Consider the following 230,686-nt stretch of genomic DNA (forward strand, 5'->3'; position numbering starts at 1 on the left):
TTCCTTCTTGAAGCATTTTAAGGATTTCTTTCTCTCTTGTAGAAAGAAAAAAGCTGCTCTCTTTTTCATTTTGCTTAATGATATTTCCAGTCGCTGTATTAATAATGGCGCCTTCATATTGTGGAGTCAAAGAAAAATCAAAATTATAGAGACATAATGCGAGTTCTACATCTTCATATTCATTTGAAAAATAAAACATTTTATGTAATAAAGATTTTTCAGCTGTTTTATCGTTCATTCTCAGTTTGCTAATCACGCAAAAATCTTTTCGTTCTTCTATAGGAACCGTTTTTATAAACTGAAAAAAGTGAAGCTCTAAAAGGTATTTCTGCATTACATCATCAGAATTTAACTTGCCAAAAAGCTCTTCTTCCCAGATACTTTCAATTTCTTGAACTTGATCTTTTTTAAAAATATTAAGTTCTTCTGCAATTTTGCCCGAATAGATATAGCTTTTGTTTTTGTACAAATCGCTTAGAACGGCAATACCATTTTCTAAATCAGCGAAATTCTGAGCAATTTCTTTACAGGTTTTTAAAACCTTTTTATTATGTAAGTTTCCTGAGTTTTTTTGCTCTAAAAGCTGCTTGCTCAAATCATCTTTTATGCTTTTCATAAAATGGTTATTTATAAGTATTGTCTTATGGTTTTAAGCCGAATATATTTGTATGATTATATGACCTGAAATATAATAAAAAATGGGATTTAAAATAATTATAAAATTCTTAATCATTTTACTTGACTTATTATCAAGTTGTTTTGGCTAAATTTATTGCTAAAAATACTTGATGAAAGTATAATGATTGTCAATGCTTAATAAATTAAAATCATGAAAAACCTTCTTTTAATTGTTTTTTTTATAAGTATAAATTCTCTTCAAGCACAGAATTCTGCCATAAAAAGGCTTGATGGGAGTACAATTTCAACAGATAGTTTAACAGCAACAATTGAAAACTTAATGGGTAAAGCCGATGTAAAAGGGCTGGCTGTAGCTATCTTTAACGCTAAAAAGCCTGTTTATATGAAAACTTTTGGCTTTAGTAATGTTGAAACCAAAAAGAAGTTAGAGTTGCAGACCAATCTTTATGGTGCTTCTTTAAGTAAAGCCGTATTTGCTGTTTTGGTTATGAAATTGGTAGAAGAGGGCTTGATAAGTTTAGATAAGCCGCTTCAGGATTATCTGCCCAAACCTATTTATGAATATGATTTTAAAGTATGGCATGAAGATTTTAGAGAATTAAAATCATATCCAGAATATAAAATGATAACAGCAAGAATGTGTCTAGATCATACATCTGGATTGCCTAACTGGCGCTGGTTTGAATCTGACGAAAAACTGAAAATTAAGTTTGAGCCAGGAACTCGATACAGTTATTCTGGCGAAGGACTCACGTATCTTCAGGTTGTTCTAGAAAAAATCACGGGGAAAACTTTAGAAGAAATGGCTCAGGAAAAAATATTCAAACCGTTGAAAATGACAAATTCGAGTTATCGCTGGCAAGAAAAATTCGAAAAAGATTATGCATACGGGTATGATGAAAATGGCAAAATGCAGGAAAAAGACAAAGACAATGCACCAAGAGGAGCAGGAACACTAGAAACTACAATAGAAGATTACAGTAAGTTTATAACAGCAATTTTGAATAAAAAAATACTAAATGCTAAATCGTATAAAGAAATGTTTGGCCCACAGATTCGAATTCGTTCTAAAAACCAGTTTGGTCCAGGTGCATTAGAAGACGGAAATTGGAATGATAAAACAGAACTTTCCTATGGTTTAGGATGGGGATTGGTAAAAACGCCTTATGGTTATGGTGCATTTAAAGAAGGTCAGGGTTCAGGTTTTCAGAATTATAGCATTGTTTTTTCAGACAAGGGCATTGGCATGCTGATTATGTCTAACAGCTACAAAACAGGAGCAATAATGAAGTATTTACTGGAAACAGGAATAAAAGATACCTACACGCCATGGGAATGGGATCAATACATTCCTTATGATAAAAAATGAGTTTCTAAGTTTCTGAGATGCTAAGCTTCTAAGACACTAAGAAAAAAAACCAGAATCTTAGTATCTTAGAAGCTTAGCATCTTAGATTAGATTGAATTTCTATCAATAAAATTAAAAGGCACTTTTACCTGACCTTTTTCTTTATTCAAGATCATTCTGGCTGCAGTTTCTCCCATTACATTAAAATCGGTTGACATTACAGTAATGCCAAGCAGGTCTTTTAAAGGAGTGTCGTTATAAGAGATAACGCCAATATCTTTTCCTAAAACAAATTCTTCATCGCGAATTTGTTTTACTAAATTCACTAAGTCAGATTCTTCAATCGTGATAAATAAATCTCCTTTTTTAAGAATCATATCATCATAAACTTCACTTAGAATTTCAAAATTGATTTCGTGTTCTACGCAGAATTTTCTAAATCCGTGTAAAATTCGTCTCGGGTAAGGATAAACGGCTTTGTCTGGATAAACTAGAATTAAACGTTTGTATTTCGATATTTTAGAAAGCCCTTCGATTAGAGCATTATATATGTCATTTTCAAAATCCTGATAAATTTTGATTACTTCATCTCCAGCCCCAAGTTTTATATTATCTAAAATAACCAACTTTTCTTGCGGAATATTTTTAATAGCATTAACAACATTGTCTGTAAAACTGGAATGTTTTAATTCTTCTGTTTTAAAATGCGTTGTAATGACATAATAATCGTAAGCGCCTTCAAACTTATCTAAGATGTTTAAAAATAAGGTTTCGTCGCAGTGGTAAATTTGAAGGTCAACATGTGCATTTGCTCCTAGAGTATCAATAAACGAACTGTATGTTTTCATTTTATACGAACTCAATTTATTGGTAAGGAACAGAACATTAACCTTAGATTCAAGCTTTGTTCGGGTTATGTAATAACCTTTTCCTCTAATAGAAGAAATGATTTTTCGCTCTTTTAAAATATTGTAAGCTTTCTCAACAGTATCACGAGACATATAAAATTCTTCGCTGAAACTATTAATAGATGGAATTTTTTGATTGATTTTTAAATTTCCGTTGGCGATGTTCTGAAGAATAGAGTCAACAATTTGTTTGTATTTAGGAACTCGTGAATCTTCGTCTATTTTAATAAGCTTAATCATGTTCATTGTTAGGAAATTTGTTTGGCATTTCAGCAAAACTCTTTTTAAATTCTAAATAATTTTAAAAAAATCTCTTTTTTAAAAAAATCTGTTGCGTAGAATCGTTTTAGGCAAGAAAAAGAGAATTTGACAAGGCTTGTAATCTTTTTTTTATAATTTATAAATTTTAACCCGAATGAGGAATCAATAATTACGAAATCTATTGCTAAAGTAGCCATTTTAAATTTATTTACCCAATAATTACAGATTGTTATTTCTAATATTCTTTAGTTTTAACAAAAAATATAAAATACGTAAAGGATAGTACAGGACAGTTTTGTTTTTGACATTCTCTTATTTTACAAAACCAAATCACTATCTAAACAAACCAAAAACTAAAATTTATTAAATGGAATCATTATTAGGAATCATTTTTCATTCTATCGGAGGATTTTCTTCAGGTAGTTTTTATATGCCTTTTAAAAAAGTAAAGGACTGGGCTTGGGAAAGCTATTGGCTAGTAGGAGGATTTTTCTCTTGGCTTATTGTTCCACCAATTGCTGCCTATTTAACGATTCCGCATTTTGGTGAAATTATAGCTGCAGCTTCTCCATCAATAAAAACGTTTACATTTTCAATGGGACTTGTTTGGGGAATTGGCGGTTTAACTTATGGTCTAGGCGTTCGCTATTTAGGAATGTCTTTAGGAAACTCAATCACATTAGGATTTTGTTCTGCATTTGGAGCTTTAGTTCCTTCAATTTATTATGATTTTGTTCCAACAGAAGGAAAAATTTCATTCTCTCACATGCTTTCTCATTCTGGCGGACAGTTGGTTTTATTAGGTGTTGTAGTATATCTAGTTGGAATTGCTATTTCTGGAAAAGCAGGAATGCTGAAAGAAAAGGATTTTGCAACAGGCCATGAAGATAAGGATAAAGACTTCAATCTGGTAAAAGGTTTGATTGTAGCAGTGATTTCTGGAATTTTAAGTTCATTTTTTAATTACGGAATCGAAGCTGGAAAACCAATGGCAGAACAGGCTTTAATGAATGGAGCAAATCCGTTGTTCCAAAACAATGTGACTTATGTTGTCTTGCTTTGGGGAGGATTAACGACCAATTTTATCTGGTGCCTTTATTTGAATTTTAAAAATAAATCAATCAAAAATTATACTGATAAATCTACTCCAATAACAAAAAACGTTTTGTTTTCTGCTCTTGCTGGAACCATGTGGTTTTTACAGTTTTTCTTTTACGGAATGGGGGAAAGCAAACTTGGAAATGGTGCTAGTTCATGGATTTTACATATGGCGACCATTATTCTAACAGCAAACTTTTGGGGATTTTACTTGAAAGAATGGACAGGGGTTTCTAAAAAAACAATGAGAACTTTTTTCTGGGGAATTGGGCTTATTATGCTTGCAATCGTTTTGGTAGGAATTGGTAACTCATTATAAAAATAATTCAAGAAATAATTTTAAATACTATATGTCGAATACAAACACAATTAATAATATGAATTTTAAGCATGTAAGCTACCTTTGGGATGAAGCTAAGGCAGCAGAATTAGCAGGTGATGAAGTAGCGCTTTTTATTTATCGTTCTAACTTGTTAGGAGCTGATTTAAGATTAACCAACTACGGCGGTGGAAACACTTCTGTTAAAATTACAGACAAAGATCCTCTTACTGGAGAATCTTCTGAAGTAATGTGGATTAAAGGTTCTGGCGGTGATATCGGAACGTTGACAAAATCTGGTTGTGCGGCTTTGTATTTGGACAGACTTCGTAACCTTGAAAATGTTTACAGAGGAATTGAGTTTGAAGACGAAATGGTAGAATTATTCAACCACTGTATTTTCGATTTAGCTTCAAAAGCGCCTTCTATCGATACACCTTTACATGGTTTTCTTCCATTCAAACATATTGATCACTTGCATCCAGACGCAGCAATTGCTATCGCTGCAGCAAAAGATGGAAAGAAAATCACAGAAGAATTATTTAACGGAGAAATCGGTTGGGTAGGCTGGCAGCGTCCAGGATTTGATCTTGGTCTTCAGTTGAGAGCTTGTCTAGAGGAAGCAGAAAAAAACGGTAAAAAACTACGTGGAATCATGTTAGGTTCTCATGGTTTATTTACTTGGGGAGATACTGCGTTTGATAGTTATATCAATACGCTGGAAGTAATAGAGAAATGTGCTTCTTACTTAGAAGATAATTACGGAAAAACACGTCCAGTTTTTGGAGGTAAAAAAATCGACAGCCTTCCAGAAGCAGATCGTAAATTAAAAGCAGCAAAAGTAGCTCCAATTTTAAGAGGTTTCTGTTCATCAGAACGTCAGATGATTGGTCATTATACAGACGATGCAAGAGTTTTAGAATTCATTAATTCTAATGATTTAGCAAAATTAGCTCCATTAGGAACATCTTGTCCAGACCACTTCTTGAGAACTAAAATCAGTCCTTTGGTTTTAGAATTAGATCCAAACGAAGATTTGTCTGATGTTACAGCTGTAAAAGCAAAATTAGCTCCAGCATTTGAAGCATATCGTGCAATGTATAAAGACTATTACAATGCATGTAAAAAATCAAATTCACCTGTAATGCGTGACCCGAATCCAGTGGTTATTTTATATCCAGGAGTTGGTATGTTCACTTTTGCTAAAGATAAAACAATGGCACGTTTAGCATCTGAATATTATATTAATGCAGTAAACGTAATGAAAGGTGCAGAGGCAGTTTCAGAATATACTTCTTTGCCCCACCAAGAAGCTTTTGATATTGAATATTGGTTATTAGAAGAAGCTAAATTACAGCGTATGCCTAAACCAAAAGCATTATCTGGAAGAGTAGCTTTAATTACAGGTTCTGCAGGCGGAATTGGTAAAGCTATCGCTAAAAAATTCGCTCAAGAAGGTGCTTGTGTGGTAATTAACGATATTAACGAAGAGCGTTTAGAAGGCGCAACTGCTGAGTTCATCAAATCATTTGGTAAAGATGCCGTTTCTAGCACTTTATTGAATGTTACAGACGAAGTAAGCACAGAAAAAGCATTAGATGAAGTTTGTTTAGCTTTTGGAGGTGTTGACATTGTGGTAAATAATGCAGGAATCAGTATCTCAAAATCTATCGCAGAACACACTTTAGAAGAGTGGGATAGATTATACGATATTTTGGTTAAAGGACAATTTATTGTTTCTAAAGCCGGAATCGAAGTAATGCGCAAACAAGGTTTTGGAGGAGATATTGTAAATATCGTTTCTAAAAATGCTGTTGTTGCTGGTCCAAATAACCCAGGTTATGGTTCGGCTAAAGCTGCTCAAGCGCACTTAACACGTTTAATGGCTGCAGAACTTGGAGCAGATAAAATTCGTGTAAATACAGTAAATCCTGATGCTGTAATTTCAGATTCAAACATTTGGTCTGGAGGATGGGCAGAAGGTCGTGCAAAAGCATACGGAATTACAGTTGAAGAACTTCCGGCTTACTATGCAAAACGTACGTTGTTAAATGAAATCATATTGCCAGATGATATTGCTAACGCATGTTACGCTTTTGTTGGAGGTTTACTTGGTAAATCTACAGGAAACGCATTGAACGTAGACGGTGGCGTAGCCATGGGCTTTTATAGATAAAGATTGTTTAGGTTTTTTATATAAGTTTGTTTAAGCAAAAGTGGTTTTTTGTGGTCTAGCGTTCGAAGTTTTTCGAACGTTAGATTTTTTTAGCATATAACAATTCGCTTTAACAAAGAAAACTTAACAAAAAAGTGAAGTAAAACGGGAGTTCACAGCGTATAAAGTTATATCTTGTAAACTCTATTAAAATATCAATAACTATGTTAATCGGATCAAACCACATCGAATCTCATAACGAAGATTTATTAAAAAAACACCAAAATAAATTAGTTTTTACAGCATCAGAAATAAATGATACAGAAGCGATTATTCAAAAATTAATCGACTTTCAAATTGCAATTCCATCTTGGGCTTTAGGTACAGGAGGAACAAGATTCGGACGTTTCGCTGGTGGAGGAGAACCTCGTTCATTAGAAGAAAAAATTGAAGATGTTGGTTTGCTTCACAAATTAAATAATGCTTCTGGTGCGATTTCACTTCATATTCCATGGGATATCCCGACAGATTACAAAGCAATCAAAACACTAGCAAATCAGCACGGATTGAAGTTTGATGCGATGAATTCGAATACGTTTCAAGATCAAGCAAGTTCTGAGCACACTTATAAATACGGTTCTTTACAAAACGTAAACAAAGCAGTTCGCAAACAAGCAATTGCCCATAATATTGAAGTTATTAAACACGGGATCGAATTAGGTTCTGAGTCTTTAACAATTTGGCTGGCAGATGGTTCTAACTTTCCAGGGCAGTTAAATTTCAGAAGAGCGTATCAAAATACATTAGAAAGTTTAGAGGAAATCTACGATGCATTGCCTTCAAACTGGAAATTATTTTTAGAATATAAATGTGCTGAGCCTAACTTTTATTCTACGACTGTAGCAGATTGGGGGCAGTCTTATTCGTATGTTAAAAAGTTAGGCGACAAAGCGCAGACTTTAGTAGATTTAGGTCACCACCTTCCAAATGCCAATATCGAGCAAATCGTTTCTTTATTATTGATGGAAAACAAACTAGGAGGTTTCCATTTTAACGATTCAAAATATGGCGACGATGATTTAACAGCAGGAGCTTTAAAACCATATCAATTATTCTTAATTTTTAATGAATTGGTTGAAGGAATGGATGCAAGAGGAATGAATCACGCTAAAGATTTAGGCTGGATGATTGATGCTTCTCACAACATCAAAGATCCGTTAGAAGATTTATTGCAATCTGTTGAAGCGATTATGATTGCTTACGCACAAGCACTTTCTGTAGACAGAAAAGCATTGGAACAAGCACAAGAAGAAAATGATGTGGTAAAAGCGCAAGAAATTCTTCAAAACGCATTCCGTACAGATGTTCGCGCATTAGTGGCAGAAGCTCGTCTTCGTTCTGGAGCGGCATTAAATCCGGTAGGATTATATCGTTCACTTCAGGTTAGAGAAAACCTAGTTGGCGAGAGAGGTTTAAAAACAATGGCCACTGGGTTGTAGTTATAAGTTATGAATTATGAGTTATAAGTTGAGTCTTTTTGTGTTTTGTACTAAAAACATAAAAAGACTTAGCTTAAACATAAAAAAACATAATTCAAGAACTCATAACTTATAACTCATAACTCATAATTAGAATAAATGAATGTAGTTGCGATTTTTGATATTGGTAAAACAAACAAAAAGGTTTTTTTATTTAACGAAAATTATAAAATTGTCTGGGAAAAATCAGTAAATCTGGAGGAAACCACAGACGAAGACGGATTTCCGTGCGAAGATATCGAAGTGCTTAAAAATTGGATTTTAGATCGATTATCTGAAATAAAAGAGCTTAAAGATTATGTTTTAAAAGCCATCAATTTTAGCACTTACGGAGCAAGTTTTGTTTATATAGACGAAAACGGAAAAGTTTTAACTCCTCTGTATAATTATTTAAAAGATTATCCAGAGGATTTAAAAGCTGATTTCTATGAAAAATACAAAGGAGAAAAAAAGTTTGCTGTAAAAACAGCTTCTCCAGTTTTGGGCAGTTTAAATTCGGGAATGCAGATTTACCGCATAAAAGAACAAAAGCCCAAAATATTTGAAAAAGTAAAATACTGTCTGCATTTGCCTCAGTTTTTAAGTTTTCTTTTAACGAATGAAGCATACGCTGATATTACAAGTATTGGCTGCCACACCAATTTGTGGAATTTCAAAAAAATGAAATACCATAAATGGCTGAAAGAGGAAGGTATTTCAGATAAAATACCGCCAATTCATTTTGGTAAAGATGTCATTATGACCCGCGAAAATATAGCAATTGGAGTTGGTCTTCACGACAGTTCGTCGGCAATTATTCCGTACACGATCAATTTTACAGAACCTTTTGTTTTATTGTCAACAGGAACTTGGAGTATTTCTTTAAATCCGTTCAACAACAAACCCCTAACGTTTGACGAATCGCAAAACGACTGTTTGTGCTATATGCAATATACTGAGAAACCTGTAAAAGCGGCTCGTTTATTTGCAGGAAACGAACACGAAGTGCAGACCAAACGCTTGGCAGAACATTTTAAAGTTCCAGTTGATACTTACAAAGAAGTTTATTTTGATAAAAATATTGTAGCCAATCTACGAGCGCTAAATTATCAGATTTTCTATCCAAAAAAATACAATTTTGATATCCTGAAAGAATGCCCTTTTCAAAAAAGAGACCTTTCACACTATAAAAATTACGAAACAGCTTATCATCAATTAATGTTAGATCTGGTAGAACAGCAGGTTTTTTCTACCAATTTGGTCATTCATAACAGTCCAGTAAAAAAGATTTTTGTGGATGGAGGTTTCAGTAAAAATTCGATTTACATGAATTTATTAGCAGAAGCTTTTCCAGATGTAGAAGTTTATGCGGCCTCGATGGCGCAGGCAAGTGCTTTGGGAGCTGCGTTGGCAATTCATGATAATTGGAATCCAAAACCAATTCAGAACGATTTAATTGACTTGAAATTCTATAAACATTAGGTAAAAACGGTCTGTATGTTGTAAATTTGCTGAGAAACGTATTTTTTACATTTTTACAGTACACGCCTAAATGAACAACACACTAAATACTACAACATGAAAATTGGACTTTTTATACCTTGTTATGTCGACCAATTTTATCCAAAAGTAGGAATTGCAACCTACGAATTGTTACAAAAATTAGGTTGTGACGTCGAATTTCCGATGGGACAGACCTGCTGCGGACAACCAATGGCAAATAGCGGTTATGCACATTTAACGAAAGGATGCGATGCCAATTTTATTGCCAATTTTTCTGGATTTGATTACATAGTCTGTCCTTCTGGAAGTTGTGTTTTGCATGTAAAAGACCATTTGCATGACGAAAAACAAGAAGAGAAGGCAACGGCAATTAGAAATACAGTATATGAACTTACTGAGTTTATAACCGATGTTTTAAAAATTGACCATATAGATGGAAGATTTCCGTATAAAGTCGGAATGCACGTAAGCTGTCACGGTCAGCGCGGTTTAAAGCTTTCGCAAATGTCTGAATTAAACGCACCATTTTTCTCTAAACCTGAACAATTATTGCACAGTATAGAAGGTCTTGATTTGGTTGCTTTAACTAGAAAAGACGAATGCTGTGGTTTTGGCGGAACTTTCTGCGTAACAGAAGAAGCAGTTTCTGTAAAAATGGGACAAGATCGTATTAATGATCACGAAAGTCATGATGTGGATTATATTACAGGCGGAGATATGTCTTGCTTGATGCATTTGGACGGAATTCTAAAAAGGCAAAAAAGCAGAATCAAAACCATTCATATTGCCGAAATATTAAATTCACTAGAAAACTAAAATAGATGTTGAATATAAAATTTAACCGCAAAGTGCGCAAGGTTTTACGCAAAGTTCGCAAAGTTAATTTTAATCTTTGCGTACTTTGCGCTTTTTCCTTTGCGTACTTTGCGGTTAAATAAATCATTATAAACATTTCAAAATTGACTTTTAAATAATTAAAAATGTCATCAGAAAAAATAATACAGCACAGCGAAGCCGCGGCAAAGTTCAATAAAGACGTAGAGCGTGTCAATTGGCATGATGAAACACTTTGGTTTGTGCGTGCTAAAAGAGATAAATCAGCGCACCAAATAGCAGATTGGGAACTGTTGCGTGAAACCGCTTCTCAAATCAAATTTAATGTGCTTTCTAATATTCACGATTATTTAGTTGAATTTGAAGCGAATGCGCAACGAAACGGAATAATTGTACATTGGGCAGCAGATGCCAAAGAACACAACGAAATTGTGCATTCTATCATGGCTAAACATGATGTAAAGCAAATGGTGAAATCCAAATCTATGCTTACAGAAGAATGCCATTTAAATGATTATTTAGCCGAAAAAGGAATTGAAGTAATCGATTCTGATTTAGGTGAATATATTGTTCAGCTTCGTAAAGAACCGCCAAGCCACATTGTACTTCCGGCGATTCACTTAAAGAAAGAAGATGTAAGCGAAACTTTTCACGAACATTTAGGTACAGAGAAAGGAAATTTCAACCCGCAATATTTGACAGAGTCAGCGCGTCATAGTTTGAGAAATACTTTCTTGACTAGAAAAGTGGCTTTAACAGGAGTCAATTTTGCTGTTGCAGAAACAGGAGAATTTGTGGTTTGTACCAATGAAGGAAATGCGGATATGGGTGCGCATTTAGCAGACGTTCACATAGCTTGTATGGGATTTGAGAAATTGATTCCGAAAAGAGAACATTTAGGTGTTTTCTTGAGATTATTGGCAAGAAGCGCAACTGGACAGCCTATTACTACTTTTTCAAGTCATTTTAAGAAACCAAGAGACGGAAAAGAAATGCATATCGTAATTGTAGACAACGGAAGAAGTACACAATTAGGAAGAGAAGATTTTAGAAATTCGTTGAAATGTATTCGTTGCGGCGCGTGTATGAACACTTGTCCAGTGTACAGACGAAGCGGTGGACACAGTTATCACAATGCGGTTGCGGGACCAATTGGTTCTATTTTAGCACCAAATTTAGATATGAGCAAAAATGCCGATTTGCCTTTTGCCAGTACGCTCTGTGGTTCTTGTACTAACGTTTGTCCAGTAAAAATTGATATTCACGATCAATTGTACAAATGGCGTCAGGTTTTGGTGAAAGAAGGGCATACACCGAAAGCAAAAACAGTGGCTATGAAAACGATGGCAACGGTATTAGCAAATCCAACGGTTTTTAATATTGCTGGAAAATCAGGACGATTTGTAATGAAGAACATTCCAGGAATGGTCAATAATAAGATGAATAAATGGTACGATCAGCGCGAAATGCCAGATGTTCCAGAAGAATCTTTTAGAGAATGGTACAAGAAAAATTCGCGAGAATCTAAAGAAAAAGGAAATGAGTAGTAAAGGCGAAATTTTAAAAAGAATAAAAGCAAATCAGCCCGAATTGGTTTCAGAACTGCCAGATTTAAATCTTTTAGGTTCAGAACAATTTGATGTATTAGAAACCTACAAAACGGTTTTAAAAGGAATTGGTGGTGATCCTGTAGAAGTTGCCGATTATAACGAAATCATCAATTACATCAAATCCAATTATAATCTGGAGAAACGATTAATTACAACGCTTCCAGAGCTTTCTGAAATTGCTTCTTTAGATTGGAAAGCAGTAGATCCGCATTCGCTTCAAGACGTTGAATTAACGGTTGTAAAAGCACATTTTGGCGTGGCAGAAAACAGCGGACTTTGGGTAACCGATGATATTTTAGGACAGCGTGTTGCGCCTTTCATAGCTCAATATTTAGCGATTATAGTTCATAAAAAAGATCTTGTGCCAACCATGCAGCAAGCGTATCAAAGAATCGGAAACATGGAATACGGTTTTGGAACTTTCATCGCTGGTCCGTCAAAAACGGCCGATATTGAGCAATCTTTGGTTCTCGGAGCTCATGGAGCAAGAGGTTTGATTGTGTTTATATTGGATTAATAAAAAATAATAGAAGGGGAGCCTGTCTCATTTTTTGAGACAGGCTCTTTTTTTATGCATCATTCTATGATTTTTTAAGGACATAGCCTATGGTTTCAGCCATTGGAATGTAATATAAGACCTAATGCAAAATTCAAATGATTGAATCTTTGGACTTTATAAGCATAGAAAAGAGGTAAGAATTAATTTATCAAAAACAACATATCAGAATAAAATCCTGCAACTTCGGTGCAGAAATATGCTTTTGGTCTAAAATTTAAGGAATCTAAGCAAAATTATCTTATAATTGTGCTTATTACACAAACCAGAAAACCAAACTCATTTTGAAGCCTTTTGTTCTATATTTTCTATTCTTATTAGGGGTTTCTTCTTCCCTACATTCACAAGATTACCCCATCAAATTCCTTGACATATCAGACGGTTTGTCTAACAATTCCATAATTACAATTTACCAAGATAAAGAAGGATATATGTGGTTTGGAACCTACGATGGTTTAAACCGATATGACGGTTATAATTTTAAAATTTTTAGAAACAGAATAAACGATAAAAAATCGCTTTTGTTCAATACAATCTACAATATTGAAGGTGATTCTAGAAATAATATTTGGGTAGGAGGAACAAGCGGAATCTGTATTTACGATAAAACAAAAGCGTCTTTTCATACCGTTAAGTATACGTTGTGGGATGATAAACCAAAAGTGCTTCAAGATATTATACATCAAATGCGTTCGGTTTCAGATAATTTAGTTTTAGTCGCTTCGCAGAAATTAGGTTTATTGGCTTTTGAAAATGGTTCTTTTATAGGTAAACATATTCCTTTAAATGCATTAGGAAATAGAATTACGATTTCTAATTACGATGCCATTGCAATTCAAGAAAATAAAGAGAAATTGGGATGTTGGATATACGTTCGCAATGTTGGAGTTTGTACTTATGATTATAAAGCAAAAGACTTAAAAATTGTTTTTCCGCTTTCGATAGGAGTAAAAGCGATGAAACTTTCTTCTGATGGAAATCTTTTATTAGGAACCGACGAAGGACTTTTTTTATTAAACACAAAATCGGGTTCGATTTCAGAAAATTATTTTTCGAATAAGTGCAGCGTTACTGATGCTTTGGTGGATAAAAAAGGAATAACTTGGGTGACGACAGACGGCTGCGGAATTTTCTATATCAATCCAAACAGTAAAAATCTTCTTGCTTATAATGAACAATTAGCCAAAAGCAATTCGGTTTGGAGTCTATATGAAGATAAATCAGGTAACAAATGGTTTGGCTCGCTTCGCGGCGGAATCAGTATGTTGAGCGATACTCCAAAGTATTTTAAAAGTATTCGTTATAATGCTAAAGATCCTGCCGACAATTTTATTTTATCTTTTTGTGAAGACGAAAAAAAGAATGTTTGGGTAGGTACAGACGGCGCAGGCTTGAAATATTGGGATAGAAAAAACAATTCGTACACCAATTATGGAAATTCGCTTTCTAGCCCTTTTATTACCGGAATTGTTCGCGATAATAATAATGACATTTGGGTTTCTACTTGGGCGGGCGGAATCAATAAAATAAGCAAGAATACGAATAATGTAAAACACTATTCTTGTTATAATTCTCATACGAAACAAACCGAGAAAAATATCTGGTTTGTATTTAAAGATTCAAAATCAAATATTTGGGCAAGTGCTACAAATGAAGGTTCGTTGTACCTTTTAAATAGAAATAAAGATGCTTTTGAACTTTTTGATAAAAGGATTGATAACCTGCAATGCATAACCGAAACTTCAGATGGAAAGTTATGGGCAGGAAATTACACTTCACTTTTGTCAATTGATAAAGACACTAAAAAAATCACTAAAAAAGCAATTGGAAACCCTATTAGATGTATTTATGAAGATAAAAATAAAAATCTCTGGATAGGAACTCAAGAAGGAGGTTTGCTATTATTTGATAGAAAAACAAATACTTTTAAAAGACAGACTATTGACGATGGTTTGCCTTCTAATACTATTTTAAGATTACTAGAAGATAGTGAAGGCAACTTGTGGATGAGTACTTATAATGGAATCTGCAGATACGATAAAAGAAGTAAAACCTTCCGTAATTTCTCTGTAAATGATGGACTTCAAAGCAATCAGTTTAGTTTTAATGCCGGAATTAAACTTTCATCTGGCGAATTTCTTTTTGGAGGAATTAACGGATTTAATATTTTTTATCCTAAATCGATAAAAGGCTTCAATCAAAAGAATACTATTTTACTGACTGATTTTTATGTCAACAATCAGTTGATTGAAGAAACAAATGCAGAAGTTGCTACCGATTCTGATAAAATTAAAGAGGTTAGTTTAGAATACGATCAAACGACTCTATCATTAGAATTTGTTGCTTTAGATTACAACAATGCAGACAAGATAAATTATGCTTATTTTTTAGATGGTTGGGATGAGCAATGGAATTATGTAGGACAGACCCGAAAAGCAAATTACTCAAGACTTCCTGAAGGAAAATATACTTTTAAAGTTAAAACAACCAATTTTAAAGGAGGTTGGAATAAAGAGGTCAGTCTCATTTCAATAGAAGTTTTACCACCTTGGTACAGAACCTGGTGGGCCTATACTCTATATCTTTTAGCAATTGGCGGATTATTGTTTTTGTATCTTGATTACAATAAAAACAAAGAAAAATTAAAATATAAGGTCAAAATCGCCGAGCTTGAAAGTAAGAAAGAAAAAGAGATTGCAGAAAAGCAGTCGTCTATGTTTACTTATATTTCGCATGAATTTAGAACACCGCTTTCGCTAATCATAAATCCGTTAAAAAAAGCAGTACAGAAAGAAAATGTCGAGAACGGTTCTTCTGGAAGCGATTTGGCTATTGCGCATCGAAATGCCAGAAGATTATTGAGTTTGGTAGATCAACTGCTTTTATTAAGAAAAGCCGAAAATGATGCCGATGCTTTGCGTTTATCTCCAATTAATGTAAATAATCTTTCTAATGAAGTTTATCAATGTTTTGTGAATCAGGCAAAAGATAAAAACATCAATTATAATTTTACAATTCCAAATCACGAAATTACTATTATTGGCGATTATGAAAAGATAGAAATTTCATTATTCAATTTAATGTCAAATGCTTTTAAATACACACCAATTGGAGGCGAAATCAATCTGACTTTGACAGAAAACGATGAAAAGGTTTTTCTAGAAATATCGGATAACGGAGACGGAATTGATAAGAAAGACATTGATGTTATTTTTGAAAAATTCAAACAGATTAATTCAAAAGTTTCTGTTGGAACCGGTTTTGGTATTGGACTTTATATTGTTAAATATTTTGTTGACAAACATAAAGGATCTGTAACTTGTAGCAGTGAAGCTGGAAAAGGTAGCACTTTTAAATTGGCATTTTTAAAAGGAAACAGTCATTTTGAAGATGTAGAAATTACCAATGAAAAACCGCAGAGAAGCCAATTGTTTGACGAATTAATTCCTGATGAAATAGAAGAACCGATTTCGACAGCAACAACTTCAATTGCAGATAGCGATTTCAAAAAGACAATGTTAACCGATAAACGCACTGTTTTAATCATTGATGATAATGCAGAAATTCGAGCTTATCTAATTAAGCTTTTTGCTGATAGTTACATTGTTTATAGCGCAGAAAATGGCGAAGAAGGTTTAAAAATGACTAAAAAACATATGCCAGATCTTGTCATTAGTGATATTACTATGGAAGAAATGGATGGTTTAGAATTATGTCGAAGAATAAAAGAAGACAACACCTTATCGCATATTCCAGTTATTTTATTGACAGCATCTAAAAACCCAGAAACGCATTTGCAAGGAATTAATGAAGGTGCAGATGATTATATCACCAAACCTTTTGACGATGATATTCTTACGGCTCGTGTTGAATCTTTACTAAGAAACCGTCATAATCTACGCACTTATTTCTTAGACAGTATTACATTAAAAGAAAACACGCAGAAAGTTCCGGTCGAATATCAGCAGATGCTTAAAAAATGCATCGAAATTGTTGAAGCTAATATTCATAAAAAAGATTTTACAATTCGAACTTTCGCCCTAGAAATGGGAATGAGCCATAGAACGCTTTATACCAAAATCAAAATTATTTCTGGGCAAACTTTAAATGCTTTTATTCGTTCATTGCGAATTAGAAGAGCAGCGATGTTGATGCTGACTGAAGATATGAACATCACACAAGCAAGTACAGAAGTTGGATTTGAAGACCCAAAATATTTCAGACAGCAATTCGTAAAACTATTTGGAATGACTCCTTCAGAATATATAAAAAAGTATAAAACGTCATTTAATTCTGACTTGAATATCATCAAATAATGCAGCTAACATTATTTTGTTACTGCATTATTTTCTTGTTTTTTAAAAAATCAATTAAAATCTTCTATTCAACTTAAACGTTTTAGCTGAAAAAATGCTGTTTTTTCAATAATTATAAATTTCTCAAAAATACTGTCTTATTTTTTAATAGTCTTTAAAATTTATTTCAAAATAATAGTTAATTGCAATTTTGACCTCCTTTTTTTTCCAATTTACCCCTCCTTAAAAGTGTTATTTAAACATTTCTTTGCGGTAATAGCAATCACGAATTAGATTATTGCTGTTAGTTATAAGTGTTAATATCAAGATAGTTTGTTATCTGTTTAAAGAGGTGAGCACTCTTTAAATTTTAGATCAGTAATGATTGGTTTGCGTTACTTATCAGCCCGCAGTTTAAAAAAAATAAACTGCGGGTTAATTAAAAATGACACTTAAATAACCTGAAGTAAAATCAAAAAAAAGGAAATATCTAACAATTAACCAAACTCAATAGAATATGAAAATGACCACTTAATTATGTAATGCTGTTTTTTTGCTGCCTCAGACAAAAAATAGTAAAACCTTGAATAACCTACAAAATTAAAACAAGCTTTCATTTTAGAAAGAAAACTAACTAACCTAACCTTAAAACTAAAGAAATGAAAAAAAATGTATTTTTATTTTTTCTTGCCCTTTTTGGCTTTCTTGTAACCGGATGTCAAAATAATGAATCAGGATTTCCAAGTTCTGATAATCCTACGGTGGTAGTTTCTACAAAAGAGATTTATGGAGCTCCGAGTAGAAAATTTGAAATCAAAGCTGCACTTGCAGACGATTTAGGATTAAAAAGTGTAGAAATTCAAATTCCAGAATTATCACTAGATAAAGTAATTAGCTTTAAAACAGATCCGCTTTTAAAAACTTACGATTTAAGTTACTTTTTTGAAGTTCCTGCAAATAGAGGAACTTCTGAATCTTTTAAAATAAAATTGGTAATTACAGACGTTTCTGGAAATGTTGTAAACGAAGAAATCAATTTACGCCTTGATGGTGAATTTGCACCGCCAAGCATTACAATGATAACACCAAAAGAAGGTGCAGTTATCTTGTTGTCTACAAGTAATGAAATGCCTGTAAATTTTGTCGTAAACGACGATTCGGGAATTGATTATATACAAGTAAAATGTGAGGCTCTTGGCATTGACGAAATGATACAGTTAACAGATTCTCCTCAATCTTATACTTTCAACAAAACTTACACTTTGCCTGTAACTGCTGCAGATTACGTATTAACGATTACTGCAAAAGACAAATTTGCAATTCCGAATACAGGATCATTAAACGTAAATATTGTAGCAACAAACGAATATCCTGCAATTTATTTATGCGATCAGCCAAAGGGAACAAACCTAACGACAGATGCAGTGGGAGTTCCAATGTATTTCCATGAGAAGGATGGACAAGATTTCGAATTTAAATATTATGCTGACAAAGACAACAAAGAAGTTTATTTCTTAGGTCAAGAATCAGATTTTGCACCGCATTGTTTTGGTTTAAATGCAGCTGGAGAATTAGTAGACGATGTGACTTCAACAGCAATTATTTTACCTACAAAAGGATATTATAAGATTAAAGTAAATCCAAATACACTAAAATATACTGTAGAGAAATATACACCAACAAGCAAAGTTTGGGCAGATGTTGCAAACGGTTTATGGCATGATGATGCTGCACAAAGAAAACCATTCGTAAGTGTTTGTGGTGGCGGAATCGACGGTGCAAACTGGGATACATGGAATGCTTGGGTAGTTACAAAACTTCATCTAGCAAATAATGCAAGCAATCCATATCAATTAGTTGGAGAATATACTTTGACAGGAACTCTAGAAGCGACTTTTACAGGACAATGGTGGGATCCATCTTGGAGGTTAATCAAAAATGGTATTGCAACAATGTCACCAGGAGAAAACGGAAATGCTAAATATCCTGCAGCACATGGAGTTTACAAAGTAGTTTTAGATACTGAGTTGGAAAGAGTATTTATAACAAAAAAATAGTTGGTTATAACCTTGTTGTAACATTTAACAAATAAAACAGCTTAATATGAAATTTAAATATATAGGATTTTTTATTGCCCTTTTGTGTACTGCTGTATCTTTTGGACAAATAAAAATAAAAGGTACTGTTAAGGATAAAGCCAATGTGCCGATTCCGGGAGTGAATGTAATGGTGAAGGGAACTTCAACATCTGCAGCAACTGATTTTGATGGAAATTATGTAATCAATGTTCCAAATAAAAATGCACAAATCGAATTTTCATTCGTTGGTTTTACTTCTCAAGTTGTACCAGTTGGAGATAAAACAGAGATTAGTGTAGTAATGCAGGAAGCTAGCCAAGCATTGGATGAGATAGTTGTGGTAGGTTATGCGGCGGTTAAAAAGAGCGATGTAACGAGTTCGATATCTTCTGTAAAAGGAAAAGAATTGCAAACTATGACTGTTGGTAACGTTGCCGAATCACTTCAAGGAAAAGTTTCTGGGGTGCAAGTAACAGGGCAAGGAGGTCCAGGTGCACAACCAAGAGTTTTAATTCGTGGTATTTCGACTTTAAACTTAAACACAGATCCGCTTTACGTAGTTGACGGAATTCCGATGGGAACGAGCATTAATTTCTTAAGCAATAACGAAATTGAATCTTTGGAGGTTTTAAAAGATGCTTCTGCAAGCGCAATTTATGGTTCTCGTGCTTCGAATGGAGTTATTCTGATTACAACTAAAAAAGGAAAAGTTGGAAAAACTAGATTCAATTTTGATTTGAGCTCTGGTATGCAGATCATGAATAATCCTTACAATATGGCAGATGCCGAAGGTTATGCAAGAATAATGAACACGGCTTATAACAATTCAGGTTATTCAGATTATCTTCCGAATCCTTCTCAATACAGAGGAAAAACTACAGATTGGTGGAAAGCAGGAATTAGAACTGGAACCCCTGTTACAAATGCTTCATTAGGTGTAACTGGAGGATCTGATAAACACACTTACGCTATAAGTTTAAACTATTACGATTCTGATTCAATGTATGGTGTTGGAGGTTGGGAAAGAGTTACAATGAGAATCGCAAATGATTTTAAATTCACAGATAAATTCTCAGCAGGAATCACTTTAAACCCTCGTTATGAAACTTGGGGAGCACCAAACAATTGGGCAGATTTTGATAAAATTGATCCAATTACGCCAATTTACAAACCAGCAGACCAGTTAAGCGGAACTGAAAATGAATACAGCATTTATGCAAGATCTCCTTCTTACGTATGGAATCCAGTTGCTGCCGTAAAGCGTTATGATGATTATACCAATAAGTACAACTTAAATACGAACGGATATTTGCAATACGAACCAATCAAAGGTTTAGTATTTCGTACACAAGCGTCTATTGAAGTTGGAGATGAAACAAGAAATAAATTTACGCCCGATTTTGTAATTGATGCAGCACACGAAAAGCAAGAAATCAATAGTATTGAAAAATGGAATACTACAAATGTTGATTGGACTTGGCAAAATACCATTACCTATTCTAAAAAATTTGCAGAAAAACACAATGCTTCTTTGATGATTGGTAACACAATGGAAGAATACAATGGAAATAATCTTTGGGGTTACGGTGAAGGTGTTCCAAACAATTCAGATTCAATGAGAGAGCTAAATGCAGCTACTAAAAACAAAGACAGTAAAGGTAACAGCTGGTCTAGTTCGTTGATGTCTTATATTTCTCGTTTTTCTTATAACTACGATGGTAAATACTATTTCACAGGAACATTTAGACGTGATGGTTCTTCTAAATTCATGACCAATAACAAATGGGCAAATTTCCCTTCGGCATCGGTTTCTTGGAGAATTTTAAACGAAGGTTTTATGGAATCTGCAAAAGATGTAGTTAGTGATCTTAGATTAAGAGCAGGATGGGGTAAAGTAGGTAATCAAGGTTTGCCAGATGCGGTTTACCAATCTAATATCGGACAAAATTATTATACAATTGGTGGCGAAGTAGTAGATACTTCTTATCCGTCTTCAATGGCAAACAAAGACATTAAATGGGAAACGGTAGAAGATATGAGTTTCGGACTTGATTTCGGATTTTGGAAAAATAAAGTTTCAGGTTCATTAGAATATTATCAAAAAGAAACCCACGATATGTTGTTCTTAAAACAGTTTCCAACTTACAGCGGATTTCCAGGATATTCAACTATGTGGACAAATGTTGGTTCTATGAGATCAAGCGGTATCGATTTATTGCTTTCTTATAAAGATAAAAAAGGCGATTTCTCGTATGGTGTAGACTTGACTTTTACAACCGTAAATGTTGAAATGCTAACGCTTTCTGCTGATGGCGAGAAACTATATGGATCTGGAAACAGAACTTTGACTGTAAAAGGCGATGTGCCAGGATATTTCTACGGATATGTTGCCGATGGATTATTCCAAAACCAAACCGAATTAAACTCACATACAGATCAACACGGAACCAAATTACAGCCATATGCACAAGTAGGAGATGTTCGTTTTAAAGATGTAAACGGTGATGGAAAAATTGATGAAAAAGACAGAACAAAAATTGGTTCTCCTTGGGCAGATTACAACGTAGGTCTGAATTTAAACTTTGGTTATAAAAACTTTGATTTAATTGCTAATTTCTATTCTAGCATTGGAAACGAAATTGTAAACCAAAACATTTCAGATTTATATAATGGTGCAAGTCTAACAAACAAAGTTAGCGGATTAGAGCAAATGGCTTGGCATGGTGAAGGAACTTCAAATTACATTCCGCGTTTATCAAAAGATGATAACAATGAAAACTTTACCAAATTCTCTTCTCTTTATGTTGAAGACGGTTCTTTCGTTCGTATGAAAAATTTACAGTTAGGATATTCTTTCTACAACAAATTTGGTTTAGATAAATTGAGAATTTCATTGTCTGGACAGAATTTATGGACATGGACAAAATACACAGGAGTTGATCCTGAAGTAGCCGGAGGAGATCCTGATAAAGGAGACAGAGTAAAAGGATCAGGTTTTGGAGGATGGAACTATCCAGTACAGCCAACAATCTTGATGGGGCTTAATGTTGCATTTTAATCAAAACGATCATGAAAAAAATTATAGTATCAATCATAGCTTTCTCTTTGTTTTCAGCTTCTTGTAGTGATTTCATCGAAAAAGAACAAAGAGGAACCCAGACTTTAGAGAACTATTTTCAAACAGTACAAGAGTGTGAAAATTATACCAACGAATTAACAAAAAGGTTGTTGCTTCCTAACGACTGGTGGACATTAGTAGCGCCAAGAGTAACGAACGAAATGTCAACCGATGACGCTTGGATGGGAAACACCGGACAAGACAGTGGTGCGCACAGACCTGCTTCACAGTATCTAATTACTCCAGATAATATGGGAGATATGAACAGTATCTACACTGCACATTATTACACCATTCAATCGGCTAATATTGGTTTAGAGAGAATGGCTTCATCGCCACTTACAGATGTGCAGAAAAACCAATATACGGGAGAATCCTTATTCGTGCGTGCTTATTGCTACTACGAATTGGTAAATCTTTTTGGAGGAGTTCCGTTGTATACAAAATCTTTAGGAACAGGAGATTTAACTTTAGAAAGAAGCTCTGCGGCAGACGTATATGCGCAAATTGAAACAGATCTTAAAGATTCGGCAGCAAAATTAGAAAGCGCTCCTGTAAATAAAGATGGTAGAATAAACAAATGGGCAGCTTATGCTTTATTAGCTCGTGTTTCATTGTTTCAAGAAAAATGGGCTGAAGCTAAAACATATTCAAACAAAGTAATCACTGAAGGGCCTTTTGCGCTTGAGGCTGATTTCTTAAATATCTGGAATGTAAACAATCATAACGGAATTGAATCGATTTTAGAAGCACAATCTTCATCAGTTCAAAATAGAGATTTAGGTTCTGCATTACCAACTTTAGCGGGAGCAAGAGGAGAAGACAAAAAGAATTTTCCAAGTAATGATGCCGCCGATGTTTTGGACGGATGGGGATGGTGTATGCCAACAAGCGATTTAGAAAATGCTTATCTTTCTGAAAATGATGTAATTCGTCGTAGAAGCACCATTACAAAATGGGGAGAAGCTGCTTACGGAGATGAGGTTTTAAATCCAACTCATAAATTCAGTTTAAACGATAACAAATCAGGACGTATTTGCCGTAAATATTACATTCCAATTGCAACACGTCGTTCATTAGATAAAAAAGACGGTCACTTGCCATTAAATATTCCGTTGATTCGTTTAGCAGAAATGTATTTGACAAGAGCAGAAGCAAATTATCATTTAGGAGGAGATGCTTTAACAGATATCAATGTAATTAGAGCTCGTGTAAAATTAGATCCAAAAACAGGAATTTCTGGACCAACTTTATTGAAACAAATCTACAAAGAGCGTCGTTTAGAATTGGCTTTTGAAGGGCTTCGTTTATTTGATATCCGTCGCGAAAAAGATCCAACAACAGGAAGACCAGTTATCGAATCTTTAATGGGACCAAACGGAACCTTTGTAAAGTATAATTTGAGTTCTACAGACCCTTATGAAACAACCAATTTGAGAGAACCGCAAGACAAAGGAATCAACTTTGACCCTTCTAAGCACTTATTATGGCCAATTCCACAATTAGAAATTGATTTAAGCGGTAATTTAATCAAACAAAATCCTGGTTATTAAGATGAGCATCTTAAAAGGAAATAAAGTAAGTCTGCTGTGTGCAGGCTTGCTTTCTGCAAGTTCGCTTTTTATGAGCTGCGATTCTGATAAATCTGATAGCTCGAGTTCAGAAAGCGGCACAGCAGAATTGAATATTAGTTTAGATATGAATCTTCAAACAATGGAAAGTTTTGGAGCTTCGGATGCTTGGCAATGTAATTTCATTGGAAAAAATTGGCCTACTGATAAAAAGAATAAAATAGCAGATTTATTATTCAGTCAAGGTGTAGATGCAGACGGAAATCCAAAAGGAATCGGTTTATCATTATGGCGTTTCAATCTTGGAGCAGGAAGTGCAGAACAAGGCGAAGCAAGTGATATTACCGACGAATGGAGAAGATCGGAATGTTTTACTAGAGACGGAGTTTCGTATAATATGACAAAACAAGCGGGGCAGGTTTGGTTTATGAAAGCCGCGAGAGAACGTGGTGTAGACAAACTTTTAGCTTTTGCCAACAGTGCTCCAGTTTATTTAACTCAAAACGGAAAAGCACATGCTACAATCAAAGAATTTTACAATTTAAAAGATGGTAAAATGCCCGACTTGGCCGATTTTTGGACAACATCTTTAGATAAGCTAAAAACAGAACACGGTTTAACAATAGACTATGTGAGTCCGTTTAATGAACCGCAATACGAATGGGATGGAAGCGGGCAGGAAGGTTCTCCAGCGACAAATGCCAATATTTACAGTTTTGTCAATATCCTTTCTCCAAAATTACAAGCGAAAGGATTAGAAGCCAAAATTGTAGTTGGAGAAGCAGGAGCTTACGAACCATTATACAAGACTGTTTCAGGAAAAGAAAGCAGATCCAATCAGATTGATTACTTTTTTGCAACCAATTCTACTAAAAACATTGGCAGTTTAAGCAATGTAAAAAAGACAATTTCTGGACACAGTTATTGGCAGGCATGGCCATTAAGTGAAATGATTTCATCAAGACAAGCTGCCGCTGCGAAAATTCAGTCTGTTGGCGGAGTTAGTCTTTGGTCATCTGAATATTGCGTTTTAGAAAGTCCGGGAACTGCAGAACTTCCAGGTGGAGCTGGTTCAGGAAGAGATTTAGGAATGTCATTGGCACTTTGGACAGCTCGTATTATTAGTACTGATATTGCCGTTGGAGGTGTAACGTCTTGGCAATGGTGGACAGCAATTAGCCGTGGCGATTACAAAGATGGTTTAATTCATGTTGATGATGGAGCAAGTAATGGAGCAGGAAATGCAGATTACTGTAAAAATGACGGTTACATCAGAGATTCAAAAACACTTTGGGCTTTAGGAAACTTTTCTTTTTTCGTAAAACCAGGAATGGTGAGAGTTCAGATTCCAAGCATCGATAATTCGACAGCATTAAATGATGTAATGCTTACAGCTTATAAAGATGCTACAAATAAAAAATTGGTAATTGTTGCGGTAAACATAAGTAAATCAGCAAAAGCTTATAAATTGAATCTTGCAGGCGGAACAGTAACAGACAACAAATTAACCCCTTACATTACTTCTGAAACAATGAGTTTGAAAAAAGGAATAGCGGTTGATATTTCTGGTCTTGAAATTCCAGCCAGATCAGTAGTAACTTATGTTGGAACATATAAATAAGTTGCTAAGGGTCTAAGATTCTAGGTTTTGAAAGATAAGTAGTATTGTGTGCAAACTTTGTCAAAGTTTAAAACTTTGACAAAGTTATTAACCACAAACTTGTCATCCCGACGGAGGAGGGACCTCCACAAGTAACTCGACAAAGTAATGAGGGCTTGGTTGATTTATTTACGAAGATTTCTCTTTCGGCGAAATGACAAAAGACGATAACAAAAATTACGTCAACACGAAAAATAATAATTAAATGAGAAAAATATATATCTCGCTTTTATTGGTAACAACTTCAATGTCATTTGCACAGCGAACAGTTACTATTAGCACAGATAATGTAGTGCAAACCATGGATGGTTTTGGAGGTTCTGATGCCTGGAGAACACAGTTTGTGGGTAAAAATTGGCCTGAACAGAAAAAAAATGCCATTGCAGATTTGCTTTTTAGTAAAGAAATAGATGCACAAGGAAATCCAAAAGGAATCGGACTTTCGATCTGGCGATTTAATCTTGGGGCAGGAAGTACAGAGCAAGGAGAAAATAGTAAAGTTTCTGACGAATGGAGAAGAAGCGAATGTTTTCTGAATGCTGACGGGACTTATGATTTCTCAAAACAAGAAGGACAAAGATGGTTTTTGCAGGCGGCTAAAAAACGTGGAGTAGAAAAGTTTCTTATTTTTACTAATAGTCCTCCAGTTTATATGACTAACAACGGATTATCTTTTGCCTCTCAAAAGAATAAACTGAATCTAAAAGATGGTGCAATTCCAAAATTTGCCGATTTCTTAGTTCAAAGTATTCAAGGATTGGAGAAAAAAGAAGGAATCAAATTCGATTATGTTAGTCCGATTAATGAACCGCAATGGGAATGGATGCCAAAACACGGAGATACAAATAGTCAGGAAGGAACACCAGCAACCAATCAGGAAATATATGATTTGACCAAATCACTTTCAGAAAAATTGAAAGCTAAAAAAATGAGTACTGAGATTGTAATTGCAGAGGCCGCTCAAATCGATTATTTGTATGAAAATGTAAATTCAGAAAACCGTGACAATCAAATCGATTATTTCTTTGGAAATACCAAAACGAATGTGACCAAGTTTTCAAATGTAAAAAATGTAATTCTCGGGCATAGTTATTTTACAACATGGCCAGTTGAAAGACAGGTTTTAAGCCGAAAATTAATTGCTAAAGAAGTCAAGCAAAAATCGGGATTAAAATACTGGCAATCGGAATACTGTATTTTAGAAAACCCAGGAGAAGCTGAAATCCCTGGCGGTTCTGGTGGCGGAAGAGATTTAGGAATGCAGACCGCTTTGTTCGTTGCTCGTTTAATTCATAATGATATTGCGGTTGCCAATGCAGCTTCTTGGCAATGGTGGACATCAATAACAAGAGTAGATTACAAGGATGGTTTAATTTATTTAGACGATGGAAAAAGTAACGGCGGAACTGCTCCAGATTATGTAAGAAATGATGGAGAATTTCACGATTCAAAACTGCTTTGGGCTTTAGGAAATTATTCGCTTTTTGTTCGTCCAGGGATGTTGAGAATCGATATTCCAAACCAAAACGAATTAGACAAAGCAAATGATGTAATGCTAACGGCTTACAAAGATATTCAAAGCAAAAAACTGATTGTAGTAGCAGTAAACTGCGGAAAATCGGCGCAAGAATACAAATTTGATTTATCAAAAGGAACTTTAAAAAATAACGAGTTCACACCTTACGTAACTTCTGATACATCAAATCTAAAAAGAGCCGAAGTTCAGAAAAATGGAAATCTAGAAATTCCTGCAAGATCTGTAGTGACGTTTGTTGGAGAGTTGCAATAAACTTGAAACAAAAAAAAATAATTAAATAAACAAAAGAAGCTTAGACTCTTAGACTCTTAGCATCTTAGAACCTTAAAAAAAATGATTACAAAGAAAACCTTAATCCCCGTATTACTCTTTTCGTGTCTATCTGCAAGCAGTCAAATATCGTTTGGAGATTCTAAGAAAATAAATGACAACTGGAAATTCAATCTTCAGGAAACTCCAGAAGCAAAAAATAATGTATTTGATGATAGTAAATGGCAACAAGTAAATGTACCGCACGACTGGAGCGTAAAAGGCCAGTTGAGTCCAAGATTAGCAAGTTGCACAGGTTATTTGCCTGGCGGAATTGCTTGGTATAGAAAATCAATTAATATTCCGAAAACCAAATCTGGAGAAAAAGTCTATTTGTATTTTGAAGGAGTTTATAATAGAAGCGAAGTTTTCATCAACGGACATTCTTTAGGAAAACGTCCAAACGGATATATTTCTTTTGCTTATGATGCAACTGAGTTTGTAAAATTTGGTGGAGAAAATACAATTTCAGTTCGTGTAGACCACAGCCAAAGCGCCGATTCAAGATGGTACACTGGATCTGGAATTTATAGAAATGTGTGGTTGGTTTATGCCAATCCAGTTCATATTGCACAATGGGGCGTTTACGCTTATCCAGAGGTTAAAAAAGGAGCAGGAACTTTGAATGTTGAGGTTGATGTAGAGAACGGATCTTCATCAAAATCTGCTTTAACTGTTGTAAATGAATTATTTTCAAAAGACGGAAAATCGGTCGCAAAATCATCTTCAAAAGTTGATCTCGCTGCAAAACAAAACGGGAAAATTTCAACAAAATTAAATGTCAAAAATCCGCAATTATGGGACTTAGATAATCCGAATTTATATGAACTGAGAACAACAGTTTTAAAAGACGGAAAAGAAATTGATAAAACAGTAACACAAACAGGTTTCAGAAACTTCACATTCGATCCAAACAATGGTTTTGCCCTTAACGGAAAATGGATGAAAATGAAAGGAGTTTGTTTGCACCACGATGCTGGAGTTTTAGGATCTGCAGTTCCAAGAGAAGTTTGGAAAACGAGATTAAAAACGCTGAAAGAAATTGGTGTAAATGCCATTCGCACAAGCCATAATCCGCAAGCGCCAGATTTCTATGAACTTTGCGACGAACTAGGATTGTTGGTTTTAAACGAAGCGTATGACGAATGGGAATTTCCAAAACGCAAATGGTTAGAAGGCTGGAACTACGGAACACCAGGATTTGAAGGTTCATTTGATATTTTTGCAGATTATGCCGAAAAAGATCTTGAAGATTTTGTACGTCGTGACAGAAATCATCTTTCTGTATTTGCATGGAGTATTGGTAACGAAGTAGATTATCCAAACGATCCGTATTCTCACCCAGTTTTAGATAAAGGAAAAGACGGTTTTGGGCAAGCAGCTTACGGTGGTTATAAACCAGATGCGCCAGATGCCATGAGACTTGGAGCAATTGCAAAACGTTTGGTCGCTGCAGTAAAAAAATACGACAAATCAAGACCGACAACTGCTGGTTTAGCAGGAGTTGCAATGTCTAACGAAACGGAATATCCTGGAGCTTTAGATATTACAGGATATAATTATACTGAAAGCAAGTACAAATCAGATCATGAAAAGTATCCAAAAAGAGTGATTTATGGAAGTGAAAATGTTCATGATATGGAGCCTTGGTTGGCAGTAAAAAACAATAAGTTCATTTTCGGTCAATTTCTTTGGACAGGAATCGATTATTTGGGAGAATCAGGAAGATGGCCTTCAAGAGGGTTTTATTCTGGTTTAGTTGATTTTGCTGGAGTTATCAAACCTCGTGGTTATTTCCGTCAATCATTATGGTCAGATCAACCAATGGCATATTTAGGAACTTATCCGTTGACAAACGAAAAAGACATTTCTAAAGATGCTTGGGCAATTTGGAATTATGAAAACGGACAAAAAATTCGTGTGGTTTGTTATACCAATGCTGCAAAAGCGCGTTTAGAATTAAACGGAAAAGTAGTGGGGGAAACTAAATTGTATGACGAAAAAACAGGAATTATCTATTGGGATATTCCGTTTGCTTCAGGAAAATTAGAAGCAGTTGGTTTAGATAAAAACGATAAAGAAGTAAGCCGTTATGCTATTAATTCAACACAACAGCCAGTTGAATTAACAATTGCTGATAAAGACATTACAATTAGCAAAGACAAAGGCGTAGCGAAAATTATGGTTCAGGTAAAAGACCAAAACGGACTTCCAGTAATGCTTTCTGACAATGAAGTTACTTGTACGATTAACGGTGCGGCAACTTTGTTAGGATTAGAAGCAGGAAATAACAGCGACATGACTGATTACACAGATAATGTACAGCGTGTATTTCACGGACATATTGCAGCATATATTCAGGCAAATGGAGATTCTACAGCGCCTATAAAAGTTAAATTTACAAGTCAGTGGTTAAAGCCTGTTGAGGTTACTATTAATGTGAAATAAAGTATCAATCTAAAAACCTAACAAGTTTTTAAAAACCTGTTAGGTTTTCTTTACGTTGGTAACAATAAAATTTCATTATATTTAAAGTGTAAAAACCACACATAACCAAGCACAATGAAAATTACAAACTTACTTACGGTAACAATAGGAGCTTTTTTTCTATCTGTTGCAACTAACGCGCAAAAGAAAACGTTTCAAAAAGAAGAATTCAAACAATGGGCTCAAACTCCGCCAATGGGCTGGAATAGCTGGGATTGTTACGGACCAACAGTTGAAGAGCATGAGGTAAAAGCCAACGCCGATTATATGGCAAAAGAGTTGAAAAAATTCGGTTGGGAATACATCGTAGTCGATATCAGATGGTTTGTTGAAAATGATAAAGCAGGAGGATACAACCAAACAGATCCACGTTACGTAATGGATCAGTACGGAAGATATTTGCCAGCTGTTAACCGTTTTCCTTCAGCAAAAAATGGACAAGGTTTTAAGCCTTTAGCCGATTATATTCATAAAAAAGGATTAAAATTCGGAATCCATATTATGCGCGGCATTCCTAAAAAAGCAGTCGAAGATAAACTGCCAATAAAAGGAGCAAACGGAATCACTGCAGATCAAGTTTATTCTACAGCATTACAATGCGAATGGTTAAGAGACAATTATACTGTTGTAGCAGACAAACCAGGAGCACAAGAATATTATGATTCTATTTTCGAATTGTACGCGCAATGGGGAGTAGATTTTATAAAAATAGATGATTTATCAAGACCGTATCATGAAGGCGAAATCAACTTAATAAGAAACGCAATCGACAAATGCGGACGTAAAATTGTTTTAAGTACATCGCCAGGAGAAACACCAATCGAAGCAGCGCCTCACGTAACTACACATGCTAATATGTGGCGTATGGTTGATGATGTTTGGGATACATGGCCTCATATTACGCATTTAATGGATGTAGCTCAAAAATGGTATCCGCACATTGCGCCGGGAACATGGCCAGATTGTGATATGATTCCGTTAGGACGTATTTCAATTAGAGGAGAAAGAGGTGAAGACCGTATGACCCGTTTGACAAAAGACGAACAATATACTTTGATTACATTTTTTAATATTTTCAAATCGCCATTGTTTTTTGGAGGAGATTTGCCAAGTAATGACGCTTTTACATTATCATTATTGACGAATAAAGAAGTCGTAAAAATGCACAATCAAAGTACTGATGTAAAACAGCTTTTCCAAAAAGATGGAAAAATTGCTGTCACTTCAAAAAATCCAAAAGATGGCAGTGTTTATCTGGCTTTATTTAATATTTCTGATAACGGTTCGCAAAAAGTTGCAGTAAACCTTTCTGATTTAGGAATTTTTGGTTCGGCTGAAGTTTTGAATATGTGGACAGGCGAAAAATCAAAAACTACATCAAATGAAATTGGAACTGACTTAAAACCTCACAGTTCTATTTTATATCAATTAAAAAGTAAAAAATAAATGAAAAGAATATTTTTTTGTCTGATATCATTACTAAGCCTTTCGACTTCTATACAAGCCCAGAATTCAGCAAAAGGAGTTCCGCCCGTTATTGCCGAAAAAGATTTAACAGCTTATTTATTTGTTTATTTTATAGGGAATAAAGTCGAAGAAGAAGCAGTTAATTATGCTGTAAGCAGTGACGGATATCATTATTACGCGCTTAACAATAATAAACCAATTTTAGATAGTAAAGCAATCAGTTCGACAGGAGGAGTTCGCGATCCGCATATCTTACGCGGAGACGATGGCAAAACATTTTACATGGTTCTGACCGATATGACTTCTTCAAAAGGTTGGGATAGCAACCGTGCAATGGTTTTATTAAAAAGTACTGATTTAGTAAATTGGAAAAGCAGCATTGTCAATATCCAAACTACATTTCCAGGAAATGAAAACTTAAAACGTGTTTGGGCGCCGCAAACTATTTACGATGCAAAGGCTGGAAAATACATGATTTACTTTAGTATGCAACATGCTGGAGGTCCAGATAAAATTTATTACGCTTACGCGAATAAAGATTTTACTGCCTTAGAAAGTGAGCCAAAATTATTGTTTGTTCCAAAGTCAGGAAACGCTTGTATTGATGGTGATATCATCGAAAAAGATGGAGAATATCACCTTTTTTATAAAACAGAAACCAATACGCCTGGAATCAAAGTGGCAGTTACAAAAGATTTGACTTCCGGAAAATGGATTGAAAATGATAATTATCTGCAACAGACAAAAGATGGAGTAGAAGGTTCGAGCGTTTTTAAATTGAATAATTCAGATGAGTATATTTTGATGTACGATGTGTACACTAAAGGAAGATATCAATTCACAAAAACGAAAGACCTAGAGAATTTCAGTGTAATTGATAATGATATTTCAATGGATTTTAATCCGCGTCATGGAACTATTTTACCGATAACTCGTTCTGAATTAAAAAGAATTACTGATAAATGGGGAACACCTGCAAAACTTGCAAAAGTAAATCATAACCCAGTTCTGGAAGGCTATTATGCAGATCCTGAAATTTTGTATTCTAACAAAACAAAAAAATATTACATCTATCCAACAAGCGACGGATTTGATGGCTGGTCTGGATATTATTTCAAAACCTTTTCTTCAGATAATTTAGTGGATTGGAAAGATGAGGGGATTATTTTAGATCTAAAAAAAGATGTTCCGTGGGGAAATAGAAATGCTTGGGCGCCTTGTATTGTTGAGAAAAAGATAAAAGGAAAGTATAAATATTTCTACTATTTCACAGCTGCGCAAAAAGTTGGAGTTGCCGTTTCTGACAATCCAACAGGACCTTTTAAAGACAGCGGAAAAGCAATTGTAGCTACAAGACCAGAAGGAATACACGACGGGCAAGAAATTGATCCAGATGTTTTCACCGATCCTAAAACAGGAAAAAGCTATTTGTATTGGGGAAATATGTATATGGGAGTGGCTGAGTTAAATCCTGATATGGTTTCTTTAAAACCTGGAACGCAGAAAGTTATTGCTGTAAATCCTTCATTTAGAGAAGGAACTTATGTAATTTACAGAAACGGAAAATACTATTTCTTTTGGAGCGAAGACGATACGAGAAGTCCAAAATACAAAGTGAGATACGGAATTTCAAATTCTCCGACTGGACCGCTTGAAATTCCAGAAAACAATATCGTAATTCAAGGAAAACCAGAAGAAGGCATTTATGCAACAGGACACAATTCGGTTTTACAAATTCCGAACAAAGACGAATGGTATATTACGTATCATAGATTCTCTTATCCAACAGGAATAAAAATGGGAGACGCAGGAGGTTTTCATCGCGAAGTCTGCATCGACAAATTAGAATTTAATGCAGATGGAACCATCAAACAAGTTGTTCCAACTCATGCTGGAATTGAGGCTTTGAAGAAGTAATTTCAAAATTTAATTTTCAATAAAAAAGCTGTTTCTAAATTAATAGAAACAGCTTTTATCTTTTATAAACATGACTTAAGCCGTTTGATCATCAATAGTAGCTTCAGGAGCATTTTTCTTTACAGATTCAATTCCGTTTTCTCTAGCAGCTACACTTTCGTACATTTCGCTAGAACCAATAATCTGACCATTTCCAGCTTTTAAATTGAAATAAGGTTTTCCGTTTTTAGCTTCTTTTCTGTCGTAACGATTATCGTCAGCTGCGTTGTTCTTTACAGATTCAATTCCATTATTGCATGCCGCTTTTGTAGTGTAGCCTTCGCTTGTTAAAATAGTCTGGCCATTACCAGCTTTTAAATTGAATTGAAACTCACCGTTGGTTCTAGTAGTGATTACAAATTTTCCCATGTAGTTTATTTTTAAAGTTAGGTAATATTAATTTTGCTTTAGATAAAAATACAAAACTTAGTAATATAAATCATACGTCAATTTGAAAAAATAATTACTTTAATGATAACAATTTGTTTTTATTGAAGAACTTAAAATAGTAAACTTAGATTCCTAAACGAAAATCAGAAACACTTTTTTCTTCCAGATTAATTTCCTCAAAAATACTTTGAGTTCCTTTATCTACAGGACATTGAGTACTTATTCCCATCCAGATTTCTTTTGGGTAGTTGTTTTTATACAAACGAACCATCTGCCAGTTCTTTTTATCTAACGAATAATAACTTGCAACCGTTTTAGTGTCAGAAGAGATTTTCATGTAAACAGAAGGCTGTTTTACCACATCATGATTGTTATCATCAGAAGTTGTCATTGTGCGAACCGTTACAATTCTGTGATTGCCTCTTTCGTCTTGCTCAAAACAAAATTTTTGATAGAAACTGTCATTGACATAAATATATAAAACACCAGCATTATACAAACCTTTTTCTGTAAACTCAGGCGTAACTTTTGCGGTAAGCGTAAAAGGTTTTGTATTGTCTACTTTAGATAAAAGCATTGGCGCGCTAGTATTAGACAATTTTCCGTCTGGATCAGAAAAGTAATCTGATTTTTCACCAGCTTTAAAAATTACTTTTTCATTTGCTTCAGTCTTAATTAGCGAGTCGGCACCGTTTACTGCTTTTGTAAAATGGATAGAAGATAATTTGATATCACACGGCGAACCATTTACAAATGCAGAATCTGTTTTTGTTTCTTCTTTCATTGTTGTTTTTGCAGTTTCGTTTTTAGTATTGCAGCTCGTTAAAGCCGAAAGGCTAAGGATAATAATAGCATTGTAAAAAAATGTTTTCATAGATTATTTTTTTGGGATAGAAAGTAATATTTTTAATTTTCCAAAAATAGAATTGCTTCACAAAAAGGGCAATACGTAAAATTAACCAATTATACTTTCTAAATGCCACAGAATTCTTCGATCGAAAACCAATTAATGACTACATTTTTAGAACAAAAATTTGAAATTGGAGAATCTAATGATATCGAAATGTATAAACAATTCGTCGTCAATTATGTCAAAATAGAACAATGTGTCGCTGTTTTATCCGATTATCAATCTGACAAAAGTTATATCTATGCAGGTAGTTTCGGTTCGGTTTTTGGACTTCCAGACGAAAATTCTGAAATTGATTCTGCTTTTGAAGAATGCATTTTCACTAAAATCAATTCAGAAGATTTAGTGGAACGTCATGTTTTGGAACTCAATTTTTATCAGTTTTTAAAAGAAATTCCGAGAGAAGAATATAGCAATTACAGCACTTTGAGCCGTCTTAGAATGAAAGATTCTATCGATAAAATTACCTATATAAATCATCGAACGATTTATTTAAACACGTTTAATAACGGAAGTATTTCGCTTGCATTATGCTTGTATCTGCCATCAACAGATTTGCAGCCTCGTACAGGAATTGAAGGAAAGATTTTTAATATTAGAACAGGTCAAGTAATTGAATCTGAAAAGTATAAAAACAATACTGAAAATATACTTTCAAAGAGAGAAATAGAAGTTTTGACCAGCGTTGCAAAAGGAAACAAAAGCGAACAAATTGCAGCCGAAATGCACATTTCGGTTTATACTGTAAGACGACACAGACAGAATATTATCGAAAAATTGAAAGTAACCAATACGGCAGAAGCAGTTCAGACTGCTTTTGTAATGGGAATTATTTCGCTGTAAAAATTATTTAAGAAGCTATAAACAAAAAAAGAGACATCTTGCAATGTCTCTCTTGTATTTAAAATATTCGATTTGTTATTTAATCGTAATAGGTAATTCAACCGTTGTTTTATCCCAGCCAATAACTAAATTAGCAATATTACCTTGAGCTGTAAATGCAATAGATAAAGCTTCAATAGTTTCGCTTACAGATTTAACAGGAACAGAAACTCTCACTACATCTTTGCTTTCGTCATAAGCATAACTACCCCATAAATCTAATTCTTTATTGATAATGATAGTCCATTTGTCTTTTTCTGGAATAGCAAATAAACTATAGTATCCTGCAGGAACTTTTTTACCGCCAATAGTTACATCTTTGTAGAATTTGATTTCTGTATTTTCGTTAGCACCAACTCTCCAAACTTCACCAAATTTTACAACATCGCCAAAAATAGTTCTTCCTTTTGCAGTAGGTCTTGCATAAAGAACTTTGATAACCGGATTTGGATTATCTGTTTTTTTGAACTTAACTGCTTTGTTTGGGAAATAAGAAATATCAACAGGACTATTGTCTAATGGAGCAAATTTCACCACATCTTGAGCCTGAACTGTAAAGGCAGCAAATAGCGTAACTGCCAGTAAATAAAATTTTTTCATAGGATTACAATTTTTTAGAATAACTACAAAGTAAGTTAATAATGAAGAAAAATCATATAATTTACAGTCTGTTTTTTGTTAATGAATTGGTAATAGGCCATATAATTTATTATGCTTTTTTCTTCTTAGCGTACCAATTCTGCATAATATAAAATGCTTTCTTCTTTTCGCCGTCATTCGAAATTAAACCTTTTCGATTGTAACCGTCCTGAATTCCTGGAAGCAATCTTTTTGGAGATCTGAAATCAACCAGAATCCAAGGGCTTGTTCCGCTGAGGTGTGGAATCTTTTCAATCATTTTTAAATTCTGAATGTATAAATATTCCTGATATTCCTCTGTCCAGCGTTCGTTTTTTTCTCCGTGTAAACCAGCTTTAGCATCGCCTCCAAATTCAGAAACAACAATAGGTTTATTGTATTTAGATTTCCAAACTATTTTTTCAGCATCTTCTAGATTTCCGCCGTACCAGCCCAAATACTGGTTAAAAGCCACAACATCTAAAACTTCACCAATTGGATCGTCGATCGTTTCTTTTTTGGTCAATAAAGCCGCACTGATTAATCTTGTGTTATCTAATGATCTAGTGTGTGAAGCTAAATTTTTAATGAATGTATTTCTGGCATCCGAAATTGGCGTTTCATTTGCCATTGACCAAATAATAATGCTAGCTCTATTTTTATCTCTAATGATAGAAGCCGTTAATTGATCTTCGGCATTTTGATAGGTATTTTTATTTGTAAATTCTACTGTCCAATACACCGGAATTTCTTCCCAAACCATTATTCCCATTTTATCGGCTTCGCGAATAATATTTTCGTTGTGCGGATAATGCGCCAAACGAACATAATTGCAACCTAATTCTTTTGCCCAATTTAACAAACGCAAGGCATCTTCGGGAGAATTAGCACGTCCGCCTTTTGCATTTTCTTCATGAATAGAAATACCGCGCAAAAAGATTGGTTTTCCGTTTAGCAAAATTTTATCTTCTTTGGTTTCGATAGTTCTAAAACCAATTTGATCTTTTAATTTTTGTCCGTTAAAATCAATCGTTACGTCATACAATTTCGGATTTTCAGGAGACCAGTACGAGATTTTTTTAGCAGGAATTTCGAAGTTTAAAATTCCCTGAGCATTTGCTTTTTCTTTAAAATTGATTTTTAATTCTGGAATCGAAATCGAAACACTGTTTTGTGAAGCCTGTAAATTATTGATTTTGATAAAACCAGAAATAACATTTGCATTGCCTTTTTTTAGTTGAATAGTATAATCTTCTACAAAAGAAGCCTCTTCTTCAATTAAAGTTACATCGCGCGTTATTCCGCCATAATTCCACCAATCAGTATTTACCGTTGGAACATCTTCTTTATGACGCGTATTGTCCACTTTTATAACGAGATAATTGTCTTTTGGCTGTACAACAGAAGTGACTTCGTAATTAAATGGAGTAAAACCGCCTTCGTGCGTTCCTAGTTTTTTTCCATTTAAATATACATCAGCTTTATAATTGATAGCTCCCAAATACAAAAACAAACGCTTTTTAGCTGCTAGATTATAATCGAAAGACTTTTTAAACCAAACATTTCCTTCATAATATTTAAGTTCTGTAACCTGTGAATTCCAATCGCCTGGAATACTGATTGTAGGCGATTTATCAAAATCATATTCTACTAATTCCTGTTTGTTTTGAGCATGGTAATTTGTAAAAAAAGCTCCTTTTGCCGGCTTTTCACTTTTGTCATATTGGTCAAGGTGAAAACTGTAAAAGCCTGTTTGGTATGGATCTATAATATAATTCCAAACTCCGTTTAAAGAAGTGGTATTTCGGTTGGGTACGTTAGAAATTAAACCTTGGGATTGTCCAATTGCGAACGATGTCAGGAATAATAATGTTAGAATTTTTTTCATTTTGTAATCTTTATTTGTATTGTATTTATGTTTTGCCACGAAGGCACTAAGTCACGAAGTTTTTTTCTCTCGCTTTTTTTGTCATCCTGACAACTAGAAAAAAACTTAGAATCTTAGTAGCTTAGCATCTTAGCAACTTTTATTCAACCGAAATCTTCAAATATTCTCCTTTAAAGCTCTGATTCAATGCTGTCATTTCGATCGGATTGCCAGAACCATCTGGAATTACTTCGATAGACGCTTTTCCATTTGCCATTCTGATGGATTCGCTTCCAGTTGGCGTTCCTTGATTTTTTAATGTTTTTCCTCCTTTTAAGCATTGAAAATAAACACTTGCTTCATAATCCAAACAACGCAAATTATTATTATCAATAGCGATTGCAGTTACCAAATAATTTCCGTTTTTCCGTTTTTCTGATGACAATTGCAAAGAAACTGCCGTATCATTTTTATTGAAACGATAATTCACTTTTAATGTATCAGAAACTGTTTTTCCATCTTTTGTTTTTCCAATAGCAATTAAAATATTTTCGCCTTTTGTAAAATTGACATCCCAAGTTAAACCATTTGCAGGATAAAGAGCAAGATTTCGCTGTTTTTCTCCTAATGATTTTCCATTATGAGACAAAGTTACCTTATCGCAGTTGCTGAAAACGCTAATTGTTCGTGGCGTATTTTCAGGACCTTGACGTTCTGTCCAAGTATGTGATTCTATGTAAGCAAAAGGTTCTTTTGCCCAATAACTTTTAAAAACGTAATACGCATCTTTTGGAATTCCGTTTCTATCTGTAAGTCCTTTTTGATTCATATACGGAATATCATCTTCTGGACGTAACGGCGTTGCAAAATCCTTAAATGCCCATTGAACATTTCCCACAAACGTTGGATCATTCTCGGATATATGCAAATGCCAGTCAAACAAATCAACTATATAATTTTCGCTCCAATCGCCAATTTGAGCAATGTTTGCCACTTTGGTCTGAACAATTGCTTCTTCCCAACCTTCAGCTTTTATGATATTTTCTCCTGTTACAGGATTTTCGCTGTGACGGCCAACATGGCTGTCTCCGCCATATTCGGCATGAATAAAATGCTTGTATTCTTTTTTGTAAACATCAATTGCTTTCTGATAGCTTTTGTAGCTTCCAGAATACCAGCCTGACCAAATCGAAGGAGAAAATACATCTACAATATGCGAACCTTCATAATATTTTCTAATAGCCGTTTTTCTTGTTGGATCTAGTTGGTGTGCAATATCATTCAATTCGGTTAAAAACGCATTTGTTTTTTCTGCATTATCTCCGCCAGGAAAATCAGGAAGCCAGTTAATTTCATTTCCTAAAGACCAGATAATAATACTTGGGTGATTATAATTCTGATTGATGATTTCCGACAACATATTTTTGGTGTTAGTTTTCCAAGCATCATTTCCAATTCCGCCACGGCACCAAGGCAATTCATCCCAAACCAATAAACCTAATTCGTCGCAAGCTTTATAAATTTCTGGATCTTGCGGATAATGTGCTAAACGTACAAAATTGGCTCCCATTTCTTTTATCGATTTCATATCTGCCCAATGTTGTTCGTTTGTCATTGCAGCACCAACTCCAGCTTGTTCTTCATGACGATGCGTTCCGCGAATTAACAGACGTTTTCCGTTAAGGTAAAAAGGCCCATGATCTTTAAACTCAAACCATCTAAAACCTACTTTCTCTGAAACACTGTCTTTAATTTGATTTTTTTCTGATAAAACAGCAGAAAGTCTGTATAAATTAGGTTTTTCAGTATCCCAAAGTTCTGGATTTTTGATGTTTTCGAAAGTGATAGTCGAAGTTTTATCTGAAACCAAAACTGTTTTACTAGCTACTTTTTTTCCTTTCGGATTTTTTAAAGTTACCGTCAATGATAAATCTTTTGAATTATCAGGATTTACAAAAGAAGAAACAATTTGCACTGAAGCTTTTTTAGCAGAAACTTCAGGAGTGGTAATTTTTATATTTTCGATATGATTTTTATATTTCGAAACCAGCCAAACATCGCGCGTGATGCCTCCATAAATAAAAAAATCGCTTTTTTGAGACGGAATAACTTCGATATCGTAACTATTATCTACGCGAACAAAAATATCGTTGTTTCCTTCTTTAATTAATTTCGTAACATCGATAGAAAAGCCAATATAACCGCCAATATGAGAACCCGCTTCTTTGCCGTTTACATAGACTTTAGTCGTCACGTTTGATCCTTCAAAATACAAAGAATAAACCTGATTTTGATCGATTTTAGAGATGTTGAGTTTCTTTTGATACCAACTTGCATCGCGTCGATAACCGGGCATTAAATCGGTTGCATCTTCCGCATTCCAAGTATGAGGTAAATTTAGAGATACCCAATTGGAAGCTTTTTGTGCTTCGTTGAGGTTTGGAGTATGATTTTCTAAATAAAGCCAATTGTCATTAATGTTTCTCTTTGTCTGAGCAAAACTGCCCAGACAAATCTGAAACAAAACAAAAAGCGCAAAAATTGAAAAAGTTTTATTCGGTTTATTCATAGTTACAAAGGTTCATAGTTACAAAGGTTCAAAGGTTTTTCTAGCTCAAAGGTTCAAAGATTCAAAACCTTTGTTACTTTGAACCTTTGAGACTTTGCCTCTTTATTAATGCTTCCAAGAAATAATAATCGGCGTAGATTATTGGTTCATCAATTTCGTCGTGTTTTGGCCAGTTTCCAGTGCTGTGATCAAATAAGAAAGGCGCTTTAATTTGAGTATCCAAAATATATTTATCCGTTTGTACTGAAGCCATTACTTTATCGGCGAAAGCCAAATAACTTTTATTTTTGGTATAAGTATACAATTCGTATAATCCTGATACCATAACCATTGCTGCAGAAACATCACGGGGAGCATTAGGAATACTTGGATCTTTAAAATCCCAATACGGAATTCCGTCTTCTGGGAGGTTTTTATTGGTCATAAAAAACTTTGCAGTCGCTTCGGCCTGTTTTAAATAAGCAGAATCTTTTGTATAACGATACGACATGGTGAATCCGTAAACCGCCCAAGCTTGACCGCGCGCCCAAACCGAATCGTCATTGTAACCTTGAAGCGTTGTTTTCTTTCTAACTTCGCCTGTTGTTGGGTTATAATCGATAACGTGATAACAACTGTTATCTTCTCTAAACTGATTTTTTAAAGTTGTATTGGCATGTTGAATGGCAACATCGCGGTATTTTGGATTTCCTGATATTTTAGACGCTTCAAAAAGCAATTCTAAATTCATCATATTATCGATGATTACAGGATAATCCCAGATTTCTTTGTTGAAATCCCACGAACGAATCGATCCCACTTTTGGATTAAATCTTGTGCATAAAGTTTCTGCGCCTTTTACAATTACCGCTTCGTATTCTTTTTTGTTTTCCACTTTCAGCGCTTCTCCAAAACTGCAAAACACTTTAAAACCTACATCATGCGAATTACTATTGACACTTTCCTTTTTGCTGAAAGGAGTCCATTTTTGAGCTTGTTCTTTGTATTTTGAATCGCCTGTTAATCGGTACAATTGCCAGAGATTTCCAGCAAAAAAACCACTTGTCCAATCTCTAGACGGGACTTTACGAATTTCAAGCGTTTTGGTATTCATACTTCTTGGCATTGACATTGAATCGACCGGATAATCTAATAGCATTTTATAACGCGTTTCCAGTTTTTCAGTCGTTGCTGAAGTAGTTTTTGTTTGAGAATTAATCCCAGATTTGCATGCTGTTACCAGCGATGCAAACCCAAGAATTAAAAAAATGAAACTGACATTCTTCATAGTAAATATTTTGTAATCTTGATTTTTAGACTCGGATGAAACGGATTCGTTATTGCGGCCCTGATAGTTATCGGGAGCTGATTTTGCATGGATTTTTTTTAAATCTGCGTGAAACCTAATTATGCACGATGTGATTAAAAAATCCGTTTCAATCTGCGTTTTCGCGATAGCGAATCCGTTTTATCTGCGTTCAATAATAGTTAAAATTAATAACCAGGATTATTTGGTTTTAAATTCGGATTAATAGCCAATTCTGTTCCAGGCAATGGCCATAAATAATCTCGGTTTGGATCAAAATTAGCATGTGGTTCTAAACCATTTGGTCCAAATACTTCTGGTCCGATTTTTAATCTTTTTATATCATACCATCTTATATATTCAAAAGCCAATTCTAATCTTCTTTCGTCAATAACCATTTTTCTAAAATCGGTTTGAGAAAGTCCTGGAGTTACATTTGCTGGAAAAGAAACCAATTTCCCTGCTTTGTTTCTTGCTCTGGCACGAACTCGGTTTACATAACTATCTGCTTCTGCCGTACCTGGATTAATCTCGTTTAAGGCTTCAGCAGCAGTCAATAAAACTTCAGCAAAACGCATTGTGATGTAATTGTGCTGCGAAGTTCTTCCGTTTGCACCAGCTTTTCCAGGAAAACGGAAATACTTTGCAATATGCGGACGAGGCGCTTTCTCATTATCGCTTGAAGGATAAACTTGCAATGATCCGCCTGGACCGGTTTTCTTTCTGATAATTGTATCAAAACTTACAGCTCTTCTATAATCTCTCTGATCCCAAGTATTGAATACTTTTAAAGATGGAACTGCAACCGAGAAACCTTGTCCGTAGCTGTAACTGTCATCTTTTAAAGATCCTGTAAAAAACGCCGTATAATCTTGACCGTAATTTCCTGATGTTAAGTTATTGAAATCAATTGTAAAAAGTGGCTCTTTTAATGAAGCTGTTTTTGTAGCGTTGAATAAATCCTGAAAATCGGCATCTAAACCTAAACCAAATTTTGCTTCGTTTGTAATTACATATTTCGCTTCGTCATACGCTTTTTGGAAATTTCCTAAAGTCAAGTAAACAGAAGCTAAATATCCTGCAGCAGTACCTTTTCCGGGAACGGCTTTTACTTTTGGTTTATCATCTAGCCACTGTTTTGCAAACTCTAAATCGGCAATGATTTTTGGATAAACATCTGCTTCTTTTGTTTTACTTAAAGAATTTACTTGCGATACATCATTTACAACAAAATCTACGTACGGAATATCTCCAAAAAGACGAACCAAATGATAATAAGCAAAAGCTCTTGCAAAATAAGCCTGAGCCACAATAGCATTAACTTTTGCTGGATCTCCAGGTGTTTTTTTAGCACCTGCAATAGCCTGATTGGCAGCTGTAATAATCACATAAGATTGTGGCCAAAAATTCGCAACAAGCGCGTTTGTATCGTTCATAGACATGTCATTCACATCGATACGTGCTGCTTGAGTTGTTCTATCGCCAATATCGGCCATATCATCACGAAGCATAAGGGCAATTGTAAATTCTCTTCCCCAATAATTGTTGTGGGCAATATTAGCGAAAGCTCCATTTACAGCAGCCTGTAAATCGTCTGTATTATTGAAAAAGTTTTCTGGACGAATAATTCCTACTGGTTTTTCTTCTAGATCAGAACAGCTAAAAAAAGCAAGTGTTCCAAAGCAAAGAAGAGCTATATATTTTTTCATAGTTGTATTAGATTAAAATTTTAAATTGAATCCTGCTGTAAACGTTCTTACGTTTGGATATCCTCCGTAATCCAATCCTAAATAAGTATTACTTCTAGAGTTAGAGTCGTTTAAGTAATTTGTTTCAGGATCTGTTCCTGGATAATTGGTAATCGTCCAAATGTTTTGGGCACTGATGTAAAAACGAACTTTGCTTAATCCCATTTTTGAAACTACTTTTTCATTTAAACTATATCCAATAGAAATGTTTTTCAAACGGATATAACTTCCATCATAAACAAATCTTGAAGTAATTCTTTTTGTTCTAGCGGCATTTGCAGGAACATTTGTATCCGTATGAGTTGGTGTCCAAGCATCTAAAACTTCAGTTGTAGCATTATTGTTTCCAGAAGCCAACTCCATTAAAGTATAGTTTAAGATTTGACCTCCTTGCGAGCCTTGAAAGAAGATATTTAAATCAAGATTTTTGTATGTAAAATCGTTGTTGAATCCGAAGATGAAATCTGGATTTGGATTTCCGATAATTGTTTTATCCTGAGAATCTAACTTTCCGTCGCCATTTACATCTCTAAATTTTTCACCACCTGCAACAGTTTCAAAGTTTCCTGGCAGAACTGCTTCTCCTTGCTGAATTACACCATCATAAACAAATCCGAAGAAAGAACCAACAGGTTGTCCAACTCTTAAAATTTGAGATTCAGTTGCTAAGAAGTGTCCTGGAGCAGAATTGATTAAAAGATCTTTGTTGTCTGCTAATTTCAACACTTTATTTTTATTCGAAGAAATATTAAAGTTTGTAGACCAAGTAAAATCTGCACCAATAAAGTTTCTAGTATTAATTCCTAATTCCCATCCTTTATTTTCTAATTCTCCTACGTTTTGAAGCTGAGAAGCAATTCCTGAAACTCCTGGTAGCGGTCTGTTGAATAACAAATCTTTAGTGATTGTTTTATAATAATCTGCTGTAATGCTGATTCGGTTATCAAATAAACCTAAATCAATTCCGTAATCCTGCTGATATGAAGTTTCCCATTTCAAGTTCGGATTATCCAAAGAAGTTAACTGAACTGCATTTGTAATTACATCGCCGCTCACATAATAAATTTCAGAGAATCTAGAAAGAGTAGAGTAAGCACCAATTGAAGGGTTTCCTGTTGCTCCGTAACTTGCTCTTAATTTTAAATTGGAAACCGTTTTATTGTCTTTCAGAAAGTTTTCTTTACTAATGTTCCATCCAATTGCTCCAGAAGGAAAAGTTCCGTACTTGTAGTTTTTACTAAAGCTAGAAGAACCATCTCGTCTTGCGGTAAAGGTTAGTAAATATTTGTCGGCATAATCAAAATTCAACCTTCCGAAAGCAGAAATCAATTCTGTTTCAGATAAACCAGAATCAGGTTTTAAGAAAACAGTTCCAGCGCCTAAGTTTCTATACGAATTCGTATTTGTCAAAAATCCTCTTGAAGCGGCATACGAATTTTCGTTTTTATTTTTTTGGTATGAATATCCTCCAAGAACCGTTAGTATTCCTTTGTCGATAATTTCACGTTTGAAGGTCAGATAATTCTCTGTCAAGAAAGAAGAAAATCTAGTGTTGTTTACAGAAGCTTCTCCCTTGATATTTTTTCCAGCAATTAAAGTAGAAGGAATAAATCTTCCTGTTTGCGAATTATTATCGGTTAAACCTAAAGTCGTTTTAAAATCAAGATCTTTAGTAATTTGATATTGAGCGAAGAAATTGCTTCGGTTTACGATAGAAACAGTTTCTAAAATATTTTCCATCGCAGTTGCGTACGGATTGTCGATATCGTCTCCAATTGGAGCAGTAGTAGTGTAAGTTCCATCAGCATTGTAAATTCCTTTATCTGGCATAAAACGGTAAGCAGAAGCAATTACACCCGCAGCACCCGTTCCTCCAGCACCTGTCTGGCTTACGATTCCTTCTTTGTTCTGTTTGCTTGTAAACGTGTTTAAACCCACTTTAAATTTTGGAGATAAATCGGCTTCAAGATTACCCACAATAGTATATTTATCGATTCCAGAATTAATTACAACTCCATTTTGGTTGAAATAAGTTCCCGAAACATAATATCTCACATTATCAGATCCGCCTGAGAAAGATAATTGCGTGTTCGAAATCATTCCTTCGCGATAGATAACATCTTGCCAATCTGTATTTGCAGGACCTTGCGTATGCGTAGTAAAACTTTTCCTGTAAGCTGCAAACTGGTCAGCGTTCAATAAATGCAATTTGTTATTTACAGATTGAATAGAAGTCGAGTTGCTAAACTCAATTACAGGTTTTCCTGCTTTTCCTTTTTTGGTTGTTACCATGATAACTCCATTTGATCCTCGAGATCCATAAATTGCTGTTGCTGAAGCATCTTTTAAAACTTCGATAGAAGCAATGTCTTGAGGTGCTGGCATAGAAACACCTGCAAAACCATCAACAACAATTAAAGCGTCTCCGCTTGCATTGATTGAAGTTCCTCCACGAACTCTTATTTTTGTTGGAGCACCAGGTTCGCCACCATTATTAGACATTACCGAAACACCCGCAGCACGGCCTTGTAAAGCTTGTTCTGCATTTAAAACAGGATAAGCCGTCAACTCTTTTGCCGTTACAGAAGATACAGATCCTGTAATATCGCTCTTTTTACGTGTACCATAACCAACAACAATAACCTCGTCAAGGGCTTTTGTATCTGGTTTTAAACTTACATTGATAACATTTTTGGTTCCAACAGGAACTTCAACAGTTTGAAATCCGACGAAATTAAAAACTAAAACAGCATTTTTCTCTCCTACAATTACAGTATAATTTCCGTCCATATCGGCAGAAGCGCCAACAGAGGAATTTTTAATATAGACATTGGCACCAGGAAGCCCGAGCAAATCTTCGCTGGAAGTAATTTTTCCAGTTACTTTTCGTTCCTGTGCGTGCATCACGATATTTACCAGTAAAAAAGATACCAGTAAACACCATTTAAACGATTTGTTTTTGTGGTTTGTAAACATTCATTTTTTGGTTTTAAGGTTAATAAGTTAGATAAAGTAGAAAAGCAATAAACTCATTCCGATTATGATAATGACAAACAAAATTTGGAGTAAAAGGAAGCTTGTTTTTTTGATTTTCATATCGCAAATGTAGAAGCCAAAAAAGAAATAGAAATACAAAAAAGGGTATCTAAAAATACAGATACCCTTTTTGAAGCCTTTAAAAACGCGGATTATTTAAATAAGATGCGAAATGTGAGATGTGAGTTGTGAGTTGTGAAAAGTGAAAAGTGAAAAGTGAAAAGTGAAAGGATTGGTTACCTTAAACAATTCACAACTCACATCTCACATTTTACATCTCACATTTTACAATTTAATCGTATAAGATTTGTAAAATTTGTCGGCGTATTGAGATGGAGTCTCGCCGTACTTTTTCTGAAAGCATTTGCTAAAGTATTTCGGATTGTTGAAACCGACTTTATAACTGATTTCTGAAACGGTTAATTTGTTTTGTTCTAATAATTGAGATGCACGTTTTAATCTGATTTCGTGAATGAATTCATTTGGCGTACAATTGGTCCAAGCTTTGATTTTTAAAAATAGCATTGTTCGGCTGACACCCAATTCTGAACAGAAAAACGGAATATCAAATTGTTCGTTTGAAATGTTTTCTTCCACAATTTTGAATGCTTTTTTCAATAATTCTTCATCCAGAGAAGAAACCGTTATTTCTGACGGAATAAAACTGTCTTCGCTTGAAAATTTGATTCGTAAACGTTCTGTTGTATTCAAAAGATTTTTAACACGAAGTCTAAATTCCATTAAATTGAAAGGTTTACTAATGTAATCATCTGCGCCGCTTTCTAATCCTTCAAATTTGTAAACCAATGAAGACCTAGAAGTCAGCAGAATGACTGGAATGTGGCTCGTTTTTATGTTTTCTTTGATTTTTGAACAAAGCTCAGTTCCAACCATTTCAGGCATAATGACATCGCTGATAATCAAGTTTGGAACAAATTTTAAAGCTTTTTCAAAAGCGATTTTACCATTTTCGGCTTCAATAATGTTGTAGTCTTTTTTGAGGAGATTTTTCATGAACTTTCTCAAAACCTTATGATCTTCAACAATTAAAATTGTTTGTTTTTCTTCGTTTACAATTAAATCTTCAATATCTTCATTTTCAATAATTTCTGAAGTTTCTAATTGAGCCGAATATTGTTCAATATCGTCACTGATTTTAAAATCGGAAATAATTTCGCTGTCTAAAAGATGTTCGCAACCAAGCGGTAAAGTCACTTTAAAAATAACGCCACCTGTGGTTTTGTTCATAACGTCGATTTTTCCTTTATGCAATTCGACAATATTTTTTACAATCGAAAGTCCAATTCCAGTTCCTTTATTGTAGTTTTTCTGAACTTGATTGTGCATTGGAATTTCAAAAAACAAGTCGAAAATCTTATCAATATGTTCTTCAGCAATTCCTACGCCCGAATCTTCGACCGCAATAAACAGATTCTGCTGATCGTGATTGATTGTAACTTTGATCGAACCGCCTTTTGGAGTATATCTAAAAGCATTCGAAATTAAATTATAAAATACGCGTTCGAGTTTATAACGGTCAAAATACACTAGAATTTCTTCATTTTCAGTTTCAAACGTGTAATCGTAGCCGCCGTCTTTGGCATATTCAATAAACGATAAAAAGATTTCTTTGGTAAATTTTACAATGTTTCCGTTTGCAGATTCTAATGTAACTTGATGATTTTCCAGTTTTCTAAAATCCATTAAACGATTAATCAAACTCAACAGATGATTTGCACTTCCTTCAATAACCAGAAGCTTTTTATACATTTCATTAGTTCCGTTATAATCGGCCAGAATTTGTTGTAACGGACCTAAAATCAAAGTTAAAGGTGTTCTAAATTCATGCGAAATATTGGTAAAGAAATCTAGTTTTAATTTATTGTTTTCTTCAATTCGCTGTGTTTCTAGATATTCCAGTTCCAATTTTTGTTTCAGTCTGGCTTTCGATTTCATAATCCAAATCAAACCGTATAAACCCAAACCAATTACGATTCCGTACAATAAAAATGCCCAAATACTGCGCCACGGAGCAGGATTTACAATAACCGTTAATGTTGTTGGAATTTGGTTCCAAACGCCGTCGTTGTTAGCGCCACGAACTTCAAAAGTATAAGTTCCTGGATTCTGAATCGCAAAATTGGCCTCGCTGTTTTTGGTCGTTGTCCAGTTGTTTTCCAAACCAACCAAACGATAACTGTATTGATTGTTTTTGGATCGAATGTAATTTGGAATCGCAAAACTGATAGAAAAATTAGCCTTGTCATAATCCAAAGTAATGTTTTTGGTAAAACCAATGCTTTGGTCTAAAATTCCGTCTTTGTCATGCGCATTTACCGTTTCGTTTTTAATTTTCAAATCGGTAATTAAAACCTGTGGCGCATAATTATTTAAGGAAATTTTTGTGGCATCGAAAAAGGTTGCACCTGACGGACTTCCAAAATAAAACTGATTAGATCCTAATTTTAAAGCCGAATTATCGTTGAATTCATTACTCGCCAAACCATCTTTCTGATCATAAATGACAATTGCTTTTTTAATTGTATTGTACTTTATAATTCCTTGATTGGTACTGATCCATAAGTTTTTATCGTCATCTTCTAGAATCGAATGAATGGAAGTAATGACCGTATTTCCAATTCTGAGATTGATTCTAGTGAATTTTTTTCCATCAAAAACATGAAGACCTTTGGCTTTTGTTCCCACCCAAATTTTGTTTTGAGAATCTTCAAACAAAGTCAAAATATCGTCGCCCGACAAAGCCGAATGATCATAAAAAAAATGCTGTATTTGGTATTTATTAGGATCAAAATTTAGAAGCGAAATGCGATTTAAACCATTTTGTGTTCCAAGCCAGATTGAATTTTGTTTGTCGATTAAAATACTGCGAACCATGTTATTGGTTAGAAAAACGGGTTTAGAAGTATCATTTCCAATAATTTGAAAGGTTCTATCTAATGTATTATAACGAATTAAACCTTTGCCAAAAGTTCCAATCCATAAGATTTTGTTTTCAGCTTTAAGCGAATAAACGCCGCTTTCTTTTAATAAATCGGCCAGATCTATTGCAATTCTATTGTCTTCAATTTTTTTAGAAATAGTATTGTAAGCTGATAATCCTTTAGAAAAAGTTCCAATCCATAAAATATTATCGTCTGCCAAACACATGGCTTTGATATCATTTTTATGAGTTTGTCCAGTTTTGCTATTAATGTAACTTACAGTTTCGGTATTTTTATTGTAAATCGTGATTCCGCCACCTTCAGTTCCAAAATAAATGTTCCCGTTTTTGTCTGCAATAATCGAACTCACCACATCAAAACTCATCGGAATCTTTTTTGAATTCTGATTGTAATTAGAGAAATTGACATTTGAAACATCCCAAAGATTTACTCCTTTATAATAACAGCCAATCCAAATAGAACCTTTTTTATCCATAAAAACCGACTTTACTTTGTCGATTCCGTTGCTGTTATTGGTATTGTTGATTTTTTGAAGACTCTTATCTTGACCTAAGATATAAATTCCGTCATAAGCTCCAATCCATAAAGAACCTTGATTGTCAATTAGTAAAGAGCGAATGTCGCTATTAATTTCTCGATATTTGTCTGTTGGTAAAAAGGAAACAAAAGCTTTTTCTTTTTGATCGAATTTTAGAACACCTTTGTTTTTTGTTCCAATCCATAAACTGCCATCTTTGTCTTCAATTACCGATTGTACGTTTAATAAATCAGTCGAATTTAAAGGATAATTTTTGAAAGTTAATTTGCCATTTTTTCTACTTGTCAATTGACACAACCCTTTCGTTGTTCCAATCCAAATTTCGCCATTTTTGGTTTTTAAAATGCTCAAAATATTATTGCTCGGAAGGGTAGAAGCATCATCATCTGAATGGAAAACAGAAGAAAACAATCCTGTTTTTTTATTGTAAATCGTTAATCCTTTTGAAGTTCCAAACCACATTTCGCCGCCAATTTCTCTCATGCTCCAAACGGCATTATTACTAATGGTATGATTGGCTTTGGTATGAAGATATCTCGTGAAACGATTCGAAACTGGATCATAACAATTTAATCCATTGTAAGTTCCGACCCAGATTTTTCCTGAATTGTCTTCTTCAATTGCTAATATATCATTGTTACTAATCGAATATTTATCGGCAGTATCATTTCTGAAAATGGTAAATCGGCTTCCATCATATTTGTTTAAACCATCGCGGGTTCCAAACCACATCTGCCCAAATTTATCCTGATGAATAGCAATCACAGAACTCTGCGAAAGCCCATCGGTCGTAGAGAAATTTTTAAGACGGTATTTATTTTGGGAAAACAGGTTTCCTGAAATAAAAAGCAAAACCAGAAAGACTATTTTGTATTTCATAGCACTTGTATTATGATGAAGTTTTTTGCCACAGATTACACAGATTAAAAGGATTAATTTCTTTGTGTTAAGATTAGCCACGAATTGACGAATTATCAAAAAATTAAATTCAAAGAAAATCGTGAATTTGTGAATAAAAAAATCCTTTTAATCTGTGGAATCTGTGGCAAATATTTTAACCTATTTTAATCGTTTTTGCAGTTGATAGTCATATAATGACGGAATTTTTTCAATTGGTGTGTTCAAAAATTCAATGTATGGATCAATGTCATATTTGATTTCAAATTTCGTATTGCCATGAACACCAATAATTCTGGCTAAAGCGCCGTCTTTCATCCCGTACAATAAAACAGTTTTCGATGGATCTGGATTTTCGACTTGAACATTGAGATTCCAAAACGTACTGAAAGGCCCGTGTGAAGGTTTCCAGTAATCGGCTCCACCGCCGCCAAATAAAGCGTAACTATTGTTTTTATCGGCTTTTAAATGAACCGTAATATTGTCAAATAGATTTTGATGATTTGCCCCAGAATGCTGATCTAAAACAGGATCTGTAAATATTTCGCAGTTTTGATATACGTTTTTTGTTGCAAATGTGTTGAAACTTAAAGGATGAACGGCAGAATTATAGATTTTTAAATCTTTAACCAAAACATTATGAACGCCGCCTAAAGTTACCGTATAATGAGCCAAATGCGGTCCGTCGGTTGTAACATCTTGAATGGTTACATTAGAAACTTCTTCGGCTAAAATACCGCTGTCTGCATTGGTGATTTTGACATCTTTAACCCAACTGTTGAAAAGACGAGTTAAGAAAATCCCGTTATTACCAGGTTCTACGTGATGCGCGACTCTCGGAATATCAGGAAAAGTAAAACGAAGATGTTCGATTCCAACTTCATTTAAATGTTTCCATTCTACTAATTGCGCCTGATAACTTGGTTTTATTGAAATAGTTAAAGGCGTTTTTAAAGTAATTTTAGAACCAGAAATTTTAGCAATTTCAACCTGCTGTCTTACAATGGGAAGTTTAGGAAATTTCCAATGATGCGAACCGGGTTTTACTTTGGCGCCTTGATATAAATCTTTGATGATTTCGCCGTTTTCGCCATCTTTATTAAACAATTGCAATTCGACAACATCACCAACTTTTAAACCTTTTACGTCAGAGACCGTAATAACATGTTCGCCCATTTTCCCCGAATTGACTTTCGCCAACGGATTAGACTCTGGTTCGTATTTATCCAAATAGGACTTTACACGTTCGCCCGGAACCTGTGTCCAAATAAATCCTCCGGACCAAGCGTATTGAGAAAAAGGTAAATCAATATTATTTTCTGGTTCACGTTGTCTTTTATCAAAAGTGGTTAAGTATTCGCGAAGTTCAGCCAAAACTTCAGAATCTTTAAGATACATCATCGGTCTTGGGCAGTAAATCTCAGTTCCGTTTTCGTTTGAACCTGCACCTCGAAGTACAAAATTGCTTCTTTCGATATACAAAATATCGCTTAGAATAATTCGTCCGGCAGGCAATTGCAGAATTACATCTCCTTCAACGGCATTTGCCGCTTTAAAAGCTTTTAAGAGTGCTTTTGAATCGTCTAGATTATCATTTGCTTTTACACCAAAATCAGTAGCATTAATTACTTTTCCATTAGTTTCAGGAATTTGGCTTTCGCCGAAATGATATCCTGCATAACTAAAATCAGGAAGATAATTGGTTTTTGAAGTAATGATTTTAGGTAATTCCTGCGCCAGTAAAGTGTTCATGAAAAGACCGCAGGATATAAGAATGGTTTGGCGAATCATGGTTTTGTGGTTGTTTGTGGTTAGTTAGTTTTTTTGTTTTGCCGCTAAGGCGCTAAGGCGCTAAGTTTTTTTAGCCACAGATTAAAAGGATTAAAAAGATTTTTTTTACGCAGATTTGGCTGATTATAGCAGATTTTATTATGTATAAATTATCTGCGTTCATCTGCCTAAATCTTTTTAAATCTGCGTGAAATATAAAAAAAACCTCGCGCCTTAGTGCCTTCGTGGCAAACAAATTATAAAGATCGTTTGATCCCTAATTCAAGTCCTCGCAATTCTGCCAAGCCTCTTAAACGGCCAATTGCAGAATATCCCGGATTTGTTTTTTTCTTTAAATCATCCAACATTTGATGTCCGTGATCTGGACGCATTGGTAATTGGCTATTATTTCTTTTTTCAACTTCCAGAATTGCTTTTACAACTTCGTACATGTCAACGTCGCCTTCTAGATGATTTGCTTCGTAGAAACTTCCTTCTTCGTCGCGTTGTGTGCTTCTTAAATGAATGAAATTCATTTTATCGCCATGACGTCTTACAATTCCAGGCAAATCATTATCAGCACGAACCCCATAAGAACCTGTACACATGGTAAATCCGTTTGATGGAGAAGGAGCAGCGTTCATTAATTCGATCAAATCTTCTTCTGTACTTACGACTCTCGGTAAACCTAAAATTGGATAAGGAGGATCGTCTGGGTGAATTGCCATTACAACACCTTTGCTTTCTGCAACTGGAATAATTTCTTTTAAAAAGTGAAAAAGATTATTCTTTAAAGCTTGTCTGTCAATATGATTATAAGCACTTAAAGTAACCAAGAAATCTTCAACAGAATAAGCTTCTTCAGCACCAGGAAGTCCAGCCAAAATGTTCTGCTGCAATTTAACTTTGTCTTCTGAAGTCATGGCTTCAAAATAGCTTTTTGCTTTTTGTTTTTGTTCTTCGGAATATTCGTTTTCAGCACCTGGTCTTTTCAAAATATGCAATTCAAAAGCAGCAAAAGCGTTGATGTCAAAACGCAAAGCTTTTGAACCGTCCTCAACTGTAAATGATAAATCTGTTCTCGACCAATCTAAAACAGGCATAAAGTTGTAACAAACACATTTAATACCGCATAAAGCTAAATTGCGTATGCTTTCTTTATAATTTTCAATGTATTGCAGGTAATTTCCAGTCTGTTTTTTAATGTCTTCGTGAACAGGAATACTTTCTACAACCGACCAAGTTAATCCAGAAGCGCCTTTTTTAGGATCTCCGTTTTCGTGCTCAATTTCAACTTTTCGTTTAATGATTTCATCAATACTCCAAACTTGCCCGTTCGGAATATGGTGTAAAGCCGTTACAATTCCAGTTGCTCCAGTTTGTTTGATGTCTTGTAAAGAAACAGGATCATTTGGTCCGAACCATCTTAATGTTTGTTCCATGTTTTTATATTTTTTATTTCCTGTAAGGTTTTTAAAACCTTGTAGGTATTTTTAATTTATAATAATCTACAATTTAAATCTACAAGGTTTTTAAAATCTTGCAGGAGAGAGGTTGAGATTTTAAATACTCGTTGCAGCAAATCCGCCGTCTACTTTTAATGTTATTCCCGTAACGAATTTCGACATGTCGCTGCATAAAAATAAAAGCGCGCCGTCAATATCTTCCGGAGTTCCAAATCTTCCCATTGGGGTATGATCAATGATTTTTTCGCCTCTTGGCGTTAGTTTTCCTTCTGGAGTAAGCAGTAAAGCGCGATTTTGTTCTCCAATAAAAAATCCTGGAGAAATTGCATTTACACGAATTCCTTCGCCGTATTTTTGAGCTAATTCAACCGCCATCCATTGTGTAAAGTTGTCGATTGCCGCTTTTGAAGCAGAATAACCCACAACTCTCGTTAAAGGTCTTTGTGCCGATGCAGAAGAAATATTGATAATGTTTCCTGATTTTTGCTTTGCAAAAAGTGCAGCGAAAACCTGAGAAGGAAGCATTGTCCCAATAATATTCAAATCAATAACCTTTTGCAAATCATCGCTTTTCATATCATAAATCGCTTGATCAGGTTGAATCGTTGCACCTGGCATATTTCCGCCAGCGGCGTTAATCAAGATATCAAGACGTCCGTATTTTTCAACGATAAAATCTTTAATTTTTTCTAATTCTTCTTTATTTAAAACATTGGCCTGAACCGCAAAACCTTTTCCGCCATTTGCTTCGATAGCTTTTACAGTGCTTTCAGCTTTTTCAAGTGACTGAGAAACGATTCCGACAATAACGCCTTGTTTTGCCAATACATTTGCAAAATTGCTTCCTAAAACTCCGGCACCTCCCGTAATCAGTGCAATTTTTCCTTCTAAGTTGAATATTGAATTCATGTAATTTTTATAATTGATTATTTTTTTGACTTCTTAACTTCTAATCGTTGCAATCAAATCTAAAACCCTTTTCGTTTCTTTTTCGATTGTTTCGTAAGCATCAAATTGCATTACTTCTTTACTAATTAATTTGCTTCCCATTCCAACCGCAGAAACTCCAGCATTAAACCAAGTTTCAATACTTTGTCTTGTGGTGTCAACACCGCCTGTAGGCATGAAAATTAAATCTGGAAAAATGTCCTTAATACCGCTCATAAAATCTGGTCCTAAGATATTTCCAGGAAAAAGTTTAATGAATTTCACACCAGCATTTTCGGCAGCAATAATTTCAGTTGGAGTCATACAGCCTGGAGCATAGAGAACATCTTTAGGAATTAAAAATGAAGCGACTTCAGGAACAAATCCTGGACTTATAAAAAAATCTGCACCAGTTAAATAATAAGTTTCTGCTTGCACTAAATTTTTGATCGTACCAATTCCAAGAAGCATTTCTGGCATTTCAGCATTTCTTACTTCAACCATTTTTTTGAAGTTTGAAAGCGCTTCTGGGCCACGGCTTGTATATTCAACTGCTCTAATCCCGATATTATATAACGTTCTTAAAACAGAAATGCTTTTATTTTCGTCGGCATTGAAATACAACGGAAGCATTCCTTGTTTGATTATGACATCGATAGAATTCTGAATTGTACTCATAAAGTTATACTTTTACTTTAATAACAATCTTTTTCAACGTTCCTTCACCAATCATTGCAGTATGGACATCTTCTGGAAACAAGATTGCAAATTGTTTTTCCTGCATTTCAAAAAAGGTGTCTGGTGCATCATGAAAAAATCGAACATCTCTTTCGTCACTATATTCACCATTCGGATTCACACATTTTTCTCTTGGTTTCCATGCAAAAGTTTCTGGTCCTTTAATCGAAATCTGGATATCTATGTTTTTATCATGACATTCAAAACCTTTAACTGCTTCTTCTTTTGTATTTCCTTGTCCGACAATTACAATTAGTTTTAAACCTTCGCCAATTTCAAAAGCACCTTCTTCAAGATTGGCAATGTCATTTTGATTTACATAATCAAATGCTTTCTTGAAATTTGGATGTAAACCATAGTATTTCTGAGCATTATGTAATGAATCTAGTATCATTTTAGTCGTTTTATTTTTGTTTTTTGATGTTATGTGTATATTTGCGTGTGCGTACACGGTATTTTACAAATGTATGCAAAATGTGATGTAAAACAACTTATTTTTGATAAAATAAATTAATTTTACCGAACTGCTTTTATTTTTTTAACTTAAAAAGAATCAACATCATAACAATAAAAAAAATTGCCGAACTAGCTAATGTTTCTGCCGGAACTGTCGACAGGATTATACATAAACGTGGGCAAGTGGCGCAGGAAACCGTTGATAAGGTAAATGCAATAATTGAAGAATTTGGATATACCCGAAATATTTTGGCGAGTAATCTGGCTTTAAACAAAAAGTTTCATTTTGCTGTTTTCCTTCCAAAATCAGAAACTTTGGAGTATTGGAAAAGTCAGGTCGATGGAATAGAAAAAGCTGCTTTGGAATTTAGCAAATTCGGAATTGTTTTGGATTATTTTTTTTATGATTATAATCTAGTATCGTTCAAAGAATCTGCTCAGAGAGTACTAGAATTTGATTGTGATGGACTTTTATTTGCACCGATTTTCTACAAAGATTCTGTTGAGTTTTTAAAGGAATATGAAAAAAAAAATATTCCGATTGTAATGATCGATTCGAATATTTCTGAAGAAAACGAACATGCATATGTCGGTCAAGATGCTTTTCAGAGTGGATATTTAGCTGGAAGATTAATCAGTTTTGCTGTAAAAAATGAAAGGCAAGTTCTAATTTTTAAGATTACTAGAGAAATCGAAAGCACTTCTGTGTATCAGCAACGCATAAAAGGTTTTTATTCGTATTTTGAAGATCATGACGAATTAACCAATTTCAAGTTTTCCGAATTTGCCTTAAAAGATTCAGGAATCGATCAGTTGAATTTGGAAATGTTTTCTGGCGTAAACAGTGTTTTTGTACCAAATTCTAGAGCTTATATTGTCGCTGAGTTTTTAGAAAAAAACAATATAAAAGGCGTTCGAATTATTGGTTTTGATTTACTAAAAGAAAACATCGAATATTTAAATAAAGGCGTGATAGACTTTTTAATCAACCAAAGACCCGAAGATCAAGGTTATATGGGAATTAATTATTTGTATAAAAAGCTGGTTCTACAAGAAGAAACAGAAAAGACACATTATATTCCGTTGGAGATTATTTTGAAGGAAAACTATTTTCCTGCTAAGCAATAGTTTTTTTGCCACTGATTAGAGGATTAAAATGATTTTATTTCACACAGATTTTGCTAATTTAAGCAGATTTAATTCAGGTTTTTATTTAAAACAAATCTGTTTAATTTTTTTTAAAATCTGCGTGAAACAAAAAACTTTGAGTCTTAGAGCCTTAGCGGCAAAAAAAAAATCACTTTTTAACCTTCACAATCAAAGGATTATTTACCTTCTCAGCAAAAGAATTCAAATACTTTTCCCATTCTTGTTTGGTTTGAAACGGACTTCCTTTTTTCCATCCAAAACCAACATAATAAATAGCTTTGTTGTTTTTTACTGAAATATTTCCGTACAAGTTGCTTAATTCTTTTTCGTCAGTAACATGATTATCAAAACTAATTAACGAACCTTTTGGCGCTACTAAACCCATACCAATTTCAGAATCATCAATTGGTTCCCAATAACTTAACCAGCCTTCTTTTAAATTGGTGCTAATTGTTCCTTTTTTGTCATGAAGCGTTAAACCGGCTGCAATAGTTTTTGTTCCAGTAATATTGATTTCAAAACGAGAAAGCTGACTTCCGTAATCTAAACTAATTAATTTCGATTCGGTTATTTTATTTCCTTTGGCATCCCAATCGGCATAAGTCAAAATAAAACTTGTTCTAATTGGACCAGTTGTAATCGTTTTCCAGCTAATGAAATTCTTGGAGAAATAATATTTTCCATCAACATTAACTGCAATTCCGCCCACGCCGCGACTGTCTCCAACTTGAAAATTATCCAAACCTTCGCCAGTATCTTTATGGTATGTTCCAGTTCCGGTTGTTGTTTTTTCGTACCATTTATTAATGATAGGATAATCGACTCTTTTTAGCCAAGCATCAATTCCGCTGGTTAACGTTCCGCCAGGAATATTATCTTCAACCATTTTTTGCGCCACAGGCCCGTAAGTTCTAAAAGCTACTTTATTGTTTTCCCAAGCATAATCGTCGGTGCGTTCTGGAACAAATCGAGAATAACAGTTCATTACTTTTGAAGCCGAAGGATTTGTTCCAATCAAAACCTCAAAATCCTGTTTTGAAGAAGCTTTAATTTTAGGCTGAAATAAAAGCAAATCTGCATTTCCGTCTCCATCATTATCTACGGTTTGTGTTTCTAAAAAGGTATTGCCATTTTTTATTGCATAATCTTCGAGTTTGACATTTGCAGGTAATCCAAGAGATTTTTTAGTTAATTCGATGGTTTCAAACTCTCTGTCAACTTTTAAATTGTTGGTAACAGTTATGATTTTATTCTGAGAAAAAGCAGTAAAATTGGCTGTCAGAATGGCTATGATAAAAAGATGTTTTTTCAAAATTCTTGGTTTTAATATTTTCGAAATTAGAGTTGATAAGAATATAAAAGTACAAATCTAATTATAATTGAAAATACAGAATGGGTGTAATTCTGTACATAATGCTGAAAATCAGAAAACAAAATTTAAATTTTTAATTCGATTTGTTTTTACAAATAAATTATTCCGTTAGAAATAATTAGTCAGTAGAAAAAAAACATTTATGAATTTGCAAAGTGTCCTGTACGGACATCTGTTTTGCGGAATAATGGTATGTGCGTAATCAAACTTTCTTACGTAAGTACCAAATTCTCTAATTATCAAATTCTCTTGTTAAAATGTAATTTATTGCATTAAAATAAAATTTTATATATTTGAGTTTCGACATTCTCTTTTTTGTTTTGATAATACTAAATAATTGTTATTGGTACATTTAAAAAAAAAGAATGTTTTTGTCTAGAAAATTACTTTTCCCAAAGAAGTATTTTTCAAGATTGTGATTTTTAAAATCACAAAACTAACCTACAGACTCAAAGAGAATGATGAAATTTAAAATTAGAATTTTACTTCTATTCCTATTATTTTCTCCAATTATCAATTCCCAAATCAAAAAGATTGGAGTTCCTTTTATAGTCAATTATAGTCCGAAAGCATACAAAGCAGCATCAGAAAATTGGGATGTTTTGCAGGATTCTAAAGGCATGATGTTTTTTGCCAATCATTTTGGTATTATGCAATTTGATGGTGTTCGCTGGGCAATTGTCACACAGCCGGAAAACAGAAGTATGGTGCGTTCGATGGCGATAGATAAAAACGATAAAATGTACGTTGGCGCTCAAGGCGATTTTGGCTTTGTCATTCAGCTTCCAAATGGACAATATCAATATACTTCTTTGGTAAAATTGCTTCCAAAATCGGCTCGAAATTTTGGTGATGTGCTGCATACGGTGATTCGAAATAACGAAGTGATTTTTTTCTCTTATGAAAGGATTTTTATTTATAAAAACAAAGCAATCAAGGTAATAGACGCTAAAACTGCTTTTGATGATTTCTTTGAAGTTGGAGGAGAAATTTATGTCTCGGATAATGGAAAAGGATTATTAAAGCTAAAAGAAGGTGCATTAATTTCTGTTGAAAATGGTGAGAAGTTTGTTGGAATGCAGGTTAGAAAGATTTTCCAAACGAAAGACGGACTTTTGTTGTTCACGCAAAAAAATGGTCTTTTTACATTCAATGAAAATCAGATAAAACCATTTGTAACCGAAGTAGATCATTTGGTAAAACAGAATCAAATTTCAGCAGGAATTGAACTTTCTGATGGATATTTCGGAATTGGAACCCGCCAATCAGGATTGATAGTTATAGATAGTGATGGACATTTGGTTCAACATATTGATAAGCAAATGGGACTTCAGAATGAATATGTAACCAATTTTAAAATCGATAAAGAAGGCAATTTATGGGTGACGCTCAAAGGTGGAATTTCGCTGATTCAGATTTCGTCTCCTTTGTCAAAAATCATAGATGGCACAAATTCTGAAACCAAGATTTATTGCAGTCAGATTTACCAGAATAAATTGTATATCGGAACAGATAACGGTTTGTTTTGGCTGAATTGGGAAGCTTATAAAAGCGGAAAAAGAGAAAATGTAACTTTTCAGCATGTTTCTGGAATGTCTGAAAATGTCTGGAATCTTGGTGTTTTTGGTAATTCTTTGTTGGCTTTTGAAAAAAACGGAATATTCGAAATCAATGGAAATTCTGCGAAATCGCTGGCCCAAATAGATGGTGCTTGGCAAGGAATTCTAATTCCGAATCGGTCGGATTTATTGGTAGTTGGTGGATACACAGGATTATATTTGCTGAAAAAAGTAAATGGATCTTGGGTTTTTCAGCATCGAATAAAAGGTTTTGAGGAAAGCAGCAGAATTATGGAAACCGATAAACAAGGAAACATTTGGATTGCGCACGGTTATAAAGGAATTTATAAACTTAAATTCAATTCAGCATTTGATTCCGTTACCGATATTCAGTTTTATAATGATAAGAATGGATTTCCGTCGAGTTTGTTTTTGAATACTTTTAAAGTAGACAATCAGATATTATTTGGAACAACAAAAGGTGTTTACAGGCAAGATGTTTCTTCAAAAAAAATGATTCCGGATCCTGTTTTCAAGAAATATCTCGGATTAGAAAATCATATTCGATTATTAAAACTAGACAATCAGGATAATATTTGGTACGTTTCTGGCGAAAATACCGGAAAAATGAGCAAACAGAAAAATGGAAGTTTTAAGATTGAAGAGCTTCCATTTCGAAAACTTCGATATATATATGTTCCTGGTTTCGAAAATATTCAAACCACAAACAGTGGTGACGTTTTCTTTGGAACACAAGAAGGTTTGATACATTACAGTGCAATTAAAAACAAGAAATACGAAACGAAATACAAAGCAGTTATTTCGGAAGTAAAATGTATTTTTCCGAAAGATAGTTTGTTGTTTTCCAGCCGTTACGATGTGCTCCCAAATAAAACAGGATCAGTAAATGATAAGTTTTCGTCTGTATTATCTTATGCCAATAATGCGCTTCATTTTTCTTTTGCATCGCTTTGTTTTGATGATGCAGATGCAACAAAATACGAGTATTGGCTGGAAGGTTTTGAGCCAACTTGGTCAGATTACAGCCTTCAAACAGAGAAAGAATATACCAACTTGCCTGAAAATGAATATGTTTTTCATGTACGAGCAAAAAATATGTACGATGTGGTTAGTGAAGAAGCTGTTTTTAAGTTTGAAGTTTTACCGCCTTGGTACAGAACTTTTTGGGCTTACTTATTTTATTTTGCGCTCTATAGTATTGTAATTTATTTAATTGTTAGATATCAGAAATTTGTTGCTGAGCGTCAACGTCTTCAATTAATAGAGAATCAGGAAAGGGAATTGCTTCGAAGCCGTGCAGAACTTAACGAACAGAAACTGACATTAGAACAAGAAAATATGGCAATTGTTCGTGAGAATCTTCAAACGACAATTAATCTTAAAAATGCTAAAGTGGCTTCAAATACAGTCAATTTAATTCATTTAAATGAAATTTTACTTTCAATAAAAGAATTGATCGCGCAGATTGACAAGAAAAACGAACCGAATGTAAACTTTAGTCTTCTGACGAAAATCAATAAATTAATAGATCACGAATTGCAGGGAGACAAACATTGGAACGAATTTGAAGAAATTTTCAATCAGTTGCATGATAATTTTATGCAGCGATTAAAATCGAGTTATCCAGAATTGACTCCACGCGATATGCGATTGTGTGCTTATTTGCGAATGAATTTCAATACAAAAGAAATTGCACCGCTTTTAGGAATTTCTGTTCGTGGTGTGGAAGATACCCGTTATAGAATTCGTAAAAAATTACAGCTTCCGTCTGATACGAATATCACTGAATTCATTCTTAATTTTTAATTTTTCTCGTATAAGTAGAATCTGAAGTGATTTTATGCTTTTCATCGATGATTTGTTACATTTCTTCGATAGTACCGTAGTCAAACCGTACTCAAAAATGTAAGTCTTGCCTGATTTTTTAGTTAATATTGCGCTGTTATTGTCGGAAAATACAATCTGTTTTTATAAATAAGATTTATTGAAGAAATAACAAATACTAACTAAAAACCTATTTAAAAATGAAGCAAAATGACTTTTTTTTCGGCCGACCACCGAAAAACAATTCTTATTTATTAAAACAATTTTGTGTAGCAGTTTTGTTCTTACTGTTGCCATTTCTCAAAACTCAAGCGCAATGCAATACGCTCGTTTGGTCTGATGAATTTAATGGCACAACGGTAGATTTAACCAAATGGCAAAGCATTTCAGGAAACGGATGTCCGTCGCTCTGCGGATTCGGAAATGCTGAAGCACAGCGTTACGATCCCAATCAGGCGACAATTGTAAAAGAAGGAACAAATAGTTACTTAAACATTGAGGCAAAATATGCGCCTAACGCACAATTTCCAGATCAGCCGTATGCTTCTTCGAAATTGACAACGGAAGGAAAGTATTCTTTAAAATACGGAAGAGTAGAAGCTCGTATGAAACTTTCTAATGCACAAGGTGCTTGGCCGGCTTTCTGGATGCTTCCAGTTAATGGCAATTGGCCTTTTACAGGAGAAATTGACATTATGGAAGCCAAACACAGAAATCCAAAATCGGTAGATGGAACGATTCATTATGATGGTGGAGGATATCAATTTACAGGAAGAAGCTACAGTTCTCCAATTGATTTGTCATCAGATTTTCATGTTTATGCTGTAGAATGGGGACCAAATTTTATTAAATGGTTTGTGGATGATGTTCTATTTCATACGGCAACACCAAACACAACTGTAAACGGCGGATGGCCTTTTAATGACAACAATTTTTATATTATTTTGAATCTCGCAGTTGGAAGCTACGGAACACCTTATACGAGAGTTAACGGTGCAGGAGTAGAGCCAATTCCTGCCGATTTTCCAGCAAAATTACAGGTCGATTATGTTCGTGTTTACGATGGCAGTTTTAAATATGCAGTAACTGGCGATAACAAAGTTTACCAAAACGAAACTAGTAAAACGTATTCTGTAAATGCAATTGCGGGTGCGGCTTACAATTGGACGGTTCCAGCTGGAGCAACAATTACATCAGGGCAGGGAACAAATTCTATTACGGTAAATTGGGGAACTTCTGGAGGAGATGTTTCGGTAACGGCGACAGTTTCAGGCTGTAATGTAAATAACTACAAATTGGCAGTAACAACCGAACCAGCATTGCCTGTTGAAAAAATACATGATGATTTTCAAAGCAATCGAAATGTATTGTATCCTGTAAAAACTGGAGTTTTGACCGAAGCTGTAGCGAATCCTTCTGCTACGGGAATTAACACTTCGGCTTTGGTTGGAAAATATGTTCGAAATTCAAGTGAATTGTATGATGTGTTGAACATCAGAAATGTAACCATAACTAATGCTAATGATTATGTTTACGGAAGAAAAAGACTTTCGTTTGATATTTATACTTCGGCTCCAGTTGGAACAAAAATTTCGATGCAATTAGAAAACAGCAATGTTACAACTGCGACAAATTATCCATCAGGTAGACATAGCGGTTTTAAGGCGACGACTACAGTTCAGAATAAATGGGAAACAATCGAGTTTGAATTTGAAAAAATAATCGACCCAAATACGAGTGCTTTATCAATTAATAATGTGGTACTTCTTTTTGAATCGAATTCGAATTCTGGTGCGACTTATTATTTCGATAATCTGCTGACAAAAGCAGCGCCAGAAAAGCCAATTATTGCAACAGACGTGCTGCAAAATTACGACGGAGTAAATAAAATCATAAAAGGAACAACAACTGGAACGTATTCTGTTGTGGCAAATCCAGCGACAAATTCGGTTAATTCTTCTGCAAATGTCGCGAAGTATGTTCGAAATGTATCTGAGCAATATGATGTGCTTTTCTTCAATACACAAAGTACGATTGAGGATGCCGGTTTGTTGAAAAATCAGACGAACAAAATTATGATTGATGTGTACACTTCTGCACCAATTGGGACAGTGGTAAGTTTGAATTTAGAAAACAGTGCAACATCACTTCCAGCCAATTATCCTACAGGAAGAAATAGTACCTACGTAGCGATTACAACCAAACAAAATCAATGGGAAACATTGACTTTCTATTACAATTCTAGTCCAGATGCAGGAACTTCAAATTTGGCAGTAAACCAAATGGTTTTGTTATTTAATTCGGGTTCTTACACAGCTGATACCTATTATTTCGATAATATTCGAATTGGCTCGACTAAACTTCCAGATACATTTACGCAAGGTGTAATTTATGAAGATTACCAGACGATTCACAATATTACATTTAGAGATGCAATTGGAACGTATACGGCAAACACAGCAAACCCAAATGCAAGCGGAATTAATACTTCTTCAAATGTTGGAAAATACGTTCGCAAATCGACAGAACTGTATGATAATTTCTCATTTAATACTACAATAGCCAATATTGGAGATTTTAAAGGTGGAGTTAAAAAGTTCGCGATGGACGTTTACACTTCTGCACCAGTCGGATCTATTATTTCTTGGCAAGCAGAAAGCAGCGCTTCAGTTCCAGCAAATTATCCTGTTGGAAGACATAGTATTTATCAAGGAGTTGTAAAACAAACCAACGCTTGGCATACAGTAACTTTTACTTATGCAAGTTCACCAGATGCTTCAACAGCAGACAGTGAAGTAAATCGTTTTGTTTTCTTATTTGAACCGGGAACAAATTCTGGAAACACGTATTATTTTGATAATTTAAGAGCTTTAAATTTAGTTTCTACAGAAACTCCAGCGGGATTGCCTTCGCCTTGGATTAGCACCGATTTAGGAGCAGTTACTCCAGCGGGAGAAGCGACACATTCTAACGGTACTTTTACCATCAAAGGAGCAGGAAATGATATTTGGGATACAAGTGATCAGTTTCAATTTGTAAATCAGCCTATTACTGGAGATGCAGAAATTATTGCTAAAGTAAATTCGTTAACCAATACAAATACTTATGCAAAAGCGGGAGTAATGTTCCGTGAAACGCTTACGTCAACATCAAAACACGCCATGACAGATGCAAGCGCAGCAGCAGGAATTGAGTTTTTAACTCGTGACACTGCTTCGGGAGTAACTACAGCTGAGGTTACAACAGGAGCGACTCCAAAATGGGTTCGTTTGGTAAGATCTGGAAATGTGTTTACATCTTATTCTTCAGATAACGGAACAACGTGGACACAAGTAGGAACGCCAAGAACAATTGCAATGGCTAGCACTATTTATGCAGGAATGGCAGTTACATCTCACGCAAACGGAACTCTAACAACAGGAGTTTTCAGCAATGTAACTGTTCGAAATATAACTGCAAATCCGAATGTGAATTTAGCTTTATCCAAAACAGCAACAGCTTCTACAGAAGAAAATCCTACGCTTTCTGCAAATAAAGCAACAGATGGCGATAGCACAACGACAAGATGGGCGAGTTCTTTTGCTAATGCGACTGAATGGATTTATGTCGATTTGGGAAGCAATTACAACATTAACAGAGTGGTTTTAAAATGGGAAGCGGCTTATGCAACGCAATACAAAGTGCAGATTTCAACTGATAATGTTTTTACAGAAAGTGAAACAGTAAGCAATCAAACTGCTGGAGATGGAGGAACAGATGATTTAACAGTGAGCGGAACAGGAAGATACATTCGAATTTTATGTAACGCAAAAGCTTTGCCTCCGTACGGATATTCATTGTATGAAATCGAAGCATATGGATCATCTTCAACAGCTAGAATGGCTATGAATGTTGTTGAAGAACCGCAGGCAGAAGAAGTTGTTTTTGCCATGTACCCAAATCCGACAACTAATTATATTCAAGTTTCATCTCCTGAAAACTTAGATAATAAAATCATTACGATTTACGACGATTCTGGAACTTTAATTTTAGAAAACAAACCTCAAGGAAACGAAAGCGTAATTGACGTAAGTAAGCTTCGTAGAGGAATCTACATTCTAAACTTCAAGTCAGATCAAAAAAGCTGGACTAAAAAGCTTATTAAGAAATAATTTTAAATCTGTTGGGTGCAATTTAAGGAGGGCATACCAATTGCACCTGGCGGATTTATTTAGTCATTCATTTGAAAATGGCTTTGGTTTAAAACTTATTTGCGTAACCCCAAAATTATTTAGATATGAATAAAATTAGACTTCAAAGATTTTCTTTTCTGATGACACTATTTCTAGTGTTTTCAAACCTGATACACGCTCAAGGGCCTGTACCTTTTACGATTAGTAATAATTCGACGTTTGCTGACAGCGAATTATATGTTGCAATTGTCGGCATCGATTATACAACGGGAAACCACGTTTGGGTAAATGCCAAAACGAGTCAGGTTTTGCCAATGAGCGCTTCTTACAATACAGTTACTGGGCCAACTTATGGAGGAAATACAGGGCCGGGGCAAAATTCTAAATATGCAGCTTGTTTTACTAAGTTGAGCGAAATTCCAAATAAGACCTTTACGCTTCCTTTAATTGCAGGATGTAGAGTTTTTATATCTAAAGGTTCACAATTGTATTTTTACTTTTTTGGCGCAAGCGGAGCTCCTTCAGGATATGCATCGCCAAATCCGCAAAATGCTACAGATCCCAATCAGGGAATTTTGTATGAAATGATTGAATTGACTAATAATCAATACGGTTTCTTCGGAAATCCAACAAGAGTCGATTCATACAAATATCCAATGGGATTGGAATTATTTGGTGCAAACGGCTACCAAAAGAAAGTGGGTGATTTGAAAAAACACGCAGATATTGTTGCTGCTTTTAAAGCGAATGTTCCTGCAGAATTTCAAGGTTGTGTGAACGATGCAACAGGTGAAATTACAGCACCTTCTAAAACGACAGCTTACGCGGAAGGATCTGGACCATACGCAAATTATTTAAAATCATACATTGATGCGATTTGGAACAAATACAAAAATGAAGACTTGATTTTTTATGCTGGAGATGCTGGTGTTTTTAAAGGAAGAGTTATTGGAGAACAACTAGAAATGGTTGGACAATCTGGTGCTTTTGTTGGAAGAACAGGACGTGTTCAAAATAGGCCAACAACGCAAGAAGCTCTTGAAGGCAAAGGCGTTTTGGACAGAAGATTGGTCGACGGAGATTTAGATCTTGTAATTCAATCGCAATTAACAGCTGCGATTAATCGTCATGTTGTCAATACAACGACCACAAATCCAGGACAGCAAAATTGGTACGATGCATCGAAATATTATCAAGTAAATCCAACAAATCATTATTCTAAATTCTGGCATTTGCCAGGAATCAATATTGACAATTTAGCTTACGGATTTGCGTATGATGATGTTGCAGATCAATCGCCATCACTTCATTCGCCACAGCCAACAAAAGTCATTGCTACATTTGGAGGTTATTACGGACTTACGACGCCTTCAGTTCCAGCTACAACAGATGTAATCACAATTTACAAAGATTGCAATTACACTGGATTTTCTGGCGGATTAACAATTGGAGATTACAATTTAGCTCGTTTAAATTCTTTAGGAGTTTTAAATGATGATATTTCTTCGCTAAAAATTACACAAGGTTATCAAGCGATTTTATATCAAGATGATAATTTCGGCGGAGCTTCAACCGTAATCAATTCTGATAATTCATGTTTGAATGCTACTTGGAATGATAAAGTGAGTTCGATCAGAGTAATTGCTAATGGAACAACAACTTTAGGAAACCAGACTTTCTTTCTTCAAAACAGAAACAGCGGTTTGTATATGGATGTTTGGAATTCAAGCATGTCAAACGGAGCAGGAATTAATCAAGGAGCTCTAAATTCTGGAAACAATCAGAAATTTACTTTTACGCATTTAGGAGACGGAATGTATAAAATCATTGCAAACCACAGCGGCATGTCAATGGATATTAATAACTTCAATAAAGCTAATGGTGCAAGAGTAGAACAATATCCATATAATGCGACCACAAATCAGCAATTTATTTTGGTTTCTACAGGTGATGGTTATTATAAAATTGTTGCCCGTCATAGCGGAAGAATTGTTGAAGTGGCAGGAGCAAGTACAGCTTCTGGAGCAATTGTGCAGCAATGGGACAATAACAATCAGACTTGCGGACAGTGGAAATTAGTTCCTGCTACAAGTTCTCAAACTTCAGTTTTAATTCAGGCAGAAGATTATTCAGCAATGAGCGGTATTCAAGTTGAAGCAACTACAGATACTGGCGGAGGTTCAAATGTGGGTTATACAGAAACCGGCGATTGGTTAGCGTATAATAATATCAATTTTCCAACCACTGGTTCTTATTTGATTGAATACCGTGTAGCAAGTGCCGTGACTGGCGGAAGATTATCTTCTGATTTAAATGCTGGCGCAGTAGTTTTAGGAAATGTTGATATTACAAACACTGGCGGATGGCAAAATTGGCAAACTGTTTCTCAGACTGTAAACGTAAATGCAGGAACATATAATTTCGGAATCTACATTCAGAATACAGGAATGAATATCAACTGGATTAAAATTACAAAAGTAGCAGGAACAGCAAAAATGGCAGCAACTGAAACGATAGCAGAAGAAGAGCCTACTGCAACAGAATTGAATGTATATCCAAGTCCAGCAGAAAATACTCTTTTTGTGACCACATCTGTAAGCGGAGAAAAAATAAGTATTATAGATCAGACAGGAACACTAGTTTCTGAGCAAAAAATCAATAATAACAGCATTGATGTTTCGCGTCTTAGAACTGGAATCTATTTTGTTATTTTCCATAAAGATGGTACAAAAACGGTTAAGCGTTTTATTAAAAAATAATTTAAGAATGCAGGTTTTAGATGAAAATCTGAAACCTGCATTTTTTCAATATCCCCATAATTTACAAATTAAAACAAATCACTATGAAAGACAACTACACAAAAATGTTGGCAAAATGGATTCTTATTTTAGTATTGGGTGTTTTTAATTTTTCTGTAGCCCAAAAAAAAGTAATTGCATATATTCCCAATTGGATTGATTTAAATGCTTTTTCAAGTACCATTCAATACAGTAAATTAACGCATATTAATATTGCTTTTGAGAATCCTGATGCAAACGGATATTTAAGTTTTAATTCAGGAAGCAATACAATTATAAATGCCGCGCATGCACAAAATATAAAAGTTTTTGTTTCTCTTGGAGGCGGTGCCGTTTCTGAAGGAGGAGCAATTAGAGACAATTATTTTAATCTGATAACACCAGCAAACAGAACAGCTTTCATTCAAAAAATATACGATTATGTTGTTGCTCACAATTTTGATGGAGTCGATGTCGATTTAGAAGGACCAGCTATTAATGGCGATTATGGAGGGTTTGTGATTGCTTTAGCGAATAAATTGCATGCCAATGGCAAATTGATTTCAGCAGCGCTTTCAGAAGGATATGGTGGTGCAAATGTACCTTCATCTACTTTTGCCGCATACGACTGGATCAATATTATGGCTTATGATGCAACAGGGCCTTGGGCACCAAACAGCCCAGGACAGCATTCTCCTTACAGCATGGCGGTTAATCAATTTAATTATTGGACAGGAAGGGGATTGCCTGCAAGCAAGGCTGTAATTGGACTTCCTTTTTATGGATATGGTTTTGGAGCTTCTGCCAATCAGGGAATTTCTTATGCCAATATCGTAGCGCAATATCCAGGTGCTGAAAATTTAGATCAAGTTGGAAACACAATTTATTACAACGGAATTCCGACTATCAAACAAAAAACAACTTTTGCGATTCAAAATGCGGCGGGAGTTATGATTTGGGAGTTGTCTCAAGATGCTACAGGTTCTAAATCTTTGCTTACTGCCATTAATCAGGTTATTACAGGAAGTAATCCGCCAGCAACAGGAACTTTAATTCAGGCAGAAAATTATAACGCGATGAGTGGTGTTCAAACAGAAGCAACCACAGATACAGGCGGTGGATTAAATGTTGGATATTGTGATACGGGCGATTGGATGGCGTATTATAATATTAACTTCCCAACTTCTGGTTCATATCAAATTGAATATCGTGTCGCAAGTGCTGTAACAGGCGGAAGATTATCATCTGATTTAAATGCAGGAACTATTCAGCTTGGAGCTATAAATGTACCCAATACAGGAGGATGGCAAAACTGGCAGACGATTACGCAAACTGTAAACGTAAATGCTGGAACCTATAATTTTGGAATCTATGTTCAAAATACTGGTTTTAATATCAATTGGTTTAGAATTACAAAATCGGGGTCAACGGCAAGAACAGCTGCACCAGCTACCGAACAGTCTATTGCAAGTTTAGAAATTTATCCAAACCCAACAGAAAGCGAAATATTTTTTACGGCAGAAGTTTCGGGTGGAAATGTAAATATTATTAATACTGAAGGTGGAGCGACAGTTTCATCTCAAACGGTAAATAACAATAGTGTAGATGTTTCGACTTTGAAAACCGGTATTTACTTGATTTCGGTTGAGAAAAACGGAATCAAAACCGTAAGACGTTTTATTAAGAAATAATCATAACCCATTTGCCATAATGGTTTTAGATGCATTAAATTTTTAGGTTTTAATGTGTTAAGAAGGCTGTCTTTTTGGACAGCCTTTTTTTATCTGCAATCTTGATAGCTATAAGAACCGCAGTTTAAAAAAACATTATCATTTCCATAACACTAACATAAACTGATTCTAGGTTTAAATCGATAAAATTGCGTTCGATTAAAAGCTCCAAAACTTCTAATAAAGTGTCCCCAATTTATTAAAGTTAAAACCTATGAAATTAAAATTTACTTCACTTTTTATAGTGTCTGTTTTTGTTGTTTTTAATAGTTCTGTTTCGGCACAAAAAACAAAGAATTTAAACGGAACACAAATCGCATTTTTATCTGATGTTCATTTGCAGGATTTATTTGGCAGATTTTCAGATTCAGATTACAAAGGCGTTCTAAATCCAAGAACGAATCAATATGCTTTGGTGCGAACCATGTCATCTCAATTGCATTCAACTCGAATTTTTAATGAAAACTATTTTGCTTTTTTAGCAGCTTTAGATGATATCGCAAAGCGAAAGATCAAATATGTGGCTCTTCCAGGTGATTATACCGATGACGGACAGCCAATTCACATTCGCGGATTAGCTAAAATTTTAGAACAATATTCAAATAAATACGGAATAGAATTTTTCATTACCACAGGAAATCATGATCCAGTTGGACCTTTTGCACAAGAATCTGGCAAAGAAGATTTTTTAGGCAAAGAAGGTAAAAGTCAACCCATTTATAGCAAAGACGGTATGTATGCGCCAAATCTCACCATCGAACAGCCTGTAGTTGTTACCACCGATATTGCTAAAATGGGTTATTTAGGAATTACCGATAATCTGAAAGATTTTGGTTTTCATCCGAATAAAAAAAATAAATTTTGGGCAACACCTTTTTCAAATTATTCAAGCGAAAATTATTCATTCGATAAAGCTTTAGAAAGTGCAAAATTAGCCAATCGTGTATATGAAGTTGCACCAGGTTATGAAGTTCCAGACGTTAGTTATGTTGTTGAACCGATTGATGGACTTTGGTTAATGGCAATTGATGGAAACGTCTACATTCCGAAGAAAACCGATGGCGACCCTAAAGATTCTAAAAGTTATTCTGAGGCTAGTACAGGATATAATAATGTACTTTCAAACAAAAAACATTTAATTAATTGGGTTTCTGCTATTTCTGATCAAGCCAAAAAACAGGGAAAAACTTTAGTTGCTTTTAGCCATTTTCCGATGATTGATTTTAATGATGATGCTTCTGCAGAAATAAAAGAACTTCTTGGTCCAAACAAATGGCAGTTAAACCGAGTTCCAGTTGAAGAAGTGGCACAAGTTTTTGCAGATGCTGGATTGAAGATTCATTTTGGAGGCCATATGCATATTAACGATACAGGAGTGAGAACTTCTCCAAAAGGAAATACCTTAGTTAATATTCAAACTCCTTCGCTTGCGGCCTACATTCCGGCTTACAAATTATTGACTTTAAAGAAAGATAATGTAGTCGATATTCAGACAATTACAATCGATAATGTTCCGAGATATGATGAACTTTTCGATTTGTATAAAATGGAATATCAGTTTTTAGAAAGTCAGAATACAAAAGATATTTGGAATGCAGCTATTTTAAAGACTAAAAATTATCATGATTTTACCGATTTTCATTTGAAGGAATTAGTGCGTCTTCGTTTCTTAAAAGACGATTGGCCTTCTGCTTTTAAAGATTTTATTTTGAATGTTTCAGCGAAAGATTTATTGGTTTTAGCGAACATTAAATCAGATAAAGATTTTGATTTTATTTTGAAAAATAAAGAGCAGTTTCAAAAAGAATGGAAAGAAGCGGAGACGAAATTGGAACAGATTTTAATTAAAAAGAAACTTAAAAAAACAGATTTCAATTGGACAGGAAATGATCTTTTAATTGATTTTTATCGCTTTAGAAGTGCAGACGAATTGGCTCTTGCCGATGTTGGAGCTGAAAGAGCAAAACAATATAAAGTATTATCTGATTTGTTTTTAGAAGGTACTAAAGCCGATCTTTCAAGTGAAACTTTACTTCAAAAACAAATGAAGCTGTTCTTAATTATCTTCAATAAATTTATGGATGAAGTTCCAGCAGATCATTTTTCTGTTGATTTGAAAAGTGGTGATGTTAAAAGTTTGAAGTAATTTTTTTTTTAACCGCAAAGAGCGCAAAGGTTTACGCAAAGTTCGCAAAGTTTAATTTTTGAGTTAGATTTTATAAAATAAAAAGTTCGCAAAGCTTTAATCTAGCTTTGCGAGCTTTGCGTTTTTAAACGTACAATTAAGTAAAAATCCTTGCGTTCTTAGCGGTTAAAATTTACGGTACTGTTACAGGATTATTTCGAACATAACTTCCGTCATCATACTTAATTTGGTATGGAGAATTAAAGAAAGTGCTTGGCAGATAATAATCGGTTGTAATGATTTGTGCTCCAGATTTTTTTGCGGCTTCAAAATGCGAGTAATCGTTGGCGCGGGCTTCTTTGGTATCAGAATCGGCTCTGGTTCTTATAATGTAACCTTTTTTTACTAAATCTTCAATTGTCGGATCTTCAGCATTATTTCTGAATAAAGCTGCAGCTTCTGGTTTTCCTGGTTCTGCGTTAATAAAAACGGCGCGTCCCTTAAGGGACGGATGATTCAATGCGTACAAATCTCTTTTTGCGCCGTTGTTATCTAATAAGAATAAAAATCGTCCTTTGGCTTCTTTTAAAGTCGGCCAATTGTTATTTAAAACCGCTTCTTCGAGAGTTTTATATTTTCCGCGAACCATGTCTGGCGTGATCAGTTTGTCTTTTCCTAATTCTTTACGGATTACTTTGTCCATTTCGTCAAAAACTGAGGCTGTGAAATCTTCTGGTTTTGTACCGAAGAAATTCGCATCTCCGTCTTTTGGTTCCAAAGTAATGAAAACAGGAACGTGTCCCGGATTAGCATCCGACCATTTTTTTAATTCCTGAAGACAGATTTCGAAAGTATAAGCAGAGGTTCTAAAATCGATATCTGGCATATGGAAAACCTTAAAACCTGGTTTTTTCATTAATCCGTTTGGGTCGTAAACTTCTTCAGATTTTGCAATATCTAAACCTTTCGGATGTGCATATTTTCCGCCTTTCGCGTCAGCAAAAATGTCAATTTCCAGATTGCGTAAACCTTTGTTTAATTGATCGGTAATGCTAATATGAGTGTATTGCAAGCCTTTAAGAGAGCGAGTGGTATCTCTAGCTTGGATAAGATTGTATAAATCGGTTTCAATCGCATGACGATAACTGTTGTGCGATCCGATAACCTGAATCTGGTTAATTTTCAGATTGTCGTTCTGAGCCTGAGCGCTTAAAGCTCCTGCAAATAATAAAGTAAAAAAAAATGGTTTCATAATTCTAAAATGTAATTGATACTGTTGACTGGGACGCATCAAAAGAAAATTGCATTTTTTGAAAGGCACTAAGTTAAAATCTGAAGCCGATTTGTGTGTTAGATTAAAAAAAAGAAATCGCAAAGTGATTCTTTCTTTTGCATTAAAAAAGTAGTATTTCTACAACAAACGTGTTTATTTATTAATTTAAAGATAACCTTGACGCAAAAAACATTGGGTTTTCATTTTATTATTTTACGATATTAAAAAGCCTGTAATTAGTATATGAATAATCCTGAAATTTTTGAAAAAACGTATAACCAATATTGGAAAAAGCTTAATGCGTTTTCTTATACGATGACTCAGGATAAAGACTTGGCGCAGAACATTGTTCAGGATGTTTTTGTGGATTTATGGGAAAGAAAAGAAGAACTGAATATTAATGCTATTGAACCTTTTTTATTTCGTGCAGTAAAAAATCAGGTTTTCAAACATTATCAGAACAATCGTTTTGATAAGACGATTTTAGAAGAAAAATTCGAAGACTACATTATTGACAATTTTTCGACTATTGATCCAGAAGTGATGGATTTGCTTTATTCTTTATTAGACAAACTTCCAGAAAAAAGAAAAGAGGTTTTGTTGATGTATAAATTTCAAGACATGACAATCGATCAAATTGCAGACGAACTTGGAATTTCTAAACAAACCGTAAAAAATCAGATTTCATCAGCTGTAAAACAACTTCGAGAAGGCTTAAAAGACTTGGTTTGGCTGGCTCCATTCATTATTTTCAATCAAAAATTTTAAAATAACTTTCGCTTGATGTTTTCATAATATTCGGCAATAGTACGATTTCTGGTTTCTGGTACTTATCTATAACAATAAGTATTATGATAAAAAGAATTAAACATAGTTTAGAATATCTGCTCGATAAAAGTTCGCGAGGAAAAACTTCATCGGCAGAAGAAAATTTATTGCATGATTTTGCTTTCGACGAATATCAAAATTCAAAATGGGATAATGATCTTATGGGGAACCCAGAAATCGAATCTCAAAACATCTACGACGAAATTCAGATAAGAATTGGAAAGAAAAGATCTTTCAATCCTTATTTAAAATATATGGCTGCTGCCAGCATTCTTTTTCTGCTTGGTTTAGGATTTTTCTTGAGACCAAATGTTTTAAACCAAAAACAAATCACATTTAAAACGTCATCGATTCCCCAATCTATCCAATTAAGTGACGGTTCGAAAATTTATCTGGCAGCAAACTCATCATTTCAGTATCCTGAAAAATTTGAAGGCGATCAAAGAACGGTTTCTTTACTAAAAGGAAACGCGTTTTTTGAAGTGGCCAAAGACAAAAAACACCCATTTATTATTCATTCTGGCGAAATACAAACCAGAGTTGTCGGAACTTCATTTCACATTCAATTATCAAAATTAAACTGTAAGGTAATTGTCGTAACCGGAAAAGTAAATGTTTCTGGAAAAGGGCAGAGCGTAGATTTAGTGCCAAATCAAGAAGCTTTGTTTGAAGGCCAAAAATTAACTAAACAAGTTGCCGATAAAGCTTTTTTGGTGAATTGGTACAATCAAGATGTAACACTTGACCAAACTACTTTAAAACAGGTTATTGCCATTTTACAATATAAATACGGAGTTTCATTTCAGTATAACAACGAACACGTATTAGCAACGCCGTTAACGGTATTCATTAAGAAGGACGCGACATTAGAAAATGTTTTGGAACAAATAAATTATATCACAAACCTAAAATTCAAAGTCTATGGCGAAGTAGTAAAAGTGGATTAAAAACAAAAAAAGCAGTTGCTGGAACAACTGCTATTAATAACTAAGCATCGTAAAAACAATTACTTAAATCATGTATTTTAAACCTTCTTATTTAAATCTAAAGAGTTTTGTCTTTTTAGTCCTGGCTTTACTTGCCTTTCAGAGTGGCTACAGTAAAACTAATTTATTAAAAGAGTCAAAAGTAGCAAATAAAATAGAAAAAGCTACTCTGGTTTCTATTTTTTCAAAATTAACGCAACAAACCGACTACAAATTTAGTTACGGACAAGCTGTAATTGCTGATAATACAGCTTATACTGTAAATTATAGTAATGAGTCTATTACTGCAATTTTGAATGATCTTTCGCAAAAGGCAAATTTCAATTATAACATTAGTGGAAAACTGATTTTAATTCAAAAAACAGCTGTGCCAAAAGCAATAAATGCAAAAGCAGTTGATAGAATTAAAGTAAAAGGAAAAGTTGTTGACGAATTTAAAGTGCCAATTCCTGGTGCAACAGTATCAGAAACAAGTTCTTCAAATTCAACAGTTACTAATTTTGATGGAGAATTTGAAATTACGGTTGGAGAAGGAAAAACATTGGACATTTCTTATATGGGGTATAAAACCAAAACAGTTGCTGTACAGACTGGTTTTATGAATATTCAACTAGAGCCTAATACAGCTGAACTAAACGAGGTTTTGGTTGTAGGTTATGGTAAACAATCTAAGAAAGATGTTACTGGTGCAGTTACACAATTGGAAGCAGGAAGTTTCAAACAAGGTGTAAACGTTTCGGTAGATAATTTAATGCAAGGAAAAGTGGCTGGTGTACGTGTTGTAAATACAAGTGGTGAGCCTGGAGCGGGAGTAAATGTAACAATTCGTGGGGTAGGATCTATTAGAAGCGGAAGTACGCCTTTATTTGTTGTAGATGGTGTGCCATTGTCAAATGATGATGTAAGCCCTTCTGGAAGTAATGTAGGTTTTGGAACTTCTTCTGCTAAGAATCCGTTGAACTTTTTGAATACAAGTGATATCGAATCGATTACGGTTTTGAAAGATGCGTCGGCTTCTGCAATTTATGGAGCAAGAGGTTCTAATGGAGTTGTTTTGGTAACAACTAAAAAAGGTTCTAAAGGTGAGGGAACACTAACTTTTGATTCTTATATGGGAGTTTCGACTGTGGCTAACAAACTAGATGTTTTAAGCGCAAGCGAATATAGAAATGCAATTACAGACAAAGCATTTGATCACGGCGGAAATACAGATTGGCAAGATGTAATTTATAGAAGTGCTATAACTAAAAACAATTCGCTTTCTTTTTCTAAACAAACAGAAACTGGAAATTATTATGCTTCGATTGCACAAATGGATCAGGAAGGTGTGGTTCGTAACAGTAATTTCAAACGTCTTTCTGGAAGAATTAACGCCGCAGAATCATTTTTAGATAACAAACGTTTGAAAGTAAAAATGAATCTTACTGCAAGTGAAACTAAAGATGATGGAGTTCCTACGAGTGATGATGGAGGTTCTAACGGACAATTGATCGTTCATACTTTGATGGCAAATCCAACACGTTCGGTTTTTGATGCGAATGGAAACTACACCAATTTCAACATGAATGCACATTACAATCCTGCATATTTGTTGAGCATTTACCAAGATCAAACGAGAACATTAAGAGTTTTAGGAAACTTAGAAGCTTCTTTAAGAATTATTGACGGATTAGAATACAAATTAAATATTGGTATTGACCGTTCGATGGCAGAAAGAAACACAACTATTTTTCCAAACTTAACAGATTTGAATCCGAAAGGAAAATATGTTCAGAATAATTTAGATTCTAAAAACTCTTTGGTAGAGCATTATTTGACTTACAATTTAAATTTAGACAAGCATAAAATCGAAGCTTTGGCTGGTTTCTCTTATCAAAAATTTGAAAGATCAGGAACAAGTTTTAGCATTGACGGAATCTCTGATCAAGGAGAAGGAGTTCCTCCATCAATTAATCCTGGATTTAAAGGAACACAATCTGGTACAACAGGTTATGCGCAGGAGAATGAATTACAGTCTTATTTCGGAAGGCTGAATTATAGTTTTGACAACAGATATTTGGTTACGGCTTCTATGAGAGGCGACGGATCGACTCGTTTTGGTAAAAACAATAAATATGGTTATTTCCCATCTTTTGCTTTAGGATGGAATATTGCTAACGAAAGTTTCTTAAAAGAATCTTCTACTTTAAATAATTTAAAACTAAGAGCAAGCTGGGGTCAAACAGGAAATCAAGAAGTTGAAAATAAAATTACTCAGGCAAGTTACTCTTTAGCTGGAGCTGACGGATATTATTTATATGATGATTTAAATTTAGTAAACGGAGTTTCTGTAAACAGAACGCCAAACCCTAATTTGAAATGGGAAGTTGTAACGCAGTATAACGTTGGTTTAGATTTTAATTTATGGAACGATAAATTGTACGGAACATTAGATTATTTCAATAAAACAACAACCGATGCAATTTTAAATGTTCCTTCTCAAGCGTTGAGTCCAACAACTACGATTTGGACTAATATTGACGGTAAGATTATCAATAAAGGTATCGAGTTTATGCTAGGTTCTAAAATAGTAGATACTAAAAACTTTACTTGGAATATCGATATGAATGGTGCGACTTTGAATAATAAAATTCAAGATCTTCCGGTTTCAGAAATCTTAACAGGAACAATTTCAGGTCCTGGACAATCTGGTGTAAATGCTAATATTTACAAAAGTGGATATGCTGCTGGTTCATTCTACTTATTAGAGCACATTGGTTTTGATGCAAACGGAGCAAATATCTTTAAAGATCAAAACGGAGACGGTAAAATTGATAATAGCGACAGAATTATTATTGAAGGTGCATTGCCAACTTTCTACTACGGATTCAACAGTGACATGAGATACAAAAACTTTTCGTTCTCGTTTTCTATCATCGGACAAACAGGTGGCTATTTATTGAATAATACAGGTTTGAATGCATTAAATATTAACAACTTGGCATCAGACCGTAACGTAGCTACAGGTTATTATGAGTCTGGAGCAAATGCAACAAACTCACCAATCTTGTCTACTTTATTCTTAGAAAAATCAGATTTCATTAGATTAAATACAGCTCGTATTGGTTACAATTTTGACTTAAAAGGATTAAACTGGATCAACGGATTAACACTTTACATAACAGGTCAGAACTTAATTACGATTACAAATTATACAGGTTACGATCCGTTAATCAACAGTCCGAAATCAAACGGAGGAAACCAATCTATCGGTATCGATTATGCAAGTTATCCAACTTCTAGAACATTCAGTTTTGGAGCAACTTTAAAACTATAATTATTATGAAGACAAATACAATTTTTAATATAAAAACATTAGCGATATTTTCTTTTATATGGCTTTTTGCAAGCTGTACTAACCTTGACGAAGTTGTTTTGGATGAGGTTTTAGGAGAAGATACTTCAAATCCGGCTGGGGCTCTTGCAGCTGCTTACGACCGTTTAGGAGACGGAACTTTTGTCGATCACGGAGGTGTTTTCTCTTTGCAAGAATACACTACAGATGAAGCAATATTGCCAACGCGCGGAAGTGACTGGGGAGACGGTGGAAAATGGAGAGACATGCACGAGTTTACATGGAAATCGGATAACGCGATTGTAGTGGATAACTGGAATAAATTGACAAACGGAATTACACGTTCGTTAACAGCAATTCAATCGGTAGAAGAAAGTTCAATTGCAGAGAAGAAATTATTTTTAGCGGAAGCGAAAGGACTTTTAGCGTATTATTTATACACTACTTTAGATTTGTACGGACAAGCTCCATACAGAGATCCGATGAATCCGAACGCGCCTTTGCAGATTTTAAAAGCTGATACACAAATTGATCAATTGATAAAAGATGTTGAAGCTCTAGTGCCAGATTTGGCAGAAATGGGAACACAGCAAACGCATCACGGTAGATTTACAAAAGAAGCCGCGTATGGATTCTTAGCGCAGATGTATCTGAATCGCGCTGTTTTTAAAGATCGTTTAAATGCATCTTCAAGCTTTAATTTTACTGAAGCTGCTGTAACTGGTACAGGAACAGATATGGATCGTGTTATCTATTATACTTCATTGCTAATTAATTCTGGAAAATATTCTTTAGAAAGCGATTACTTCAAAAACTTCGCAAGAGACAATGAAAAAGGAAAAGAATTGATTTTTGCGATTTCTCAAAAGATAGATTACATCAGAAACGGTTCAAACAGTTTTGCTTATGTGTGTATGGAGCGTAACCAAAGAACTTCTGCAGCAAATAGAGGAACAAATGCAGCATGTACAACTCCTGAGTTTTTTGCAACTTGGGATGGAAATCACGATGACCCAAGATTCCAACAAAAATACCAATATGGAGACGGAACTTGGTTTATGAATGATGGAACAGATATTAGTGTTCCGGCAACAGACATTGTGCCAAAAAGTGCCAATTTACCTTGGTTTCACTTTAATAGAGGAATTCAATACGGACTACAATACGGACCAATCTTATTGTCTTCTGGTTCATTGGAAATGGTAAACGGACGTATTAAAGTTTCTCCGTTAGTTATGGAAAAAAGCACAACAACAAGAATGGATTTTACGCCTTCTTTAACTTTCAAAAATCCAGCTCAAGCTGTTTTTGCTCAAAACGAAATCAATCAAGGAGCGCGTATTTTTAAATATGAATTTGATCCAGAAGGAGGAAACGGAAACAGTAATGTTGATATTCCATTATTCCGTTTAGGAGGAATTTATACAATGAGAGCTGAAGCTTATTTCAGAAAAGGGAATACAGGTCAAGCTATGGAAGATTTGAATAAATTGCGTACAAGCAGAAAAAGAGAGTCTCTGTACGGAGGCGTAGCAGGAAAAGCTTTGACTTCAATCGATCAAACGGTTTTATATAATGAAATTGGCTTCGAATTATACTGGGAATTGTACAGAAGACCACAAATGATCCGTTTCGGGAAATTTGATCTTCCAGGAACAGCAAAATCAGCTTCAGAGCCATACAGAAGAGTATTCCCAATTCCGCAGTCAACAATAGATGTGACTAAAGAATTCAAACAAAACCAAGGATACAATTAAGCTTGTGTGTTTATTTTTTATTTTTTTTCAAAAAGGCCTGTTTCGAGTAGAGACAGGCTTTTTTTTTTAAGATGCTAAGTTTCTAAGGTTCTGAGATGCTAAGGTTTTGTGCACTGTATGCATTTTGTGTTAGATGCACTGGAGTGCTTGCTTAAAAAACTTACATGCTAAGCTTTTAAGGTTTTGTGGATTGTATGCATTTAACGGTAGACACACAGCATTACATTTCTGCATAAAAAACTTAGAACCTTAGCATCTCAGAACCTTAGAACCTTAAAAAAATATAATAAACGAATAGTTAAATGTAAGTGTTATCTGATTGATAATGAGTATATTTGAGTTAGTGAAAAACACGCTGAAAATGTTTAAGAATAAAACGCTATTAAATAACTCAAAAAGTGTAAAAAATCATGATACATCAAATTGACACCACAGATAATATTGTTGCTTTTAGAGCATTGGCAGAAGTGACAAAAGAAGATTTTGTAACTGCTGTAACTCCAGCTGTTGAACATTTGGTAAAACAAATCAATGAAATTAATTTTTTGCTGGTTTTAGATACCGATATTAAAAATTTTACGCCGGGAGCTTGGTTGCAAGACGGGCTTATGGGACTTAAGCATTTAGGAAAGTGGAATAGGGCAGCAATTGTTACCGATACAGAAGAAATTATCTCTTTTACAAACGGATTTAGTTATATAGTTCCAGGTGAGTTTCGTGGTTATAAAAAAATAGATTTCAATAAAGCATTAAATTGGGTCGAGGGAAATATTTCTTAATTCAATTGAATCAAAAAAGAGCGCTTATCTAAGATGAGCGCTCTTTTTTTTATGATAGTTTATTTATAAACGATTAGTGGTTGTATTCGATACCGCTGCTCGATTTAGCATCTATTTTATCTTTACTAACTTGACTGTATTTTTTATAGCAAGCTGATGCTAAAATTGGCAATGCAAGACTTCCTACAACAGCACTTGCTTTTTTGTGCCCTGTTTTTTTCAAAACTGCCGATGCCAAAAGAACACCAACACCAGCGCATACCATTTGTTTTACTGACAGATTTAACGGTTTACTTTCAGGTTTAATTCCGTGTAATAATGGGTCTATAAAATTTAAATTCTCCATGATGTCAACTTATTTTAATTATACTTACTTATTTAATTACTATTTTTTTATTTTTTACTGTCGTCGCTGTCAGTTTCGCTTTCAATTTTTTCAATTTCAACCTTTTCTTTCTTTATAGCTTGGCGTAAAAGTGCAAAAAGGCTCATATAAGCATTTGCCATAAAAACCAGAGAAAACCCTGCCAAAATATACCCTCTCCAATCATTTAACAAAAGTTTATAATCGCAGATGATCAGAAAGGCAATTGTAACATAATGGCTAAAGCAATATTCACAGGTAAAGAGATAAAAGAACTTTCTTGATAAAATGTGTCTGTCATTTTTAGAATGCCTGACACACCATTCATGAGGCTCTCTAAAAATCTCCTCGTGTGTTACAGTCCAGCTAATACAGGCAATTGGAATTGCTAGAATAAAAAGCCAGACAATTTGATCAGCTAAAGTCATGATTAATGCATTACAATTTACGATATTTTTTTTCGTTATTCTCTCGGATGATTTTCTGGATAATGTTCTGCGTCAAAGTCATCTAAATTTTCATCTTTGTCAAAATCACTATCTTTTTCTACGTCATTTTCGTAATCTAAATCAGCATCATATTCATCATTTAAATCGTCTTGAGTTCCGTCATTCGTAATGTCATCATCTTCATTGACAATTCTTTCTTGATTTGGAATATTTTCTGCTTTAATATTGGTTTCAAAGTCTCCTTGTAAATGAGAAGGATCTTGAATAAACTCTTCTTGATATTGATACGGATCTTCATCGCGAGCATAATCGTCATTATCAATAAGAGTGTTTTGTTCGTAATAATCAGGATCACTTTCGCCAAATTCTCGATTATCGTGTTTTTTCAGAACTTGCTTAAACTCATCCTCATTAGAATAAGAACCGTCAACAAGCGTGTTTTGTTCGATATAATCAGGATCAAATTGACCATAATCATGGTTGTGTTGCTTTTCCATAATAGTGTTTTTTTGATTTGTTATTTTTCCAATATTGAATCTTCGCATAGAAGACTTGCTAATTCTTTACAGTTTTACTGTATTCACGTTCTGCAACATTTCTGTTGATGTAAATTCTTTTTAGGCTCGTACTTTAATTAAAGGCTTGTATTTCATGGCATTTTTTAAAATGCTGTAATTACAAATTTAACACGTAAATAGAAGGGAGGTTTTATAGAAAAAAGTATTATAGTTGCATAATTAACAGTTACTTATAATGTAAATATTGTAAGAAATTATGTAAGTTTACTATAAGAGAACAATTTACATTTGATATGAAATCAATGTGCAATTAAATTTGAATCAATATGGCATCAGAAAAGATAATGGCATGCTGTGAGGCTTTAATAGAAAAGAACTTAACGATAGCATTTGCAGAAAGCGCTTCTGCAGGTAAAATGTGTTATGAGTTTTCTACGGTTTTTAATTCTGGAAGAGTTCTAATAGGGGGAATCGTTTGTTATCATTCGTCTATGAAAGAAGATTTATTACAGATTCCGTGGGGAACAATTGAACAGCATAGTGCCGAATCTGCAGAAGTCACCAAGTTAATGGCACAGAATTTTTACCGTTATGTTAATTCTGATATTTGTGTTGGATTAACAGGACTTACAACACCAGGAGGAAGCGAAAGCGATTCAAAACCAGTAGGAACTATTTTTATACACATTATTTTTGGAGAAAAACAAATAGCCAAACGTTATGAATTTAAAGGAACGCCAGAAAACATTATAAACCAAGCAATAGATGTTATAGCCGATTTGATTTTGAAAGAGATATAAAGAAAGAGATATTAGAATAGTAAAAGCCATAAAGAAATTACCTTTACGGCTTTTTAATTTTTAAATTTGCATCTAAAGAATTTTGATTTTCTCATTTATGAAACCTCTCTCTAGTTTTAACGTAAGAGCTTATGCAATTTGCGAAAACGATAATAAGATTTTAGCACTTTACGAATATCACAAAGGCAAAATATATTGTAAACTTCCAGGTGGAGGTGTAGAATTTGGCGAAGGTATTCTAGATTGTCTGCACAGAGAATTTGAAGAAGAACTTAATGCTAAAATCGAAATCGTTGAACATTTATATACACAAGAACATTTTGTTGAATCTATTATTGATGATGGGAGACAGATTCTTTTGGTTTATTATATCGTAAAAATTAGTAATCTTGAAGAAATGAAAATCAGTACATCAGATATAAGCAGATTTGAATGGATTGATATCAATGAAAATCCGTTTGTTTTACCAATAGATAAAATTGTGCTTGCCAAATACAGAGAACGATTTAACATTCTCAATCAGTAAAGTTTACTTTTTAATATAAAGTGTACCATTTTTGATTGTCTTTTTACCCAATAAACCTTGCTGATGTAATTTCTCTAAAATAGAAGTAGCTTCAGAAGTCGATTTATCCAAAATAACAGCATATTCTTTTGGGGCTAATGTATGAAAAATCTCAAACAGATTTAGCGGATTTTCATTTTTAATACTCTTCTTTTTTGCTTCAGGAAATAATGCTAATAAAGCATTTTCATAAGCATCATAAGGTTTAGAACCGTAAACAGTTAATTGATTATTATCGGCGTTGGCTAAAAATAAAGTTGGAAAACCTCGTACGCCAAGAGTTTTTCCTAAATTTAAGTCATCTTGAAAAAGTTCTTTGCCATCATCATAATCTTCTTTTAGTTTCGGAACATCTAGACCTGCGATTTTTGCAGCTTCTGCTATGTTTTCCCATTTAGCAATGTTCTTTTTATCTAGATAAAGTTTTTCGCGAAGAATACGCATAAAATTAACCGCTTTTTCTTTACTCTGCATTTGTGCTGCTTTCACAGCAATACAGGAAGGATAGGAAGAATCTAATGGATCTTCAAGCCAAACATTTCCATCAATTGGCATTTCGTAATACAAACTGGCTTCATCCCAATGATGCGCCACATCAGAAGGTTTGCTTATTCCGCCGCTATTATAACTCCAATCTGGCAATAAACCGCCCATTCGATAATCAATTTCGAAATAATCGCCGTATTCTAGTTTTAGTTTTCTAAGCTGAGGTTCAATTCCCCAGCAAGAAGAACAAATTGGATCGGTATAGTAAATTATCTTTACAGGTTTATTTTCTGTTGGAATAGCTGTTTTGGCATTTGAACTTTCGCCAACAGGCATTTCACACATTCCGCTTACAGGATCGCATAATAACGGATTTGTTTTTTCTTCACTCATTTTAGTGTTCGTTTGTGACTGACAGCTTACACTGCAAATCAAGATTAATAGTATCGACAGTATTTTCATAATAGTTTTAAAAGGTACTCTCGGATTTATGAATATGTTGCAAAGTTGAGCCGAAAATCATAGCGAGTCAATTAGTCAAAAAAACATGACTAGAAAATACATCCTAGTTTTGAGAAAATGCTTTTACAAAAAAGTGAGATTATCATTATAAAGTAATTGCAGGCTTGTAATTAATTGTTTATTTTTCACTTCGTAAAAATAGAAGTCAAAGATGAATTATATTCAAAAAATTAAACGCCTTTACAGCCTATCTGGAAATGAAAACTACGGATTTTCAGAAAAACAGATTCTCGATCTTGAGAAAACATTAAACGTAAAACTTCCTTCAAAAATCAAAGAATATTATCTGGAACTTGGGAAAGAAGAAAATCTTAATTACTGCTTTAACAGACTTTTGAAACCTGAAAATGAAATCGGATTTTCTGATGATGATTTTTTGGTTTTTTATGAAGAAAATCAAAACGTAGCTTTTTGGGGAATTAAAAAGGAAGATCTATTACAGGATAATCCGTCAGTATATGGCAATTACGACACAATAGAAAAATCAGATTGGGAAATAGAAACTGAGACATCGGAGAACTTTTTTCTGCTGATGGCAGTTTTCAACGGTACTTTGGGCGGACTTCAATTTAATGGAAATTACTTAGGAGAAATAGACTCGCAAATTGTAAAGTTTGTAGAAGAAAATTATACGATTGTTCCCGAAATCAGCAGAGAAAATCAAAAAGTATATACAGATGATTTTTATGAGGTGATCAGTTTGTCATTCGATCAGGAAAACAATTGTACAGGAGCTTTTATTGGATCAAGCGATCAGGGACGATTTGATGCCATTCTTGATCTTGTTGATATTGATTGGTCTTATCTGTCTTATGACGATGAAGAATATGATGAAGAGGATGAAGAATAATCAAATTAAAAATGTGACAATAAAATAGAGAATGAGAGAATTAAATTATTTAGTAAAAATAGAAGGTAACGAAGCGCTTTTAGAAAAATTCATTAAAGCGATTGATAATAATACCGTTAAAATTGATAAAGCATATCCGAATCCGTATCTATTAGATTCGGGAGAAAAATTTCTGTTATCTCCCATAATTGAATATTTTTTCCAGACGAGACCTTTTTCAAAAGAGTTTTACATTTCGTTTGTTGAAAAACTTAGAAAACTTAACGGATTCGATAGCTACCGTTATACATTAGGATTGCAAGCTGAAGAATTGGTCTTTAATAGTTTTGAAAGAGTAAAAAAAGGCAAATACAAGATTTTTATACCTAAAACAAAAGAAGAACTTCCGAAACCCATATTGACAGAAGAACAAAAAGAGCTTTTGAGTTTTATATGTTATATTGCTGTTTCTCATATAAAGTATGGACCAAGTTATGCCACAGTTACAGCAAATGAGTATTTTGATGTGGTAACTGAATTAGGTTCTGATGAAGTAGAACAACTTAAGAAGTACGGAACAGGAAAACTTTCAAAAGAGTTAACAGAATACAAAGACAAAGATTTTGTAGGTAAAGCAAATGATGTTTTTGCTAAAATAAGTCTTAAACTAATTACCGAAACAGAAGAAAGTTATGCAAAAGCATTAAACTTCGTAAATAACCTTCTAAAATCTGATTTTCCTAAAAGTTTTGAAATTAGTTTTTCGTCCAAAACAAAAGAATTGCTTCCTGTAAAAGGACTTCCAAAATGCGGACAAAATTATTTTTTTGCTGGAGCGGTAAAATATCCAAATCTGCATAATGGTATTTTAGAATATATTGATCTTACTAAAAAGAAATACGAATGGTACACCAATCTTGAAGCCGAAAATTGTGCCATGCCTTCAACTTTTGCTGTTTTTGCTTTAGGATTGCAGGACGAAAAGTATTTTGATGCACTAGTAGATTATTATCAAACAATAGATGGAGAACATCAATCTATTCAGCAGAAATTTACACCAGTGTTTCTGGAGAAATTCGGAATAAACGAAAAATCAATTAAAGTCTATATCAATGCTGTTTTGTCAATGCAAGAACATCCGCATAATAAAGCTTTCATTTCTTATTTTACAAATGAAAATAGCTTGAAGTTATTATTGGATAATAAAGAGAATTTTGTTTCGTATTATTTTACAGAAGAAGATTTAAAAGAATATTCAGAAAGTAGCACTAATGTACAAGAAATGGCAGATTATTGCTGGGAAGGTGTGATCTATACTACGTTTGGACAAAGTAAAGGTTTTACTAAAATTAGCAAACAGCTTACGGATTCAGAAAGAGAAATCTTTGAGAAACTTTTGTAATGAAGCGTTATGAATAAGCAAATACAAATCGATGAACTCAACAATAACACTTTTTTCTGGAAGTATTATTTCTGTTGGTCGAGAGGCTATGATGAAAAAGAAGAACTCAATATTGATGAGGTTTTAGAAGTTGTAAAAACAGATGAAACCAAAGCATACGAATGGGAAAGATCATTTTTCAATGAAGAAGATATAGAGGAAAATCCAAGATATGTTGCAGGCGAAATAAATGATGATTTAAATTATGCAGTTGAATTTGCAGAATATGAAATCAACTTTTTCTTGAACGATATTTATATTGGGAATTTAGGAGGTCATTTTGAAGCTTGGTTTTTTACTTTGGATAAATTATTAGCTTTTGAAAAATATCCTAATCTGTTTCTTCTTTTTCTTCCAATGACAGGAATACAAGAAAATGAAAAAGCTGTTTTAAAACCCATAATGGTAAAACATTTAAACGCAATTCCAAAGTTTGAAGCACATTCAGAATATATTTCAGACTGTATTTTAAATGGATTAGTAATGCAATCTCCTTTTGTAGAAATAAAAGATATCGGATTGACAAATACCGAAAATCATAGTGTAAGAAACATAACAGATTATCCGCGCTACAAAGAAGATGTAACGAAATTGAATAAGATTCTGAAAAACAACTTAGTCCCTTAGAATCTTAGCTACTTAGTAGCTTAAAAGACTCATTAAACTTTCATTAACAAAAACTAATTTATCATTATTTTATATTTGTAGGAAACAAATTAATTCTAAAGCATTCTTCTCATGAAAATAAAGCCTTTTTTCTATCTATTTTTATTCGGTATTATTTCAGTTTCGGCTTATAGTCAGAATGTGAAACTGATAAATATTAATCAGCTTAATGAGAGAATCAAAAATGGGAAAGACAGTACATACGTCGTTAACTTTTGGGCGACTTGGTGTGCGCCTTGTATAAAAGAACTGCCGCATTTTGAGAAATTAGGAGCAGAATATAAATCAGAAAAACTGGCTGTTTTATTAGTAAGTCTAGATTTTAAATCGAAACTAACTTCAAATGTAATCCCGCTTGTAAAAAGGAAAAACTTAAAGAATGAAGTCTTTCTTTTAAACGAAAGTAATCCACAAGAATTTATTGATAGAATAGATCCAAGTTGGTCTGGAAGTATTCCAGCAACACTTTTTATTAAAAATGATAAACGAAAATTTGTTGAAAGCGAATTTACCTATGAACAATTATTAACTGAATATAAAAAACTGTAAACCATTATGAAAAAAATAATCTTATTACTAGCATTAGCATTTTCTGCTTTTCTTTCGCATGCCCAAAGTGGCGTAACACTAAAAGCGGGCGACGCAGCACCAGATTTCAAACTGAAAAATGTGGACAACAAAGACGTTTCTTTTGGAACTTTTAAAGATGCAAAAGGATATATTGTTGTTTTTACTTGCAATACTTGTCCTTACGCAGTAGGATACGAGCAAAGAATTATCGATTTGGATAAAAAGTTCAAACCACAAGGATATCCGGTAATTGCAATCAATCCAAACGATCCTGAAGCTTCTACAGCAGATACTTTTGCTAAAATGCAAGATTTGGCAAAAGACAAGAAATATCCTTTCCCATATTTATTTGATCCAGGACAAAAAATTACTGATGAATATGGAGCAAAACGTACACCTCACATCTTTATCGTTTCTAAAACAGCAAAAGGAAATGTTGTAGAATACGTAGGAGCAATCGATAATGATCCAGAAGGAAATAATCCGCAAAAGACAAAATATGCAGAAGAGGTTATCGCATCATTAAAAAGCGGTCAAAAACCAGCCATTACACAAACTAAAGAAATTGGCTGTACAGTAAAAAGAAAAGCAAAAGCTTAATTGTTTTGTTTCAGGCTTCAAGTTTCAGGTTAAACGTAACGGAATAAAACGTGAAACTTTAAACAAAAAAATAATAAAATACAAACGCCCCATATTTGGGGCGTTTCTTTTGGCATGTATAATGAACAAGTTTACTTTTTATCTATTCTATAAAGTCTTCCTTGATCGGTAACGGCGTATAATGCTTCATCTTTTCCTTGTGTAATATCTCTAAATCTTTGACCTTCGCCAGCCAATAATCTTTCTTCTCCAGCCACTTTATTGTCTTTAAAAGCTAAACGCACAATATGCATACCGCTCAAAGCACCAATAAAAAGATTATTCTGCCATTCAGGAACGCGGTTTCCAGCGTAGAAAGTCATACCGCTTGGCGAAACTACAGGATCCCAGTAATAAACAGGCTGTTCCATTCCAGTTTGTTGCGTAATTCCTTCTCCAATTTTCGTACCACTATATTCGATTCCGTAAGTAATTGTTGGCCAGCCGTAATTTGCTCCAGCTGTAATTCTATTAATTTCGTCACCACCTCTAGGGCCATGCTCGCTTTGCCATAATTCTCCCGTAGTTGGATGAATTGCCAATCCCTGCGGATTTCTGTGTCCAATACTATAAAGTTCTGGTAAAGCTCCCGTTTGTGTAAAAGAAGGATTTCCCGGCGCTGCTTGTCCGCTTGTTGTAATGCGAACAACTTTACCCAAACTGCTGGTAACAGATTGCGCTAAAGGGCGCGTTTCTAATACAGATCTTTCGCCAATGCTTACAAATAGATTTCCTGTTTTATCAAATAAAACTCGGCCTCCGTAGTGCAATGTGCTGGCATTTGGCGTATTAGAACGGTAAATGACGTTAACATTTTCAATTGCTGTTTCATTGTCCGAAATTCTGCCTTTCGCTACAGCGGTAATATTTCCGCCTGCAACAATTTCAGAAAAAGCCCAGTAAATCATTCGGTTTGTAGCAAATGCAGGGTCAAGGCAAATTCCGAGTAAACCACCTTGACTATCAGGATTAACAGCAGGAACACCAGTTAAAGCATTACTGATAACGCCTGTTTGAGTTACGATTTTAATTTTGCCTGCTTTTTCAGTTACCAAAAGGCGTCCGTCGGGAAGATAGGCAACTCCCCAAGGAGCGCTTAAACCGTTGGTGATTACTTTAGATTCAACCTCGGTGGTTGTTTGAATGCTTCCTGCTCGTGTTTGTCCAGAAAATGCTGGTTTATAAGTAGTGTTTGCAGTTCCAGTTTCTACTGGAGGTCCTGTTGGTCCTGGATCTGTGCCTCCTTCAGTATTGTCGTTATTAGAACAACTGCTCAATGCTAGAATTCCGGCTAGAAGAAAAATACTTTTTTGAATTATCATAATGCTTTCATTTTGGTGGTTAAAAATAAATTTTTGCATTACCGAACATTTCTAGAAAGAATAGAGATTCATTAAAAATCGAAATGGTTAGTTTCGAGCGAATACTCTGTTTTGTTTTCAATTAAGAATGCCTAAATGCTAGTGCCATTTTTTATGAAGCAGATGAATTTCAAAAAACAGAAATTAAACTTCTTTCGGAAAGCATTTAGTGGGACATGCCTTATTGGAACGGAAAATTGTTACAAAATATTGCCATAAAACAAGGGTTTGTTCTCTTCTTAGCAGAAATTTAACGTTCTAAAATTCAAGAAGTATTAAGCTGAGGTCTTGCCTTTAAAGGTATTTTTAAAGGCTTTTTAGTTTTTTCATGAAGACTGGAAAAACTTCATTTAGTTCTTCAAAAAGAGGATTTTTGCGGTTTTTTATTTTTATTTCGCTGAATAATTTTAATCCTAAAGCAAACTGAACAGCTTCAGATTCGTTTGCGAAAATGTTTTTAGACTTTATTCTTTCAATAATTCCAAAGATTTCATCGTGATTGTCAAATTCTATTCCGAGTTCTTTTGCCGGTTCGGTTTCACCGTTTGCATATTCCTTAAGGCTTAAAGTAAGGTAATATTTGTTTGATCTTTTTTCCATGATTTTTGTAATTCTTATTCTAAATTTATTTCAGCCATTTATCGACTAATGTCTTAAAGGCTTCTTTATATTGTTCGCCAACCGTTATTTCTATTTTATCAATAAAAATGGAGTTTTTACTAATGGCGCTTATTTTATCTAATGAGACAATGAAAGAACGATGTACGCGCATGAATTTTGAAGAAGGAAGTTTTTCTTCTAGAGCTTTAAGCGAAATAAGAGACATTAAGGCTTTCTGCGAATCTTCAAGATGTACTTTTACATAATCTTTTAAACTTTCTATGTACGTAATATCTTTTAGCGAAATTCTAACCCATTGATATTCTACCTTCAAGAAGATAAATTCATCATCGGCAGCAATAGTATTAAAGTTATTATTGGCTTCTTCAGATAATTGTAAAACTTTGCTTGAAGCACGCAAAAATTCTTCGTAACTAAAAGGCTTCAAAAGATAATCTACCGCATTAACTTTATAACCTTCAATTGCATAATGATTGTAAGCCGTAGTAAAAATAATTTTTGGTAAAGGTCCAGGCTGATCTTGTATTAATCTTGCCAATTCCATTCCGCTTAAATTAGGCATATTAATGTCTAAAAAAACAAGATCTGGTTTTGTTTCCCTGATAAGTCCCATGGCATCGACAGCATTGTCGCAGGTCGTAATTAATTCTAAAAACGGAGTCTGCTCTATAAAGGTTTCTACCAGTCTTAAAGCCAATGGTTCGTCATCTACTGCTATACATTTTAATACTGTCATTGCTCTAAATTTATCTTCAATTTAATTTTATATGTTCCGTGATCCGTAACTCCAAAAGAAATAAAATGCTGATTCGGATAAATCAATTGCAGTCTTCGTTTGGTGTTGGTCAAACCAATTCCGCCTACATCAGTAACTGCTGTTTTTTCGAAATAAGTGTTTTCAACTTCAAATTCCAGCTCGCTTTCATTTTGCGTAAGCTTAATGTAAATCTCACTTTTATCAGTGGCATGAACACCATGTTTAAAAGCATTTTCTACTAAAGGTAGTAATAACATCGGAACAATTGGGTAATCATGTATCTTTTCAGGAATATCTGTCGTAATAGTCAGTTTACTATTGGCACGAAGTTTCATTAATGCAATGAAATCTCTCATAAATTCAGCTTCTTTCAGCAACGTTGTTTTTTCTTCTGTGCTGTAAAGCAAATATCGCATCATACGGCTCAAAGTGTGAAGCGCATTCCTAGAATCTTCAATATCGGTGTAAGTAAGAGAATAAATGCTATTAAGCGAGTTAAAGAAAAAATGCGGATTGATTTGTGCCTTGAGCATTGCAAGTTCTGCAGCCGTTTTATCCTGTTCTAACTTTTGTTTATGTTGAGCCGCTTTTTGCCAATATTGCAACATCGCCCAGCTTGTGCTTATTCCTAAAACAAGTAAACTAAGCATTAAAACATAATTGTCAAAATAAGGATTTTTATATTTTTTGAATCCTAGAATCAAACTTATTTTGGTGTGAAGATCAGTTTGTGAAGTATAAAAGTATGCAATAACCTGCATAACAAAAATCGTAATAAAAGCCCAAACTAGAAAAGGAGAAGTATTGTCTTTAAAAATGGTTCTTGGAACTATAATTCTTGCATTCGAATAAAAAATGATGATCAGTAAAATCAATAAGACCATTTGCCAGAGCCAGAAGACACCAGGTAGTGTTACATTCCAAGTTAAAGGTATGTAAAACAGCATTATAAAGCCTAATAATACCCAGCTCAGTATGTGTAATCCGGTAAATAAGTAAGGTCTGAAAAAGCTTGGTCCCATTGTAATTCTTGATATTTATGGACAATATTACATTTTATTCAAATACAATTTTTTGGTAATCGCTAAAATGGGATTTAGAGTCTCTAAAAAGCATTTTAGAGCCGATAAGATGAAAATTAAACACTTGTTTAATATTTTAAATAAAACCATCGGTTCTCATCTTACTTTTATCGATTCTCTTTTGCTCTTCGTCTATTTGAAATTTTTCGTATCTTATATTTTATTTCTTTTGTTCACATATAATCGATAATTACACATTTTTCACAATGACTAAGCAATCATTTTTAAGCATCCTCGCAGCATCACTTATTATCGCTTCTTGCGGTAAAAATGATAAATCGGCTCAAGCCGGAGGTGCGCCGCAGATTAAAGAATATAAGACTGTGACATTACAGCTAAAATCAGCGACATTAAACAGCGATTTTCCTGCTAGTATCCAAGGACAGCAAAATATAGAAATTCGCCCAAGAGTTGAAGGCTATATTGATAAAATTTTTGTTGATGAAGGTGCTGTAGTTAAAGCAGGACAGCCTTTATTTAAGATTAGCGCTCCAGAATATGAGCAGCAAGTTCGTACTGCGACAGCAAGCATTAAAAGTGCCCAGGCAGAAGTTAGTTCAGCTAAATTGGCTGTGAATAAGGTAAAACCATTGGTTGAGAAAGGAATTATCAGCAAATACGATTTAGAATCGGCTCAATATACTTATGAGTCAGCTATGGCATCTTTAGCGCAAGCAAATGCAGCTTTAGTAAATGCTAAAGTTAATTTAGGATATACAACTGTTACAAGTCCAGTAAATGGAGTTGTAGGTTCAATACCTTTCCGTTTAGGAAGTTTGGTGAGTTCTAATACAGCTGAGCCTTTAACAACAGTTTCAAGTATTGGTAATGTATATGCATATTTTGCAATGAATGAAAAAGTTCTGCTAAATTTTACTAAAGACGCAGGAGGTTCATTAAACCAAAAAATTAAAAGTATGCCAGATGTTTCTTTATTGCTTTCAGACGGTTCGACTTATGATCAAAAAGGAAAAATAGAAACCGTAAACGGATTAATTAATACAGAAACAGGTACTGTAAACTTTAGAGCACGTTTCCCAAATCCAAAAGGAATTATCAGAAGCGGAAGCAGTACCACAGTTCAAATTCCGAACTACGTTAAAGACGCCATTATAATTCCTCAAAGCGCCACTTTCGAATTACAAGATAAAATGTTTGCAGTTATTGTAGGAAAAGACAAAAAGACAACAAATGCTAATATCACAGTGCTAGACAATTCAGCAGGAAACTATTATGTGGTAACAAGCGGTTTAAAAGCTGGAGATGAAATCGTATTAGAAGGAGTAGCTTCATTGAAAGAAGGAACTGAAATTAAACCTAATAATCAAAGCCAAGAAGCAGTTTACGCCGATTTAAAATAAAAAAAATGTTTAAAAAATTTATACAAAGACCCGTACTCTCGACGGTAATATCTGTTATTATCGTCATCTTAGGTGTTTTAGGCCTAATTGAGTTACCGATTTCCCAATATCCGGATATCGCGCCGCCAACGGTAAACGTTGCAGCAAGTTATACTGGAGCCAATGCAGATGTGGTACTTAAAAGTATCGTAATTCCGCTTGAGGAACAAATTAATGGTGTAGAAAACATGACTTACATGACTTCTACAGCAACAAATGATGGTAACGCATCAATCAAAGTTTTCTTTAAAGTTGGTACAAATCCTGATTTGGCAGCGGTAAACGTTCAGAATAGGGTTTCTAGAGCAACCAGTTTATTGCCAGTAGAGGTAACTCAGGCTGGGGTTACAGTAACCAAAAGTCAGAGTAGTAACTTGTTGATTTTCTCTTTATATAGCGATGATAAAGCTTACGATCAGACATTTCTTCAAAACTATGCAAAGATTAATCTTGTACCGCAAATTCAGCGTGTAGTTGGGGTAGGAGATGTAACCGTTTTTGGTGCCAAAGATTACTCGATGAGAATCTGGCTAAAACCAGACATAATGCAGCAATACAAACTGATTCCAAGTGATATTTCGGCAGCTTTAGCAGAACAAAATATCGAAGCAGCACCAGGTAAATTTGGTGAAAACGGAAATCAGGCATTTCAATATGTAATTAAATACAAAGGACGTTTAACAAGCGCTCAGGAATTTGGAGACATTGTTATAAAATCTGTTGGAAATGGACAGATGCTTAGACTTAAAGATGTGGCCAAAGTTGAATTGGGATCTTTAAGTTATTCATCAACCATTAAAACAAACGGAGTAGAATCGGCAGCAATGGCGATTAGCCAGACTCCTGGATCTAATGCTCGTGATGTAATTATCAATTCTAAAAAACTGATTGAAGAAGCTGCAAAAAGTTTTCCAAAAGGAATGAAGTACACTATCATGGTGGACGTTAACGAAAACTTGGATGCTTCTATCGAAAAAGTAATTCACACTTTGGTTGAAGCCTTTATATTGGTTTTCATCGTAGTATTTATTTTCCTTCAAGATTTTAGATCAACTTTAATTCCAGCAATTGCGGTTCCAGTTGCTATTGTGGGTACGTTCTTCTTCCTGAATTTATTCGGATTTACGATCAACTTATTGACGCTTTTTGCGATGGTTCTAGCCATTGGTATTGTGGTCGATGACGCGATTGTCGTCGTCGAGGCCGTTCACGCCAAGTTGGATCACGGATATAAATCGGCTAAAAAAGCGACTATTCATGCAATGGACGAAATTTCGGGAGCGATTATTTCGATTACCTTAGTAATGGCTGCGGTATTTATTCCCGTAACCTTTATTAACGGATCAACTGGAGTATTCTACAAGCAGTTTGGTATTACACTGGCGGTTGCGATTATTCTTTCGGCAGTAAATGCCTTGACTTTGAGTCCGGCTTTATGTGCGCTTTTATTGAAACCGCATGCAGATGATCACAAACATAAAAGTTATTTACAGCGTTTTTATACTTCATTTAACGTGGCATTCGACAATGTTACAGCACGATACAAACGTTCTGTAAGTTTTCTTTCTGCGAAAAAATGGATTGCATTGGCTTCAATTGTAATTGCTGGTGCTGCGTTGGTTTATATGATGAAAACTACGCCATCTGCTTTCGTTCCTTCAGAGGATCAGGGAACTGTTTTCGCTAATATTAGTTTGCCGCCATCGGCTTCTATGGAGCGTTCGGATATTATTGCTAAAAGAGTAGATAGTATTGCGAAAACCATTCCTGGAGTTAAAAATACACTTCGTATTGTTGGACAGAACTTTACGGCTGGAGCAGGTAGTGCTTACAGTATGGTTATTGTAAAATTATATCCTTGGGATCAGCGTGATTTAAGTGTTGATGATGTAATTGGGCAGCTTTTTGCTAAAACAAGCGGTATTCGCGAAGCAAGTATATTCTTTATTTCGCCTCCAACCATTCAAGGTTTTGGACAAAGTGGTGGATTCGAATTCCAATTGCAGGATAAAGGAGGACATACGACTTCTGAGTTTTATAAAGTGAATAATGAATTCTTAGCGAAATTATCTGAACGTCCAGAAATTCAATATGCGACAACGCCATTTAACCCTGGTTTCCCTCAGTATATGATGGATATTAATTTAGCGAAAGCGAAAGACGCAGGAGTTTCTGTAAATACGATTCTATCAACTATGCAAGGATATTATGGTGGATTGTATGCTTCGAATTTCAATAAATTCGGAAAACAATACCGTGTAATGGTTCAAGCAGCTCCAGAATTTAGAGCTAATACAGAAGGATTGAATAAAATTTTCGTTCGAAACAGCGCAGGAAATATGGCGCCAATTACCGAGTTTGTAAAAATGACCAGAGTTTTTGGACCAGAATCTATTTCGAGATTTAACTTATTTACGTCAATTTCGATTACAGGAGCACCAAAACCAGGTTATAGTTCTGGAGATGCTATTAAAGCAATTCAAGAAGTGGCAGCAGAAAATCTTCCTGCAGGTTATGGATATGAATTTTCAGGTTTAACGCGTGAGGAATTAGCTTCAGGAAGTGAAACGATATTCATTTTCCTTTTATGTTTGGTTTTCGTTTATTTCTTACTGAGTGCACAATACGAAAGTTACATTTTGCCATTTGCAGTATTATTATCGATTCCGTTTGGATTAGCAGGAGCGTATTTATTCTCGATTATTTTTAAATTAAATAGTAATATTTACCTGCAGATTTCCTTAATCATGCTTATCGGACTTCTGGCGAAGAACGGTATCTTGATTGTCGAATTTGCTTTGGATAGAAGAAGAAAAGGGCTTCCAATTGTACAAGCTGCTATTGAAGGAGCAGTAGCGCGTTTACGTCCAATTCTGATGACTTCGTTTGCCTTTATTTTAGGATTAGTTCCGTTGATGTTTGCCAAAGGTGCAGGTGCTGTTGGTAATAAATCTATTGGTACTGGTGCCGTTGGTGGTATGTTAATCGGAACCATTTTAGGGGTATTTGTTATTCCAGTTCTGTTTATCATTTTCCAAAACTTGCAAGAAAGAATAAGTGGTCCAGCGAAAGATGGTTATGATGATGACGATGATGATGAAGACGAAATTCATTTAATAGAAGCTCACAAAGAGTAAAATTTAATTACAACAAAAATGACGAATAGTTCTAATAAATATATTTTACTGGTAATAACAGCCGCACTTATTAGTGCGTGCTCTGTTACCAAGAAATACGAACGTCCCACAACTTTAAAAACAGATCAATTGTATCGTGATCAGTCTACACAAGATTCGACTACAATTGCAGACATGCCTTGGAATACTGTTTTTAAAGATGAAAAATTAAATGCATTAATTCAAAAAGGTTTAGAACAAAACTTGAATCTGAAAAATGCAATTGAGAATATTGTTCAGGCAAGAGCTTCTCTGCGTCAGAGTAAATTGGCTTATTACCCAAGTTTGCAGTTGGACGCCAATGTAACTCATAACAAGCAATCTCAAGCAGGATTAAACTTTCCGGCAGGAATCAATATTAATACTTTAACGACTACTTACAAATTAGGCGTAAGCAGTTCTTGGGAAATTGATGTTTGGGGAAAATTAAGCAGTGCTAAAAGAGCGGCTCTAGCAACTTATTTAGCTTCTGATGCTGCAAAACAAGCCGTTCAGACGCAGTTGATTGCTGATATTGCCAATAATTACTTCTTGCTATTATCGTATGATGAATCGTTGAAAATTACGGAAGAAACCTTAAAAAGCCGTATCGAAAACGTTGCAACCATTAAAGCTTTAAAAGAAGGAGCAATTGTAACTGGTGCAGCTGTTGTTCAGAGTGAGGCCAATCAGCACGCGGCCGAAGTTTTAATTCCAGATTTAAAACAAAGTATCCGCGAAACCGAAAACGCTTTAAATATTTTACTGGGACAAGGACCTGGGCCAATTGATAGAGGAGTGCTAGGAACACAGATTATTCCTGAACAAATTGCAATCGGAATGCCAGCACAGTTATTGAATAATCGTCCTGATGTCCGTCAAGCGGAATTTAATTTCAGAGTCGCTTTTGAGTCGACTAATTTGGCTAAAACTTATTTTTACCCAAGTTTGACGCTTACAGCAAGTACTGGATTTTCAAATTTAGAGTTGAATGATTTCTTCAGCCACTCTATTTTTTATTCGATTATTGGGGGATTGACACAGCCTTTATTTAATCATGGTTTAAACAAAATGAGATTGACTACAGCGCAGTCACAACAATTGCAAGCATACAACAATTTCCAACAAAGTCTTTTAGTGGCTGGTCAGGAAGTTTCAAATGCTTTGTATGCGTACCAAATGGCTGTTGAAAAAGAAGATTCTAGAGCGAAACAAATTGCAGCTTTAGAAAAAGCAGTAGACTTTACACAAGAACTTTTAGAATACAGTTCGGCAACTAACTATACAGATGTATTAACATCTCAACAAAATCTTTTAGCAGCACAATTGAACGGAGTTAATGATAACCTGCAAAAATTACAAGCTGTTATTAATTTGTACAGAGCGTTGGGTGGTGGTTGGAAATAATTGTTTATAATGATAAAAACCGTCTCAAAACCTGAGACGGTTTTTTGAAAAGTACGTCGTTTAAAAAACGCTCTCCGTCGATTAGTTTGATGATTTTGTATAATGAATGCTTGAATCGAGAATCTTTGGCATTACTTTCGATTAATATCTACTAAGATTAACATTTAAATTCTAAAGAAATGAAAAAGTTTATATTCGCCTCAGTGCTTTTTATGAGTGCATTTTTTGCTCAAGCTCAGGTATCAGTAAATGTAAATATTGGTACACCTCCAAATTGGGGACCGTTAGGTTACGACAACAGCAGATACTATTATTTGCCAGACATCGATGTATATTATGATGTAAATCAAAGCGTATTTATTTACGACAACAGCGGAAAATGGGTTCGTGAAAGAAGACTTCCGTCAAGATATAGAAACTATGATTTGTATTCTGGTTATAAAGTAGTTTTGACAGATTATAGAGGAGATGCTCCGTACTATTATCACACAAAACACAGAACTGAATATCCGAAAGGTTACCACGGAAAACCTCAAAAAAATAGAGGCGAAAAACCAAAAGGTAACAACGGAAATCATTACGGAAACGATAAAGGAAAAAACAAAGAAAATAAGTCAGACAAGAACCACGATCACGGTAATGGCAAACACCATTAAATAAACATGACTAAAAGAAAACGCCTCCAATTGGAGGCGTTTTTGATTTTTTATAGCCACTAATTTCACGAATTAACACGAATTTTTATTTTTATAAAAGGGTGTAATTTATGCTAATTCGTTGCTAAAATGAATTGCCTCCAGCTAAAGCTGGAGGCAATTGATATTTAAATATTTTTTAAAAATAAATTTGTGCTAATTCGAGTAATTCGTGGCTAAAAGAAATCCTTTTAATCCAAATAATCTGTGGCAAAAAACTATTCAGAGAGAGTTTTTACTTTATGACCAAAAGCCCCAAAAGAAAGAATGATCAAAAAGCAAACTAACGGAATAATATACCCAGACTGAATATCATCGTGATTCATATCGATTAAAGTTCCCATTCCGTACGGAATAATAGCACCACCAACAATCGACATTACCAACCAAGAAGAACCCGTTTCAGTATTCGATTTCAAACCTTTAATTCCTAAAGAGAAAATTGTTGGGAACATAATTGACATAAAAAATCCGATTCCTCCAAGAGCGTAAATCACTACAATTCCAGATCCGTAAATAGCAACCAGACAAAGTAAAACACTCATTACACAATAAATTGACAACAAAACATAATCTTTTACAAAACGTAAAAAGAATGTTCCAATAAAACGTCCTGCCATAAAAAGGAAACCATAGATTCCTAAATAATATCCAGCCGTTTTTTCGTCTAATCCAGCACCTTGCTGTGCAATTCTGATAAAGAAACTCGTAATACAAACCTGCGCCCCAACATAGAAAAATTGAGCTACAACGCCCCAGCTTAAATGTCTGAATTTTAAAACCGAGAAAAATCCAGGTTTAATTTCAGCTTCTGCATGAGTTGCTTTCATTGAAGGCAATTGTACGAAATAAAATATAACAGCGACCAAAACTAAGATGCTTCCTAAAACAATATAAGGCATTTTTACAGAAGCCGCTTCGCCCAATAAATAAGCCGCTTTTTCAGTTTCTGGCATTGCCGCCATTTGTTCTTTTGTATGATTTGTTCCCGAAAGAATAAATAATGAACCCACAATAGGAGCAACCATGGCAGCTAATCCGTTAAAAGAAGCTGCTAAATTCAATCTTTTAGAAGAAGATTCTGCAGGTCCTAAAATCGCTGCGTATGGGTTTGCACTGGTTTCTAAGATAGTTAAACCGCATCCAATTACAAAAAGAGCAAATAGAAACAATTCGTAAGTTCTGGTATTAGCTGCTGGAACGAACAAAAAGGCTCCTGATGCAAAAACTAATAATCCAGTAATTATACTGTTTTTATAACCAAATCTTTTAATCAGCATTCCTGCAGGAATCGCCATAATGAAGTAAGCGAAGAATACAGAAGTATCAATAAGAGTAGACTGGCGATTGTTTAATTCGCACGCTTTTTTCAAGTGCGGAATTAAAACTGAATCTAAGTTGTGAGCCATTCCCCACAGAAAAAATAGGCATGTAACGAGGATAAAAGGCAATAGATATTGCTTTTGATTTCCTCCTTCTGTTGGCACTTCATGTTGATCGCCGGCTTGGTTTGTAATTTGCATTCGTGTGATAGTTTTAAGTTGTTTTTTAGTGGTTCTCGCAAAGTCGCAGAATCGCAAAGTCTTTCAAATTGCTTTACTTTTAACTCTGCGTCTTTGCGACTTTGCGAGATTGTTATAAAGCTAATATTTAAGATTTTCTTTTCACAAATAAAAGGTGATCGCAAACAAGAACTACTTCACCTCTTTGGTTAATAATTTCCACATGTTCTGTAACAGCTCCCATTTCAGGATTTTTGGCTTCGCCTTTTTCAGAAATAGTTACTTCAGAGTGAATAGTATCGCCGATATGAACTGGTTTTACAAAACGCATTTTATCATATCCTCTAGAAAAAGCTTCCGGATTTATTTCTGAAGCAGTTAATCCGATTCCGATGGCAAAAACCATGGTTCCGTGTGCGATTCTTTGTCCGAAAGGTTGTGTTTTACACCATTCTTCGTCCATGTGATGAGGAAAGAAATCTCCTGTGTGTCCGGCATGAACTACGAAGTCAGTTTCTGTAATTGTTCTGCCTAAAGTTATTCGTTTGTCGTCGATTTGATAATCTTCGAAAAAAGTTGATTTAAAATACATAATTTATTCTTTTTATTCGCCAGCTCTTTCAAATAGATTTCAAAATCAGGTTTGTTTTGAAGAGGACTTAAATTTTGTTTTTTGGTTTTGAAATATAGTGTTTTAATTACACTTCATCAAAAGAAATTCCGCCGTTTTTGTTACTTTCATAACAAGCTTCTACAACTTTCATCGTCCCCAAAACATCTTGGACACTTGCAGACAATGTTGAGTCAGAACCTTCTTTGTAACGCATCAGATTAGACATTGCACCAATAAAAGCTTCTGGGAACCACGAACCTTCCAATTTTACTTCTGTCCATTCGTATTCATTTTCATTATCTTTTTTGGGCAATGCATACTCAAAAACATCAGGAAGACCGTCAGGATAGTTCATTAACAAGCCCATTTTTGCTTTAACTGCTCCCTTTGTTCCTTCCCATTTAATGTAGCTTTCTTCGTGTTTTGGACCAAAATGATGATCGTGATTTGTATTGATCACAACATGTTTATCTTCGCCATAATCCAAAATAATAGTAGATCGGCTTGATGATAATTTTTTAAGCGGATGTTTGGCCGTTTTTGCCAATACACTTTTCGGATTTCCCAGAAAAGATCGAATACAGTCAATATAATGCACGCTATGGAAAAGAATTTCCAATCTTGGATGTTCTTTAATTAAAGGAAACAATTCCCAAGGCGTATTTACGGTAACTTTAAATTCTAAATCGTATAATTCGCCAATAATTCCCTGATCGATTAAATATCTGGCTGCACTTACAAAAGAAGCAAAACGTAATTGGAAATTGATTGCAGCAACCAGATTTTTTCTTTCACAGACTTCGACAATTTCACGAGCCTGAGCCAAATCATTTCCCATTGGTTTCTGAATCAAAACTGCAGCTCCGTCTGGCAATTGTTCTAAAATTTCGATGTACTGATCAGGTAAAACCGTAATATCGTAAACAGCGTTTGACGGCGCATTTTTAACCGCATCGGCAACACTTTCAAAAACATGATCGATTTTGAATTGTTTCTGTAAATCGTATGCTTTCGAAATCGTTCTGTTTGTAATACCAAAAACTTTAAAACCAGCCATTTCGTATGCAGGAAGATGCGCATCTTTTACAATACCGCTCGCTCCAATAATCACAATGGGCTGTTCTGTTTGGGGAAGTAAAGGTTTATAGGGAATATTCATTTGTTCTATATTTTGAAATTAAGCCTGCCAATTTTAATTCTTGACAGAGCTGTGTAATGTTGTTCCTTGACTTAATTCTCTAATTTTTTTCTGAGTTTCTTCTAAAAGTATTTCAGATGGAATATCGGTTTCAATGGCTTTTAAAACAGTGCTATCAATCAATTCAGCTACTTTTGGCCAGATTGGCGTTTGAGGAAGTGTCAATGCATTTTCATGAAGCATTTCCAGTTTATGATAAAATGGAATCAAAGTATTGATTTCTGCATCTTTCCAAGTTGATTTTCTGCATCCAATACCGCCTTCAGTAGTTAATAGTTTATCGCTTTCGGGTGTAGTGGCAAATCTTAGAAAATCGTAAGCTAATTTTTTGTGCTTGCTTCCTGAGCCGATAGTATATAACCAATATACATTCAAAGAAGCTGTTTTATGCCCCGGATCAGATGGGAGGGAAGTGATATCGATTTTTCCTTTCACTTTAGATTCTTCAATTACTTCCGCCATAGAAGCAAACCCGAACCAATTGATTGCCATTGTAGCTTGTCCTTCGGCGAAAGCCAAACCTGCTTCAACTGAACCAAATTCTCTCGATTTTGGATGAACCGCATTTTTGTCATTGACCATTTTTCGATAAAAATCTAATGCTTTTATCGCTGCTTCATTATGAATGTCAATCTGATTTTTTTTGTTTAATAATGAACCACCGCGTGTCCACAATTGCAAACAGAAATCAAAAACCATATTATGTCCGTCTGGATAATTGGCAAAAACAGCACCGTATAAATTTTGCTCGGGACGATTAAAAAATGTGGCTATTTCTGCGAATTCCTGCCATGTTTTTGGTGTTGAAAGTTCGTAACCAAACTGTTTTTTAAAATTCTCTTTCTCCGTTTTGTTTTCGAATAAATCTTTTCGATAAATCAAACATTCTGGACCGTCATGAAAAGGAAGTCCGAAAATGCCGTTACTTAGTTTCTGCAAATGCAAAAGTGATTTGTGCCATCCAAAAGGATAATTTTCAGGCGGATTTTCGCCAATTAATGGAAATAAATTAAGAACCGCATTTTCGTTTACAGCATCAAAAATCCAATCGGTATTGATGTGGGCAATATCCCATTTTCCTTCTTTTAGACCTTTTTCTGAAATTGTAGTTTCATATAAATCATGAAGTTCTAAGGCAACCATTTCCGCTTCCATTTTTATATTGTTTTGAAGTGAAAATGCATCCCATAATTTTCGAAGTGTACTTTCGAAAGGATCGAATTTACGAACGGCGATTCTAATTTTTTCCATTAACAGTCAATAAATTCTTTAATAATTTTCTCGTTGTCCTGACCCAGTTTCGGAGAACCTTTTCCTGAAATAAGATATTCGCCGTCGATTTTTATCGGACAGCGCGTTGTTTTATATGTATATCCATCCAACATTTCGACTTGCTGGGTAAAATTCAAAACCTTAAATCCGTATTCAGCAAATAACTGCTGATAGTTTAAAACTCCTGCACACCAAATGTCTGCAGGTTCTAAAATGTCCAGCCAAAACTGTGTTTCCTGCGTTTGCAAATGCTCTGCAAGTATATTTTTGATTTCGTCTCTAAGCGTGAATTTATTTTCTGGGAAAGCCAATAAAGCATCACATTGTAGCAAAGAAGCCAAAACAGGAATAGATCCCATCGCAAGCGCTAAATAACCGTTTTTGGTTTTGTAAATTCCGTATGGAGCGCCCAAATAAGCGTGCGCGTTATTGGTTTTAGTTCGAACAGGCAATTCGCCTCCGTCATTAAAATACGTCGTAATGGTTTCAAATTGAAAATCAAATGCCGATTCCAACATACTGACTTGAATTTTTGCTCCAATATTATGCGTTGCTTTTCGGTATAAAGCAGCTAAAATTCCTTGCGCCAAATGTGCTCCGGCAAGCATGTCAACAATCGACAATCCCATTGGAACTGGGCCATCTTCTTGATTACCGCTCAGCCAAGTCAAAGCGGTTAAAGATTGTAAAAGCAAATCCTGACCCGGTAAATCTTTCAAATCGGGATGTTCTCCAAAACCTGAAATTGACCCATAAATTACATTTGGATTAATACTTTTTACATCTTCATAACTTAAACCAATGCGTTCCATAACTCCAGGTCTGAAATTATGCATGACAACATCGGCTTTCGCTAATAACTTTTTTAATTTTTGAAGTTCTTCTGGCTGTTTAAAATCAATTGCAAAAGATTCTTTGTTTCTGTTGATGGTATGAAAAACAGACGATTCGCCGTTCATAATCAAATCAGAAGTATATAAAGTACGGCAGATATCTCCCGTTCCCGGTTTTTCAATTTTTATCACACGCGCTCCCAAATCGGCCAGACGTAAACTCGCTGACGGCCCCGAAAGAAACTGACTGAAATCTACAATTAAATAATCTTCTAATGGTTTCATTTCAAATCGTTTAAAAATTGTTCGTGTATAATCAAATTGTCTTGTCCTACTTTTGGCGCTGCTTTTTCACTTAATAAAATCTCACCATCCAATTGTATTGGACTTCTGGTGGTTACCAAAGTTTCGCCTTCGGTATTTTTTACGGTTTGTTTCAGCTGTAATTCAGTTACAAAAGGCTGATTATCCAGTTCTTCATAATTGAAAACTTTTCCGCACCAGATGCCTTCTTTCTGCAAGATTTCAATCCAATAATCAGAAGTTTGGGTTTGAATTTTTTCGCTCAAAATCGTTCTGATTTCGTCGCGTTTTTCAAACCAAAGGTGTTTATCAGCGAAAGCGTTTAAATCTAATCCTAAGGTTTTTCCAATAAAAAGTAAATCGCCCATTGCCAGCGATAAATATCCGTCTTGAGTTGGATAAACGCCATAAGGAGCGCTTAAGAAAGCATGTGCACTTCCTTTAATGTCACCTCTTTCAGGCTGTTGCCCGCCATCGTTTAAGAAAGAAGTAATGGCTTCAAATTGTACATCGAGAATAGATTCTAATAAGCTAACTTCAACCAAAACTCCTTTTTTTGTTTTGGCTCTTTTTAAAAGCGCTGCTAAAATTCCCTGTACAAAATGATTGCCACACATTAAATCGGCTACAGCCAAACCAAAAGGAACTGGGCCTTGGCTTTTACGTCCACTTAACCAGCTTAATCCAGAAAGCGATTGTAACAATAAATCTTGTCCCGGTTTTTTTGCCCACGGTCCTTCATTTCCGTAACCTGTAATGGTTCCGTAAATAATCTGCGGATTTATAGAAAGCGTATTTTCAAAATCTAAACCGATTTTTTCCATCACTCCAGGTCTGAAATTATGCGTCATAATATCAGCCTTTTCGATTAGTTTTTTAATTAAAACCAAATCGTCAGGATTTTTCAAATCGGCTGCAAAAGATTCTTTGTTTCTATTAATCGTATGAAAAAGCAAACTGCTATCATCAACAAATAAATCTTTGATGCTCAATTGTCTGCAGGCTTCACCTTTTATAGGACGCTCAATTTTGATAACGCGTGCACCCAAATCGGCTAGTTTTAATCCAGCTGAAGGACCTGCTAAAAACTGGCAGAATTCCAGAACAACTAATCCTTCTAAAGGTCTCATACGGTCTGGATTTTTAGAGATTCCGCGTAAAGCGAATTCATTTCTTCCAAAACTTTTAATTCGTCTCCGCCATTCATCAAATAATTACGAACCACATCTCCAGCATGATCCTGGAAATACATATGCCCATAATATCTCGGACGAAGGAAAGCGCGTTCTAAAGCAGGAAGTGTGTTTTTGAAATAATCATGCGTCACGCCATTAATTCTCTCGCTTTTCCAAGCTTGCAAATGACCCGGCTGACCGCCATTGTCAGTATAAATATTTTGCTGAACCTGTGATGAACAAGTAAATTCTGCATATTTTATGGCAGTTTCAATATGTTCGCTGAATGAAGAAACAGCCAATCCAGTTCCTCCCAAAGAAGAAATCATTGGATTCTCATTCAATTTTACTAAATCATAAAAATGTAAAAGGTTTTGGCTGTAGCCAATGCGAGAATAATTAGAATAACCGTAAGCAAACGGGCAATACGCAATTTCGTCTGAATTAACCATCGCTTCATAAACCTGAATAGGATTACGATTAAAGTTAGATGGATCAATCAACTGCGTCAGTTCTCTAAACATTTGAAGTGCTTTGATTCCTGTTGTTTCAGAAATCACTTTTTGTTCAGACTGAAAAGGAGCTTCACCCAAACTACAGCAAAACATATAAAAACTCATTAAAACATCAACCGGAATTCCAGCAAAAGCAACTAAACCTTTTTTAGCCAATGCTAATAAATCGTCGTACGTTTTAGGAACTTCTAAATTGTTTTTTTCCAAAAGATCCAAGCGGGCAGAGGCAACTGGAGTTGCAGCATCAATTGGCAACGCCCATAATTTATCATGAAAAACATAACTTCCGTATGATTTTCCAACAGTATTACTTTCTTGATCTTTAATATATTCGTTTGATAAATAATCAGATAACGGAAGAATCGCTTTGGTCTGCGCTCCAAAACCTGTCCAAGGATGATCGATTACCAATAAATCAAATCTTTTGGCCAAGTCTTCGATAGAAGCATCTGCAAATTCTTGTAAACTTCTTTTCTCCCAAGAAATTTCAACTTCAGGATGTAATTCTGTAAAACGCTGCGATGTGGCAACCATAGGAAGCAAACCTCTTGTATGATTCCAAGTTATGCCTTTTAATTTTATCATTTTGTATGGGATTTTTTGATAATGTAATCGATTGTATTAATAAATGTAAAAAATACAATTACAAAAGTAGGAATAAGATTGATATGAACAAGAAATCATTTATTTTTAAGAAATCTTTTTTACATAAAGTGATAAATAGTGATATAATTTTTACAAACCGTTTAAAAAATGTTATAATTTATTGAAGTTTGATCATTTTTAAAGGTAGAAAATGAAATATATCTCGGATATTAATTTTTAAAAAGTACTTTTGTAATTGTATTTTTTACATTTATTAATTTTGATTTACTTTTTTACATGATTTCGAATGGATAAGAAGCAGAATTTCTAAGATGATTATACGATTGATGAAGACTTTTCATCAGAAAAAATAAAATAACAATTAAAAATATACGATTATGAAATTAATACGTTTTGGAGAAATCAGAAAAGAGAAACCTGGAGTTTTGATTGGAGAAAAGAGATATGATGTTTCTTCGATTGTAACCGATTTTAACGAAAGTTTCTTTGAAGAAAACGGATTAGAAAAATTGCAAAAAGCATTAGAAAGCAACCCAACTTTACCAGAAGTTGATGCTTCTGTACGATTGGGTTCTCCTGTGGCTCGCCCTTCAAAAATTATCTGCATTGGCTTAAATTATATTGATCATTGTAAAGAAACCAATGTGCCGATTCCGACAGAACCTATTATTTTTTTCAAATCAACAACTTCTTTGTGCGGTCCAGATGATGATTTGATTATTCCAAAAAATAGCGAAAAAACAGACTGGGAAGTAGAATTGGCTTTCGTTGTTGGCAAAAAAGCAAGTTATGTTGAAGAAGCAGAAGCTTTAGATTATGTTGCTGGCTATGCTTTATTGAACGATTATAGCGAAAGAGCATTTCAACTAGAGCGCGGCGGACAATGGGCAAAAGGAAAAGGAAGCGACACTTTTGCGCCTCTTGGTCCATTTTTGGCTACAAAAGATGAAATCATTGATGTGGACAATTTAAAGATGTGGCTGACAGTAAATGGTAAAAAATACCAAGACAGCAATACCTTAAATTTGGTTTTCAAAATCCCTTATTTGGTACATTATTTAAGTCAGTTTATGACTTTGCTTCCGGGCGATATTATCAGTACAGGAACGCCTCCGGGAGTTGGTTTGGGAATTAAACCAGATCCGATTTATATTAAAGCAGGCGATGTTGTTGAATTGGGAATTGAAGGTTTAGGAACAAGCAAACAGAAAGCTGTAGCATATCAAAAATAAAATTTAAGAAAGTATAAAATGAAATATATTGTTTGCGAAAAACCGCAGGAATTTCTATTAAAAGAAACCAATATTCCAGAACCAAAAGAGGGAGAAGTTTTATTGAAAATTAAAAGAATCGGAATCTGCGGAACTGATATTCACGCTTTTGGCGGAACTCAACCGTATTTTGAATATCCAAGAATTTTAGGTCACGAATTGGCTGCTGAATATGTAAAGGGAAATGCAGAAGGATTTAAACCGGGAGATAAAGTAACTTTTATTCCGTATTTTAACTGCGGAAAGTGTGTTGCCTGCAGAAATGGACTAACAAACTGCTGTGTAAATATTAAAGTTTTTGGTGTTCATATTGATGGCGGAATGGCGGAATATGTTTCGATTCCAGAACAATATTTATTGCACGGTCAAGGTTTAGATTATGATGAATTGGCTTTGGTTGAACCTTTGGCAATTGCGGCGCACGGCGTTAGAAGAGCGACAGTAAAACCAACAGATACCGTTTTAGTAATGGGAGCAGGACCAATTGGAATTGGTTTAATTCAGTTTGCTAAAATTGCAGGAGCAAAAGTAATTGTAATGGATATTAACGATTACAGGTTAAATTTCTGTAAAACAGAACTAAATGCAGATGAAACGATTAATCCGTTAAACGATGATGTTGCGCAAAAATTGGCTGAATTGACAAACGGTGACATGGCAAATGTGGTTATTGATGCTACTGGAAATCAGAAAGTAATGAACAGCGCTTTTAATTATATTTCACACGGCGGAAGATTTGTTTTGGTCGGACTTCAAAAGGGAGAATTAAGTTTTAGTCACCCAGATTTCCACAAAAGAGAATCGACTTTAATGAGCAGCCGAAATGCGACTATTGAAGATTTCGAATATGTAATGAAATGTCTGAAAGAAGGTAAGATTGATCCGAAGAAATATATCACGCACAGAACTAGTTTTGCTGAAATGATTACTGATTTTGGGAAACTGATTGATCCGAAGAATAATGTGATTAAGGCGTTGATTGAAATAGAGTAATTAGTTATTAGTGAAAAGTGATTAGTGAAAAGTGATTAGTGAAATGTGAAATGTGTGCAAGTTTAAGTTGAATGTATTTCACTTTTCACATCTTACAAATCACATTTAACACACAAAAAAAATGGATTTAAACTTAAAAAATAAAATAGTGGTCGTTTCTGGTTCGGCTGGAAAAGAAGGCAGTATCGGAGAAACGATTGTCAACAGATTGGCAGATGAAGGTGCCATTCCAGTCTTAGTTGACAGAAATGCTAGAGGTTTCGAATACGTGGAAAGACTTCAAAAAAGAGGTGTTAATTCACTATTTGTACAAACTGATGTAACCGATCCTGTCGCGATAGAAAATGCTGTAAAAGTAATTGGAGCTAAATATGGAAGAATCGATGCTATAATCAATAATGTTGGTGTAAATGATGGTGCAGGATTGGATGCTTCTTACGAGGAATTTATGGATTCATTGAAATTGAATGTAGTAAGTTATTTTCTTTTAGCTAAATATTCACTTCCATACTTAAAAGAATCAAAAGGTAATATCTTAAATATTGGTTCAAAAGTGGCTTTAACAGGGCAGGGCGGAACTTCTGGTTACGCTGCTGCGAAAGGTGGCGTTTTAGGATTAACTAGAGAATGGGCGGTAGATTTAATCCAATTCGGAATTCGTTCTAATGCTATTATTATTGCTGAAAGTTATACGCCAGCTTACGAAGATTGGATTAAAACTTTGCCAGATGGAGAGGCAGTTTTGAAAAAAATTAGTAAAACGATTCCATTAGAAAGCCGAATGACCAAAACAGAAGAAATTGCAGATACGGCTCTTTTTATCATTTCTGAAAAATCATCGCATACTACAGGACAATTTGTTTTTGTGGATGGAGGTTACGTACATTTAGACCGTGCATTAATCAGCGATGTTAATTAAAAAGATATGAGTAAAAGAATAGATTCCCATCAGCATTTTTGGAAGTTTGATCCCGTTCGAGACAGCTGGATTGATGAAACGATGGAGAATATCCAAAGAGATTTTCTTCCTGAAGATTTACAGCCATTATTAAAGGCAAATCATTTTGAAGGATGTGTTGCCGTTCAGGCAAGTCAGTCAGAAGAAGAAACTCATTTTCTATTGGATTTAGCTTCTAAAAATGATTTCATAAAAGGAGTTGTCGGCTGGATCGATTTACGAAATGAAAACATTGCAGAGCGTTTGCAATTCTTTTCAGATCAAAAAAAGCTGAAAGGTTTTAGACACGTCGTTCAAGGCGAAGCGGATGATTTTATGTTTGGAGCAGAATTTAGAAGAGGAATTGCGGCTTTAAAAGCATTTGATTATACTTACGATATATTGATCTTCGAACGTCAATTACCAGCGGCAATAAGTTTGGTAAAAGATTTTCCAAATCAAAAGTTTGTAATCGATCATATTGCCAAACCAGATATCAAATCGGGAAGTATTGATTCTTGGCAAAAGGGAATTCAAGAAATTGCAAAGTACGAAAACGTCTGGTGTAAAATCTCAGGAATGGTCACAGAAGCCGACTGGAAAAACTGGAAACCAAAAAAATTAAAACCGTATTTAGATGTAATTTTTGAAAACTTTTCAGTTGATAAATTAATGTACGGCTCAGACTGGCCAGTTCTTAATGTTGCTTCTGATTATAGTGAAGTGGTAAAAACATTGGAAGATTATATTTCGAAGTTTTCAATTGAAGATCAGAATAAGATTTGGTTTGAGAATGCGAACGAGTTTTATAAGTTATGAGTTAGAAGTTAGCTCATAGATTATAAGAGCCTGAAAGGCTCATACCATGAACACTGGGCAACACCCAGTGACCGCAGATAGGCATATGTAAAAAAGCCCTGAAAGGGCGTAAGCAATTACATGACGATTATGCTTACGCCCTTTTAGGGCTTTTTTATGCTGGTCTATATCAATTCATAGGGCGTTGCCCTATGGTGATGCTTTGAGGCCGTTGGCCTATTATTTAGAATAATAAAAAATATAACCCGTGGTTTCAACCACGGGAACACAATGCTAGACGTTTCAATATTGCGTCTTCGTGGTGGAAACCACGGGCTATATTTGAAAATGTGACTTCGGTCGAAATGTTAAAAATTATTTCTAATTTTTCAAAACATTATTTTCCGGAGCCCATTTCTTCTGCCATTCAGGATATTTCTTCAGAGCCTTTTCAGGTTTATCGGTGTACCAAGCATAGCCCGTTCTTCTTTCACGGCTTACTTCGGCTAAAGAATATAAAAACTCACTGTCACGATCAGAGAATAAAGGGCGATGTGTTTTAAGTTCATAATAACGAGTCCAAATAGGTGGAGCAGTTGTATCGTGCACGACTCTTACGTCATTTTTGATTTTCTTGTATTTGGATTCCATTTCTTCAGCAGCAAAACTTTCAACTCTGGTATTATAGATTTTAGAATCCTGAAACCATTTTATTGCGCCTTGTACTGCATTAATAATTTTTGCATCTGGATTTTCAATATCCATTAAAAACAAAACTACATCAACGCTTTCGGCATTACAGATGCTTGGCGGTTCAAATTTACGTGCCCAAGCAGGTTCAAGTGTTATTTCGTCGTGTTGCTGGCACCAAGCAGTCAATTTTCCATTGTCTTTAATTTGCATTTTCAAAATACAATCCAATCCTTTTTGGTAAGCGTTGACTACTTTTTTTCGGGTTTTAGCGTCAATAAAAGCATAATCAGGATCATTATTTACAATCTTTTTTAAAAGATTCATGATGCCCATATACGCTCCATCATTAAAAGTAATATGTCGGCTATAACCTTTTTCTAAAGGAAAATATTGTGGCCAGCCGCCATTTGAATATTGTGCTTTTATGACAAAATTAATTCCACGTAGGCATCCATCTTTATACCTCGGATCTTTTGTGAGCGTATAAACCTGTGCCAGATAATGAATATGAGTATAAGTCGTTTCATTATCGAAAGTAGTATGTTCTATGTATTTTGTTTTAACTACGCTATCTATTTGCTGTGGCGTTAAAATAGCTTTCATGTCATAATTCTTTGGCCACCCACCATTATCACGCTGGAAATACAGAATATTATCTGCAATTTTAGTATAATCTGTTTCAGCATATTTCGGCTGATTCGGAATCGGATTTATGATATTGGTTTTGTCTTTTATAAAGTACCAATGATTAGTGCCATCAGTAAAAGGTTTTGTGCTTATTTCACTATTTGACTGTGCATTGGAGCACAAAAATGAAAAAACACAAAAAGCAGATGCCAGTAATTTCGAGCTGTTTATAGAATTGAACATAGAATCTCGTTTTTAGAATTTAACAGCTTTCTTAGGCACATTTTTATCGATAGTAGTCGTCTTAGAAAAATTAGCAGAAGAACCACTTAAATCAATATTCTTGCTCGCTTCACCATTAATTGTAATCGCATTTGATGAAGAAGGATTAAACTCGATGTTTTTCAGGGAAAGGTTTTTAGTATTATAAATTTCGAAAGCATTTTTAGCCTCAATATCCAATTGTGCGTTGCTGATTTTAATTCCGTTAGCATCAATTATAGAAAAACCTTTTTGTGCTTTTGCAATTAGGTTTGTGATTTCAATGTTTTCTAAATTCATTTCAGGAAGACCTTGTAAAAATACTGCTTGTTGAGCGCCTTTGATTGTAATATTTTTGATCACAATATTTTTAAACTGAGGTGTTTCTTCGTTTACCGGAATTGCTTTTGTGCTAACAGTATTTCCACCTTCTGCTAAAGTTTCAGCAATAGATTTTCCGCCATAATACAAATCAAATGAAATTGCTTGAGATGGAATATCAGTCATAAAAACATCAGAGATATAAATGTTTTCTACAACACCGCCACGTCCGCGAGTACTTTTAAAACGAAGACCAACATCAGTTCCCATAAAAGTACAGTTAGAAACGTGCAGGTTTTTTACACCACCAGACATCTCACTTCCAACTGTAACTCCGCCATGACCATGATACACGATATTGTTTTTAACGATGATATTTTCGCAAGGAACACCTCTTTCGCGTCCGTCTTTATCTTTACCTGATTTAATGCAAATTGCATCGTCACCCACATCAAAACTTGAATTTTCTATTACTACATTTTTACAAGATTCAACATCAAGTCCGTCACCGTTTTGAGAAAACCATGGATTACGAACAGTTATATTTCGAACAATTAAATCTTCAATTAATAACGGGTGAATATTCCATGCAGGAGAATTTTGAAAAACAGGTCCGTCAAATAGCACTCTTTTACTATTTTGAATGCTTACCAAAACTGGACGCAGGAAATCATGAATAGCTTCAAAATCTTCTTTCGTTTTTAAATCAAGACGAATGTTCTGATCGGCACCTTTAGCTCCTTTTAGATATTGTTCAGAAGGATACCAGCTGTCTTTCTTTTCATTTAAAACTCCGCCAGAAGCTACAAATTTCTTCCATTGTTCATCTGTCAATTTACTCTTTTTAACTTGTCTCCAAGCTTCGCCAGAACCATCCCAAACACCATTTCCTGTAAATGCTATATTTTCTAAATTTTTGCCATAAATAGGAGAGATGCATCGCCAAATGTTTAAACCTTCGAAGCTGGTTTCGATTATTGGATACAAAGATTTATCGGTACTGAATTTGATTAATGCGCCTCTTTCTGCATGAAGCTCAATATTACTTTTTAGAATGATTGGACCCGTTAGCCAAATTCCAGGTGGAATAATCAGTTTTCCACCGCCTTTTTTCGAAAGTGCATCAATAGCATCTGCAAAAGCTTTTGTATTTAAAACGTAACCGCCATTTACTGCTCCAAAGTCTTTTAGATTCACACTGTACTGCGGAATTACAGGTTCCTGTACTTCAGCCATTTTAAATTCAATATTTTTATACGTGTCAGCAGATTTCTGTGCAGAAACTGTATTGAAACTCAAAGCAAAAGAGGCGAGAGCAATACATAAAAGGTTTTTTCGGTTAGTTTTCATTCTTATTGTATTATAGTTAAAAGTCTTTTTTGAGAAATCGATTCACTATTAATTCAATTTTTTATTGCTGAAATTTTTATTCAATAAATAAAATTACTGTTTTTTAATTTGAAATATTCAATGTAATCGATTACACAAATCTATTAAAAAAATAATATGAAATGACAGTTTTAGTGAGTTTATCACAGATTTTTTATGAATTTAACTTTTTTTGATTCGGAAATGAAAGGATAATTAAAAGCCGAATTTTCGAAATGAATGTCTTGAAGTCAATATTACAGGAGGGTACAGGATGCTCGTAATTTTATATTCTTTTAAATTGTGCCTGTTATTTGGCAAAAGTGTTAAAAATACAATTATTTGTAAAAATTATAGCGCTTTAAATAAATGCCTCGTAATTTTATCTCAAGAAAAAAATCAATACTATAAATAATGCGTTTAATTCCTTTCAACAAATTACTAGTCGTTTTTTTACTGGTATTCACAATTTCGGCAAGTGGTGCTGAAATCTGGGTTTCACCATCAGGAAAAGATTCGAACATCGGAACAAAATCAAATCCGTTGGCAACGGTTCACATGGCAATGCGAAAAGCCAGAGAACTTCGTCGTTTAAAAGATCCATCTATAAAAGACGGAATCCGAATCATAGTAATGAACGGAATGTATTATTTAAACGAACCTTTATTTGTGCGACCAGAAGATTCTGGAACTGCAGACAGCCCAACAACAATTGAAGCCGATGTAAATGCAAGACCCATTATAAGCGGTGGAATCGAAATTAAAAACTGGACAAAATCGACAACCGTTATTAACGGACTTAAAAAAGGTTCTGTTTGGGTGGCAGATGCTCCTAAAAAAGCAGGAAGTCTGATTGATTACAGACAATTATGGATAAACGAAAAAAAAGCAGTTAGAGCCAAAAATACTGCGGGAACCACAATGGAACGTATTTTATCTTGGAATCACGAAGAACAAACCTGTTGGATTCCGTTTAAAGATAAATCGGTTAAGTTCGAACCGGGAATGGAAATGTTTATTGTGCAATGGTGGTCGAATGCCAACCTACGTATCAAAAATATTGAAGTTCAAAAAGATAGCGCTAAACTTTCGTTTGAAGAACCAGAAAGCCGTATTCAAAGCGAGCATCCGTGGCCAGCGCCGTGGATTTCTAAAAACAACGGGAATTCGGCTTATTTCTTAAACAATGCTTTTTCGCTTTTAAACGAGCCTGGAGAATGGTATTTGGACAAAAAAAATGCTAAAATCTATTACATTCCGAGAGCTGGAGAAGATATTAATTCGGCAATTGTAACTGCGCCTGTTTTAGAAAATCTGGTTGAAGTAAAAGGGACAATCGATTCTCCTGTTCATCATTTTCAATTTAAAGGAATTTCGTTTCAGTACAGCAACTGGCTTCGTCCGTCACAGCAAGGTCATGTGCCGTTGCAATCTGGTTTGTATTTGTTAGATGCTTATAAATTGAAACAGCCAGGAACACCAAATCAGGCAAGTTTAGAAAATCAAGCCTGGGTTGGACGACCTCGCGCTGCCGTAGAAGTGAATTATGCGAATAACATTCAGTTTGAATCGTGCCGTTTTGAGCATTTGGCTTCAACTGGTTTAGATTTAAATAAAGGAACAAATCACAATACCGTAAAAGGAAATTTATTTAAAGATATTGGCGGAAGTGCCATCAATGTTGGAATTTTCTCTGAAGAAGCTTTTGAAGCGCATTTGCCTTTAATCATAAAAGATGAAAGGGAAATGTGTTCTGATGAAGTGATTTCGGATAATTTAATTACCAATGTAACCAATGAAGATTGGGGAACTCTGGGAATCAGCGCTGGTTTTGTTAGAAACATCACAATTGAACACAACGAAATTTCGGATGTATCGTATTCCGGAATGGCAATGGGATGGGGTTGGACGCATACGCCAAACGTGATGCAGAACAATAAAATTCTGGGAAATAAAATTCATCATTATGCCAAACATTTACATGATGTTGCTGGAATTTACACGCTTTCGGCTCAGCCAGGAAGCCGAATTGAAGAAAATTATATCGACAAGGTTTACCACAGTCCATACGCTCACGATCCGTTTTTATGGCTGTATTTGTATACCGATGAAGGTAGCGAAGGTTTTACGATTAAAAACAACTGGATTGCCGAAAAGAAAATCCTTAAAAACCATAATGGTCCAAAAGGCAATATTTGGGAACACAATGATCCATATGTAAGCACTAAAATTAAAGATGCAGCCGGAATCAGGGCGCCTTACAAAGATTTAGAAAAAGAAGTTGTAATTGATGAAAAATGGGGATTGCAGGAAATGCCAAAACCGTATGCAATCGAATTGATAGGTTCTGATTTTGATATTGAAAAAATCAAATCGACTTTAACCGGATTTAGAATTGTAGGTCAGGAATTGTACCAATGGAAAAATCATTTGGTGATTTACGGAAAAATGAATCAGCCGGAAAGAACAAAACGAAAACTGGCGGGCGCTTTTCCTTCTTTAGAAATTAAAATCTATGAAGATTTGGTTTATGATTTTCAAAACTTCGAAAGATGTAAAGATTCAAAACCAGCATCGGATTGGGAAAATATTGTTTTAACAGCGAATCTTCCTGCTGATGAAAAACTCCAAAAAGAATATGTGGAATATCATAAAACACAATTCGAAAAATGGCCAGAAGTTGCAAAAGGCTTCTGTAACGCCGATTTCCAGCAATTGCAGGTTTTCAAAAAAGACAGGCAATTAATCTTGATAATCAGTATTCCGAAAGAAGAAAGTTTGGATAAACTGAATCCGAAAACAACACAAAATAATCCTCGTGTAGACGATTGGAACGCCTTAATGAAAAAATACCAAAGCGGAATTGAAGGCGCAAAACCAGACGAAACCTGGATTTTCTTAAACAAAGTAGAAACAAAATAATATTTTGCCACAGATTAAAAGGATTAAAATGATTTTTTCTAATCTGTGAAAATCCTTTTAATCTGTGGCAAAAAAATCTAAAATCTAAACTCAACAATCTAAAATAACCACACCTCATGTTAAAAATAGCCATTCTAGGACTTGGAGAAGGACGAAGTACAATGTCGGCAGCTATAGAAAGTTCAAAATTAGAACTCGTTAAAATATGTGACCGAAACGAAGAATTGTGTAAGCAACGTGCAAAAGAATTTGATTTTCATTCGTACACAACTAATTACGACGATTTATTGAATGATTTGTCAATTGATATTATCGCGATTTATACACCAGATCATCTGCACGCACAACACGTAAAGCAAGCTTTATTAAGTGGAAAACATGTCGTTTGTACCAAACCTTTTATCGATGATCTTTCGGATGCTAAAGAACTGTTAGAATTAAGCAAATCGACTGGAAAGAAAGTTTTCATTGGGCAAAGTTCCCGTTTCTTTGAACCAGCAAAAAGACAAAGAGCTGATTACGAAGCGGGTTTAATTGGAGATTTGATTACAATTGAAGCGCAATATCACGCCGATCATAGATGGTTTTTAAAGAAAGAATGGTCGCTTTTGCAATCGTTTAAATGGCTATACGGTGGTTTGAGTCATCCTGTAGATTTTATAAGATGGTATTTGCCAAATATTCAGGAAGTGATGGGTTACGGAATGATCAGCAGTAACGGACAAAATGCAGGATTGAAGAATGAAGATACAATGCATTTTATCTTCAAAGCAACTGATGGTAGAATTGCTCGTGTAAGCGGTGTTTACACTTCGCCAACTCAGCCAGCACAACGTGACAGCGGAATGAGCACAATTTTGCGTGCTACAGAAGGAGCAAGTCAGGCAGATTATCACGAATTACGATATGCGATTACAGATAGAACTGGCGAAGAAAAAGTAATTACTTGGGGAGACAGCACGATAAAATATTATTTCCGTTTTGAAGGACAAAGTCATCACGGCGGAGAATATCAGAATTACTTAGAATATTTTGTAGACAGCATCGAGCAAGGTTTTGAAGCGTATCCAAACATGGAAGAAGGAATTGGAACTGTGGCTTTATTACAAGCTATGGATAAATCTCTGCAAACAGGAATGCCGGTTAAAATTGCCGATATTCTTAACGAATACAGACTATGAACAGTATCTACGATAAATTAACCACGCTCGATTTTGTAATTGTTGCGGGTTATTTAGTGGCTTTGTTAGTCATTGGATATGTGGTAAGTATGAAGCAGAGAAAGAAAAACGAAACACTTTTTCTGGCCGGAAACTCCTTAAACTGGTACAGCATCGGGTTTAATATGTGGGGAACCAATGTTGGGCCTTCGTCATTATTGGCTTTTGCGAGTATTGGTTACGCTACAGGAATTGTAGCAGGAAATTTCGAATGGTACGCTTTTGTATTTTTACTGCTTTTGGCAATGGTTTTTGCACCGAGATATATTGCAAGTAAAGTAAGCACCATGCCCGAATATATGGGAAAACGTTACGGCGATAGTACACAGAACATCTTGGCTTGGTATGCTTTGGTAAAAATATTAGTAAGCTGGCTGTCTTTAGGATTATTCAGCGGAGGCGTTTTAGTACGTCAGATTTTAGGAATCCCGATGTGGCAGAGCGTTACGGTTTTAGTGATTTTCTCTGGAATATTTACGTTTGCAGGAGGATTAAAAGCAATTGCAAAAGTGAATGTTTTTCAAATGATTCTGTTGATTGTAGTTTCATTGACGCTTTCTTTTTTAGGTTTGCAAAAACTAGGTGGAATAGATGTTTTAATTGCTAAAACGCCTTCTAACTTCTGGAATTTAGTTCGTCCTTCAGATGATGCGCATTATCCGTGGCCTGCTATTTTGTTAGGATATCCCGTAGCTGCAGTTGCTTTTTTCTGTACCGATCAATCGATGGTGCAGAGTGTTTTGGGAGCTAAAAACCTAGAACAGGGACAGCTTGGTGTGAACTTCATCGGATGGTTGAAAGTGATGGCGCTTCCGTTATTTATTTTGCCTGGAATTTTATGTTATGCGCTATATCCAGAATTAGGAAGCAACTCCGATTTAGCTTATATGACCATGGTTACGAATCTTTTCCCAAGCGGCATGAATGGTTTGGTAATCTGCGTGATGATTGCGGTTTTGGTGGGAACAATTGGTTCTTCGTTAAACGCTTTAAGCACCGTTTTTACCAATGATATTTATGTAAAGAAAATCAACCCGACAGCGACGATTCAGGATCAGATTAAAATTGGCCGATTGACGATTGCTGCTGGATGTGTTTTTGCCATTCTTATTGCAGTTGCGATTGACAATATCAAAGGACAGAATTTATTCAACATCTTTCAGGCGGTTTTAGGTTTCTTGGCGCCTTCGTTATCTGTTGTTTTTCTTTTGAGTGTTTTCTGGAAACGCACTACCAAAAAAGCCGTAAATGCAACACTTTCGTGGGGTTCTGCGTTTAGTTTGTTTGTTGGGGTTTTGTATTTATGGATTTTCCCTGCAGATAAATATCCAGTTTGGCCTCACTTTTTATTGATTTCGTTTTACATTTTTGCTGTGCTTTTAATTACAGCTGTAATTATTTCTTTAACCGATAAAAATCCTGAAGTTAATGTTTCAGATGAAACGGATATTCCTAAAACTAGCAAAAAGGTGAAGTTTTTGTTTGGTTTGTTGGGGTTAGTGATTTTGATTTTGTATTTGGTTTTTAATGGGAATTAAATTTTCTTCAAACTCTTATAATTTTAAAAACGCTTCTTAGCAATAGGAAGCGTTTTTTGTATGTTATTGAATGAATAAAAAATAAACAGTAGGTTTGTTAAAGCAACGAGTAGAAATCTAAAAACAAGTAAGGTGGAAAATTTTCGATTAGATAACCAATCTTTGACTTTTAAAGTAATTTATAATCAAATGGAGGTTTCTCAGAATAATATTTTGTTACATACGATAAAAGGAATGTCAATAATTCCAATTCATGTAAGAATCTCTCCTTTTGAAATAAAAGAAAATTTTATTCAAAAAAAGAATGACAATTTAGAAATTCAAAATGAATTGTACCAAGGTATTTATTATACAAATATTGTAGAATACACACTTGGGGAAATTTCTTTGGCAGCAAATTTTCTAACTGATTCTTGGGCTAATAATATTTTGAATCTTCTAAATGAGGAAAAGGAAAATTGCTTAACAATATCATTAACAGATGATGCAATAAAGAAACAAATCATTCTTGCAAATCCTAATCTTTTTAGTTGTGATTCCGATATAGATAATTTTTGTATTACTCATAATATTAGTGTGCAAGATTTTGTTGAATGTGGAAAATTTGAACAACTTGAAATAGATTTAGAAGGTATCTCTGCAAGATTAAGTTCTGAAATAATATTTTTTAGAAAAAAACTTTTTACAGAACTTTTGATTCAGAAGATAGATGCTAAGATTTTTGATTTTGAAGAACTGAAAGGAATGATTCTTCCATTAAATAAAAAGAAACTATATATTGAATGGAGAAAATCACAATTAAAAGAAATTGAATTGGTTCAGAAATATATTAAATCGCCATTTACCTTTGACGATTTGGAACAATTTTCAAATTTTAAGGCAATTAACAATTTTGCAGTTAAAAATATATATACACAAGACTTAGTAACTGAAACTTTTTATTGGATGCAATATTTTCCTAAAGCGAAATCAAGATTTGAAATTGCGACAAAATATTACAGCGAAGGTGGTGATTTGCGTGATTCTGTTGATAATCTGCGACTTTCTTTAGAGCTACTACTCAAAGAGTTACTGGGAAATGAAAAGAGTTTGGAAAATCAAACTTCTATTATTAGTGAATATCAAAAATCGCTTGGAATAGGTAAACAAATTATAAATACATTTCAAAAAGTACTTGAATATTACAATAGATTTCAAAATGATAAAGCGAAACATGATGCAGATATTAATAATATCCATGAAGTGGAATTTATTTTTGGATTAACAATGATTTTTATAAGAATGCTTATAAAGTCAAATTCAAAGTATAATTTGCAATAAAACAAAATCCTTTCATGAGAAAGCGTTTTTTTATTGCTTTGTCGAAACCAACAACTCCCGAATATCAACCTTCAAATATTTAGAAACCTCATAAAGTGTTTCAATAGAAGGTTGAGCTTCATTTGTACACCAACGAGAAACAGTCGATACAGTTTTACCCAAATGAGTGGCTAATTCCTTACTAGTTCGATTGTTTTCAACCAAAACAACTTTTATTCTATTTAATTTAAGTTTCGACACAATGTTGATTTATTGATATTTCATGCAAATATCTTATAATTTAAATATAAGAAAAAGAATAGTTGAAATCATCAAAGTTGCCCTAAAACGACAATTTAGTGTCTTAAAAATATTATTTGTAGTATAATTTTTACTATTTTTGTTTCGATGAAATAAAAATAAAATGAAACAATCAGTAAAAAGACGATTAAAAATACAGCCAAGACATATCGCAAGATCGTACCATCAATACGTTATATTTCCAGAAATACGTCTTTGCGGAAAATGGCTTCAGGAAATCGGTTTTAATTACGGGAATTTCGTAACGATTGAACATCAGCAAAATAAAATCATTATTACAACCAATAATGAAATTGAAACGAAATAAAAAACACATAGCTTTCAATTGAGAAAACTATGTGTTTTATTATGAAATCAAATGCCTTTTAAAGACAATCCAAATACTATGTTTCTATGTGTTTAAAAAATTATTCCTGAACTTTCTTTTTCTTCTCCAAATTAGGCAAGAACCCTGTAATAACCCCAATTAAGGGCAGGAATGCACAAATCTTAAATACATATTCAATACTAGTAGCATCGGCAATTTTTCCTAAAATAGCAGAACCTAAACCGCCCATTCCAAAAGCAAATCCGAAGAAAAGACCTGCAACAAGTCCTACTTTTCCGGGCATTAATTCAGTTGCATAAACCAGAATCGCTGAGAATGCCGAAGAAAGAATTAATCCGATGATTACAGATAAAGTTCCAACCCAGAATAAAGAAACATAAGGTAACATCAAGGTAAAAGGAGCAACACCTAAAATAGAAACCCAAATTACATATTTTCTTCCGTATCGATCTCCAATTGGTCCTCCAATTAAAGTTCCAGCAGCAACAGCGCCAGAGAACAAGAATAAATATACTTGCGATTGCTGAATCGTGATGTGGAATTTATCTATAAGGAAAAAAGTATAATAACTTGTAATGCTACTCATGTAGAAATACTTAGAAAAAATCAGAACCAATAAAATAATCAACGAAGCAATTACTCGGTTTTTAGATAAATGATGTGTCTCGATTTGGTGAGAAGCTTTGTTCGCATTTCTTTCCGATAAATGTGCCGTGTACCAAATCGCAATTTTATACAAAGCAAAAACACCAACTAACGCGATAATACAAAACCAAGCGATATAAGATTGTCCGTGCGGAATTACAATAAAAGCTGCTAATAAAGGCCCAATCGCACTTCCTGCATTTCCTCCCAATTGAAAAATAGACTGAGCCAAACCTCTTTTTCCGCCCGAAGCCAAATGCGCCACACGTGAAGATTCAGGATGAAAAATTGAAGATCCAATTCCGATTAAACTTACGGATAATAATAAGTTGATAAAACTTGAAGCGATTGAAACAAAGAAAAGTCCAACCATTGTAAAACACATCCCAACAATTAGCGAGTATGGCTTTGAGTTTTTATCAGTATACATTCCAACAAACGGCTGTAAAATAGACGCTACCATTTGGTAAGTCAAAGTAATAATACCAATTTGAGTAAAACTTAAACTGAAATTATCTTTTAAAAGAGGATAAATTGAAGGAACAACAGCTTGTAAAAGATCATTAATTAAGTGAGAAAAACTTATGATGAATAAGATCGAATAAGTGGTTTTTTTAACTATGTCAGGATTTGCTTTAATAGTGTCCATGAGATATTTTTTGATTTTTAAATTAGGTTAAAAAACAACAGCTGTATTATTTTTTGCAAAGATTAAAAGAATACTAATGTCAGAATTGCTATATTTGGACAATGAATAGTCAATATCGGACATATAGAGTAGCAACGGATTTTGGATATCAAGTAGATTCCTCAATCCCAGTTATAGGTTATACTGAAACAGTTAACAACGAAATGTGCATCTCGCACTCGCATCCAAGAGCTCAATTGATCTACGCGACTCGTGGCGTAATGAATGTTGTGGTGGGCAATAACATTTGGGTTGTAAATCCGTTGCAAGGCCTTTGGATTCCAAGCGGAGTAGAACATCAGGTTACTTTTCAGAAAGACGTTAACTATTACAGTGTTTTTATTGATCCTTCTGCAATTGGAGGATTGCCAGAAAAGAGCTTTTCGTTTGATATTCCGATGTTTTTAAAGCAGTTGGTTTTCAAAATCATTTCTTTTGGAACAAGTGGTAACTTAACAGAATCACAATTAAGAATCATTTATGTCTTTTTAGATGAACTGGCTTTAATAGTGCCAAGCGCCACTTTTTTGCCTACTACAAATGATGAAAGGCTGCAGAAAGTGGTAGAACTTTTAATGAGTGATGTTTCGAGTAAACAAACAATTGATTATTATGCCGAACTTTCTTTTATGAGTAGCCGAACTTTATCACGATTATTCATAAAAGAATTGGGAATGAATTTCAGCGATTGGCGCACCCGAATGAAATTACTGGAAGCCATTAAAAGATTGGGCGAAAAACAATCCATTAAAGAAATCGCTTTAGATTTAGGTTACGAAACAGCGAGTGCTTTTATTTATATGTTCAAAAAGCATTTGGGCAAAACGCCTTCTAACTATATTTTAGAAGATGAAAATGAATCTGAAAAGATGATTGCTTAGATTGTTAGCCTAAATTAGAACGCGGATAAAACGGATTTACTTCGTAAAGACGCGGATTTAGACGGATTTTTTAACACATAGAAACATAGTTTTTTTACTTAACGAAATAGAGAATAAAAAATGACTAGTCATTAACACATAGCTATGTGTATGTATGAAAGTGAAACGCCTTTTAGACAAAGGAAGTCTATGTCTCTATGTGTTTAAAAAAAATCCGTTTCACTCACGTCTTAGCGATAGCGAATCCGTCCCATCAGCGTCCCATAAAATTCTAACATCATTTTTTTTAGTACTAAAAAAGTGATAAGTCATAATTTTTCCCTTAAAAATTTATCAAGAATCATAGTTTTTTATGAAATAGCAGGATAGTGCAGGTTGTGAAATGTAAAGATAACACTTATCTTTAGTCCCAAAATACACTAACTATGCTAAACCGCTTTCCCATTTTTAAGACTTTACTTCTTTTTGTTGCCCTTTTTTCGTGTTCGCTGTCATTTGCGCAAGAAAAACCAAGAGAAGCGACATGGATCTGGTATCCAGGTGATTTTGAAGTTTGGTTAAGCAATAAAATGCAGGTTAGACGTACAGAACGCGAAGCCGTATTTCCTCCGCTTTGGCAATATTACAGTCCTTATGCTTTGGTTACTTTTCAGACAGAAGTAGATATTCCAAAACCAGACGAATTGAAAATCTTTTCAGAAGGCCCTTTTCAATTACTTTTAGATGGCGTTCAAATTTACGGACAGCCAAAATCAATATCAGTTCCTGCTGGAAAACACAAAATTTCCTTTAAAGTTTACAATCAGGAAGTATTACCGGCTATTTATATTAATGGAAAATACATTAAATCTGATACTTCATGGAAAGTTACCAACGAAGATAAACTTTGGATTGATGAAACCGGAAAAGCGCAACAATCTGGTACTCCTTGGGTTCCTGTTGGTTCTTGGAATTTTAATTCACCAGAAAATAAACCTTCTGGGTTTAAACTAACAACGAAACCTTTAAGCGCAACGAAAACTGAAAAAATAGGAACTGGTCAATTAGTAGATTTTGGAAAAGAAACTTTCGGTTATATTAAAATTCACGGTTTAAAAGGAAAAGGTAAATTAGCACTGTATTATGGTGAATCTCGTGAAGAAGCTTTGGATTCTGCCAAATGCGAAACTTTAGATCATTTATCTTTTGACGGAAAACAATCTGAAACATATACACACGATGGATCAAAAGCATTCCGCTATGTTCAGGTGCAAGCAGATGCAGGAATAAAATACGATTCGATTTCGATGCTTTATGAATATTTGCCATTAGACTATCGTGGCGCATTCAAATCTTCGGATGAACAATTGAATAAAATTTGGGATGTGTCGGCTTACACCATGCATTTAACGTCTCGTGAATTTTTTATCGACGGAATCAAACGCGACCGCTGGGTTTGGTCTGGCGACGCTTATCAAAGTTATTTAATGAATTATTATTTATTCTTTGATTCGGCTTCGGTAGAAAGAACTTTGTTAGCGCTTCGCGGAAAAGATCCTGTAACGGCTCACGTCAACATCATCATGGATTACTCGCTGTATTGGTTTGTGGGGGTTTACGATTATTACTTACACACGGGCGATACGAAATTCATCAAAACTTTTTATCCAAGAATGAAATCGCTTATGGATTTCTGCTTAGAAAGAAGAAACAAAAACGGATTCCTAGAACCGTTAGAAGGTGATTGGGTATTTATTGATTGGGCAGACGGACTTCCAAAAACAGGAGAAGTGAGTTTTGAGCAGATGCTTTTAGCAAGAAGTTTAGAAGCTATGGCGGTAAGTGCAGAAATTGCAGGTAAAACGGAAGACCAAAAACAATATCAAAAATTAGGGAATGATTTAAAAACGAAATTATTTGATGTCTTTTGGGATAAAAAAGAAAACGTAATGAAACACCAGCGTATCGATGGGAAAATTCAAAACATTGTAACCAGATACGCTAATATGTTCGGTATTTTCTTCAATTATTTTACTGAAGAACAGAAACAAAGCGTAAAAAATAAAGTGCTACTGAATAAAGATGTTCTTCAAATCACAACTCCATACATGCGTTTTTATGAGTTGGAAGCATTATGCGCAATGGGGGAACAAAACTATGTTTTAAAAGAAATGAAAGATTATTGGGGCGGAATGTTGAATGAAGGCGCAACCTCTTTCTGGGAAGAATACAATCCGAACAAAAAAGGAACGGAACATTTAACCATGTACGGACGTCCTTACGGAAAAAGTCTTTGCCATGCTTGGGGCGCAAGTCCGATTTACTTATTAGGGAAATATTATTTAGGTGTAAAACCAACTGCGCCGGGATATTCAGAATACGAAATCAAACCAAGTTTAGGCGGTTTAAAATGGATGGAAGGAAAAGTGCCAACACCAAAAGGAGAAGTTGCCGTGTATTGCAGTACCAAAGAAATCAAAGTAAAAGCAGGCGAAGGAGAAGGGAAATTGATTTTTGAAAGTGCAGTTAAGCCCAAAACAAACTCTGGAATGATAAAGGAATTATCAAAAAATAAATATCAGTTAATTGTAAAACCAAATGTAGAGTATAAAGTGAGTTATAAGGCGATTTAAGTCCTTAGTGATTAGTCCTTAGTAATTAGTTTTTAATCTACAACTTATAACGCTCAGTTTGTCATTTCGAGGAACGAGAAATCACACTAGAAATTCCGCAACAATTGTCGACAATCTTTGTGGTTACGAGTGCGATTTCTCCCTTCGGTCGAAATGACAAAACACAAAAAAATAAAAAACCAATGTTTTCAAAAAAGACAAAATATAGCTTCAAATTAAAAACCGTTTTCTTAATGCTGTTAACTGTCTGCATTCAAGCCACAGCACAAAACACCGCATGGAAACCAGCCTCATTTGAAATTGTAAAATCCAATTACAAAACTTTCAAAACTACTCAATACGCACATGTGTTTTCAGGAAGCAAACACAATATCGTTCGTTTAGCTCCAGAATTGCAAGGTTTGACTGGAATTGAACTTCCTTTAGATAAATATAAAAATGGAAATAATGCTCCATTACAATTAAAATTTAAAGAACAAGTTCAGGTTTTGATTGGAGTTTTTCAAGAAAATAATTCAGATTATCTTCAAGCTGATAAACTTCAAAATGCCAAATTAGTTTTAGAAAATGGAGTTACTGTAACGGGATTGCCTTCAGTAAATGTTTATGCGGTTTCTTTCTCAAAAGGAACACAAACCTTAAATTTTGGAAAAGGATTATTTACCATTTTAGGTGTTATAAAAGTTTCTGAAAAACTAGAGCCAAGAAATGCCAATTTTCCAGATGGAAAACTTTGGAATCCAACTTTTATTGTAGAAGGATTTTCAGATGAAAAACCGCTTTTCGAAATTATCGGTGGAGAAAACAAACCTGTCATTGATGAAGGAATGTCTGGAACAGAAGGAATTCAAGGCGGTTTTGAAGGTGGACGAGTAGTAAAAGTCGGCGATACCTATCATATGTTTCCAACCGAAAGAGCAGGAGAAAAAGGCGTTGATTACTATTACGATCGTGTAAAAACCAAAATCGGACATTGGACAAGTAAAGATGCAATCCATTGGAAAAGAGAATCGACAATTTATCAAGCAAGTGGAACTTATGCCGTAACTGAAGATGATAACCCAATGAATGACCGTCGTGCTGCGATTTGGTCTTACATGCCTGTTTTTAATGAAAAAGCAAACAAATGGTATGGCTATTATTTGGCTTATACCGTAAGCAAAGAAATTGAACCAAATCATTCATTCGGAAGAATCTGGCGTTGTGAATCGACTATAGAAGGAATCGACGGAATTGGCGGTCCTTATAAAGATATGGGAATCATTATGGAACCTGGATTGGATTCTCAACCTTGGGAAGGACGTCAGGGTGTTGCTTCGTTTTTTCCGTATCAGGTTGGAGATAAATATTTTGGCTTTTACAGCGGTGCATATCCGTTCAATTCATGGGCAGATTATCCGAAAAAATCTGGTAAAGGTTGGTTTGTGGCTTTAGCTGAATCTAAAAGTTTAGAAGGCCCTTGGTTGAGAATGAATAAAGGTTTGGAACCCATTAAAACCATGCATCCGTTATTCGTAGAAAATCCAATTGTAAGTCAATTACCAAACGGAATGTACATCGCGATTTTCGATGGAGGTCCAGATGGTTGGGGACATCATTTACCCAACATGATTGCGTATTCATTATCAGCAGATGGAATTAATTGGACAGAAGCACATTATTTACCAATAGAAACCAAAGTCGATAAATGGTGGGATATTATGCGAACGCCATTATGTTTAATACCAGAAGGAAATGACGTTTACACAATAGTCTATAACGCCATCGATCTGAAAAGAAGATTTCATCCAACAGGAATGGTAAAAGTCAAACTGAATAAAGACGTAATGGAATCTAAATTAAAAGAGTTGAAAAAATAAATTAAAGTTTCCCGCAGATTTTGCAGATCAGGCAGATAAAAAATCAGCTAAATCTGCAAAATCTGCGAGAGAAACAAAATAAAATCTGCGTCATCCGCGTACCAAAATATAACCAAAAAATGAAAATTAAATATCTACTAATTGCTATTTCAGCACTTGCTATAACCAGCTGTGCAACTAAATACAAGAAAAGAGAAATTACGGACAGCGTAATGCAGGAGATTTACGAAGAAATCAAAACGCCTTATAAATACGGTTTGGTGATGGTTCCGACTGACAACTCATACAAAATGGATTGTCCGAGTGTATTTAGAAAAGACGGAAAATGGTATATGACGTATTTAATTTACGATGGAAGGGGTTACGAAACTTGGCTGGCAGAAAGCGACAATCTTTTAGACTGGAAACATTTGGGAAAAGTAATGTCCTTTTCAGAAAATGAAAAACATTGGGACGTCAACCAAAAAGCAGGTTATATTTCGTTACAAGATCCAACTTGGGGCGGAAGTTACGAATGGGAAAAATACGATGACAAATACTGGATGAGTTATTTTGGTGGAGATAGTAAAGGTTACGAAGCAGGTGTTTTGTCAATCGGAATGGCATACACCAAAGAAACACCGACAAAACCACATGAATTTCAGAGATTAGAAAATCCGGTTTTGACTCCAAAAGACAAAGACGCCAAATGGTGGGATAATAGTACGATGTACAAAAACAGTGTAATTCGTGATAAAGACAAAATTACAGGACACAATTTTATCATGTATTATAATGCCCGTGGCGATAGTATCAATCCTGCAAAAGGTGCTGAGCGTATTGCTATGGCGGTTTCAAACGATATGAAAACCTGGAAACGTTATGGCGACAAACCTTTAATTAATCATCATAAAGGAATCTCAGGAGACGCTTATATTCAGCGAATTAATGATACTTGGGTAATGTTCTATTTTGGAGCTTTTTGGACAGGTTGGAATCAAGGAGCATTTAACCGTTTTGCAGTTTCGAATGATTTAGTAAACTGGACGGACTGGAAAGGAGATGATTTAGTAAAATCATCAGAACCTTACGACGATATGTTTGCGCATAAATCATTTGTCGTAAAACACGACGGAATTGTGTATCATTTTTATTGCGCTGTGAACAAAGCAGAACAAAGAGGAATTGCCATCGCAACGTCTAAAGATTTAGGCAAAAGCAAATTGAATTTTGTGGCACCGCCGGAGAAAAAGAAGAAATAATTATGAGTTATGAGTTATGAGTTATGAGTTATGAAATACCATAATACTCCCAACTGAAATGACTCCGCTAGGAGGCTCTCGTCGGTAGAAAAAAAATAGCGCATAGAAAATTTTGTCCCATAGGGACAATTGAATCAAAATAATAATGAACAATAATATAAAACCAATGTTTACATCAAAATCAAAATACAATAATCCATTTTTCAGATTACGATTTTTGACGTATACGTTTTACATTTTACTATTCACAACTTACACGCAGGCACAATCCGTAACAGGAGAACCAGCGGGAGTTCCGGAATTGCATAAAAAATACGAATTTGCTCCGTGGGAAGATCCAACAATTACGAGTATCAATAGACAGCCATCAAGAGCAACTGCTTATTCGTATGCAAGTGTCGAAGACGCATTAAAAGGTGACAGAACCAAAAGCCGAATCCAAATGCTAAACGGCGATTGGGATTTTAAATATGCTGTAAATCTAAAAGAAGCATCAAAAGATTTCTATAAAAATACTGTTTCAGGCTGGGACAAAATCGAAGTGCCTTCAAATTGGGAAATGAAAGGATACGATAATCCAATTTACAAAAGTGCCGTTTATCCGTTTCGACCAATAAATCCGCCTTATATTCCTAAAGATTATAACGGAGTTGGTTCTTACCAACGCAGTTTTACGGTTCCTGAAAATTGGAAAGATATGACGATTACGTTACATTTTGGAGCCGTAAGTTCAGGTTTTGAAGTTTGGTTAAATGGAGGATTTTTAGGTTATGGCGAAGACAGTTTTCTGCCATCAGAATTTGATATTACACCTTATTTAAAAGTGGGAGAAAATGTAGTTTCAGTTCGTGTAATTCGTTGGACAGATGGTTCATATTTAGAAGATCAGGATCATTGGCGCATGAGCGGAATTCAGCGTGAAGTTTTCATTATGGCCGAGCCAAAATTGCGTATTCAGGATTTCTTTGTTCAAACTAAATTAGACAAACAATATACAGATGCGATTTTTAAACTTCGTCCAAAAGTAGAGAATTTGACAGGAGCAAAAATCAAAGATTATACGATGAATGTTCAATTGTACGATGCTAATAATACGGCCATGTTCAAAGAACCGCTTCAAAGACCGGTAATCGATTTAATTAACGAAAGTTATCCTCGTTTGGACAATGTTCGTTTTGGATTCTTTCAGGAAACCATTAAAAATCCTAAAAAATGGAGTTCAGAAGAACCGAATTTGTATACGATGGTTATTTCGATAAAAGATAAAAACGGAAATATTACCGAAGCCAAAAGCTGTAAAGTTGGGTTTCGTTCGATTGAATTTTCGAAAGAGAATGGAAAAATGCTTATTAACGGAAAAGAAACTTATGTTTATGGCGTAAACCGTCACGATCACCATCCCACAAGAGGAAAAGCCGTTACGAGAGAAGATATCGAGCAAGATATTACTACGATTAAAAAGTTTAATTTCAACTTTATACGCACGAGCCATTATCCAAACGATCCTTATTTCTACGAATTATGCGATCAATACGGAATAATGGTTATGGACGAAGCCAATCAGGAAACACACGGAATTGGCGGAAAATTAAGCAACGACCCGCTTTGGACAAATGCTTATATGGAACGAATGATTCGAATGGTCGAAAGAGATAAAAATCATCCGTCGGTTGTAATGTGGAGTTTAGGAAATGAAGGCGGAAAAGGGCCAAACCATTCTGCAATGTCGGGCTGGGTTCATGATTTCGATATTACACGTCCCGTACATTATGAACCAGCGCAAGGTAATGCCAAATTAGACGGATATATTGATCCGCTTGATCCAGGATATCCAAAAACGATCGATCATGCGTATCGATTCGAAAACCCGCAGGATGATTCGTATGTCGATATGGTCAGCCGTTTTTATCCGGGCGTTTTCACACCGAAATTTTTAGTAGATCAAAAGAAAGATACGCGACCAATTATTTTTGTTGAGTATTCTCATGCGATGGGGAATTCAGTTGGAAATTTAAAAGAATTATGGGATGAATTCCGTTCGCTTCCAAGAGTTATCGGAGGTTGTATTTGGGAATTCAAAGATCAGGGAATCTTGAAATTTGATTCGAGATCAGGGCAGAATTATTTTGCTCACGGAGGAGATTTTGGAGAGAAATACCATGACGGAAACTTCAATACAAAAGGAATTGTAGATTCTAACGGAAAACCAAAAGGATCTATTTTTGAAAACAAATGGGTGTATCAGCCAGCGATTTCGACTTTAAATGGAAATCAATTAGAAATTAAAAATCGTCAGGCAGTTAAATCTTTAGAAGGTTATATTCCAGTTTTAAAAGTTTTGGAAAACGGAAACGTAATTAAAACTCAGATTTTAAAACCGTTAAAAGTAGAAGCAGGACAATCAACAACTTTAGATATCAGTTCTTATCTTCCAAAAATGAAAGCTGATGCGGAATATATTTTAAATATAGAATTTCAGCTTTCAAAAGATGAGCTTTGGGCTTCAAAAGGCTACGCTGTCGCGGAAGATCAGTTTATATTGAAAAAGAAAGAGGCTGTTTCGCCAGAATCTAAAAAAGAAACGCTGAACGTTTCTGAGTCTGATTCCGATTTCAAAATCAAAGGAAAAACTTTTGATATTACAATTGGAAAAACAAACGGAGCTTTGAGTTCATATTTTTTTAACGGAGAAGAACAAGTTTTTGCACCGCTTTTACCAAACTTCGTAAGACCGCTTACAGACAACGATAAACGCGGATGGAAATCGCAAAAGTTGTTGAAACAATGGTACAAAGCAAAACCAAAATTGGTTAATATTTCAATTGACAAATCGGCTTCGGAAATCAAAATTACAAGCGATTACGAAGTGATAAAAGACAGCGCAAGTGTAAAAGTAATCTACAACATTTTACCAAACGGATTAATAAAAGTAGATTACAGCTTAAAAGCATCAGACAAATTGCCAAACATTCCAAAAATCGGAATGCAGATGGGAGTTCAGAGAAAATTCGATCAAATTTCATGGTATGGAAAAGGGGAACTGGAAAATTACAGCGATAGAAGTTTCGGTTCGTTTGTTGGGAAATATTCGCTTCCAATAAATGATTTTATAGAACATTATCCAAAACCACAAGAAAACGGAAACAGATGCGATGTGAGATGGATGGCATTAAGCACTCCACAAAAAAACAATGGATTTTTAGTAATTAACGATACCAAAGTTTTAAGTATGAGCGCATGGCCGTATACACAGGAAAACTTAAGCACATCTGGTCATACATACGATTTGAAAGATCCAGGATTCTTAACACTAAACATCGATTTAATCCAAATGGGAGTAGGAGGAAATGATAGCTGGACGATTGTAGCACAGCCATTAGAACAATATCAGATTAAATCTGGAAATTATGAGTATAGTTTTTATTTGACGCCTTTCAGCGGTTCAAAAAATCAGTTGGAAAGTAGTTTGAAGAAATTTAAATATTAGATTACGATTTATCCTAACAGGTTTCCAAAACCTGTTAGGTATTTTGTATTATATAGATAAAGTGTATTTTAAGTATAGTAAAAGTACAGTTTGTCATTTCGACGAAAGGAGAAATCTCCACGAGTAGCTCCGTAACGAGAATCCAATCTTTGTAGAGTTTCTTGCGAAGATTTCTCCTTTCGTCGAAATGACAAACAAAACGGTTAAAAACAATTAAAATGTTTCAAAAAAAACACCTTTTTTTCATGTTACTTCTTGTTGGATTCCTTTCTGCGCAGGAAGTCCATAAAAAAGAAACCACTTTTCAGCCAACATTAGAATCCTCAAGACCTTGGGTGTATTGGTATTGGATGAAATCGGCGTATTCTAAAGCAGGAATCACAGCCGATTTAGAAGCGATGAAACAAGCTGGGATTGCGGGCGCTTATTTAATGACGATCAAAGGGTCAGCAAATCCGCCATTGATAGATCCGCCGGTTTTACAGTTGACGCCTGAATTTTGGGATATGATTCATTGGGCATTTAAAGAGGCAGATTGTTTGGGGTTAAAACTAGCTTTTCATGGAGCAGACGGATTTGCCGTTGCAGGTGGGCCTTGGATTACACCAGAAATGTCTATGCAAAAAGTAGTATGGTCAACAACTGAAATTTTAGGTGGAAAAAAAGTGGCGCTAAAATTACCCGTTCCAGTACATTACAAAGAATATTATAAAGACATTGCCACTTTTGCGATTCCTATAAAAGAATACCAAATTACTTCGCAGATGCAACTGCCAAAAGTAACCACATCAAACAATACTGACGCATCGCTTTTGGCTGATCCTAAAAAAGATGAAAACTTCAAGTTTGCTGATGCAGGTTGGATTCAGTACGAATTTGCACAGCCTTTTACCTGCAAATCCATTGTAATTGAAACCAAAGGAAGAGATTTTCAGGCACAACGTCTTATTGTAGAAGTGAGTGATGACGGAGTCAATTTTAGATTTCACGAAAGAATGATCGCACCGCGTCACGGCTGGCAGGATATGGATTTCCCAAATACACATACTATTACGCCTGTTACGGCAAAGTATTTCAGATTTGTTTATGATCCAAAAGAAACAGAACCTGGAGCAGAAGATTTAGATTTTGCGAAGTGGAAACAGAATCTGAAAGTGAGTAAAATTACACTTTCGAATCAATCACTGATTAATAATTACGAAGGAAAATCAGGAGCAATTTGGCGTTTGACTCCGCAGACTACTGAAAAAGAAATTCCAAACTCTGATGCATTCAAAAAGTCAGAAATCATTAATATCTCCAATTTTGTTGATGCCGATGGAAACCTAAACTGGAAAGCACCAAAAGGGAAATGGAAAATTCTCCGAATGGGGCATACTTCTACAGGACATGAAAATGCAACTGGCGGAGCAGGAAAAGGATTAGAAGTAGATAAGTTTAATCCCGAATTAATTCGTTTTCAGTTAGATCATTGGTTTGGTGAAGCCGTTCGTTCTGCTGGACCTGAACTGGCTTCAAAAGTTCTGGAAATCCTTCATTTTGACAGCTGGGAATGTGGAAGCCAAAACTGGTCTTCGGTTTTTCAAGCTGAATTTAAAAAGAGACGCGGTTATGATCTTGTAGAATATTTGCCTGTAATGGCTGGAATTCCAGTAGAAAGTGCCGATTTCTCAGAGAAAGTTTTATACGATGTACGTAAAACAATTGCCGATTTAGTAGCCGATAATTTCTACGGAACGGTGGCTCAGATTGCAAAAGAAAACAATATAAAATTAAGTGCAGAAAATGTAGCGCCTGTTGTGACTAGTGATGCCTTATTACATTATAAATATGTCGATTATCCAAGCGGGGAATTTTGGTTGAAAAGCCCAACGCACGATAAACCTTTTGATATGGTCGATGCCATTTCTGGCGGACATATTTACGGAAAAGATATTATTCAGGCAGAATCTTTTACGGCTCTGCGAATGGATTGGGACGAACATCCCGGAAATCTAAAAACCACTGCAGACCGTAATTACGCTTTAGGAATCAATCGTTTATTCTATCATGTTTTTGTGCACAATCCGTGGACGGACAGAAAGCCCGGAATGACTTTAGATGATATCGGAACTTTTTTCCAAAGAGACCAAACTTGGTGGAAACCCGGAAAAGCTTGGTTTGATTATTGTCAAAGAGTGCAGTTTCAGTTACAAAAAGGTAAACCAGTAATTGATTTAGCCGTTTTTATTGGCGAAGATTTTCCTTCCCGTTCTTTTGTTCCAGATCGTTTAGTGCCGTTTATTCCGAATGTGTTTGGTGCAGCAAGACTCGAAAGCGAGAAAATCCGTTTAGAAAATGAAGGTCAGCCAACGGCAAAAATGCCAAAAGAAGTGACTTATTCTAAAAATATAACCGATTTATCACAATGGATTAATCCATTAAATGGATATCAATATGATTCTTTCAATGCTGATGTTTTAATTAATAGAGCGAAGGTAGTAAACGGAAAAATTTCGTTTGAGGGCGGAATTGAATATGGGGCTTTATTCTTTCCAGGAAGTCATAAAATGGCACCAAATAAGATGCTTTCTTTGGCTTCTGCTGAAAAAATCCTGCAATTGCTAAAAGAAGGAGCAACGATTTTTGTAGATGAAAAACCGAATCTTCAGCCAGGGATTAATTCAGAAGCTGATCAAAAGAAATGGCAGAATGTAATTGATGAAATCTGGAATAATGCCAATTCATCAACATGGAAAATCGGGAAAGGAACGGTTATTAAATTGCCGTATTTAGGAAATGATTTTGCTTCCATCGGAATTACACAAGACGTTTATTTTCCAAATTTAAATAGAGCCGATTCGGAAACATTGGCTTGGGCACATCGTAAATCGGATACTGAAGATATTTATTTTATCTCCAATCAAAAAGGAGAAAAAAGAACATTTGATGCTTCTTTCAGAATAGCTGGAAAAGCTCCTAAATGGTATAATCCTGTAACAGATCAAACTTCGGCTTTATCCAATTGGAAAATAGAAAACGGAAGATCAATTGTTTCGATAAGTTTAGATGCGAACGAATCTGGTTTTGTGATTTTTAAAGGAGAAACGAAAGAAGTTTTAGCTCAAGGAAAATCCTCTGAATTTGAGAAAGTTCAGACTTTAGATGAAAACTGGGAATTACAATTTGATCCTGAATTTAAAGGCCCAAAAGAAGTGGTTAAAACGAACAAACTTTTTGACTGGAGTACTTCTGAAAATGATCAAATTAAGTATTATTCAGGAACGGTAGTTTATAAAAAAGAGTTTGGTTGGAAAGGAAAGGAAACCAATAAAATCTGGTTGGATTTAGGTGAAATCTCAAATATTGCCGAAATCAAAATCAACGGAAAGGATTGTGGAACACTTTGGACTTTTCCTTTCAAAACAGATATTTCAAAAGCTTTGCAAAAAGGAAAAAATACGATAGAAATAAAAGTTACAAATACGTGGGCAAATAGATTAATTGGTGATCAAAAATTGCCAAAAGAAGAAAGATTGACATGGACAACAGCGCCATTTAGATTAGAAGGAGAACCGTTGTTGAAAGCGGGATTATTTGGGCCAGTAAGTATTGTAAAAGAAAAATAAAAGTTAGCCACAGATTAAAAGGATTAAAAAGGATTATTTTTTTGAGAAGGAAAGAAGTTGGTCGCCTCCAGCTTTAGCTGGATGTTAAGAAGAATACACAATAGGGCTTTAGCCAAAAAGTTAGTTTGGCTAAAGCCCATTGAAAATAAACATTTGATACGCCTCCAGCTAAAGCTGGAGGCAATTAAAAAAGAGAATAATAACATATTAAAAGGGGATAGAATTGAGAAAAATAATTCGTGAATTCGTGGCGAAAAAAATCCTTCTAATCCTTTTAATCTGTGGCAAAAAATAAATAAAAAATGAAAAAATCAATTATTGCATTATTAACGATTTTAACAACTCTTCAAATCAATGCCAAAATCAAATTGCCAGCATTGTTCTCTGATAACATGATGCTACAGCAAAAATCTAACGCACCAATTTGGGGCTGGGCAGAAAAGAACGCCAACATCGTAATCAAAACTTCATGGGATTCTAAAACTTATAAGGTAAAAGCAGACAATTCTGGTAAATGGAAAACAGAATTAAAAACGGTTTCTTTTGGCGGGCCTTACACAATCGAAGTTTCAGAAGGAAACGAAAAAGTAACCATCAAAAATGTTTTGTTGGGAGAAGTTTGGCTTTGTTCAGGACAATCGAATATGGAAATGCCATTGAAAGGATTTCAAGGACAGCCCGTTAAAAACGGAAACGAAATTATTGTAAGATCAACTAATAAAGACATTCGTTTAATTACGATTCCAAGAGCAACAGTTTTGGAACCTTTACAAGATTTTGAAGGAAAATGGGAAGAAGCTTCTCCAAAATCGACTTCTAATTTTAGTGCGACGGCTTGGTATTTTGGATCACTTTTGCAGGAAGTTTTAAATGTCCCTGTTGGATTGATTCATGTTTCTTACGGAGGTTCAAGCATGGAAGCTTGGATGAATCAGGAAATGCTGAAAGATTTCGCTAGTGCTAAAATTCCGACCACAAAGGAAGAATTGGCAAAAGATCCAAATCGCGTGCCAACAACTTTGTTTAATGGAATGCTTTCGCCTGTAATTGGTTATGAAATTAAAGGCTGTATTTGGTATCAGGGAGAATCGAATTACGAAAGAGCTTCTGAATATACCGCTTTAATGAAGAAAATGGTAAGCAGTTGGAGAACGTTGTGGAATGAGGGAGAATTTCCTTTTTATTTCGCTCAGATCGCACCGTTTAATTATGCTTCATTTCATCCAAAAGATTATTTAGAAAAATACAATTCAGCTTATATAAGAGAAGCGCAGTTGAAAGCTTCAAAGGAAATTCCGAATTCAGCAATGGCAGTTTTAATGGATGTTGGGGAAGAAAACAACATTCACCCAATGGACAAGGAAAAAGGAGGAAACCGTTTAGCTTTTCAAGCTTTGGCGAGAACATACGGAATTGAAGGTTTTGAATTCGAAAGTCCGAAATACAAATCAATGGAAATAAAAGATGGTGCTGTAACAATTTCTTTTGATGATGTTGCTAACGGAATTACGTCTTATGATAAAGAAGTTTTAGGTTTTGAAATTGCAGGAGCAGACAAAGTTTTTTATCAAGCGAAAACTGTGGTAAGAAGAAAATCGGTGGTTCTGACCTCTGATAAAGTTAAAAATCCTGTTGCAGTAAGATATTTATGGAAAGATTTCGCTAAAGCGGAATTGTTTAGCGCAGGTGGTTTGCCAGTTTCTTCGTTTAGAACAGACGAATGGTAATATATGGACGCTCCTGCAAGGTTTTCAAAACCTTGTAGGTGTTTGAATTATGAGTTTAACGTCTAGTTTGTCATTTCGACGAAGCAGAAATCTCCACGAGAAGCTCGACAAAGATTGGCGACTATCGTTGCGGAGTTACTTGCGAAGATTGTTCCTTCGTCGAAATGACAAGAAATGAGAATAAATCTGCGAGAGAAAATAAAAAATATACTTACAAGGTTTTGAAAACCTTGCAGGAAAACGTAAAAAATGAAAAATAATATACTATTTATACTTCTCTTTACAACGCTTTGCCTTAAAGCGCAAATTCCTGCGCTTGATAATTACAATCAGGTTTGGACAACGCAAAGCAACAATTCATCAGAATCTATGCCTTTGGGTGGTGGTGATATTGGTATGAATGTCTGGGTGGAGAAAGGTGATTTGTATTTCTATTTTTCGCGAAGTGGGACTTTCGATGAGCATAATACCTTATTGAAATTAGGTCGTGTAAAAGTGACTTTAACGCCGAATCCGTTTCAAGGAAAAGAAGGGTTTCATCAGGAATTAAAATTGAAAGATGGTTATGTTTTAGTTGGGCAAAACAACACAAAAATAAAACTTTGGGTAGATGTTTTTAAACCGATAATTCATGTAGATTTAGAAAGTAAAAATGCTTTGCAAATGACGGCTTCGTATGAAAGCTGGCGTTATCAGAACCGTTATCCGAAAGGAAAAGAAAATAATGCCAATTCTTATAAATGGGCGCCTCAGGGAGAACTTATTACCTATAAAGATTCTATTTCGTTTGAAAATAACGGTATCAAATTTTATCACAGAAACAGAGAAAACACTGTTTTTGATGTGGCGGTGAAACAGCAGAAAATGGAATCGGTTAAAGACCAAATGCTGAACCCGATTGCGAATCTGACTTTTGGCGGATTTATGACAGGAAATAATCTAAAACCAAACGGAACCTATTTAGGAAAATATCAGTCGACAGATTTTAAGGGGTTTAATTTATCAAGTATAAAACCTTCCAAAAAGCATTCACTAGAAATATATTTAAATACCAATCAATCTGATTTTTCGCCTTGGAATAACGGATTAAAAAGTTTGATTTCAGCTAATAAAAATAATTTCAAACAAGCAGAAAAAAACACTCAAAAATGGTGGAATACTTTCTGGAATCGCAGTTTTATTTTCACTCAAAAAAATCAGGAAACGGTTAAAGATTCAGTATATCAAATTGGGCAGAATTATCAATTGTTTCGATACATGCTGGGATGTAATGCGTATGGAAAATATCCAACAAAATTCAACGGCGGACTTTTCACGGTTGATCCTGTTTACACGAATAAAGACCTAAATTTTACGCCCGATTTCAGAAATTGGGGAGGAGGAACGATGACAGCACAAAACCAGCGATTGGTTTATTTTCCGATGGTAAAAAGCGGTGATTTTGATATGATGAAATCGCAATTGAGTTTTTATCTCGATTTGCAAAAAAATGCTGAATTGCGTAGTAAAGTCTACTGGAAACATGGCGGTGCATCATTCACAGAACAATTAGAAAACTTCGGTTTGCCAAATCCAGCCGAATACGAATGGAAACGTCCCGCAGATTACGATCCAGGAATGGAATACAATGCGTGGTTAGAATATGAATGGGATACCGTTTTAGAGTTCTGCCAAATGATGTTGCAGCAGAAAGAATATGCAGGAGAAGATATTCAAAAATACAATCAATTCATCATCAGTTGTCTTCGATTTTTTGATGAACATTATCAATATTTAGCAAAGCAAAGAGGCAGAAAAGCTTTGGATGGAAATGGAAAATTAATTCTTTTTCCGGGTTCAGGAGCAGAAACGTATAAAATGGCGAATAATGCCAATAGTACGATTTCGGCTTTGCAAGTTATTACAGAAAGTCTTTTAAACCTTTCAGGGAATCAATTGTCAAAAGAAGACTCAGAATATTTAAAAGCATTTCAAACGAGAATTCCGCCTTTGAATTTTGGGCAGATTGAAAATCATAAAGTTTTACTTCCTGCTAAAACTTGGGAAAGAGTCAATAATTCTGAAGTTCCGCAATTGTATCCTGTTTATCCGTGGGGAATTTATGGCGTTGGAAAACCTGATTTAGAAACGGCTTTAAATACATGGAAATACGATCCAGATGCTTTAAAATTTAGAAGTCATGTAGGTTGGAAACAAGATAATATTTTCTCGGCTCGTTTGGGTTTAACCGAAGAAGCGATGAAATACAATACACTTAAAATGGCCAATTCAGAAAGACGTTTTCCAGCTTTTTGGGGACCAGGATTTGACTGGGTTCCAGATCATAATTGGGGAGGATCGGGAATGATTGGCATGCAGGAAATGCTTTTGCAGGAAGCAGACGGGAAAATCTATCTTTTTCCAGCCTGGCCGAAAGAATGGAACGTTCATTTTAAATTACACGCCAAACAAAATACAACAATTGAAGCCGAACTCGTGAATGGAGAATTGAAGGTTTTAAAAGTAATTCCAGAAGAAAGAAAAAAAGATATTATAAATCTGCTAGGAAAATCTGAAGCAGAGAAAACGAAATTAAACTAACTATTACTAACAAAAATGATAAAGAAATTAATAAGTGGTGCTGTTTTGTCCCTATTTTTGACCACAAATGGACAAGCACAATCAGCTCAAAATGCTGATAAACAAATTGTAAAAGTTGACTTTGACTTTTTTCAAAGAAGACTAGAAGAAGTCCATGATCCTAGTTATGATTCTTGGGTGATTAATGAAGGAAAAGAAGCCGAAAAATCATTTAATAATGTGTCATTTAAGTTAAAAGGAAACTTTACTTCAAAGTGGTATAAAGTAGGAATGAGTGCTCCGTTTTACAACAAATTAGGAAGCGATGGTTTGGTTACTTCCGAAAATTTAGAATTGAAAATTAGCGGACTGAAAGCGGGAAAACATACGCTTTTGACTTTTCATAACGCTTTTGATGTCATTACAGGAAAAACTTTTTCTCCGATAAAAATCTTTGTAAACGGAAAACTTCAGGAAACAGTAAATGCTAGTCAGAGAGCCAATGCTAAAATTGATGCTTCGATGGCGTATATTACTTTTAATGCTGAAAAAGGAAAAGATGTAATTGTTCGTTTTGAAATTGATCCAACTTCAAACCAAGATATTATAAAACAGATTGTGATTAACGGTTTTGAAATTGATACACCAAATTTAATGAATCAGGCCAGAACTCCAGAACCAAAAAACAGAGACGAACATGTTGAAGTGGGTAAAACTTTAACTCTAAAATGGGATGCTGTAAAAAACGTAGCATCGCATAAAATATATTTCGGTGAAGATAAAAATGCGGTAGAAAACGCAACTGAATCTTCAAAAGAATTTAAAGGAAAATTAACGGAGAAATCTTTTGCAGTTTCTGATTTATATTCGGGAACAACTTATTATTGGAGAGTGGATGAAGTGGATAATAATGGCGAAGTGACTTTAGGAAATGTTTGGTCGTTTAAACCTGCTCAATTGGCGTTTCCAGGTGCAGAAGGTTACGGACGCTATGCCGTAGGAGGTCGTGGCGGAAAAGTGATTGAAGTAACCAATTTAAATGATGACGGTCCGGGAAGTTTACGCGATGCCATTAATCAGGAAATTGGTCCAAGAACGATTGTTTTCAATGTTTCGGGAAATATAAAACTGGCTTCTAGATTAGTAGCAAATCAGCCTTATATCACTATTGCAGGGCAAACTGCTCCGGGAGAAGGAATTACGATCAGCAGAGCGCCAATTGGGTTGACAGGAAATGATGGTGTAATTCGATTCTTAAAAGTGAGAATTGGAGGCGGAACCACTTTTGACGGAATGGGATTAACGGGCGCTGATTATAGTATTATAGATCACTGTTCGATTAGCTGGACAATTGATGAATCGTTTAGTTCACGTGGTGCGCATCATATCACTTTACAACGAACTTTAATTTCTGAAGCTTTAAACATTGCGGGACATGATAAATATCCAGCTGGAAAAATGCATGGTTTTGCAGCAACAATTGGCGGTGATATTGGTAGTTTTCATCATAATTTATTGGCACATAACCAAGGTCGTAACTGGAGTATTGGTGGTGGATTAAATGGTGACGGTTATTACACAGGAAGATTGGATATTACCAACAATGTGGTTTACAATTGGGGAGGAAGAACAACTGACGGTGGTGCAAACGAAGTGAATTTTGTAAACAATTTTTACAAACCAGGCGCTTCAACTACCATATTTGTGGCGCTAAATGCACAACATGAAGGTGTTGGAAAAGGTATGCAACGTTACTATTTTAACGGAAACATAATGCCAGGTTACTTTGATGAGAAATCTCAGGATAAAGGCAGAAAATCTACTATAAGCCATAATGAGAAAGTAGATTATGAAACTTTTGTAGACAAACCATTTTTTCCTTCGTATGTAGAAACGCAATCAGCGAAAGTGGCTTACAAAAATGTGCTTTCAGATGTTGGTGCCAATCAGCCGTTTTTTGACAAACACGATAACAGAATTGTAGAGGAAACTCTTAAAGGAACTTTCACTTATAAGGGAAGTAAAAGCGGATTAGGCGGTATGATTGATAACGAACAAGATGCAGGCGGATGGCCAAATTTTGCTTCAGAAACTCGTCCGACAGATTGGGATACAGATCATGACGGTTTGCCAAACTGGTGGGAAAAAGCTTTTGGGTTAAACGAAAATTCAAAAGCTGGAGATTTCTCAGATGCCAATCAAGATAATGACAAAGACGGATTTACGCAATTGGATAATTATTTAGACTGGTTAGCTCAGCCTCATTATTTTATCAATTTAAAAGATAAAAAGGTTTTAAATGTAGCAGATTATTTCAAAGGATACGAAAACAAACCAGTTTACACTTTCTCTGATGTTAAAAATGGAAAGGTGATTTTAAAAGGAAAAGAAATTCAGTTTACAACTGTTGAAAAAGGATTTGCTTCTTTCGTTTTAACTGTAAAAGACGTAGACGGAGATTCAATGAGCAGAACCATTAATTTCTTTATTAAATAAAAAAAATGGGTTTGCCACGAATTACACTAATTTCCACGAATTAGTTTTTTGCCACAGATTAAAAGGATTAGCACAGATTATTTAGTATAAAATCAATTTAATCCTTTTAATCTGTGGCAGAAAAAAGAAAAAAAATTAGTGCAATTCGTGTAATTCGTGGCAAACAAAAAATAAATTCAAAATGAAAAAGAACATCATCATATCCTCTTTATTTCTTTCAACCGTAATCTTTGCGCAAAACAAAGGCTTGGTTGCCAATTCAGAAAGTCCGTATTCTAAATTACAAAGTGTAGGTTTACAAGATGTAAAATGGACAAACGGTTTTTGGAAAGAACAATTTGATGTAGAAACCAAAAATACTTTGCCGTATATGTGGGATTTGTATCATAACGATGAGATTTCGCATGCTTACAAAAACTTCGAAATTGCAGCAGGTTTAAGCAAAGGAACTTTCAAAGGACCTTCTTTTCATGATGGTGATTTTTATAAGATTTTTGAAGGAATGGCAGCAACGTATGCCGTTACAAAAGACAAAAAACTCGATGCCGAAATGGATAAAGCCATTGCGCTTTTCGCGAAAGTACAGCGTAAAGACGGTTATATTCATACGCCAGTTTTAATCGACGAACGTTGGGGAACTTTAGGGCCAGAAGAAGTAAAAAAACAATTGGGTTTTGAGAAATATAATATGGGACATTTAATGACTGCAGCTTGTATTCATTATCGTGCCACAGGAAAAACAAACTTTCTGAATATTGCAAAAGGTGTTGCCGATTTCTTGTATGATTTCTATAAAAAAGCTTCACCAGAATTGGCTCGAAATGCCATTTGTCCGTCTCATTATATGGGAATTGTAGAAATGTATAGAACAACCAAAAATCCGAAATACTTAGAATTGGCTAATAATCTAATTGATATTAGAGGAACTACAAATGACGGAACCGATGATAATCAAGATAGAGTGCCGTTTAGACAGCAAACAACTGCAATGGGGCACGCTGTAAGAGCGAATTATCTTTATGCCGGAGTTGCCGATTTATATGCTGAAACTGGAGAAAAAAAATTACTAGATAATTTAGAATCCATTTGGGATGATGTAACGTATCGCAAAATGTACATTACTGGTGGCTGTGGTTCTTTATATGATGGTGTTTCGCCAGACGGAACTTCTTATGATCCAACAGTGGTGCAGAAAATTCATCAGGCTTACGGAAGGCCTTTTCAATTGCCAAATGCAACGGCTCATACAGAAACTTGTGCTAATATTGGAAATGTGCTATGGAACTGGAGAATGCTTCAAATTACAGGAGATGCCAAATATGCTGATGTTGTAGAATTGGCATTATACAATAGTGTGCTTTCGGGAATGGATTTAGAAGGAGAAAAATTCCTTTACAATAATCCGCTGAATGTTTCTAACGATTTGCCATTTCACCAAAGATGGGGAAATGAGCGTGAAGGTTATATCGCCTTATCAAATTGCTGCGCACCAAACGTAACCAGAACAATTGCTGAAGTTGGAAATTATGCTTACAATATTTCGAAAGAAGGTTTGTATGTGAATTTATACGGGAGTAATCAATTGAAAACGAAATCCTTAAACGGAGAAGAAATTGAAATTGAACAGCAAACGAATTATCCTTGGGACGGAAAAATTACTTTGAAAATTGTAAAAGCGCCGAAAGATTTGCAAAACTTATTTTTAAGAATTCCCGGCTGGAGTCAGAATGCTGAAGTTTCGGTTAATAATTCGAAAATTACAGATAAAATCATTTCAGGAACTTATTTGAAATTAAACCAAAAATGGAAAAAAGGAGATGTGATCGAATTGAATCTTCCAATGCCAGTTGAGTTAATGGAAGCCAATCCGTTAGTGGAAGAAGTTAAAAATCAGGTTGCTGTAAAAAGAGGGCCTTTGGTGTATTGTTTGGAATCTGATCAGCTTCCTTCGAAAGTAAGTGTAAATGATGTGGCTTTAAGTTTGAAATCGAATTTTGCAACAAACAATTTCATCTTGAATAATAGAAATTTAGTAAGCATTGATGCAGAAGCTGTTATAAATTCAAATAATTCATGGAATAAAACGTTGTACAAACCGCTTTCTGCTAAAAATGAAAATACTGTACAAGTAAAGCTGATTCCGTATTTTGCGTGGGGAAATAAAGGAAAAGGAGAAATGACGGTTTGGATGTCTCATTAAAATTATATATAGATTCCTATTTTTTTGTAGAGGCGCACTGCAGTGCGTCTACGCCATGTATATCAAAGATTGTGGTTACGTTGCGTTAGAAGCACTGCGGTGCGTCTCTACAGATATACATTGTGTAAAAATTTTAAATATTAAAAACTATGAAATATATTCTGGCTTTATTTTTAATAACACTTTCACTATCAGCCCAAACGCTCGATAATAAACTCGCTGTAACCGTTGCTCAAGACGGTTCAGGAGATTTCAAAACGATTCAGGAAGCGGTGAATAATGTAAAAGACAATTCAGAAAAACGAGTAGTAATTACTATAAAACCAGGAAAGTATGTTGAAAAGTTAGAAATTCCTGCTTCAAAACCTTTTATTACTTTAAAAGGTTTAGACAGAAATAAAACGATTATTTTATTTGATGATTATTCTGGAAAACCGCTTCGAGAACCAGATCCATCGGGAAAGAAAGAATTTGGAACAGGAACTTCGTATTCTTTCATGATCAAAGGAAATGATTGTACGCTTGAAAATCTTACTGTAGAAAATACGGCAGGAAGAGTGGGACAGGCGGTGGCGCTTCATATTAAAAGCGATCGCGTTATTGTGAAAAATTGTAATCTTTTAGGAAACCAAGACACTCTTTATTTATCTGAAGAAAAAACTCGTATCTATTTTGAAAACTGTTTTATCAATGGTACAACCGATTTTATTTTTGGAGCCGCAACGGCTTATTTTTACAAATGTACAATTGAGAGTTTGGTAAATTCTTATATCACAGCAGCTTCAACACCACAAGGACAAGCTTACGGTTTTGTTTTTGTTGATTGTAAGCTTACAGCAAAAGACAAATCGGTAGATAAAGTATTTTTAGGAAGACCATGGAGGCCTTATGCACAAACCGTTTTCATTAATACCGATTTAAGTTCGCATATTATTCCAGAAGGTTGGAATGAATGGATTGATACTCGATTTCCTAATAAAGACAAAACTGCTTATTATGCAGAATATGGAAGTAAAGGTTCCAGTGCAAAATATATTTCGCACCGCGTATCGTGGTCGCATCAATTGAAGAGAGAAGATCTTAAAAAATACAATCGAGATTTAGTTTTAAACGGATGGGATCCGAATAAATAGTGCTTTAATTTTACCCAAAAACAGGGAACCTTAAACAGAACAAAATTTTAATTTAACAAAAACCCGCTGACATCAATGTTTAGTGGGTTTTTTGTTGTTATTGAGTTAGCAAAAAATGGATAGATTATCGTTTAAATTTCGTTGGTCAGAATTTACTTTTAAAAATATATTTTTCAGTAAAAATTATTCAAACTTTTTTTATGCCATCCTGTAACTATCCTGTTTATTGTTTTGTAAGTTTTTTATCGTAAAATAAATATACTTTCAGTATTTTTCTCTATCGTTTTCGTAAGAAAAGGGTATTTCATAAGCACTTATTTATCAGTACAGATACTGTTTAATTTTGCAGAATATATACTATATGTTTATTTTTGATATAAATCTTATTGTTTTTTCGTCAAAATGAGTTTATAAATTTTCTTTTAAGCAAACATTTGCCCGAAATATTTAGGTTCATCTATTTTTTCCATTCGTTTTTTATTAATATTGTTTTTTTAGTCACATTTTTTTTGACATTCTGCGATTAAAACAGGATAGAGCAGGACGGTTCTCATGTATCATCGTCCTATTTTTGGAATATTAAAATAAATGTGTTTTAAACATTTAATAATCTTTAGTTAAGATTTCTTTAAATAAAGTTTTATTAAAATTAAGACATGTTTAAAACATGACTAACTAACATTAATAACCTAACCAAACAAACATTTATGAAACAAGCACTTATAAAAAGATGTAGTTTTCTTTTGTTTACACTGATGAGTGTATTGAGTTATGCTCAGAATCAAGTTACAGTAACGGGAACAGTTACAGACAATTTAGGAGGACTATTGCCTGGAGTTAACATTACTGAGAAATCTACAAAAAATTCAGTGACGACAGATTACAATGGAAAGTATCAGATTAAAGTTAAAAGCGGAGGAACATTAGTTTTTTCTTTCATCGGAATGAAAAAAATGGAGATACCTCTAAATAATCGTTCGATCGTTAATGCAAAAATGGAGGATGATTTTAATCAATTAGATAATATAGTTGTAGTTGGTTACGGTACTCAAAAGAAAAAGGAACTTACTGGAGCTATTGCAACAATTAAAACAGATGAGTTAATGGATTTGCCAGTTACTAATTTATCTGACGCCTTAAAAGGACTGGTTCCGGGGGTTTCAGTTACAAGTGGTACTGGTCGTCCTGGTGATGCAGGAACTATTCAGATTCGTCAAAGTTTTGGTTTCTCGAAAGATGGAAACTCAACTATTCCATTGGTAATTATTGACGATATGATTCAGGTTGATCCAAGTAACGGAAAACCAACTTTGGAGCAATTCAATAGATTAGATCCTTCGGAGATTGAAAGTATTACGGTTTTAAAAGATGGTTCTGCTGCAATTTATGGTTCACGTGCTTCTCAAGGAGCGATTGTGGTAAAAACGAAACGTGGTAAAGCAGGTAAAGCAAAATTTAGCTATAACAGCCAGTTTGCTGTCAATGATGCTGTAAGTCACAGTAAAGTATTAAACGCTTATGAGTTTGGAGTTTTTAGTAACAGATTTAATACAGGAAGAGTAGTTGCGCCAGGTGTAGTTGATCCAATTACATTATATTCTCAATCTGAATTAGAGCAAATGAAAGGTTTGAACTATAACTGGTTAGAAGAAGCATGGAAACCTGCTATTCAGCAAAAACACTCTTTCAATGTAAGTGGTGGTAGCGAAGATATTACCTATTTTGCGGGTGCAACTTACTTAACGCAAGATGCAAACTTAGGATACCAAAAGTATGATAAATGGAATTTCCGTACAGGAATCAATGCTAAAATTGCTAAGAATTTAGATTTTTCTGCTTCTATATCTGGAAATGTTGGAACAATTGATAAGTCGTTTACAAAAGCGTCAGCAAATATTAGTGACGGAAGTTATGGATCTGCTGCCGGTGGAGAACAAGCAGATTATGGATTCTTATTACACATGCCACAGCATGTGCCATGGCAAGTTACTCTAGATGATGGTAAAGAATATTATGTATCTCCATTTCCTAATTCAAACAAAAACTTAGGTAGTGCAAATGCTAATACTACAATTGCTGGTTGGAACTATTTTGCCAATTTAAATAATGGTTCTCATCAAATTACAGATGATAACTCATTTAATGTAACTGCGTCTTTAAATTATAAAGTTGCTGCAGTTAAAGGATTATCTTTTAAAGTTAATTATGCAAGAACTCAAAGTTCTTCTTACACAGAGCAAATTCAGTTGCCTTATGATTTAGCTCGTATTAGAGATTACCAACTTTTAGACAAACACTTAGCAAGTGAAGCTAATCCTAGTATTTATAATGCTACAACTAATCCAACAGGAAGTTATATTATTGATACAAATGTTAGAAACTCGAGAGTTTACTATAATAATAATGATAGTAAGAGTACTCAAGGAGATTTTCTTATTAACTATGATAGAACTTTTGGAGATCATCAAATTGGTGCAATGGTTGGAGGTGAAGCATCAGAAGTATACAATACAGCTACTCGTTTAGCTTATGAGCAAACAGGTAAAGATTACTTAGGAGATTATCGTACAGCAGGAACATTAAATGCTTCTAATAGTACAGCAACAAAGGTTGAAGGTGGAACTCTTTCTTATTTTGGTCGTTTCAATTACAGCTACAAACAAAAATATTTATTCCAGTTTCTTTTCAGAAGTGATGCTTCAACGAAATTTGCACCAGAAAAGTATTGGGGATATTTCCCATCTGCTCAGTTAGGTTGGGTAATGTCTAAAGAAAACTGGTTCGAAAAAGCTTTGCCTTGGGTTGATTTCTTAAAAGTTCGTTATTCAATTGGTAAAACAGGAAAAGATAATATTCAGCCATGGAGATGGGCTCAGTATTATGATGTTATTGTTGACAAAGGTTTTCAATTTGGTGCTAATGGAGGTACTAATGGAAGTGGTTTAACGCCTAGAGTTAACCCTAATAGAAATGTAACTTGGGATACTACTATAAAAAACAACATTGGTATTGATATTAATGTGTTAAAAAATAGATTAAATTTTACCTATGATTTTTACTATGATAAGAGTAAAAACATGTTAACAGATATGAGTAGTGCTGTTGGTGTGCCAATTTCTGTTGGAGGTGGATATGCTGAAGAAAATTACGGTGCAGTTGATGCATGGGGACATGAATTTGCTATTAACTGGAGCGATAAAGTTAAAAGCAATATTAGCTATAACATAGGAATAAACTTTAGTTATAACAATAATGAAGTTAAGAAATTTCCAGATCAAGGAAACTTAACTCCTGCTAACAACACTACAAGAGTTGGACAATCTGTAGGATTCAATCCTGTTTGGGGATTTGCAGTTTGGAAAGGAACATCTACAGGAGATGGTATTTTACGTACAGATGAAGATATTGCAAATTACTGGGCTTATTTAAGTGAGCGTGCTGCTGCAGTAGGTGGTGTGCCAAAATATCTAGATATTAGTTCAATGAGCGGAATGAGAAAAGGATCTTTGGCTTATCAGGATGTTGCGGGTCAGCTTAACCCTGACGGAACTCTAGCGCCAGCTGATGGACAAATCATGAAAGAGAATGATTATGTTAAATTGGCAAACAGCAGCAGAACTTATGGGTTTACTACAAACTTAGGATTTAAAGTAGATGGGTTTTATTTAAGATCTCAAATCTCGACTTCTTGGGGAGGTGCAACTTTTGTAGATTTAGTAAACCAAGGTACTTCTTCTGCCCACAATATGTGGTCTCGTGAGAGTTTCTGGAGAGATATGTATGCTGAAGATAATCCGAACGGAAAATATCCTAGCGTAGCACAATGGGCTTATATGTCAAGTCCTTCAGATTTCTGGCAATTGAATACTTTCCGTTGCTTCGTTAGACAATTATCTGTAGGATATGATATTCCTAAGAAAGTTTTTGCAGACACTAAAATTGCTGCTATTACGTTGGGTATAACGGGTAATAACCTATGGGATTTATACAACCCTTATCCTGATCATTACCGTAACATGTATGATAATTCTTCTGTAGCATATCCTACACTTAGAACTTGGACGCTTAATTTTAACGTATCATTCTAAACTAAATTAAAAGCAATTATGAAAACACCATTTAAACATATAACATTATCACTATTGCTTGCTGCTGGAGCAGTTTCTTGTAGTGATGATTTTCTAAAAGACAAGAAACAATATTCATTTTACGATGATACGTTTTATCAGACGCAGGAACGTGCACAAGCTTATGTAGACAATCAATATTATGATTTTTACAATGCATATAAGTCACCAACTTCTACAATTATTGGTTCTTATACAGATGCCAATTCTAGATTAACAGAAGAGCTAGGAGGAACTCAAGATTTTATCAATCCAAATAAAACACTTGTAAATTCACAAGATGCAAATGGCTACTATGGTGTAAAACTTGCAACAAGTATTAATAATACTCCATATAACAGAATTAGAGAATGTAATGTTTTTTTAGAAGACATTGATGTAAAGGGTTCAAATTTGGATAAAACATTCCGCGATCAGGCAAAAGGGCAAATGTACTATATGCGTGCTATGCAATATTTTGATTTAATGCGTGTGTACGGAGGAGTTCCAATTGTTACTACAGTTCAAGATGCATCAGCTGATGATGCATCAATTCAGCTTCCAAGAGCAAAAGTTTCTGAAGTCGTAGATCAAATTATAAAAGATTTAGACATGGCAGCAAGTTTATTGCCTGGAAACTGGCCTACTCAATACGGTCGTTTTACGAGAGGAGCGGCTTTAGCACAAAAATCAAGAGTGCTTTTAACTTTTGCTAGTCCATTGTTTAATAAAAACTGGGATGGCTCAACTGAGCGTTGGGAAGCAGCCTTGAAAGCAGGACTAGAAGCAGAAAATCAATTGACTGCAGATGGGTACGGATTGTATGGAAGTACAGCAAAACAATGGGAACAAATGTTTTTGATTGACAATGCATTTTGTTCTGAAGCGATTACTGTTCAACTTTGCGGAACGGGTGTTACCTCAAACGTAATAAACAATTCATGGGAAAAAGGTATTCGTTTATTAAGTTTAGGTGGAACAGGAGGAGGAGTAGCTGCTCCTAAAGAAATGATTGATTTGTTCCCAATGAAAGATGGTAGAAGACCAACTGCTGCAAACGGTTACAATGATTTTACTTTCTTCGTAGACAGAGACCCAAGATTCTACAGAACTTTTGCTTTTTCTGGTTCAAAATGGGGATCAAAAGAAACGCCTAATTCAGTTCTTTGGGCTTACCGTTGGGTAGATGGATCAAATAAAGCAGGTTTTTCAGATGGAAATACTGCAATCTCTAGTCCAGCTTTTGTTAGAAAAATGACAAATACTGCAGCTAGTAAAGAAACCAATTTCCAATATTCTGGAACAGATATTATGGAATATCGTTATGCTGAGTTATTGTTGAATATTGCTGAATGTTATGCTGCTTTAGGTCAGACAAATAATACTTTAGCTTATTTAGGAAGAATTAGAAACCGCGTGGGTATTGATTCTAAAAATAATTACGGAATTGGAACATTGGCAAATAAATATCAAGCAATTGAAGCTGTTTTATATGAGCGTAGAGTAGAATTAGCTTACGAAGGAAAACGTTTTTGGGATGTTCAAAGATGGATGCTTTATGATAACGAAGCTCTTCCAGGAGTTGTGGGTGGTACTGTAAGCAAATTAGGTTTAACTCCAATTAATGGAACAAAACGTACTGGTAACTTTTTACAATATAATTCTACAACGAGTTCTTCGACTACAGATCCTTTAACTTCTGCTAGAGCAAATGTAGTTGCAGATCCAGATGCAGCAAATTTTGAAGCTCAGTTGAAGACTTTAGAGACGTTCTACAACGCAAATTTCATCCGTACACCATTACTTACGCCTATGGATAACTTTAGTGGAGTAGCTGTTAATATTAAATTTAATCCAAATTATTATATCAATGGTTTAAATACAACTGCTTTAACTTCAAATCCATGGTTGTTACAAACTATTGGCTGGAATGATAACTTTGGAGGACTAGGAACCTTCAATTATCAAGAATAGATTTAACATCAAAACAATGATTATTATATAAAGCTTTTCACCTGTATTCGTTAAAAGATACAGGTGATTTGTTTAAAAAGAATTACCACAACTAGAAATTAACATGAAAAATTCCGCATTATTTATCGCATCATCTCTGCTTTTTTTAGGAAGTGCAAAATGTTTTGCTCAATATCCGAAGATTAGTCCAGAAGTTCAGGCTCAGGAAAAAGCTATTAAAGAAGAAGCTCAAAGACTCTCTGATGAAGCTTGGGAAAAAGCTTTAGTCGTTATTGAAGAAGAAGCTAGACATGGAAAACCATATATTCCATGGGCAGCAAGACCAACAGATTTACCTCAAGCAGAAATTCCTGCTTTCCCAGGTGCTGAAGGTGGAGGAATGTACACATTCGGTGGTCGTGGCGGAAAAGTTTACACGGTAACGAGTCTAGAAGATCGTGGACCAGGAACTTTACGTGAAGCTTGCGAACAAGGAGGAGCGAGAATAGTGGTATTTAATGTTGCTGGAATTATCAGACTTAAAAGCCCGTTAATCATTCGTGCACCTTATATCACAATTGCTGGACAAACAGCTCCAGGAGATGGAATTTGCGTGGCGGGAGAATCAACTTGGATTGATACTCACGATGTAGTGATTAGACACATGCGTTTCCGTCGCGGAGAAACTTTCGTAGGCCGTCGTGATGATGCTATTGGAGGAAATCCTGTTGGAAACATTATGATCGACCACGTTTCTGCAACTTGGGGATTAGACGAAAATATGTCAATTTACAGACACATGTATAATCCAGGACCAGGTTATCCAGATATCAAAGTGGGAACGGTAAATATTACAATCCAAAACAGTTTGTTCGGAGAAGCTTTAGATACTTACAACCATGCTTTCGGAAGTACTTTAGGTGGAGAAAACTGTTCTTTCATGAGAAATATGTGGGCTAATAATGCAGGAAGAAACCCTTCTATCGGTTGGAACGGAATTTTCAATTTTGTGAATAACGTAGTTTTCAACTGGTACAACAGATCTACAGATGGTGGAGATTATACTGCTAATTACAATATCATCAACAATTTCTACAAACCAGGTCCTGTAACCGATTTGACTCAGCCAATTAGCTACAGAATTTTAAAACCAGAATCTGGGAGAAGCAAATTGCCTTATATGGTTTTCGGTAGAGCTTATGTAAACGGAAACGTAATTAACGGAAACGAAAAAGTTACTAAAGACAATTGGGACGGAGGTATTCAAATCGAAAATAAAAAAGGTGAGTTAATGACTTATGATGAATCGAAAGACTATTTCGCAAAGATGAAAGTAGAGAAACCTTTCCCAATGCCTTGGTTCAATAAATTCATGACTGCTGAAGAATCTTATGAGTTCGTACTTAAAAATGTTGGAGCAACCTTACCACTTAGAGATAAAGTTGACGAAAGAATCGTAAGAACGGTAAAAACTGGAGTTCCAGAATATGCAAAAGGATTAGAGAAAAAGACTTTCTATCAATTCGAGCACAGAAGACTTCCAATGGATTCTTATAAAAAAGGAATCATTACAGATATTTCTCAAGTTGGAGGATATCCAGAATACAAAGGAAAACCTTATGTAGACACGGATAAAGACGGAATGCCTGATGCATGGGAGAAAAAATACGGTTTAAATCCGAATGATCCATCAGATGCTCAAGGAGACTTAAACGGAGATGGATATTCTAATATTGAAGATTACATTAATGGTGTAAATCCTGCGATTAAAGTAGACTGGAAAGATTTGGCTAATAACAAAGAAACATTAGTTAGACCGTTATTAGATTTAAAATAAGGAATAATTTTTGAAAACATTCTTGTTTCAGAGTAAACAAGAATGTTTTTGAAAAGAGCCTGAAAGGCTCAAAGCAACAACAAAGGACAACGTCCTTTGACAATAGAATGGAAGCGAAAAGCCCTGAAAGGGCGAAAGCAATTAATGAAATATAGACATAGGCTTGCGCCCTTTCAGGGCTTTGCTATATGATGTTTATAATTCATAGGATTTTATCCTATGGTGTTGCTTAAAGGCCTTTGGCCTTATGATTGAGTTAAAAAAAATAACTAAAAAAAAGAAAGACAATGGCACTAAATAAAATAAACGCAGGCTTGTTATCGCTGGTTTTCGCATTTTCAACTTTAAGTGCGCAACAGCATTTAGATCCTGAATATGTAAAAGTTACCAATGAAAGAGCTGCAAAAATCGTTACCAAATTAGATTTGAAAAACGAAGCAAAAGAAAAAGCAGTTTCAAATATAATAGCGCAGCAATTCAGAGATTTAACAGAAATTCAGGACGGAAGAGACGCTGAAATAAAAAAAGTAAAAGAAGACGCTTCTTTAGCTAAAGAAAAACAAAACGAGAAAATTGACAAGTTGAAAGCAAATGCAGACAAGTCAATTGCAAAATTGCATAAATCTTATATCAAAAAATTAAGTAAAGAATTATCAGAAGATAAAATTACTGAAGTTAAAGACGGAATGACTTATGGAGTGCTTCCAATTACAGTGGCAGGTTACAATGATATGTTGCCAAACTTAACAGCAGAACAAAAAGATTACATCTACAAAGCTTTAGTTGAAGCAAGAGAACATGCAATGGATGCTGGTTCTTCTAAAGAAAAACACGGTTGGTTTGGTAAATACAAAGGAAGAATCAACAACTATTTATCAAAACAAGGTTACGATTTAAACAAAGAAAGTGCCGATTGGCACAAACGTATCGAAGAAAGAGAGAAGAGTAAAACAAAAGATTCTACTGCAAAAGAATAATCTCTTAAAAACTAACTACTATTAACTAGACCACACAATTCAATGCAAAATATTTTTCCAAACCATACTTTAAAAAGAACATTTATGGCGTTGTCATTTTGTTCTCTTGTATCATCGGCGTATGCTCAATATCCCGTAATTCCAAAACCCGTTCAAGAAAAAGCCGATGCTATTTTAGCTGATGAAGAAAAAAGACTGAGCGAAATCTGGAATGCTAATCTTCATATAATCAAAGAAGAAGCAAAACAAGGAAAACCTTATTTACCTTGGGCTTCGTATCCAAAAGATTTTGTTTTTGCTGATATTCCAGCTTTCCCAGGAGCTGAAGGCGGTGGAGCGTACACACAAGGTGGTCGTGGCGGAAAAATATTTGTGGTTACGAGTTTAGAAGACAGCGGAAAAGGAACTTTTCGTGAAGCCTGCGAAGCTGTTGGAGCAAGAACAATTGTTTTCAACGTTTCAGGAATTATTCAATTGAAAAAAAGAATCAGCATGCGTGCGCCTTACGTTACCATTGCTGGACAAACGGCTCCAGGTGACGGAATTTGTATTGCAGGAGAAACTTTAGAAATCGATACACACGACGTTATTATTCGCCATATGCGTTTCCGTCGTGGAGCAACTGAAGTAACAAGAAGAGATGACGCATTGGGTGGAAATCCAATGGGAAATATCATTGTAGACCACTGTTCTGTAAGCTGGGGATTAGACGAAAATATTTCATTATACAGACATCAGTTTGCTGCTAATGCGAAATCGAAACTGGAGAAATTGCCTGCTTGTAATATCACGATTCAAAACACTATTTCATCAGAAGGTTTAGACACTTATAATCATGCTTTCGGAAGTACAATTGGCGGATTAAATAGTACTTTTATGCGCAACTTATGGGCCGACAACATTTCAAGAAATGCTTCTATCGGAATGTATGGAGACTTTAATTTTGTGAATAACGTAGTATTTAATTGGTGGAATCGTACGCTGGATGGCGGTGATTATCGTTCGATGTTGAATATTATCAACAATTATTTTAAACCTGGACCAATTACACCACAAAACGAACCTATTGCACACAGAATCGTAAAACCAGAATCTGGATATATTGAACCAAAACAATACGGAAGAGCGTATGTTTCAGGAAACTTTATTGTTGGTTCTCCTGAAGTGACAGCTGATAACTGGAATGGCGGTGTGCAATTGGAAAATCTTCCAGAAGCAGAAACCAAAGAGTTTTTAGCAGCAATCAAACAGCCAAAACCATTCTCAATGCCAAAATTCAATATCATGTCGGCAGAAGAAGCTTATGATTTTGTTTTGACGAATGTTGGAGCAACAATTCCGAAAAGAGATGCTGTTGACGAAAGAATTATCAAGCAGGTTAAAACGGGAAAAATTGAAGTAAAAGACGGTTTGGAAAATTCAATTGGAAAAGAATATATCAAAAGAAGATTACCAGCCGATTCATATAAAAAAGGAATTATAACGCATCCAGACCAAGTTGGCGGATATCCAACTTACAAAGGAAAAGCATATAAAGACTCAGATAATGACGGAATTCCAGATGCTTGGGAAAAGAAATACGGTTTAAATCCAAATGACGCTTCAGACGCTAATAAAGATGCAAACGGAGACGGATATACCAACATCGAGAAATATTTTAACGGAATCGATCCAAACACTAAAATTGATTGGACGAAAACGGAAAATAATACAGATACTTTGGCTAAGCTGAAATCATTGTTACAATAATTAGATATTTTCAACGCAAACCTGACAGGTTTTTTAAAACCTGTCAGGTTTAAGTACACAAAGAAAATCCATCTAGTTTGTCATTTCAACGAAGGAGGCCCGAGCGATAGCGAATAGACGAAGCAAATCACACTATATCTGATGATTAAACTTTTATAGTTAAGTAAAGTATACACAAAGTTTGTCATTTCGACGAAGGAGAAATCTTCGCAAGAAACTCCGCAAAGTATATCAATCTTTGTCGATTTAGCAACGAAGATTTCTCCTTCGTCGAAATGACAAGATTGGAGAAAATAGGATTTTATAAATTTATTGTTCCTTAAAAGGTTAATTTTAAGAATCTAAACTCTGAAATTTAAATTAAGAAAAAAAGTGAATTTCTATCAATTAAAAAATATAGTTTCTTCTTTTAAAAACACATTTTCTTTAATGTGTATTACTCTGTTTATTAGCGGAAACATCACAGCCCAAAACACTTTCCCAGATATCATCAAAACCAAAGAAGGAAAACTTTCTTTCACAACAGATAATCAAGGAAATCAAATCCCAGATTTTTCTTTTGCAGGATATAGAAACTCAGAAGTTGCCATTCCGAATTTGGATAACAAAATTTTTGTTTCGCAGCAAGAAGAAGATGCAACGCAGAAAATCCAAAATGCAATTGATTATGTAAGTGCATTAAAACCAGATAAATCAGGATTTCGTGGAGCTGTTTTGTTAGACAAAGGAACTTTTAAAATCAGCGGAACATTATATATCAGAAAATCGGGAGTTGTTTTAAGAGGAAGCGGTAATGAAGAAAACGGAACCGTACTTTCAGGAACAGGTTTAGAAAGAGAAGCTTTAATTAGAATTTTAGGCGTAAACGATAAAGTGTATAAAGATTCATTTGAATTTGCGAATGCTTATACGCCACTTGGAACTCAGAAAATCCAGTTAAAAAATACTTCAAAATTAAAAGTTGGAGACGAAATCGAAATCAGCAAACCTTTAACAGATAATTTCATTAAAGAAGTAAACATGCAGGATTTTGGCGGAGAAACTTCTTGGATTGGATGGAAAAAAGGGGATTGGACGACAACTTGGAATCGTGTTGTAACCAAAATAAACGGAAACGAAGTAACCCTAAACGCACCAATTACAATGTCATTAGACGATGCTTTTGGAACTTCAAAAGTTACTGTTTATTCTTGGCAGGGAAGAACTGAAAATAACGGAATTGAAAATATATTAATTAAATCAACCTATAATCCTTCAAACTTAAAAGACGAAGAACATAGATGGCAGGCTATCAGCATTGAAAACACCAGAAATGCTTGGGTTAAACAAGTTAATTTCAAACACTTTGCAGGCGGAGCTGTTACGATTTTAAAAACAAGTCAGCAAATTACAGTTGAAGATTGTATTGCCACAGAACCAATTTCAGAAATCGCTTCATTCAGAAGACATACTTTTTATACCGAAGGTCAGCAGACTTTATTCCAGCGTTGTTACTCCGAATTTGGATATCATGATTTTGCCGTTGGCGGATTCGGTACAACTGGACCAAATGTTTTCGTACAATGCGAATCACATTTGCCATTCGAAAACAGTGGCGCAATCGGAAGTTGGGCAACAGGAGTTTTATTTGATATTGCCAATATCGACGGAAAAGCATTAAGTTACAACAACAGAGAACAAGGAGGAAGAGGAGCAGGCTGGACAGCAGCCAATTCTATAATCTGGGAATCATCGGCATCAAAAGTAGAATGTTATAGTCCGCCAACAGCACAAAACTGGGCTTTTGGAGTTTGGGGACAATTTGGTGGAAATGGACACTGGAAAAATGTAAACGAACATATCAGTCCAAGAAGTTTATTCTACACACAGTTAGAAGCTAGATTAGGAAAACTTCCAGTTCAGCCATTTATCTATGACTTAGGTTCAGAAGCTTCTTCAAGTCCGAGTATAGAAGTTGCTGCAGAATTGACTAAAAACTCTGCTACAACGGCAAAAAGTTTACAAGAATTGATTGTAGAAGCTTCAAAAGCAAATCCGATTAACACAGACAGTAAAAGTTTAAAAAATGCAAACGATTTAAAAGTTGCATCAAATAAAACAGAAAAATCAACTTCAAAAGTAATAATAGAAAACGGTTGGTTGACTTTTGAAGGAAAAGTAATTGCAGGAAAACAATCGAATGTTACATGGTGGAGAGGTGATTTAACCGATGATTTCGTAAACAAATCAACACCGCATATCACACGTTTTGTTCCAGGAAGAACAGGAAATGGTTTGACAGATAAAGTACAGGAAACAGTAGATTATTTGACTAAAAATAATATCGTTGCCTTAGAACACAATTACGGTTTATGGTACGACAGAAGAATGGACGATCACGAACGTGTACGTCGAATTGATGATGATGTTTGGCCACCGTTTTATGAACAGCCTTTCGCAAGAAGCGGACAAGATTTAGCTTGGGATCATTTAAGTAAATACGATTTGACGAAATTCAACGATTGGTATTGGAGCCGTCTAGCTCAGTTTGCAACGCTAGCAGAACCAAACGGACAATTGTTAATCAATCAGCAATATTTTCAGCATAATATTTTAGAAGCGGGAGCGCACTGGGCAAGTTCACCTTGGCGTTCAGCAAACAATATCAACAGCACAGGATTTCCTGAACCACCGCCTTATGCAGGAGACAAACGCATTTTTATGGCAGAGCAGTTTTACGATATTACGAATGCTCAAAGAAGAAAATTACATGAAGGTTTCATCAGAAAATCATTTGAGAACTTTCAGGAAAACAGCAACGTAATTCAGTTAACAAGTGCCGAATATACAGGTCCGTTACATTTTATGGAATTCTGGTTAGACCAAGCTCAAAAATGGAAAGATGAAACTGGCAAAAAAGGATTAATTGGTTTAAGTGCTACAAAAGACGTTCAGGATGCTATTTTAAATGATGCTAAAAGAAATACAACCGTTGATGTAATCGACATTCGTTATTGGTATTACAAAGAAGACGGCTCAGCTTATGCTCCACAAGGAGGCGTAAATTTAGCACCAAGACAGCATGCCAGAAAACTGAAAACCGGAAAAGAAACCGATAATCAAGTGTATCGCGCCGTTCGTGAATATCGAGAAAAATATCCTGAAAAAGTCATTTTATATTCAACAGATGGTTCGTCAAGATTTGGATGGCCAGCTTTAATGGCAGGAGCTTCATTGCCAAATATTCCGAAAATTGAATTACCTCAGTTTTATTCCGCTTTAAGCGAAATGAAATTAGTTGATGGAAATACGTTTTCAGACAATCTTTGGAAATTAGAAAACAAAGGAAAAAGCTATCTTTTTTACTTGAAAAACGACCAAGATATTACAATCGATTTATCAAACGAAAAAGGAACATTTGAAGTATTTGCAATTAATGCAACAACAGGAAATATAACGAAAAAAGCAAATATCAGCGGAGGAAAACAAGTGACAATCCCACAAGCTGAAATAAAAGAAAAAGTGCTTTTTGTAGTGAAAAAGTAAAAGAAGGGTTTGCCACGAATTACACGAATTAGCACGAATTTAATTTTGAATTAAATCTGCTTAATCTGAAAGATCTGCGAGGGTAAATTTTTCACGCTCCCGATAGTTATCGGGATAAAAAGATAAAAGCAGATTCAACAGATTTTTAAATTTTGATCTGCGAAAATCTGCGAAATCCGCGTGAAACAATAAACACAAGCAGAAAAAAAAATAGTGAAAATTAGTGAAATTCGTGGCAACCAAACCCAAAAAACATAAATTCAAAAACAAACCAAAATGAATCTGAAAATTAAATCTTTATACGCTCTTTGTATAAGCTTTATGTTGACAGCACAAAGCGGATTTTCGCAATCTGCTAAAACAAAAGCATCTCTGCCTGAAATCAAAGTTTCTAAAAATCAGCATTATTTTGTAACCGAAAACGAAAAACCATTTTTCTGGTTGGGCGACACAGGTTGGCTAGCATTCGGAAAACTGGACAGAGCAGGAATTGAGAAATATTTAAAAGACAGAAAAGACAAAGGATTTAATGTAGTTCAGGTTATGGTTTTGCATAATATCAATGCTGTTAACGTTTATGGCGATCCGGCTTTGATAAACGAAGACGTTTCAAAGCCTTTAATCACGGCAGGAAATGATTTCAAAGATGCAAAGCAATACGATTACTGGGATCACATAGATTACACTTTAGATGTAGCTCAGAAAAACGGAATTTATGTAGCGATGGTTCCAGTTTGGGGAACCAATGTTTCAAAAGGAAATAAAGTAAGCAAAGAACAGGCAATTGAATATGCCAAGTTCTTAGCTAACCGATATAAAAACAGAACCAATGTAATTTGGTTAAACGGTGGAGACACACACGGAAATGAATTCCAAGATATCTGGAATGCCATCGGAAATACTTTAAAAACCAACAATCCAAACCAGTTGGTGACTTTTCACCCTTTTGGAAGAACCGATTCTTCAGAGAATTTCCATAACGAAAAATGGCTGGATTTCAATATGTTCCAATCAGGACACAGAAGATATGATCAGGATTCTATAAAAACGAATTTCAAAGAAGACAATTACAAATTTGTTCTAAGAGATTTTGAATTAAAACCAACAAAACCTACACTTGATGGAGAACCATCTTACGAAGGAATTCCACACGGCTTACACGACACACTTCAACCAAAATGGACAGCAAACGATGTTCGCCGTTACGGATATTGGTCAGTACTTTCAGGTGGTGCAGGTTATACATACGGGCACAACGCCGTAATGCAAATGTTCAGAAAAGGCGATAAACCAGCTTACGGAAACAAAGAATTATGGACATCAGCCATCAATGCGCCTGGAGCAAAACAAATGGTTTATATTAAGAAATTAATGGAAGAAGTGCCATTTTTAGAAGGAGTTCCAGATGTTTCTTTAGTAGTTAATCAAGGAGAGAAATACGATTATATTCCAGCCATAAGAGGAGAAAAATATGCTTTATTATACACGTACAACGGGAGAATAATAGAAGTAAAACTAGGAAAAATTTCAGGAGACAAATTCGAAGCAACTTGGTACAATCCGAGAAATGGAAAGAAAACTAAAATCGGAACATTTGACAATAAAGGAACTCAAAATTTTCAGCCAGAAGGCAAAAAAGAAGATGGTAATGACTGGGTTTTGATTTTGAAATCTACTAAGTGATTAGTGAAAAGTAAAAAGTAATTAGTGAAATGCAATTCGTGAGTAAGTAATCACGAATTATCCACAATCTTGTCATTTCGACGTAAGGAGAAATCTTCGCAAGAAACTCTACAAAGTTGCTCACCATTCGGAGCTACTAACGAGGATTTCTCCTTACATCGAAATGACAAAAATGAGAGTAAAAATCTGTGCTAATCATTTTAATCTGTGGCAAAAGAAAAAAAACACAACTATGAAAAACATATTAATAATACTCTGCTTCATAACCGGATTAAACACCACTTTCGCACAAGACGGCTGGCTAAACATCCTAAAAGAAGGCGGAAACAACAAAGGAATAAAATGCACCCAAGCCATTCAGAATGCCATCGAGAAAGCTTCTAAAAACGGCGGTGGAACCATCTTTTTCCCTGCAGGAGAATACTTGACAGGAGCTTTAACACTAAAAAGCAACATCACAATTCACTTAGATTCTGGAGCACTTTTAAAGTTTTCAGAGAACTTCGATGATTTTCTACCTTATGTAGAGATGCGTTATGAAGGAATTGTAATGAAAAGCTTCCAACCCTTATTTTATGCAAAAGACGTAGAAAACATCACCATCACAGGAAGAGGCGTAATCGACGGACAAGGAAAAGCATGGTGGAATGAAGTGTACCGAATCGAAACGGCTAAAGAACCTATTCCTCCAACCAAATATCAAACCATGTGGGAAGAACAAAACAAAGGACTTTACACAGAACCGTATTACAAAAGAACGGTTGACAAGAAATTCTTTAGACCCTCTTTCTTTCAGGCTTACAATTGCAAAAACATTTTAATTGAAGGCGTTACGTTCAAAAATTCGCCTTTCTGGACAATCAATCCTGAATTCTGTGATAATGTAACCGTTACCGGAATTTCAATTTTTAATCCGCATTCGCCAAATACAGACGGAATCAATCCTTCTTCTTGTACCAATGTTCACATTTCAAACTGTCACATCAGTGTTGGAGATGATTGTATCACAATCAAATCAGGAAGAGACGGCGACGGACGTAAATACGGAAAAGCAACAGAAAATGTAACCATCACCAACTGCACCATGTTAAGTGGTCACGGTGGAGTGGTTATCGGTAGTGAAATGTCGGGAGGAATTAAAAAAATCACAATATCCAACTGTGTTTTTGACGGAACAGATCGCGGAATCCGTATCAAGTCGGCTCGTGGAAGAGGCGGAGTTGTAGAAGATATTCGCGTCGATAATATCGTAATGAAAAACATCAAAGAAGAAGCTATCGTTTTGAGCCTTTTCTACGATAAAGGAACTACAGTTGAACCTGTAACCGAGAAAACACCGATTTTCAGAAACATTCATATGAGCAACATTACGGCTTCAAACGTAAACAAAGCTGGACAGATTCTGGGAATTACCGAAATGCCAATTCAAAACATCACTTTCTCAAACATCAATATGGATGGAAAAGAAGGTTTTACAGTAAGTACAGCAACAGATGTTGAATTTCATGATGTAAAAGTGAACGCAACCGTAGGTTCTTCTTTCAAAATATCAGATTCAAAAAATATTATTTTAGACAATGTTGGATCTTCAACAGCAATAAAAGGAGTTCCTGTTATCAAATTAGATAATGTTTCGAATGCGTTGATTAACAATAATTTTCCATTCAATCCAACCGATATTTTTATCGAAGCTGATGGGAAAGACACTAAAAACATTTTCTTGAAAAACAATGTTTTAAATAACGTTACAACGAAAATCAAAAAAGGAGCTTCTTTAGATAAAAAAGCAATTACAGAATAATGCGTTCCTGCAAGGTTTTCAAAACCTTGTAGGTTTAGTTTGAGCACATAGAAAGAAATACCTACAAGGTTTTGGAAACCTCGCAGGAAAAGAAAACAAGAAATGAAAAAAATATTTATCATACTAACCCTTTCTCTTTTTGCGATTAGTTATTCGCAGAAAAAGAAAGATTTATATCTTTTTACGTCGTTTAGAGAACCCGCAACAGAAGGTTTATATTTGGCATACAGCGAAGACGGTTACAACTGGAAAGGATTGGAAGGTTCATTTTTAAAACCCGAAATCGGAGCCAGTAAAATCATGCGTGATCCGTCCATTACAAAAGGCGCAGACGGAACGTATCACATGGTTTGGACAACCGATTGGAAAGGTGGAAATGGTTTTGGTTACGCAAGTTCAAAAGATTTAATTCATTGGTCAGAACAACAGTATATTCCAGTGATGAAAAACGAACCAGAAGTTGTAAATGTTTGGGCACCGGAAATTTTTTATGATGATGTAAAAAAAGAGTACATCATTATCTGGGCATCAACAATTCCATTCCGATTTGAAAAAGGAGTGGAAGAAGAGAAAAACAACCACAGAATGTATTATGTAACGACTAAGGATTTCAAAACGTTTTCGGATACAAAATTATATTACGATCCAGGTTTTAGTGTAATTGATTGTGTGATTGTCAAAAAAAGCAAAAAAGATTATATTTTGGTTTTGAAAGACAATACAAGACCAATGCGCAACATAAAAGTAGCTTTCGGAAAATCGCCTTTGGGGCCGTTTGAAAAACCTTCAAAGCCTTTAACTGAATATTTATCGGAAGGTCCAACCGTAGTAAAAGTTGGTAAAAATTGGCTTTTGTATTATGACAATTATGGTTCAAAAAATTATAAAGCGTTAAGCACAACAGATTTTGTTCATTTTGAAGATGTATCATCAAAAATAAGCCTTCCCGAAGGGCACAAGCACGGAACGATTACAACAATCTCTGAAGACGTTTTAAAAGGATTAATTGATAGAAAATAAAAGATAATGCCACAGATTTCACAGATTAAAATGATTTTTCAATTATTAGTATTTAATTAAAAAATAAATCTGCTTGATCTGCTAAATCTGCGGGAAAAATTTACTCTCGCAGATTTAGCAGATCAAGCAGATAAAAAATAATCTTTTTTAATCCGTGTAATCTGTGGCAAAAAAATAAATAAAATGATTACTTTCCAAAACATAAAAACCAACATCATTACAGCTACAATTATTTTTGCTTGTACCGCTGTAAATGCGCAGAACGACACTGTCCGTTATGTTGGCAAAACACTTTCAAACATCGATTACCATCACGGAATGTTAAGTCCAGCGGTTGGAGTTCACGCTACACAAATTATGCGTGCAAGCCGTGAACATCCTGAAAAAGCGGATGGTTTTGGTTGGACATACAACCACCAGCCGATGATGGCGTATTGGAATAATACATTTTATCTGCATTATTTAAGCGATCCTTCGGGCGAACATATTCCGCCAAGCCAGACTTTATTAATGACTTCTAAAGACGGTGTAACGTGGACTAAACCAGAAGTGATTTTTCCAATTTATAGAATTCCTGACGGATGGAAGAAAGAAGGAGTTGAAGGCGTTGCCAAAAATCTGGATGCAATTATGCACCAGAGAATGGGGTTTTATACCTCTAAAGACAACCGACTTTTTGCATTAGCGTATTACGGAATCGCAATGGATGAAAAAGACGATCCAAACGATGGAAAAGGAATTGGTCGTGTAATCCGTGAAATCAAGAAAGATGGAAGTTTTGGCGAAATCTATTTCATTAGATATAACAAAACTTGGGACAAATCGAAATCGAAATTCCCATTTTATACCACATCAAAAGACAAAGGTTTGAAAAAAGCCTGCGAAGAAATTTTATCTGAACCATTGGTTTTACAGCAATGGGTAGAAGAAGCTGATCGTGACGATGAATTGATTCCGTTACAAAAACCATATAAAGCGTTTAGTTATTATCATTTACCAAACGGAAATGTAGTGGGATTATGGAAACACGCTTTAACTTCCATAAGTAGAAATGGTGGGAAATCTTGGGATTATATGCCATTGCGTGCTCCTGGATTTGTAAACAGCAATGCTAAAATCTGGGGACAAAAAACTTCCGATAATCGTTATGCAACGCTTTACAATCCGTCGGAATATCGTTGGCCTTTGGCGATTTCGACAAGTGATGATGGATTGAATTACAAAGATTTATTATTGGTTCATGGAGAAGTAAGTCCGATGCGTTACGGTGGAAATTATAAATCAGCAGGTCCTCAATACGTTCGCGGAATTACAGAGAAAAACGGAACTCCGCCAGATGGAAAAATTTGGGTGGGTTACAGTATGAATAAAGAAGATATTTGGGTGGCATCGATTCCTGTTCCTGTAACTTCGGTAGTAACAGAAAATGTAAATGACGTTTTCAATAATCTTCCAGACGGACAAGAATTAAAATTGTGGAACACATATGATCTTTCTTGGGCATCAACAAAAATCGAAAAGAAAGCCGATGGTAAAAAATGGCTGACTTTAAGAGATCAGGATTATTTTGACTATTCCCGTGCTGAAAGAGTTATTCCTTTTGCATCAAAAATGGAAGCCATTTTCACAGTTAAGCCAGAGCAAAATAATCACGGTTTATTACAGGTTGAATTCCAAAATAAACAGGGTTTACCATCGGTAAGATTGATTTTTGATTCGGATGGAGAATTAAAGGTAAAAAATGGTGCACGTTTGAGTTCGGTTACAAAATACGAAGCAAACAAAGCGTATACAATCACAGTTAAATTAGATGCTAAAAACCGTCAATACACTATAAAAGTAAACGATGGAAAAGAATCAACGAAGATATTTTATGCGCCAACAGATGGTTTCGAACGAATTATGTTCCGCACAGGAGAACAGAGACATTCGCCAGATCCGGACACAGCGCCAGACACCGACGATTACGATGATCTGCCTCAAACGGGAAAATTAATCCCAGAAGCAGTATTCAATATCGAATCTTTGATTACTAAAAAGTTATAATTATTTTACCATTAAGAGATTAAGTAAATTAAGCTGAATGTTTTAGTTTAGTTATTACCATAAAGATATTAAGAGAATTAAGTGGAGTGCTTAATGAAACTTATTTTTAAGATTATAAAGTAGTCAAAGCTTTATTTACTTAATCTCTTAATGGTTTAAAAAAAAAGTATCTTAATGGTTCAATTAAAAATTTATAAAGTGAATATTTCAAAATCCATATTAACCTTCATTTTTGTTTTTTTCTTTTTCATTTCAAATGGGCAAATTCTACCTGTACGTTTAACAACAGAAATGGCCGAAAACCCATTAGCAGTTGTGGAGAATCAGCCGAAATTTAGCTGGCAATTGGTTTCAAAAGAATCCAATGCATCGCAAGTTGCTTATTTGATTTTAGTAGCTTCATCAGAAGAAAAATTGAACAATGACGATGGAGATATTTGGAACAGCGGAAGAGTTAATACCGACAAAAACCTGCATATTGTTTATAGCGGAAAACCATTAAAAAGTGAAACCAAATATTTCTGGAAAGTGAAAGTTTGGAACCAAGCGGGAAAAGTTTCAAAATGGAGTAGAAATGCCTCTTTCAGAACCGCTCCATTAGAATCCGATTTAAATCCAACTTGGATTGGTGCGATTACAAAAGCAGATAGCCATTTGCCAGAAGGCAGAAACTACCACACTGCCACTTTCAACAGAGAAAAAAAGATGTCCTTTATCAATGCTTCCGACTCTTTGGCACGCAGAAGTATTATGTTGCGTAAGCCTTTCGAAGTAGAAAAAGTAGTCAAAGAAGCTGTTGTTTATATTTCAGGTTTAGGACATTACGAATTAACCATCAACGGGAAAAAAGTGGGTAACAGTCAATTTGCACCTTTATGGACCGATTACGATAAAACGGTTAATTACAATGTTTACGAATTAAGTGCAAAAGATTTTCAAAAAGGCGATAACGTAATTGGCGTTCTTTTAGGAAACGGAATGTACAACACGCTTGCCGAAAGATATACCAAATTCTTCGTAAGTTTTGGTCCGCCGACTTTATTCTTTAAAATGAAAATCAAGTATAATGATGGTTCAGAAGAAATTATAAAATCAGATAGAACTTGGAAATACAGCAAAAGTCCGATTACCTATAACAGTATTTTTGGTGGAGAAGATTACAATGCCAGTTTAGAACAAAAAGGCTGGAATAAAAAAGGTTTTAAAGATAGAGATTGGAAAAAAGTAGTCATTCAGGAAGCACCAAAAGGAGTTCTTAGACCACAGACAGCACCGCCGGTTACGATTCAGAAACAATACGAAGTGAAAACCGTAAAAGAACTGAAACCAAATTTCTATGTTTTTGATATGGGACAGAATCTTTCAGGATTTCCAACCATCAAAGTAAAAGGAAAAAGAGGACAAACGATTCGTGTTTGGGTTGCTGAAGGATTAAATGAAGAAGGCACAATTGCTCAAGGAAGATCTGGAAAACCATATTATTACGATTATACTTTAAAAGGAGACGGAACAGAAGAATGGACGCCAAAATTTAGTTTCTACGGTTATCAATATGTTCAAATTGAAAATATCAATTATAAGGAAGATAAAAATAAAGAGCTTCCAACTTTGGTTGATTTAAAATCGAATTTCATTTACAATTCGGCAGGAGAAGCAGGAAGTTTTGCTTGTTCGAATGAAATTTTCAACAAAACACACGAACTCATAAATAATTCGATTAAAAGTAACTTTCAAAGTGTTTTTACCGATTGTCCGCAACGTGAAAAGTTAGGTTGGCTGGAAGAAATTCAGTTGAATGGACCTGGATTAATGTTCAATTATAACTTGCAGACTTTCCTTCCAGCAACGATGCAGAATATTTCTGATTCACAAAGAGACAATGGTTTAATTCCGACAATAGTTCCAGAATATGTAATTTTTGGAGGCGATTTTACCGATTCTCCAGAATGGGGTGTTACAGGAGTAATTCTGCCTTGGATGTATTATGAATATTACGGAGATGCTTCATTATTAGAAAAATATTTTCCTGTAATGAAAAACTATGTGGATTATTTAGGAACGAAAGCAACAAACCATATCGTTTCACATGGATTAGGTGATTGGTACGATTACGGAACACATCCTGCGGGATATTCTAAAAATAGTCCGATCGCGCTTTCTGCGACTTCGCACTATTATTATGGAGCTTATTTAGTAGCAAAAGCATCAAAATTACTAGGTAAAACCGAAGATTTTGAGAAATACAATACATTGGCTTCTGAGATTAAAACGGCTTTCAACAAAGAATTTTTTAACGAAGAAACCAAACAATACGGAACAAACAGCCAGTTTAGCAATGCTGTTCCGATTTTTATGGATATTGTGGAGCCTCAGTATAAAGAAGCTGTAATGCAGAATTTACTAGCAGATATCAAAGAAAAAGGAGATCGTTTGACAACGGGAGATGTCGGAAATCGTTACTTATTTCAGACTTTGGCAAGAAATGGCGAAAACGAAACCATGTACAGAATGCACAATCATTACGATGCGCCGGGTTATGGTTTTCAGATTAAATTTGGCTTGACCACTTTAACGGAACAATGGGATCCTAGAAAAGGAAATTCGTGGAATCACTTTATGTTAGGACAGATCGAAGAATGGTTTTATCAAAGTTTAGCCGGAATTATGTCTGATCCTGAAAAACCGGGATTCAAACATTTCTTTATTCAGCCAGAAGTGGTCGGCGATATGACTTTCGCGAAAGCGGACTATCAATCGGTTTACGGAAAAATTGCTTCTTCTTGGGAAAAGAAAGATGGTAAATTTATTTTGACAGTTCAGATTCCAGTAAATACAACAGCGACAGTAAAATTACCGGTTGCTAAAAATTCAGAAATAAAAATGGATGGCAAGAGATTTAAGACAGGTTTTGATGAAAAAGCTCAAAAGCCAGTTTTGGAATTAGGATCTGGAATTTATACAATAGAATGTCAATTGTAGTTATGAGTTATGAGTTATGAGTTATGAGTTATGAGTTATGAGTTATGAGTTATGAGTTATGAGTTATGAGTTATGAATTGTAATTAAACTCGAAAAAGTAGAAAAAATCAATTGCCTACAGCTTTAGCTGGGGGTTTAAAATAAAGCAAGTCACAAGGTTTTAGCCAAATGAATAAGTTCGGCTAAAGCCAATTTTAGAAATTAATTTGTTTTCCTCCAGCTAAAGCAGGAGGCAAATCAAAAAAAATGTAATAATGAAAAGAATAAAATACATCTTCTTAGTTTCCATTTTTGCTTTGACATTTGCCAATGCGCAAAGTACTTCTGATACTAATTTTAGAAAGCCAGTATCAGAAACATTGAAAAAAATAGAAACTCTTTTTAGTGTAACGATCAACGACGACAGAGGTTTATTAAAAGGAAAAGAACTGGATTATGCCGATTGGAGAATTGAACCTGGAAATCTGCCACTTTCGCTGACTAATATTCTAGCGCCGTTTGAATTGATGTATTTTAAACAACCCGACGGAACCTACATTATACGCAAGTATGAAAACCATAAAGTTTCAGTAGATAAAGGAAAGGAACGCTTGTTTTACTTAGAAAGCCTTTATTCGACGAAAGAACAATGGGAGAAACGCAAAACGGAGTTAAAAGCTTGTATGATTGCATCATTTGGTTTGGATAAGGCGCCCCCTACACCGAAGTCTAAACCACTTTTAACTCCAAAGAGAATTTACAAAGATTATAGTGTTGAAAATATAGCTTTGGAAATTTTACCAGGGGTTTACGCAACGGGTTCGATTTATAAACCGTATCCGCTAAATAAAAAAGCAGCTGTTATTCTAACTCCAGACGGACATTTTGGTGATGGAAGATATAGAAAAGACGAGCAATACAGATGTGCGATGATGGCTAAAATGGGCGCAATCGTTGTTGCCTATGATTTATTTGCTTGGGGAGAATCGTTATTGCAATTTCCTGAAGAAACGCACAGAAACAGCATTGCATCGACAGTTCAAGTATTGACAGGAATTCGTTTCTTGGATTATCTAGCAACCGTTAAAAATGCGGATATGACAAGAGTTGGCGTTACAGGAGGTTCTGGCGGAGGATCACACACGATGTTTCTAGCAGCAATTGATGACCGAGTAAAAGTTTCAGCTCCAGTTGTAATGGTTTCGTCTCACTTTTCAGGCGGATGTCCATGCGAAAGCGGACGCGGAATCCACTTATGCGGAAATGGAACAAACAACGCTGAAATTTCAGCAATGATGGCTCCAAAACCGCAATTGATCGTTTCGGATGGAAAAGACTGGACGTTGGCAGTTCCTGAATTGGAGTTTCCGTTCATTCAAAGAACTTATGAATTATACGGCAAGAAAGATTTGGTAGAAAATGCTCATTTTGCAAAAGAAGGACACGATTTCGGAATCTCGAAACGTATGGCTTTGTATCCGTTTATGGCGAAATATTTAAACTTAGATTTGAATAAAGTAAAGAATGACAAAGGTGAAATCGATGAATCGACTTGTGTAATTGAACCAAAAGAAAAGTTGTTGGTTTTTGGAGATAAAGGAGAAAAACTGCCGAAAAATGCTTTAAAAGACATCAACAAATTATATGAAATGTTCGGAGAAAAAAATCTGAAAGTTTACGAGGTTAAGAAGTAATAGAGTTTGCTACTAATTTCACGAATTGGCACGAATTATTTTTTTTGCCACAGATTAAAAAGATTTACACAGATTATTTAATTAAAAAAGAAATCCAAATAATCCTTTTAATCTGTGGCAAAATAAATTAGAGAAATTGAAATAAAAATTAAAAAGAAATTAGTGCGATTTGTGTAATTCGTGGCGAAAAAAAAATATACTATGAAGTTAAAAAGTAAAATGACGGCTATTTGTTTTGGAATTTTTTCCTTGACAACAACAGCTCAAACCGACCTAAAATTATGGTACGATAAACCCGCATCCATCTGGAATGAAGCTCTACCTTTGGGTAACGGACGTTTAGGCGCAATGGTCTTTGGAGATCCAGTAGTTGAGCGTTTGCAGTTGAACGAAGAAACTATTTGGGCAGGTTCTCCAAACAGCAATGCACATAATAAATCTATTAAAGCACTTCCAATTGTTCGTCAGTTAATTTTTGATGGAAAGTTTGATGAAGCGCAGGATTTGGCAACGCAGGATATTATGTCGCAAACCAATGATGGAATGCCGTATCAGACTTTTGGAAGCGTTTATATTTCATTTAACGGACATCAAAAATATACCGATTATTATCGTGATTTAGACATTAGCAATGCTACAGCAAAAGTAAAATACAAAGTAAATGGTGTTGAATTTACAAGAGAAATTCTAACCGCATTTTCAGATCAGGTTATTGTAGTGAAACTTTCTGCTAGTCAGCCAGGACAGATTACTTGTAACGTTTTCATGAACAGTCCGATTGATAAAACGATGGCTTCGACAGAAGGAAACCAGATTATACTTTCGGGAGTTGGAACTAATTTTGAAGGCGTAAAAGGGAAAGTAAAATTTCAAGGACGATTAACGGCTAAAAACAAAGGTGGAGAGATCGATGCCAGCAACGGCGTTTTAAGCATCAACAAAGCCGATGAAGTAACTTTATACATTTCGATTGCAACCAACTTTAAAAATTATCAAGATATTTCGGGAGATGAAATTGCAAAAAGTAAAGATTATTTGGCTAAAGCCGAAGTAAAAGATTTTGAAACTATAAAGAAAGCCCATGTTGATTATTACCAAAAATTCTTCAACAGAGTTTCTTTAGATTTAGGTTCGAATGAATTGACTAAGAAACCAACAAACGAAAGAATCAGAGATTTTTCGAAACAATTTGACCCGCAATTGGCGAGTTTGTATTTCCAATTTGGACGTTATCTTTTAATTTCAAGTTCGCAACCAGGAGGACAGCCAGCCAATTTACAGGGAATTTGGAATGATATGGTCACTCCGCCTTGGGACAGTAAATACACGACCAACATCAATGCCGAAATGAATTATTGGCCGGCACAAGTAACTAACTTACAGGAAATGCACGAACCTTTTGTGCAAATGGCAAAAGAGTTGGCTGTAACAGGCGCAGAAACGGCAAAAACAATGTATAATGCCAGCGGATGGGTTTTGCATCATAACACTGATATTTGGCGAGTTACCGCTCCGGTAGATTCAGCTGCTTCGGGAATGTGGCCGACTGGCGGTGCGTGGGTTTGTCAAGATTTGTGGGAAAGATATTTATACACTGGAGATAGAAAATATTTAGCAGAAATTTATCCAATCATGAAAGGCGCTGCTGATTTCTTTTTGGATTTTATGGTGATAGATCCAAACACAAAATATTTAGTTGTTGTTCCTTCAAGTTCTCCCGAAAACACACACGCAGGCGGAACTGGAAAATCTACAATTGCATCAGGAACAACAATGGATAATCAGCTGGTTTTTGATTTGTTTACGCATGTTATCGAAGCTTCGGCATTGGTTTCGCCAGATGCTGCTTATGTAAAAAAAGTAAGCGATGCTTTGGTAAAAATGCCTCCAATGAAAGTAGGTAAACACAATCAGTTGCAGGAATGGCAGGACGATTGGGACAATCCGAAAGACAATCATAGACACGTTTCGCATTTGTACGGATTGTATCCAAGCAATCAGATTTCGGCAATAAAAACACCCGAATTATTTGAAACTGCTAAACAATCCTTGATTTACAGAACAGACGAATCTACAGGCTGGTCAATGGGATGGAAAGTAAATTTATGGGCGAGATTATTAGATGGAAATCACGCTTACAAATTGATTCAGGATCAATTGCATTTGGTAACAGCGGATCAAAGAAAAGGAGGCGGAACATATCCGAATATGTTAGATGCGCATCAGCCTTTTCAAATTGACGGAAATTTTGGATGTACAGCCGGTTTCGCCGAAATGTTAATGCAGAGTCAGGAAGATGCGATTCATTTACTGCCAGCTTTGCCAAGCGTTTGGAAAGATGGAAGCATAAAAGGGTTAGTGGCAAGAGGTGGATTTGTAATCGATATGACATGGAAAAACAATAAAGTTTCGGAGTTAAAAATCTATTCGAAAATTGGAGGAAACTGCCGATTAAAAGTTGAGAATACGCTGAAAGGTTCTTCGCTTAAAAAAGCAAAAGGAAAGAATCCGAATCCGTTGTTTTACGATGTAGAAGTGAAGAAACCGATTATTTCTAAAGAAGCAAAACTGCCTAAAGTACAATTGCCAACGTACAATATTTACGATGTGAATATGAAAGCAGGGCAGACTTATACTTTTACTGGGAATTAAAATAATGAATTAAACCTGTCAGGTCTCGATACGTTTCCTGCAAGGTTTTCAAAACCTTGTAGGTATAAATCATTAAAGTTTGCGAGTGACACCTACAAGGTTTTGAAAACCTTACAGGAGTAGTAAACCTTGAAAGAGTGGTAAAACGTAGAGGTCTCTTGCGTGAGTGATGGAAGTGGAGCTCTCCCGATTTTTCATCGGGAAGCGGGAACGGACAGCACGACCCGGAGGGACACGCCCAAAGAATTAGTTTTAAAATAATAATTAGAATATGTTACAACATTTCAAACATAAAATAATAATACTTTCAGTTGTCGTTGCTTGTATAAACAGTGGTTGCAAATCGACTGTGGAACATTCACAAAAAGGAAAATCGGTTATTTTAAAAGAAAAAAGCTTCAAACATTATGTGGATTATTTCAACAAAATGGAAGATGAAAATTTGAAGTTTGCAATTCCGAATGACAGCGCTTGGGCTTGGATGGAAAAGAATATTCCGTTGTTTGAATGTCCACAGCAGAATTTTGAGGAAATCTATTATTTCAGATGGTGGAGCGTTCGAAAACATATTAAGAATACACCACAGGGATTTGCAATTACAGAGTTTTTGGTAGATCGTTCGTATGCCGATAAATACAATATGATTAGTTGTGCTTTGGGGCATCATATCAACGAATTCAGATGGGTTCATGACCCGAAATACATTGAACAGGATGTGAAACTTTGGTACCGAGGAAATGATGGAAAACCAATGAACAAATTGTATAAATTCAGCAGTTGGACGGCTGATGCTTTGTACAATCGTTATTTGGTGAATAAAGATGAAAAATTCTTATTGGATTTGTATCCAGACATGGTTACGGATTATGCCGTTTGGGAAAAAGACCGTCAGCGTAAAGATGGTTTGTTTTGGCAACATGATGTGAAAGATGGAATGGAAGAATCCTTAAGTGGAGGACGAAAAGTGCAAAACGCAAGACCAACGATTAACAGTTATATGTATGGTAACGCTATAGCAATTTCTAAAATGGCTGAATTGAAAGGTGATAAGGAAACAGAAAACAAATTCAAAGCTAAAGCTGACGTTTTACAACAATTAGTCGAAACCAAATTATGGAATTCTAAAAGTGAGTTCTTTGAAACTTTAACAGAAAAAGATACTTTAGCACAAGTTCGAGAAGCAATCGGATTTATTCCGTGGTATTTTAATCTTCCAGAGCAAAATAAAGGATTTGAAAAAGCTTGGGAACAAATTAAAGATGAAAAAGGATTTTCAGCTCCGTTTGGTTTGACAACGGCCGAAAGGAGAAGTCCAAGATTTAGAACACACGGAACAGGAACGTGCGAATGGGACGGCGCGATTTGGCCATTTGCAAGTTCGCAGACTTTAACGGCTTTGGCGAATGTTTTGAATAATTACAATCAGGATTTTGTAGCCAAACCCGATTATTTCAAACAAATGGAATTGTATGTTCAATCACAATATTATAGAGGAAAACCTTATCTTGGCGAGTATTTGGATGAAACAACAGGTTATTGGTTAATGGGCGACAGAGAAAGAAGCCGTTACTACAATCACTCGACTTTTAATGATTTAGTGATTACGGGTTTGGTTGGTTTACGTCCGAGAGCTGATGAAAAGATTGAAGTGAATCCGTTGATTCCGCAAGAAAAATGGGATTGGTTTTGTCTGGATAATGTTCTATATCATGGCAATATTATTACCATTCTTTGGGATAAAACAGGAGAAAAATATAAAACAGGAAAAGGTTTTAGAATCTTTAAAAACGGAAAAGAAATTGCGGTTTCTGAGAAATTGGAGAAGTTAGTTTCTGAATAATTTTAAGCCCAACAGTTTTTAAAGTTTGTCAGGTTTAGAAGACAAAATTGATTTAGTAAAGAATAAAATTTGGAAAAAACAGTATTAAACTATTCAATCAAAGGTGGTGTATCTCATATTGTATGGAATATGGTATTTGTGGTTTTAGGGATTTACTTTTTATCACTTATAAATGTTGAAAAATTTACATTTAAATTTAGCAATTTAATATTACCAATTGTCGCTGTTTTGTTTATCATCGTTTATGGAAAAAAAGCGGTAATGACGCTCTTTAATTTTCATAAAAAAATAATATTCTCACAAGAAGGATTAGAACTTAATGAGATTTCTTATGAATGGAAAGATATTGTATTTCCAAGAGTTATCGTCAAAACAGAACATACAGCAAAGTACAATTTGTCATACAAGGAGTTTTACCTCACTTTTGTTTATAAGCAGAAAACGATCGAAATAAAAATAGATGATTACGATGTATCTGAAAATGAAATTAAAGAACTTCTAAAAAAATATACTCCCAAGTTTATACCAAGCACTATGAGCGAAAATAAAACGGTTTACCAACCTATACATGATTTTGACCAGATCATCACTCTAGATGAATATTACGATCTTGAATATGAGGAATCTGAAGAAGCCATTAAAGACATTCAGAAATTGGCGGTAAAAGATCTAGAGGCGGTAAAGCGTTTTTGTGAAAACAATATTTATGCACAGCCTGATAAAGTTAGGTTTGTCTATTATGCATTGAGTGAGGATGAAGATCTTGATAAATGGGCAGATTTTCTTTCAGATGAATTCAGAAGAGTTTACCAAATAGGAGTAGAGCAAAATAAAGTTAAGGAACTTTCTTCTGTTATTAATGAGATAATAGTCGAGACAATAGATTCTTATCCTGCAGAAAGAGTTAGAGAAATACTATTAAAGGGTTTAGATCATAAAGAATTTGAAACTCGTTTAAACGCATTAGAATTTCTTCCTGATTGGATTGATGAACAGGTTTTAAAGGCTAATCCATCTATAGTATCGAAGCTGAGACAAAAGCTAAAAGATCCAGAATGGAAAATACGATGGGAAACAAGTAAGTTATTGGAGCAAAATAAAGTTGCTTTTGAGAGTTTAAGCACATTGGATAAATTAAGACGATTTATAAATCCTTAATATTTGTAGAATTGTTCTCATTTTTGTCATTTCGACGTAAGGAGAAATCTTCGTAAGAAGCTCGACAAAGATTAGATTATTGTTACGGAGTTACTTGCGAAGATTTCTCCTTACGTCGAAATGACAATACTTTGTCTATAAATAAAAAACAAAAAGACCTAACAGGTTTTTGAAACCTGTTAGGAGAAAAAATAATACCATGAAAAAGTTTTTTTTACATCTTACTTTAATCATTTCACTTTTCACAATTTCGGCGAAAGCCCAAAACAAAATCATTGTGAGTGATTTAAAATGCGAAATGCTAACAAATCCAGAAGGAATTGACGTTTTACAGCCAAGATTAAGCTGGAAAATAAAAGCGGAGGTAAACGATGTAAAACAAACTAATTATCAAATTTTAGCGTCTTCGTCTTTAGAAAAACTAAATGCAGGAAACGCAGATTTATGGGACAGTGGAAAGGTACAAAGCGACGAATCTGTAAATGTAATTTATAACGGAAAAAAACTAAAAGACCGACAAGATGTTTATTGGAAAGTAACGATTTTTACCAATAAAGGAGAAATTCAATCAAAAGAAACAGCACATTTCAGCATCGGAATTTTAACTTATGCCGACTGGAAATCGACTCGTTGGATTGGGTATGAGAAAACTTCTCCAGGAGATGGTATTTCGCAGTATTCGCGATTATCAGCCAGATATTTAAGAAAAGAAATCGACTTAAAAAAGAAAATCAAAAGTGCCAAGGTTTATATCATGGGAATGGGCTTGTATGAGTTATACATTAACGGAAATAAAATTGGAGATCAGGTTTTAGCTCCCGTTCCTACAGATTATACGAAGAATGTAAAATACAATGTTTTTGATGTGACTTCGCAATTGCAGGAAGGAAAAAATGTGTTGGGAACGATTTTAGGAAACGGACGTTTTTTTACGATGCGTCAAGATTACAAACCTTATAAAATCAAGACTTTTGGGTATCCAAAAATGGCTTTGCAGTTGTTTGTAGAATATACTGATGGAAGCAAAGAAGTTATTCGCACTGATGATACTTGGAAAATCACAACTGACGGTCCGATTTTATCGAACAATGAATACGATGGCGAAGAATATGATGCCCGTAAAGAAATGAAAGGCTGGAATACTATTAATTTCAATGATAAAAAATGGCTTTCGGCAGAATATGTTCAGGAACCAGGCGGATTCTACGAAGGACAGATGTCGGCGAATATGAAGATAAAACGCGAAGTAAAACCTATTTCGATCAAACAAACATCAAAAGGAACTTATATCTTGGATATGGGGCAAAATATGGTGGGCTGGCTACAATTGAAAGTAAAAGGAAATGCGGGCGACAAAATCACCATGAAATTTGCTGAATCTTTACAGCCAGATGGTTCGTTATATATTGCCAATTTACGTGATGCCAAAACAACTGATATTTATACGTTAAAGGGTGAAGGCGAAGAAGTTTGGGAACCTCGTTTTATTTTTCACGGATTTCGATTTGTGGAAATTTCAGGTTTCAAAACTAAACCGACTTTAGAAAATTTCGTTGGAAAAGTCGTTTATGATGACATTGCCACAACAGGAACTTTTGATTCTTCGAACCCAATTATGAATCAGATTTTTAAGAATGCTTGGTGGGGAATCAGCGGTAATTATAAAGGAATGCCTATCGATTGTCCGCAACGAAATGAGCGTCAGCCTTGGTTGGGGGACAGAACAACTGGAGCTTACGGAGAAAGTTTCTTATTTGATAATCAGACGTTATATGCAAAATGGTTAGATGATATTAAAAACTCACAAACTATCGATGGTGGAATTCCAGATGTAGCGCCTGCTTTCTGGCGTTATTATGGTGATAATGTAACTTGGCCGGGAACTTATATTACAGTTGCTGATATGCTGTATCAACAATTTGGCGATAAGAAAGTTGTTGAAAAACAATATCCGTCTATGAAAAAATGGATGGATTACATGGAAGAAAACTATTTGGTTGATGATATCATGACCAAAGACAAATACGGCGATTGGTGTGTTCCGCCTGAATCTTTGAAATTAATCCGTTCGAAAGATCCTTCTCGTTTAACGGACGGCGAATTGATTTCGAGTGCGTTTTATTATCAGCTTTTAAATATCATGAAAAAGTTTGCTGTGATTGCAAATGCGCAAAATGACATTAAACATTATGACGAATTAGCTTCAAGAATCAAAAAAGCATTCAACGCTAAATACTTTAATCCATCAAAAAATAATTATGCCAATAATACCGTAACAGCGAATTTACTGCCTTTGACTTTCGGAATGGTTCCAGAAGAATTACAGCAAAAAGTTTTCGAAAATCTGGTACACGAAGTAGAGGTGACTAAAAACGGTCACGTAAGTACTGGGGTTATTGGAACCCAGTTTTTAATGCGAACATTAACCAATTTTGGTCGTGGAGATTTGGCTTTCAAATTGGCCTCAAACAAAACCTATCCAAGCTGGGGTTATATGGTCGAAAACGGTGCCACAACCATTTGGGAACTTTGGAATGGAAATACTGCCGATCCAGCAATGAATTCGCAAAATCACGTGATGCTTTTAGGCGATTTATTGATTTGGTATTACGAGAATATGGCGGGAATCAAAAGCAATCCTGAAACTCCAGGTTTCAAACAAATTATTATGAAACCAGATTTTAATGCTGAATTGACTTATGTAAATGCTTCATACGAATCGATTTACGGGACAATAAAAAGTGACTGGAAAAAAGATAAAAAAGCTTTGGTTTGGAATATTACGATTCCAGCTAATACTTCTGCAATTGTGTGTCTTCCTGCGACTGATGTTTCAACTATTTCTATCAATAAACAGAAGCTGGATAAGACTTCTTATACTTATTCTGTAGAAAAAAATCAAATAATTGTCACACTTTCGTCAGGAAATTTTGCTATTAGCGTTAAATAATCTGCATTTTTAATAATTCGGGACAGTACAGGATACATTGTTAATTTTTTGGTGTTATTTTTACACTTATTAAATATTTTTACCTAAAAAAATGTTAGGTATGTATTTATAGTCAAAAAAAATAATTCATAATTTAATTAAGAATGAAGTTAGCAAAATTAGCATTTGTCTTGTTTGGACTTTTCCTTTTAGGAAGTTGTAAATCGGCTTTAGAGAAAAAGACTTGGAAAGAAGGAATTTTAGTAGATGAATTTATTTATGATAAAGCACCTTATCCGTCTTGCCACGCCGTTACAATTGTCGAAGCTACAAATGGTGATTTAGTTGCCTCATGGTTTGGTGGAACTCACGAAAGACACCCAGATGTTTGCATTTATGTGGCCATTAAACCAAAAGGGAGTGATAAATGGGGAGAAGGTGTAAAAGTTGCCGATGGTGTGATGAAAGAAGGGCCGAGATTACCAACTTGGAACCCAGTTTTATATCAAATTCCGGGAGGCGATTTAATGTTATTCTACAAAATAGGACCAAAACCATCAGAATGGTGGGGCGTAATCAGAACTTCATCTGATGGTGGAAAAACATGGTCTGAGGCTCAAAAAATGCCAGACGGTTTCTTAGGGCCAATCAAAAATAAACCAGTTTTATTAAGCAACGGAACTTTATTATGTCCGTCAAGTATTGAAGGCGACGGCTGGAGACTTCGTATGGAATCTACTCCAGATTTCGGAAAAACTTGGGTAATGGGCGATACGCTTCCAAGAGGAAAACAAAAAATCAATGCAATTCAGCCAAGTATTTTGTTTCATAAAGACGGAAGTGTTCAAGCTATCGGAAGAACTAGAAACAGAGCTATTTTCAGCACATTCTCAAAAGATAACGGAAAAACTTGGTCGGATGTAGAGTTAATCGGACTTCCAAATAACAACTCAGGAACTGATGCTGTAACGCTTAAAGACGGAAGGCATTTGTTAGTATACAATCACGTTCTTCCTCCTGGAAAAGAAGCAAAAGGACCAAGAACGCCTTTAAATGTTTCTGTTTCTAAAGACGGAATCCATTGGAATGCGGCTTTAGTTTTAGAAGATTCAAAAATCAGCCAATATTCTTATCCTTCAATTATTCAAAGTTCAGACGGAATGGTTCATATCGTGTACACTTGGAGAAGAGAAAAACTGAAATATGTAAAAATCGATCCAAGCAAATTAGTGGCGCTTCCAATTAAAAACGGAATCTGGCCAGGTGACGAAGGAAAAGTGGTAACGGCAGTAAAAGCCGAAGAAGAGTAATAAAGATATAGCCACAGATTAAAAGGATTAAATGGATTAAAAAAATCTGCTCAATCTGCCAAATCTGCGTGAAAAAAAATACTCTCGCAGATTTGGCAGATTATGGAGATTGATTAGAAAAAAAATCATTTTAATCCTTTTAATCTGTGACAAAAAAAATATAACCATGAAATCTAAAAGAAATTTATTTATTGCAATGCTAGTTGTTATGTCAACGACATTCAATAGCTGTGCAACGGCTCAGTCTTCCAAAAAACAAAAATATAAAGTGGCTGTTTGTGACTGGATGATTTTAAAAAGACAAAAATTTGGTGCTTTCGGTTTGGCAGCTGAAATAAAAGCTGACGGAATCGAACTGGATATGGGAGGTTTAGGAAATAGACCAACATTTGACAGCAAATTGGGCGACCCAGTTGAAAGACAAAAATTCTTAGATAAATCAAAAGAAACTGGCGTTGGAATCAGCTCAATTGCGATGTCTGGATTTTATGCACAGTCTTTTGCGACAAGAGAAATAACGCCAATGATTACCGATTGTATTCAGGCCATGAAAAACATGAAGGTAAAAGTGGCTTATCTTCCGTTAGGAACACAAACCGATTTGGTTAAAAATCCGGAATTACGTCCAGAAGTAATTAAAAGACTGCAATGGGCAGGAAAAGAAGTCGGTAAAATCGGTGGAGTAATTGCGATTGAAACCTCTTTGGACGCGACAGAGGAGAAAAAACTTTTAGACGAAGTTGGCTCAAAATATATTAAAAGCTCTTTCAATTTTGCGAATGCTTTAGATAATAAAAGAGATATTTCTTCGGAATTAAAGATCTTAGGAAAGAAATATGTAGCTCAAATTCACGCTTCGAATACCGATCAGTTTTGGTTAGAAAATGACAAAGCGATCGACATGCCAAAAATCAAACAGACTTTGGATGAAATGAAATGGAGCGGATGGCTAATTGTAGAGCGTTCTCGCGACGTAACGCAAGTACATAATGTAAAAGCCAATTATGGAGCAAACGTAGCTTATTTGAAGAAGATTTTCCAGAATTAAACAATAAACAGTGATCAATATGTAATCGTTAAACAACACAATTTTTCACTATAAATCTGCGTGATTTTTTTTACGCAGATTTTATTCTCATTTTTTGTCATCCCGAGGAACGAGGGATCTCCACAAGTAACTCTACAAAGATTGATAATTACAGTGTTGAGCTACTTGTGGAGATTTCTCCTTCGTCGAAATGACAAACTAGATGGGAATTTTTAATGAATAAAATTAAAATACTATGAAATATTTACAATTACTTTTTTTATGTCTTTATGTCTCTTTTGCGACAGCGCAGAACATCACCGTTGTGAGTGATCCGAGTTCGCCAAGAACAAAATTTGGAGCAGAGAAATTATCAGAAACCCTTTCAGCAAAAGGATTCAGTGTAACTTCTTCTGATAAATTCAAAAAATCAAAAGATAAAGTAATTGTAATTGGAGAAAAAGGAACCGATTTCTGGAAGAAAAATGCTAAAAGCGCTAAAATCGACGATAGCAAATTAACCAAGAAAGAAGGTTTTCAGATTCGTACTCAAAATAATGTAATTTACATTGAAGGAACAGATGCTTCAGGAGCTTTATATGGTGCTTTAGAATTAACAGATAAAATTAAAGCTTCAGGAAAACTTCCTTCAGAAATTAATATTGACGATAGTCCAGAAATGGTTTTGAGAGGCGCTTGTATCGGAATGCAGAAACCAGTTTATCTTCCAGGACGAGATGTTTACGAATATCCATATACGCCAGAAACTTTTCCTTGGTTTTATGATAAAGCTTTATGGATAAAGTATTTGGATATGCTGGTAGAAAACCGCATGAACTCTTTGTATTTATGGAACGGACACCCGTTTGCTTCTTTGGTGAAACTAAAAGAATATCCATTTGCAGTTGAAGTTAGTGATGAAGATTTCAAAAAGAACGAAGAAATCTATAAATTCTTAACGGTTGAAGCCAACAAAAGAGGAATCTGGGTCATTCAGATGTTTTATAATATTATTGTTTCTAAGCCTTTTGCAGAGCATTACAATATTAAAACACAAGATCGTTCAAGACCTATTACGCCTTTATTGTCAGATTATACTAGAAAATCTATTGCAGCTTTTATCGAAAAATATCCAAATGTTGGATTAATGGTTTGTTTGGGAGAAGCAATCAATACCGTTGATGATGATGTAGAATGGTTTACCAAAACTATTATTCCGGGTGTTCGTGACGGTTTACAAGCATTAGGAAAAACAGAAGAACCGCCGATTATTTTGCGTTCTCACGATACGGACGGGCCTTTGGTGATGGAAAAATCACTTCCGTTATACAAAAACTTATATACAGAAAGTAAATATACAGGAGAATCTTTAACGACTTACACGCCGGGAGGACCTTGGGGAGAAACGCACAAACAATTGAGTGCCCTTAAATCAATTCATATTGAAAACGTTCATATTTTGGCTAATTTAGAACCTTTTAGATACGGTTCGCCAGATTTTATCCAGAAAACGGTAAAAGCGATGCACAGCGTTCACGGAGCAAATGCACTGCATTTATATCCGCAAGCTTCGTATTGGGATTGGCCTTACTCTGCGGATAAAACGAAATCAGGAGAACGTTTATTAGAAATGGATCGTGACTGGATTTGGTACAAAGCTTGGGCAAGATATGCTTGGGATAGCAAAAGAGATCGAAACGAAGAAGTTAAATTCTGGGATAATGATTTAGCTGCGAAATTCGGAACGAGTCAGGAAGCTGCAAATAACATTTTAAAAGCGTACGAAGAAACAGGAGAAATTGCTCCAAAAACATTAAGACGTTTCGGAATCACAGAAGGAAACCGTCAAACCTTATTGTTAGGAATGTTCGAAAGTCAATTGGTAAATCCTTCCAAATGGAGAGTATATCCTGGATTCCATGAATCTTGTGGACCAGCGGGCGAATTGCTTTTAGAATATGCTAAAAAAGAGTGGAATAAAGAACCGCATTCGGGCGAACTTCCAACGCAGATTATTGCTGAAATTACAGAACACGGAAGATTAGCTGTTGAAGCAATAGATAAAGCAGAAGCCAGCGTAACCAAAGACAAAGAAGAATTTGAACGCCTTAAAAATGATATGCATGCTTATAAGGCTTTCGCCGATTTTTTCTCAGAAAAAGTAAAAGCAGCTTTATTGGTTTTAAGATACAGTTATTCAAATGATATTACCGACTTAGACAAAGCTTTGCCTCATTTAGAAAAAAGTATTGAGTATTATGAGTTATTGGTAAAACTAACAAAAGATACGTACTATTATGCCAACAGTATGCAGACTGCTCAACGCCGAATCCCGATTGGAGGAGACGATGGAAACAACAAAACTTGGGCAGAATTGTTACCGCATTATGAGCGTGAATTGGCTAATTTTAAAAGAAATCTAGAGAAGCTAAAATCTTCTAAAGATGGTAAAATAGAAACCAAAGAAGGTAAACCTTGGAAATCAGCAGAAGTAACTTTTATAGATGAAAAACCAGGAACGTATCTAGTAAAAACGGGTACAAAAGTTTACGGAACAGATATTTCTGAATTAACTAAAATTGCTCCTGAACTTCAAAACCTAAGAGGATTCTCATTTGTAGAAAACGATCAAAACGAAAAAGGAACACATTTGAAGTTTAGAAATACAAAAGCGGTTAAATTAGTGGTGGGTTATTTCAATTCAGATCAAAAGAGATTTTTATTGCCGCCAAGTTTGGAGACAGATGCAGCAGGAAATGCGCACGGTCAAGCCGAAGTAATTCTGGCAAGTGCAATGAATTTAAAAGATTTGCCTCGTGTAAACATTCATACGTATACGTTCCAGCCGGGCGAGAATAAATTAGATTTAGGAAAAGGAAAAGTATTGATTTTAGGTTTCATCGACGCAGATCAAACTATATCACCACGCGATGTTGGATATATCGATGCAGGAGAAAAAGCAGCTATTGACTGGTTGTTTTATTAAGAATGATTTGGGCGTGCCCCTTCGGGTCGGGCTGTACGTTCCTGCTTTTTTTGAGGCGAAGAAAAATCGCCTCAAAAAAGAGCTCCACTGCCATCCCTCACGCAAACTCGTAGTTAATTTAGAACTAACAGGTTTTCAAAACCTGTTAGGTTTAGTGTCAAAGAAACATATGCGTTTCCTGCAAGGTTTTCAAAACCTTGTAGGTATTCTAAATGAACGTTAAAAAGTAAACCTACAAGGTTTTGAAAACCTTGCAGGAAATAGAAAATATGAATAGAATAGTTTTTTTTATTTTTTGTTTTTTTTCAAGCCTTTGCTTTGTTTGGAGTCAGAGCAAAGATTTAGGGAAGTTTCGTAAAGAAATTTCGCTGAATTCGTCTTGGGAAACCGTAATACTGGATAATCTTCCGCTGAAAGAAGAAGATTTTGTAGAAAATCCAAAAACTGATTCCAATTGGCAAAAGGTTAGTGTGCCTCACAATTGGGATCAGTATTATGGTTTCAGAAGAACAAAACATGGAAATTTACATGGTACCGCTTGGTACAAAAAAACACTAAAACTCGATAAGAAAGACAGTTCAAAACAGCATTTTCTCTATTTTGAAGGTGTAAGTTCTTATGCAACTGTTTGGGTAAATGGTAAAAAAGTAGGAGAGCACAAAGGCGGAAGAACTACTTTCACCTTAGACATTACAAAAGCAGTTTCTTTCAACAAAGAAAATATCATTTTAGTAAAAGCAGCGCATCCCTCTTTTATTGCAGATCTTCCTTGGGTTTGCGGAGGTTGTTCAGGAGAATGGGGATTTTCAGAAGGTTCTCAGCCAATGGGGATTTTCAGGCCAGTTTCTTTGGTAATTACAAATGATGTTAGAATTCAGCCGTTTGGTGTTCATATCTGGAATGACAAATCGGTTTCAAAACAAAAAGCGATTCTTCATACCACTACAGAAATCAAGAATTACAGCACTTCACAACGAAATTTAACTGTCGAAAATATCCTTCTAGATGCTTCAGGAAAGAAAGTTGCTATCAATAAAAGCGATAACAAAATCAATTCGGGAGAAACAAAGGAAATAGCATTGACACTTCCTGAGATTCAGAATCCTAAATTATGGTCGCCATCTAATCCATATTTGTATAATTTGGTTACTTCAGTTTACGAAAATGGGAAAATAATCGATCAGTTAACAACGCCTTACGGAATTCGTTGGGTAAGTTGGCCAGTTAGCCGTGACGGAAAAGACAATCGCTTTTTTATTAATGATGAACCAGTCTTTATAAATGGCGTTTGCGAATACGAACATTTGATTGGAAAAAGTCATTCGTTTTCAGACGAAATGATTCATTCCAGAATCGAACAGATAAAAGCAGGCGGATTTAATGCTTTTAGAGAAGCGCATCAGCCTCATAATTTATTATATCAAAAGGAATTAGACGAAAACGGAATCTTGTTTTGGAGCCAGTTTTCAGCACATATTTGGTACGATACGTCTGAGTTTAAAGAAAACTTCAAAACGCTTTTACGAGAATGGATCAAGGAACGAAGAAACAGTCCATCTGTAGTAATGTGGGGATTGCAGAATGAAAGCACGATTCCGAAAGAATTTGCAGAAGAATGCACTCAGATTATCCGCGAAATGGATCCGTTATCAGCATCGCAAAGAATCGTAACAACTTGTAATGGAGGAGAAGGAACAGATTGGAATGTCGTTCAAAACTGGTCGGGAACGTATGGCGGAGATCCGTTAAAATACCATCTGGAAATGACTACTCAGTTATTAAACGGAGAATACGGCGCATGGCGTTCAGCCGATTTGCATACAGAAGGCGAGTTTGACCAAAAAGGAACTTTAAGCGAAAACCGTTTTTCTCAATTAATGGAAATTAAAGTTAGAGAAGCTGAATCGGTAAAAGATAAAATTGCGGGACAGTTTAATTGGCTTTTTGCTTCGCATGAAAATCCGGGGCGAGTGCAAAACGGAGAAGGTTTTAGAGACATTGACAAAGTTGGTCCAGTAAATTATAAAGGACTTTTTACCATTTGGGGCGAGCCTTTGGATGCATTTTATATGTATCGAGCCAATTATGTTTCGAACAAAATCAATCCGATGGTTTATATTGTTTCGCATACGTGGCCAAGCCGTTGGGAAAAACCGGGAATCAAAAACGGAATCGATATTTACTCGAATTGTGATGAAGTAGAATTGTTTAATGATGTCAATAAAGCTTCACTTGGAAAACTAAAAAATCCAGGAATTGGACAGCATTTTCAGTTTAATAATATCAATATTCAGTACAATGTTTTATATGCTGTTGGGTATGTAAACGGAAAAGCGGTTGCTAAAGATTATATCGTTTTAAATAACTTTCCAAAAGCACCAAATTTTGATGCTTTAACGTCTGAGAAAAAGGATATAACAAAAGCTCAAAAAGGTTATAATTACATTTATAGAGTAAATTGTGGTGGTTCTGAATTGACAGATTCTGCTGGAAATACTTGGTTAACGGATACTCATAAGAACGGACAAAATACTTGGGGCTCTTTATCTTGGACAGATAATTTTGAAAAACTTCCAGACTTTTTTGCCAGTCAAAGAACAACTTTCGACCCAATAAACGGAACAAAAGATCCTGAGTTATTTCAAAGTTTTAGATACGGAGTTGATAAACTACGTTACGAATTTCCTGCTCCAGACGGAGAATATTTAGTCGAATTATATTTCACAGAATCTTGGTACGGAACTGGCGGTGGTTTAGACTGCAAAGGCTGGCGATTGTTTGACGTTGCCATCAACGATAATGTTGTTTTAAAAGATTTCGATATTTGGGCAGAAGCTGGACATGATAACGCTTTGAAAAAGACCTTTAAAGTAAAAAGTACAAACGGCAAAATTGTTATTTCCTTCCCAAATGTAAAAGCTTCACAAGCGATTATTTCTGCCATTGCGATTGCAACAAAAGACATTCATGCAAGACCAGCGTCAGAATCTTCAAAAAACATTCAAAATCTGGTTTTAGATTCTTATGATAAAACCAACAGAGTAGCTTCATGGCTGGATATTAATTCAAAACAATATTCTGATTCTGATGTTGTTTTTACCGAATTGCCTTCAGAGGTTTTTGGAGCAGATTATTTACAGTTTTCATCTAATTCTAAAAATAAAGGATCGTTTATAGCTAAAGAAGATTCAGAATTATATCTTTTTATAGGTAATAAAAGTTTGAATATAGAGCGATTTTCTGAATATAAAAAGTTAGAAGAAAAAGTTAAAAATAGCAGTCAAACCGAATTTGTGGTTTTCACTAAAAAAGTGAAGAAAGGCGAGAAAGTTCTGTTTGATAATTCAGAAACTATAAACACAATTGCAGTGGTTCCAACTTACGACATGGGCGAAAAAGACGATTCGAGACCAGTTGTAATTATCGAAGCCGAAAAGACAAAAACAACGGGAACAGGAATCGAAAAAGGAAATTTGAAAAAAGCTGACTATATAGAGTTCACAAAAAAGACAAACAATAGCATTGAGTTTGAAGTAAAACCTGGAGTTGCCGGAATTTATTTAATGCGTTTCCGTTTTATGAACCGAAATGAAACACCATTAAAAGTCAAATTCAAAATGGAAGATGCCTACGGAATTTTAATGAGAAATGATACAATTGAATTTTTTCCTTCTCCAGAAAAATGGAAGATTTTAAATACGACTTCTGGTGGTTATATTAACGCAGGAACGTATAAAATAACATTGGAAGGAGATGATTTGAAGGGATTAATGCTGGATAATTTTGAATTTCAGTGATTTTATGAGGTTCAAAGGGTCAGAGGTACAAAGTTGCATAGGTGAAAAGGTACAAAGGTTTATCTGGTTTGTCAGGCTGAGCGGAGTCGAAGCCCGCGCAAAGCATTTGCCCAACGTTTATCACATTCAGTTTGTCATTTCGACGAAGGAGAAATCTTCACAAGAAACTCGACAAAGATTGGCAATACGTTGCGGAGTTACTCGCGAAGATTTCTCCTTCGTCGAAATGACAAGATTGGATAAGTTGGGAATTTTAAAAATGATTATTTAAATATATTATGATTTTAAAAAAGATAATAATTGCTTTAACAATATTGTTTTCGGTATCAGTTTTTGCACAAAAACAAGCCAGAATTGTCGAAGATTTTAACAAAAACTGGAACTTCAAATTAGGAGATTATCCAGAAGCAATAAATGCCAATTTCAATGCTTCTGATTGGAGAGCGCTTCAATTACCGCACGATTGGAGTATTGAAGGCGCTTTTGATAAAGATGCCAAAACCAAACAGGCACAAGGATTTTTACCTGCAGGAAAAGGCTGGTATCGTAAAGTGTTTGCTGTTCCAGCGAATTGGAACAACAAAACAGTTTCAATTGAATTTGATGGTGTTTTTAAGAACAGTGAAGTTTTCATTAATGGAAAATCATTAGGAATGCGTCCGAATGGATATATTTCTTTTGGATATGACTTGACGCAATATTTAAACTTTGGAAAATCAAATACAATTGCCGTAAAAGTCGATAACGATGCTCAACCCAATTCAAGATGGTATACGGGTTCTGGGATTTACAGAAATGTACGTTTGGTTGCCAGTGAAAAACTGCATGTAGGGAAGTGGGGAACTTTTGTAACAACGCCAGAAGTTTCAGCAGAAAAATCAAAAATACATCTAGAAGTTACGATTGATAATGATAATGCTGTTGCAAAAGAATTTAAACTGGTTACTTCGATTGTAAATGCAGAAAATAAAGAAGTTGCCAATTTTACATCAACAGAAAAAATTGGTGCTAAAACCTCAGAAAAAAAGATTCATGATTTAGAAGTAAAACAGCCGAAATTGTGGAGTACAGAAAATCCGTATTTGTATAAAGTCATTACAAAGGTTTACGAGAAATCGAAATTGGTTGATAATTATGAAACTCCACTTGGATTTAGATATTTTAATTTTGATTCAGAAAAAGGATTTTCTTTAAATGGTGTTCCAACTAAAATTTACGGCGTTTGTCTGCATCACGATAATGGTGCTTTAGGTGCGGTAGAAAATATTCATGCCGTTAGAAGAAAACTGACTTTGATGAAAGAAATGGGAGCCAACGCTATCAGAATGTCTCATAATCCACATTCTTTGGAAATGATGCAATTGTGCGACGAAATGGGGTTTATCGTTCAGGATGAAGCTTTTGACGTTTGGAAAAAGAAAAAAGTAACCAACGATTATCACAAAGATTGGGATGCTTGGCACAAACAAGATTTAGAAGATTTTATTAAAAGAGACCGTAACCATCCATCGGTTATGATGTGGAGTATTGGTAATGAAATTAGAGAACAGTTTGATTCAACTGGAATTGCGATTACCAGAGAATTAGCTAAAATTGTAAAATCACTAGACGCAACTCGTCCAGTAACTTCGGCTTTGACCGAAAATGTAATTGAGAAAAACTTCATTTACCAATCTGGAGCTTTAGATCTTTTGGGTTTCAATTACAAACACGAAGATTATAAAGATTTTCCAACTAAATTTAAAGGACAAAAAATATTGGCTTCAGAAAGTGTTTCGGCTTTAGAAACACGTGGACATTATGATTTTCCTGACGGAATTAAAGCTTGGCCAACAAAACACGGTGCCCCGTTTGACGGAAATGCCGATTGGACGGTTTCGGCTTACGATCAGGTAAAATCGTATTGGGGCGCAACGCACGAAGAAAACTGGAAAACAATTAAAAGTCAGGATTTCATGGCGGGAACTTTTATCTGGACAGGATTCGATTATATCGGAGAGCCAGATCCATATCCGTTTCCTGCAAGAAGTTCGTATTTCGGAATCGTTGATTTAGCCGGACTTCCGAAAGATGTGTATTATATGTATCAAAGTGAATGGTCGAATAAAACGGTTCTGCATATTTTACCGCATTGGAATTGGAAAAAAGATCAAGAAGTAGAAGTTTGGGCGTATTACAATAATGCTGATGAAGTGGAATTGTTCTTAAATGGAAAATCTCTAGGGAAGAAATCAAAACAAAATGATGATTTGCATATTTCTTGGAGAGTAAAATTTGAGCCAGGAACATTAAAAGCGGTTTCGAGAAAGAACGGAAAGGTGGTTTTAGAAAAAGAAATAAAGACGGCTGGAGAAGCTTCTAAAATCGATTTAAAAGCAGATAAAACTGCAATCAAAAACGATACTTACGATTTGGTTTACGTAACAGTTTCTATGACTGATAAAGATGGGAATTTAGTCCCAAACGCCATGGATTTAGTCAATTTTGAAGTTTCTGGCGGAGGGAAATTAGTTGGTGTTGATAATGGTTATCAAGCCAATTTGGATTCTTTTAAAGCAAATTCTTGTAAATTGTTTAATGGAAAATGTATTGCGATTATTCAATCTAATGGAAAAAAAGAGAATATTCAATTGAAGGCTAAGACTGAAAGTGGAATTCCAGTTTCTTCAGTTGAAATTAAAGTGAATTAAAAAAATATAACGTTTAGAAAACTCCATTAGAAATAATGGAGTTTTTTTATATCCGTCATTTTGGCTACGACATCTTCCAAATAGGCTACAAACAGACTTAGGCATCGATTGATCTTTGCATTATAATTTAAAAACAATTAAAAATGCAAAAGACAATTTTTATTACAGGAGCTTCAACAGGATTAGGGAAATCTACAGCAAAATTATTTCAGAGCAAAGGATGGCAAGTCATAGCAACTATGCGAAATCCTGAAAAAGAAACAGAATTTAACCAGCTGGAAAACGTCATTGTACTTCCGTTAGATGTAACAAATCCAGAACAGATCGATTCAACGATTAAAAGTGTTTTGGAGAAATATTCTATCGATGTGGTTCTGAATAATGCAGGTTATGGTTTAATTGGCGTTTTGGAATCTCTGGAAAATCATCAAATTGAACGTCAGATCGTCACTAATTTATTTGGCGTTATTTGGGTTTCAAAGGCATTTGTGTCTCATTTCCGTGAGAAAAAAAGCGGTACTTTCATTAATATAACGTCTACTTTTGGATTAATGGGTTTTCCAACTTGTTCTATTTACAGCGCTACAAAATTTGCTGTTGATGGATTTTCGGAAAGTCTCGCATCAGAATTAGTTCAGTTTGGGATACAGGTAAAAGTGGTTGCGCCAGGGGGAATGAAAACAGATTTTGCCATAAGATCTATGGAAGTTGCTCAGCATGAAGCGTATGAAAAATTAACTTTAGAAGTTAGCAAAGGTTATAGCGCTGAACAAATTGACAATTATACAAATGCTGAAGATGTTGCCCAAATCATTTTTGAAGCTGCTACAGATAATAAAAGTCAACTTCGATATGTAGCGGGAAAAGATGCAAATGCATTGTATAACGAACGATTAAGTTTGGGTGCTGAAACTCAGATTCAGAACATCAAATCAATGTTTACTTTTTAATTTACAAATTAGATGAAAAATCAAGCTATAGAATTGACTACCTTTAAACTCAAAGGTTTTACAACCAAACAATTTATTGAAGCAAATACTGAAATTGATGCTTTTTTGAAACGCCAAAAAGGATTTCGTTCCCGAACAATTTTTGAATTAAAAAAAGATTTTGTGTATGACATGCTTGTTTGGGATAGTGTAGAAGAAGGTACTAATGCCATGCATAAATTAATGACAGAACTTAGTGATTCTCCTGTACACGATATGATTGATCAAAGCACCGTGAGTTGGAATATTGCACCGGTTGAACATTTTGTAAATTTGTAAAAAGCGGAGCATTTTAAGTCAAAATTTAATTCATAAAAAATGAAAAATCAACCCAGAATATTTCAGTCTGTTTCAGAATTGCATAAAGCTATGGGACAGCCTAAACCGGTGCATCCGCTGATTAGTATTCTGAATTATGGTGAAGCGGTTTTTGATCCCAAAGATTTTGAAAACGGAATTGTTTTGGATTTTTATAAAATATCTTTCAAAACAAATTTTTCAGGAAAACTGAGATACGGACACGGTTTCTATGATTTTGAAGAAGGTGGAATGTCGTTTGTGTCTCCGGGACAAGTTCTGAAAATGCAGGATGAAGAAGCCGATTATAGCGGAATGTCATTAAATATTCATCCTGATTTTTTTCGTCCTTATTCCTTAAATGCCACTATCAAAAAATATGGGTTTTTCTCTTATTCTGCTGCCGAAGCTTTATATCTTTCTGAGAAAGAAAAAGAGACTATTTTGGGCGTTTTTAATAACATTCAGGATGAATTGAATCAACGTATAGACAGTTTCAGTCAGGATGTTATTATTTCGCAGATAGAACTTTTGCTTAATTACAGCAATCGTTTTTACAACCGTCAGTTTATAACCAGAAAAGCGGTTAATAATGATGTGCTTTCTAAACTGGAAGAACTATTAGAAGATTATTTTAATAGCGAAAAACCAGAAGAAAACGGTTTGCCAACCGTACAATTTGTAGCCAATGAAATGCAGTTGTCACCCCGATATTTGAGCGATTTATTACGCAGTATTTCGGGACAAAATACTCAGCAGTTTATTCATGACAAATTAATTGAAAAGGCTAAAGAATATATTGCAAAAGGAACTCTTTCAGTCTCTGAAATTGCCTATAAATTAGGTTTTGAGCATCCACAGTCGTTCAATAAACTTTTTAAAAAGAAGACAAATGTAAGTCCAATTGCATTTAAAGAATTATTTACTAAAAACTAAATTATGGCATCATTAAATTTTGAAGAATTAAAACAACGTTCTGCACAGATAAGAAAGCGTTATCATGAACTAGAAGTAGCGCATCATGGAAGTGAATGGACAATAGAAGAAGATGCGTTGGCTTTTCTAACCGATGCTGGTTTGGTTGGCCGCCATGTTATGTCGCATGAAGGCAGATGGCCAAAAGCAAATACAGAAGAAGAATTGAAGCATAAAATTGGAGAATCAATTTGGTGGCTTACAGTTTTAGCTGAAAGAATGAATATCAATATTGAAACCGTTACAGAAGATTTCTTAGCTAAAACAGAAAAATTATTATAAGGTTATTAAAAATAAAATAGATATAGATGACACCAACTTTCTTCCCAAATCAATTAGAATTTAGAAAATGGCTTGAGAAAAACCATCAAAAAGAGAAAGAACTTTTGGTTGGTTTTTATAAAGTTACGAGTAAAAAGCCTTCTATAAGCTGGTCAGAATCTGTAGATCAAGCGCTTTGTTTTGGCTGGATTGATGGTGTTAGAAAATCTATTGATGCGGAAAGCTATACGATTCGTTTTACTCCAAGAAAGCCTTCTAGTATTTGGAGCGCAATTAATATTCAGAAGATAGAAGATTTGACAAAAGCGGGATTAATGACTGATGCTGGTTTGAAAGCATTTAGTTTTAGAACCGAAAATAAGTCTAAGATTTATTCGCATGAAAAAGATCCAGTTCCGCTTTTAGAATTGTATGAAAAACAATTTAAAAACAATAAAACCGCTTGGGAATTTTTTGAAAAGCAAGCGCCTTCGTATAAAAAAGTAATGATTCATTGGATTATGAGTGCCAAGCAAGAGAAAACGCAACTCTCAAGACTAGAAAAAACGATTACTGAAAGTGAAAAACAGAAAAGAGTGCTGTAAATATCTCGAATAAAATCCTTATTTTAGTAATCTGAGTTTTAACTAAATATGGAAAAAGAAAATACCACAAAAATAAAAGGGGAGATTTTGCTGGGTATTATTTTTGCCCTAGAATTATACGGCTTGCCTGTACAGTTTTATTTGCTGTTAAAAAATCCTGAATTTACTTTTTTCAGTGCAGCGGTCCGATTTTTTAGTTTCTTTACCATTACAACCAATACGATCGTTTTTATTTGCAGTGCTTTGTTATTATTTGGCGGCAAAAGTAAGGCAAATGCTTTTTTCCGAAAGTGTACTACTATTACGGCGATTACAGTTTATATACTGATTGTCGGAATTGTTTTTAATGTACTTCTTCGCCCAATTTTAGATTTGCAAGGACACCATCGCATTGTAAGCGAAATTTTCCATACTGTTATACCAGTTTTATTTTTCTTTTTCTGGCTGTTTTTTGTAAGTCCAGAAAAGATCTCTTTTAAAACCATTTGGTTTTGGTTGGTTTACCCGATTATTTACATGATTTATACCATAATCCACGGTTTTATTTCTAGCTTTTATCCTTATCCTTTTATTGATGTTACTAAGCTCGGATTGCAAACAGCACTCATAAACGGAGTTTTCGTTTTAATTTCTTTTGTCGTTTTGTCTGTGATTTTGATTTCGATTTCAAAAATTAGGACTAAGAAGATTAGCTTCGAAAACTAAAATAAAATATTCAATCTACTAGTCAGGAATTGACAAAAAAAGGAACTTTCTTCTTTACTTCTTTCTTCTGAAATTTTTCTACAAACTTCCGATGGCATTAATTTAATAGATCAAAAATATATTGATTTTTGTATCTAAACTTTACTTTAAGGTTGTAATTAATTGTTCTTTAAGTTATTAAAGGTAAAAATTCATTGCCTGAATATTCCGTAATTACTGGTCTGACTAATTAATTAGTATAAATATTAATTAATTAGTTTTGCTACTAATTAATTAGTAGTTATATTTGTCAAAAGAATTTCCACTATGATAAAATTAGCCAAACGAGAAGAACAGATTATGCAGGTTTTTTGGGATTTAAACAAAGCCTTCATCAGAGATATTATTCCATTGTTGCCAGATCCGAAACCACATTATAATAGTGTTGCGACGATTGTCAAAATATTAGAAGAAAAAGGATTTCTAAATCGGGAAACAATAGGGAATATGCATTGCTTTTTTCCGGTAATTCAAAGAGAAGAATATCAACAATTTGCGCTAAAAGATGTTGTGAGTCAGTATTTTGATAATTCGTATCCACGTATGCTTGCCTTTTTTGCTAAAGAGCAAAAATTAACCGAAAAAGAATTGGACGAAATCGTAAACATGATAAAAAAAGATTCGATATGATACCATATATTCTATACACAGCGCTTATTCTTTTTGCTTGTCTTATGTTTTATAAGCTGCTTTTGCAGAAAGAAACTTTTTATAATTTGAATAGATTTGTTTTGCTTGCGTGCATGCTAGTAGCTTTTACTTTGCCGTTGCTTCCGATTCCGCAGCAATTCTCCCTTCAAAAACAGAAAGAAACTGCAGTTATTCCTTCCATAAAAAAAACAGTGACAAAACAATCAACTGCTGAGCTAAAACCACTTCCTGTAAATGAAGTTTTAGTAAATGAAACAAAGCAACAATTTAATATGGCTTTGGTCCTACAGTGGATAGTGTATTTGTATTGGTTTGGTGTCATTGTTTTTGCGCTTAATTTTTTGATGCAAGCTGTTATATTATTTTACAGAGCGTACACATCAGAGATTATTAGGGATGGAAAATTTAGAATTGTCGAAATAACAGGTGATAAAGCACCTTGTTCTTTTGCTAATAATATTTTTATAAATCCTGAAAAATACGAATGGGAAACGTACAATCAGATTTTGCTGCATGAAAAAATTCATATTGAGCAAAAACATACTATTGATCTTTTGCTTGCAGAAATCGTACTTGTTTTTCAGTGGTTTAATCCTTTTGCTTGGCAATGGCGAAAAGCATTAGAAAGCAATCTTGAATTTTTGACTGATAACGAAATGCTACAGCAAGGTAGTGTAGAAAAAGAAAGTTATCAATTTAGCCTGCTTAAAGTAGCGGCGCCACAATTTCCTTTGAGTCTTACAACTAACTATAATCAATCATTACTCAAAAAACGAATCATTATGATGAATTCAAAAAAATCAAACGTAAACACAACATGGAAATATTTTTTCCTTTTACCATTATTGGTATTGTTTGCCTGCCTTTTTAATCAACCGGCAGCGCAAAGTCAGACGCTAAGTTCGAATCTTAAAAACGAAGAAACTAAAGCGAATCCAAACACTCAAAAGGGTGATCAAACCGAAGGAAACTGGTTTGCCACAATCAAAGGCAATACGGTAGAAATGGAATTTAAAAACGACGAGAATAGTCATTCTACTCATACTTATTATATTAGCGAGTTTAGCGGATTATCAAGAGATAAACAAGGAACATTTTCTCTAACGCGTGAAGCTGGAACAATGAACTTTACCGGAAAATTTGAAGGAAATAGTGGAAAGGGAACGTATAAGTTTGTTGGCAATAAAAATTTCGCCAAAGAAATGGCTGCACAAGGGATTACATTGGCAGATGATACAGATCTTATGGTTTTCTTTGCTGTAAATATAAAAACGTCGTATGTAAAAATGCTGCATAAAAAAGGGTATAAAAATGTAGACAAAGAACAAGTAATTCCGTTGGCGGCTTTAAACGTAAGTGAAGATTACATTGATTCTATTAAAGATGCTGGAATTGGAAATATAGATATTGAAACGCTGATTCCTTTTAAATCCTTAAACATTGATAAAGCTTTTATTGAAGATATTATTAAATCGGGTTATAAAAATGTTTCGCCAGAAAATCTGATCACTTTAAAATCTCAAAATATTGACGGAAAGTATATTAATGATTACCGTTCTTCGGCAAAAACAAAAAAGAATGAAAGTGGAGAAGAAGATGAGGACAATATTGTTGCTTTCAAAACTTTAAACATAGATAAAGCTTATATTGATTCTTTTAAGAAAATGGGTTATAATGATCTTTCAAACGACGACTTAATTGCTTTAAAAGCTTTAAATGTAACTCCAGAATATGTTACTCAATTCGAAAAAGTAGGTTATAAAAACATTTCGTCTGAAAATCTTGCAGCTTTAAAATCGCAAAATATCACGGCAGATTTAATTAAGGAATATAAGGATCTGGGTTTTTCAGATCTAGATTTAGATGATATTGTGGGTGCAAAAGCGGTTGGTGCAACGCCAACTTTCATTAAAGCTATGAGAGAAAAAGGACATAACTTTAAAGGTATTGAAAAGTATATAGCTTTAAAAGCGGTTGTTGGCAACTAAGCTAATATTGCTTTTGATAGTTAAAGCAATGCATTTTCTCTGTAAATAAAATATTTCAAGTTGTAAGACTACAATCAAAACATATTATTAAAGCCCAAATCTATAGATTTGGGCTTTATTTTTTAGACAACTTCAAAAAACAGTTGTTTTAAAATAGTATACCAAACGAATTATTTAAATAAAATCATTTCATACCAAAATGCTGTAAAAAATGTTGTTGGTCGAAATTCTATTCGAGAGATTTCAATTTATACTACATTTATGCTTTATAGACTATTCTAAAGCAAATCAGCAATGAAAAAAATATTTCTTTCCTTATGTCTTTTTGGTGTAATTTCTAGTGTTTCAAGTCAGGAATTGACTAATGCTCCAAAGCCTTTTGGACCGCTTCCGACACAGAAACAAATCGATTGGCAGGAAATGGAATTTTATGCTTTTGTACATTTTTCATTAAATACTTTCACGAATAAAGAATGGGGTTATGGAGACGAATCACCAGAACTTTTTAATCCATCGCAATTAGATGTTCGACAATGGGCGCGCGTGGTAAAAGAGGCGGGAATGAAGGGAATTATTTTGGTTGCCAAACATCATGACGGTTTCTGTTTATGGCCATCGGCTTATACAGAACGTTCAGTTAAGAATTCACCTTGGGAAAACGGAAAAGGAGATTTGGTTAAAGAATTGGCCGCAGCTTGTAAAGAATACGATTTAAAATTGGGATTATACCTTTCGCCTTGGGATAGAAATCATCCGCAATACGGGAAACCTGAATATATTACCTATTTCAGAAATCAGTTAAAAGAATTATTGACAAATTATGGAGATGTTTTCGAAATGTGGTTTGACGGAGCAAATGGCGGAGACGGTTATTATGGAGGTGCAAATGAAACTAGAAAAATCAATTCTTTGACTTATTATAATTGGGATGAAACGTATAAGCTAATTTACGATATCGCGCCAAAAACGCTAGTTTGGGGAGTTGGACCATCTGAAGCAAGATGGATTGGAAATGAAGAAGGACGCGCAGGAAAAACGAATTGGTCGTTACTTCGTCAGAAAGATGAATTGGCTGGAAAAGTACATTACTCTGAGTTTATGTCTGGGCATGAAGATGGAGAAAAATGGGTTCCTGGCGAAGCCGATGTTTCCATTAGACCAGGATGGTTTTATCATTCAGTTGAAGACGATAAAGTGCGTTCGCTTGACGAAATGGTCGATATTTATTATGAATCGATTGGAAGAAATGCGACTTTATTATTAAATCTTCCAGTTGATACGCGTGGTTTAGTTCATGAAAATGACGAAGCAAGATTGAAAGAGTTGGTTGCCACAATTAAAGCCGATTTCAAAAAAGAACTATTGGCAGGAACTCAGGTTCAAGCTTCAAATATTCGTGCAAACGATTCTAATTTTGGTCCGCAGAATGTTATTGACGGAAATAAAAATACGTATTGGGCAACTGACGATAAAGTGAAACAAGCTACAGTTGAATTTACGCTTAAAAAGCCAACTGCAATCAATAGAGTTTTGCTTCAAGAATATATTAAACTGGGACAGCGCATAAAAGCATTTTCTATTGAAGTAAAAGTAGATGGACAATGGAAAACAATCGCCAATGAAACTACCATAGGCTACAAAAGAATCCTGCGTTTAGATCGAGTTACGGCTTCGGCACTTAGAGTGAATATTCTTGATGCAAAAGCTGGATTTGTAATTAGTGCAATTGAAGCTTACAATGCGCCAACTTTTGTAAAAGAACCTCAAATTCTTCGTGATAAAAATGGTTTGGTTACGATTAAATCGGAAGAAGGAAATGCAGTTTATTATTCGCTTGACGGAAAAAATCCTTCAGAAAAAAGTACTTTATACAAAGCACCATTCGTATATAATAAAGCAGTAGAAATAAAAGCTATTTCGAGAAATACAAAAGAGAAAATTAATAGCGCGGTAAAAACAGCTAAATATGGTGTTTCTAAAGAGAAATGGAGAGTGATTTCTATTTCAAGCGGAGACAATAAATCGGTTGAACGAATTATTGATGGCGATGCGAATACCGATTGGGCTTTTGGAAACAATGAAAATAAATTGCCGCAGGTAGTCATTATTGATATGGGAGAATTGCATACGATAAATGGCTTTACTTATACGCCACAGCAAGTTGGAAATAATTTGAATTTGATTTCGAATTACGAATTCTATACGAGCGAAGATAATATTACTTGGACGAAACAATCTGAGGGAGAATTCTCCAATATTAAACATAATCCAATTGAACAGTTTAAGAATTTTACTGCGGTAAAAGCTAGATTTTTAAGATTTGTTGCCACAGCAGCTGTTGGGAAAACACAAACAGTTTCGATAGCCGAAATAGGTGTTGTGGAATAAAAGTCCTTTTTTGGGAAAACAAAGTTGTTTTAAAAAGAGCCGATATTGTAATTGTAGATTATTTCTATAAATATTAAGCTTCTCCGAAGCTTTTTAAAAAAGGAGTTGCTTTTTTGAAACTGTCCTATTTTGTCTTTTGCCGAAGCTTAGCCGTTATTAGTCGAATTTTTAGTACAAGCGGATAATATAATTCTACTTTTATCTTAGTAATTAAATGGCAAGGCAAATGATTAAAGAAGATATTGGTTTTAGAGAAGCAGGAAAATTTGAAGAAACACGTTTTGAGAAAATTCACAATGTTATTTTCGAATCGTCGCAAGAAGCTTCTTTATTGGTAGCGCAGGAAATTGCCAATTTAATTCAGAGAAAAAATGAGCTAAACGAGCCTTGTGTTTTAGGTTTGGCTACGGGTTCTTCGCCAATTAAGGTTTATGAAGAATTAGTTAGAATGCATAAAGAAGAAGGTCTGAGTTTTGAGAACGTTGTGACTTTCAATTTAGATGAATATTATCCGATGGATAAAAATGATATTCAGAGCTATTATCATTTTATGCACGAACATTTGTTCAATCACGTAAACATTCCTTCTGAGAATATCAATATTCCTGATGGACAGGTGAGCGCCGAAGAATTACAGCAATATTGCATTGATTACGAGATGAAAATTATCTCTTATGGAGGTTTAGATTTTCAGCTTTTAGGAATTGGTAGAACGGGGCATATTGGGTTTAATGAACCTGGTTCGCACGTAAATTCGGGAACTAGAAGCATTACTCTGGATCATATCACGAGAGTTGATGCGGCTTCTTCTTTTTTAGGAATAGATAATGTTCCTAGAAAAGCCATTACAATGGGAATTGGAACCGTTAGAAACGCAAAAAGAATCGTTTTACTTGGCTGGGGAATCAGTAAAGCAGGAATTATAAAAAACACAATCGAAGGAGAAGTTTCTTCGCACGTTCCAGCTACGTATTTGCAAGAGCATAACAACACAACATTTGTTCTAGATACAGAAGCTTCGTCTGAATTGACAAGAGTTAAAACGCCTTGGCTGGTTAAGTCTTGTGTTTGGACAGATGAATTAAAATTAAAAGCGGTGGCTTGGTTAAGTGAGTTAACGAAGAAACCTTTCCTGAAACTGACGGATAAAGATTATAACGACAACGGTATGTCGAGTCTTTTGACGGAAGAAGGAACTGCATACGATTTGAACATTAAAATGTTTAATAAAATGCAGCAAACCATCACTGGATGGCCGGGCGGAAAACCCAATGCAGATGATACTTATAGACCGGAGCGTTCCACGCCGGAGAGAAAAAGAATTATCATTTTCAGCCCGCACCCAGACGATGATGTGATTTCTATGGGAGGAACTTTTGACCGTTTGGTAGAGCAAGGTCATGAAGTTCATGTAGCTTATCAGACTTCTGGAAATATTGCAGTTTCAGATGTTGAAGCTTTGAAGTTTGCTGAAATTTCAAAAGCATTACATCCAGATTCTAGAATGTCGGACAAAATAATTGACTTTCTTCAGAACAGAACAGGAAATGAAATCGATTCACTAGAAGTTAGAAAGCTAAAAGGATTAATAAGAAGAAGCGAATCTTTTGGAGCAACACGTTACATTGGTTTGCCAGATTCTAACGTAAACTTTTTAGATCTTCCGTTTTACGAAACAGGAACGGTTAAAAAGAATAATCTTTCGGATGCAGATATCAACATTATGTGTGATATTATAGAAAGAATAAAACCGCATCAAATTTATGCTGCTGGAGATTTGGCAGATCCGCACGGAACTCATAAAGTGTGTTTAGACAGTTTGTTTGAAGCTTTAAAAAGATTAAAACATAACAGCTTTATGGACGATTGTTGGGTTTGGCTTTACAGAGGCGCTTGGCATGAATGGGAATCGTACCAAATTGACATGGCAGTACCAATGAGTCCTGACCAAGTTTTAAAGAAACGACATGCTATTTTTTATCATCAGTCTCAAAAAGACGGCGTTATGTTTCAAGGTGATGACAGCAGGGAGTTTTGGGTGCGAGTTGAAGACAGAAACAGATTGACTGCAGAAAAATATCACAGCTTAGGATTAGCAGATTACTCGGCTATCGAGGCGTTTAAGCGTTATCATTTCTAAGTGCTTTTGCAGCAATAAAGATAATAGACTATTTCATGGTTTATTTTGGTTAGTTACCTATAATTGAGAGAAAATGCGGTCGTGGTTGGCCGCATTTTCATTTTTTATATGGTCTGGTAAAATGTGATCTGTAAAATGTGAAATGTGAGTTGACAAATGAGCATAAAAAAAGTTAGATATTTTACATCTAACTTCTTACTTATAACTTTTTACTAAATAGAAGAACTTAAAATTTTCTGTTTTACTTCATCAATATAAGATCTTCCTATAACGTAACGAAGTCCTTCGATTTCGATGCTATTTCCTTCAACAGCATCAATTTTGTCAATTGCAATGGTGTAGGATCGATGTATTCTGATAAAATCTCTTTCTGGAAGTAATCCTGTAAAATCTGATAAAGTACTGTGAATTATGAATTTACCAGAAGTTGTACTGATTTTTAAATAATCTTTTAAACTTTCGATAACCAAAATCTCATTCAAGAAAATCTTTTTCATTTTTTTCTTGTCGATTTTCACGAAAATAAAAGGATTCTCTTTACTATTTTCCTGTGGTGTTTTAGTGGTATTATTAAGGCGTTTGTTGATCTTGTTTACCGCTTTCATTAGTCTCGGAAACTCAATTGGTTTTACCAAATAATCTAAAACATCAAGCTCATACGTTTCAATTGCAAACTGATCGTAAGCACTTGTGATAATAAGTAAAGGAGGGTTTTCTAAACTTTTAATAAAATTAATACCATCCAAAACAGGCATGTTAATGTCTAGAAAAATTACATCTATAGTATTGTTTTTTAAGAAATTTAATCCTTCAATAGAATTACTAAAAGTATTTACTAATTCTAAATCTTCAATCTGTTCAATATAATTTTTAATAACGTTTATTGCCAATGGCTCATCATCGATAATTAAACACTTTATTTTCATTTGTACTGTTATTTTTGGCCGGTATGTGATTTTTTGTAGGTATAGTTTTCTAAACTTATAAAAGGCGGGGTCAAGTAACTTTTATAACTAGTTTAACGACAAAAATATTCTTTTTATTTTTAAATGAAAGCTTATAGTCACTTTTATTATATCCTAATTCGAGTCTTTTCTTTACGTTTTCAATACCTATACCACTTGACTTGTTAAAATTATCTTTATGTACGGTAAATTCGGGCATTGGGTTTGAAATTGTGAAATATAAATAATCTCCTTTTACTTTAAAGTTAATGTCAATTACAACATTACCAGTGTTTTTGTTTACTCCGTGTTTAAAAGCGTTTTCGACAAAAGTCAAAAGCAATACCGGTGAGATTTCTTTATCATGAATATCTCCAGAGATATACATGTTAACTTCAAGGCGTTCTCCATTTCTAATTCTTTCCAAATCCAGATAATTCTGAATGCACATAATTTCATTTTCTAAAGTCTGCTTTTTGCCTTTTGTTTCATAAAGCATGTATCTCATCAATTCAGAAAGTTTTAAAACGATCTTTGGTGTTTTGTTTGATTTTTCTACCGAAAGCGAATAAATATTATTTAAGGTATTAAAGAAGAAATGCGGAGAAATCTGCGATTTTAAAAACAATAATTCGGTTTCTAGTTGAGATTTTTCTAAATCGGTAACACGTCTTTGCTCTTTTAAGAAATCCAAAGTAATTTTAATTGCTGTAACAAATGTCATTACATACAATTCTCCCATCATCATGTCTATCGTGTAATTGAGCGTAAGCGTGTTGATGGTCTGTGGACCTTCTGGCCAGACATTGTGTGTAATCAGCAAATAAGTGAGGTTAAATTTTAAAACCACCATTATAAAAATAGCGGACAATACGGTTACTATATATAGGAAGTATTTTTTACGGTAAACCAAATAGGGCATTAAAACCAAAATATTCAGATAACATAATGCCATGTGAATAGGAAATCCGAGTAAAGTAGTTTTTAAAGAGTAAACGTAATCGTTAAAATAGCTTCCCCATCGGAATGTATTAAACACAAAATACGTCAGCCAAAAGTAAACATGATAACGTATAGGTAAACTATAAGGTTTGTTGGAGTTGAAAATCATAATCGTAGAAAAGAATGTCGTTTGTTACTATTTTTTGATGTTTAGAGCTGTTTAAATGTCGTCCGTCTAAAAATATTTTGGTAAAAGTTGAATTTGTATAAATTTAAAGTTAAATTAATATTGTTTTGATATGAGGAAAATTACGCTGCTTTCTCTGACGGTAATTTTTACTGCAAGTTGCAAAATAAATGTAGATAAAAATAAACATCCGCAAAGTTTTGCAACAAATTATGTTGATCCTTTTATAGGTACTGGAGGCCACGGACATACATATCCTGGTGCAACAGTTCCGTTTGGGATGCTTCAAGTGAGTCCAGATAATGGAATTTCTAGTTGGGACTGGTGTTCGGGCTATCATTATTCTGACTCCATAGTTTCTGGATTTAGTCATTTACATTTAAGCGGGACAGGAATCGGTGATTTGGCAGATATTTTATTTATGCCGACAGACAAAAAGTTAGACTTAACCGCCAAAGCCGCTTCACGCGATTTCTTACCGTATAAATCAAAATATAATCATGTTAACGAAAAAGCAATACCGGGTTATTACCAAGTTTTTCTTGAAGATCCTAAAATCAATGTAGAATTAACTTCTACACAAAGAACCGCATACCATAAGTATACCTATAATAATAACAACACACAATCTGTTGTTGTCGATTTAGGTTTTGCTATTAATTGGGACAAAGCAACAAAAACAGCTATTACAGTTGAAGATGCAAATACTATTAGCGGTTACCGTTATAGTACAGGTTGGGCAAAAAATCAGAAAGTATTTTTTGTAGCAAAATTTTCTAAGCCAATTATTGAATCTATTATTACCGCAGATAAAAAAGTAGTTTCTGCGAAAAGCGCTGAAGGCGAAAATACTGCTCTTCAATTATTTTTCGATCCTAAAAACTCTAAAGAATTAGGCGTAAAAGTGGCGCTTTCTTCTGTAAGTATCGCTAATGCGAAAGATAATCTAGAAGAGAACAAAGAATTTGAGAAAGTAAAAACAGACGCTTCTGCAGTTTGGAACAAAGCTTTAAGCAAAATCACAGTTGAAACTCCAGTCGATTCTTTAAAAACTATTTTCTATACGGCTTTATACCATGCTCAAGTTGCTCCAGTAACGTACAGTGATAAAAACGGACAATTTAGAACGGAGGATGATAAAATTGTAACTTCAAAAAATTACACAGCGTATTCCACCTTATCTCTTTGGGACACGTTTAGAGCTGAAAATCCATTGCTAACTATTTTGGATCCGAATAGGGTTTCAGATATGGTGAATTCGATGTTAGCGTACTACGAAACCAAAAAGATACTTCCGGTTTGGACTTTATATGCAAATGAAACCAACACAATGACAGGATATCATTCGATTCCGGTTATTGTTGATGCTTATTTAAAAGGCATTAAAGGTTTTGATGCTGAAAAGGCTTTTGAAGCAATGAAAGCAACAATGATGCAGGACGAGCGCGGATTGAATCTCTACAAAAAATACGGTTACATTCCTTATAATTTATTAGACGAATCAGTTACGATTACTTTAGAATATGCTTATGATGATTGGTGCGTTGCTCAAATGGCAAAAGCTTTAGGAAAAACAGCTGATTATGAGTTTTTCTCCAAACGTTCAAAAGCTTACGAATATTTATTTGATGCCAAATCTGGTTTCATGAGAGGAAAATCCGAAGATGGGAAATCATGGAACGAGCCTTTCGATCCAAAACACTCTAATCACAGGGAACATACAGATTATACTGAAGGAAATGCTTGGCAACACAGCTGGTTTGTGCCTCATAATGTAGATGAATTCATTAAACTTCACGGAGGAAATGACACTTTCACAAAACGTTTAGAACAGTTATTCACAGAGAGTTCTGAAATTACAGGAAACAATGTTTCAGCAGATATTTCTGGTTTGATCGGACAATATGCACACGGAAACGAACCAAGCCACCACATTGCTTATATGTTCAACCATGCAGGTCAGCCTTGGAGAACGCAATATTGGGTTCGTCATATTTTGGACACACAATATAATACCACAGCGAATGGTTTGAGCGGAAACGAAGATTGCGGTCAAATGTCGGCTTGGTATGTATTTAGCTCAATGGGATTATATCCTATGAATCCAGCTTCGGGAGAATACGAAATTGGAAGTCCAATTTTTGAGAAATCGACTTTAAATCTTCCAAACGGAAAAACTTTTGTAATTGAGGCAGAAAATGTTTCAGACAAAAATTTCTATATCCAATCAGCTACTTTAAACGGAAAAACATTTAATAAAACAGCCATTTCTCACCGAGAAATGCAAAAAGGCGGTGTACTTCATTTTGTAATGGGAGCACAGCCAAACCAAAATTGGGGTCTAAACTAACTAATTCAAAATAAATAATTTAATGAACATTATTGACGTATCAATCATTTTAATCTATATCGTACTCTCGGTCGGTATCGGAATCTGGATTTCAAGAAAAGCATCAAAGGGACTTGATGATTATTTCCTTGGTGGGAAATCAATCAAATGGTATTTCTTAGGATTGAGCAATGGCTCAGGAATGTTTGATGTTTCAGGAACTTCCTGGATGATTGGAGTTTTATTTTTATATGGCGTAAAAAGTTTCATGTTTATGTGGCTTTGGCCAATCTGGAATCAGATTTTTGTCATGATGTTTCTCGCAGTCTGGATTAGAAGATCAAAAGTAATGACGGGATCTGAATGGATTTTAACTCGTTTTGGAAGCGACAAAGCTGGAAAAGCATCGCATATTATTGTAGCTATTTTTGCTATTATTTCTACAATTGGTTTCATTGCTTATTTCTTTGTTGGAATCGGAAAATTTGTAACCATCATTCTTCCTTGGGATTTAACAGTTCACATGAATGGTTCTGTTTTCTTGACTTCAGAACAAGCTTATGCATTGTTAATCATTTTCTTAACTACAATTTATACCGTTAAAGGTGGAATGTTTTCTGTAGTTGCGACAGAAGTAGTGCAATATATTATTATGATTGTTGCCGGAGTTTTAATCGCGGGTTATGCATTCATCAATTATACAGATATTCAAATCAATTCGGTTATTACGCCAGAATGGAAAAATGTTTTCTTTGGATGGGAATTTGAAACGCAATGGAGCGATAAATTCGAAACTTTCAACAGATTAATTGATACTGAAGGTTACAAAATGTTCGGCGCTTTCATTGGAATGACTTTATTCAAAGGATTTTTCGCGAGTGTTGCAGGACCAACTCCAAGTTATGATTTACAGCGTGTTCTTTCTACAAAATCTGTAAAAGAAGCGGCTTACATGAGTGGTTTTACCAACTTGATTTTATTCATTCCGAGGTATTTATTAATCACAGGAATTGTAGTTATTGCCTTAGTAAATTTAGCTCCAGAATTAAACGCAAACGTTAATCTAACAGGAGCAGATTTAGAATTATTGATGCCAAAAGTGGTGAATCTTTATATCCCAGTTGGAATTAAAGGAATTCTTTTAGCAGGATTATTAGCCGCTTTCATGTCTGGATTCTCAGCCTTCGTAAATGCAGGCCCAGCGTATATTGTAAATGATATTTATAAAAAGTATTTCAAACCTGTTGCTTCAAACAAACACTATATTAAAGTAAGTCAGATTTCTTCTTTCTTGGTTGTTGGTCTTGGAGTTTTCATGGGATTCTTCGCAGACTCTATCAACTCACTAACACTTTGGATTACAAGTGCTTTGTATGGAGGATATGTTGCGGCCAACTTTCTGAAATGGATTTGGTGGCGTTTTAACGGATGGGGGTATTTCTGGGGAATGGTCGGCGGATTAATAGCAGCTTCTCTTCAATTCGTTTTAGATCAAAACAAAGGAAATTTAGCAGAGGGAACATTCTTGCATGATCTTTCGCAAGTGCCATCAATTTACTTGTTCCCATTAATTTTCGGAATGTCAATATTAGGTTGTCTTTTAGGAACTTATCTAAGTAAACCAACCGATATAGAAGTGCTGAAATCTTTTTATAAAAACGTTAGACCATGGGGATTCTGGAATCCAGTTTACAAGCAATTAAAAGCAGAAGACCAATCTTTCCAAAAAAATAATGATTTCTATCTAGATATGATGAATTGTGTAATTGGAATTGTATGGCAGTCAAGCATGATTCTGCTTCCAATTTATTTCATTATCAGAGATTATCCGAAAGCTGGAGTTGCTTTGGTGGTTTTCTTAGTGACGACTACTGTGTTAAAGTTTACTTGGTTGGATAGAGTTCGTAAGATAGAAGAATAATACGTGTAGCAACTTTGTCAAAGTTTCAAACTTTGACAAAGTTTTACATACAGTTTGTCATTTCGACGAAGGAGAAATCTTCGCAAGAAGCTCCATCTCGTAAGTTGCCAATCTTTGTAGAGTTACTCGTGGAGATTTCTCCTTCGTCGAAATGACAAAACTGTTTGTGACAGTTCAAAACAACAGTCACAAACAAAAGAATAAAAGAATAAAAAACTAATAAATAAAAGAACAAAAAATGAGTACTATTCCTTGGCAAGACAGACCCGAAAACAGTAAAGATGTAATGTGGAGATATTCTGAGAATCCAATTATCGACAGATATTCGATTCCTTCATCAAACAGTATATTCAATAGTGCAGTTGTACCTTTTGGAGACGGATATGCTGGGGTTTTCAGATGTGATAACAAAGCGGTTCAGATGAATATTTTTGCTGGTTTCAGTAAAGATGGTATCAATTGGGACATTAACCATGAACCAATTGAGATGAAATCTGGAAATACAGAAATGATTGAATCTGCTTATAAATACGATCCACGCGTGGTTTGGATCGAAGACCGTTATTGGATTACTTGGTGTAATGGTTACAACGGACCAACAATTGGTATTGGTTACACTTTCGATTTTAAAGAATTTTTCCAATGTGAAAATGCCTTTTTACCATTCAACAGAAACGGTGTTTTATTCCCACAAAAAATCAATGGAAAATACGCGATGTTGAGCCGTCCAAGTGATAACGGACACACGCCTTTCGGAGATATTTGGATCAGCTATAGCCCAGACATGAAATATTGGGGAGAACACAGATTGGTAATGAAACCAAGTCCGTTTGAGCAAAGCGCTTGGCAATGTACAAAAGTGGGTGCAGGACCAATTCCGATTTTAACTGAAGAAGGTTGGTTAATGATCTACCACGGAGTTATTAATACTTGCAACGGTTTCCGTTATGCAATGGGTTCAGCGCTTTTAGATGTTGATTCGCCTGATCAAGTAAAATACAGAACGCAGCCTTATTTATTAGGACCAGCAGAAACGTATGAAATGGTTGGAGATGTTCCAAACGTAGTTTTCCCTTGTGCAGCTTTACACGATATAGAAGAAGATAAATTAGCAGTTTATTACGGGGCTGCAGATACGCACGTAGCAATCGCTTTCGGAAAATTAAGTGAAGTAATTCAGTTTACAAAAGAAAATAGTTTATAATATAAAGATGCATAGTAGAAGTAAATTATTGTCCCTTGCCGTTTTTTTTGTTGGATTGATGGGTTATTCGCAATCTGAAAAGGAGGTTACACCAAAAAGTTATATTGCGTATAAGACTTCAAAAGAAATTGTTATTGATGGCGATGAAGCAGATAAAGCTTGGGAAAAAGCATCTTGGACAACTCCTTTTGTCGACATAGAAGGTGTTGAAACTCCAAAATACAAGACTCAGGTTAAGATGCTCTGGGACGATAATTACTACTATATTCTGGCAAAAATAGAGGAGCCTCACGTTTGGGCAAATCTAAGACAGCGTGACACTATTATTTTTTATAATAATGATTTTGAGGTTTTTATCGATCCAGATAACGATACGCACAATTATTATGAATTGGAAATTAACGCCTTAAACACGGCTTGGGATTTATTCATCAATAAACCATACCGAGAAAAAAACACGGTTTTAAACGACTGGAATATTACAGGATTAAAATCGGCTGTAAAGATTGACGGAACGTTGAATAATGCTTCCGATATTGATAAAGGCTGGACATTAGAAATAGCCATTCCGTGGTCGGTTTATAAAACATCCTATTTTGATGATATTGTTCCGAAAGATAAATTTTGGAAAGTTAATTTTTCTAGAGTGAATTGGCAGCATTCAATTGTTGACGGAAAATATGAACGTAAAAAAGATTCAGAAGGAAAATTTCTCCCAGAATACAATTGGGTTTGGTCGCCTATGGGAGTGATAAATATGCATGAGCCCGAAAAATGGGCTTATGTATACTTCTCTTCAAAAGAAAGCGACGATGAATTTACAATTCCGCAGGAAGAAAAAGTAAAATGGGAGCTGTATACTTTGTATCGTGCTCAGAAAAGATATTTCGAAAAGAATAAATCATGGGCAAAATCACTGCAAAGTATCAGTAAAAAAAATATAGTTGTTGATGGAAAAGTTTTAAAACCAGTTTTAGAAAATCATTCATCAGGATTTAATATCTTGGTAAAGAGTCCTTTTTCAAACAAAACCTTAATAATTAAAGAAGATGGTAAAATTATTACGAACGAATAAGCTGCAAAAACTATCAAAAGTTTTAGTATTAGCGCTTTCGCTGAGTTTATTCTCTTGCGGACAAAAAGAAAATAAAGATCAGCAAAACGGAAAATTCACTTTTGGAGTCTGGACAACTGCTGATGCTAAAAAATCGGATGCAGATTATTCAAAAGAATTCAAAAAATACAAAGATGGCGGAATCGATGAAATTTTAATTAACACTCAAACCGATCCGAAACTATTAGCAAGATTAGTTCCGCTTGCAAAAAAAGAAGGACTAAAAGTGCATGCTTGGATTATGGCAATGAACCGCCCGAATGATTCAGTTGCATTACAACATCCGGATTGGTATCAAGTAAGTAAAGAAGGAAAATCTTGTTTTGATAACCGTCCTTATGTAGATTATTACCAATGGCTTTGCCCAACTAAAGAAGAATCCAGAAATCACGTTTTAGGTTTGGTTGAAGGTTTAGCAAAAGTAGAAGGAATCGAAAGTGTGCATTTAGATTACATTCGTTTCCCAGATATTTTCTTGCCAATTAGTTTATTACCAAAATACAACTTAGTTCAGGATGTAGAATTACCACAATTTGATTTCTGTTATTGTGATGCCTGTGTAAGTAAATTCGAAAAAGAACATCATAAAAATCCGAAAAATAGCCACAACACTTCAATTGATATGGAGTGGAAAAACTTCAGATTAAATGCAGTAAAAGCGGTAGTTGATGATGCGTATAAAATCGCACACAAATACAATAAAAAATTAACGGCAGCAGTATTTCCTTATCCGGAAATGGCAGATCACATGGTGCGCCAGCGTTGGGACAAATGGAATATTGACGAAGTATATCCAATGATTTATCATAGTTTTTATGATGAAGAAATTGACTGGGTTGGTTACGCAACCAAACAAGGTGTAGCCGATTTAGAAGGAAAACAAACGAAAGTAAATACAGGAATTTATATTCCGGGATTAAAATCGGATGCAGAATTGAAAGAAGCGATTTTGCTGGCCAAGAAAAATGGTGCAACAGGAGTTTCATTTTTTGACGGAAATGCCTTATCGGATAGTAATTTAAAAACAATTGCAGCCGTAAAATCGGCCTTGTAGTCGATTTTACTGGGATTAAAAATTATTACTGATTAATTTAGCAACATTAAGAACGTTTTGTTTCTGAAAGTTGAATTAAAACCAAAAGACATGTCAAATAGAAGAGATTTTATTAAGAAAACCACTTTAGGCACTTTAGCCATAAGTTCTGTTTTGGGCGTAAGCGGATTTGCTGCCAATCATGAAAATGAAGAAACAGCAGAACCAAAAGAAAAAAAGCAGACCAAACCAATTATTATTTCGACATGGAATCACGGTTTGCCTGCGAATAAAGAATCCTGGAAGAATTTAAAAGAAGGAAAATCAGCTTTAGATGCAATCGAAGCGGGAATGAAAATACCTGAAGCAGATCCAACTGTACGTAGTGTTGGTTATGGAGGATATCCGGATCGCGAAGGAAAAGTTACCTTAGATGCTTGTATTATGGATCATAACAGCAATTGCGGTTCTGTTTGTTTTTTACAAGGAATAATGCATCCAATTTCTGTTGCGAAAAGAGTATTGCAAAATACGCCTCACGTAATGTTAGCAGGGCAAGGTGCATTGCAATTTGCTTTGTCTGAAGGTTTTAAAGAAGAAAACTTACTAACACCAGAATCTGAAAAAGACTGGAAAAAATGGCTGGAAGATTCCAAATACAAACCAGTTATTAATATAGAAAATCACGATACCATAAGCATGCTAATGTTAGACCAAGATGGCAACCTTTCTGGCGGATGTACCACGAGCGGTGCAGCTTGGAAAATGCACGGACGCGTCGGTGACTCCCCAATAATCGGCGCGGGTCTTTTCTTGGATAACGAAGTAGGCGCAGCTGCAGCAACGGGTTTAGGAGAAGCTGTAATTAGAACTGCTGGAAGCGCAATGGTTGTCGAATTAATGCGTCAGGGAAAATCTCCTTATGATGCTTGTAAAGAAATTACAGAGCGTATTTACAACAAACATAAAAACCACAAAGACATGGAATACCTGCAAGTTGGTTTTATTGCTTTGAATAAAAACGGTGAATACGCAGGTTACAGCTTAAGATCAGGATTTAATTTCGCTGTTTCTGATGATGCAAAAGGACATAGAATGGAAGATGCGAAATTTAAAATGTCTTGGGATAAATAAATATGATTACGTTGGATGGATTTTAATCCATCCCTACAATATATTTCGAGCCAATGGCTCTTTCATAAAAAGTTCCGAAGGAACGGATTATTTTGTAGCAACGGATTTTAATCCGTTGAAGAGATTAAACGCAATATTTGTCATTTCGACGAAGGAGAAATCTCCGCAAGAAACTCTACAAAGATTGGCGAGTTACTTTGAGGAGCTACTAACGAAATGACAAACTAAACCTAAAAACTACATCTTTAAATGTTTGAACAAACAATTAGAGAAACCAAAAAACAAAGAATGAAAAAATTACTATTCCTATTAACCGTAATCACTTCAATTTTCTCGGCTAACGCGCAGAAAGTTTACACGGAAAGTGATATTCGCATCATTCCGAAACCGACTCAGACCCTTATTAAAACAGGTGTTTTTGAATTTACAAAAGACACAAAATTTGTAGTAAACGGTGATTTCCAAAAAGATGCTGCAAATGCTTTGGCTTCTAAATTTGGGACTGCTGCAGGATGGAAACCAGAAGTGACTACAAAAGCGCCTGCGAGTAATTATGTTTTATTAAAAACAGATCCGAACTTAAAGAATGAAGCTTACGTTTTAGATGTAAATCCAACGAATATTGTTATTTCTGCAAAAGGGAATAATGGTTTTTTATATGCTTTAGAAAGTATCAGACAATTACTTCCTGAAGCAATTGAAAGTCAATTTGCAATTACCTCTGCAAAATGGCAAATTCCAAGTTTGACTATTAATGATGAACCTCGTTTTAAATGGAGAGGTTTAATGTTGGATTTTTCACGTCATTTCTTTGATAAAAATTATGTTTTAGCGACAATCGACCGTTTGGCAGCACATAAAATGAATGTTCTGCACATGCATTTAGTAGACGATCAGGGTTGGAGAATTGAAATCAAAAAATATCCAAAACTAACAGAAGTTGGTGCATGGAGAGTAGATCAGGAAAACAGAAGCTGGAATGCCAGATTAACGACAAATCCTGACGAAAAAGGAACTTATGGTGGATTCTTCACACAAGAAGAATTAAAAGAAATTGTAAAATATGCCGCAACAAAAGGAATTGAAGTAATTCCGGAAATTGAAATGCCAGCTCACGTAAGCAGTGCCATTGCATCTTATCCGGAATTGGCTTGTTTTGAGCAGAGAATTGGAGTTCCTTCTGGAGGAGTTTGGCCTTTAACAGATATTTACTGTGCAGGAAAAGAAACTACGTTTGAGTTTTTACAGAATGTTTTAGACGAAGTAATGGCAATTTTTCCTTCAAAATATGTTCATATTGGAGGTGATGAAGCAACTAAAACCAATTGGGCAAAATGTCCGCACTGTCAAAAAAGAATTAAAGACCAGCACTTAAAAAGTGTAGCAGAATTACAAAGTTATTTTGTAAAACGTATTGAAAAATATGTTAATTCTAAAGGTAAAAAACTAATCGGTTGGGACGAAGTATTGGAAGGTGGATTAAATCCTAGCGCAACAATTATGTGTTGGAGAGGCGAAAAAATTGGTGCAGAGGCTGCTAAACAAGGCCACGATGTAATTATGTCTCCAGAATCTCCTTGTTATTTTAACTTCTATCAAGGACCTCAAAATGAAGAACCTTTAGCTTTTGATGCTTATAATCCTTTGAATAAAGTATATCAGTTTGATCCAGTTGTACAAGGAATGACTCCTGAAGAAGCTTCGCATATTTTAGGCGGACAAGCCAATTTATGGGCAGAACATATCGCTGGTCCAAAAGATTCTGAATATATGATTTTCCCAAGATTAGCCGCTTTATCAGAAACATTATGGAGTCCGAAAGAGAAACGTAATTGGAACGATTTTACGTCAAGATTGTTTTCAATGTTCAAGCGTTACGATTATCAGGGATTAAATTATGCAAAAAGCGCTTATTTGGTAACGGCTTCTTCTACAGCAGATTTGGCTAATAAACAAGTGAAAGTGGAATTGAAAAATGAATTTCCAAATCCAGATATCCGCTATGTTTTAGGAAACCAAAGCATTGATCATCACGCTATAAAATACACTACTCCAATTGAAATTAAAGAAACTACGGTTTTAAAAGCTTCTTTATTTCAAGACGAAAAACCAGTTGGAAAAACATTTACAGATACTATAGTTTTCCATAAAGGATTTGCGAAAAAAGTAAAATACTTAACGCCTTTTAATGAAAATTATAAGGGAGATGCCAATACAATGGTTAATGTAATCAGAGGAAGCAAAAATTTCCATGATGGACAATGGCAGGCTTGGCTGGTTAATGATATGGAATTGGTAATTGACCTTGAGAAAGTAGAAAGTATTGAACAAGTTACAGTTGGAGCTTTAGAAAGTCAAGGTGCTGGAGTTAATTTCCCAATTCAAGTGAAAGTTTTAATTTCTACTGATGGAATTAAATATACGCAAGTTGGAAAAATAACACGTCCGTATGCAGCAAATCCAGTTCCGGAGTTGAAAGATTTCAAAATCAATTTCCAAAAACAAAATGCACGTTTTGTAAAAGTAATCGGTGGCAACTTAAAGAAAAGCCCAAAAGGAGAAAGCTCTTGGTTGTTTGTCGATGAGATTTTGGTGAATTAAATATTTTAAAAAATGAATAAGATATTATTTAAGCTCGGTGTATTATTGATTTGCGTGATGCCGTTTTTTACAAAAGCGCAAACCAAAGGATTTTCTATATCTAATGGAGAATTTCAAAAAGATGGGAAAATTATAAAAATACATTCGGGAGAAATGCACTATGAGCGTATTCCTAAAGAGTATTGGAGACATCGATTGCAAATGATTAAAGCTATGGGATTGAATACCGTGGCAACTTATGTGTTTTGGAATTATCATGAAATTGAGCCAGGTGTATGGGATTTTAAAACGGGAAATAGAGATTTGGCAGAGTTTTTACGTATTGCTAAAAGTGAAGGATTATATGTAATTCTTAGACCAGGCCCGTATGCATGTGGTGAATGGGAATTTGGAGGATATCCTTGGTGGTTGCAAAATAATCCAGATTTAGTAATTCGTACCAATAACAAAGCATTTTTGCAAGCTTGTAAAACGTATCTAGAACATTTATATGCAGTCGTAAAAGGAAATTTTGCTAATCAAGGAGGCCCAATTATCATGGTTCAGGCTGAAAATGAATTTGGTTCTTATGTTTCTCAAAGAACTGATATTAGTGCTGAAGATCATAAAGCATACAAGACAGCAATTTACAATATACTTAAAGAAACGGGATTCCCAGAACCATTTTTTACTTCTGATGGTTCTTGGTTATTTGAAGGTGGCATGGTTGAAGGCGTATTGCCAACTGCAAATGGGGAATCAAATATAGAAAATTTAAAGAAGCAAGTTGATAAATACCACAAAGGGCAGGGGCCTTACATGGTCGCAGAGTTTTATTCTGGTTGGTTGGATCATTGGGCAGAGCCATTTATTAAAGTTGGATCTGAGGAGATTGCAAGCCAAACTAAAAAGTACCTTGATGCAGGCGTTTCTTTTAATTATTATATGATGCACGGCGGTACTAATTTCGGATTTACTTCTGGAGCAAATTATAATGAAGAAAGTGATATTCAGCCGGATATTACAAGTTATGACTATGATGCACCTATTAGCGAAGCAGGTTGGGCAACACCAAAATTTATGGCCATTCGTGAAGTAATGCAAAAGTATTCTAAAACAAAATTAGCGCCAATTCCAGAGAAAATACCAGTTACAAAATATCCAAATCAGCCTGTCAAAGCAAGTATGGATGTTTTAAGTTGGATCAAAAAAGAAAAAGCGGTTGTAAATGATCAGCCTTTGACATTTGAAAAGTTAGGTCAGGGAAATGGATATGTTTTGTATCGAAAAAGATTTACGCAGCCAATTTCTTCTGGCAAATTGAAAATTGAGGGATTGAGAGACTTTGCTACCGTTTATGTAAATGGAATTAAGGTTGGTGAATTGAATAGAGTTTTCAAAAATTATGAACTGACAGTTTCTATTCCGTTTAACGGTATTTTAGAAATTCTGGTTGAAAATATGGGGCGTATTAATTACGGAGCCGAAATTGTACATAATACGAAAGGAATTATTTCTCCAGTATTCATTAATGAATATGAAATTAGTGGTGGTTGGGAAATGTATAAAATGCCAATGAGTGAAGTGCCAGCTATTAAAAATGAGACGATAAAATCGGGGCGCCCAGTTTTATATGAATCTACAGTAAACATCGATAAACCAGCTGATACTTTTCTTGATATGTCTGCTTGGGGAAAAGGAATTGTATTTGTTAACGGACACAATCTTGGACGCTACTGGAAAGTAGGACCACAACAAACGCTGTATGTGCCGGGCTGTTGGTTGAACAAAGGTGTAAACAATTTTGTCGTGTTGGAGCAGCTTAATGAAAAGAACCAAACAGAATTAACTTTTACAGATCAACCGATACTTGATAAACTAAACTAAAAAACAAAGAATAATAAATTATAAATTAGATTAAAGATGAAAAAAGGAATATTCATAATCGCCCTTTTATTTTCAGCTCAGATATTCGCGCAGGCGATTTATGAAGATGAAAGATACGTACCAGAAACAGATCCGTTAGTTTTAAAGAACTTAGACGAATGGCAAGGCAAAAAATTTGGTTTGCTAATGCACTGGGGAACTTACAGCCAGTGGGGTATTGTAGAATCTTGGTCTATTTGTCCAGAAGATTATGGATGGTGTGAACGTAAAAAAGGAAGCAATCCGTCTAATTATAATGATTATATCAAAGATTACGAAGGTTTAAGAAAGACTTTTAATCCAGTAAAATTCGACCCTGCAAAATGGGCAAAAGCGGCTAAATATGCTGGAATGAAATACATGGTTTTTACCACCAAACACCATGATGGTTTCAATATGTATGATACTAAATATTCTGATTACAAGATTACTAGTAAAGATGTTCCTTTTCATACGAACCCGAAAGCAGATGTTTTAAAAGAAATTTTCAACTCTTTTAGAGGAGAAGGTATTTCAACTGGAGCTTATTTCTCTAAACCAGACTGGCATAACGAAAACTATTGGGATCCTTATTTTCCTCCATTCGACAGAAACGTAAACTACGATCCGTCTTTATACCCTGAAAAATGGCAGAAATATGTTGATTTCACGCACAACCAAATCTTAGAAATCTTAACAAACTACGGTAAAGTTGATATCTTATGGTTAGATGGAGGATGGGTTAGAAAAAGAGACCAGGTTAACATCAGAGAAAACTACGACGAGAAATTTACTGAAAACGAATCTAAAAACGGTTTCATTAAACATAGAGTGGTAGATCAAGATCCAAAAATGGATGAATTGGTTGTAAAAGCGCGTCAGAAACAACCAGGTTTAATTGTGGTAGATAGAGCAGTTCACGGTAAAAACCAAAACTACTTAACACCAGAAGGACGTGTTCCTGATAAAACATTGCCTTATCCTTGGGAATCTTGTATTCCAGCTGGTGGTGGATGGTCTTATTCTCCAGGTGCTCAATACATGACAGGAAGACAAGGAATCCATTTGTTAATTGATATTGTAGCTAAAGGCGGAAACTTATTATTAAACGTTGCTCCAAGTCCAGAAGGAGAATGGGATAAAGGCGCTTATGATTTATTGCAAGCTTACGGAGATTGGATGAAAGTAAACAGCACAGCGATTTATAACACAAAACCAATCGAACCTTATAAAGAAGAAAACATTTGTTTTACACAAAATAAAGCAGGTAATGTATTTGCATTTTATTTAGCTAAAGAAGGAGAAGACAAAATTCCTGCTGAAGTTACTGTAAAAGATATCAGTCCTAAAAAAGGAACAAAGATTACGATGTTAGGTTCTAAAACTTCTTTAAAATGGACAAAAGAAGGAAACGGATTTAAAGTAGTAATTCCAGAAAGCTTAAGAAACAATCTTCCTGCAAAAGAAGCTTGGACTTTAAAAATCGAAGCGATTAACAGATAAGAATGAAACCTATGGTTTTAAATACAAACAAATTTCAAACAGCATGTATTTTTTGCATGCTGTTTTTTAGCATTACTATTTTTGCGCAAGAACCTGCCGATTTTGTTAATCCGTTTATTGGGACTTCCAATTATGGCGCGGCTTATCCGGGACCAATTGCACCACGCGGAATGGCAAGTATTAGTCCTTTTAATGTGGCTGGAGTAAAAAATACACCTATGGAAAAAGACAGTCAGTGGCTTTCGAATCCGTATGTGAATGAAAATACTTTTTTGACAGGTTTTAGTCAAGTTAATTTAAGTGGAGTCGGCTGTCCAGAATTGGGCGTTATTTTATTAATGCCAACGACTGGAGCAGTAGAAGTCGATCATTTAAAATATGGTTCTACTTATTCTAATGAAGTTGCAAAAGCGGCATATTACAGCGTAAACATCGACAAGTATAAAGTAAAAGGCGAATTTACAGCTTCAAAACGAGTTGGGATTAGCAGATTCACTTTCCCGAAAGGGCAATCTAATATTTTGCTAAATCTTGGTTTAGGATTAACGAATGAAGAAGGTGCCATGATAAAAGTGGTTTCTTCAACAGAGATTGAAGGAATGCGTTCTGTCGGATCATTCTGTTACAATAGCCCAGAAGATGCTTATCCGGTTTATTTTGTGGCTCAATTTTCTAAACCTGCCGATAAATTCGGAGTTTGGAAAAAAACTGCGAAATACAACGGTGTCGAAGCACAATGGATGGGATACAACGGAAAAACCAGAATGATGGAAAATACGATCAAAACCGTTGTGGGGGATAGTATTGGAAGCTATTTTACCTATAAATTCGATAAACAAGAAACGGTTGAAGTGAAGATTGGAATTTCGTACGTAAGTATCGAAAATGCTCGTGAAAACTTAGCAAAAGAAGTGGGGAACAGATCTTTTGACGCAATTTACAAAGAAACCTATAACGAATGGAACGAAGAATTGTCTAAAATTTTGGTTGAAGGTGGTACAAAAGATGAAAACACGATTTTCTACACAGCTTTGTATCACACTTTAATTCATCCAAATACTTTAAATGATATTAACGGACAATATCCCGTAATCAAAAGAAGTGAAATTCGTAAAACCAAAGATACTCGTTATACCGTATTTTCTTTGTGGGACACGTATAGAAATGTCCATCCGTTAATGTCTTTGGTTTATCCAAAACAGCAATCGGATATGGTAAAAAGTATGTTAGATATGTTCGATGAAAACGGCTGGTTACCAAAATGGGAATTGAATTCGACTGAAACTTTTACCATGGTTGGAGATCCTGCAAGTATAGTAATTACAGATACTTATATGAGAGGGATTCATGATTTTGATGTTAGTAAAGCATATTACGCGATGTTGAAAGGCGCAGATAATATTGAAAATAATCCGCTTCGTCCGGGATTGAAAGATTATATCAAAAAAGGATATTTGACAACCGACCATAAAGGTCCAGTTTCGACGACTCAGGAATACAATATTTCAGATTATTCCATTTCGCTTATGGCCAACGAATTCGGAGACAAAGACAATGTAAAACGTTTTAAAGAACGTTCTTTATCCTACAGAAAATTATTTGATAAAAACTTTAATCTGCTTCGTCCAAGAACGCCTGACGGAAAATGGTACGAACCTTTTGATCCTGCTTCTGGAGCTAATTTTGAAGAAAATGTTGGGTTTATCGAAGGAAATGCTTGGCAGTACGCTTTTATGGTTCCGCACGACATTATAGGATTAAAGAAATTAATGGGTGGTGATCAAGCTTTTTCGGCGCAATTGCAGAAAATTTTTGATATCAAACAGTTTGATATGGCAAACGAACCAGACATTGCCAATCCGTATTTATTCAATTATGTAAAAGGCGAAGAATATAAAGCTCAGGATATGGTAAAGAAATTGGTTCAGGAATATTTCAAAAATGAACCAAAAGGATTACCAGGAAATGATGATACCGGAACAATGTCGGCTTGGTTGGTTTATTCGATGATGGGAATTTATCCAATTTCTCCAGGAGATCCAATTTACACCATTACAGCGCCTATGTTTCATAGAGTGACGATCAAATTAGATCCAAGATATTATAAAAAAGAAAGCATTGTAATTGAAAGACAACTCAATAACGGGGGAAAAATCAATTCGATTGAGCTAAACGGAAAATCACTTAATACCTTTTTTATTTCACACGATGATTTTGTGAATGGGACAAAGCTTAAAGTGATCCAAAATTAAACACACACAACTATGTTACAATTAAGAATGAGAAAAACGGCCATTATTTTTGTAATGGCTGTTGGTTTTTTAAACCAGACCCACGCCCAGAAAAAATATCTTTATCAAGATGCAAAAGCTCCTGTTGAAGATAGAGTAAAAGACTTGTTAAGCCATATGACACTTGAAGAAAAAGTGCGTCAGATGGATATGTATAGAGGAGATTTTTTTAAGGAGAAGGAAGATTTTGCTAAAGGCAAGTCGGCTGAAAAAATTGGAAAATTGGGGATTGGAGCAATTCATGATCTTTATCCGCGTTCAGCGAAAATGATCAATGATTTGCAGACTAACGTAATCAAAGGAAACCGTTGGGGAATTCCGGCACTGATTATGTGTGAAATGCTTCACGGATATTTAGACGAAGGAAGCACTGCTTTTCCAATGAACATTGGACTTGGAGCAACTTGGGATACTTCTATTTTAGACAAAGTGGGTAAAGTTATTGGTATGGAAGCCAGAGCTCATGGAGTTCATTTTGGTTTTGGACCAAACTTAGATTTAGGACGCGAACCAAGATGGGGAAGAGTTGCAGAAACTTTTGGGGAAGATGCATTTTTAAACAGTGAAATTGGTTTGGCATTCATCAAAGGATTGCAAGGAGACGATTTAAAATCGGATCGTTCTATTGTTGCTGAGCCTAAACACTTCGCGGTTCACGGTATTCCACAGGCAGGAGGAAATTCTTCTCCAATTTTAGTTGGAGAACGTTCTGCTAGAGAAGATCATTTGCCATCTTTCCAAAAAGCATTTACAAAAGGCGGCGCATTAGGAACAATGTGTGCATATTCTGAGTTAGACGGAATTCCTTGTGCAGCAAATCACTGGTTATTGACTGATGTTTTGAGAAACGAATGGGGTTTTAAAGGACTTGTAGTTTCAGATTTAGGAGCAATTAAATACATTCAGACAACTCATAAAGTGGCTGATTCTCCTAAAGATGCTATTAGAGAGGCTGTTTCTGCAGGAGTTGATATGCAGTTTTACGATTTTTCTAATGAATTCTGGCAAAATACAATTATTGAATTAGTAAATGAAAAGAAATTGACAATGGAGAACATCGACCGTGCAGCGGGAGCAGTTTTACGTTTGAAATTTTTATTGGGTTTATTTGAAAATCCGTACACAGATAAAAACTTGATTAAAGAGCGTTTTCATACTAAAGAAAACCAAGCTGTTGCTTTAGAAGCAGCTCAAAAATCAATGGTTTTATTAAAAAATGACAATAATATTTTACCATTAAGTAAAAATCTTAAAAACATTGCTGTTATCGGGCCAAATGCAAACGCTTCAAGACTTGGAGGTTATGCTCCTAAAAACAGCGTTGGAATGACGGTTTACGAAGGTGTGCAACAAATAATGGGAAAAACAGCAAATGTTGTTTACCAAGAAGGTGTTCCTTTGATCGTAAAGGGTCAGGCTATTCCATCTAAATATTTATTCACTTCAGACGGATCTCAAAACGGATTAAAGGGAGAATATTTCAATAACAGAGAGCTACAAGGAACTCCAGCTTTAACTCGTATTGATAGCCAATTAGAATTTGACTGGCCTTGGGCTCCTGGCGATGGTGTAAATGTGGATGATTTTTCTATTCGTTGGACGGGCTATATTCAATCAGACAAATCGTTTGATGGTTGGTTAGGTTTAAGTTCAGATGACGGAATCAGAATGTGGGTTGATGATCAATTGGTTATCGACAACTGGACAAAAGGAGCAACAAGCATTGTTACGACTCCTAAAAATATTGAAGCAGGAAAGAAATACAAAGTCCGCATTGAAATGTGGGAAGGCGGCTGGGGAGCTAGAGCTCACTTACGTTGGAACTTAGAAAAAGTAGACATGCAGCCAGCAATCGATGCCGCTAAAAAAGCAGATGTTGCAATTGTAGTTTTAGGAGAATCAAACGAATTGGTTGAGGAAAATAGAGATGTTGCAAGTTTGGATTTGCACGGAATGCAACAAGAATTGATTGAAGCGATTCAAAAAACAGGAACTCCAGTAGTTTGTGTGTTATTAAACGGTCGTCCGCTTTCTACAAACTGGATTGCTGAAAATATTCCAGCAGTTTTAGAAGGATGGTTTCCAGGAGAATTAGGAGGAAGAGCTGTAGCAGATGTTTTATTTGGAGATTACAATCCAGGTGGTAGATTACCGATTACGGTTCCAAAATCGGTTGGACAGTTACCTATATATTATAACCAAAAGCCGTCTGCGATACATAAATACGTTGCAGAAAGCGAACACCCTCTATATTCATTCGGTTACGGATTGAGTTACACGAAGTTTGAATATTCTAATTTAAAAATCAGTGCAAACGAAATCAAACCAGACGGAGAACTAAAAGTTTCTGTTGATGTGAAAAACACCGGAAATTTAGATGGAGATGAAGTTGTACAATTATATGTAAATGATGTTTACAGTTCTGTAACAACTCCAGAGAAAACTTTAAGAGGTTTTAAACGATTAAATATTAAAAAAGGAGAAACAAAAAATGTTGAATTTACACTTACAAAAGACGAGTTAGGCCTGTATAACAGGCAAATGAAGTTTGTTGTAGAGCCAGGAGACTTCGAAGTAATGGTTGGCGGAAACTCAATAGATCTTCTAAAAACCAAATTCAAGGTTTCTAACTAAAAAGTGTTAAACACCGAATAATTTTAAACGATTTTTAGTTAAAAAAATGAATACAATCAAAAAAGGCCAATTTCTATTCGATTAATAGATTTTGGCCTTTTTTATAAGGCAGAGTAGGATTACAAATGAAAACGTTTTCTTTCAATATATGACCAAAGATTTACCAACACCTTTGAAAAATTGTCATTTGTCGAAATTATATTTTGTTAACAGAATGTATTCTTAAGTTTAACATGTTATTAACTCTAAAAAAACAACTAATATGATTAAAAGCGTACTAAAATTACTGTTTGTCATATGCCTTTTTGGGTTTCAAAGCCTACAAGCGCAGACAACAGTAAAAGGAACGATAACAGATGCTCAAAGTGGAATTCCAATTCCTGGAGCAAATATTATTGTTAAAGGAACTAAAACAAGTGCTTCATCAGATTTTGATGGTAAGTACAGCATTAATGTTCCTAATCAATCAGCAGTTTTAGTTTTTACTTATGTAGGATCTTCTACAAAAGAAGTTGCTGTTGGATCACAATCTACAATTAACGTATCTTTAGGTCCAGATACACAGCAATTAGGAGAGGTAGTTGTTACTGCTCTTGGTATTAAAAGAGAGAAAAAAGCAATTACATATTCTGCGCAGAATGTTTCTGTAGACGAATTGTCTGAAGCAAGATCATTAAACGTTGCCAACTCACTTTCTGGTAAAGTTGCTGGTCTTAACTTCTCTACAACTTCTAATGGTGTTGGTTCTTCTTCTAGAATTACATTAAGAGGTAACAGATCTCTTAACGGAAACAACCAACCTTTATATGTTGTTGATGGTGTGCCAATTAGTAACGGTACAACTACATCAAATCCTGATATTGATACAGGAGGAACTACACAGCCTGACGGTATCTCAAACATTAACCCTGAAGATATTGCTTCGATGACTGTTCTTAAAGGACCATCTGCAGCGGCTCTTTACGGATCTAGAGCATCAAATGGTGTAATCGTAATTACAACTAAATCTGGGAAATCTGGAAAAACTTCAGTTTCGTTATCATCTAACTTTATGGCATCTTCTGCTTATAACTTGATGAATTTACAAAATGAGTACGGACAAGGTACAAACGGAAATTATGTTTCTAACTCAAGCTCGAGCTGGGGTGCACCTCTAGACGGACGTCAGGTATCTGCTTGGCAGTTAGTTCGTAATCCAAATTATGCTGGGCCAGCTACACAAAGCTATTCTCCACAGCCAAACAACGTTATTGATTTCTACAAAACTGGTTATAACTTAGCAAACACTTTAACAGTTACAGCTGGTAACGAAAAAGCGCAAGGTTATTTCTCTTATACTAACACACGTGCTGAAGGTATTGTTGGAGGAAACCAAATGGACAGACACAATCTTAATTTAAGATTGACAAGCAAAATTTCTGATAAATTATCTTTAGATGTAAAAACAAACTACATTGTTCAAGATATTGATAACTTATTGAGAACTGGTGAAGAATCTATCGGAACATCTGCTTATTTATTGCCTCGTAGTATCGCTTACAGAGATTACAAAGACTTTGAATATATTGATGCTGCAGGACAAAGACAAGTAAACTATTTCCTTGACGAAACAGGAGCTCCAGGTGGAAACCCATTTTGGTCTGCTTTAAGAGATGATGCTCGTACAGATAAAAGAAATAGATTTATTGGTTTAGCTTCTCTTAAATATGAGTTTACAAAAACTTTAAGTTTGCAAGGTAGAGCTGGTTTAGACCAAATGACAAACAAAAACGTAAGAAACAGATATGCAACGGCTGCTTTCAACAGTAACATGGGTTCATACAGCGAATCTTATGAGACAGTAAGCGAATTAAACATTGATGCTTTACTTTCTTACAATGAAAAATTCGGAGATTTCTCTGTTGGTCTTAATGCTGGTGCGAGTTCATTGCAACAAAACAGTTCAGCTTTAAATTCTGGTGGTGTATTAAGTAAAAGAAACTTTTTTGCATTATCAAACGTGCAAACAGTTCAGTCTACTTCTACAGCTTCAGAAAAAAGAATTAACTCTGTTTACGGATTTGGTCAAATTGGTTTCAGAAACTATTTATTCTTAGATTTAACAGCTAGAAATGACTGGTCTTCTACATTGCCAACAGATTATTTCTACCCATCTTTCGGACTTTCAGCAGTTGTTTCTGATATGGTTACATTGCCAGAAGTTATTAGTTTTGCTAAAGTTAGAGCTTCTTATGCACAAGTGGGTAACGATACAGATCCTTATCAGACACAACAAAGATTCTCTTACATTGGAGGAAACGGCGGTATGTTATACGGACAAAACACAAAAGCAAATCCAAACTTAAAGCCAGAGATTTCTTCTTCTACAGAGTTTGGTGCTGATGTTAGATTCTTCAACAACCGTTTAGGTTTAGATTTCACTTATTTCAATACATTAACTAATAACCAAATTTTCTACATCAATACGCCTGAGCCTTCTGGATATTCTAGAGCTATCGTAAATGGTGGAGATATCGAAAATAAAGGTATTGAGCTTACGCTTACTGCAACTCCAATCCAAACAGAAAACTTTACTTGGGATATTACAGCAAACTATGCTTCATATAAGTCAAAAGTAAAATCTATCTTCGAAGGAAGAGATGAATTAGTTCTTGGTGAAGGACGTTTAGTGAGAAGTAAAGTTGTTGTTGGAGGCGAATATGGTGATTTATATATCAAAGGTTTCCAAAGAGATCCAAACGGAAATATCATTGTAAACAGTGCAGGTATTCCATTAGCTACAAATGGTTTTGATGTTCGTGCTGGTAACTTTAATCCAGATTGGACTGCAGGTTTCAAAAACAACTTCAAATACAAAGATTTCTCTTTAAGCTTCTTAGTTGATTTCAGAATTGGTGGCGAAGTTATTTCATACACTCAAGCTAGACAAGCTGGTTTAGGGGTAAGCGATATTACTTTAGCAGGAAGAAATGGCGGAATCATTGTGGATGGTGTTGTATCTAACGGAAACGGAACTTACTCTCCAAACACAACAAGCATCAATGCTGAACAATACTGGACAGCAATCGGACAGAGAACTCCAATTGCAGAGCCATTTATTTATGATGCTACAAACATCAGATTAAGAGAGCTTGTTTTTGGTTACTCAATGCCAAAGCGTTTATTAGGTAACTCAGGATTTACAAGCATCGATTTCTCATTAGTAGGTAGAAACTTGTTCTTCTTCTTAAACAAAGCTAAATACTTCGATCCAGAAGCAGGAGCAGGTACAGGTAACTTACAAGGGATAGAATCTTTCAACATTCCATCAACGAGAGATTATGGAGTGAATGTTAAATTCGGATTTTAATTAAAAAAGAGATATCATGAAATATAGTTTTAAAATAAAAACATTAGGAGTTGCATTAATGGCAGTTTCGATTTTATCAAGTTGTACTGGCGATTTTGATGAAATAAATAAAGATCCTAATTCATTGACTGAAGATCAGTTAGATGCTACATTGGCTGGTCCTGCATTTGCTTCGGCATTATACGCAGGTATCCACAATGGTTCTTATTCTTCTCCAGGAGTAGATGATCAAGGTACGTGGGGTATTGCAACAGGTATTTTATCTTCAACTTTTATCCATTACTTAAACTGTGGATACGGAACAGAAAGAAATGCTTTCGTAAACGGATACGAAGGTAGAGGATGGACAAGATTCTACACCGTTGCTGCACCAGCTTTATCTAATGCTTTTAAAGCATCTGAAGGAAATGCAGAAGCGACGGCGATCTTAAAAATCTGGAAAGTTTTCATGTACAATCAAATGGTTGATGCTTATGGACCAATTCCTTATA

General features: G+C 34.9%; 143 protein-coding genes (2 of these 143 cut by a window edge). 104 read left to right on the forward strand and 39 right to left on the reverse strand.

Translation table 11 applies throughout. From position 1 onward, the window contains the following. Nucleotides 1-616 carry the 5' portion of a response regulator transcription factor gene (locus AC1Q5Z_RS14420; protein WP_343584117.1) on the reverse strand. Its footprint begins 140 nt before the window's first position, so the window shows 616 of its 756 coding nt (coding positions 1-616); its start codon is at nt 614-616; the stop codon falls past the left edge of the window. A gap of 213 nt (nt 617-829) precedes the next feature. On the opposite strand from AC1Q5Z_RS14420, the gene AC1Q5Z_RS14425 reads away from it, so the two are divergent. Next, on the forward strand, nt 830-2,008 hold the full coding sequence (locus AC1Q5Z_RS14425; RefSeq protein ID WP_343584115.1) for a serine hydrolase domain-containing protein: 1,179 nt from the start codon (nt 830-832) through the stop codon (nt 2,006-2,008). Between the two features lie 86 nt (nt 2,009-2,094). Here AC1Q5Z_RS14425 and AC1Q5Z_RS14430 read toward each other — a convergent pair whose 3' ends face one another. Continuing rightward, a complete protein-coding gene (locus AC1Q5Z_RS14430; RefSeq protein WP_198857466.1) occupies nt 2,095-3,135 on the reverse strand; it encodes a GntR family transcriptional regulator in 1,041 nt (346 codons plus the stop codon). 388 nt (nt 3,136-3,523) lie between these two features. On the opposite strand from AC1Q5Z_RS14430, the gene rhaT reads away from it, so the two are divergent. The 16 genes from rhaT (at nt 3,524) to AC1Q5Z_RS14510 (ending at nt 33,187) form a co-directional block, all read left to right on the forward strand. Beyond that, nucleotides 3,524-4,573: an L-rhamnose/proton symporter RhaT gene (gene rhaT, locus AC1Q5Z_RS14435; protein ID WP_343584111.1), complete on the forward strand. Its 1,050-nt coding sequence runs from the start codon at nt 3,524-3,526 to the stop codon at nt 4,571-4,573. 31 nt (nt 4,574-4,604) lie between these two features. After that, entirely contained in the window at nt 4,605-6,749 is a 2,145-nt protein-coding gene (locus AC1Q5Z_RS14440; RefSeq protein ID WP_492445518.1) for a bifunctional aldolase/short-chain dehydrogenase, read from the forward strand. Nucleotides 6,750-6,952: 203 nt separating this feature from the next. Then, nucleotides 6,953-8,227, forward strand: a complete 1,275-nt coding sequence (locus AC1Q5Z_RS14445) for a sugar isomerase (protein ID WP_492445520.1) — start codon at nt 6,953-6,955, stop codon at nt 8,225-8,227. Between the two features lie 138 nt (nt 8,228-8,365). Next, nucleotides 8,366-9,727: an FGGY-family carbohydrate kinase gene (locus tag AC1Q5Z_RS14450; protein WP_343584105.1), complete on the forward strand. Its 1,362-nt coding sequence runs from the start codon at nt 8,366-8,368 to the stop codon at nt 9,725-9,727. 96 nt (nt 9,728-9,823) lie between these two features. After that, nucleotides 9,824-10,564 (forward strand): (Fe-S)-binding protein, encoded by a 741-nt coding sequence (locus AC1Q5Z_RS14455; RefSeq protein ID WP_343584104.1) that lies wholly within the window; start codon nt 9,824-9,826, stop codon nt 10,562-10,564. 164 nt (nt 10,565-10,728) lie between these two features. Continuing rightward, nucleotides 10,729-12,129: a lactate utilization protein B gene (locus AC1Q5Z_RS14460; RefSeq protein ID WP_343584101.1), complete on the forward strand. Its 1,401-nt coding sequence runs from the start codon at nt 10,729-10,731 to the stop codon at nt 12,127-12,129. Beyond that, nucleotides 12,122-12,709, forward strand: coding sequence for a LutC/YkgG family protein (locus AC1Q5Z_RS14465; RefSeq protein ID WP_198857460.1), 588 nt, complete (start codon nt 12,122-12,124; stop codon nt 12,707-12,709). The genes AC1Q5Z_RS14460 and AC1Q5Z_RS14465 overlap by 8 nt, the downstream gene beginning before the upstream one ends. A 422-nt stretch (nt 12,710-13,131) precedes the next feature. Continuing rightward, nucleotides 13,132-17,064, forward strand: a complete 3,933-nt coding sequence (locus AC1Q5Z_RS14470; protein WP_492445522.1) for a two-component regulator propeller domain-containing protein — start codon at nt 13,132-13,134, stop codon at nt 17,062-17,064. Nucleotides 17,065-17,702: 638 nt separating this feature from the next. After that, on the forward strand, nt 17,703-19,100 hold the full coding sequence (locus AC1Q5Z_RS14475; protein ID WP_492445524.1) for a hypothetical protein: 1,398 nt from the start codon (nt 17,703-17,705) through the stop codon (nt 19,098-19,100). 46 nt (nt 19,101-19,146) lie between these two features. Beyond that, complete coding sequence (locus AC1Q5Z_RS14480; protein WP_343584095.1) at nt 19,147-22,179, forward strand: SusC/RagA family TonB-linked outer membrane protein; 3,033 nt, start codon at nt 19,147-19,149, stop codon at nt 22,177-22,179. 11 nt (nt 22,180-22,190) lie between these two features. Next, entirely contained in the window at nt 22,191-23,792 is a 1,602-nt protein-coding gene (locus AC1Q5Z_RS14485) for a RagB/SusD family nutrient uptake outer membrane protein (protein WP_492445526.1), read from the forward strand. A 1-nt stretch (nt 23,793) separates the two neighbouring features. After that, nucleotides 23,794-25,431, forward strand: coding sequence for a glycoside hydrolase (locus AC1Q5Z_RS14490; protein ID WP_492445528.1), 1,638 nt, complete (start codon nt 23,794-23,796; stop codon nt 25,429-25,431). 244 nt (nt 25,432-25,675) lie between these two features. Further along, the gene (locus AC1Q5Z_RS14495) at nt 25,676-27,259 is read left to right on the forward strand and encodes a glycoside hydrolase (protein ID WP_492445529.1); all 1,584 of its coding nucleotides are present in this window, start codon (nt 25,676-25,678) and stop codon (nt 27,257-27,259) included. 81 nt (nt 27,260-27,340) lie between these two features. Continuing rightward, nucleotides 27,341-29,764, forward strand: coding sequence for a glycoside hydrolase family 2 TIM barrel-domain containing protein (locus tag AC1Q5Z_RS14500; protein WP_492445531.1), 2,424 nt, complete (start codon nt 27,341-27,343; stop codon nt 29,762-29,764). Between the two features lie 114 nt (nt 29,765-29,878). After that, entirely contained in the window at nt 29,879-31,249 is a 1,371-nt protein-coding gene (locus tag AC1Q5Z_RS14505; RefSeq protein ID WP_492445533.1) for a glycoside hydrolase family 27 protein, read from the forward strand. Then, a complete protein-coding gene (locus tag AC1Q5Z_RS14510; protein ID WP_492445535.1) occupies nt 31,250-33,187 on the forward strand; it encodes a glycoside hydrolase family 43 protein in 1,938 nt (645 codons plus the stop codon). It abuts the gene before it with no gap. 75 nt (nt 33,188-33,262) lie between these two features. On the opposite strand, the gene AC1Q5Z_RS14515 is transcribed toward AC1Q5Z_RS14510, so the two are convergent. After that, nucleotides 33,263-33,595, reverse strand: coding sequence for a YegP family protein (locus tag AC1Q5Z_RS14515; RefSeq protein WP_198857450.1), 333 nt, complete (start codon nt 33,593-33,595; stop codon nt 33,263-33,265). Nucleotides 33,596-33,740: 145 nt separating this feature from the next. Continuing rightward, on the reverse strand, nt 33,741-34,490 hold the full coding sequence (locus AC1Q5Z_RS14520; RefSeq protein ID WP_198857449.1) for a DUF1349 domain-containing protein: 750 nt from the start codon (nt 34,488-34,490) through the stop codon (nt 33,741-33,743). A 135-nt stretch (nt 34,491-34,625) separates the two neighbouring features. Between AC1Q5Z_RS14520 and AC1Q5Z_RS14525 the strand changes: the two genes are divergently transcribed. Further along, entirely contained in the window at nt 34,626-35,369 is a 744-nt protein-coding gene (locus tag AC1Q5Z_RS14525; RefSeq protein ID WP_286968448.1) for a response regulator transcription factor, read from the forward strand. Between the two features lie 75 nt (nt 35,370-35,444). On the opposite strand, the gene AC1Q5Z_RS14530 is transcribed toward AC1Q5Z_RS14525, so the two are convergent. The 12 genes from AC1Q5Z_RS14530 to AC1Q5Z_RS14585 form a co-directional block, all read right to left on the reverse strand. Then, a complete protein-coding gene (locus AC1Q5Z_RS14530; protein WP_492445537.1) occupies nt 35,445-36,008 on the reverse strand; it encodes a DUF2911 domain-containing protein in 564 nt (187 codons plus the stop codon). Nucleotides 36,009-36,117: 109 nt separating this feature from the next. After that, nucleotides 36,118-37,914 carry a glycoside hydrolase family 2 protein gene (locus tag AC1Q5Z_RS14535; protein WP_492445539.1) on the reverse strand — a complete coding sequence of 599 codons (1,797 nt, stop codon included), beginning with the start codon at nt 37,912-37,914 and terminating at the stop codon, nt 36,118-36,120. 139 nt (nt 37,915-38,053) lie between these two features. Beyond that, nucleotides 38,054-40,462 (reverse strand): glycoside hydrolase family 2 protein, encoded by a 2,409-nt coding sequence (locus tag AC1Q5Z_RS14540; protein WP_492445541.1) that lies wholly within the window; start codon nt 40,460-40,462, stop codon nt 38,054-38,056. A gap of 73 nt (nt 40,463-40,535) precedes the next feature. Beyond that, the gene (locus tag AC1Q5Z_RS14545; protein WP_492445542.1) at nt 40,536-41,729 is read right to left on the reverse strand and encodes a glycoside hydrolase family 88 protein; all 1,194 of its coding nucleotides are present in this window, start codon (nt 41,727-41,729) and stop codon (nt 40,536-40,538) included. Between the two features lie 206 nt (nt 41,730-41,935). Then, nucleotides 41,936-43,456 (reverse strand): RagB/SusD family nutrient uptake outer membrane protein, encoded by a 1,521-nt coding sequence (locus AC1Q5Z_RS14550; protein ID WP_488754506.1) that lies wholly within the window; start codon nt 43,454-43,456, stop codon nt 41,936-41,938. Between the two features lie 12 nt (nt 43,457-43,468). Continuing rightward, nucleotides 43,469-46,471 carry a SusC/RagA family TonB-linked outer membrane protein gene (locus AC1Q5Z_RS14555; protein ID WP_492445545.1) on the reverse strand — a complete coding sequence of 1,001 codons (3,003 nt, stop codon included), beginning with the start codon at nt 46,469-46,471 and terminating at the stop codon, nt 43,469-43,471. Nucleotides 46,472-46,816: 345 nt separating this feature from the next. Beyond that, nucleotides 46,817-50,911 carry a two-component regulator propeller domain-containing protein gene (locus AC1Q5Z_RS14560; protein WP_492445546.1) on the reverse strand — a complete coding sequence of 1,365 codons (4,095 nt, stop codon included), beginning with the start codon at nt 50,909-50,911 and terminating at the stop codon, nt 46,817-46,819. A 180-nt stretch (nt 50,912-51,091) separates the two neighbouring features. Further along, entirely contained in the window at nt 51,092-52,720 is a 1,629-nt protein-coding gene (locus AC1Q5Z_RS14565) for a hypothetical protein (protein ID WP_343584062.1), read from the reverse strand. A gap of 236 nt (nt 52,721-52,956) precedes the next feature. Beyond that, entirely contained in the window at nt 52,957-54,141 is a 1,185-nt protein-coding gene (gene uxuA / locus AC1Q5Z_RS14570) for a mannonate dehydratase (RefSeq protein WP_343584060.1), read from the reverse strand. A gap of 120 nt (nt 54,142-54,261) precedes the next feature. Beyond that, the gene (locus AC1Q5Z_RS14575; RefSeq protein WP_286968464.1) at nt 54,262-55,074 is read right to left on the reverse strand and encodes an SDR family oxidoreductase; all 813 of its coding nucleotides are present in this window, start codon (nt 55,072-55,074) and stop codon (nt 54,262-54,264) included. A 33-nt stretch (nt 55,075-55,107) separates the two neighbouring features. Next, nucleotides 55,108-55,770 carry a bifunctional 4-hydroxy-2-oxoglutarate aldolase/2-dehydro-3-deoxy-phosphogluconate aldolase gene (locus tag AC1Q5Z_RS14580; RefSeq protein ID WP_343584056.1) on the reverse strand — a complete coding sequence of 221 codons (663 nt, stop codon included), beginning with the start codon at nt 55,768-55,770 and terminating at the stop codon, nt 55,108-55,110. A 4-nt stretch (nt 55,771-55,774) separates the two neighbouring features. Then, nucleotides 55,775-56,224, reverse strand: a complete 450-nt coding sequence (locus AC1Q5Z_RS14585; protein ID WP_492445550.1) for a NanQ anomerase/TabA/YiaL family protein — start codon at nt 56,222-56,224, stop codon at nt 55,775-55,777. Between the two features lie 182 nt (nt 56,225-56,406). On the opposite strand from AC1Q5Z_RS14585, the gene AC1Q5Z_RS14590 reads away from it, so the two are divergent. Then, nucleotides 56,407-57,414: a LacI family DNA-binding transcriptional regulator gene (locus tag AC1Q5Z_RS14590; RefSeq protein ID WP_492445804.1), complete on the forward strand. Its 1,008-nt coding sequence runs from the start codon at nt 56,407-56,409 to the stop codon at nt 57,412-57,414. Between the two features lie 169 nt (nt 57,415-57,583). On the opposite strand, the gene AC1Q5Z_RS14595 is transcribed toward AC1Q5Z_RS14590, so the two are convergent. Continuing rightward, complete coding sequence (locus tag AC1Q5Z_RS14595; protein ID WP_492445552.1) at nt 57,584-58,747, reverse strand: BT3233 family polysaccharide utilization protein; 1,164 nt, start codon at nt 58,745-58,747, stop codon at nt 57,584-57,586. A 518-nt stretch (nt 58,748-59,265) separates the two neighbouring features. On the opposite strand from AC1Q5Z_RS14595, the gene AC1Q5Z_RS14600 reads away from it, so the two are divergent. From AC1Q5Z_RS14600 to AC1Q5Z_RS14620, 5 genes are all read left to right on the forward strand, one after another. Beyond that, a complete protein-coding gene (locus AC1Q5Z_RS14600; protein ID WP_492445554.1) occupies nt 59,266-62,193 on the forward strand; it encodes a triple tyrosine motif-containing protein in 2,928 nt (975 codons plus the stop codon). A 218-nt stretch (nt 62,194-62,411) separates the two neighbouring features. Continuing rightward, a complete protein-coding gene (locus tag AC1Q5Z_RS14605; RefSeq protein ID WP_492445556.1) occupies nt 62,412-66,362 on the forward strand; it encodes a family 16 glycosylhydrolase in 3,951 nt (1,316 codons plus the stop codon). Between the two features lie 125 nt (nt 66,363-66,487). Continuing rightward, nucleotides 66,488-69,142, forward strand: coding sequence for a beta-1,3-glucanase family protein (locus AC1Q5Z_RS14610; RefSeq protein WP_492445558.1), 2,655 nt, complete (start codon nt 66,488-66,490; stop codon nt 69,140-69,142). Nucleotides 69,143-69,225: 83 nt separating this feature from the next. Further along, nucleotides 69,226-70,851 (forward strand): glycosyl hydrolase family 18 protein, encoded by a 1,626-nt coding sequence (locus AC1Q5Z_RS14615; RefSeq protein WP_492445560.1) that lies wholly within the window; start codon nt 69,226-69,228, stop codon nt 70,849-70,851. A gap of 253 nt (nt 70,852-71,104) precedes the next feature. Then, complete coding sequence (locus AC1Q5Z_RS14620) at nt 71,105-73,036, forward strand: metallophosphoesterase (protein WP_492445562.1); 1,932 nt, start codon at nt 71,105-71,107, stop codon at nt 73,034-73,036. Nucleotides 73,037-73,208: 172 nt separating this feature from the next. Here the strand turns inward: AC1Q5Z_RS14620 and AC1Q5Z_RS14625 are convergent, their stop codons facing one another. Beyond that, nucleotides 73,209-74,267 (reverse strand): phosphatidylinositol-specific phospholipase C1-like protein, encoded by a 1,059-nt coding sequence (locus AC1Q5Z_RS14625; protein ID WP_492445564.1) that lies wholly within the window; start codon nt 74,265-74,267, stop codon nt 73,209-73,211. Between the two features lie 264 nt (nt 74,268-74,531). Here AC1Q5Z_RS14625 and AC1Q5Z_RS14630 point away from each other — a divergent pair, with 264 nt between their 5' ends. The 5 genes from AC1Q5Z_RS14630 to AC1Q5Z_RS14650 all read left to right on the forward strand — a co-directional run bounded on the left by AC1Q5Z_RS14630 (nt 74,532) and on the right by AC1Q5Z_RS14650 (nt 81,972). Further along, entirely contained in the window at nt 74,532-75,056 is a 525-nt protein-coding gene (locus tag AC1Q5Z_RS14630) for an RNA polymerase sigma-70 factor (RefSeq protein ID WP_198857429.1), read from the forward strand. 83 nt (nt 75,057-75,139) lie between these two features. Continuing rightward, nucleotides 75,140-76,063 (forward strand): FecR family protein, encoded by a 924-nt coding sequence (locus AC1Q5Z_RS14635; protein WP_343584033.1) that lies wholly within the window; start codon nt 75,140-75,142, stop codon nt 76,061-76,063. 70 nt (nt 76,064-76,133) lie between these two features. Continuing rightward, the gene (locus AC1Q5Z_RS14640; protein ID WP_343584031.1) at nt 76,134-79,418 is read left to right on the forward strand and encodes a SusC/RagA family TonB-linked outer membrane protein; all 3,285 of its coding nucleotides are present in this window, start codon (nt 76,134-76,136) and stop codon (nt 79,416-79,418) included. A 5-nt stretch (nt 79,419-79,423) separates the two neighbouring features. Continuing rightward, nucleotides 79,424-81,193 carry a RagB/SusD family nutrient uptake outer membrane protein gene (locus AC1Q5Z_RS14645; RefSeq protein ID WP_343584028.1) on the forward strand — a complete coding sequence of 590 codons (1,770 nt, stop codon included), beginning with the start codon at nt 79,424-79,426 and terminating at the stop codon, nt 81,191-81,193. Between the two features lie 410 nt (nt 81,194-81,603). Continuing rightward, nucleotides 81,604-81,972 (forward strand): SpoIIAA family protein, encoded by a 369-nt coding sequence (locus AC1Q5Z_RS14650; protein ID WP_198857425.1) that lies wholly within the window; start codon nt 81,604-81,606, stop codon nt 81,970-81,972. Nucleotides 81,973-82,045: 73 nt separating this feature from the next. On the opposite strand, the gene AC1Q5Z_RS14655 is transcribed toward AC1Q5Z_RS14650, so the two are convergent. Genes AC1Q5Z_RS14655 through AC1Q5Z_RS14665 form a run of 3 tightly spaced genes read right to left on the reverse strand, consistent with a single transcriptional unit; the run spans nt 82,046 to nt 83,282 of the window. Continuing rightward, on the reverse strand, nt 82,046-82,318 hold the full coding sequence (locus AC1Q5Z_RS14655; RefSeq protein WP_343584026.1) for a PrgI family protein: 273 nt from the start codon (nt 82,316-82,318) through the stop codon (nt 82,046-82,048). A gap of 47 nt (nt 82,319-82,365) precedes the next feature. Further along, nucleotides 82,366-82,764, reverse strand: a complete 399-nt coding sequence (locus AC1Q5Z_RS14660) for a hypothetical protein (protein WP_198857423.1) — start codon at nt 82,762-82,764, stop codon at nt 82,366-82,368. 35 nt (nt 82,765-82,799) lie between these two features. Beyond that, nucleotides 82,800-83,282 carry a hypothetical protein gene (locus AC1Q5Z_RS14665; RefSeq protein ID WP_198857422.1) on the reverse strand — a complete coding sequence of 161 codons (483 nt, stop codon included), beginning with the start codon at nt 83,280-83,282 and terminating at the stop codon, nt 82,800-82,802. Between the two features lie 347 nt (nt 83,283-83,629). Between AC1Q5Z_RS14665 and AC1Q5Z_RS14670 the strand changes: the two genes are divergently transcribed. Together AC1Q5Z_RS14670 and AC1Q5Z_RS14675 are read left to right on the forward strand one after the other, a co-directional pair. After that, the gene (locus tag AC1Q5Z_RS14670) at nt 83,630-84,103 is read left to right on the forward strand and encodes a CinA family protein (RefSeq protein WP_492445568.1); all 474 of its coding nucleotides are present in this window, start codon (nt 83,630-83,632) and stop codon (nt 84,101-84,103) included. A gap of 97 nt (nt 84,104-84,200) precedes the next feature. Next, a complete protein-coding gene (locus AC1Q5Z_RS14675; protein WP_492445570.1) occupies nt 84,201-84,629 on the forward strand; it encodes an NUDIX domain-containing protein in 429 nt (142 codons plus the stop codon). A gap of 3 nt (nt 84,630-84,632) precedes the next feature. Here AC1Q5Z_RS14675 and AC1Q5Z_RS14680 read toward each other — a convergent pair whose 3' ends face one another. Further along, nucleotides 84,633-85,547 (reverse strand): DsbA family protein, encoded by a 915-nt coding sequence (locus tag AC1Q5Z_RS14680; RefSeq protein WP_492445572.1) that lies wholly within the window; start codon nt 85,545-85,547, stop codon nt 84,633-84,635. Nucleotides 85,548-85,827: 280 nt separating this feature from the next. Between AC1Q5Z_RS14680 and AC1Q5Z_RS14685 the strand changes: the two genes are divergently transcribed. The 5 genes from AC1Q5Z_RS14685 (at nt 85,828) to AC1Q5Z_RS14705 (ending at nt 89,782) form a co-directional block, all read left to right on the forward strand. Further along, on the forward strand, nt 85,828-86,526 hold the full coding sequence (locus tag AC1Q5Z_RS14685; RefSeq protein ID WP_492445574.1) for an SMI1/KNR4 family protein: 699 nt from the start codon (nt 85,828-85,830) through the stop codon (nt 86,524-86,526). Nucleotides 86,527-86,557: 31 nt separating this feature from the next. Then, nucleotides 86,558-87,907: a DUF6138 family protein gene (locus AC1Q5Z_RS14690; RefSeq protein ID WP_492445576.1), complete on the forward strand. Its 1,350-nt coding sequence runs from the start codon at nt 86,558-86,560 to the stop codon at nt 87,905-87,907. A 9-nt stretch (nt 87,908-87,916) separates the two neighbouring features. Next, complete coding sequence (locus AC1Q5Z_RS14695; RefSeq protein WP_492445578.1) at nt 87,917-88,573, forward strand: Imm19 family immunity protein; 657 nt, start codon at nt 87,917-87,919, stop codon at nt 88,571-88,573. A 111-nt stretch (nt 88,574-88,684) separates the two neighbouring features. Then, complete coding sequence (locus AC1Q5Z_RS14700; protein WP_343584008.1) at nt 88,685-89,161, forward strand: TlpA family protein disulfide reductase; 477 nt, start codon at nt 88,685-88,687, stop codon at nt 89,159-89,161. A 6-nt stretch (nt 89,162-89,167) separates the two neighbouring features. Then, nucleotides 89,168-89,782 carry a thioredoxin family protein gene (locus AC1Q5Z_RS14705; protein ID WP_198857413.1) on the forward strand — a complete coding sequence of 205 codons (615 nt, stop codon included), beginning with the start codon at nt 89,168-89,170 and terminating at the stop codon, nt 89,780-89,782. A gap of 131 nt (nt 89,783-89,913) precedes the next feature. On the opposite strand, the gene AC1Q5Z_RS14710 is transcribed toward AC1Q5Z_RS14705, so the two are convergent. The 4 genes from AC1Q5Z_RS14710 to AC1Q5Z_RS14725 all read right to left on the reverse strand — a co-directional run bounded on the left by AC1Q5Z_RS14710 (nt 89,914) and on the right by AC1Q5Z_RS14725 (nt 93,582). Further along, nucleotides 89,914-91,143: a PQQ-dependent sugar dehydrogenase gene (locus AC1Q5Z_RS14710; protein ID WP_343584004.1), complete on the reverse strand. Its 1,230-nt coding sequence runs from the start codon at nt 91,141-91,143 to the stop codon at nt 89,914-89,916. A gap of 345 nt (nt 91,144-91,488) precedes the next feature. Continuing rightward, the gene (locus AC1Q5Z_RS14715) at nt 91,489-91,782 is read right to left on the reverse strand and encodes a DUF3861 domain-containing protein (protein WP_286971268.1); all 294 of its coding nucleotides are present in this window, start codon (nt 91,780-91,782) and stop codon (nt 91,489-91,491) included. A 25-nt stretch (nt 91,783-91,807) separates the two neighbouring features. Beyond that, on the reverse strand, nt 91,808-92,539 hold the full coding sequence (locus tag AC1Q5Z_RS14720) for a LytR/AlgR family response regulator transcription factor (RefSeq protein WP_198857410.1): 732 nt from the start codon (nt 92,537-92,539) through the stop codon (nt 91,808-91,810). After that, the gene (locus tag AC1Q5Z_RS14725) at nt 92,536-93,582 is read right to left on the reverse strand and encodes a sensor histidine kinase (RefSeq protein WP_343584000.1); all 1,047 of its coding nucleotides are present in this window, start codon (nt 93,580-93,582) and stop codon (nt 92,536-92,538) included. Before AC1Q5Z_RS14725 ends, AC1Q5Z_RS14720 begins: the two co-directional genes overlap by 4 nt. A gap of 266 nt (nt 93,583-93,848) precedes the next feature. Between AC1Q5Z_RS14725 and AC1Q5Z_RS14730 the strand changes: the two genes are divergently transcribed. The 4 genes from AC1Q5Z_RS14730 to AC1Q5Z_RS14745 all read left to right on the forward strand — a co-directional run bounded on the left by AC1Q5Z_RS14730 (nt 93,849) and on the right by AC1Q5Z_RS14745 (nt 100,260). Next, nucleotides 93,849-95,003: an efflux RND transporter periplasmic adaptor subunit gene (locus AC1Q5Z_RS14730; RefSeq protein WP_202004790.1), complete on the forward strand. Its 1,155-nt coding sequence runs from the start codon at nt 93,849-93,851 to the stop codon at nt 95,001-95,003. Nucleotides 95,004-95,008: 5 nt separating this feature from the next. Further along, nucleotides 95,009-98,179, forward strand: a complete 3,171-nt coding sequence (locus AC1Q5Z_RS14735; RefSeq protein WP_198857407.1) for an efflux RND transporter permease subunit — start codon at nt 95,009-95,011, stop codon at nt 98,177-98,179. An 18-nt stretch (nt 98,180-98,197) separates the two neighbouring features. Next, nucleotides 98,198-99,604 carry an efflux transporter outer membrane subunit gene (locus tag AC1Q5Z_RS14740; RefSeq protein ID WP_492445582.1) on the forward strand — a complete coding sequence of 469 codons (1,407 nt, stop codon included), beginning with the start codon at nt 98,198-98,200 and terminating at the stop codon, nt 99,602-99,604. Between the two features lie 179 nt (nt 99,605-99,783). Next, entirely contained in the window at nt 99,784-100,260 is a 477-nt protein-coding gene (locus AC1Q5Z_RS14745; RefSeq protein ID WP_198857405.1) for a hypothetical protein, read from the forward strand. 257 nt (nt 100,261-100,517) lie between these two features. Here AC1Q5Z_RS14745 and fucP read toward each other — a convergent pair whose 3' ends face one another. The 7 genes from fucP to AC1Q5Z_RS14780 all read right to left on the reverse strand — a co-directional run bounded on the left by fucP (nt 100,518) and on the right by AC1Q5Z_RS14780 (nt 108,295). Next, a complete protein-coding gene (fucP, locus tag AC1Q5Z_RS14750) occupies nt 100,518-101,822 on the reverse strand; it encodes an L-fucose:H+ symporter permease (protein WP_492445584.1) in 1,305 nt (434 codons plus the stop codon). A gap of 127 nt (nt 101,823-101,949) precedes the next feature. Next, entirely contained in the window at nt 101,950-102,393 is a 444-nt protein-coding gene (locus AC1Q5Z_RS14755; RefSeq protein ID WP_198857403.1) for a MaoC/PaaZ C-terminal domain-containing protein, read from the reverse strand. A gap of 106 nt (nt 102,394-102,499) precedes the next feature. Beyond that, nucleotides 102,500-103,573, reverse strand: coding sequence for a Gfo/Idh/MocA family protein (locus AC1Q5Z_RS14760; RefSeq protein WP_198857402.1), 1,074 nt, complete (start codon nt 103,571-103,573; stop codon nt 102,500-102,502). 33 nt (nt 103,574-103,606) lie between these two features. Next, nucleotides 103,607-104,863: an extracellular solute-binding protein gene (locus AC1Q5Z_RS14765; protein WP_492445587.1), complete on the reverse strand. Its 1,257-nt coding sequence runs from the start codon at nt 104,861-104,863 to the stop codon at nt 103,607-103,609. Beyond that, on the reverse strand, nt 104,863-106,002 hold the full coding sequence (locus AC1Q5Z_RS14770; RefSeq protein ID WP_492445589.1) for a CaiB/BaiF CoA transferase family protein: 1,140 nt from the start codon (nt 106,000-106,002) through the stop codon (nt 104,863-104,865). The genes AC1Q5Z_RS14765 and AC1Q5Z_RS14770 overlap by 1 nt, the downstream gene beginning before the upstream one ends. Further along, a complete protein-coding gene (locus tag AC1Q5Z_RS14775; RefSeq protein WP_492445591.1) occupies nt 105,999-107,150 on the reverse strand; it encodes a CaiB/BaiF CoA transferase family protein in 1,152 nt (383 codons plus the stop codon). Before AC1Q5Z_RS14775 ends, AC1Q5Z_RS14770 begins: the two co-directional genes overlap by 4 nt. Beyond that, nucleotides 107,147-108,295: an ABC transporter substrate-binding protein gene (locus AC1Q5Z_RS14780; protein WP_343583978.1), complete on the reverse strand. Its 1,149-nt coding sequence runs from the start codon at nt 108,293-108,295 to the stop codon at nt 107,147-107,149. Before AC1Q5Z_RS14780 ends, AC1Q5Z_RS14775 begins: the two co-directional genes overlap by 4 nt. A gap of 398 nt (nt 108,296-108,693) precedes the next feature. Between AC1Q5Z_RS14780 and AC1Q5Z_RS14785 the strand changes: the two genes are divergently transcribed. The 4 genes from AC1Q5Z_RS14785 (at nt 108,694) to AC1Q5Z_RS14800 (ending at nt 112,336) form a co-directional block, all read left to right on the forward strand. After that, nucleotides 108,694-109,548 (forward strand): fumarylacetoacetate hydrolase family protein, encoded by an 855-nt coding sequence (locus AC1Q5Z_RS14785; RefSeq protein WP_492445593.1) that lies wholly within the window; start codon nt 108,694-108,696, stop codon nt 109,546-109,548. An 18-nt stretch (nt 109,549-109,566) separates the two neighbouring features. Next, nucleotides 109,567-110,580 (forward strand): zinc-binding alcohol dehydrogenase family protein, encoded by a 1,014-nt coding sequence (locus AC1Q5Z_RS14790; protein ID WP_343583975.1) that lies wholly within the window; start codon nt 109,567-109,569, stop codon nt 110,578-110,580. Nucleotides 110,581-110,701: 121 nt separating this feature from the next. Beyond that, on the forward strand, nt 110,702-111,499 hold the full coding sequence (locus AC1Q5Z_RS14795; protein ID WP_343583973.1) for an SDR family oxidoreductase: 798 nt from the start codon (nt 110,702-110,704) through the stop codon (nt 111,497-111,499). 6 nt (nt 111,500-111,505) lie between these two features. Beyond that, nucleotides 111,506-112,336 (forward strand): amidohydrolase family protein, encoded by an 831-nt coding sequence (locus AC1Q5Z_RS14800; protein ID WP_492445596.1) that lies wholly within the window; start codon nt 111,506-111,508, stop codon nt 112,334-112,336. A gap of 360 nt (nt 112,337-112,696) precedes the next feature. Here the strand turns inward: AC1Q5Z_RS14800 and pelA are convergent, their stop codons facing one another. Then, on the reverse strand, nt 112,697-113,878 hold the full coding sequence (gene pelA, locus AC1Q5Z_RS14805; protein WP_343583969.1) for a pectate lyase: 1,182 nt from the start codon (nt 113,876-113,878) through the stop codon (nt 112,697-112,699). A 12-nt stretch (nt 113,879-113,890) separates the two neighbouring features. Next, nucleotides 113,891-115,567: a glycoside hydrolase family 28 protein gene (locus AC1Q5Z_RS14810; protein WP_492445598.1), complete on the reverse strand. Its 1,677-nt coding sequence runs from the start codon at nt 115,565-115,567 to the stop codon at nt 113,891-113,893. Between the two features lie 432 nt (nt 115,568-115,999). Here AC1Q5Z_RS14810 and AC1Q5Z_RS14815 point away from each other — a divergent pair, with 432 nt between their 5' ends. The 4 genes from AC1Q5Z_RS14815 (at nt 116,000) to AC1Q5Z_RS14830 (ending at nt 122,585) form a co-directional block, all read left to right on the forward strand. Continuing rightward, nucleotides 116,000-118,507, forward strand: coding sequence for an L-rhamnose mutarotase (locus AC1Q5Z_RS14815; RefSeq protein ID WP_492445600.1), 2,508 nt, complete (start codon nt 116,000-116,002; stop codon nt 118,505-118,507). A 116-nt stretch (nt 118,508-118,623) separates the two neighbouring features. Continuing rightward, nucleotides 118,624-119,688, forward strand: coding sequence for a Gfo/Idh/MocA family protein (locus AC1Q5Z_RS14820; protein ID WP_492445601.1), 1,065 nt, complete (start codon nt 118,624-118,626; stop codon nt 119,686-119,688). Further along, on the forward strand, nt 119,685-121,265 hold the full coding sequence (locus tag AC1Q5Z_RS14825) for a sodium:solute symporter (RefSeq protein ID WP_492445603.1): 1,581 nt from the start codon (nt 119,685-119,687) through the stop codon (nt 121,263-121,265). The genes AC1Q5Z_RS14820 and AC1Q5Z_RS14825 overlap by 4 nt, the downstream gene beginning before the upstream one ends. Nucleotides 121,266-121,397: 132 nt before the next feature. Continuing rightward, nucleotides 121,398-122,585 carry a hypothetical protein gene (locus AC1Q5Z_RS14830; protein ID WP_492445605.1) on the forward strand — a complete coding sequence of 396 codons (1,188 nt, stop codon included), beginning with the start codon at nt 121,398-121,400 and terminating at the stop codon, nt 122,583-122,585. A gap of 30 nt (nt 122,586-122,615) precedes the next feature. Here AC1Q5Z_RS14830 and AC1Q5Z_RS14835 read toward each other — a convergent pair whose 3' ends face one another. Continuing rightward, entirely contained in the window at nt 122,616-122,825 is a 210-nt protein-coding gene (locus AC1Q5Z_RS14835; RefSeq protein WP_492445607.1) for a helix-turn-helix transcriptional regulator, read from the reverse strand. Between the two features lie 163 nt (nt 122,826-122,988). Between AC1Q5Z_RS14835 and AC1Q5Z_RS14840 the strand changes: the two genes are divergently transcribed. Then, on the forward strand, nt 122,989-123,192 hold the full coding sequence (locus AC1Q5Z_RS14840; RefSeq protein ID WP_111425676.1) for a SymE family type I addiction module toxin: 204 nt from the start codon (nt 122,989-122,991) through the stop codon (nt 123,190-123,192). Nucleotides 123,193-123,292: 100 nt separating this feature from the next. On the opposite strand, the gene AC1Q5Z_RS14845 is transcribed toward AC1Q5Z_RS14840, so the two are convergent. Then, entirely contained in the window at nt 123,293-124,507 is a 1,215-nt protein-coding gene (locus AC1Q5Z_RS14845) for an MFS transporter (RefSeq protein WP_492445609.1), read from the reverse strand. A gap of 101 nt (nt 124,508-124,608) precedes the next feature. Between AC1Q5Z_RS14845 and AC1Q5Z_RS14850 the strand changes: the two genes are divergently transcribed. The 42 genes from AC1Q5Z_RS14850 to nagB all read left to right on the forward strand — a co-directional run bounded on the left by AC1Q5Z_RS14850 (nt 124,609) and on the right by nagB (nt 205,125). Continuing rightward, nucleotides 124,609-125,427, forward strand: a complete 819-nt coding sequence (locus tag AC1Q5Z_RS14850; protein ID WP_012026080.1) for an AraC family transcriptional regulator — start codon at nt 124,609-124,611, stop codon at nt 125,425-125,427. Nucleotides 125,428-125,852: 425 nt separating this feature from the next. Next, nucleotides 125,853-128,039: an alpha-L-rhamnosidase-related protein gene (locus AC1Q5Z_RS14855; protein WP_492445611.1), complete on the forward strand. Its 2,187-nt coding sequence runs from the start codon at nt 125,853-125,855 to the stop codon at nt 128,037-128,039. Nucleotides 128,040-128,221: 182 nt separating this feature from the next. Then, the gene (locus AC1Q5Z_RS14860) at nt 128,222-129,898 is read left to right on the forward strand and encodes a glycoside hydrolase family protein (protein ID WP_492445612.1); all 1,677 of its coding nucleotides are present in this window, start codon (nt 128,222-128,224) and stop codon (nt 129,896-129,898) included. Nucleotides 129,899-130,017: 119 nt separating this feature from the next. Further along, complete coding sequence (locus tag AC1Q5Z_RS14865; RefSeq protein ID WP_492445614.1) at nt 130,018-131,139, forward strand: glycoside hydrolase family protein; 1,122 nt, start codon at nt 130,018-130,020, stop codon at nt 131,137-131,139. Nucleotides 131,140-131,284: 145 nt separating this feature from the next. Next, entirely contained in the window at nt 131,285-134,626 is a 3,342-nt protein-coding gene (locus tag AC1Q5Z_RS14870) for a glycoside hydrolase family 2 TIM barrel-domain containing protein (protein ID WP_492445615.1), read from the forward strand. Nucleotides 134,627-134,871: 245 nt separating this feature from the next. After that, the gene (locus tag AC1Q5Z_RS14875) at nt 134,872-138,234 is read left to right on the forward strand and encodes a glycosyl hydrolase (RefSeq protein ID WP_492445617.1); all 3,363 of its coding nucleotides are present in this window, start codon (nt 134,872-134,874) and stop codon (nt 138,232-138,234) included. Nucleotides 138,235-138,536: 302 nt separating this feature from the next. Beyond that, nucleotides 138,537-139,961 (forward strand): sialate O-acetylesterase, encoded by a 1,425-nt coding sequence (locus tag AC1Q5Z_RS14880; RefSeq protein ID WP_492445619.1) that lies wholly within the window; start codon nt 138,537-138,539, stop codon nt 139,959-139,961. Between the two features lie 249 nt (nt 139,962-140,210). Then, a complete protein-coding gene (locus tag AC1Q5Z_RS14885; protein ID WP_492445621.1) occupies nt 140,211-142,541 on the forward strand; it encodes a DUF5703 domain-containing protein in 2,331 nt (776 codons plus the stop codon). Between the two features lie 15 nt (nt 142,542-142,556). Beyond that, nucleotides 142,557-145,016 (forward strand): pectate lyase family protein, encoded by a 2,460-nt coding sequence (locus AC1Q5Z_RS14890; RefSeq protein ID WP_492445623.1) that lies wholly within the window; start codon nt 142,557-142,559, stop codon nt 145,014-145,016. Between the two features lie 181 nt (nt 145,017-145,197). Continuing rightward, the gene (locus AC1Q5Z_RS14895; RefSeq protein WP_492445625.1) at nt 145,198-147,216 is read left to right on the forward strand and encodes an aceric acid hydrolase; all 2,019 of its coding nucleotides are present in this window, start codon (nt 145,198-145,200) and stop codon (nt 147,214-147,216) included. A 149-nt stretch (nt 147,217-147,365) separates the two neighbouring features. Continuing rightward, on the forward strand, nt 147,366-148,349 hold the full coding sequence (locus AC1Q5Z_RS14900; protein ID WP_492445626.1) for a pectinesterase family protein: 984 nt from the start codon (nt 147,366-147,368) through the stop codon (nt 148,347-148,349). A gap of 707 nt (nt 148,350-149,056) precedes the next feature. Further along, a complete protein-coding gene (locus tag AC1Q5Z_RS14905) occupies nt 149,057-152,437 on the forward strand; it encodes a SusC/RagA family TonB-linked outer membrane protein (protein ID WP_343583931.1) in 3,381 nt (1,126 codons plus the stop codon). An 18-nt stretch (nt 152,438-152,455) separates the two neighbouring features. Next, on the forward strand, nt 152,456-154,429 hold the full coding sequence (locus AC1Q5Z_RS14910) for a RagB/SusD family nutrient uptake outer membrane protein (protein WP_492445628.1): 1,974 nt from the start codon (nt 152,456-152,458) through the stop codon (nt 154,427-154,429). Nucleotides 154,430-154,532: 103 nt separating this feature from the next. Continuing rightward, entirely contained in the window at nt 154,533-156,245 is a 1,713-nt protein-coding gene (locus AC1Q5Z_RS14915; protein ID WP_278021288.1) for a polysaccharide lyase, read from the forward strand. A 287-nt stretch (nt 156,246-156,532) separates the two neighbouring features. After that, nucleotides 156,533-157,222 (forward strand): DUF3826 domain-containing protein, encoded by a 690-nt coding sequence (locus AC1Q5Z_RS14920; protein WP_492445630.1) that lies wholly within the window; start codon nt 156,533-156,535, stop codon nt 157,220-157,222. Nucleotides 157,223-157,264: 42 nt separating this feature from the next. Next, nucleotides 157,265-158,971 (forward strand): polysaccharide lyase, encoded by a 1,707-nt coding sequence (locus AC1Q5Z_RS14925; RefSeq protein WP_492445631.1) that lies wholly within the window; start codon nt 157,265-157,267, stop codon nt 158,969-158,971. Between the two features lie 429 nt (nt 158,972-159,400). Further along, the gene (locus tag AC1Q5Z_RS14930; RefSeq protein ID WP_492445633.1) at nt 159,401-162,496 is read left to right on the forward strand and encodes a DUF6298 domain-containing protein; all 3,096 of its coding nucleotides are present in this window, start codon (nt 159,401-159,403) and stop codon (nt 162,494-162,496) included. 276 nt (nt 162,497-162,772) lie between these two features. Then, nucleotides 162,773-164,179 carry a glycoside hydrolase family 140 protein gene (locus AC1Q5Z_RS14935; RefSeq protein WP_343583918.1) on the forward strand — a complete coding sequence of 469 codons (1,407 nt, stop codon included), beginning with the start codon at nt 162,773-162,775 and terminating at the stop codon, nt 164,177-164,179. A 232-nt stretch (nt 164,180-164,411) separates the two neighbouring features. After that, complete coding sequence (locus tag AC1Q5Z_RS14940) at nt 164,412-165,980, forward strand: glycoside hydrolase family 28 protein (protein WP_492445635.1); 1,569 nt, start codon at nt 164,412-164,414, stop codon at nt 165,978-165,980. Nucleotides 165,981-166,082: 102 nt separating this feature from the next. Continuing rightward, complete coding sequence (locus tag AC1Q5Z_RS14945; protein ID WP_492445637.1) at nt 166,083-167,000, forward strand: glycoside hydrolase family 43 protein; 918 nt, start codon at nt 166,083-166,085, stop codon at nt 166,998-167,000. A 183-nt stretch (nt 167,001-167,183) separates the two neighbouring features. Further along, nucleotides 167,184-169,046 (forward strand): six-hairpin glycosidase, encoded by a 1,863-nt coding sequence (locus tag AC1Q5Z_RS14950; RefSeq protein WP_492445638.1) that lies wholly within the window; start codon nt 167,184-167,186, stop codon nt 169,044-169,046. 198 nt (nt 169,047-169,244) lie between these two features. After that, the gene (locus AC1Q5Z_RS14955; protein WP_492445806.1) at nt 169,245-172,025 is read left to right on the forward strand and encodes a glycoside hydrolase family 78 protein; all 2,781 of its coding nucleotides are present in this window, start codon (nt 169,245-169,247) and stop codon (nt 172,023-172,025) included. Between the two features lie 254 nt (nt 172,026-172,279). Continuing rightward, nucleotides 172,280-173,698 (forward strand): acetylxylan esterase, encoded by a 1,419-nt coding sequence (locus AC1Q5Z_RS14960; protein ID WP_492445640.1) that lies wholly within the window; start codon nt 172,280-172,282, stop codon nt 173,696-173,698. A 201-nt stretch (nt 173,699-173,899) separates the two neighbouring features. Continuing rightward, complete coding sequence (locus tag AC1Q5Z_RS14965; RefSeq protein WP_492445642.1) at nt 173,900-176,350, forward strand: glycoside hydrolase family 95 protein; 2,451 nt, start codon at nt 173,900-173,902, stop codon at nt 176,348-176,350. Nucleotides 176,351-176,699: 349 nt separating this feature from the next. Further along, nucleotides 176,700-178,190, forward strand: coding sequence for an MGH1-like glycoside hydrolase domain-containing protein (locus AC1Q5Z_RS14970; protein ID WP_492445643.1), 1,491 nt, complete (start codon nt 176,700-176,702; stop codon nt 178,188-178,190). 69 nt (nt 178,191-178,259) lie between these two features. Next, nucleotides 178,260-179,348, forward strand: coding sequence for a HEAT repeat domain-containing protein (locus AC1Q5Z_RS14975; protein ID WP_492445645.1), 1,089 nt, complete (start codon nt 178,260-178,262; stop codon nt 179,346-179,348). Nucleotides 179,349-179,547: 199 nt separating this feature from the next. Next, nucleotides 179,548-182,298, forward strand: coding sequence for a glycoside hydrolase family 78 protein (locus tag AC1Q5Z_RS14980; RefSeq protein WP_492445646.1), 2,751 nt, complete (start codon nt 179,548-179,550; stop codon nt 182,296-182,298). A 143-nt stretch (nt 182,299-182,441) separates the two neighbouring features. Then, nucleotides 182,442-183,587 carry a sialidase family protein gene (locus tag AC1Q5Z_RS14985; RefSeq protein ID WP_492445648.1) on the forward strand — a complete coding sequence of 382 codons (1,146 nt, stop codon included), beginning with the start codon at nt 182,442-182,444 and terminating at the stop codon, nt 183,585-183,587. 166 nt (nt 183,588-183,753) lie between these two features. Continuing rightward, nucleotides 183,754-184,635, forward strand: a complete 882-nt coding sequence (locus tag AC1Q5Z_RS14990; protein ID WP_492445650.1) for a sugar phosphate isomerase/epimerase family protein — start codon at nt 183,754-183,756, stop codon at nt 184,633-184,635. Between the two features lie 235 nt (nt 184,636-184,870). Next, a complete protein-coding gene (locus tag AC1Q5Z_RS14995) occupies nt 184,871-187,600 on the forward strand; it encodes an alpha-d-galacturonidase (RefSeq protein WP_492445652.1) in 2,730 nt (909 codons plus the stop codon). A gap of 269 nt (nt 187,601-187,869) precedes the next feature. Continuing rightward, nucleotides 187,870-191,397, forward strand: a complete 3,528-nt coding sequence (locus AC1Q5Z_RS15000; RefSeq protein WP_492445654.1) for a malectin domain-containing carbohydrate-binding protein — start codon at nt 187,870-187,872, stop codon at nt 191,395-191,397. A 278-nt stretch (nt 191,398-191,675) separates the two neighbouring features. After that, complete coding sequence (locus AC1Q5Z_RS15005; protein WP_492445656.1) at nt 191,676-194,087, forward strand: glycoside hydrolase family 2 TIM barrel-domain containing protein; 2,412 nt, start codon at nt 191,676-191,678, stop codon at nt 194,085-194,087. A 143-nt stretch (nt 194,088-194,230) separates the two neighbouring features. Beyond that, nucleotides 194,231-195,037 carry an SDR family oxidoreductase gene (locus AC1Q5Z_RS15010; protein ID WP_343583885.1) on the forward strand — a complete coding sequence of 269 codons (807 nt, stop codon included), beginning with the start codon at nt 194,231-194,233 and terminating at the stop codon, nt 195,035-195,037. A 12-nt stretch (nt 195,038-195,049) separates the two neighbouring features. Beyond that, nucleotides 195,050-195,355, forward strand: coding sequence for a hypothetical protein (locus AC1Q5Z_RS15015; RefSeq protein ID WP_343583882.1), 306 nt, complete (start codon nt 195,050-195,052; stop codon nt 195,353-195,355). A gap of 39 nt (nt 195,356-195,394) precedes the next feature. Next, on the forward strand, nt 195,395-196,309 hold the full coding sequence (locus AC1Q5Z_RS15020) for a helix-turn-helix domain-containing protein (RefSeq protein ID WP_492445658.1): 915 nt from the start codon (nt 195,395-195,397) through the stop codon (nt 196,307-196,309). A 3-nt stretch (nt 196,310-196,312) separates the two neighbouring features. Next, the gene (locus AC1Q5Z_RS15025) at nt 196,313-196,630 is read left to right on the forward strand and encodes a nucleoside triphosphate pyrophosphohydrolase family protein (protein ID WP_198857356.1); all 318 of its coding nucleotides are present in this window, start codon (nt 196,313-196,315) and stop codon (nt 196,628-196,630) included. A 26-nt stretch (nt 196,631-196,656) separates the two neighbouring features. Then, a complete protein-coding gene (locus AC1Q5Z_RS15030; protein ID WP_492445660.1) occupies nt 196,657-197,214 on the forward strand; it encodes a YdeI/OmpD-associated family protein in 558 nt (185 codons plus the stop codon). 48 nt (nt 197,215-197,262) lie between these two features. Then, nucleotides 197,263-197,919 carry a Pr6Pr family membrane protein gene (locus AC1Q5Z_RS15035; RefSeq protein ID WP_492445662.1) on the forward strand — a complete coding sequence of 219 codons (657 nt, stop codon included), beginning with the start codon at nt 197,263-197,265 and terminating at the stop codon, nt 197,917-197,919. 306 nt (nt 197,920-198,225) lie between these two features. Then, on the forward strand, nt 198,226-198,588 hold the full coding sequence (locus AC1Q5Z_RS15040) for a BlaI/MecI/CopY family transcriptional regulator (RefSeq protein ID WP_111376737.1): 363 nt from the start codon (nt 198,226-198,228) through the stop codon (nt 198,586-198,588). Continuing rightward, nucleotides 198,585-200,597, forward strand: a complete 2,013-nt coding sequence (locus tag AC1Q5Z_RS15045) for a M56 family metallopeptidase (protein WP_343583870.1) — start codon at nt 198,585-198,587, stop codon at nt 200,595-200,597. The genes AC1Q5Z_RS15040 and AC1Q5Z_RS15045 overlap by 4 nt, the downstream gene beginning before the upstream one ends. Before the next feature lie 294 nt (nt 200,598-200,891). After that, nucleotides 200,892-202,985, forward strand: a complete 2,094-nt coding sequence (locus tag AC1Q5Z_RS15050; protein WP_492445664.1) for an alpha-L-fucosidase — start codon at nt 200,892-200,894, stop codon at nt 202,983-202,985. Nucleotides 202,986-203,211: 226 nt separating this feature from the next. Beyond that, nucleotides 203,212-205,125 (forward strand): glucosamine-6-phosphate deaminase, encoded by a 1,914-nt coding sequence (nagB, locus tag AC1Q5Z_RS15055; protein ID WP_198857350.1) that lies wholly within the window; start codon nt 203,212-203,214, stop codon nt 205,123-205,125. 212 nt (nt 205,126-205,337) lie between these two features. Here nagB and AC1Q5Z_RS15060 read toward each other — a convergent pair whose 3' ends face one another. Both AC1Q5Z_RS15060 and AC1Q5Z_RS15065 read right to left on the reverse strand, forming a co-directional pair. Further along, a complete protein-coding gene (locus tag AC1Q5Z_RS15060; protein ID WP_492445666.1) occupies nt 205,338-206,051 on the reverse strand; it encodes a LytR/AlgR family response regulator transcription factor in 714 nt (237 codons plus the stop codon). Between the two features lie 70 nt (nt 206,052-206,121). After that, nucleotides 206,122-207,180: a sensor histidine kinase gene (locus tag AC1Q5Z_RS15065; RefSeq protein ID WP_343583864.1), complete on the reverse strand. Its 1,059-nt coding sequence runs from the start codon at nt 207,178-207,180 to the stop codon at nt 206,122-206,124. A 130-nt stretch (nt 207,181-207,310) separates the two neighbouring features. Here AC1Q5Z_RS15065 and AC1Q5Z_RS15070 point away from each other — a divergent pair, with 130 nt between their 5' ends. The 13 genes from AC1Q5Z_RS15070 to AC1Q5Z_RS15130 all read left to right on the forward strand — a co-directional run. After that, the gene (locus AC1Q5Z_RS15070; RefSeq protein ID WP_492445669.1) at nt 207,311-209,548 is read left to right on the forward strand and encodes a GH92 family glycosyl hydrolase; all 2,238 of its coding nucleotides are present in this window, start codon (nt 207,311-207,313) and stop codon (nt 209,546-209,548) included. Nucleotides 209,549-209,570: 22 nt separating this feature from the next. Further along, nucleotides 209,571-211,448, forward strand: a complete 1,878-nt coding sequence (locus AC1Q5Z_RS15075; protein WP_492445671.1) for a sodium:solute symporter family protein — start codon at nt 209,571-209,573, stop codon at nt 211,446-211,448. A gap of 238 nt (nt 211,449-211,686) precedes the next feature. Beyond that, on the forward strand, nt 211,687-212,652 hold the full coding sequence (locus AC1Q5Z_RS15080) for a glycoside hydrolase family 130 protein (RefSeq protein ID WP_492445673.1): 966 nt from the start codon (nt 211,687-211,689) through the stop codon (nt 212,650-212,652). 7 nt (nt 212,653-212,659) lie between these two features. Beyond that, complete coding sequence (locus AC1Q5Z_RS15085) at nt 212,660-213,727, forward strand: carbohydrate-binding family 9-like protein (protein ID WP_492445675.1); 1,068 nt, start codon at nt 212,660-212,662, stop codon at nt 213,725-213,727. Then, the gene (locus AC1Q5Z_RS15090) at nt 213,702-214,820 is read left to right on the forward strand and encodes a putative glycoside hydrolase (protein WP_492445677.1); all 1,119 of its coding nucleotides are present in this window, start codon (nt 213,702-213,704) and stop codon (nt 214,818-214,820) included. Before AC1Q5Z_RS15085 ends, AC1Q5Z_RS15090 begins: the two co-directional genes overlap by 26 nt. Nucleotides 214,821-214,910: 90 nt before the next feature. Next, the gene (locus AC1Q5Z_RS15095; protein ID WP_198857342.1) at nt 214,911-215,933 is read left to right on the forward strand and encodes an isoaspartyl peptidase/L-asparaginase family protein; all 1,023 of its coding nucleotides are present in this window, start codon (nt 214,911-214,913) and stop codon (nt 215,931-215,933) included. Nucleotides 215,934-216,221: 288 nt separating this feature from the next. Continuing rightward, on the forward strand, nt 216,222-218,534 hold the full coding sequence (locus tag AC1Q5Z_RS15100) for a beta-N-acetylhexosaminidase (protein WP_492445679.1): 2,313 nt from the start codon (nt 216,222-216,224) through the stop codon (nt 218,532-218,534). Nucleotides 218,535-218,546: 12 nt separating this feature from the next. Next, complete coding sequence (locus AC1Q5Z_RS15105; RefSeq protein WP_492445681.1) at nt 218,547-220,400, forward strand: glycoside hydrolase family 35 protein; 1,854 nt, start codon at nt 218,547-218,549, stop codon at nt 220,398-220,400. Nucleotides 220,401-220,436: 36 nt separating this feature from the next. Then, entirely contained in the window at nt 220,437-221,921 is a 1,485-nt protein-coding gene (locus tag AC1Q5Z_RS15110) for an alpha-L-fucosidase (protein ID WP_343583843.1), read from the forward strand. A gap of 11 nt (nt 221,922-221,932) precedes the next feature. Then, nucleotides 221,933-224,173, forward strand: a complete 2,241-nt coding sequence (locus tag AC1Q5Z_RS15115) for a GH92 family glycosyl hydrolase (protein WP_343584581.1) — start codon at nt 221,933-221,935, stop codon at nt 224,171-224,173. A gap of 12 nt (nt 224,174-224,185) precedes the next feature. Beyond that, nucleotides 224,186-226,846, forward strand: a complete 2,661-nt coding sequence (locus AC1Q5Z_RS15120) for a glycoside hydrolase family 3 N-terminal domain-containing protein (protein ID WP_492445683.1) — start codon at nt 224,186-224,188, stop codon at nt 226,844-226,846. 262 nt (nt 226,847-227,108) lie between these two features. After that, nucleotides 227,109-230,195: a SusC/RagA family TonB-linked outer membrane protein gene (locus AC1Q5Z_RS15125; protein ID WP_488754586.1), complete on the forward strand. Its 3,087-nt coding sequence runs from the start codon at nt 227,109-227,111 to the stop codon at nt 230,193-230,195. A 16-nt stretch (nt 230,196-230,211) separates the two neighbouring features. After that, a protein-coding gene (locus tag AC1Q5Z_RS15130) for a SusD/RagB family nutrient-binding outer membrane lipoprotein (protein WP_492445685.1) crosses the window boundary here: on the forward strand, nt 230,212-230,686 show its start. 1,124 nt of this gene lie beyond the right edge of the window; the window shows 475 of its 1,599 coding nt (coding positions 1-475); its start codon is at nt 230,212-230,214; its stop codon lies beyond the right edge, outside the window.

This window comes from Flavobacterium sp. GW823-FHT06G12 (assembly GCF_058794775.1).

Bases quoted from the DNA above. Each gene is read 5' to 3' on its own strand.
- AC1Q5Z_RS14425 (WP_343584115.1), top strand. From the start codon at position 830: ATGAAAAACCTTCTTTTAATTGTTTTTTTTATAAGTATAAATTCTCTT.
- AC1Q5Z_RS14430 (WP_198857466.1), bottom strand. From the start codon at position 3,135: ATGATTAAGCTTATTAAAATAGACGAAGATTCACGAGTTCCTAAATAC.
- rhaT (WP_343584111.1), top strand. From the start codon at position 3,524: ATGGAATCATTATTAGGAATCATTTTTCATTCTATCGGAGGATTTTCT.
- AC1Q5Z_RS14440 (WP_492445518.1), top strand. From the start codon at position 4,605: ATGTCGAATACAAACACAATTAATAATATGAATTTTAAGCATGTAAGC.
- AC1Q5Z_RS14445 (WP_492445520.1), top strand. From the start codon at position 6,953: ATGTTAATCGGATCAAACCACATCGAATCTCATAACGAAGATTTATTA.
- AC1Q5Z_RS14450 (WP_343584105.1), top strand. From the start codon at position 8,366: ATGAATGTAGTTGCGATTTTTGATATTGGTAAAACAAACAAAAAGGTT.
- AC1Q5Z_RS14455 (WP_343584104.1), top strand. From the start codon at position 9,824: ATGAAAATTGGACTTTTTATACCTTGTTATGTCGACCAATTTTATCCA.
- AC1Q5Z_RS14460 (WP_343584101.1), top strand. From the start codon at position 10,729: ATGTCATCAGAAAAAATAATACAGCACAGCGAAGCCGCGGCAAAGTTC.
- AC1Q5Z_RS14465 (WP_198857460.1), top strand. From the start codon at position 12,122: ATGAGTAGTAAAGGCGAAATTTTAAAAAGAATAAAAGCAAATCAGCCC.
- AC1Q5Z_RS14475 (WP_492445524.1), top strand. From the start codon at position 17,703: ATGAAAAAAAATGTATTTTTATTTTTTCTTGCCCTTTTTGGCTTTCTT.
- AC1Q5Z_RS14480 (WP_343584095.1), top strand. From the start codon at position 19,147: ATGAAATTTAAATATATAGGATTTTTTATTGCCCTTTTGTGTACTGCT.
- AC1Q5Z_RS14485 (WP_492445526.1), top strand. From the start codon at position 22,191: ATGAAAAAAATTATAGTATCAATCATAGCTTTCTCTTTGTTTTCAGCT.
- AC1Q5Z_RS14490 (WP_492445528.1), top strand. From the start codon at position 23,794: ATGAGCATCTTAAAAGGAAATAAAGTAAGTCTGCTGTGTGCAGGCTTG.
- AC1Q5Z_RS14495 (WP_492445529.1), top strand. From the start codon at position 25,676: ATGAGAAAAATATATATCTCGCTTTTATTGGTAACAACTTCAATGTCA.
- AC1Q5Z_RS14500 (WP_492445531.1), top strand. From the start codon at position 27,341: ATGATTACAAAGAAAACCTTAATCCCCGTATTACTCTTTTCGTGTCTA.
- AC1Q5Z_RS14505 (WP_492445533.1), top strand. From the start codon at position 29,879: ATGAAAATTACAAACTTACTTACGGTAACAATAGGAGCTTTTTTTCTA.
- AC1Q5Z_RS14510 (WP_492445535.1), top strand. From the start codon at position 31,250: ATGAAAAGAATATTTTTTTGTCTGATATCATTACTAAGCCTTTCGACT.
- AC1Q5Z_RS14515 (WP_198857450.1), bottom strand. From the start codon at position 33,595: ATGGGAAAATTTGTAATCACTACTAGAACCAACGGTGAGTTTCAATTC.
- AC1Q5Z_RS14520 (WP_198857449.1), bottom strand. From the start codon at position 34,490: ATGAAAACATTTTTTTACAATGCTATTATTATCCTTAGCCTTTCGGCT.
- AC1Q5Z_RS14525 (WP_286968448.1), top strand. From the start codon at position 34,626: ATGACTACATTTTTAGAACAAAAATTTGAAATTGGAGAATCTAATGAT.
- AC1Q5Z_RS14530 (WP_492445537.1), bottom strand. From the start codon at position 36,008: ATGAAAAAATTTTATTTACTGGCAGTTACGCTATTTGCTGCCTTTACA.
- AC1Q5Z_RS14535 (WP_492445539.1), bottom strand. From the start codon at position 37,914: ATGAAAAAAATTCTAACATTATTATTCCTGACATCGTTCGCAATTGGA.
- AC1Q5Z_RS14540 (WP_492445541.1), bottom strand. From the start codon at position 40,462: ATGAATAAACCGAATAAAACTTTTTCAATTTTTGCGCTTTTTGTTTTG.
- AC1Q5Z_RS14545 (WP_492445542.1), bottom strand. From the start codon at position 41,729: ATGAAGAATGTCAGTTTCATTTTTTTAATTCTTGGGTTTGCATCGCTG.
- AC1Q5Z_RS14550 (WP_488754506.1), bottom strand. From the start codon at position 43,456: ATGAAAAAATATATAGCTCTTCTTTGCTTTGGAACACTTGCTTTTTTT.
- AC1Q5Z_RS14555 (WP_492445545.1), bottom strand. From the start codon at position 46,471: ATGTTTACAAACCACAAAAACAAATCGTTTAAATGGTGTTTACTGGTA.
- AC1Q5Z_RS14560 (WP_492445546.1), bottom strand. From the start codon at position 50,911: ATGAAATACAAAATAGTCTTTCTGGTTTTGCTTTTTATTTCAGGAAAC.
- AC1Q5Z_RS14565 (WP_343584062.1), bottom strand. From the start codon at position 52,720: ATGATTCGCCAAACCATTCTTATATCCTGCGGTCTTTTCATGAACACT.
- uxuA (WP_343584060.1), bottom strand. From the start codon at position 54,141: ATGGAACAAACATTAAGATGGTTCGGACCAAATGATCCTGTTTCTTTA.
- AC1Q5Z_RS14575 (WP_286968464.1), bottom strand. From the start codon at position 55,074: ATGAATTCAATATTCAACTTAGAAGGAAAAATTGCACTGATTACGGGA.
- AC1Q5Z_RS14580 (WP_343584056.1), bottom strand. From the start codon at position 55,770: ATGAGTACAATTCAGAATTCTATCGATGTCATAATCAAACAAGGAATG.
- AC1Q5Z_RS14585 (WP_492445550.1), bottom strand. From the start codon at position 56,224: ATGATACTAGATTCATTACATAATGCTCAGAAATACTATGGTTTACAT.
- AC1Q5Z_RS14600 (WP_492445554.1), top strand. From the start codon at position 59,266: ATGATGAAATTTAAAATTAGAATTTTACTTCTATTCCTATTATTTTCT.
- AC1Q5Z_RS14605 (WP_492445556.1), top strand. From the start codon at position 62,412: ATGAAGCAAAATGACTTTTTTTTCGGCCGACCACCGAAAAACAATTCT.
- AC1Q5Z_RS14610 (WP_492445558.1), top strand. From the start codon at position 66,488: ATGAATAAAATTAGACTTCAAAGATTTTCTTTTCTGATGACACTATTT.
- AC1Q5Z_RS14615 (WP_492445560.1), top strand. From the start codon at position 69,226: ATGAAAGACAACTACACAAAAATGTTGGCAAAATGGATTCTTATTTTA.
- AC1Q5Z_RS14620 (WP_492445562.1), top strand. From the start codon at position 71,105: ATGAAATTAAAATTTACTTCACTTTTTATAGTGTCTGTTTTTGTTGTT.
- AC1Q5Z_RS14625 (WP_492445564.1), bottom strand. From the start codon at position 74,267: ATGAAACCATTTTTTTTTACTTTATTATTTGCAGGAGCTTTAAGCGCT.
- AC1Q5Z_RS14630 (WP_198857429.1), top strand. From the start codon at position 74,532: ATGAATAATCCTGAAATTTTTGAAAAAACGTATAACCAATATTGGAAA.
- AC1Q5Z_RS14635 (WP_343584033.1), top strand. From the start codon at position 75,140: ATGATAAAAAGAATTAAACATAGTTTAGAATATCTGCTCGATAAAAGT.
- AC1Q5Z_RS14640 (WP_343584031.1), top strand. From the start codon at position 76,134: ATGTATTTTAAACCTTCTTATTTAAATCTAAAGAGTTTTGTCTTTTTA.
- AC1Q5Z_RS14645 (WP_343584028.1), top strand. From the start codon at position 79,424: ATGAAGACAAATACAATTTTTAATATAAAAACATTAGCGATATTTTCT.
- AC1Q5Z_RS14650 (WP_198857425.1), top strand. From the start codon at position 81,604: ATGATACATCAAATTGACACCACAGATAATATTGTTGCTTTTAGAGCA.
- AC1Q5Z_RS14655 (WP_343584026.1), bottom strand. From the start codon at position 82,318: ATGGAGAATTTAAATTTTATAGACCCATTATTACACGGAATTAAACCT.
- AC1Q5Z_RS14660 (WP_198857423.1), bottom strand. From the start codon at position 82,764: ATGACTTTAGCTGATCAAATTGTCTGGCTTTTTATTCTAGCAATTCCA.
- AC1Q5Z_RS14665 (WP_198857422.1), bottom strand. From the start codon at position 83,282: ATGGAAAAGCAACACAACCATGATTATGGTCAATTTGATCCTGATTAT.
- AC1Q5Z_RS14670 (WP_492445568.1), top strand. From the start codon at position 83,630: ATGGCATCAGAAAAGATAATGGCATGCTGTGAGGCTTTAATAGAAAAG.
- AC1Q5Z_RS14675 (WP_492445570.1), top strand. From the start codon at position 84,201: ATGAAACCTCTCTCTAGTTTTAACGTAAGAGCTTATGCAATTTGCGAA.
- AC1Q5Z_RS14680 (WP_492445572.1), bottom strand. From the start codon at position 85,547: ATGAGTGAAGAAAAAACAAATCCGTTATTATGCGATCCTGTAAGCGGA.
- AC1Q5Z_RS14685 (WP_492445574.1), top strand. From the start codon at position 85,828: ATGAATTATATTCAAAAAATTAAACGCCTTTACAGCCTATCTGGAAAT.
- AC1Q5Z_RS14690 (WP_492445576.1), top strand. From the start codon at position 86,558: ATGAGAGAATTAAATTATTTAGTAAAAATAGAAGGTAACGAAGCGCTT.
- AC1Q5Z_RS14695 (WP_492445578.1), top strand. From the start codon at position 87,917: ATGAATAAGCAAATACAAATCGATGAACTCAACAATAACACTTTTTTC.
- AC1Q5Z_RS14700 (WP_343584008.1), top strand. From the start codon at position 88,685: ATGAAAATAAAGCCTTTTTTCTATCTATTTTTATTCGGTATTATTTCA.
- AC1Q5Z_RS14705 (WP_198857413.1), top strand. From the start codon at position 89,168: ATGAAAAAAATAATCTTATTACTAGCATTAGCATTTTCTGCTTTTCTT.
- AC1Q5Z_RS14710 (WP_343584004.1), bottom strand. From the start codon at position 91,143: ATGATAATTCAAAAAAGTATTTTTCTTCTAGCCGGAATTCTAGCATTG.
- AC1Q5Z_RS14715 (WP_286971268.1), bottom strand. From the start codon at position 91,782: ATGGAAAAAAGATCAAACAAATATTACCTTACTTTAAGCCTTAAGGAA.
- AC1Q5Z_RS14720 (WP_198857410.1), bottom strand. From the start codon at position 92,539: ATGACAGTATTAAAATGTATAGCAGTAGATGACGAACCATTGGCTTTA.
- AC1Q5Z_RS14725 (WP_343584000.1), bottom strand. From the start codon at position 93,582: ATGGGACCAAGCTTTTTCAGACCTTACTTATTTACCGGATTACACATA.
- AC1Q5Z_RS14730 (WP_202004790.1), top strand. From the start codon at position 93,849: ATGACTAAGCAATCATTTTTAAGCATCCTCGCAGCATCACTTATTATC.
- AC1Q5Z_RS14735 (WP_198857407.1), top strand. From the start codon at position 95,009: ATGTTTAAAAAATTTATACAAAGACCCGTACTCTCGACGGTAATATCT.
- AC1Q5Z_RS14740 (WP_492445582.1), top strand. From the start codon at position 98,198: ATGACGAATAGTTCTAATAAATATATTTTACTGGTAATAACAGCCGCA.
- AC1Q5Z_RS14745 (WP_198857405.1), top strand. From the start codon at position 99,784: ATGAAAAAGTTTATATTCGCCTCAGTGCTTTTTATGAGTGCATTTTTT.
- fucP (WP_492445584.1), bottom strand. From the start codon at position 101,822: ATGCAAATTACAAACCAAGCCGGCGATCAACATGAAGTGCCAACAGAA.
- AC1Q5Z_RS14755 (WP_198857403.1), bottom strand. From the start codon at position 102,393: ATGTATTTTAAATCAACTTTTTTCGAAGATTATCAAATCGACGACAAA.
- AC1Q5Z_RS14760 (WP_198857402.1), bottom strand. From the start codon at position 103,573: ATGAATATTCCCTATAAACCTTTACTTCCCCAAACAGAACAGCCCATT.
- AC1Q5Z_RS14765 (WP_492445587.1), bottom strand. From the start codon at position 104,863: ATGGAAAAAATTAGAATCGCCGTTCGTAAATTCGATCCTTTCGAAAGT.
- AC1Q5Z_RS14770 (WP_492445589.1), bottom strand. From the start codon at position 106,002: ATGAAACCATTAGAAGATTATTTAATTGTAGATTTCAGTCAGTTTCTT.
- AC1Q5Z_RS14775 (WP_492445591.1), bottom strand. From the start codon at position 107,150: ATGAGACCTTTAGAAGGATTAGTTGTTCTGGAATTCTGCCAGTTTTTA.
- AC1Q5Z_RS14780 (WP_343583978.1), bottom strand. From the start codon at position 108,295: ATGATAAAATTAAAAGGCATAACTTGGAATCATACAAGAGGTTTGCTT.
- AC1Q5Z_RS14785 (WP_492445593.1), top strand. From the start codon at position 108,694: ATGAAATTAATACGTTTTGGAGAAATCAGAAAAGAGAAACCTGGAGTT.
- AC1Q5Z_RS14790 (WP_343583975.1), top strand. From the start codon at position 109,567: ATGAAATATATTGTTTGCGAAAAACCGCAGGAATTTCTATTAAAAGAA.
- AC1Q5Z_RS14795 (WP_343583973.1), top strand. From the start codon at position 110,702: ATGGATTTAAACTTAAAAAATAAAATAGTGGTCGTTTCTGGTTCGGCT.
- AC1Q5Z_RS14800 (WP_492445596.1), top strand. From the start codon at position 111,506: ATGAGTAAAAGAATAGATTCCCATCAGCATTTTTGGAAGTTTGATCCC.
- pelA (WP_343583969.1), bottom strand. From the start codon at position 113,878: ATGTTCAATTCTATAAACAGCTCGAAATTACTGGCATCTGCTTTTTGT.
- AC1Q5Z_RS14810 (WP_492445598.1), bottom strand. From the start codon at position 115,567: ATGAAAACTAACCGAAAAAACCTTTTATGTATTGCTCTCGCCTCTTTT.
- AC1Q5Z_RS14815 (WP_492445600.1), top strand. From the start codon at position 116,000: ATGCGTTTAATTCCTTTCAACAAATTACTAGTCGTTTTTTTACTGGTA.
- AC1Q5Z_RS14820 (WP_492445601.1), top strand. From the start codon at position 118,624: ATGTTAAAAATAGCCATTCTAGGACTTGGAGAAGGACGAAGTACAATG.
- AC1Q5Z_RS14825 (WP_492445603.1), top strand. From the start codon at position 119,685: ATGAACAGTATCTACGATAAATTAACCACGCTCGATTTTGTAATTGTT.
- AC1Q5Z_RS14840 (WP_111425676.1), top strand. From the start codon at position 122,989: ATGAAACAATCAGTAAAAAGACGATTAAAAATACAGCCAAGACATATC.
- AC1Q5Z_RS14845 (WP_492445609.1), bottom strand. From the start codon at position 124,507: ATGGACACTATTAAAGCAAATCCTGACATAGTTAAAAAAACCACTTAT.
- AC1Q5Z_RS14850 (WP_012026080.1), top strand. From the start codon at position 124,609: ATGAATAGTCAATATCGGACATATAGAGTAGCAACGGATTTTGGATAT.
- AC1Q5Z_RS14855 (WP_492445611.1), top strand. From the start codon at position 125,853: ATGCTAAACCGCTTTCCCATTTTTAAGACTTTACTTCTTTTTGTTGCC.
- AC1Q5Z_RS14860 (WP_492445612.1), top strand. From the start codon at position 128,222: ATGTTTTCAAAAAAGACAAAATATAGCTTCAAATTAAAAACCGTTTTC.
- AC1Q5Z_RS14865 (WP_492445614.1), top strand. From the start codon at position 130,018: ATGAAAATTAAATATCTACTAATTGCTATTTCAGCACTTGCTATAACC.
- AC1Q5Z_RS14870 (WP_492445615.1), top strand. From the start codon at position 131,285: ATGAACAATAATATAAAACCAATGTTTACATCAAAATCAAAATACAAT.
- AC1Q5Z_RS14875 (WP_492445617.1), top strand. From the start codon at position 134,872: ATGTTACTTCTTGTTGGATTCCTTTCTGCGCAGGAAGTCCATAAAAAA.
- AC1Q5Z_RS14880 (WP_492445619.1), top strand. From the start codon at position 138,537: ATGAAAAAATCAATTATTGCATTATTAACGATTTTAACAACTCTTCAA.
- AC1Q5Z_RS14885 (WP_492445621.1), top strand. From the start codon at position 140,211: ATGAAAAATAATATACTATTTATACTTCTCTTTACAACGCTTTGCCTT.
- AC1Q5Z_RS14890 (WP_492445623.1), top strand. From the start codon at position 142,557: ATGATAAAGAAATTAATAAGTGGTGCTGTTTTGTCCCTATTTTTGACC.
- AC1Q5Z_RS14895 (WP_492445625.1), top strand. From the start codon at position 145,198: ATGAAAAAGAACATCATCATATCCTCTTTATTTCTTTCAACCGTAATC.
- AC1Q5Z_RS14900 (WP_492445626.1), top strand. From the start codon at position 147,366: ATGAAATATATTCTGGCTTTATTTTTAATAACACTTTCACTATCAGCC.
- AC1Q5Z_RS14905 (WP_343583931.1), top strand. From the start codon at position 149,057: ATGAAACAAGCACTTATAAAAAGATGTAGTTTTCTTTTGTTTACACTG.
- AC1Q5Z_RS14910 (WP_492445628.1), top strand. From the start codon at position 152,456: ATGAAAACACCATTTAAACATATAACATTATCACTATTGCTTGCTGCT.
- AC1Q5Z_RS14915 (WP_278021288.1), top strand. From the start codon at position 154,533: ATGAAAAATTCCGCATTATTTATCGCATCATCTCTGCTTTTTTTAGGA.
- AC1Q5Z_RS14920 (WP_492445630.1), top strand. From the start codon at position 156,533: ATGGCACTAAATAAAATAAACGCAGGCTTGTTATCGCTGGTTTTCGCA.
- AC1Q5Z_RS14925 (WP_492445631.1), top strand. From the start codon at position 157,265: ATGCAAAATATTTTTCCAAACCATACTTTAAAAAGAACATTTATGGCG.
- AC1Q5Z_RS14930 (WP_492445633.1), top strand. From the start codon at position 159,401: ATGTGTATTACTCTGTTTATTAGCGGAAACATCACAGCCCAAAACACT.
- AC1Q5Z_RS14935 (WP_343583918.1), top strand. From the start codon at position 162,773: ATGAATCTGAAAATTAAATCTTTATACGCTCTTTGTATAAGCTTTATG.
- AC1Q5Z_RS14940 (WP_492445635.1), top strand. From the start codon at position 164,412: ATGAAAAACATATTAATAATACTCTGCTTCATAACCGGATTAAACACC.
- AC1Q5Z_RS14945 (WP_492445637.1), top strand. From the start codon at position 166,083: ATGAAAAAAATATTTATCATACTAACCCTTTCTCTTTTTGCGATTAGT.
- AC1Q5Z_RS14950 (WP_492445638.1), top strand. From the start codon at position 167,184: ATGATTACTTTCCAAAACATAAAAACCAACATCATTACAGCTACAATT.
- AC1Q5Z_RS14960 (WP_492445640.1), top strand. From the start codon at position 172,280: ATGAAAAGAATAAAATACATCTTCTTAGTTTCCATTTTTGCTTTGACA.
- AC1Q5Z_RS14965 (WP_492445642.1), top strand. From the start codon at position 173,900: ATGAAGTTAAAAAGTAAAATGACGGCTATTTGTTTTGGAATTTTTTCC.
- AC1Q5Z_RS14980 (WP_492445646.1), top strand. From the start codon at position 179,548: ATGAAAAAGTTTTTTTTACATCTTACTTTAATCATTTCACTTTTCACA.
- AC1Q5Z_RS14985 (WP_492445648.1), top strand. From the start codon at position 182,442: ATGAAGTTAGCAAAATTAGCATTTGTCTTGTTTGGACTTTTCCTTTTA.
- AC1Q5Z_RS14990 (WP_492445650.1), top strand. From the start codon at position 183,754: ATGAAATCTAAAAGAAATTTATTTATTGCAATGCTAGTTGTTATGTCA.
- AC1Q5Z_RS14995 (WP_492445652.1), top strand. From the start codon at position 184,871: ATGAAATATTTACAATTACTTTTTTTATGTCTTTATGTCTCTTTTGCG.
- AC1Q5Z_RS15000 (WP_492445654.1), top strand. From the start codon at position 187,870: ATGAATAGAATAGTTTTTTTTATTTTTTGTTTTTTTTCAAGCCTTTGC.
- AC1Q5Z_RS15005 (WP_492445656.1), top strand. From the start codon at position 191,676: ATGATTTTAAAAAAGATAATAATTGCTTTAACAATATTGTTTTCGGTA.
- AC1Q5Z_RS15010 (WP_343583885.1), top strand. From the start codon at position 194,231: ATGCAAAAGACAATTTTTATTACAGGAGCTTCAACAGGATTAGGGAAA.
- AC1Q5Z_RS15015 (WP_343583882.1), top strand. From the start codon at position 195,050: ATGAAAAATCAAGCTATAGAATTGACTACCTTTAAACTCAAAGGTTTT.
- AC1Q5Z_RS15020 (WP_492445658.1), top strand. From the start codon at position 195,395: ATGAAAAATCAACCCAGAATATTTCAGTCTGTTTCAGAATTGCATAAA.
- AC1Q5Z_RS15025 (WP_198857356.1), top strand. From the start codon at position 196,313: ATGGCATCATTAAATTTTGAAGAATTAAAACAACGTTCTGCACAGATA.
- AC1Q5Z_RS15030 (WP_492445660.1), top strand. From the start codon at position 196,657: ATGACACCAACTTTCTTCCCAAATCAATTAGAATTTAGAAAATGGCTT.
- AC1Q5Z_RS15035 (WP_492445662.1), top strand. From the start codon at position 197,263: ATGGAAAAAGAAAATACCACAAAAATAAAAGGGGAGATTTTGCTGGGT.
- AC1Q5Z_RS15040 (WP_111376737.1), top strand. From the start codon at position 198,226: ATGATAAAATTAGCCAAACGAGAAGAACAGATTATGCAGGTTTTTTGG.
- AC1Q5Z_RS15045 (WP_343583870.1), top strand. From the start codon at position 198,585: ATGATACCATATATTCTATACACAGCGCTTATTCTTTTTGCTTGTCTT.
- AC1Q5Z_RS15050 (WP_492445664.1), top strand. From the start codon at position 200,892: ATGAAAAAAATATTTCTTTCCTTATGTCTTTTTGGTGTAATTTCTAGT.
- nagB (WP_198857350.1), top strand. From the start codon at position 203,212: ATGATTAAAGAAGATATTGGTTTTAGAGAAGCAGGAAAATTTGAAGAA.
- AC1Q5Z_RS15060 (WP_492445666.1), bottom strand. From the start codon at position 206,051: ATGAAAATAAAGTGTTTAATTATCGATGATGAGCCATTGGCAATAAAC.
- AC1Q5Z_RS15065 (WP_343583864.1), bottom strand. From the start codon at position 207,180: ATGATTTTCAACTCCAACAAACCTTATAGTTTACCTATACGTTATCAT.
- AC1Q5Z_RS15070 (WP_492445669.1), top strand. From the start codon at position 207,311: ATGAGGAAAATTACGCTGCTTTCTCTGACGGTAATTTTTACTGCAAGT.
- AC1Q5Z_RS15075 (WP_492445671.1), top strand. From the start codon at position 209,571: ATGAACATTATTGACGTATCAATCATTTTAATCTATATCGTACTCTCG.
- AC1Q5Z_RS15080 (WP_492445673.1), top strand. From the start codon at position 211,687: ATGAGTACTATTCCTTGGCAAGACAGACCCGAAAACAGTAAAGATGTA.
- AC1Q5Z_RS15085 (WP_492445675.1), top strand. From the start codon at position 212,660: ATGCATAGTAGAAGTAAATTATTGTCCCTTGCCGTTTTTTTTGTTGGA.
- AC1Q5Z_RS15090 (WP_492445677.1), top strand. From the start codon at position 213,702: ATGGTAAAATTATTACGAACGAATAAGCTGCAAAAACTATCAAAAGTT.
- AC1Q5Z_RS15095 (WP_198857342.1), top strand. From the start codon at position 214,911: ATGTCAAATAGAAGAGATTTTATTAAGAAAACCACTTTAGGCACTTTA.
- AC1Q5Z_RS15100 (WP_492445679.1), top strand. From the start codon at position 216,222: ATGAAAAAATTACTATTCCTATTAACCGTAATCACTTCAATTTTCTCG.
- AC1Q5Z_RS15105 (WP_492445681.1), top strand. From the start codon at position 218,547: ATGAATAAGATATTATTTAAGCTCGGTGTATTATTGATTTGCGTGATG.
- AC1Q5Z_RS15110 (WP_343583843.1), top strand. From the start codon at position 220,437: ATGAAAAAAGGAATATTCATAATCGCCCTTTTATTTTCAGCTCAGATA.
- AC1Q5Z_RS15115 (WP_343584581.1), top strand. From the start codon at position 221,933: ATGGTTTTAAATACAAACAAATTTCAAACAGCATGTATTTTTTGCATG.
- AC1Q5Z_RS15120 (WP_492445683.1), top strand. From the start codon at position 224,186: ATGTTACAATTAAGAATGAGAAAAACGGCCATTATTTTTGTAATGGCT.
- AC1Q5Z_RS15125 (WP_488754586.1), top strand. From the start codon at position 227,109: ATGATTAAAAGCGTACTAAAATTACTGTTTGTCATATGCCTTTTTGGG.